This window comes from Agrobacterium tumefaciens str. B6 (genome assembly GCF_001541315.1).
In the GTDB taxonomy this organism is placed as follows: Bacteria; Pseudomonadota; Alphaproteobacteria; order Rhizobiales; family Rhizobiaceae; genus Agrobacterium; species Agrobacterium radiobacter.
On the sequence record NZ_LMVK01000034.1, the window covers coordinates 173015 to 393430 of the forward strand.

A 220416-nucleotide genomic window follows, 5' to 3' on the forward strand; every position below is an offset into this window, starting at 1 on the left:
GCGCAGATCGGATATCTCGCCGGCAACTGGCTGACCATGGGCATGGTGCTCTCCACGCCGATGTTCGCTCTCGGCCTCTGGGCCGTCCTGCGGGCGCGCAGCGCGACAAAAAGCGCCTAAGCGGTATGATCGCCCATGACGACACCGCTTGCGCAACGTATCAAATCACTTATCCGGCTCAACGGTCCGCTCAGCGTTACCGACTACTTTTCGCTCTGCCTCGCCGACCCTGAACACGGTTATTACAAGAGCCGCGAACCCTTCGGCCGTTCGGGTGATTTCATCACCGCGCCAGAGGTCAGCCAGCTTTTCGGCGAAATGCTCGGGGTCTTCGTGGTCCATGCCTGGCAGCGGCATGGTGCGCCCGCACAAACGCAGCTGGTGGAAATCGGCCCCGGCCGCGGCACCATGATGTCGGATATGCTGCGCGTCGTCCGCCGCATCGCGCCGCCGCTTTATGAGACGATGCGAGTGCATCTGGTCGAAACCAGCCCCCGCCTTTCCACCATCCAGAAAGAAACGCTGGCAGAACATGCGGACAGGCTGACATGGCATGACAGTTTCGACGACGTGCCGGATGGTTTCCTGCTGCTTGTCGCCAACGAACTCTTTGATGCCATTCCGATCCGGCAATTCGTCAGGACGCCGCAGGGTTTCCGCGAGCGCGTGGTCAGCCTCGATGCCAATGACGAACTCGTCTTCTCGACGGGTCTTGCCAGCATAGACCCGTCCCTGCTGCCGCCGCAGCCCGAACAGCAGCCGCTCGGCGCCATATTCGAGATTGCACCGGCCCGCGAAGCCGTGATGAACGCGATCTGCCAGCGCCTGTCCGCCCATGGCGGCACGGCGCTCGCCATTGATTACGGCCATCTGGTCGCCGGTTATGGCGACACGCTGCAGGCCATGCGCAACCACGCCTTCGACCCGGCACTTGCACATCCCGGCGAAGCCGATCTCACCAGCCATGTCGATTTCGAAAGCCTTGTGAAAACAGCCGAAGCGACCGGCGTGCATGTCAACGGCGCGCTGCGACAGGGCGATTTTCTGTATGGCCTCGGCCTCAAGGAAAGAGCAGGCGCGCTTGCGGCGAAGGCGACGCCCGACCAGACGCTTGAAATTGCCGAAGCGGTCAATCGCCTCGCCGGTGAAGGCGCCGGCAAGATGGGGGAACTTTTCAAGGTCATCGCCGTTTCAAGTCCCGCGCTTCATCTTCTGCCGTTTCGCGCGGTGGATTGACAGCGCAACAACCTCTGGGCCAACATCGCCGCGACACACGAAGCAGGCACACTGCATCACACGCGCCGCGCAACGCCGCGGCAACCGGAAACATCTCGCTTAACCGTAGCTCACTGGCCAACAGCGATATTCTCCAAGGAACTCCCGCACCATGCAGAACGCAACGCTGCCGCTCCCGCTCCAGTCCCCCCTGCTCGCCGCGTCAGGTGAAAACCGTGTCCGCCACGGTTTCTTCACACGGCAGGGCGGCGTCTCGGAAGGGCTTTATCAGGGCCTCAATGTCGGCCTCGGCTCCCAGGATGAACCCGAAAAGGTACAGGAAAACCGCCGGCGCGTGACGCAATGGTTCGGCCTGCCCTCAGGCCGCCTCGCCACCGTGCATCAGGTCCATTCCCCCGATGTCCTCGTGGTCGATGACACCTATGACGGCAGCCGCCCGCAGGCGGACGCCATGGTGACGGCAACGCCGGGTTTCGTGCTGGGCGTGCTGAGCGCCGATTGCGGCCCGATCCTGTTTGCCGACGTGGAAGCGGGTGTCGTGGGTGCCGCCCATGCCGGCTGGAAGGGCGCGCTCTTCGGCGTGCTTGAAAATACCATCGAGACCATGACGAAGCTCGGCGCCAGCCGCGAGCGGATCGCTGCCTCGCTCGGGCCTTCCATCAGCCAGAGCAATTATGAGGTCGGGCCGGAATATGTGGCGCGCTTCACCGATATCGATCCGGCCTATGCGGATTATTTCGCCGAGACGGAGAAACAGGGCCACGCCCTGTTCGACCTCAAGCAATTCACCATCGACCGCCTGACCAACGCCGGCGTGAAGGCGGAAAATCTCGGCCTCTGCACTTATCCGGACGAAGAGCGGTTCTATTCCTATCGCCGCACGACCCACCGCGCCGAACCCGATTATGGCCGGCAGATTTCCGCAATCGCAATTCTGGAGGACTGATATGGCCCTGCATTTCGAGCTTTCGGAATTCGATGCCCGTCGCGAGCGGCTGCTCGCGAAAATGGCCGACGAGAAGCTGGACGCGCTGCTGCTTTTCGCGCAGGAAAGCATGTATTGGCTGACCGGCTACGACACTTTCGGCTACTGCTTCTTCCAGACGCTGGTGGTCAAGTCGGACGGCTCCATGACGCTGCTGACCCGTTCAGCGGATCTGCGGCAGGCCCGCAATACCTCCATCGTCGAAAATATCCTCATCTGGGTCGATCGGCCAAATGCCGACCCGACACTCGACCTGAAGAACCTGCTGAGCGATCTCGACCTGCTCGGCGCAAAGATCGGGGTGGAGTACGACACCCATGGCATGACCGGCCGTGTCGCCCGGCTGCTGGACAACCAGCTCGCCAGCTTCTGCCAGATGAGCGACGCCTCCTATCTCGTCAGCACGCTCAGGCTCGTCAAAAGCCCCGCCGAGATCGCCTATGCGCGCAAGGCAGGCCAACTGGCCGACGATGCGCTGGACGCGGCTTTACCGCTGATCAAGCCCGGCGCGGACGAAGCCGCGATCCTGGCGGCGATGCAGGGCGCGGTGCTGGCCGGCGGCGGCGATTATCCCGCCAATGAATTCATCATCGGCTCCGGCGCGGATGCGCTGCTGTGCCGTTACAAGGCAGGCCGTCGCAGGCTCGACGCCAAGGATCAGCTGACGCTCGAATGGGCTGGCGTCAGCGCCCACTACCATGCCGCCATGATGCGCACGGTGGTGATCGGCGAACAGGATTTCCGCCAGAAGGAGCTTTACAGCGCCTGCTTGCAAACCCTCACCGCCATCGAAGAAGTGCTCCACCCCGGCAAGACTTTTGGCGATGTCTTCGACGTCCATGCCCGCGTCATGGACGAACGCGGATTGACCCGCCACCGGCTGAACTCCTGCGGTTATTCGCTGGGTGCGCGTTTCTCGCCCTCCTGGATGGAGCATCAGATGTTCCACGCCGGCAATCCGCAGGAAATCACCGCCGACATGACGCTGTTCGTGCATATGATCGTGATGGATTCCGATTCCGGCACGGCCATGACACTTGGCCAGACCTATCTGACCACCGACGGCGCGCCGGAGCCGCTCTCGCGACACAACCTCGATCTTCTCACAGCTTAAATCGCCACCGGGTTTGACAGAGCGGGAAAACCGCCCTTACATTGCGCCACCTTGGGCAAGAAGGAGCGGAACATGAGAGGGAAAATCGCATGAGCCGGACGGGGTTCACCCCCCTTTGTCTGGCCGTCTTTGTTCCAGCGCTTGTCCTGGCCCTGTCAGGCTGCAACACGACGGAAGCGCTGACACCGCGGGTGGATGTCGGCCATACCCCCTCGCAATCGACACCGGTACCGCAGGGCGCTCCCGCCCAGATGGCCGCCGCCGCCGCCCGGGCCCCCCGGGCGCCCCGGCAACCGCGACACCCGTTCCCGCCTATGCACCGCAAAACTCGCTGCAGGCGCAGGCACAGGCGCTGTCCAATGGCAGCCAGTATGGCGAACCGCTTCGCCAGAACCAGACCGCAGCCCAGCCCGCCGCAACCGCGCAATCCGCCCCCTCGCAGCAGACGGCGTCACTTGCGCCCGCCTCCTCGGCAAACTCGATCCGCTTCCTGCCCATCATCGGCGCACCCGTTCAGGCGGTGACGCCGCTATCGCGCCAGCTCGGGGCCGAAGCGCGGGCGAAGGGGTTGACCATCCGCGCCTCAAACGACAATTCGGCCGAAAATATCCTGAAGGGATATTTCTCCGCCTTTGCCGATGGCGGCAAGGTCAATATCGTGTACGTCTGGGACATTCTCGACGCCAATGGCGTGCGGCTGCATCGCCTGCAGGGACAGGAGGCGGTGACGGCAAAAGGCAGCGATCCATGGGCCGCTGTGACCGACAGGGTCATGCAGGATATCGCTGCAAAAACACTCAACGATTATTCATCATGGAAGCAATCTCAACGCGGATGAGGTGAATCGACGGGAGAAGTCACAGAGATTTCACGAAAATCATTGCGAAAGCGCGGAGTCCTCTTGCAATCGGAAGCAACAGCGCTATTAAGGCGCGCATGGCAACAAGGCGTATCCGGCAAAGGCTTTTCAGCCGGATGTTCCTCCCCTTGAACGACGCTTGGTTACGGTGGATTGAGCCCCGTGGCGCAAGGCGATGGCATGGAAACAGGCGGCCGCAATGAAGGTTTTCGCAGGCAATTCGAACCGGCACCTTGCCGAAGCGATCTGCAAGTATCTTAATGTTCCTCTCGGAAATGCCACTGTAAAGCGGTTTGCTGACCAGGAAATATTCGTAGAAATCAGCGAAAATGTGCGTGGTGAGGACGTTTTTATCGTCCAGTCCACCTCTTTCCCGGCAAATGATCACCTGATGGAACTTCTCATCATGATCGATGCCATGCGCCGCTCCTCGGCCAAGCGCATCACGGCGGTGCTACCCTATTTCGGTTACGCCCGCCAGGACCGCAAGGCCGGGCCCCGCACCCCGATTTCCGCCAAGCTCGTTGCCAATCTGATTACCGAAGCCGGCGCCGACCGCGTTCTCACCCTCGATCTTCATGCCGGCCAGATTCAGGGCTTCTTCGATATCCCCACCGACAATCTCTTCGCAGCACCAATTCTCGCCCGCGACGTGAAGGACCATTACGACACCAACAATGTCATGGTCGTTTCACCAGATGTCGGCGGCGTGGTCCGCGCCCGCGCACTCGCCAAACGTCTCGACTGTCTTCTGGCCATCGTTGACAAGCGCCGTGACCGTCCGGGCGAATCCGAAGTCATGAACGTCATCGGCGATGTCTCCGGCAAGGACTGCATTCTCATTGACGATATCGTCGATTCCGGCGGCACGCTCTGCAACGCCGCTGAAGCGCTGCTGAAAAAGGGCGCGACGAGCGTCACCGCCTATATCACCCACGGCGTGCTTTCCGGCGGCGCGGTTGCGCGTGTGGCCTCCTCGAAGCTGCGCGAACTCGTCATCACCGACAGCATCCAGCCGACCACCGGTGTCCAGTCCGCGCATAATATCCGCGTGGTCAGCACCGCAGGCCTGCTCGGCGAGGCAATCAACCGCACCGCACAGGAACAGTCGGTTTCCGGCCTGTTCGACTAAAGAACTTCGCCAATCGCCTTAGCGCTGCCTGCTGCTGTCCGGTTTAATTTCCGGGCAGGCTGCGATCGGGCTGACATTCTCTCGGCGTCATCCTCGGCTCTGCGCCGAGGTTTCAGTCACGTTGAATAAAATCATTAGGTTGCAGATCCTCGAGACAAGCCCGAGGATGATGCAGGAGTGTCTGGCGTTCTTCGCCATTCATCGCATTGATGCAGCGCCCCGACCTTCCGCTTAAGACGAGGCCGCACCCGCATCCGGGGGCCGCTGCAGACGGGAGGCGGCGGCCTTGATTTTCGGCCACCAGCGCCGAACCCGGGTCAGGACGGCATGGCGACCGTTACGCCAGATGCTGACCGTATCGGCCGAGACGGCGTCACCGGTGAACAAGTGACGGTGTCGGTTTACCGCCAGTACCCGGTAGAGAAACAGGGTCGTCAGGGCGGAAAAGAGGATGGACATCACCACATCGCTGAGGAAATGCCCACCGGCCGCAATGCGCAAACCGGACATGAGGATGATCATGCCGACGGCAATGCTTCCCATCATGAACCGTCCGGGCCATTGCAGCCGGGGCCAGACGAGCACGCAGAGCGGCAGGAAGAAACTGGCGATCAGGGCGGTTTCACCTGAGGAAAACGAGCAGTTTGAATAACATTGCGTGCTGAACTGGAAAGGCGGCGTGAAAAGCTGCTGCCCGCCGAACTCGGTAACGCTGAACGGGCGGGCGCGACCGATCGTCGCCTTCAGCACGCCATTGACGAAAAGACCGGCACAGAGGATCACGGGCCCGCACAGGAAGGCCCAGACGCGCCATCCGGTTCTCTGTAGAGTACCCAGCCGCAGATTGCCGACAAGGATCACGAAAACCAGAAGAGTGGCAAGCTCCGTACCTTCACGCAGCGTATCCCGCAGCCATTCGGGAAACGGTTCACGGCCGGACCATGGCTGCTCGACGGGAGAGAAAAACAGCGCGGAGAACCTGAGATCGATGGAGGGAAAAGTCGCAAACAGGATGACGATTGCCAATGTGGCGAGTGTCAGCCAGATCGTGATCCGCATATGCGAAAGATCATTGTCCATTGCTGCCCTCCGGCATGCATTTCGGTAGCAGGCGCCAGAGGCCGATTTCCCTGCCCTCGAGGAAACCCGGCCCGGCGGTCCAGCGCGCAACCGGCGCTTCGCCGACAAGGCAGGCCGGCAGACCATCCGCGCTTGCCAGGAACAGGGGATTTTTCGCCTCGCCAGCTTTCAGCGGATAAAGAAGAGCATAGTGACTGGAGGGCACGCCGGTTTCGGGCAATGCCCGCGTCAGCACCTGTTTTTCGTCCCGCAATTGATAAAAAAGCTCGGCCAGTATCGAACGATCATTGGCGACGATGGCATCCGCCCCCGCCTCGCGCGCCCGTGACAGGCCGGTCGACACCAGCTCGGCGCGCCCGAGATACCGCGCCATCGCCAGTTCACCTTTGGGCAGGCGCAATTGCGTTCCGGCAATGGTCATCAGCGGCAGCACGACGGCCACGATGCCACCAAGCACGAGGGTGGACACGGTGAGCCAGCGCCGCGACGCCAGCACCGGCACCGCCAGAAGCACGCCGGCCGCATAGGCTCCGACCGCCCAGTTGGCAAGCGCCCGCGACATCAAACCCTGCGCGGTGATCAGCAGAACGATCGGCACCGAAAGCGCGACCAGCGCCCGGGCTTCACCGGTCCTGGCACGAATTGTCGCGACGATCATGCCAGCGAAAACGAGTGGCCCGACCACGCCCGCCTGCGAGAAGAAGAACTCCAGCGCGGAGCCGATCTTCAGCTGGACGCCATGCCAGTTCGCATTGTCGGCCGTGTGGCGTGCGGTCATGAAATCATGCGCAGCGTTCCACCACAGATTGGGCGCGATGACGGCAACGCAGACCAGTGCCGCAATCGCCGCGTCACGCAGCCGGATGCGCCATGCCTCGCAAAGCCAGCCGGCGGCGATGAAGCAGGGCAGAAAATAGATCATCGCATATTTCGACATCAGCCCGAGGCCGAAGCAGAGACCGAGAGCGATGCTCCAGCCAAACGCCGCCCTGCCCTCGCTACGGGCGAGCGCAAGCTTCCGCACCGAGATCATCGACAGCACGATGAACAGCATCATCGGCGTATCGGTCGAGATCAACAGGCTGCCGAGCGTCACGGCCGGCAAGGTTAGATAGATCACCGCAGCCAGCGAGCCCAGCCTGACATCGTAGATCATACGGCCCAGCACAAGGATCGCCGCCGCCGCCACGCCATGCACCACGGGTGCGGCCAGCCGCACCTGAAACGTGCCCTCGCCGCCGCCCAGAATGGTTGCCGCGCGAATGAGCCAGCCGATCAGCGGCGGCTTGGAATAGGCGCCGAGCGCCATCTCGCGGCCCCAGAGCCAATATTGCGCCTCATCGACAAAAAGGTCGGTGCGGTTGAAGGCCAGACCAAGGACGCGCAGGGCGGTTACGAGGACAATCGCTGAAAACGCAAATGTCAGCCATCGGCGCTCATCGCCTGCCTGCGCATAAGGCATCGTCGCCGCCTCATGCATGCTGGCGGCGTTCTGCATGAATCAACCAGAGATTTCGGGCATAGATGAAAAGGCCGGAGGCCTGCCCGATGATAAAGACCGGATCGCGCCGCCAGATGGCGTAGGACAAAAGCACCAGACCGCCAATAACGGAAAAATACCAGAACGCCACGGGAATGACCGAGCGGTTGGCCCGTTCCGAGGAAATCCATTGAACCAGAAAACGCATGGTAAACAGCATCTGGCCCATGAAGCCGGTGCAGACCCACAGAAATTCCTTCCAGCTGTTCACATGCAGCATGGACCATAAAGCCGGTGCATTCACGGCAATGTCTCCGTTTTGAAAGTTTCAGCCCAGCTTGACCGCTTGCGCCGGCGCAAAAGCCAGGCGACACCGATCAGATCGTGGATGCCGACAAGCGCGCGGCCGATATTGGTGTAATGGGAATTTCCATGTAGCCGCGCCCGGTGCGTGACGTCGACATGGGCAACCTGCCAGCCGTCGCGACTGAACAGCGCCGGAAAATAGCGGTGGTGATGATCGAAATAGGGCAAGGCGAGATAGGCGTCGCGGCGGAAGGCCTTGAGACCGCAGCCTGTATCGCGCGTGCCATCCTTCAATATCCGCGCCCGAAGCCCGTTGGCGAAGCGGGAGGAAAGGCGTTTTCCAAGCGTATCACGCCGGCCGACACGCTGGCCGGCGACGAGGCCGAGCCGGCTCGAGGCGCTGGCGGACAGAAGCGGCGCAAGAAGTGCCGGCAGATTGTCCGGCGGGTTTTGCCCGTCTCCATCAAGCATGCAGATGACAGCCGCTCGCGCCGCCTGCACGCCGCTATGGATCGCCGCCGATTGCCCGCCCTGGCGGTCATGCCGGACGAGCCGCAACATCGGATAACGGTCACCGAGCGCAAGCACCGCCTGAACCGTGCCGTCGGCAGATGCGTCGTCCACCACCACGATCTCGAAGGCGCCAACCGGCTGGCAGGCAGCAACGATCTCAGCCACGAGCGTTTCGACGCTCGCTTCCTCATTGTGCATCGGCACGACAACGGCGAAATCCGGCCTCGGTCTCACGCTGGCTCCGTTATATCCGTCTGCATTCAGTCCGCAGACATCATTGATAGTGGCGAGAGAAGGAGCGCGAAAAGCTTGCATGAACATGAACAGCCGTTGAACTTCACCCGATATGCGCCCGTTCTATTGCAGTTTTATTACGGGAAACGCCTCAGTGGCGGCCGGTTATTTTTTCACGGTATGCGGGAAATAATCGTACAATTCGCAGTGCTTTTAACGCGGCCGTAAGCAATTTTTGTCACCGTGCGCTCACGTTTTTTTGGGGGAGGAAACAGGATGCCGGGTGGGAATCCGACTGCTGTAAAAGCTAAATCATTGTCGATAAAAGCCAAATTTGCTGCGCTCGTCACGGGTGCAACGCTGGTTTCATGCCTGTCCGTGGGGTTATTGTCCTACGAAATGGGCAAGTCGGGCCTGATCGACGCCAGCGAAATCAGGCTCGAAACGGTTGCAAGCAACCAGTCCAAACAGCTTGACGCCTATACTTTGCGTGTCGAACAGAGCATCTCCGAACTGTCGCAAAATGCCGCGGTCGCGCAGGCGCTGGAGACGATGACCACGGTCGTGCCGACGGAAAGGGATGCGATCCTTCAGGCGTTCCGCCGCGAGGGCGTCTCCGAGGAGGAGCGCGCCTCCTTCAACGGCGAAGGTCTGCGACTGCTTTACGCCATTCGCCATGCCACCATCAACTCCACCATCGCCAGCGTCTGGCGCAACACCCGCGTCAGCGACATCTATGTGATCGACAAGAGCGGTCTCATTATCTACACCGTGACCAAGGGGAAAAACTTCCTGACCAGCGTGACGGAACCGCAGAACGCCGCGATCAAGGAGCTGTTCGACCGCATCGAGGCCGGCAAGGACGGTGTCGTCAGCACCACCGGCTTCAGTGGCGGGGAAAATGATTCGGCCATGATCGGCATGCCGCTCGCCGTCTCCAACTGGGGCCAGCTGCAGCGCAAGGGCGCCGTCATCATGCGCATCGCCGCCGATCGCATCGGTGCGGTCGTGACGCCTGAGGAAACCGGCAAGACCATCGATGACGCCGTTCTTCTGAATGCCGACGGCAAACGACGGGCTGGCGTTCTTTCGGGCGGCGCGGATGCCGCCGTTTCCGAAAGCCTCGCGGCTCTTTCCAACGCAAACGACGCCGGAACGGTGATGGCGCAGACACCTGCGGGCAACATCTTCTATGCCTATCGCCCGGTCTCCGTCTTCGGACAGAAACATCTTCTGGCCATCGGTCAGCAGGAGAGCAAGGTTCTCGCCGCCGCCAACGATCTCGCCTTCTGGGCGACGCTTGCGACACTGGCCGTGCTTGCAATCATGACGCTGATCGGCATTTTCGTTTCCGCTGGTCTCACCAAACCGTTGACCGGCCTTGCCGGGCTGATGGAGCGGCTGAACGGCGGCGAGAACAATATCGAGATCAAGGCCGTTTCGCGCGGCGATGAGATCGGCACCATGGCGCGCGCGCTGGAATCCTTCCGCCAGGGCATTCTGGACAAGCAGCGCATGGAAACAGAAGCCCATCGCAAAGGCGAGGAACTGGACGAGGAACGCGCCCAGCGGGAAATGGAAAAGGCAAGAAGCGCCAGGGAGCTGGAAGAAGCCGTCGATGCCCTTGCCACCGGCCTTGCCAATCTTGCGGCCGGCAGGCTCGATCTTCGCATCGAGAAATCCTTTGTGCCGTCGCTCGATCATCTGCGCGTCGACTTCAACAACTCCATGGCGGGCCTGGAAGCGACGATCTCCAATATTGGCGAAAGCGCAAACGCCATCCGCTCGGGCTCCGGCGAACTGAAAAGCGCATCGGAAGACCTGTCGCGGCGCACGGAACGCCAGGCCGCAGCCCTTGAGGAAGCGGCCGCCGCTCTGGGAGACATGACGCAGGCTGTCAATGTGTCCTTGTCGCGCTGCAATGTCGCCGTCGAGGCGACGGCGGGCACGATGCAGGACGCCCATAAATCCACGGCTGTCGTGAAAGAAGCGATCGTCGCGATGGAACGCATCGAGACCTCGTCGGCCAAGATCCGCCAGATCATCGACGTCATCGACCAGATCGCCTTCCAGACCAATCTGCTGGCGCTGAATGCCGGTGTGGAAGCCGCGCGCGCCGGCGAAGCCGGAAAGGGCTTTGCCGTTGTGGCGCAGGAGGTTCGTGAGCTTGCCCAGAAATCGGCAGCCGCCGCCCGTGACATTACGACGCTGATCGCCACCTCTGCGGGCGATGTGGAAAGCGGCGTGGCGCTGGTGCTGAAGACAGGTGAAAGCCTGGAGCAGATCCAGAAGCGCATCCAGTCGGTCAATGACCAGATCGGTGAAATCGCCACCGCATCACGCGAACAGTCCGGCCGCCTCAGCGAAATCAATGCCTCCGTCAACGAACTCGACCATGTGACGCAGCAGAATGCGGCCATGGTGGAAGAAACGACGGCCGCAGCCTTCTCGCTATCCAGCGAGGCGGACGGCCTGACGGAACAGGTGGGGCAATTCTCCGTCGCCGCCATACGGCAGCGGGACCAGCGTTACGCGGCATAAACCGCAACGAAAAAGGCCGGAGGCAAAACCTCCGGCCTTTTATTTTGCCTGAAAACCCGATCCGGGTTCCCAGGGGCCGGAGCCCCTGGGAACACGCCGGCTTGATCGTGATGATCCGTCGCCGGCTTCCGGGGAGGAACTCAGAAGAAGCCGACCTTGTTCGGGCTATAGGACACGAGCAGGTTCTTGGTCTGCTGGTAGTGATCGAGCATCATCTTGTGGGTCTCGCGACCGATGCCCGACTGCTTGTAACCGCCGAAGGCGGCACCTGCCGGATAGACGTGATAGCAGTTCGTCCACACACGGCCCGCCTCGATGCCCCGGCCGGCCCGGTAGGCAATGTTCGTATCGCGGCTCCACACGCCCGCGCCCAGACCGTAAACTGTGTCATTGGCGATTTCGAGCGCTTCTTCCACCGTCTTGAAGGTGGTGACGGAGACAACGGGACCGAAGATTTCCTCCTGGAAAATCCGCATCTTGTTGTTGCCTTCAAAGACGGTTGGCTGAATGTAATAGCCATCCTTCAGATCCCCCGTGAGCGTCTTGCGGTCACCGCCGGTCAGAACCTTGGCGCCTTCCTTCTTGCCGATCTCCAGATAGCTCATGATCTTGTCGAACTGTTCCTGCGACGCCTGCGCGCCCAGCATGGTCGACGGATTGAGCGGATCGTCCTGGCTGATGGCCTGCACGCGTTTGATCGCCTTTTCCATGAAGCGGTCATAGATCGATTCATGAACCAGCGCGCGTGAGGGGCATGTGCAGACCTCACCCTGGTTAAGCGCGAAGAAAGCGAAACCTTCGAGCGCCTTGTCGAGGAAGGCATCGTCCTCGTTCATCACATCGGCAAAGAAGATGTTCGGCGACTTGCCGCCCAGCTCCAGCGTGATGTTGGTGACGTTATCGGCCGCATAACGCATGATTTCCTTACCGACCGAGGTGGAGCCGGTAAACGCGATCTTGGCGATGCGGTTGCTTTGCGCCAGCGGCTTTCCGGCTTCCAGGCCCGTGCCGTTGACAATGTTGAGGACGCCGGGCGGCAACAGATCTTCGATCAGTTCCATCACGACAAGAATGGAGGCCGGCGTCTGTTCGGCCGGCTTCAGCACCACGCAATTGCCGGCGGCAAGCGCCGGCGCAAGTTTCCACGCGGCCATCAGGATCGGGAAGTTCCACGGAATGATCTGGCCGACGACACCGAGTGGTTCATGGAAGTGATAGGCGACCGTGTCATTGTCGATTTCGCCGATCGTGCCTTCCTGTGCACGGATGCAGCCCGCGAAATAACGGAAATGGTCGATGGTCAGCGGAATATCCGCATTGGTCGTCTCGCGCAGCGGCTTGCCGTTATCCCAGGTTTCGGCCCGCGCGATGAGATCGAGATTGTCCTCGATACGCTGGGCGATCCTGAGCAGGATGTTGGAGCGTTCCGTTACGCTGGTCTTGCCCCATTTCTCTCTTGCCTTGTGGGCAGCATCCAGTGCGAACTCGATATCGGCCGCATCCGAGCGAGGAACTTCGCAGATCTTGTGGCCCGTGACCGGCGAAAGATTATCCATGTAGCGGCCGGATTTCGGCTCCACCCATTTGCCGCCGATGTAATTGCCATATTTCAGCTTGAAGGGCGCTTCGCCCGCTTTCTGCTGAACCTGAATATTCATGATTTCATCCTCCCTGATGAAAACGATCCGCGACGGACCGCATGGGAGAAAGGTGAGCCTAGATGGCGCTGTTCGGTAGAGGGGCGGCGCTGTTCCGCAGCGCACATTGTCTCACATCTGCGACAAAGGCGCTTCGATCCGGCATGATTGGCCGGATCGCAACCGCCTGGACCTCAATGCACGTCGAATTTCTTCATCTTGCGATGAAGCGTGGCGCGGCTGATGCCGAGCAGCGAAGCGGCTTGCGTGACGTTGCCGTTGGTGCGAGACAACACACGCCGAAGCGCCGAGCGTTCCGCTTCCGCAAGGTCGGAACCGCTGTCGTGGCGCTGCTCCTGCAGAATATCCGCAGCGGGCAGGCCCTGCGCGATCAGGGTATCATCGAGCTTCAGCGCAAGGCGTGCGGCGCGGGTTGCACCCAGCACAAGATCGTCCTGATCCACCGCAAGCAAAGAAAGCGCCGCGCCAAAACCACTCGGCACCACAACGATGCGCGCGCCCGGAAAGGCGCGACGGAAAAGATTGCCCTCGATGCGCTGCGCCGCATCCTTCACCGCCTGGGTGACGAAAGAGAAGGTCATCTCGTTGATGTCATCGCGGCAGGTGGAAATATCGAGTGCGCCCGTCACCCGGCCGGTATGGTCACGAATGGGCGCCGTGGTGCAGCAGAGTTCGGTATTCGACGTGAAGAAATGCTGGTCGCGATAGACCACCACCGAGCGCTCATCGACGAGCGCCGTGCCGATACCATTGGTGCCCACGCTCGCCTCACTCCAGACAGCGCCGGACCAGAGACCAAGCGCTCGGAACTCTCGGTCATCGCCGGCCGCACCGCGTCTTTCCAGCGCAACACCCTGCGCATCGGTCAAAAGCAGGCAGCAGCCGGATTTGCCGACACTTTGGAAAATCCGGTCAAGTTCATCCGTGCTTTCGGCAATCAGGCCGGCCGCACTTTCACGGGCGCGGCGGAATTCATACTCGCTGAGAAAGATCGGCTTGCGGTTTTCCTCCGGTGCAAGATGATGTTTGACCATGCAACGACGCCAGGAGGCGACAATCGGAGAACTTGCGGCGGCGGAACGGTGGCGCGCAGTTTCATACACGCGTTCCGCATGGGCGATGTCTGTCGGCATACGCTCCTCCCAAAGCTTTTCGGCGATGGTGCGCTGGAAGCGTTCACGTTTCAACAAAAAATTTCGCGACCACCATTGCCGGGCGCAACCGCGGGCTGCGCCAGACTATCGGACCGCCTTGAAATAACGCCGGCCGGCGCTCGCTTCCGTTTCATCCTCGGTCGAGAGAAACGTATCGTCCACGAGATTGGCGATGGAGGTCAGCGGTCCGGGCTTGCCGAAGAAGAAGCCCTGAACCTGCAGGCAGCCTTCGCGCCGCAGGAACTCGATATGGGCCTTCGTCTCTACCCCTTCCGCAAGCACCGGAATATTGAGGCTGTGCGCCAGAATGAGCGTCGAGCGAACGATCGCCTCCGACTGCACGTTGGTCGACAGGCCATCAATGAAGGCGCGGTCGATCTTGATCTTGTCGAAGGGGAAACTCTGCAGGGTCGAAAGCGAGGAATAACCCGTGCCGTAGTCGTCCATCGCGATCTTGACGCCGAGCGACTTGAGTTTGCGGATGGTAAGGAGCGCGTGGCGATGGTCGGCGATAATGCTGCCTTCGGTGATTTCCAGCTCGAGCCTTTCCGGCGCAAGCCCCGTCTCGGCAATAATTTTCTCAACCTTGTCAGGGAAATCATTATCCGCAAGCTGCTGCGGCGCGACGTTTACGGCGATGGCAAGCGATTTTTTCCACTGAGCGGCCTGCACGCAGGCTTCTCGCAGAACCCATTCGCCCAGTTCGACGATAAAGCCGGTCTGTTCCGCGATCGGAATGAATTCGGTCGGGGAGACCATGCCGCGTTCCGGATGGTTCCAGCGCAAAAGCGCTTCGAAACCGACGATGCTGCCGCTCCTGGTATCGTTCTGCTGCTGGTAATAAAGCTCGAATTCGTTATTGGCGAGGCCGCTGCGCATGGCGACGGCAAGCACGTTACGCTCACGCGCGGCCTCGTCCATGGATTTGTCGTAAAAGCATATGGTGTCCGACGTACCACTTTTTGCCCGGTACATGGCGACGTCCGCCTGGGCCATCAGCGTATCGGCATCGATGGAGCCGGTATTGCGAACCGATATGCCGACACTTGCGCCAACCGAAAATGTCTGCCCGTTCCATTCCACCGGCTTGCTGATCTGCTCGATCAATCGCTGGGCGAATTCCGCGCCATCGGCGCGGGTATAATAGGAATGGGTCATCGCCACGAATTCATCGCCGCCCATGCGCGCCAGGAACTCCCCGGCTTTCAGCACGGAACTCGCGCGGTCGGCGATGGCGCGCAGCACGGCGTCGCCCGCCGCATGGCCATGCACGTCATTGATTTCCTTGAAACGGTCGAGATCGATCGACAGAAGCGCGGTATGCGCGCCCAGCGAGACATGTCGCGTGCGACGATTGAGATGCTCGATGAATGCCGCCCGGTTGGGAATGCCCGTCAGCGGATCGTGCAGCGAAAGATGACGATAGCGGGCAACCGCCTGCTGGGTGGACTGGGCGTCGATGACATAGGTGGAAAGCCCGAGCGCCAGAAGCAGCAGCGTCACCGCAATGGCGCCTCCGCCCATGATCGCCGGCGGCAGCAGATTTTCCGGAATGATGATGCGCGGGTCAAACGCGAAGGACATCGACGCCATGCCGGTATAATGCATCGAGGCAATGGCGAGGATGAGAAACGCCACCGCGCTATACTGGCAGAAACGGTTGAGAGGCCGGGCAACGCGATTGACCGCAATGGCGCCAAACACCGCCCCCAGTACCAGCGAGGCGATGACATAGGTCTGGTCCCAGAAAATCATCCCTTGAACATTATAGGCGGCCATGCCGGTATAGTGCATCGCCGCAATGCCCAGACCGAGGATCATGCCGCCAGCTTCCACCAGCACGCTGCGTCCGCCATAGGCGGAAATTCCGAAACCGGCAGTCGTTGTGGTAATGGCGATCAAAAGCGATAGCCCGGTCAGATAGGGATCGTATCCCACGTCACCCGCGGCGACATAGCCCAGCATCGCCACGAAATGGGTGGTCCATATTGCCGCCCCCCCATTGACGCCCGCCAGAAACAGCCAGTTGACCTTCTGCACCCCCGTCGCCAGACGTGCTTTCGAAAAAAGGCGCATCGAAACGAAACTACCCAACATGCAGACGAAGACCGCTGCAACGGTATATCGATAGTCGTGATCGATGGTGAGGCACTGGAGAACTTTGAGCATTGTCATCTACGCAATTGGAATTCTGCGCAGCCATATCATTCGCCAAGTTTTCACCCGGTTTATGTGCATGGATAAGCGTATATTAAAAGTTGCAACACACGGATGAATTAGTGAATACTAATAAAATTATAAAGCGGCACCCGTGAAAACGGGGCCACTCTTGTCTTTGGCTTCCGTTTGTATTATAGCGCCCGCACCCGTGTAGACACCCTTGGAGGCAACGCGGGCGGGATGGCCTTTGGCCTCTCCGGTTCAGGCCGCTTCGTTCGGCATGAACTCTCCATATAACCTCGAAAGGAATTGCCATGAGCAAAGAATCGTATGAGCTCAAGGCCGAGGCGCGCGAACGAGTTGGTAAGGGGTCCTCTCGTGAACTTCGCCGCAACGGTTTGATTCCCGCTGTCATCTATGGTGACAAGCAGGCCCCCATTTCCATCGCCCTGTCGACCAACGAAGTCACCAAGCGTATCCACGCTGGCGGTTTCATGACGACGGTTGCGATCATCGACGTCGACGGCAAGAAGATCAAGGTTCTCCCGAAGGATTACCAGCTTGATCCGGTCCGCGACTTCACCATGCACGTCGACTTCCTGCGCGTTTCGGGCAACACGCTCGTCAACGTCGAAGTTCCGGTTCACTTCGTCAACGAAGAAAAGTCGGACATCAAGATCGGCGGCGTTCTGAACATCGTTCGCCACACGGTGGAATTCCACTGCCCGGCCAACGACATTCCGGAATTCATCACCGTTGATCTCGCTGGTCTGAAGATCGGCGACAACGTTCACATTTCGAATGTGAAGCTGCCGAAGAACATCACGCCGGTTATTGCCGACCGTGACTTCACGATCGCAACGATCGTTGCTCCGGCTGGCGGCGTTGCAGAAGAAACGACTGAAGAAGCTTCCGAGGAATAATCGGCGACCGCAAGGCCCGATAGCTTTGAAGAATGAGGCCCGTTCCGTTTTCGGAACGGGCCTTTTAGTTTTTATGAACTTTAAAACCAGAAAGCTTGCCACCCACGCATGATACGGAACCCGTTTCAGCGTCGATTAACACTTCCATGAAACGATACCCTTGCGCTGTCGTGGAACACCGGCCGGGCTGAGGAAATGGGATGGGAAAACAGGCTCTTGCCGAAAACCTTCGCAAAACCTCTCCGGACAGACGAAACGGGCGCAGCAAGTCTGGGGCAAAGGGTAGCTGCAATCGAACATGGCTCATTCCGTCGAAAGTCGCTTTATCGCGATTGTTTCCGGCGCACTTCTTACAGTGGTCGCCCCGCTCTTCACGCTTTTGCTGACGCTTTCCTACCACGAAGCCATTCGCAGCCAGCGTAACCACCTTGAAATTCTGCTGTCGACCAATGCACAGGCGCTTGCCCGCCCCCTGTGGGACCTTGATGACGACACCATAAACCAGATTACCGGCACCCTCGTTTCCGACCCCGTGATCCGCATGGTCGAGGTCAAGGACACATCCGGCCAGCTCGATATCGTCCAGACCGCCGGCAGCGACATCATTCAGGATGCCGCCTCGACGACGCGTGAGGTGACCTACAAGACCACGAAAGGCTCCGTCACGGTCGGGCAACTCACGGTCTATTATGACGATATCAGCCTTCTGACCTCTCTCAGCCGCAACGAACTGGCCTTCATCACGATTTTCATCCTCGCCGTCCTCGCCATCGTTCTTGCCGCCATCGCCGGCAACCGCTTCATGGTCATCCGCCCGCTGATGCGGCTGGCGGCCGCGATAGAGGCAACGCGGCGTCTCGGTTCGCGCCATCACGTCGACTGGCGCTCGAAGGACGAAATCGGCCGGCTGGCGAAAAGCTTCAACGAAATGCAGACACAGCTCGAAAAGGAAGAGCTGGAGATCAAGAACGCGCACGAGCGAAAGACGGAAATCTACAACCGTACACCCGCCATGCTGTTCTCACTCGACAGGCACGACCGCATCGCCGCCGTCAGTGACTATTGGGTACAGGCGACCGGCTACGACCGCACCCGGATACTCGGGCTGAATTTTGCCGATCTCATCCATCCCGATGACCGGCTTCTGTTTCAGCAGCGCAAGATGGCGCCCCCCTTGCCCGATGCTTCGCATAGCGGCATCACGGTGCGTTTCCATTGCATGGATGGCAGTGTCATGGACGCACTCATCCTCGAAAAGGCCCTTGATTCCGGCGATGCAGCGCATCAGAGCACCTGCCTCTGCGTCATGACCGACGTGACCGAACTGCGCCAGTCGGAAAAGCGCAATCGCCAGCAGGCCATTTCAGACCATCTGACCGGCCTCTTCAACCGTCAGGGCTTCGAGGCCATTCTCGATCTGCAGATCCGCGATGCGGACCGCAATGGCAGCGAACTCGCCTGCCTCTTCATCGCCCTCGACCGGTTCAAGGCGATCAACGACAATCTTGGCCATGCCGCAGGCGACGCTGTTCTCAAACAATTCACGCTGAAGCTCGAGCCGCTGCTGACGCCGCTGGACAGCGCATCGCGTCTTGGCGGCGACGAATTTGCCATTCTTCTGGCCGGCGACAAGGTGGAAGAGCGCGCCCTGCAATTCTGCGAGCGTATCTGCACCATGTTGGATACGCCCTTCGAGATCGAGAACAACAGCATACGTCTCAGCGCCAGCATCGGCATGGCGGTCTATCCCCTGCACGCCTCCAGTGCGTCAGAGCTTTTGCAGAATGCCGACATGGCGATGTATACCCGCAAGCGGACGGGCAAGAACGGCTCGCAGGTCTTCGACAGCTCGATCATGGACCGGGCCCGGGAACATGCAGAACTGGAGCGGGATATCGCACAGGCGCTTTCCGAGGACTGGTTCGAGGCCTATTTCCAGCCGATTCAAGATCTCTCAACCGGCCAGACGGCTGGTTTCGAGGCGCTGCTGCGTCTCAACCACCCGGACAAGGGCCTGCTTTCTCCGGCCGCCATTGTCAGCCTCGCGGAAGAAAACGGCACCATCCAGCGCATCGGCAATGTCATTCTCGATCAGTCGATCGCCAATCTCGCCAGACTGTCGCGCCTGCCGGGCATGGAACAGACCTATGTGGCCGTGAATTTTTCGCCGCTGCAGTTCGAGCCGGGATTGCCGACGCGCATCGCCGGTGTTCTGCACCGCTACGGCATTCTTCCCAGACGGCTGGTGGTCGAGATCACCGAAGCCGTCATCATGAAGGACGATCCGCAAATCCGGGCGATCCTCAATGCCATCCACCAGTTGGGTTGCCGCATCGCACTGGATGATTTCGGCACGGGTTATTCCTCGCTCAGCTATCTCAGCCGTTTTCCGGTCGATATCGTCAAGATCGACCAGTCCTTCACCCGCTCGATCTGTGATGACAGGATGGAAATCAGGCAGCGCAACCGCATGCTGGTCGAAGGCATCGCGGCCATCTCGCACAAGATGAATTGCGTCGTCATTGCAGAGGGCGTCGAGACGGAAGAGCAGAAGGAACTTCTGACCGATATAGGCGCGGATTTCGGGCAGGGTTATTTCTTCGCACGCCCGCAGCCGGTCGAAAGGCTGATCACCTCCCTCGACATCGCGTCCGGGAAAAGCCGCATTGCGGCGCGGCAAGCGTGAACCGGCAGGGGGCCGCAATGGGATTGATCCGCTTTTGCCTGATCTTTCTTGCTCTCGCCGCTCCGGCCAGCGCGGCCAAGCTCTTCCTGACGACCGAGGTCTACCCACCCTATAATCTGCAGGCGAGCGACGGCAGCGTGCGCGGCGTCTATTTCGACCAGCTCAAGATCGTGCTCGAGGATACCGGCACCAGTTACGAGGTCGCCGTCATGCCCTGGGCGCGAGCCATTGCGTTGGCCAGCACACAGGCCATGCATTGCGTCTTTGCCGCTGCGAGAACACCGGAGCGGGAAAAGCAATTCAAATGGGTCACGCCGATCCATATCGACCGCAATATCCTCGTGGCGCGCCGCAAGGCGAATGTCGAAGCCTCCAGTCTTGATGAGGCCAGGAAATATCGGGTGGGAACCCAGCGTGGCGACTACACTGAAGCGCTGCTGCAAAAGCTCGGTTTCCCGCAGGTGGATGTCGGTGCGGATTTCGAGATCACGCTTCACAAGCTGGAAGCCGGCCGCATCGACCTGATGCCCATGTCTGAAAGCACTTTCAAAAGCCTGCCCGCCGATACGTTCAGGGAGGTGATAACGTTTACGCGGCAACAGCTTGGGCTTGCCTGCAACAAAAGCGTGCCCGACGAGGTCATCGCAAAATTACAGGCTCGGCTGGACCGGCTGATCGCCGATGGAACGCAGCAGCGGATATTCGACCGCTACAATCTCGTCAGCCCCTGACCCATCCAAACTGCATAAAAAGCCCTAAATCCATAAAAAGATTGACAGCCGGCGGATTTCGGGGTGGTGACAACAGCATCATCTGGCAACATGCGGACATGCCCCATGAAGATCATCGCAGGACTCGGCAATCCCGGCGCGCAATATGCGGGAAACCGCCACAATATCGGCTTCATGGCCGTCGATGCGCTGCAGCGCCTGCCTTCTTTTGCGCCCTGGTCGAAGAAATTCAAGGCGGAGATTTCCGAAGGCGAGATCGGTGGCGAAAAGGTCCTGCTGATGAAGCCGCTGACCTACATGAACCTTTCGGGTGAATCCGTCGGCGAAGCCATGCGCTTCTTCAAGCTTGCACCCGCAGACATCATCGCCATTCATGATGAACTTGATTTGCCGGCCGGCCGCGCCCGCATCAAGACTGGCGGCGGTCATGGTGGTCATAACGGCCTGAAATCGCTCGACGCCCATTGCGGCAAGGAATACCGCCGCCTGCGCCTCGGCGTCGGCCACCCCGGCGACAAGGAGCGGGTGCACGGTCACGTCCTCGGGGACTTCGCCAAGGCCGACCGCGTCTGGCTCGATCCGCTTCTGGACGCCATTGCCGACAATGCCGCCATGCTGGTGAAAGCAGAGGATTCGCAACTGATGAACAAACTGGCGCTTGCCACGGGCAGTAAGCCGGAAGCCGAGAAACCGGCTAAGGCAGCCAACCCCGCCGCGCAATCCCATATCCATCAGGCACGCAACAGCGCCCAGCCGAAAAAGCTGCCGGAAACCGGCCCGATGGCCGAAATGTTGAAGCGTATGTTCGGCAAGAAGGACTAGATCACGAATGTCTTCGGAGACCATCGTCCTGCGCGAAGCCCAAGCCGGCGATCTGGCTGGACTGCTTGAACTTTACCGGGCGCTCAATCCGTCCGATCCGGAAATGACGACAGAAGAAGCAGATACGGCTTTCGCGACCATGCTCGCCCAGCCGGGCCTGACCGTGTTTCTTGCGACCGAAGGCGGAGAAGCGGTCGCCACCGCCACGCTGCAGATTGTTCCGAACCTGACGCGCGCCGCACGTCCCTATGCCCTTATCGAAAACGTGGTGACGCTGGAAACCCGTCGCGGCCGCGGATATGGCCGGGCGGTCGTGCGCCATGCCGTCGAGGTCGCTTTTGCGGCGAATTGCTACAAGGTGATGCTGCTGACCGGCCGGCAGCGCCCGGAGGTCCATGCATTTTATGAAAGCTGCGGCTTCGTGCAGAACAAGACGGGTTTCCAGATAAGGCAGGATTAACGCTCACTCCTCGGGCTCGGTGGTGAACATCAGCGGAAATCCCGCTTCCTTGCCGAGATCGGTCGCTTCCTTGGCCTTGGTCTCGGCAATATCGCGCTCGCAGACGACGACAACCGCGCTGCCGAAGCGATGCGCCGTCATCATCACCCGGTGGCCGGTCTCCTCGCTCATACGGAAGATGGCCTTCAGGACCACGGTTACGAAATCGCGCGGCGTATAGTCGTCATTCAGCAGAATGACCTTGTAGAGCTTCGGCCGCTCCAGCTTTGGTTTGACTTTCGGTTTTGGCTTGAGATCGACAGGACTGTCACTCATCATGGCCGCTCGTGCCTGTCGCTCATCGCGGTTGTTCATGGGAAACCCCGTTGATGACGAAAGATCGATCGCTTGACCCGCTTATATTGCGCCGCAACCACGTCATCGGCAAGCCTGCCCGAAATTCCTCACCATTAAAGGAGCTTTGCCCACCCAAATCGGCCCGCGGGCTTGACCTTGCCCTGCCCTTTCCGCAAAAGGCTCCTCAACGAATTCTTTCAAACGGACAGGTTTCAAGCCATGGGCTTCAAATGCGGTATCGTTGGATTGCCAAATGTCGGCAAGTCCACTCTCTTCAACGCGCTGACGAAAACGGCAGCGGCACAAGCCGCCAACTATCCCTTCTGCACCATCGAGCCGAATACCGGCGAAGTGGCGGTTCCGGATGCGCGCATGAAAATCCTCGCCGACATTGCCGGCTCGAAGGAAATCATCCCTACCCGCATCTCCTTCGTCGACATCGCCGGCCTGGTACGCGGTGCATCGAAGGGCGAAGGCCTCGGCAACCAGTTCCTCGCCAATATCCGCGAAGTGGACGCCGTGGTTCACGTTCTGCGCTGCTTCGAGGATGATGACATCACCCACGTCGAAGGCCGCATCAACCCCGTGGCCGATGCCGAAACCATCGAGACCGAGCTGATGCTCTCCGATCTCGAAAGCCTTGAGCGCCGCACGGAACAGACCCGCAAGCGCGCCACCGGCAAGGACAAGGAATCGCTGGCGCAGCTGCCGCTGATGGAAGCTTCGCTGAAGCTTCTGAACGAAGGCAAGCCGGTCCGCACCCTGCTCTCCACGCTCGATGCCGAAGAACTGCGCATCCTTCAGGGCCTCAACCTCCTGACTGCGCACCCGGTTCTCTACGTCTGTAACGTCGCGGAAAGCGACGCCGTCGACGGCAACGAACACACCAAGGCCGTTGCCGAAATGGCGAAAGCCCAGGGCGCAGAATCCGTCGTCATCTCCGCGGCGATCGAATCCGAAGTCGCACAGCTTCCCGATGAAGAGTCGAAGGAATTCCTCTCCGCCCTCGGCCTCGAAGAAGCGGGCCTCGACCGTCTGATCCGCGCTGGCTACAAGCTGCTTGACCTCATTACCTATTTCACCGTTGGCCCGAAGGAATGCCGCGCCTGGACCATCGAGCGCGGCACCAAGGCCCCGCAGGCCGCCGGCGTCATCCACTCCGATTTCGAACGCGGCTTCATCCGCGCCAATACCATCGCTTACAACGACTATGTCGCCTTCAATGGCGAAGTCGGCGCGAAGGAAGCCGGCAAGGCCCGCGATGAAGGCAAGGAATATGTGGTTCAGGATGGCGACGTCATCCACTTCCGCTTTAATACCTGATCCGGCCCGGAGCAGGGAAAGGCCAAGTCGTTTCTTTTAACGTCTAGGGTGGCACCGCGTCGCCACCGTTTCTTCTCCCCGCCGGGGAGAAGGTGGCCCGAAGGGTTGGATTAGGGGCTAGCTCTCCTGATATCACGACCCTTGCCCCCTCTTCCCGCTACCGCGACCTTCTCCCCCTCGGGGAGAAGGCGAAAGGCGCACCCGCTCGCCCAAACGCCTCTTCACGAATATGACCGCACCCTAGATTTGACCTTTACGTAAAGGGAAAAATCATCTTAGATGCGCCGACCTTGACTGTGCGAAGGGAGGACGCCATGACGCCGGTCGCGACTTATGCCTATGAGGATTTTCCCGTAGGGCAGGAATTTCCCCTTGGACCGCAATCGATTTCCGCAGAGCAGATCGTTGCTTTCGCCAGTGAATTCGATCCCCAACCCATGCACCTGTCCGAAGAGGCCGGGCGCCAGAGCATTCTCGGCGGGCTCGCCGCTTCCGGCTGGCACACCTGCAGCCTGCTGATGCGGATGATGGCCGACAGCTATATCTCGGACTCGACCTCACAGGGCAGCCCCGGCATCGACTACGTCGACTGGAAGAAACCGGTTCTGGCTGGTGATACGCTTTCGGGAAAATCCATCGTGCTGGAGCAGCGCCCTTCCGCTTCGCGCCCCGGCATCGGCCTCGTGAAATTACGCCACGAGCTTTATAACCAGCGCGGCGTTCTGGTGTCGCACGGGGAAAACACCGTCATGTTCCTGATGCGCGGTAATGGAGGCGTTACGGCATGAAACTGGCAGAACTTTCCCCGATCGGCGAACGCGTCACCCTCGATACGCTGCATTTTTCCGCCGAAGACATTATTCGCTTCGCCCGCGATTTCGATCCGCAGCCTTTTCACCTCGATGCCGAAGCAGCCAAGAACAGCGTTTTCGGTGGGCTTTGTGCTTCCGGCTGGCACACCGGTGCAGGCTGGATGAAATGTTTTCTCTCTCACTGGATGAAAGAGGTAAAAAGGTTGAAGCAACAGGGCCTGGAGCCGCCAAAACTCGGCCCCTCCCCCGGCTTTCGCGAACTCAAATGGAAAAAACCGGTCTTCGCCGGAGACGATGTCACCTACTTCGTCACCCTGCTCGACACCCGCCCATTGGAATCAAGGGCCGGCATCTGGTTGAACACGACCTTCAATGAGGGCGTGAACCAGTCTGGAGACACGGTGCTGACCTTCCGCAGCGGCGTGCTGGAGTTCGAATAGGGGCTGGCCCATATCACCCCGCCGCGATAGCTTCAAAGCAGGCATCACGGCGGGCAGGTCAATATGGATGATATTCTCAAGGGTTATGCCGAGGCGGCAACGCCGGAGCTGATTTCCAGATTCGATAATCTCGACTGCCGGGAGATTTACACGCCCGTCATCGACCTGCTGCCGTCGACACCGTGCCGGATCGCAGATATCGGCAGCGGCACCGGCCGCGACGCCGCATGGTTCGCAGCGCAGGGTCACGATGTTCTGGCAGTCGAGCCGGTCAGCGAGCTTCGCGAACCCGGCATGCAATTACATCCATCGGATAAGATTACGTGGCTGGACGACAGTTTACCCGGCCTCGCGAAAGCCCGTCTGCACGGCGTCTTCGATCTGGTCGTCCTGTGCGGCGTCTGGCACCACGTCGACTACGAGGCAAGGCAAGCCGCGATGGAGAGCCTTGCGGAAATGACGGCGACGGGCGGCTCGCTGATCATGTCGCTGCGCCACGGCCCCGCCCCCGAAGGTCGCCGCGCCTTTGCCGTTTCACCGGCGGAAACGACAGGCGAAGCCGCCCGTCTCGGTTTCACGCTAATCCGGCACGCGGAAGTCGCCTCCATTCAGGCAGGACATCGCGCTCTGGGCGTCCGCTGGACTTGGATTGCCTTACGGAAGACGGGATGAAAAGAGCGGGCTGCCGCAGCAGCCCTGATCAGTCTTTCAGCCTTAATGGCCGGAAAATTCCACCAGCGTCCGGACCTCGACACCAAGGTCTTCCAGCTTCTTGCGGCCGCCGAGATCAGGCAGATCAATGACGAAGCAGGCGGAAACGATCTCCGCACCCATCTGCCGCAAAAGCTTGACCGCGCCTTCAGCGGTGCCGCCGGTGGCAATCAGGTCGTCAACCAGAATGACCTTTTCGCCCGGCTGTACCGCGTCCACATGCATTTCCATTTCGTCGACGCCGTATTCAAGGCTGTAGGCGACACGGACGGTGGTGTGCGGCAGCTTGCCCTTCTTGCGGATCGGCACGAAACCGGCCGACAGCTGATGCGCCACCGCCCCGCCCAGAATGAAGCCGCGTGCTTCCATGCCGGCAATCTTGTCGATCTTCGTTCCCGCATAGGGCTGCACGAGTTCGTCCACCGCGCGGCGGAAAGCCCGTGGATTACCGAGCAGTGTCGTGATGTCCCTGAAGATGATGCCCGGCTTCGGATAGTCGGGAATGGAACGGATGGCAGCGGAAAGCTCCGAAGCGATAACGGTCATGGTATTTCCAGTTAAGACAAGGGAAGTGGATCAGAAGGTTCGGACTACCCTATCAACTTGACGGCTGCGGACCAACTAAAAAGGACCGGCGCTCAATCCGCGGGTGACATTCCCTTGATCCGCGCCCAGGCCGGGCAGACATCCTCGAAGGAATGCGACAGGGGCCGCAACGCCTCATCATCCCTGTCATCGAAGCTTCCCGAGACCAGCGCGACGGTCGGTGCGTCATCAATGGCGCCGAGCGTGCTGCCGCAGACCGGGCAGAAAGCCCGGCTGGAATAATCGGAGGATCGGAAAGTCGAGGGCGCGCCGCCCTTTCCCGTCCATGTCACCACATCCCTCTCGAACTCCACCCAGGCAAGGCTGGGCGCGCCGGAATGCCGCTGGCAGATATCGCAGGAGCAGGTGTGCGGATTGCCGGGCTCGCCCGTGACTTCAAAACGGATGGAGCCACACAGGCAACCGCCGCTGCGAATTTTCGTCATTTCCACCATCTCCCCTGAACACATGAAAAGGCCCCCGCGGAAGACCGCAGGGGCCGATGATTGGCAGGCATCTGAATGCCGATCAATGTTCCTTGTTGGCGTAGACCGATTTCTTGGTGAGATAGATCAGCGCCGTGAAGATGAACAGGAACACCATGACCATGAAACCGGTGCGCTTGCGCTGTTCCAGATGCGGCTCTGCGGCCCACATCAGGAAGGCGGAGACATCCTTGGAATATTGGTCCACGGTCTGCGGCGCGCCATCGTCATAGGTCACCTGATCGGCACTGATCGGTGGCGCCATCTTCAGCGACGCCGCGCTGACGAAATACGGGTTGAAATGCGTGCCTTCCGACACTTCAACACCGGCCGGCGGGTCCTGATATCCGGTCAGCAGCGCGTGGATATAGTCCGGGCCGCCTTCCTGATAACCACCGATGATCGGGATCATGTCGATGACGAATTGCGGGAAGCCGCGCTCCACCCCGCGCGCCTTGGCGAGCAGCGACATGTCGGGCGGCGCAGCGCCACCATTGGCGGCAGCGGCCGCCTCATGGTTCGGGAAAGGCGAAGGGAAATGATCTGATGGCACGGCCTTGCGATTATACATTTCGCCGTCGGCGTTCGGCCCGTCCTGGACTTCATATTCCGCGGCGAAAGCCTTCACCTGCTCGTCCGAATAACCGAGATCCCCCAGCGTGCGGAAGGAAACGAGGCTCATGGAATGGCAGGCGGAGCAGACTTCCTTATAGACCTTCAGGCCGCGCTGCAGCTGGCCCTTGTCATATTTGCCGAAGGGTCCGGCAAAGGACCAGCTCTGCTCTTCGGGCTTGATCACCGGGAAGTGGCCCCCGGCAATCGCATGTTCCGTCTTGGTGGCGAGATCATGGCTCTCCTCCGCCGCCGAAGCGACGGTGACGGAACAGCCGATGGCGGCGAAAAGCGCGATGCTTGTTACAAGCTTCTTCATTGTCGTCATCCTTCCTTCGCGCTCAGACTTCTGTGGCCGCAGGCGCGGCACCCGTCTTGGCGGCGTTCTTTGCAAGAACGGCCTCGGTAATCGAATTCGGAATACGCCGCGGCGTTTCGACCAGACCGAGGATCGGCATGATGACGAGGAAGAAACCGAAGTAATAAAGCGTGCCGATCTGCGACATGATGACGTAGATGCCTTCCGCCGGGCGCGAGCCCAGCCAGCCGAGCATGATGGCATTCACCACGAACAGCCAGAAGAACATCTTGTACCAGGGACGATAGACGGCGGAACGAACCTTCGACGTATCGAGCCAGGGCAGGAAGAACAGCACGATGATCGCGCCGAACATGACGAGAACGCCGCCGAGCTTGGAATCGATGATCCAGATGTTGAAGGTGATGGCGCGCAGCATGGCGTAGAACGGCAGATAATACCATTCCGGCACGATATGCGCCGGCGTCTTCAGCGGGTCCGCCATGATGTAGTTATCAGGGTGGCCGAGGAAGTTCGGCATATAGAAGATGAACCACGCATAAGCGATGAGGAACACCGAAACGCCGAGCGCATCCTTCAGCGTCGCATAGGGCGTGAAGGGAACCGTGTCGGTCTTGCTCTTCACTTCCACACCGGTCGGGTTGGTCTGGCCGGTCACATGCAGCGCCCAGATGTGCAGGACGACGACACCCGCGATCATGAAGGGCAGCAGGTAATGCAGCGCGAAGAAGCGGTTCAGCGTCGGATTATCCACGGCAAAGCCGCCGAGCAGGAACTGCTGGATCCATTCACCCACGAGCGGGAAAGCCGTGAAGAAGCCGGTGATGACGGTCGCGCCCCAGAAGGACATCTGGCCCCAGGGCAGAACGTAGCCCATGAAGCCCGTCGCCATCATCAGGAGATAGATCACACAGCCGAGAATCCAGAGGATTTCGCGCGGCGCCTTGTAGGAGCCGTAATAAAGGCCGCGGGCAATGTGCAGGTAAACTGCGATGAAGAAGAACGACGCGCCATTGGCATGCATGTAGCGCAGCAGCCAGCCGTGGTTGACGTCACGCATGATCTTTTCGACGGAATTGAAGGCAACCGTCGTTTCGGCCGCATAATGCATGGCCAGCACGACACCGGTGAGGATCTGAACGATCAGCATCACGGAAAGCATCGCGCCGAAGGTGTAGGCGTAGTTCAGGTTACGCGGGACAGGATAGGCAACGAAGCTGTCATAGATCAAGCGCGGCAAGGGAAGCCGCGAATCGATCCACCTTTCGATGCCGGTGGACGGCTGATAACTGGAATGACCACTCATGAATAACTGTCCCCTTATCCGATCTTGATCACGGTATCGGATGTGAATGCAAATGTCGGGATGGCGAGGTTTTCCGGCGCCGGACCCTTACGTATGCGGCCCGCCGTATCGTAGTGCGAGCCATGGCAGGGACAGAACCACCCGCCGAAATCGCCGGCCTGGCCGAGCGGAACGCAACCGAGATGGGTACAGGAACCGATCATGACGATCCAGTTTTCCTTACCCTCGCCGGCGGAACGGTCGATATCCGTCGCCTGCGCATCGGGGGCAACATTGGCATTGCGCGCCACGGGATCCTTCAGATCGCCGAGAGCGACGGCCTTGGCTTCCTCGATTTCCTTTTCCGTGCGGTTGCGGATGAAAATCGGCTTGCCGCGCCACTTGACGGTGAGCGACATGCCCGGCTCGACCGCCGTGACATCCACCTCGATGGAGGCGAGCGCCAGCGTCGATGCATCGGGACGCATCTGGTCAATAAAAGGCCATGCAACTGCGGCGGCACCGACGGCGCCCGCCATTCCCGTCACTAGGTAAAGAAAATCGCGACGGGTCGGTTCACCCGAAGCGTCGTGATTGGTTACGTGCTCGCTCACCGCTACACCATCCTCTGCGCTGTTTTTGCCGTAAATCGCATGAGTCCTCCCGCTATGATTTGATCCAGGACAAACTCCGTCCCATCGTCCTGGACACAACTGCGGCATTAAGAAACCGCGTCACTCTGTTTGATCGCAAAATATTGACCGACTTGGCAAGAGCAAAGCACACAAAGCCGCCGTAATTCTGCCGGAGGGGGCCGATTTGGCTCGAATTTTTTCGCCGCCCTTGGCAGGCGGGCAACATTGTGCGCATCCATGCCCCATGTTAGGAGACTTCAAGGGAGAGCTCGGAAAGCAGGGATTCGGATGACGGCGAAGCTCTCTTGCATGGTCTCCACGGCAGTGGCTGCCGTTCTGTTTATCGCCAGCCTGCGCTACGTCACCGATTTCTGGCTTCTCGCCTTCGTCACCAGCTTCCAGCTTCACATCGCGCTCGCCTGTATCCTGCTGTCATGCCTCGTCTTCTGGCTGACGCGCGATGCGGTTTCGGCTCTGCTTGTGGTCTGGTCGCTGGCACTCGCCATCCATGCCGTGGCGATGCTGACGGAATTTTCCACATCCGCCACCGCTGCGCCTGATGCAAAGCCGTTTCGGCTGCTATCCTTCAACGTCTTGATGGACAATGCCGCCAATGCGGATGCGATTGCCAACAAAATTCTCGAATCGGGCGCGGATGCCGTCTATCTCTTCGAGGCGGCGGCATTGCAATCGGTTCTGCCCCGTCTGCAGCAAACCTACCCGCACAGGCTGGGCTGTTACACAGGCACATCCGGATGCGATCTGGTCATCCTGTCAAAAAGACCATTGCAGGAAGGCCGTTTCCACAGTCTCAGCGATCTGCGCCGCGACCGGTTTGCCATCGCCCATATCGACCTCGACGGCACGGAACTGACGCTCGCCGCAGGCCACATCACCAAGCCCTATTTCGACGATTATCATCGCGATGAACTGGATGAAGTCAGCGAAATCCTCTTTCGCGTCACCGGCCCGCTCATTCTCGCCGGAGATTTCAACTCGTCCAGCATAGCGCCCGATATGCGCGCCTTTCTCGCCGCCAACGACCTGAAGAAAGCCACCTTCGAACCCGCCACATGGCCGACGGAGGCCGGTCGTTTCGGCATCGCCATCGACCACATCTTCGCCCGCGAACCGGCAACGCTCATGAAAATCACCCGCCTGCCCGATAGCCTCGGTTCCAATCATTATGGCCTGATGGCGGATTTCATGATCGGGAAATAGTCGAAGGCCTTACTGCGCCGCCTCGTCCGCAGCGAGAAAACCACCCGACTGCCGCGCCCAGAGTTCCGAATAAAGACCGCCCTGCGTGACCAGATCGGAATGGCTGCCCTGTTCCACGATGCGCCCCTGATCCATCACGATCAGTCGGTCGAGAGCAGCAATGGTCGACAGGCGGTGGGCGATGGCCAGAACCGTCTTGCCCTGCATCAGCTCATCCAGATTGCTCTGGATCGCCGCTTCCACCTCCGAATCGAGGGCCGACGTCGCCTCGTCGAGCACGAGGATCGGCGCGTCCTTCAGCATCACGCGGGCAATGGCGATGCGCTGGCGCTGGCCGCCGGAAAGTTTCACGCCGCGTTCGCCCACATGCGCGTCGAACCCTTTGCGGCCACGTTGATCCTCGAGCCTTGCGATGAAGTCGTCCGACTTGGCGCGGCGCGTCGCCTCCTGCAACTGCGCTTCGGTGGCGTCGGTACGGCCGAACATGATGTTGTCTCTGATAGAACGGTGCAGCAGCGACGTATCCTGCGTGACCATGCCGATATGGGCACGTAGCGATTCCTGTGTCACCCCGGCGATATCCTGACCGTCGATCAGGATACGGCCTTTTTCGACATCGTAGAAACGCAGGATGAGATTGACGAGGGTGGATTTTCCAGCGCCGGAGCGCCCGACGATGCCCACCTTTTCACCCGCCCTGATATCGAGATTAAGATGGTCGATGACGCCGTTCGCCCGCCCGTAATGGAAACTGACATTTTCGAAACGGATGCTCGGCTTCTTGACCTCCAGCGCCTTCGCGTCAGGCCTATCGACGAGACCGATCGGCTGCGAAATCAGCTCGGCGGCATTCTGCACCGTGCCGAAATTGCGCATGATGCCGTTGAACTGCGTCATCAACCGTCCGAGCAGGAAGTTGAGGCGCAGCACCAGCGCCAGCGTGAAGGCGACCGCACCCGAACTGATCCTGCCGGAAAGCCACAGATCGATACAGAGCGCCGCCATGGAAGTGATCATCACGCCTGATAGCAGCGCCATGGAAGCGCGCACGCCGGTGATGAAGCGCGTGAACGTCATGGTCGCATGCTGGAAAATATCGAAGCCCTGCCGCATGTAGCGGTCATTGGCATCATCACGCCCGAACAGCCGGAGCGTCTGGATATTGCTATAGGCATCCACCATGCGGCCGGAAAGCATGGAGGCGGCTTCCGCCGTTTCTTTGGAATGGTAGCGGATGCGTGGCACGAAATAACGCGCCAGCAGCGAGAAGATCGCCACCCAGACGAGGACGACGACCGCAAGCCGCCAGTCCAGCCCACCGATCAGGAACAGCATGGAGACCGAATAAATGCCGACGAACCAGACGCTTTCCATCAGCGAAGTGACGAGATCGCCCGCCGCCTGCCCGCCCGACCAGACCTTGGTGACGATGCGGCCTGAAAAATCATTCTGGAAGAAGGTCAGCGATTGCCGCGCCACGTGCATATAGGATTGCCAGCGCACCAGATTGTAAAAGCCGGGCGTGATGATCTGCTGGTCCACCAAAGCCGTCACCATGGTGACGATAAAACGCACGATGCCGATCAGTACCAGCATGCCGACCAGTTCGCCGCCATGGGCCGCAAGCAGCCCCGCCCAGCCCTCTTCCGGCTTCACGGTGGCGAGAATATCGACGAGACGTCCGACGAACCAGAAAAGCGCCGCCTCGATGGCCGCCGTCAGCCCGCCCAGCACCAGCATGGCGAAAAAGGGCGCCTTGGCCTGCGAGATATAGAACCAGATGAAGGCGAACGTGCTTTCAGGCGGCCGCAAATCGTCCTTGCGGGCGAAGGGCTTTATCCAGTTCTCGAAAAACTCGAAGATGCGGGTAATAACCATGATCCGGATATAGGAGGATTCCCGGAGCGGGAACAGCCGCCGAGGCTGCGGGAAGAGATTATATTTCGGTAACATTGCCCAAATGAAAAAGAGCGGGGAATGTTCCCCGCCCTTTCGCTTTTCCTCACTCAGCGGCCACTTCCGCCTCATGGTCGGCGATGAAGCCGCCGGACTGGCGCCGCCACAGGTCGGCATAAATGCCGCCCATTGCCGCCAGTTCCGCATGGCTGCCCGCTTCCACGATCCGGCCCTTGTCGAGAATGATGAGCCGGTCCATCTCGGTCAGCGTCGAAAGGCGGTGGGCGATCGCAATCACCGTCTTGCCTTCCATCAGCGAGAACAGGTTCTCCTGGATCGCCGCCTCGACTTCGGAGTCGAGCGCCGATGTCGCCTCGTCCAGCACCAGGATCGGGGCATTCTTGAGGAAGACGCGGGCGATCGCGATACGCTGGCGCTGACCGCCGGAGAGCTTGACACCACGTTCACCCACCTGGGCATCGAGGCCCTGACGACCGTGCATGTCGACAAGCGTCTCGATGAAGTCCCAGGCATTTGCCCGCTTCGCCGCCGCAATCACCTGTTCGTCGGTGGCCTCGGGGTGGCCGTAGGCGATGTTGTCGCGGATCGAGCGGTGCAGCAGCGAGGTATCCTGCGTCACCACCCCGATCAGCTCGCGCAGGCTGTCCTGCGACACCTTCGAGATGTCCTGGCCGTCGATGGTGATCCTGCCGCCTTCCAGATCGTAGAAGCGCAGAAGCAGGTTCATCAGCGTCGTCTTGCCCGCACCCGAGCGCCCGACCAGACCGACCTTCTCGCCCGGCTTGATATCGAGCGTCAGCCCGTCGATCACGCCCTTGTTCTTGCCGTAGTGGAAGCGGACGTTGTCGTAACGGATGGCGCCCTGCGGGGCGGCAAGCTCAGGCGCCTTGGGAACATCTACGATATCGTGCGGCTTCGTCATCATCGACATGCCGTCATAGACCGTGCCGATATTTTCGAACAGCGAGGTGACTTCCCACATGATCCATTGCGACATGCCGTTGACGCGCATGGCAAGGCTGATGGCGATGGCGACCGAACCGGCCGTGACCGAACCCTGCATCCAGAAATAAAGACCGAGCGTTGCAGTGGAAAACAGCACGACCGCATTGTTGAGGTCGATCAGGATGTTGAAGCCGGAAATCTTGCGCATCTGGCGGTGAACGGTCCCGAGAAACACGTTCATGCCCTCGCGCGCATATCTTTCCTCGCGGCCCGCATGGGAAAACAGCTTTATCGTCGAGATGTTGGTGTAGCTGTCGACGATCCGCCCCGTCATCATCGAGCGCGCATCGGCCTGTTCCTGCGCCAGCCGGCCGAGTTTCGGCACGAAATAAGCAAGAATTCCCATATAGATGCCGAGCCAGACCAGCAGCGGAATGACCAGCCGCCAGTCCGCCGCCGCAACCATGAACAGCATCGAAACGACGAAGCTGATCGCGTAGACGAACACGTCGATCACCTTCAGCGCCACTTCGCGGATCGCCAGCGCCGTCTGCATCACCTTGGTCGAAACCCGGCCGGCAAACTCGTTGGCGAAGAAGTTCATGGAGTGGCGTAGCAGGAAACGATGCATCTTCCAGCGCGCGATCATGCCGAAATTGCCGGCAAGCGTCTGGTGCATCGTCATGGTATGGATCGCGCCCATCAGCGGCAGCAGGAATAGCACCAGCCCGGCCATGACGATCAGATGCCAGCCCTCATCGGCAAAAAAAGTCTCGCGATTGGCCGTGGAAAGCCAGTCGACGATATTGCCGAGGAATTTATAGAGCATGGCTTCGGCAATGGCGATGCCCATGGACATCAGGCCAAGCAGCAGCAGCCATGGCCATGCGGGCTTCACATAGTGCCACAGGAACGGCAAAAGCTTCCTTGGCGCCACAGAGGGCGCCGAAGCGGGAAAGGGATCGAGGCGTTTTTCAAACCAGCCAAACATAGGCCAAGCTCCGGCAATCAATCGCTCCATCGTGACATGGTGAGCGGACACAAATATGGCTCACGACGGAACGGAAAAGTCTTTGAACATGGCCGCAACAGCCACATGGTGAGTCGAAATATGGGAAACGCGGCCAAGCCGCAGAGTAACACCTAGGCCAGCAGCGGCACTACTGGGGCCTGGAGGCGAATACGAATGTCATTTGGCATGAGAACCTCCCTTGGCTGGCGTTGAAGACATCGCCTTGTAGCGCAAAAAATAAGCAATGACCAGCCGGAAAGACACCGAATACGCGAGAAAACACGCAAGTGCATCCAATATGGCGAACGGACGGAGATGACCCGCAAGGTCTCCGCCCGTTAAACGATGCCGACGTCGCCTTATTCGGCTGCGTCCTGTGCTTCGCCGCTTTCATAGTCCGCAATCAGCTCGGCCATTCCGGCCTGCGTATGACGCTTCAATTCCCGGCGATCGCTGGGCTGGGGCGCAAAAGTGACGGTGAGGCCCGTATCCCTTATCGTGCCGATGGCGAAAGACGCGCCGGACACCATGCGCACGCCCTCATGCAGCCATAGCGGGTCGGTGGCGAAATGCTGGCCGATGCCGACCACGACGGGAATGCCCTGCCAGTGCGACATGCGGTCGTAATGGATGTGGCCCGCCAGAATACCGACGACATCATGCTCGAACAGCAGCTCGTCCAGAATCTCGGTATCGTCAAAGGAGAGGGATTCCCACTCCGCATCGGGACGGTCAAAATCAAGCGCCGGCGCATGGTGCATCACCAGCAGCTTCGGCAGTTCGGGGTGGTTTTCGAGTTCATCCTCAAGCCATTCGATCTGCCCGGGCTCGAAAGCCCCGCCGACCTTGCCGGGAACGCTGGTGTCCATGACGATGATGTGGATGCCGGCAATGACTTCCGCATGATCGTAAGGTTCATCCAGATTCTCGTGGCGGCCGAGCATGACCGGATAAAACCCATCACGACGATCGTGATTACCGAGCGCGAAGAGCACCGGCACATCCAGTTCGGCTTGCGCCATCAGGCGCTTGAGTTCTTCATAGCTGCCGGCATCGCCTCTATTGGTCAAATCACCGCTGACAACGATGAATTCAGGCGGCGGCACGAGCGCCTTGATCTGCGCGAGCGTCGCGGAAAGCGTGGCCGAGGTCTCGGAATAAAGATCATCATCCTGCACCTGCGGATTACCCACATGCAGATCGGTCAGATGGACGAAATTCACCCGTTCGGACATGGAATCCTCCTGTTATCGCGTGCAGAAAATCCGGCTCGAAATGGCCTGTCCCGACCATTCATGATCGTCCGGACAGACCTGACAATGTGTTGGTGAATGGGTAGCTGCGCTGTGTGTCACGCGAATGAATATCCGCTCGGGAACAACGCCTGGAAGGGCCTTTTCCCCGGCGCACCTGTCGCCCGCCCCGTGCCCGTGATAATCGGACGGACACTCCAACCGCAGTGAGAAGTCCATGCCCGAAATCAGGATCGCCCTTTACCAGCCCGATATTCCCGGCAATACCGGCACCATCCTGCGGCTGGCCGCGTGTCTCGGCCTTGGCGTGGACATCATCGAGCCGGCCGGTTTCGATATTTCCGACCGCAATCTGAAACGGGCGGGCATGGACTACATCGCGGCGGCGGCGCTCACGCGCCATGTCAGCTGGGACCGTTTCGAGGAATGGCGGGCAACCACCGGCCGCCGGCTCGTTCTCGCCTCCACCAAGGCCGCCCTGCCCTATACTGATATCACCTATCGCACGGATGATATCCTGCTTTTCGGCCGTGAAAGTGCAGGCGTACCGGACCATGTGCATGAAAAGGCGGATGAGCGAATCATCATCCCGATGGTGGCGGGACAGCGCTCCATCAACGTCGCCATGTCGGCGGCGATGATCACCGGCGAGGCTTTGCGCCAGACGGCATGGGCGTAAGCGCCATTTTTAACGCCAATTTTTCGGGCAAATACAAAATTTGACCGTTTTTACTTCAAAACTGTCGTAACCCGGCCTGTACCGGGGGCGTTGAGGCTCCTATACTCTTTAGCCGGACAATAAAAATCGCCCTCGCCGGAACCATGCCCCGGCGGGTGTGAGGAGACGTCGCATGCAATCCACCATTGTCATCGTCAACCTTCTCGGCGCAGTCGCACTGCTGCTGTTCGGTCTGTCCCAGGTCAAGGACGGCGTTACCCGCGCTTTCGGCATGAAACTCCGAAGCGTGCTGGCCACCGGCACCCAGAACGGTCCACGTTCCTTCTTTTCCGGATTTTTTGCGACGGTAGCGCTGCAAAGCTCGACGGCGACCGCGCTCACCGTCGCCTCCTTTGCCGAGCGTGACCTCATCAAGCCGCGCATGGCGCAGGTGGTGCTGCTCGGCGCCAATGTCGGCACCGCCGTTACCGCATGGATCGTGGCGGCCGGGGTGGAATGGCTGTCGCCGCTGCTGATCCTTGCCGGCATCGTACTGAAAAAGGGCAGTTCCAACGCCAGACAGGGCGGCGGGACGGCGCTGATCGGCATCGGCCTGATGCTTTTGTCACTGCATCTTTTAAGCGGCGCGACCGAACCGATGCGGGCCTCGCCGGCGCTCGGCGTCTTCATCGGGCTCCTTGATGGAGCATGGCCCGTCGCGCTGATCTTCTCCGCCGTGCTCGCCTTCGTCTCCTCTTCCAGCCTTGCCGTCGTGGTGCTCATTCTGTCGCTGGCCGCCACCGGCACGCTTTCCACCGGCCTCATCATCGTTCTCATTCTCGGCGCCAATCTCGGCGGCGCCATTCCGCCTGTTATCGCCACACTTTCCGGCCCCGCCTCGGCGCGACGCATCACCATCGGCAATCTTGTCGTGCGAACCATCGGCTGCCTCATTGCCATGCCGCTCGCTTCCTATGGCGCGGAACTCCTGCAGCAATTACCGCTTTCGCCCACGAAATTGCCTGTTGATGCCCACCTCATCTTCAACGTCATTCTGGCGGCGCTGGCCTGGCCCTTCTCCGGCCTGATATCCGACCTGATGGCGAAACTGGTGCCGGGCGATCCCAAGGCTGAAGACGGCCCGAATTTCCTCGACCAGCAGGCGCTGGATATGCCGGTTGTCGCGCTTGCCAATGCTACCCGTGAGGTCCTGAGCGTCGGCGACAGCATCGGGCGGATGCTGATCCGCGCCGAAAACGCCTTCAAGCACAATGATCTGGCGCCGCTTCAGGAAGTCTCCCTGCTCGAAAAAAAGGTCGACCGCCGCCAGCAGGAGGGGAAGGTCTATCTGTCGCAACTGGGGCGCAAGGGGCTTTCCGACGAGGAAGCCCGCCGTTCGATCGCCATCATCGATTACGCGATCAATCTCGAACATATCGGCGATATCATCGAAAAGGGCATCTGCGAGCAGATTCGCAAGAAGGTGCTGAACAGCTTCAAATTTTCCGATGACGGTTATGAGGAGCTGAAAACCCTGTTCGACATGACCATCGAGAACCTGCGCGCCGCCCAGAGCATTCTGGTGACCGGCGATTTCGATCTCGCCCGCCGGCTGATGGAAAGCAAGGTGGATATACGCCGCCTCGAAAAACAGTCCTCCAACCGGCATCTGGAGCGGCTGCGCGACGGGCTGACGGAAAGCATGCAGACCAGTTCGCTGCATCTAGACATGCTGCGGGATTTGAAGCGCATCAACGCCCATATCGTTTCGGTGGCGCATCCCATTCTGGATGAAAGCGGTGTGCTGATCGAAAGCCGCCTGCGTTACGCGGAGCCGCGTGCCTGAGCATTTCCAGGAAAAGTGGCCCCCGGTTTTCCGTCCGGAAATGCGAAAACGCTCTAAAACTCAATCGGCCGAGGGAAGCCGCCGCATGGTGAATTCGATGCGGTCGCCTTCAAGCTGCCGCCAGCTTTCCACTTCCGTCCAATAGGCCGCTTTGGGAAAGCTGTCGAACCATTCGCGCGCCTTGGCGCGGGCTTCCTCGCGACCGAGACAGAAGGTCTGGCGCACGAACATGCCGTCACGCTTTTGTTCACCGCCGGCGCTTTCGCGTTCCTTGCGATGATTGGCGATCCTGCGCTTCAGCCCATCAAGGGGCGGCGGTCCGGCAAATTTCGTCATGATATTCACCTCTGGCACCTACATCGATAAAGATAGTGTCGGCGCGCCGCCTTGGCGAGTCGTATTTGTGCGCGGCGCAAACACCTGCTAGAGGCGGCGGGAACAGACTTCACCGCAGGAGAAAGAAGATATGGAACGGCCAATCTTGCCGAAGGGCTTGCCCGAGGACATCGAAGACAAGAAGGCCACAGCCGAAGCCTGGTTCCAGCATCTGCGCGACACCATCGTCGCCTCCTTCGAAACCCTGGAAAACGATCTTACCGGCCCTCTTTCCGATCAGGAGCCCGGCCGTTTCGTGCAGAAAGACTGGCTGCGCGACAATGGCGAAGGCGGCGGCGGCAAGATGTCGATGATGGAAGGCCGCGTCTTCGAGAAGGTCGGCGTGCACACCTCCACCGTCCATGGCGAGTTTTCGCCCGAGTTCCGCAAGCAGATACCGGGTGCGGAAGAAGACCCGCGCTTCTGGGCCTCCGGCCTTTCGCTCATCGCCCATCCGGTCAATCCCAATGTGCCCGCGGTACATATGAATACCCGCATGGTCGTCACCACCAGCCACTGGTTCGGCGGCGGCGCGGACCTGACGCCGGTTCTCGGTCGTCGGCGGACGGAACAGGACCCGGACACCCAGCTTTTCCATCGCGCCTTCGAAATCACCTGCAACCGCCATCCGGTTGCCGATTACCCGCGATACAAAACGTGGTGCGACGAGTATTTCTTCCTGAAGCACCGCAATGAACCACGCGGCACCGGCGGCATCTTTTTCGACTGGCTGCACCCTGATGAGGAAAAAGGCGGCTGGGACGCCAATTTCACCTTCGTGCAGGATGTCGGCCGCGCCTTCAATCTCGTTTATCCGAAAATCGTCCGCGCCAATTTCAACCAGAACTGGACGGAAGAGGACCGCGACGAGCAGCTTATCCGCCGCGGTCGCTATGTGGAATTCAACCTGCTTTATGACCGCGGCACGATCTTCGGCCTGAAGACGGGCGGCAACGTTGAATCGATTCTGTCCTCGCTGCCGCCGGTGGTGCGCTGGCCTTAAAAAACCTCACGCAAATTTGACGCTCATCAGCCATTTTGTCGCAAATAGCGCAAATTAGGACTTATGGAAAAATCAAGGCAGTGGTAGTCTCCTTCCGCAGACGTACTGGAGGAGCTATCGTCATGATTACTTCGAACAGCATGCCTATCTCTGCTTCCGTCGAGGAAGCGCTGCATTCCATCGATACCCCTGATCTGATCGACCGCCTGGCAGCGGAAATGCGCGCCACGGGTGATCGTGAACTGCCCCATTCCTTTTATGTCGAACAGGTGAAACGCTCCCTTGCCGGACAAAAAACGGCACGGCGGGCAGCCAATGACGAAATGCCTCGTACAAAAATTCCGGCAGCTGGCACATCCTCTGTGTTCCAGTGCTGGGCAATGCCCGAATAGGGCGCCGAACAGGGTTGAAGGACGCCGCTCTGGAACATAAGCGGCGAACTTTCGTTTCATGACCGAAGGACAGCATGTCACTTCAATGCTGTCCTTCGCTGAAACAGGGAGGCAAGACCATGAGACTTTTTGAATGCGGAACGCTCGTGCCCGGCTGTGCCTGGCATACGCGCGCAGATGACGACGCTGAAGTCGTCCGCCGCACGGTGGAGCACATGCGCTCGGCCCACGGCGAAACCGTCATCCGTGAAAACATGATCGAGAACATCAAATCCCGCATCCGCGACGAAGCGAATGCGGCGTAAGCCGCAACGCCTTCGTTGCTGCGACTTCAATTCTCCAGCATATCCTTCAGCCGGGCGGTCAGCGCTGCACGGTCAAGGGAGAAATTGACGTCGATCCACTTTTCCTCAAGGCTTTTCAGCACTTCGCCCACCTTCGGGCCAGCCTCGACGCCTGCCGCCATCACATCCACGCCGCTCAGGGGGAATCCGGGCCTGTGGAATTTTTCCGCCCGCGCCAGCAGGGTCGAAAGCCGCGCCACCTTCTGCATGGCCGTGTCGCCAGCCGAAACATCGGCACGGGCGGCGGCAAGCGCAAGCTTCAGCCGTGTCTTCACCCCTTCTACACCCTGACGGTAAAGCAGCCGGTCAAGCGCCGTCTCCTTCAGTTCGGGGTCAGCCGCCGGAGCCGAAGCCCAATGGGTAAGATAGGCAGCTTCGGCCTTTGACAGCCGGAGGTGCGCGGCAAGGGCGACCAGCCTGTCCCTATCGGGCGGCAGGATGGCGGAAAGCCGCAGCATCGGGTCCACCGCCCAGCCAAGAGCCTGTTCCGTCGCCACCAGCCCGTGAATGGCGTCGATACCCCATTTCTCGGTCTCGGGAAGAATTTCCGTCAGCACACCCGATTGCCGCATCCATAAAAGAGCGCGGGAGGGATCGCGCGCCGAAAGCAGCTTTTTCAGCTCGCTCCATACCCGTTCGGCCGAAAGGGTACCCAGTTTGTCCTTGGCCCGCGCACTTGCTCTGAGACCGTCCGCATCAGGACGGCCGGAGCCGTAGTGGGCGAAAAAGCGGAAAAAGCGCAGAATCCGCAGGTAATCTTCCGAAATCCGCATCGCCGCATCGCCGATGAAGCGCACGGTTCCGGTTTCGATATCTGGCAGCCCATCGATAAGATCGATGATCCCGCCCTTTTCATCGGCATAAAGAGCATTGATGGTGAGATCGCGCCGCTCGGCGTCGGTCTGCCAGTCGGTGCCGAAAGCCACCTGTGCATGACGCCCATTGGTCTCGACATCACGACGCAGCGTCGTTACCTCGAAACCTTCGCCATCGATCACCAGTGTCACCGTGCCGTGCTCGATGCCGGTTGGAACCGCCTTGATGCCCGCAGCCTTCGCCCGCGCCACCACCACATCGGGGGTGAGCGTCGTCGCCAGGTCGACATCGACGACCGGCAGGTCCATCAGCGCATTGCGCACCGCGCCGCCGACGATCCGCACCTCGCCGCCATCGGCATTCAGAAGCGCAAAGATGCGCTTCAGCGCCGGTTTTTCGAACCAGTCCCGCCCGGCAAGGCTGCTCATGAATAAAACCTCTCGTAAATCGTCCTGACGATGCCCGCCGTAATGCCCCAAATGTAGCGTTCGCCATAGGGCATTTCATAGAAAAACCGCTCCTTCCCCTGAAAGATGCGGCTGCCGCGCCCGTGGTTGGCCGGGTCCATCAGAAAGGACAGCGGCACCTCGAAAACCTCATCCACTTCCGTTGGATTAAGCGTCAGGTCAAAACCGGGACGAACGACCGACAGTACCGGCTTGATGCGAAAACCCGTCCCGGAAATATAATCCGGCAGACGTCCCACCGTTTCCACGAAAGACCTGGAAAGGCCGATTTCCTCTTCCGTTTCGCGCAGGGCCGCCTCTTCCGGCGTGCGGTCTTCGGCATCGATGCCGCCGCCTGGAAAGGAAATCTGGCCGGAATGTTTGCGCAAAGTGGAGGTGCGCTGGGTGAAGATCACCCGCGCATCGTTGCCGTCATCAATAACGGGCACCAGCACGGCGGCATCCTTCAGCCTGATGCCGTTCCCAGAGAGAACCACACCCGGATTGAGGACATGGTCGCCATTTTCGCGCTCGGCCACGCCCTCGCCTTCCTGCAACACCCGGCGGCGGAAATCGCTAGCGGTAAAAGCCTTGAGGCCCGTTGTCGTCATAGTCATTGCGAAAGCCGTTCCAGTTCATTGGCGGGCATCACCGGAAAGACGACCCCGCCCGAGCGTACGGCGAACATGTCGATACCATCAACATCGATCACTTCGCCGAGCGCGACGAGATCATACATCACCGCCCGCGAGATCAGCGCTTCCAGCCGGCCGCGCACCAGAAGATAGGGTTTCAATTCGCGGTTCTCACCGAAAATTTCAAACCGCAGCGGATACTCCGGCCCCGCCTCCACCACATCGCCGACATTGGTGCGGAAGGTGAGCAGCGGCTCGCCATCCTTCTCACCCGCGGTCACCTTCATTTCGACGGCGACGAAAGGCGCATCGACGACCCGGATGCCGACTTTTTCCACAGGAGTTACGAGATAGGTTTTGCCGTCCTCATCCTTGCGCAGAACGGTGGAAAACAGCCGCACCAGCGGCGCCCTACCAATGGGCGTGCCGAGGTAGAACCATGTGCCGTCGGCGCGGATTTCCATGTCGAGATCGCCGCAAAAGGGCGGATTCCAGCGTTCCACCGGGGCCGGCCCGCGTTTGGCATCGCCAGTCTGTTCGGCGGCGCGGGAAATCATCGCCGCCAGCCCCGCCGCATCACCTGCCGAATTTATCGTCTCCGCTGCCATATTCGAGTCTCGCTTTGCCGATAAGGAAATACTAAGTCACGACATAGTCATTCGAATGGCGCTTGTCAGCGGCCAAGAGAGCAATAAGCTATATGCAGCGCAAAATCCGTCCCGGCCAGCGGCCAGCAAAACCGGGATGCGACTGTGACAGCGGCGAAGGTATGAGGAGAGCGACATGGGCGTGATGAATACCGGCGAAACCCTCGATGAAAAGGCCATCGTCGCCTCGGCCGAAAAGGCGCTTTCCGACATTGCGGCCATCCGCACGGAAGTCTCCAAGGTCATTTTCGGCCAGGAAAAAGTGGTGCAGAACACGCTTCTCGCCATCCTCTCGGGCGGCCACGCATTGCTCGTCGGTGTTCCCGGCCTTGCCAAGACCAAGCTCGTCACCACGCTCGGCACCGTGCTCGGCCTCGACGCCAACCGCATCCAGTTCACGCCTGATCTCATGCCGTCGGATATTCTCGGCTCCGAAGTCATGGATCAGGACGAAAACGGCCGCCGTTCCTTCCGTTTCATCAAGGGCCCGGTTTTCGCGCAATTGCTGATGGCCGATGAAATCAACCGCGCCAGCCCGCGCACGCAGTCCGCTCTTCTGCAGGCCATGCAGGAATATCACATCACCATGGCCGGCCAGACCTATGAGCTGCCGAAGCCGTTCCACGTCCTGGCCACCCAGAACCCGCTGGAACAGGAAGGCACCTATCCGCTGCCCGAAGCCCAGCTCGACCGCTTCCTGCTTCAGGTGGATGTCGGTTATCCCGAACTTGCCGCGGAGCGCCAGATCCTGCTCGATACGACAGGCACCGCCTCTGGCGAAGCACGCGGCGTGATCGATGCCGAACGCCTGATGGAAGTTCAGGCCCTCATCCGCCAGATGCCGGTCAGCGACAAGGTCGTGGACGCGATCCTTTCGCTCGTCCGTTCCGCCCGCCCCGGCCATGGCAACAAATTGACCGACAAACACGTTGTCTGGGGCCCGGGCCCGCGCGCAGGACAGTCGCTGATGCTGACCGCCCGCGCCCGTGCGCTCTATGAAGGCAGGCTCGCACCGTCGCTGGACGATGTCTATGCGCTCGCCGAGCCGGTGCTGGAACACCGCATGGCGCTGACGTTTGCGGCCCGCGCCGAAGGCATGTCGGTGCGCGATGTCATCGCAGCCCTCGTGGAGCAGGCGAAGAACTGAACGCACGTTCGCGAAAGGACTGCATGTGGCATCCATCGGCCAGATCGTAGACAAGACGCCGGGTAGCGAAGTTCTGGCGCGTGCGCGCCAGCGCGCCGCACTGGTGCCGGACTGCATGGTCGAGGCAAAACGCATCGCCAACACCGTCACCGCCGGCTGGCACGGCCGCCGCAAGCGCGGCATCGGTGAGAATTTCTGGCAATTCCGCCCCTATGCCGAAGGCGAGAGCCTGTCGCGCATCGACTGGCGGCGCTCGGCCCGCGACGATCATACCTATGTGCGTGACCGGGAATGGGAAGCCGCCCACACCATCTGGCTCTGGGCCGACATGTCGCCGTCGATGATGTTCAAATCCACCCTCGGCTCCGTTTCCAAGGAAAGCCGGGCGCTGGTGCTGATGCTGGCGCTGGCGGAAATCCTTGCGCGCTCGGGCGAGCGCATCGGCTGCCCCGGCATCATGGAGCCGGTCTCGGCCAGAAATGCCGCCGAACGGCTGGCCACCGCCATCATGCATGCGCCGCTGACAACAGGCATGCCGGAAACGGGCATGATCCGCGGCGCGAGCGATATCGTCCTCATCGGCGATTTTCTCGATGATGCGAAAAATGTGATGGAGCGGATTTCGCCGCTCGCGCGGCGGGGCTTACGTGGCCATGTGGTGGAAATCGCCGATCCGGCCGAGGAAACCTTCCCTTATTCCGGCCGCACCGAATTCACTGATCCGGAAACCGGCGAAAAACTCGTGTCCGGCCGCGCCGAAACCATTCGCGAGGACTACACCCGCGCCTATCTCGCAAGGCGCGAGGCCTTGTCCTCATCGCTGCGCCGTCTCGGCTGGAACTTCGTGTTCCACCGCACCGATCACCTCGCTTCCGAGGCGCTCGTCGCCGTTCACATGTATCTTTCCGGCGCGCCCGCGCAAGGCGGTGGCCATCGATGAGCGCGTTGCCTTTCGTGTTTACCAGCCCCTACATCCTCTTCGGCCTTCTGGCGCTGCCCGCCATCTGGTGGCTGCTGCGGCTCACACCGCCGCGCCCCAAGGCGGAGGTCTTTCCGCCGCTGAAGATTCTGGCGACGGTGCTGAAACGCGAGGAGACGCCGTCGAAAAGCCCGTGGTGGCTGACCCTTCTGCGCATGGCGCTCGCCGCCGCCGTGATTTTCGCTCTGGCGGACCCGGTGGTAAACCCGCGCAACAGTAGCATCGCCGGCAGCGGCCCCCTGGTGCTCGTGGTCGATAATAGCTGGGCCTCCGCGCCCGACTGGGAGCGGCGCGTGGCAACCGCGCAAGCTCTGATCGGAGATGCCGAACGGGCTGAACGCCCGGTTTCCATCGTTTTCACCGCCGACGCCGAACATGACGCCGTGCCGGGAACGACAGCCGTGGCGCTGGACAAGCTCGCCGCAGCAAAACCGAAGCCGCTGGTTCCCGATCGTATCCGCACGGCAGAGGCCATCACCGAAGCGCTGAACGGTACGCCCCCCGGCACGCTCGCCTATATCACCGATGGCGTGCAGAGTGCGCAGGATGAAAGCGCGATGAGAACGCTTGCCAGCCTCTCGCCCGCCGAATTCCGCATCGTGAAGGGCGATGGCAAGGCGATCACCGCCATATCAGGCGCCACCAACAATGCCGACGCCATGAGCGTCACGCTTTCACGGCTGGATACCGCCGAAGCCGCGCGGCTGACCGTGAATGCGCAGGACAGCCAGGGCCGCATCCTCGCCAATGGCACCGCCAGCTTCGCGCCCGGCGAGGCCGAGACGACGGCGACGGTGGAAGCGCCCTTCGAACTGCGCAACGATTTCGCCCGCCTTTCCCTCGAAGGTGTCTCGACGGCGGGTGCGGTGCATCTTCTCGATGACGGCTTCCGCCGCCGCCGCGTGGCGCTGCTGGCCGGCGAAACCGGCAATGATTTCCAGCCGCTGCTGCAGCCGCTTTATTATATCAGCCGCGCCCTGCAGCCTTTTGCCGATCTCATTCCGCAGCGGCAGGCCGATCTGGCGCAGGCGATCCCGGAAATCCTGCAATCCAACCCCTCCGTCATCGTCATGGCTGATATCGGCCGCCTGCCGCAGGAAACCTATGAGCCGATGCAACGGTGGCTGGCCGGCGGCGGCACGCTGATCCGTTTTGCCGGACCGCGCCTTGCCGCGGCCCCAGCCGACGATCCGCTGGTGCCGGTAACACTCAGGCAGGGTGAGCGTGCGCTCGGCGGCGCACTCTCCTGGGCCGAGCCGCAGCCGCTTGCCGATTTCCCGAGTTTTGGCGCCTTCGCCGGTACGCCGAAGGCCGATGGCATTCTCGTCAAACGCCAGGTTCTGGCCGAACCGACACCGGATCTGGCTGAGCGCACCTGGGCCAGCCTTGCCGATGGCACGCCGCTCGTCACCACCCGTAACGTCGAGGCAGGCCGCATCGTGCTCTTCCATGTCAGCGCCGAAGCAAGCTGGTCCGACCTGCCGATCTCAGGCCATTTCGTCGATATGCTGCGCCGTATCGTGCAATTGTCGAAGGCGGGCGGCGCTTCCGCCAACGCCAATGCCCCGGCGGCCGCCCTGCCGCCCTTCCGGCTGCTCACGGCCGAAGGCGCACTGTCGGCCGAAATCGGCACTGCCCGGCCGCTCGAAATGCGCGCCGGCCAGCCGCCCCGCACCGGTTTCGACAATCCCCCCGGCCTTTACGGCACAGAGGATGGTTTCGTGGCTCTCAATCTCTTAGCCGCTGGTGCGACGCTGCGCCCCCTCGACACGTCGGCCGCCGGTATCAGCACGTCAAGCGAAGCGCTGATCGGCGAAACGGCAAAATCCCTGCGCCCCGCCCTCTTCATCGCCGCCTTCCTGATGCTGATTGCCGATAGCCTGATCGTGCTCTTCATGAACGGCGCATTCGCCCGCCTGCCAAAAGCCCGCAGCGCCACCGCCGCCACCCTGCTTCTGGCGCTTGGCGCCTTTGCCACCATGTCGCCAACGGACGCGCGCGCCGACGATCCGAAACCCGGCGACGAGCAGATATTCGAGCGGCTGGACACCACGCATCTCGCCTATGTCCGCACCGGTGAAGACGATGTCGACCGCATTTCCCAGCAGGGCCTGCAGGGTCTCAGTGAATTCCTGACCTGGCGCACGACGCTGGAGCCCGGCCAGCCGGTCGGTCTCGATATTTCCAAGGATGAATTGTCCTTCTATCCCATCATCTACTGGCCGGTTTCCGCCACGGCACCGATGCCCTCAAGCGCCGCCATCTCGCGTATCGACGCCTACATGCGCGCCGGCGGCACCGTACTGTTCGATACGCGCGACCAGTTCTCTTCGCTCGACACCGGCGCGACCAGCCCTAACGGCGAACGCCTGCAAGCGATCCTCGCCAATATCGACATTCCGCCCTTGGAGCCCGTGCCGGAAGACCATGTTCTGACGCGCTCTTTCTACCTGCTCACCAATTTCCCCGGTCGTTACAACGGCTCGCCGCTCTGGGTGGAATCGCGGCAGGGCGCGGCCAAGACCACGTCGGGCCTTTCCTCCTCCGGTGATGGCGTGACGCCGATCATGATAACAGGCAATGACTTTGCCGGCGCATGGGCCGTCGATGCGCAGGGCGCGCCGGTTCTGCCCACCGTGCCACCAGACGAGATGCAGCGCGAACACGCCTTCCGCTCCGGCGTCAACATCATGATGTATATGCTGACCGGCAACTACAAGGCCGATCAGGTCCACGTTCCCGCACTTCTCGAACGGTTGGGGCAGTGACATGACATTGACCTTCGCCCCCTTCCTGCCGTGGATCGTAATCGCCGTTCTGGCAGTCGCAGCCCTCGCCCTTTCCTTCATCGGCCTGTGGCGCGGCGTGCGCGGCGCGTGGCTGCGCGGGCTGGCGCTCGCCGCCCTGCTTGCCGCCATCGCCAATCCGCTTCTGACGCAGGAAGAGCGCGAGCCGCTCTCCACCATCGTGCCCGTCATCGTCGACCGCTCGCAGAGCCAGGACGTGCAGGAGCGGCCGCAGATGACCGATACCGCGCTGGAGACGCTGAAAGACCGGCTCTCGCGCTTCCCGCGCATTGAGCCGCGCATCGTGGAAGTCCGCGACAATGGTGAGAGCGATTCCCCCTCGACACAGCTTTTCTCGGCGCTTTCCTCTGCCGTCTCGGATGTCTCACCATCCCGCGTCGGCGGCGCGATCTTCCTCAGCGACGGCCAGATTCACGATATTCCCAACGCTTTGCCCAATGCCGAACAGGCGCTGGGCTTCCGCGCGCCGGTCCATGGGTTAATCACCGGCAAGGCCGATGAGTTCGACCGCCGTATCGAAATAGTCCGCGCTCCGCGCTTCGGCATCGTCAACGAAGAGCAGCAGCTGACACTGCGCGTCTTCGATGACGGCCGCCCCGCCGGCGGCGGTTCCGCGGAAGTGACCGTGAAGATGAATGGCGAAGAAATCGCCACGCTGCAGGCCACGCCCGGCCAGCCGACGCCGTTCAGCTTCAAGGTTCCGCGCGGCGGCAACAATGTCATGGAGTTTTCCGTCGCCGAGCTTCCGGGCGAAGTAACGGCCGCCAATAATCGCGCCGTTCACCTGATCGAAGGCATCCGCCAAAACCTGCGCGTGCTGCTCGTTTCCGGCGAACCCCATGCCGGTGAACGCGCCTGGCGCAACCTCCTGAAATCCGACGCCTCGGTCGATCTGGTGCATTTCACCATTCTGCGCCCGCCCGAAAAACAGGACGGCACGCCCATCAACGAACTCTCGCTGATCGCCTTCCCGACCCGCGAACTGTTCGTTGAGAAGATCAATGATTTCGACCTCATCATCTTCGACCGCTACCAGCATCGCGGCGTGCTGCCGATCCTTTATTACGATTACATCGCCCAATATGTCGAAAAGGGCGGCGCGCTTTTGATCGCCGCCGGGCCGGAACATGCCGGTCAGGATTCGATCGCCATGACGCCTTTGGCCTCCGTGCTGCCGGCGCAGCCGACGGGTCAGGTGCATCAGGCCGCTTTTTACCCCCGTCTTTCGGAAGCGGGCAAGAAACACCCCGTCACCCGCGGGCTGGAAGGCTCGGGCAACGAGCCGCCGCAATGGGGCCGCTGGTTCCGCACCATCAGTGTCGACCCGCCGCAGGGCCAGACCGTGATGCTGGGCGACGGACAGGACCCGCTGCTGGTGCTGAACCGGCAGGGCGAAGGCCGTGTCGCCATGCTGCTGTCGGATCAGGGCTGGCTGTGGGCGCGCGGTTACGAAGGTGGTGGCCCGCATGTGGCGCTTTACCGCCGCATCGCCCACTGGCTGATGAAGGAGCCGGAGCTTGAAGAAGAGGCGCTGACGGCGCGCGCCAACGGCCGCACCCTGCAGATCACCCGCCAGACCATTGGCGACGATCCCGGTCAGGCGAGCGTGCGTTTCCCTTCCGGCAAAACGGAAAGCATGGCCTTCACCAGCGCCGAGCCCGGTCTTTACAGGATCGAGCGCCGCATGGATGAAACCGGCCTGTTCGAAATCAAGAACGGCGATTTCACCACCCTCGTCCATGTCGGCGCGGTGGATGCACCGGAATTCAAGGCGATGATTTCGACGACCGAAACGCTGAAACCGCTGGCAGACGCCACCAAGGGCAGCGTGCACCGTGTCGCCGATAGTTCCGGCCGTATCGCGCTGCCCGATATATTGCCCGTCCGCGGCGATATCAGGGTTGCCGATGAGGATCGCATGCTGATACGCATGACCGACGAGACGGTGCTGAAAGGCGTCAACACCCTGCCGCTCTTTGCCGGTTTTGCCGGGCTTGCCGCCCTGCTGCTCGCCTTCTCCGCGCTCTGGTGGCGTGAGGGCCGGTAAGGGCGTTTCGGCCCGGCGGCAGCGCCGGGCTTTCCCGTCTCCGATTGGAAATCGAAAGCGGTCGCCACCCCGGCGTCTGGAGAGAAACCATGAATTTCATTTTGAGCGACGTCGCGGATCCAGAAGCCGAAAAGGCCATCCGCGATCCGCTGGTGGCCTATAATCTCGCCCGTTTCGGCGAAAGCGACAAACGCGAACTCATCATCACCATCCGTGACGACGAAAACATTGTTACCGGCGGTCTGGTTGGCCATACCGCCCGCGGCTGGCTTTACGTGCAGCTTCTTTTCATACCGGAAACCATGCGCGGTCGGGGCACGGGCCCCAAGCTGCTTGCAATGGCCGAGGAAGAAGCCAGAAAACGCGGCTGCATGGGCGCCTATATAGACACGATGAACCCGGATGCCCTGAGAACCTATGAACGCTACGGCTTCACCAAAATCGGCTCGCTTGGCCCCCTTTCCAGCGGCCAGTCGATCACCTGGCTGGAGAAGCGGTTCTAAATTGCATAAAGCTGCTAAGCCGCGATCCCCGATACCTCACCGTCGACCGTCCGGCCCATAGCCTCGCGAATCTGCTGGCGAAGCCACACGGCCCCGGCATCCGCGTCGGTCTGCAGGGCCCAGACCATGGCGACGGGTGGGAAATTCAACGCCACCGGCACCGGGCTTATTTCCAGCCCCAGCAGCGGCGCATAACGCAGCGCGATACGCGAGGACACGGTGGCCAGCACCGCCGAAGATCGCGCCGTTGCCAGTACCGAAAGAAAATCCGGCGCCGCGGCAACGACGTCGATTTCCAATCCGCTCAGCTCCAGCGCATCCTTGATGCAGCCGTGCAGGCTGTCCGTCTGCGATATGACCGCATGTTTGGCCGCCACATAGGCGTCCAGTCCCACGGGATTGGGCAGATCGAGTAAAGCCGGGTTGAAACAGCAGAATACGCTGGAAGAATAGAGCGGTTCGCAATGGTGGCGCTGCTCTTTCGAATAGGTGCATCCGACAGCCATGTCGATCACACCCGTATCCAGCATCGCCGTGATTTCCTGCTCCTGCCCGTTGCGGGCGAGAATACGGATACCGGGCGCAATCTCCCGCAGCCGCGCCGTCAAATCCGGCAAAAGCAACAGTTCCACCTCGCTCGACATGCCCAGCCGGAATGTGCGGCGCTCCGTTGCCGGATCGAACACATCCGCCGTCAGCACCGCCGCCTGCGCCTGCCTGAGCGCCTGTCTCACCGGCCCGGCCAGATTGAGCGCCCGCGCCGTCGGCTTCATCTCCTGCCCCACGCGGATGAAAAGCTCGTCCTGAAACAGGGTCCGCAGGGTGGAGAGATTATGGCTCATGGCCGGCTGCTGGATTTTCAGCCGCCGCGCGGCGCGCGTGACATTCATTTCCTCCATCATCGCATCGAAGGCGATGAGAAGGTTGAGGTCGAAAGAACGGAGATTGAAATGATCGATAGTTTGCATAAGTCACATCGATTTGATTGCTGACCTCTCTACACTTAGCTGGAGTACGGAAAGTTTCAAGACGTTCCCCAACCCAGGAGCCCTCAATGCCGTCACGTCGCTCACTTCTCAAAGGCGCCGCCAGCGCCATCATCGCCGCCCCCCCCTTCGTTGCACCCTCCCTCGCCTTCGCTAAGGCGCCGCTCGCCGCCACACAGGCACCCGGCTTTTACCGGCTGATGGTCGGCAAGGTGGAAGTCACCGCGCTTTCGGACGGCGTCATCGCGCTGCCGCTTGCCAAAATCTACACCAACACCACACCGGAACATGCGACAAAGGTGCTGCAGGATGCCTTCCTGCCGGAAGAAACGCCCACCTCGGTCAACGCGTTTCTCGTCAACACCGGCGACAGGCTGGTGCTGATTGATGCCGGCACCGGCACCTATCTCGGCCCAAGCCTCGGCCGGCTCGTCGCCAATATCGAGGCCTCAGGCTACAAGGCGGGGGAGATAGACGATGTTATCCTCACCCATATCCATACCGACCACTCCGGCGGGCTGTCTGCGGATGGCAAACGCGTCTTTGCCAATGCGACCCTGCACGTCAACAAGCGCGAAGCCGCTTTCTGGCTTGATGAGGCAAAGGCCAAGGCGGCGCCCGAAGCGCTGAAGAAGGGTTATGCCGAAGCGAAGGAAAGCATCCAGCCCTATATCGATGCCGGCAAGTTCGAGACATTCGGTGACAATGCCGCGCCGGTTCCCGGCCTCGGCTCGATCCTTTATGCCGGCCATACGCCGGGCCACAGCGGCATCGTTCTGGAAAGCGACGGCCAGAAGATCGTGTTCTGGGGTGATATCACCCATGGCGATATCCTCCAGTTCGATGAGCCTGATGTCGCGATCGAATTTGACGTCGACCAGAAGGCTGCCGTCGCCGCCCGCGATCTGGCATTCCGGCAGGCGGTGGAAGGCAAATATCTGGTGGCAGGCGCCCATATCGCCTTCCCCGGCATAGGCCATGTGCGCACCGACAGCACCAATTACGATTGGCTTCCGGTCAATTACACGACGCTTTAACTGCAGAACGGAATGGCCTGATCGTGGATCGGATCAGGCCATCACCCCTGAGCGGCAATCAGGTCAGCGCTACCTGCCGCGTTTCCGCATTGATCATCGTGGCCGCAATGGCGGCCAGCACCAGCAGCCCGGCAAATATGCCGATTGCGACACCAAAACCCTGCGCAATGGCATAACCAAGCAGAGACGGCGCAAGCAGGCCGCCAAGCCGCGCCATGGCGCCCGCGGCCCCCATGCCGGTCGCCCGGGATTCGGTTGGATAAAGCTCCGGCGTATAGGCATAAAGCGCTCCCCAGGTGCCGAGCAGCGCAAAGCTCATAATAAGCAGTGAAGCGGCAATCATTGCGCCGGCCGAAGCGAGCGTGAAGAGCAGGCATCCGAGCGCGGAGAGCAGGCAGAAGCCGATCAGTGTCGGCTTGCGGCCCCATTTTTCAACGCCATAGGCGGCAAGCGCATAACCGGGGATCTGCGCCAGCGCCACCAGCACTAGAAAACCATAACCACGCACGAAGCCGAACCCGTCTCCGGCCAGTTTCGCCGGCATCCAGGTGAAGACACCGTAATAGGAGACGGAGACAAGGAACCAGATGGCAAGGATCATGATGCTGCGCTGCCGGAGTGCGGGTGAAAATATCCCCTGCCCCTTGGCCACGTCAGGCTGGAAAAGCCCGGTTCCGGCATCGAGCGGCGCGCGGCCATTCGTCACCAGCATGCGGTTGACGACAGCCTTTGCTTCCTCTGACCGACCGCTGCGCAAGAGGTAAAGCGGCGATTCCGGCACCAGAAAGCGCAGGCCGAGACCGAGGACGGCCGGAAAGGCCGTCACGGCAAAAATGTAACGCCAGGCATCAGCGACGCCGGCAAGGCTGGCGCCCCAAGCGGCCAGCGCCACGATCAGTGTCCCGACAGCCCAGAAGCCTTCCAGAAAGACCAGCCAGCGCCCGCGATTTTTGGCGGGCAGGAATTCCGCCATCATCGCATAATCCACCGGCAGCGTGCCGCCCACGGCAGCCCCGGTAAGAAAGCGCAGAACGAGCAGAATGGTGAAATCAGGCGAGAATATCGAAAGCACACCGAACAGCGCATCACAGGCCACGGTGACGATCAGCACCCGGCGACGCCCGTAACGATCCGCCAGCCGCCCGAAACCGGCAGCGCCGAGAAGCATGCCGAAAAAGAACGCCGTGCCGGTCTGCAGCGCCTGCGGCACCGTCAGGCCGAAGGTTGCGGCAATCGAGGCGGCGGTGAAGCCGACGGCCAGAACCTGCATGGCATCCGCCGCCCAGACGAGACCGAAAATGCCCATCAGCCTGCGCTGATAGGCGCCTGCGCCCGCGCGCTCCAGCGCCTCATTCATGGTGATTGCCGTCATGCCCCGCCCCTCTGCAGAAATCGACTTTCACTTGCTATCGCATGGGGGGAGGAAACGGAATTGAATTCTGTGGAGGGGTGCGCACGGTTGGAACGAAATGCTCGGCGCAACGATAGGCGAACCCCTGCGCCTCCGCCCTCATCCCTGTGCTTGTCACAGGGATCCCGCCAGCCCAAGTCCTTGGGCTGAAAAGAGTCCTCTCGCCGCGCAGATGCGCGTCGGCTGGATTCCTGTGACAAGCACAGGAATGAGGGAAGACAGAAGCGCTGGCGAGAAAAGGCAAAGCTGCCTTGCAGAAAGACCCTCAGCCGTAAACCCGAAGAGGCTCCTCAAAACCCTCATCTTCCGCAGCTGCGGCAGGCATCCCGGCCTCGCAGTTGCGCCAGCCGATCTTGCCCTTCAACCGCTGATGAACGTCATTGCCAAGCGGCGCCACCAGCACCCGGTTCGGATCAACCGGTCCCGGAAAATCGAGCGCCGCATAAGCGACCTTCTCAAAACCGAGCGGCATGTAATAGGGCGGATCGCCGATCAGGATCACGGCCTCGGAGCCCTTCCGCCTTGCGGCCGCAATGGCGATCCGGACGAGTTCCCGGCCTATGCCCTTGTTTTTGTGCGAAGGCCGAACCGCAAGCGGGCCAAGCATATGGCCCTTCACCCCGCCGGCCAGGACGGGCGTCATGCGCACCGAAGCGATCGTCTCACCATCATCAGCGCAGACGAAGGACAGCGACCGGTCATGCGGACCCTGCTCACGGATGCGCGCCGCCGCACGGGTGTGCCGGCCGGGACCAAATGCTTCTTCGTTGATGACTTCGATGATGGCGTCGTGCGACGCGTCCTCGGTGAGGTAGACAAGATCGTGCTTGGACATAAAGAGACCGAAACTTCCAGAATGCGGATGCGACAATAGATGACGGCTGCGCCGGTAAGGGCGTTCAGGAGCGTCAGCGTCGTCGGAGCATCCGTGGTTCGATCATAGCCTGCAATTTCCTCAGATTTGAGAAAATCGCAATTATCAGGAAAATCACCCCCCGTCCAGAACAAATCTCGACGCTCCTCCTTTCAGCCTGTGCGGGACCGGAAACGCATTGTTCAATGCCTTGCGGGTTCGCGGGATTGAGCGAAACGGGTAGTATCGCCGTCAAGGAAACAATCAAGGAGATCATCATGGGCATGCTGGTGGAAGGTGTGTGGAAGGACGTCTGGTACGACACCAAGGAAACCAAGGGGCATTTCAAGCGCAGCGCCTCGCAATTCCGCAACTGGATCACAGCGGATGGCGCACCCGGCCCTTCCGGAGAAGGCGGTTTCGAGGCGGAGAAAGATCGTTACCACCTCTATGTCTCCTTCGCCTGCCCCTGGGCGCATCGCACCCTGATCTTCCGCAAGCTGAAAAAGCTGGACGACCTGATCTCGGTCTCCGTCGTTGATCCGCTGATGCTGGAAAACGGCTGGGAATTCAAGCCGCAGGGCGAACGCACGCCGGGCGCGACCGAGGATCACCTGTTCGGCTCCTCCACGCTCTGGCAGGTCTATACCAAAGCGGACCCCAAATATTCCGGGCGCGTCACCGTGCCGGTGCTCTGGGACAAAAAGCGCGGCACCATCGTTTCCAATGAATCGGCGGAAATCATCCGCATGTTCAACTCCGCCTTCAATGATCTCACCGGCTCGCAGGAGGATTATTATCCCGAAGCGTTGCGCGCCGAGATCGACGCGCTGAACGACGTGATCTATGACACCGTCAATAACGGCGTCTACAAGGCCGGCTTCGCCACGACACAGGACGCCTATCAGCAGAATGCCGTGAAGGTCTTCGAAACGCTCGATATGCTGGAAGATCGCCTGAAGGACCGCCGTTTCCTGTTCGGCGCGGAGCAGACGGAAGCGGACTGGCGTCTGTTCACCACTCTGGTGCGGTTCGATCCCGTTTATGTCGGCCATTTCAAGTGCAATATCCGCCGCATCCACGACTATCCGCACCTGACGGGTTACCTGCGCGATCTTTACCAGACACCGGGCGTGCCTGACACGGTCGACATGCGCCACATCAAGGAACATTATTACCGCAGCCACCGCACCATCAACCCGACCGGCATCGTGCCCGTCGGTCCGGAGCTGGACCTGACCATGGCGCATGGACGCGAGACGCTGGTCTGACGAAATACGCCGCTACCAGTAGTCGGCAATCGCCGCTTCGCCGGCAAGTTCGGCAAGGCGGCGGCGGGTTGCCGCCGTCACCCCTTCGGGCAGATTTGAAAGATCGAAAAAGCCGCTCTCGGCAATCTCATGATCCGGCTTTTTCGGTTTGGTCTGGGTGACATCAAGCCGATAAAGCGCGACATGGTCGCGATTGCTGCCTTCCAGATTAAGGTAAACGTGGAAAAGCTCCGGCTTTGAGGCAGCTTCGAGATTGCCTTCCTCGCGGATTTCCTTGTGCAGCGCCGCGAGCAGGGTTTCGCCGCGCTCCACCCCGCCGCCCGGCAGATACCAGCCCGGAAGATAGGTGTGCCGCACGAGAAAAATCCTGCCCTTTTCATCGTAGCAAGCCGCACGCACACCAAGAGTTGCGCCGCGCGTGAACAGAAAAACGAAATGCAGAAAGCGGATGAAGACACGCATATGGAACGGACGGGCCTGCCGCCCGGTTGTTTCGTCATTCACCCTGGTTTCTCCCCGCCTGCCGGCTTTTATTGGACGCGCGGCATATCATAGGTTATCTCTGCCGCCATGTTCAAACTTGCCCATATTTCAGACGTCCATTTAGGGCCACTGCCAAAACTCACTTTCCGGGAACTTGCATCGAAACGGATTACCGGTTTCGTCAACTGGCACCGCAACCGCCGCAAGCATCTCTTTACCGATACACTGGAAAAACTGCTCGACGATCTCGAGGCAAAATCACCGGATCATCTGGCTATTACCGGCGATCTCGTCAATCTTGCGACGGGCATCGAAATCCGCGCCGCCGCCGACTGGCTTGAGGAAGTGGGTGACCCTGAGAGAACCTCGGTGGTCCCAGGCAATCACGACGCCTATGTTTCCGGCGCGCACGACAAGGCCATGCAGGCCTGGTATCCATACGTGCGTGGCGATGGCGACCCGGCGGAATGGGACGACGACCGCAAGATTTTTCCCTATATGCGCGTGCGCGGCCCCGTGGCGCTGATCGGCTGCTCCACCTCGATTGCAACACCACCCTTTTCGGCCACCGGCTATTTCGGCAACCGACAGGCGCGCGCCACGGCGGAACTCTTAAAAAAAGCCGGTGAACAGGGGCTGTTCCGCGTGGTGATGATCCATCATCCGCCCATCCGGGGCGCTTCCCCCACCCACAAACGCATGATCGGCATTCGCCGTTTCGCGGCCGCACTCGGCGTCGGCGGTGCGGAACTCGTGCTGCACGGTCATACCCATCTCAACACGGTTTACTGGTTGAACACCCACCACGGAGAGGACCACATCCCGGTCGTCGGCATTTCCTCGGCCAGCCAGGGACCGGGCGGTGAAAAACCGCGCGCGGCCTATAATCTCTTCCACATTTCCGGTGGGCCCGGCACGTGGAATGTCGCCTGCGAACGCCACAGCCTCGATGAGACGGCGACGGGTGTGGCGCTGGAAGATGTGCGGGTGTTTTATGAAAACGGGCGGCCGCTGGGATTTTCTCTACCGAGGGAATAAAGCCCGCGGGCGTGGAACGGAGGAGGGCTTTACCCCCCTCTGACCTGCCGGGCATCTCCCCCTCAAGGGGGGAGATCGACCTGAGGCTAGGTCTTGCCCATATCAAAGCCCGAGAATGAAGCTGCGGGAAAGCGTCTTGCCGATCTCCCCCCTTGAGGGGGAGATGCCCGGCAGGGCAGAGGGGGGTGCCATCCCCCACCCTCAAGGCAAGCTTATTTCGCCCGCTCTTCCAGCACCCGGTTGGCCGCCGAGACAATCGCCTCCAGCGACGCACCCACGATATTCGTATTGACCCCCGCCCCGAACAGCTTGCCGCCCGGATGCTCCATCTCGACATAGGCAATGGCCGAGGCATTCGAGCCATGCTGCAGCGAATGCTCGGAATAATCATTCACCGAGAGATCAACCCCGAGATAAACCGACAGCGCATTGATGAACCCGTCGATCGGACCGGTTCCCTTGCCCTCGATGCGCTTCACCTCGCCATTATCGGTGATCTCGGCGGCCACAATGCGCACGCCCTTGAAATCGCCGGCCGGATAGGTGTGGTGATCAACGAACTTGATGCGCGCATTCGGCTGCGTCACATAACGCTCCATAAAGCGCTCATAGATGCGCTTGGCCGGCAGTTCCACACCCTCTTCGTCGGTGATGCGCTGGATATCCTCGCGGAACTCTACCTGCAGGTTGCGCGGCAGGTTGATGCCGTAATCCTGCTGCAGAATATAGGCGATGCCGCCCTTGCCGGATTGCGAGTTGATGCGGATGATCGCCTCATAGGAGCGGCCGACATCCTTCGGGTCGATCGGCAGATAGGGCACTTCCCAGACGGGGTGATTGGCGACCTTGATCGCCTTCATGCCCTTGTTGATCGCATCCTGATGCGAGCCGGAAAACGCCGTGTAGACCAGTTCGCCGACATAAGGGTGACGCTCGGGGATCGTCATCTCGTTGGAATATTCGTACACGGCCTTGATACGCTCGATATCGCGGCAATCCAGCTCCGGATCAACGCCCTGCGTGTACATGTTCAGCGCCAGCGTCACGACGTCGACGTTACCCGTGCGCTCGCCATTGCCGAACAGCGTGCCTTCGACGCGGTCCGCACCGGCCATCAGGCTCAACTCGGTCGCCGCAATGCCCGTGCCGCGGTCGTTATGCGGATGCAGCGAGATGATGACGTTTTCGCGGTTGTCGATATTGCGGCACATCCATTCGATCTGGTCGGCATAGATGTTCGGCGTCGCCATTTCCACCGTCGAGGGCAGGTTCAGGATCAGCTTGTTGTCCGCAGTCGGCTTCACCACCTCAACAACGGCGTTGCAGATTTCCAGCGCCACTTCCAGCTCGGTGCCGGTAAAGCTCTCAGGCGAATATTCGAAGCGGAAACCGCCGCCAGCCTTCGCCGCCATATCGGTGATCATCTTCGCCGCATCAACGGCAATCTGCTTGATGCCATGCACATCCTTGCCGAACACCACGCGACGCTGCAATTCCGAGGTGGAATTGTAGAAGTGTATGATCGGCTTGTTGGCGCCCTGCAGCGCCTCGAAGGTACGGGTGATCAGTTCCGGGCGGCACTGTACCAGCACCTGCAGGGAAACATCGTCAGGTACATTGCCTTCTTCCACGCACCAGCGGGCAAAATCGAAGTCCGTCTGCGAGGCGGAAGGGAAACCGATTTCGATTTCCTTGAAGCCCATTTCCAGCAGCAGCTTGAACATGCGGGCCTTGCGGTCGTGACCCATGGGGTTGACCAGCGATTGGTTGCCGTCACGCAGGTCCACCGAACACCAGATCGGCGCCTTGTCGATGGTCTTGCCCGGCCAGGTGCGGTCAGGAATATTGATGGTCGGGTAAGGGCGATACTTCACGCTCGCGTCCGACATGCCCTTGGAAATATTGGTGATCTTGCCGTCCATTTCGCTTCCTCCTTGCGCAGTCCGCGGGCGTCTTGCGCCATCGGCGGATGCACGGCCCTTTAGAGCCTAAATCCAGTATAAAATGAGATTTCGAGATGAGGAGCGTTTGCACCAGCGGGCTTTCGGCCGCCGGGCGCTCCTCACTGGACCCGGCAACCGCGTGTAAGGTCGAGGCTAAGAAGCGAGAGTGCACCGCACGGCGAGGCCTTCGCAGAAATCTGCGCGCTCATGCCGTAAATGGTTGCGATGCTGTTGCTCATGGCGTCGTGTATAAACAGCGGCTGGCGGTCTGACAAGTGATCTTGTGCTGCGCGCTGGTTATTTTCCCTGCCTGCCGCTCTCAAGCCTTTCTGCCTAACCACGCTTTACCACCCGCTGCAACGCCATCATCAGCCCGCCGCCGATCAGCCCCCAGAAGGCACCGGAAACGCCGCCGAAGGAGAGGCCGGAGGCCGTGATGAGGAAAGTGATGGCCGCCGCCTCGCGGGTTTCCGGCTCCTTGAAGGCCGCCACTGCGGAGCCGGAAAAGGCGCCGACCAGTGCCAGCCCCGCCACCGCCTGAATGAGGATGGGCGGCGCCAGCGCCACGAAGGCCGTGACCACGCCGGCCAACAGGCCGAAGATGATATAGCCGACGCCGGCGATGATCGCCGCCCAGTAACGCCGCTTTGGATCAGGATGAGCATCCTCGCCCGCGCACATCGCAGCCGTGATTGCGGCAAGATTGACTGCATGGCCGCCAAAGGGCGCGGAAAGCAGGGAGAAAAAGCCGGTCGCGGCGAAAAGCGGGCCGGGCTGTGGGTCGTAGTGATTGACCTTCAGCACCGCGATGCCGGGAATATTCTGCGAGGCCATGGTGACGATGAAGAGCGGCAGCGCGATGGAGACGACGGCGTGCAGGCTGAAGACGGGCGTTACCCACTCAATCGGCGGTGTCAGCGATTGCGCCACGCTATCGAGCGCGCTCTCGGGAATATCGACACCGAAGATCATGACAAGCACGAAGGCGGCAAGAGCCGCGGGCACGGCGAACAGCCGCTTGAAGGCTCCAACAACGATCCAGGCAAGGATGATGGGTAATCCGAGCGCCGGGTTGAAGCCGATTGCCTTGATCGGCGCGAAACACAGGCCGATGATGACGCCTGACAGCATGGCATTGGCAAGCGGCGCGGGAATGGAGGCGACCGCCTTTCCAAGTGGCCTGAACAGGCCTGCGATGATGATCAAAATGGCGCAGATGACGAACCCGCCAACGGCTGCCGGGAAGCCACCCTCAATGACGCCGGTGGTGGCAAGCAGCGCGGCGCCCGGCGTCGACCACGCGATGCTGATGGGAAGCCGGGTTGTGACGGAAAGAGCGATGGCGCAAAGCCCCATCGCCACCGAAAGCGCCATCAGCGCCGACGCCGCTTCGAAATCCGTCGCACCGACGGCTTTCAGCCCCTGCAGCACAACGGCGAAGGAGCTGGCGAAACCGACAAAGGCGGTAAGGCAGCCCATGAACAGGCTCTGGACGGAAAAATCTTTCAGCATAAAGCACTCTGCGGCCTGCGGCCTGTCGCAAACAACCGCAGCGGTCTGCATTGGCGACAGGCAGAAAAATTGAAGCGTGATGCGCGAATCCGGGGATGGCGACACGCCTTGGATGAAGCGTGGTTATATTCAGGATCAAAAAAGACGCGACTTGGCAAGATGGGCCACCAGACTTCAGGTACGGCGGCAGGGAAAACGTCATCAAAGTTTAGCGGCGGGGCGCTAATCCTGCCCGCATCACAACAGGTCATCCGCCACAAGAGGGACCCTCGCCATGCTCCGCATCGTCACCATTGCCGCCTGCTGTTTTGCGGCTCTTCCCGCCGCTGCCCAGACCCCGCCTGCGCCGGCCTTCCTCGGCCAGATCGTCGTGCCTTCGGGCCTCTCCATCAATGGCGTTACCTTCGGCGGCATTTCCGATCTCGCCTTCGACAGCGAAACGGGCCGTTATTTCGCAATTTCCGATGATCGCGTGGAAAAAGGTCCGGCCCGCTATTACGAGCTGGAGCTGGCCATAACGGAAGGCGCCACCACGCTCAACATCGCCGCCACCCATGAATTGAAAGACGAGACCGGCGCGGCCTTTGCGCCGAAGAGCATCGATGCGGAAGGCATCGCGCTCGACCGCAAGCGCGGCAAGCTCTATTGGTCCTCCGAACGCGACCTGAAGAACCAGCCGGGGCTTTACGTTTCGGATATCGACGGCGGCAATGTGAAGCGGCTGGAACTGCCGGACGCCTATCTCGTCAACGACGCAAAGACCAAGGGCGTTCAGAACAACCTCGCCTTCGAAGGCCTGGCCCTGATGCCCGGCCGGCTGATCGCCGCCACCGAAAATGCTCTCACCCAGGACGGCCCCAAGGCGACGCCGCAGGCGGGCAGCCCGGCCCGTATCCTCGTCATCGACACGGCGACGCTGAAGCCGGTCGCCGAGCACGTCTATGTCACCGAGGCAATCTCGAAGACACCAACAGCCGCCGAGCCGAAATATAACGACAACGGCCTTTCCGCCATTGCAGCCCTGCCGGATGGCCGTTTTGTCGCGGTCGAGCGCAATTTTGCCTCCGGCGTCGGCAACCACATCCGCTTCTTCATCGCCGACATGTCCCGCGCCGACAATATTCTCGGCAAGGACAAGATCGATCCGGCTTCCGTGGCTACCGTATCGAAATCACCCTGGTTTGAAATCAACGAAGGCGATTTCGGCCTCGATATCGACAATATCGAGAGCTTCGCCTTCGGCCCTGTGGTGGATGGCAAGCAGCTTTTTGTCATCGCCTCCGACGACAATTTCAACACGGGCAAGCAGTTCACCCAGTTTGCGGCATTCGCAATTCCCGCCAATCTGGGTCAGTGAAATCCACCGAAACAGAATGCCGGCTCTGGACAATGTCCGGGCCGGCATCGGCAACCGAGACGGATGCCTGCCTTACCAGCGGAGCAGACGTGAACCGGCGAAAGCGCCGATGATACCGGCCAAGAGAATGCCCAGGGAATACCAGATCAACACGAAAGCCATGCCGTTTTCGGTGCAGAACCACGAATAGACCCACGCCCCGGCCGCACCTGCGGCGATGCCAGCGGCAAAACCCGCAAGCGTGGGATCAGCGGGGGCCGACCGCCTGAGAACCGCGAAATTCGCCAGAAACAGCGGCAGCGCGAAAGCAACGATCAAAAACGGGCAATGCAGCGCCGACGATCCGAGAATGAGGGTGCTGTAGGTGCTGGGCACGGCAAATCCAAGCTGGACGAGCGCGATCAGCGCCATGGCGGCAAAAATCAGCGCAAGCCACACAAACAGGCAACCCCTCTCGCCTTCCGGCCGCGCAAGACGCATGACGGCAAAAAATGCAATGAGGGCCAGTAGGGCATTATAGGCGGATTTGACCCAGAAACCCGGCTCGGTCATGGCCTCGCTCATATCGACGCGAAGCCCCAGAATGACGACCATCAGCACGAGCGAAAGGCCGAGCGCGGGCAATGCCGCGAATGCCAGCCTGCGCTCCAGCGCGAAAGCGGGGACAGGTTTCAGATCACCCGCCAGTTGTTCGATGATGTCTTCCGTTTTCCTCACCTGTCCCCCCGCAACTTCGCCGCCAGGACTTTCAGCGTTCTGTGAATGCCGACCCTTGCCGCAAGGTCGGTCTGGCCGGATTTTTCGGCCGCTTCGGCAATTGACTGACCTTCGAGTTTCACTCTTCGAATGAGATCGCGTTGCCGCTCCGGCAGGTCGTCGAGCAGCCGCTCCACATCCATGCGGGCCATGACCGCATCGACGGAGGGTTCCGCCTCCAGCGTCTCATCGAGTTCGACTTCCGCCAGCATTCGGGCGCCCCTGCCCCGATAATGATCGATGAGCTTGTAGCGCGCTATCGAGAAGAACCACGCCGTGAAAGGTCTTGCACGGTCATAGGTCTCCCGCTTGGCGTGAAGCGACAACAGGGTTTCCTGCACAAGATCTTCGACATCGCCTCTGGAGGCGGCCGCCATGCGCCGGCTGAAATACGCGATCAGCAGCCGCCTCAGGGCATGAAGCAAATGCCGGTAGGCGCCTTCGTCCCCATCGAGGGAACGCAGCATCAGCATTTTTAATGTCTCTTCCGAAGGGCTGCCTGTCATCGTCACTATCGGGTTATTCGCAGTCGGCAGGATATTGTTACATAGTGGCTTTAAAAAAATCTCGCCCGAACTTGTCGTCACAAGCGCGTGAAGATGTAACGGGCGGCGGGTCGCGCCCGAATGGACAATCGTGAGCCCCGGCACAATGCCGGCGGACATGCAACGACGTCCAGAGGAGACCCTTCATGACCCGCATTCTTACCGCCATTGCCGCCGCTTCCCTGTTCTCCGCTCTTTCCTTCGCAGGCATCGCCCATGCCGACAGCATGAAAACCGATACGATGAAGAAGGACACCATGCATAGCGACGCCATGAAGGCCGAGACCATGAAAAAGGATGGCATGTCCATGGTCAGCAAGAAGGACTGCATGGACAAGGCCGGTATGGAAATGGACAAGATGAAAAAGGCCGACATGATGAAGGCCTGCGACACGATGAAGTAAGGCCGGCCTGAACGAAAAAAGCCCGCACCGGTTTTGACCGATGCGGGCTTTCTCAAATGAAAATCGAAAACTCAGAGTTCCGACTGGCTTTCGACGATCTTGCCGACGAGGCCGTAATCCTTGGCCTCTTCCGCGCCGAGCCAGTAATCGCGATCGATGTCCTTGGCGATCTTTTCTTCGCTCTGGCCGGTGGCCTTGGAGAAGATCTTGATCAGGCGCTGGTTCATCTTGATGATTTCGCGGGCCTGGATTTCGATGTCGGATGCCATACCGCGCGTGCCGCCGGAGGGTTGATGCAGCAGGAAGCGGGTGTTCGGCAGGCAAAGGCGACGTTCCTTCGGCACCGAGACGTAAATCAGCGCACCGGCGGAGGCGACCCAGCCCGTGCCGATGATGTAGACCTTCGGCTTGATGAACTTGATCATGTCGTGGATGGAATCACCCGATTCGACATGGCCGCCCGGCGAATTGACGTAAACGCGAATGTCGTCGTCGCTGGCGGCGGCAAGAGCCACGAGCTGCGTGCAGACCTTCTGCGCCAGTTCCTGCGTGATGCCGCCATAGATGAAGATCGAACGCGACTTGAAAAGATTCGCTTCCGTTTCCTTGCCGATCGGCAGTTCCTTGCTCTTGTCGTCTTCGTCTTCGTTCATCAACGGCTCTCTCCAGCAAAATTCGTGCATGCCCTTCGGACATAGTGCGACTTGTTACGTAAGGCAATGAGAGAAAAAGGCAAGGTTTGCCCGCCAACAATAAACACCACCCCCGGCAGATGACGCATGGACAGCCTCTTGGCCTTCGCGATATCGTCAGCGCCTCATTGCAGCGCCGCCCGCCGCGGGAAGCCCAAGATCCCGCCGCTGACGGCAACAATTTCAAGAGGGAACCATGCTGAAAAGACTAAGCCTCGCCGCCGCCGCGCTCTGCCTCACCACCCTGCCCGCTTTCGCCCATCTGAACCCGGAAGAACACGGTTCCTTCATGGCCGGCGTCTCCCACCCGTTTTTCGGCGCGGACCACATTCTGGCGATGGTGGCCGTCGGCATCTGGGCCTCGCAGATCGCCTTTGCCCGAAACGACCGCAAGGCGCTGTGGATCGTGCCCGCCGCTTTCGTCGGCACCATGGCCGCAGGCTTCCTGATGGCGGTTTACGGCATCGACCTTCCCTTCGTCGAACCCGCCATTCTTGCCTCCGTCATCGGCCTTGGCCTGCTGGTAGCGATGGCGGCAAGGCTTCCCACGGCAGCGGCAGCGGCCGTTGTCGGCGCTTTCGCGCTTTTCCACGGCCATGCCCATGGCGGTGAACTCGGTAGCGCCGGCGCGCTTCAATTCGGCATCGGCTTCATGATCGCCACCGCCATCCTGCATGCGGCCGGCATCGCGCTCGGCCTCGGCATTGCCCGTTTCGGCTCAGCCGCAAGCCGCACCGTCGGCGCGCTGACGGCGATTGCGGGTCTCTCGCTCGCCTTTGGCGGCTGAAGATCATTACCGAAATTTAAAATTTGGACCGCTTTGAAAAGCCTGAATTCTGGCCTACCTCCTTATCGTGGATTTACGCTTCACGGTAAGGAGGCAGCATATGTCACCGGAAGAAAGCCAGCTTCTCAAGGCCCTGTTCGACAGGACCAAAACCGCATCCGCCACCCCGCGTGACCGCGAGGCGGAAACTTTGATCGCAGACGCCGTGCGCGATCAACCCGCAGCCCCCTATTATCTCGCCCAGGCGGTGATCGTTCAGGAAAAAGGTCTGGAAGCGGCAGCAGCCCATATCAAACAGCTCGAAGACCGCATCCACGCACTGGAAAGCGGTAATAGCGCCCCTCAGGCGGCGGCGCAGGGCGGTTTCCTCAGCTCCATCTTCGGCACCGGCCAGCCGCAACCACCCGCACCGGCACCAGCCCCTGCGGCCGCGCCGAGCTCATGGCGCAACGATACCGCCGGCCAGACGGCCGGCCCTTGGGGAGCGGCAGCCAATCAGCAGCAGCCCGGTGGCCCATGGAGCCAGGCCGCCGCAGGTGGACGTTCAGGCGGTGGTTTTCTGCAAGGCGCGCTCGGCACCGCTGCCGGTGTTGCGGGCGGCATGCTGCTGGCCAATTCGCTGAGCGGCATTTTCGGCAGCCACATGTCGTCGCTCGGCCTTGGCTCGCCCTTCAGCGGCGGCAATGCCGCTGGCAACGCACCCGTCGAGGAAACCGTCGTCAACAACTATTACGGCGACAGCGCAAGCCCGCAGAATAACGACGATGACGATATCCAGCAGGCCGATTACGACGACAGCGCCGATGATGCGGATGCTGATTCAGGCGACGACGGTTCGTTCGCCTGAACCTTGCATCACATAAACAGCCGGATCAGCCGCGGCCGCGATAGGTGGCAACGCCCTGATCCGGCAGCCACACGCCTTCAGGCGCCGGTCCGGTCTGCCAGAACACGTCAATCGGAATGCCGCCGCGCGGATACCAGTAAGCACCAATGCGCAGCCATTTCGGCTGCAGCAGTTCTACCAGCCGCTTGGCGATATAGACCGAGCAATCCTCGTGGAATGCGCCGTGGTTGCGGAAGGACTGCAAAAACAGCTTCAGCGACTTCGATTCCACCAGGAAATCGCCCGGAATGTAATCGATGACGATATGGGCGAAATCCGGCTGGCCGGTCATCGGGCAAAGCGAGGTGAATTCGGGCGCGGTGAAGCGCACGACATAATCGGTGCCGGCATTGCCGTTCGGCACTTTTTCGAGAACAGCCTTCTCCGGGCTCTCTGGCGTATCGACCTTCGTGCCCAGCTGCGACAGGCCGGAAACATCCGTCACGGACATGGAAAACTCCTGTTTATTTAAACAATCACTTTGACGCCATGCGCCTTTTCGCCTTCCGGCTCGACGTGAATGGCAAGGCTGGCGCCCGGTATGACGTCCCTTATGGCATCTTCAAGGCGGTCGCAAATATCATGCGCCTCCCGCACCGTCATGACGGCGGGAACGACGACGTGAAAATCGATGAAAGCGGCCGAACCGGCGCGGCGGGTTCTAAGATCATGCACGCCGATGACGCCGCCGGAATTTTCCGCGATCGCCTTCTTGATCGCCTCGTCCTCCTCCGGCTCCACCGCACGGTCCATCAAGCCGCCAAGCGAATGCAGAATGACTTTCGAGCCCTGGAAGAGGATGTTGACGGCCACCAGAATGGCGAGCAGCGGATCGAGAATGGCGTAACCCGTAAAAAGCGCCAGAACGAGGCCGACGAGAACGCCTGCCGAGGTCACGACGTCAGACATGATATGATGGCCGTCAGCCGCGAGCGCCGGTGAGGCATATTTCTTGCCGACACGGATGAGGATCGTCGCCCAGACAGCATTGATCGCACCCGCCGCCGCATTGATGACCAGACCGAGAACCGGCGCTTCCGGCAGCCTCGGATTGAAAAGAGCACCCCAGGCCTCCTGTACGATCAGGAGCGCGGCAACCACGATCAGCACACCCTCCACGACGGCAGAAATATACTCTGCCTTGTGGTGGCCGAACTGGTGGTCATCATCGGCCGGCTTCTGCGCATAGCGAATGACGAAATAGGCGATGAAGGCCGCGACCACATTGACGGTCGATTCCAGACCGTCAGATAAAAGCGCGACCGAGCCCGTGACCCACCAGGCCACGAGTTTGAGGCCCAGCACACCGAAAGAAAGCGGAATGCTCCAGAATGCGAGCTTCCTTACCAGCGCATTGCCTTCACTGTTCATTTTTGCCCCCGTGCGGATGCGAACGAATTGCATGACCGACTGCCAAAACGCACGAACCGCGCGCACGGGGTCTCCGTGCGCGCGGTTCGCAATTTGAGCGTTCTATCGTTCAAACGGAGCACAAGGTCAAGGGCATTGCGCTCACGCCAAAAGCATCACTCTTCGCTCTTCTGCTCGCAGAAACGAATGCGGTTGCCGAATGGATCGGTCACTTCCATCACATCGCCCCAGGGCAGTTCTTCAACACCCGGTTTCAGGAAGCGATAATCCTTCGCCGCCAGTTCCTGTTGATAGGTGTGAACGCCGCGCATGGTAGCGAAAATGTTGGAGCCCGGCGTCGCATCACCGTGATGACCGCTGAGATGAAGGCCCATTCCGGCCCGTGAAACCTGCATGTAGAGCGGGAAATTATCGCCGAAGCGGTGTTCCCAATCGACCTCGAAACCGAGAAAATCGACATAGAACTCCCGCGCCTTGGCTTCGTCGAATATCCTGACGATCGGGAATATCCGCTCGAAGCTGATGTCTCCAGCGTTTTGTGTCCCGGCATCACCCATGCTGCCTCAACCTCTTTTCGGACCCATAAAATGAAACCGGCCGCAACAGGTGCGGCCGGTACAGTCAGCTTATTCGGCTGCGACGATCTTGCCGTCCTGCCACTTGAACAGCGAGAAGGCCTGCGACGTCAGGTCGCCGTTTTCGCCATAGGTGACCTTGCCGATTGCCGTCGGGAAAGCGTCGCCGCTCTTCAGGGCCGTGGCGACCGCTTCGGAATCCTTGGCGCTTCCGGCTTTCTCGATGCCGGCCTTCAGGACTTCAACGGCAGCGTAAGCGTTGAGCGTGAAGGCTTCCGCCGGAATGTTGGCGGCCTTCAGCGCTTCGGCAGCAGCCTTGGAGTCGTCGTTCTTCAGCGCGTCGGAAGCGTTGGTGAAGATCGTGCCTTCGCCAGCCTGCGAACCGATGTTCCAGAACTCGCTGTTCGACAGGCCGTCACCGCCGATAACGGCAGCCTTGGAGCCGATGTCCTTCAGCTGGCGCACCAGAAGACCTGCTTCCGGGTGGTAACCGCCGAAATAGACGATGTCGGCATTGTCGGACTTCAGACGGGCCGTCAGCGCGCCGAGATCTTTTTCGCCTGGTGTCAGCGCATCATAGAGAACTTCGGTCACGCCACCGGCATTCAGCGTCGCCTTGAAGGAGTCCGCCAGACCTTTGCCGTAAGCGCCCTTGTCGTGAATGATGGCGATCTTCTTGTCCTTGAGGTTGGAAAGAACATATTTCGCCGCAACCTCGGCCTGCTGGTCGTCACGACCGCAGGTGCGGAAGACGTTGGCAAGGCCGCGGTTGGTCAGACCCGGTGCGGTCGCCGTCGGCGTCACCATCAGCACGCCGTTTTCGGCAAAGACATCCGATGCCGGAATGGCGACGCCCGAGGTCACCGGACCGACGACGAAGTGGATGCCTTCGGCAACCAGCTGGTTGGCCGCGGAAACGCCCTGCTTGGGCTCGCCGCCATCATCAGCGAGCTTCAGCACGACCTGTTCGCCGAGGATGCCGCCCTTTTTGTTGATTTCATTGACTGCCGTCTGGGCGCCGTTCTTGACCTGGTCGCCATAGGCGGCAACAGGACCGGTGAGCGGCGCAATCAGGCCGATGACGATTTCGGCATGAGCAAGGGGTGCGAATGCGAAGGACGCTGCGAGCGTCACGCTGGTCAATGTCTTCAGTTTCATCCTGGTGTCTCCTTAAAGGGGGTCGCGGACCCGGTGAGCGCCATGGGCGCCGACCGAATGAAACTATCGGACGCCTCCCGGCGAAAACTCGTTCCATTTTTGAATTCCGAGCCTTCCACTCAACTCATACGGAAGGTTTGATGATTTATGCAAGTCACCTTTGCTGGATTAGGTCTATTAGCGGTAAATCATTCGCCGGATCGGCCGTGATTGCGCCGTCTGAACGGACAAATCGACCTTCCGTAAACGCTTGGCGTTTGGCCGCCGCTGGAGGATAATACGCCATGATCGCAGCAGATGAAGAATTTCTGGCGGGCCTTCCCGTCTTCCGGCATTTTGAAGACGTGGCCGACCCGGCGCTTTATCGCGCCCTGCCGCCGGGATGGGGGCTGGCCATCGCCGATATCATTGATTCGACCGCGGCGATCGGCACCGGCCGATACAAGGCCGTCAACATGGCGGGTGCGGCGGTCATTTCAGGCGTTTCGAACAGTCTCGGACGTCACGACCTGCCCTTCGTTTTCGGCGGCGACGGCGCCGCCGTTGCCGTACCGCCCCAGGGGCTGCCTGTGGCGCGTGCAGCACTTTCGAATGTGCAGCGCTGGGTGAAGGATGACCTCGATCTTGCAATGCGCGTGGCCCTGGTCCCCGTCGAAGATATCCGCAAGAATGGTTTCGATATTCGCGTCGCCCGCTTTCAGGCAAGCGAGGATGTTTCCTACGCCATGTTTTCGGGCGGCGGTAACAGCTGGGCGGAAGCCCGGATGAAGGAGGGACAATATGCCCTGCCCGCAGCCGAAGCAGGCGAGCGCCCGGACCTGACGGGACTTTCCTGTCGCTGGAACCCCATTCCCGCCACCCGCGGCAAGGTGGTATCGATCATTGCCGTGCCGGGGCCGTCGCGGGACATGCCTGCATTCCGCCAGCTGGTCATCGATCTCGTCGATCTCGCCGAGCAGGACGCAAGACACGGCCATCCCGTGCCGGAGGATGGCCCAAAACTCGGTTTCGTGGGTGAGGGTCTCGGTCTGGAAGCCCGGGCCGGGGCTGCCTATCACGATGTCTGGGGCAAGATGCGCCGCTCGTTTCGCATTCTCGGCGAGTCCCTGCTCGTCAATCTTCTCAGCGTGACGGGGCTGTCGTTCGGACCGTTCAATGCGGTGCGCTATCGGCGCTCGGTCGCAAGCAATACTGATTTCAGAAAATTTGATGACGGACTGAAGATGACGGTGGATATCGACGCCTCACGGCTCGAAAAAATCCGCACGCGGCTCGAACAGGGTCGCCTATCGGGAAGCTGTTATTACGGCCTGCACGAACAGGATGCCGCCTTGATGACCTGTATCGTGCCGTCCCCGCTTTCCAAGGACCATATGCATTTCGTGGATGGCGCGGACGGCGGATATGCGGCTGCGGCAAGCCGCCTCAAGCAGCAGATACAATCTGCTGCGACGGGCTGAATACCACGCCGATACCAGCCCTCAATCTCTGTGCCTGGATGCACTACAGCGAAAGCCGACGAAAAGAAAAAACCGGCGTCGTGCGCCGGTTTCAATGGAGTGATACTGCCGGACCTTAACACGGCCGTGGGATCAGGCTGCGGTCTTGCTGCTCTTCTGCGCCTGGCAGTAAATTTCCTCGAGGGAGGCGAGGATTTTTTTCACGGATTCGGAGTTGCTGGAATAGTAGATGGTCTGCGCATCGCGTCGTGTCTTCACTAGTCGCTGGGCACGCAACTTCGAAAGATGCTGCGAGAGAGCGGACTGGCTGAGACCAACCTGTGAAGCGAGAACACCAACCGGCACTTCCGTATCCACCAGCGTGCACAAGATCATCAGGCGCTTTGGATTCGCCATAGCTGAGAGCAAGTCTGCAGCGGCGATGCTATGTTCCGACAGAGATTGGTTATCCATACGCTCAAGTCTCCTGATGACAGTCGAAAAAGACGGTCATGGTGGCTATTATAGGTGTTCCAAAAGGTGTTTTTATAATTCAGTTGATACGTTGTATATACCTAAATCTTGCTTATATCGCGTCCCTTTCAAAGACTATTCTTCATCGGTTATTTACTTAAGGTATTGTGATAAAATTATCAGCTTTTTGCTCGTTTTTTCACAGTCCAAGGATAAAAACATGTATTAGCAGCAGTATTTATAAGCAATAAACGATCAAAATTTGAGCGCTTCAATCTTAACACCCGGCGCCGGATTTTGGGGTGACAATCTATTACCACCTTAAATTTAGCAGCGAGCTAAAGAATCTAGATTAACTTTGCGCAATTTTCTCTAAGTTTGCAATATGATTTTTATTAGTAATTATTTTCATGCATAACTTGTGATATCAAAAATATTCTTTGCTACCGTGGGAAGGTATAACTTGCGCTGCAAAGATCTTGTAGAAACAGAAAAAGGGCCCTCCATGAAGGCCCTTTCTTTTTTCAGACGGGCGAATCACTATTTTTTGCGGTGACGCGTCAGCCCTGCCACGACTTCATCTGCGGAAATCGTGCCTATGATCGCGCCATTGTCGACGACGCCGATCGCTCCGGAGTTTTTTGACAGCGCATCGAGAATATCGATCAGCGGCGATGATGGACGGGCGGTGGCGGCGACGTTCATCTGGCCGTTGCGTTCGTCCACGCCCCGCTTCATCACATCGGCAGCAGTCAGCATGGAAATCGGGTTCATGTTCTGCACGAAATCCGCGACATATTGCGTGGCCGGCTGCTTGACGATCTGCTGCGGCGTTCCGCACTGGATGATGCGTCCGCCTTCCATCATGGCGATACGGTTGCCGATACGGAAGGCCTCGTCCAGATCGTGGCTGACGAAGAGGATAGTTTTCTTCAGCCGGCTCTGGAATTCCAGAAGCTCGTCCTGCAGGCGGCTTCTGATGAGGGGGTCAAGCGCCGAGAACGGCTCGTCCATCAACAGGATCGGCGCGCCGGTGGCAAACGCTCTCGCCAGCCCCACACGCTGCTGCATGCCGCCGGAAAGCTCTCCCACCTTGCGGTCGGCCCATGCGGAGAGATTGACCAGTTCCAGCTGCTCGGCCACCATGCGCTTGCGCTCGGCTTCCGGCACGCCGGAAAGCTCAAGCCCGAAGCCGACATTGTCGGCCACATTGCGCCAGGGCAGAAGACCGAATTGCTGGAAGACCATGGAAACCGTGTGCATGCGCAGATCGCGGAGCGATTTCGCGGGGCAGCGATAGGGATCGACATAGCCGGACTTGGTCTTCACGCCGACATTGCCGCGCACCACGGGCGCAAGCCCGTTGACGGCCCTGAGCAGGGTCGATTTGCCGGAGCCGGAAAGCCCCATCAGCACGAGTATCTCGCCTTCGCTGACCGAGAGCGAGGCATTGGCGACACCGAGAACCAGTCCGGTTTCGGTATTGATCTCGTCCCGCGTGCTGCCCTTGTCGATCAGCGGCAGCGCCGCATCGGGCCGGTCGCCGAAAACGATATCGACATTTCCGAAGATGATGGCGTCACTCATAGATCATCCTCCGCGCCGGGAAGGCGGAAAAGCCGGTCGAGAACGATCGCCAGGATGACGATGCACAGTCCCGCTTCGAAGCCCATGGCGATATTGACGGTGTTCAAGGCGCGCACGACAGGCACCCCGAGACCATTGGCGCCCACCAGCGCGGAAATGACCACCATCGACAGCGACAGCATGATCGTCTGGGTGAGGCCGGCCATGATCTGCGGTGCGGCGAAGGGAAGCTCCACCTTGCGCAATACTTGCGAAGGCGTCGCACCAAAGGCGACGGCCGCCTCGACCAGCGACGGCGGCGTCGAGACGATGCCGAGGCGGGTGAGGCGCACGGGAGCCGGAATGGCGAAGATGACGGTGGCGATGAGGCCCGGAACCATGCCGAGACCGAACAGCACCAGCGCCGGAATGAGATAGACGAAAGTGGGGATGGTCTGCATCAGATCCAGCGCCGGGCGCATGCCGGCATAGATCCACTTGCGTCGGGCCGCCAATATGCCGAGCGGTATACCGATGATCATGCACACGGCGCTGGCGGCGATGACCAGCGCCAGCGTTTCCGTCGTCGCTTTCCAGTAGCCGAGATTGATGATGAGCAGCAGCCCGAGCGCGGTAAAGATGGGCATGCCGACGGAGCGGCGCGTCCAGGCCGAAAGCGCCGTCAAGATCACGACGATGACCAGCGGATGCGGCGCCTGCAGCACATAAAGCAGGGCGTTGATGACGCTTTGGAAAATGAAGGAAAGCCAATCGAAGAAAAAAGTGAGATTGCCGGTCAGCCAGTCAATGGCCTCCTTGGCATATCGGCCGACGGGCAGGCGGTTTTCAGGAGCGCTGAGCCATTCCACGGTAAGAAAAGACCTTTCGTGAATTAAAACAATTCCAGCAAAAATGCGTAGCGGTTTTGCGTCCGGAATTGCGCAGACAACAAAGGAATGGAGCATCGTCATCCCGTTTTACCGGAATTGCTCCAATGCAGAAATGACGGCCGGCAATAAAACTGCCGGACGCGGTGCTGGCGCATGACCTTCAATGTCTGAAAATTCACAGGCAAGGTCATGCATGGGCATCGTTATTTCCCGCTGATCCGGCCTGCCATGCAGGCCGGATGCAGTCATGCATAGTCTTGCGGTTTAAAGGCCGAGAGCCTTCTTTACGGTGGGCAGGGCGTCGGCGCTGCCGTCCTTGGTCTTGACGTTGGCGAGCCAGGGTTCGATCGCCGCCGGGTTGGCCTTCAGCCAGGCGGTTGCAGCCGCCTCGCCCTCAAGGCCGTCATTCAGGATCTTGCCCATGATCTCGTTTTCCATGGGCAGGGAAAATTGCAGGTTCTTGAGGAAAGCGCCGACATTCGGGCATTCCTCGACGTAACCCTTGCGGACATTGGTATGGATCGTCGCGCCGCCGAGGTTGGGGCCGAAGACCTCGTCGCCGCCGGTCAGATAGGTCAGCTTGAAATTCGCATTCATCGGATGCGGTTCCCAGCCGAGAAAGACGATCGGCTCGCCGGATTTTTCCGCGCGGGCCACCTGGGAGAGCATGCCCTGCTCGGACGATTCGACCACCTCGAATGATTTCAGTCCGAAACTGTCCTTGGTCACCATGTCGAGAATCAGGCGGTTGCCGTCATTGCCGGGTTCGATGCCATAGATCTTGCCGCCAAGATCAGCACTGTGGGCGGCGATATCCTTGAAATCCTTGATGCCGAGTTCGGCGCCCTTGGCGTTGGTCGCCAGCGTGTATTTGGCGCCGGTCAGGTTTTCCCGAAGCGTCTCGACAGACTTGTCTTCGCGATAAGGCGCAATATCGCCTTCCATGGTCGGCATCCAGTTGCCGAGGAAGACGTCAATGTCCTTGTTTTTGAGGGATGTGTAGGTAACGGGGACGGAGAGAAGCTTGACGTCCGTTTCATAGCCAAGGCTTTTCAGAAGGACGGTGGCTGTCGCCGTTGTGGCGGTGATGTCGGTCCAGCCCACATCGGAAAAACGCACCGTGCCGCAACTTGCCGGTTCGGCGGCGCTGGCCGCGCTGAACGTCATGGAGGAGATTGCTGCGGCCAAGACCAGACAGCGACTTCTATTTGCAAACATCGCTTGCTCCCTGTTTTTTCGTTCCCTTGCCATTATCAATATCTGCCGGACACAATCAACTCGCGTGCATTTGCGTGCTTTGGCCCACCGTTTGCGACAAAATGGTGAAAATGTCGGTATTCAGCGGTGCAATGTCGAAAAAGGGCAGGCCGTAGAAATCTGTGTTTTTCCCACGGCCATACTTTTCAATCAGCGTCTTCCTCGTCAAAAGACGCAGGATGCAGCATCGGCTGGAGAACCGGGACCGGTTTGTGAGGCATGGTGTGCCGATTGAAGAGGTTGGGGCATTCATACGCGGGTGCTCCGGGAGTGGATAATGGCAAAACTCTATTTCAATTATTCGACGATGAATGCCGGCAAATCGACCATGCTGCTGCAGGCGTCCTATAATTATCACGAACGCGGCATGCGCACGCTGATCTTCACCGCGGCCTTTGACGACCGGGCGGGCGTCGGCCGCGTTGCCTCGCGCATCGGCCTGTCCTCCGACGCCCTGACCTTCGATGAAAATACCGACCTGTTCGCCGAGGTATCGGCCCACAATGCCGAAGGGCCGGTCGCCTGCGTTTTCGTCGATGAGGCCAATTTCCTCTCCGAACACCATGTCTGGGAGCTTGCCGAGATTGTCGACCAACTGAACATTCCGGTCATGACCTACGGCCTGCGCACGGATTTCCAAGGAAAGCTTTTTCCGGCCTCGAAAGAACTCCTCGCCATTGCCGACGAGCTTCGCGAAATCCGCACCATCTGCCATTGCGGCCGCAAGGCAACGATGGTGGCCCGCTTCGACAATGAAGGAAAGGTCGTGACGGAAGGCGCACAGATCGATGTCGGCGGTAACGAGAAATATGTTTCCTTCTGCCGCCGCCACTGGGTGGAGACGTTCAAGGGCGAGTGAGCATCTGCGTCCGGTTGCCGCATTTGATTTTCCGCAAAGATGGCTGCCCTGCTCCCGGGCTAAGTCGACAGCGACACATTCGCGTGGATGTGCTTTCTCTCAGGAGCAAAATTATGCAGAACAGAACTGCCAAATTCGCCGGCCTCGCCATTCTCGCAGGTCTTTTCGCCTTTCCCGCCCTTTCTGCCGAAATCGAAGTGAAGATGCTCAACAAGGGCAGCGATGGCCAGGCGATGGTCTTCGAACCCGCGACCGTCAAGGCCGCCGTCGGCGACGTCATCACCTTCGTCCCGGTCGACAAGGGTCATGATGCGGCAGCCGTGAAGGACATGATCCCTGAGGGTGTCGCCGACTTCAAGGGCAAGATGAACGAGACGGTGAAGGTGACGGTCGAGAAGGAAGGCGCCTACGTCGTCAAATGCACACCGCATCTCGGCATGGGCATGATCGCGCTCGTCGTCGTTGGCGATGCGGCACCGGCCAATCTGGACGCCGTCAAGAACGGCAAACTGCCGAAAAAGGCGCGCGACCGGCTGAATGACGAGATCGCCAAGCTCGGCCTCTAACCGCATATCCCTTCGGTTCCGCGGCGGCCGTTGTTCCACAATCGGTGTGGAAAGCCATAACGGCCGGCGCGGACCGCAGGTTGAGAAAAGTTTCGCAATCATGTTGTATCCCGGTTGACCGGGACATATCTGGAAGACAGTAAATGACCGCGGTTTATACGAAGCGCCGAAGGGTGCGGCCGGACCGAGGTTCTTTCTTCCGGCGTCCAGCCCCACGGGCAGAGGAGACTATGACGACATGATCGACCGGATCACCGCCTGGATTCAGGCAGCCTTCAGCGCCATCGGCAGGGCCGCCGGTCTTCTCGTCGCCTGGCTTTTGTGGCCCTTCATGGCCGCCCATGGCTGGTATCAAGGCCGCAACTGGATCATCAAGGGCCCGATCGCTCTGGTTCTCATCCTGCTTGCCGGCTTTTACGGATATTTCGTCTGGCAAACGCAGGTCTGGAGCAATTTCGATCCGGATTACATTTCCCGTTACAAGCTTGCCGAACGTACCGTGCCGCCCGGACAGGAATTGCCGGCCGCCAGCCCGACTTCGCCCGCCGGCGCAACGGGTGCCGCCGCCAACACATCCGCGCCTGTTTGCCAGCGTTCGGCCATCGTCGACGCCGCCGCCGATCTCACCGATTTCAACGTCAACCAGAACGCCTGGATTTCCTCCATGCTGCTCTATCGTCTCGGCCTCTTCGGCATGGACTGGGACAGCACGCCGTTTCTGGACAACAAGGCCTCGTTCCAGCGCGGTGTAAACCAGGCCGTGCGCCGCACCTCTGTTGAACTGGTGGATACGCTCGGCCGCGTGCGCGGAACCTCCGGCATCAATAACAATCTCCAGGAAGCGCGCGGCAACATGCAGTTCAGCGAATATTCCTGGTATTTCGGTCTCGATCCCTTCGGCCCGAAGACGCCGACCCCCAGCTATTACCGCGCCGCCATCCGCAGCTTCCAGGCCTTCAACGGCGAACTCACGGCCTGCAAGGCGGTTTTTGACACCCGCGCCGACAACCTGATCCAGTTCATCGATCGTATCGCCGGCGACATCGGTTCGACTTCGGCGATCCTTCGCGAGCGTTCGGAAAACTATAATGGCGGCTGGTTCGACACCCGCGCCGATGACCGCTTCTGGTTCGCTTATGGCCAGCTCTACGGTTATTATGGCGTGCTTTCCGCCGCCGGATCGGACTTCGCGCAGGTCATCCGCGAGCGTAACCTGACAAACCTGTGGAACGACACGCTGTTGCAAACCCGCGCGGCGCTGCGCATCCAGCCGGCGATCATTTCCAATGGTGAGGAAAGCGGCTGGATCATGCCGTCGCACCTCGCCACCATGGGATTTTACGTTTTGCGAGTGCGCTCGAATCTCGTCGAGCTTCGCTCGGTTCTCGACCGGTAAGGCAGAGGCCTCCCCCGGACGACAGGTTCGATCAGTCTATCAGGCCAAGGCGTATAGCCTTGGCCACGAGCTGGGTGCGGTTGACGCAGTCGAGCTTGCGGATGGCGTTGTTCATATAGGCATTGACGGTATGTTCCGAGATGGAGAGAAGCTCGGCGATCTCCACGGAGGTCTTTCCCTGCGCCGTCCAGCGCACGACGTCGAGTTCCCGTTTCGTCAGTGGCGAGGGACCCCTGGAATTGGCGCGACAAAGGCGGTCATAAACCTCCAGCGCATGCAGCACGATCATGCTCAGCTCGTTCAGCGAGGCTTGCGGCAGGACATCGCGATCGCCTGCGAAATTCATCAGATGCCGGTTGCCGTACATGCCGTGCACCGGCACCATGAGACCGGAGGTAATGCCCATGCTGCTTAGCGAGGCCGCCGCATGCAGCAGCGGTCCACCGGCAATATCCGGGTCCTGCAGCGACCAATATTGCGGCATCATCGATGACGCGCCGCGCTTGATGACGGGACAATCCCCAAGTGCGCCATCCTTGGTCATCGCATTCACAACCCAGATCGGCAGGCTGCTTTCAACGACCGTGGGCAAGGCATAAACATTTTGGCCGCCGGGTAACCGCAGCAGGGTCACATAAGCGTAACCGAAGGCGCGCATCACCTCCCGCAGCGCCTCCAGCCATTGGGATTTGTCGGCCGCAGCCGACAGATCGTCACAAAGTCTGGCCTGGCGCTCCGTCTTCGCCATTCACGCGCCCTCGCCGCGCCGGGACGCGCTGCCCGGAGCGAGAAACATGCGGCATGGCCAGGACGGGGTTGCGACCTTCATATCGGCTGGACCATCCTGATCAAAGCACCGGCTTTTCGGATTTGTCCTTCGGCTTTGCCATCAGTTTTTCGAGGAAACCGAGCATGACCGCCGAGACGACAAAAGCCAGATGAATGATGGTGAACCACATCAGCTGGCTGTCCGTATACTGGCTGGCGTTGAGGAATATCTGCAGCAGGTGGATCGATGAAATCGCCACGATCGACGACGCGACCTTGATTTTGAGGCTGCCCGAGTCGAGCTTGCCCAGAAACGAAACCTCGGCATCCGACTCGTCGAAGCGGCTGACGAAGTTCTCGTAACCGGAGATCATCACCATGACGATCAGGCTGGCGACCAGCGCCGCATCGATCAGCCCGAGCATGGCAAGGATCATATCCGCTTCGTCGTAAGTGAAGACGTTTTTTGCAACCTTCAGAAACTTGAGCATGAAGGAAAATGCATAAACCGCGAGCGCCGCAACGAGCCCGAGATAAAAGACCACAAGCAGCCAGCGGCTGGAGAGAATGATCCGCTCGACGAGCAGTTCAAGAGACTTCATTTCCGTATCCGATTAATAATCTGTTTATTGTTTCGCCATGTAAACTGGCTGCCAATATCCTAGCAAGCGGCAATGTCGGGACTTTGACCGTATCGCGGCGTTTTCGCACCCATTCGCCGGCCAGACGCCGCTGGGGGATAAGCGTCGTATTTTTGCAACATACCGTTATGCTTTAAAACATGATGTAAAAAGTCATATATAATATGTTGACAGTTATCATCATGTTTTTTAGTCCTCGATTATCGGCTCGCCCGTAACAATCAAAACAGTTTCAGCCGCGGCGGCAAACGCGGCGTGCTTTCGCACGCCGTGGCCTATTCGCGCGTCTACCTGGGGGTACTTCATGTCCATTTCGCGCACGCAGTCCGCGTTGCTTCTGTGCACTGCCATCTCTCTCCTGCCGCTTGTCGGCCCTGCACGGGCGCAGGATGCCGCTTCGCAGGCGGACGACACCACGACGCTTGAAAAGATCGTGGTCAAGGGCAAGCGCGTCAAAAGCGCCAATGCCGCCGCCGACACGCCGCTGGCAAGCCAGACCACGGCGGAAGACATCCGCAAGAAGGACATCGGCAGCATCAAGGACCTCGGCAACAGCACGGAGCCGGGCGTCGATTATGTCGATGCCAAGCCCGGCCGGCCCGGCGGCCTGTTCATTCGCGGCCTCGGTGGCGCGCGCGTCGTCACTTTGATCGACAATATTCCCGTTCCCTTCTTCGAAAACTTTGCCCGGCAGGGTCAGGCCACCACTACATTGAGCAATACGAATTCGAGCTTCGATTTTTCCTCGCTTTCGACTGTTGATGTCGTGCGCGGCGCCGATTCCAGCCGCATCGGTTCCGGCGCTCTCGGCGGCGCGCTCGTGTTGCGCACGCTCGAGCCGGAAGACCTGATCGGCGAAGGCAGGGACTGGGGCGGCGTGGCCAAGACCACCTATGACAGCGAAGACAGAAGCGTCGGCGGATCGATCGCCGTCGCCAAGAAGATCGAGAACACCTCGGTCCTGTTCCAGGGCTCCTACAAGCGCGGCAACGAAACGGACAACAAGGGCACGGCCGATGTCTACGGAACGCGCCGCACCAAGCCCAACCCCGCCGATACCTATGAAAGCAACCTGATGTTCAAGATCCGCCAGGATCTTGAAGGTGGCCACCGCATCGGGCTGACGGCCGAGCGTTATTCGCTGAGAGACCGCAGTGACATGAAGACCCTGCAGGGCGTCAGCGTATCGGGATCGACCTACCGGATCGGCGACTACCGGGGTTACGAGGATACCGAGCGTGACCGCGTATCGCTCGATTATGAATACGAGGCGCCCTCGACCGACGGCGTGATCGACGCCGCCAATCTCTCGCTTTACTGGACGCGCCTTTCCAAGGAGTCCGGCGCGGGCGACCGCCTGACCAACAATTCGCTCTATATTCGCGAAGACAGCATGCGCAATAGCGCATTCGGCATCGTCGGCGGCCTCGAATCCGGTTTCGAGCTTGGCGGCGTGCAGCACACAGTCCGCTTCGGCGGCAACGCCATGACGACCGATTTCAGCCAGGAACTGTTCGCCAACACGGCCGGATCGACCTCGTCTTCGCAATCGGACATGCCTGACGTGAGCGGCAAGAGCCTCGGCCTTTATCTCGATGACGAAATCGCCTTCGGCAACGGCTTCCGTCTTACCCCTGGCCTGCGCTTCGATTCCTACGACTACGACCCTGACGGTTCGGTTTCCAGCAATGGCGGCTACAGAACCTTCGGCCTGCCGAGCGGCAACAGCGGCTCACGCTTTTCGCCGAAGCTTCTTGCAACTTACGACGTCACCCCGGAACTGCAGCTCTTCGCACAATGGTCGATGGCCTATCGTGCCCCGACGATCAACGAACTGTACCTGAACTTCTCCAACATCAGCTCCGGCTACGCTGTTGTCGGCAATTCCGCCCTCAACCCCGAGACCAGCAATGGTTTCGAAATCGGCGCGAACTATGCCTCCGGCGACCTTACCGGAAGCCTGACGCTGTTCCACAACAAGTACAAGAACTTCATCGAGCAATACACGACCTCGACCACCCTGTTCCCCGGCTTCGGCGGCAGGGGCAACGGATCGCTCTTCACCTATCGCAACCGCAACAATGTCGAAATCTCCGGTGTCGAAGCCAAGGTCCGCAAGGATCTCGCAAACGGCTTCTTCGCCCATGCCTCGCTTGCCTACGCCTATGGCAAGGACACCGATACCAACGAGTTCATTCGCACGGTCGCGCCGTTCAAGTCCGTCCTCGGCGTCGGTTATGCGCAGGATGTCTGGGGGACGGAACTGACCGGCGTCTTCTCGTCCGGCATGCGTGACGACAGGGTGGCCAACACCTTCGATGCCCCTGGCTACGGCGTCTTCAACCTGACCGGCTGGTGGGAGCCGGAACAGACCAAGGGCCTGCGCATCCAGGCCGGTATCTACAACCTGTTTGACAGGAAATACTGGAATGGGGTCGGCGTCCGCGACGTGAACCCGAATTCCGTCAGCACCGTCAACCAGCCGGTCGATTTCTATACGGAAGCCGGCCGCACCTTCAAAATCTCCCTGACCCAGAAATTCTAAATCCGGGTGGAAATATCATCTCCAGTCGGGGCGGCCTTCGGGTCGCCCCTTTTTTGTCAGCGGCAATAGAGATAACCGCCTTTTCGCTCCAGCACGTCGAGATGCAGGTGATCCTGATGGGTGGCGTCGCTGCCGGGCGAAAGAACCGTGCGGAAGAACAGGCAGGCGGCGGCGGTGATGGTGCGCTGGAAAGCGCCTTCCGGCGTCCCGTCCTCGACCCGCGGCTTCATCACCAGCGGCTCGCCCTTGTCAAAAGCGATCGTGGAAATATCCACGGCATTGCCCTTGGCATGTTCGGAAATCTTGCCGTTTTCCGCGCTGTTGCGGTTGCGGCAGATATAGGTCGAGGCATTGGCGATGGCCGTCACCTTTTTCTCCGGCAAAGCGAGAGCCGCCGCCGGCAACATCATCTCCTTGGTCCAGCGGGAAAGCGCAAGCGCGGTTTCGCAACGCATGGTGCCCGAGGGTTCCAGCTTGATACCGGGCAGAACCACGGAAAGCTCGACAGGCGCTTCGATGCCGCACCCCTGCTCGGCATCGCGGATCGGCTCAAGCTGCTTGAACTCAGCGCCGATCTCCTTCAACGCGCCAAGGCATGCCGCAAGTGCGGCCGGATCTTCCGGTTTCACCGGCTCCGGTGGCTTCTCGTCGGGTTTGGCCGCCTCGTCACCGGGCTTCTTACGCTCCCCGTCGTCCTTGCCCTCGCCTTCCCTTCTGGCGTCATCGGAACCTTTATCAGCGGGTGTCTTTTCATCATCCGATTTCTGCTCCTCCGAAGCCTGCGGCTTCGCGTCCGGTTTCTGCTCTTCCGGGCGCTGCGGTTTAGGGGCCGGTTTCGGCGCTTCCGCCGGGCTTTGCGGCATCTCGTCCGATGGTTTTTCAGAGGGGGTGGAGGATTGCCCCTCGCCGGGTTTTGGCTGCGGCACCGGTACCTGCGCCGGCGGTTCAGAGGCGGAAATCAATGCGAGGGGGGCTACCAGAAGACACAGGCGATGAAGCATTTTTCGGGGCACTCCTGACCGTTTCGGCAGGAGAGCAACGCAGCGGCGGCCGGTAAGGTTCACTCCCTTGCCGAAATCCGCTTGCCAAGGCGGATCGTGCACGCTAACAATTTTCCCATGAATATCGTGTCTAAGAACATTGCTAACTGGTGGTGGGGCAGCTTTTCGCGGCCTTGACCAGTCATGTCTTCAGACAAAGTCCAAGCCGCCCGAATTTTCAGGCGGCTTTTTTGTTATTTTGCCGCCTGTCATCGGGCCTGAACAACAGGAAGTACGAAAGAAATGGTAACGATCATTCAGGATGACGGAGCGGAAACCTACGAGACGAAAGGCGGCATCAAGGTCAGCCGAAAACGCCGGCCCGCCGACTATGCCAACGCCATCGATAATTATATCGAAAAGCTCGATTCCCATCGCGGCGCGGTATTCTCGTCCAACTATGAATATCCCGGCCGTTACACCCGCTGGGATACGGCCATCATCGATCCGCCGCTCGGTATCTCCTGTTTTGGCCGCAAGATGTGGATCGAGGCCTATAATGGCCGTGGCGAAGTGCTGCTTGGCTTCATCACCGAAAAGCTGAAGGCGACGCCCGATCTCACGCTTGGCGCTTCCACCACGCGCCGCCTCGATCTCACCGTCAACGAGCCGGACCGCGTCTTCACCGAGGAAGAACGTTCGAAAATCCCGACCGTCTTCACTGCGCTGCGCGCCATCGTCGACCTTTTCTATTCGAATGCGGATTCGGCAATCGGCCTGTTCGGCGCTTTCGGTTACGATCTCGCTTTCCAGTTCGACGCCATCAAGCTGTCGCTGGCGCGGCCGGAAGACCAGCGCGACATGGTGCTGTTCCTGCCCGATGAAATCCTCGTCGTTGACCATTATTCCGCCAAGGCCTGGATCGACCGTTACGATTTCGAAAAGGCAGGCGTGACGACGGACGGCAAGTCCTCCGAAATCACACCCGAGCCGTTCAAGACCACCGACACGATCCCGCCCAAGGGCGATCACCGTCCCGGCGAATATTCCGAACTTGTCGTGAAGGCCAAGGAAAGCTTCCGCCGCGGCGATCTGTTCGAGGTCGTTCCCGGCCAGAAGTTCATGGAACGCTGCGAAAGCAATCCATCAGCGATTTCGCGCCGCCTGAAGGCGATCAATCCCTCGCCCTATTCCTTCTTCATCAATCTCGGCCACCAGGAATATCTGGTCGGCGCGTCGCCGGAAATGTTCGTGCGCGTCTCCGGCCGCCGCATCGAGACCTGCCCGATCTCAGGCACCATCAAGCGCGGTGACGACCCGATTGCTGATAGCGAGCAGATCCTGAAACTGCTCAACTCGAAAAAGGACGAATCCGAGCTGACCATGTGCTCGGATGTGGACCGCAACGACAAGAGCCGCGTCTGCGAGCCGGGTTCGGTGAAGGTCATCGGTCGTCGCCAGATCGAGATGTATTCGCGCCTCATCCACACGGTCGACCACATCGAGGGTCGCCTGCGCGACGATATGGACGCCTTTGACGGCTTCCTCAGCCACGCATGGGCCGTCACCGTCACCGGTGCGCCAAAGCTGTGGGCCATGCGCTTCATCGAAGGCCATGAAAAGAGCCCGCGCGCCTGGTATGGCGGCGCGATCGGCATGGTCGGCTTCAACGGCGACATGAATACCGGCCTGACGCTGCGCACCATCCGCATCAAGGACGGCATCGCAGAAGTGCGCGCCGGTGCGACGCTGCTCAACGATTCCAATCCGCAGGAAGAAGAAGCAGAAACCGAACTCAAGGCCTCCGCCATGATATCAGCCATTCGCGATGCAAAGGGCACCAACTCGGCCGCCACCAAGCGCGATGCCGCCAAGGTGGGCAACGGCGTCAAGATCCTGCTCGTCGATCACGAGGACAGTTTCGTGCACACGCTGGCGAATTATTTCCGCCAGACGGGTGCCACGGTTTCCACTGTCAGATCGCCGGTCGCAGCTGATGTGTTCGATCGCTTCCAGCCCGATCTGGTCGTGCTCTCGCCCGGACCGGGCAGCCCGACGGATTTCGACTGCAAGGCGACGATCAAGGCCGCACGCGCCCGTGACCTGCCGATCTTCGGCGTCTGCCTTGGCCTTCAGGCGCTGGCGGAAGCCTATGGCGGCGAGCTTCGCCAGCTTGCGGTGCCGATGCACGGCAAGCCCTCGCGCATCCGCGTGCTGGACCCCGGCCTCGTCTTCTCCGGTCTCGGCAAGGAAGTGACCGTCGGCCGTTACCACTCGATCTTCGCCGACCCCGCCACCCTGCCGCGTGATTTCATCATCACAGCGGAAAGCGAGGACGGCACGATCATGGGCATCGAACACGCCAAGGAACCCGTTGCCGCCGTTCAGTTCCACCCGGAATCGATCATGACGCTCGGCCAGGACGCCGGCATGCGCATGATCGAGAATGTCGTGGTGCATCTGACCCGCAAGGCGAAAACCAAGGCGGCATGATGGTGGCTACCGACGCCATCAGCATCGAACCCATCCGGGCGGAGCACGTTGAAAGCTTTCACCGTGCTCTCGATGCGGTATCGCGCGAGCGGAAATATCTGAGCTTCCTGGAAGCGCCGCCGCTCGATTCGGTACGCGCCTTCGTTCTCGACATGATCGAAAACGACCATCCGCAATTCGTGGCGATTGCGGATGGGGAGGTGGCCGGCTGGTGCGATATTCGCCGCCAGAGCAGGGCAACCCGCGCCCATTGCGGCACGCTCGGCATGGGCATCCTTCCCGCCTATCGTGACAAGGGACTTGGCGCGCGGCTGATGCGGCGGACACTCGATGCCGCCCGTCAATGCGGGCTGCACCGTGTCGAGCTAAACGTGCATGCGGACAATGCGAGAGCAATTGCGCTTTATGAAAAGATCGGGTTCGTGCATGAAGGCCGGGGCCGTGACGCCGTCCTGATCGACGGGCGTCACATCGACAGCCTCAACATGGCGATCATCTTCGGCAGCTAACCCCTCGGCAGCGACGCCGAAATACACAGGGCGAATTTCTTCAGAAGCTGCATGTCGAAGTGCCCCTCCCGGCGCAGCATCCACGTCAGCGCTTCATTCGCCGTCCACGGCTTCTTGTAGGGCCTGACCGAGGTCACGGCGTCATAGACATCGCAGACCGCCGCGATACGGGCGTAAAGGCTGATCTCGCTGCCTGCACGGCCGCTCGGATAACCGCCGCCATCCATCCGCTCATGATGATTGAAGCAGACATCGAGCACCATCTCGGGCATCTGTGCGTTGCGTGACAATATATCCCGGCCGAATGCCGGGTGAAGATTGATGATCTCCCGCTCGCTGGCGCTCAATCCTTCCGCCTTGTTGAGGATCGAAGAGGGGATTTCCACCTTGCCGATATCGTGCAGCAACCCGCTGATGCCGAGCAGATTGACCGTTCCCCTGTCGAGCCCGAGATAATTACCGAAAAGAATCATCAGGCCGCTGACGGAGACCGAGTGCACAAACGTTGTTTCGTCTTTCGATTTCAGGCGGGTGACGCCGATGAAAATCGCCGGGTTCGACTGCACGGCATCGGAAATCTTGCCCGCCGCCGCAGCCATGCCCTTCAGCGAGACACTGCCGCCGGCTTCAGCGGAGGCAAAGGTTTCGGCAATGGTATCGGCGGCCGAGCGTACGGCATGGGTAACGGCAGCCACGGTTTCCGGGCAATTGCACAATGGCGGTGAAACGGCTGCAGAACGCTTGCTGCCTTCGGTGTCGTGCCCCTTGGCCGTGTTGATGACGATGCTTTCGGCGCCGCTCAATTTCAATTGACGCATTAATTCCTCATGCCGCAAAAGAAAGCGGTGCCGCTTTAAAAATCCCTGGTTCGAAAGCGTTCCTTCGACCGCTTCGATAAACATGCCAAGCGTCAGTTGCTGGGTGGAAATTCGTTTGAGCATCAGATGCTTTTATTTTCCTTCCCGGGAATGATAACCTGAAACCGCAATTCAAAAAAATGTCGGCGCGCAACCGGCTAAACTATAAAGGTGAAGTCAAGCCTTCCCAACTTGCCTAAACCTGGGCCTTGAAAGATTAGATAACACAAATATGAAAATTTTTTACTCCGGATATATTTAAAACTCAAAGAATCAATCCGAATAGACCAAGAAACAACCTTAGAATGTAAATAGTAAAAACTATCGCATACGACGCAAATCAGGAGCCGAAGAAACCCGCATGAATTCCAGACTTGAAACGCGCATCGACCAGGGTACGGGCCGTGAACCGGCGGACATGGTTCTCAAGGGCGGACGCTTCTTCGACCTCGTTACCGGAGAACTCGTCGCGTCGGATATCGCCATATGTGGCGACACCATCGTCGGCACCTGCGAAAACTACAAGAGCCGACAGGAAATCGACATTTCCGGAAAGATCGTCGTTCCGGGTTTCATCGATACGCATCTCCACATCGAATCGTCACTGGTGACACCGCACGAATTCGACCGCTGCGTTCTGCCCTATGGCGTTACCACCGCCATCTGCGACCCGCACGAGATCGCCAATGTTCTCGGTGTTGAGGGGCTTCAGTTCTTCCTCGACAGCGCCATGGAAACCATCATGGACATTCGCGTGCAGCTCTCCTCCTGCGTGCCCGCGACCCATCTGGAAACATCAGGCGCCGATCTGCCGATCGAAAAGCTGCTGCCGTTCCGCGATCATCCGAAGGTCATCGGCCTTGCCGAATTCATGAATTTTCCCGGCGTCATCCACAAGGACCCGGTGTGCATGGCAAAGCTCGAGGCCTTCCAGGGCCAGCATATCGACGGGCACGCGCCACTTCTGTCCGGAACGGCGCTGAACGGTTATCTCGCCGCCGGCATCCGCACCGAACATGAATGCACCAGCGCCCCGGAGGCGCTGGAGAAAATCCGCAAGGGCATGCATATTCTGGTGCGCGAAGGCTCGGTCTCGAAGGACCTGCACGCCCTGATGCCAATCATAACCGAGCGACTGTCGCCCTATCTGGCGCTCTGCACCGATGACCGCAACCCGCTCGATATCGCCGAACAGGGCCATCTCGACTATATGATCCGCACGGCGATCGCCAGCGGCGTCGAGCCGCTCGCCATCTACCGCGCCGCCTCGATTTCCGCCGCCAAGGCCTTCGGCCTGCGCGATCGTGGTCTCGTTGCACCGGGCTGGCGCGCCGATCTCGTGGTCGTCGACAGCCTGCAGAACTGCAAGGCCAGCATGGTGCTTTCCGGTGGCCGGATCGTCGATGACGCCCTGTTTGCCACCCGCAAACCGGTTGCACCCGTGGGTCTCGACAGCGTCAAGGCAAGGCCGGTGCTGGCGGCCCATTTCGGCGTGCCGGTCACGGAAGGCGAAAGCCCGGTCATGGGCGTGCTTCCCGGCAAGATCATTACCGAGCACCGCCGCTACAAGCTGCCGACGGATGGCAACCAGACCACCGTCGATCTTGAGAACGACATCATCAAGGTTGCCGTCATCGAACGCCATGGCAGGAACGGCAACCACGCCAATGGTTTCGTTCAGGGCTTCGGCCTGAAGAAGGGCGCGATCGCCTCAACCGTCGGCCATGACAGCCACAATATCTGCGTCGTCGGCGTCAACGAGGACGACATGGCGCTGGCCGCCAACCGGCTCGGCGAAATCAAGGGCGGTTTCGTGGTGGTGGAAGACGGCAGGGTCACCGGCGAGATCGCTTTGCCCGTGGCCGGGCTGATGAGCCTCGAACCCTATGAGACCGTTCGCGATACGCTGCACACACTCAGAAAAGCAGCCTATGCGCTCGGCACGACGCTGGAAGAACCCTTCCTGCAAGTGGCCTTCCTGCCGCTGCCCGTCATTCCGCATTTGAAGATTTCGGATATGGGCATGGTGGATGTGGATCGGTTTGCGCTGATCTGATTGGCGGAAAAGGCCTCGGCGGAAGACGGGAAACACGCATGAAACGCCAGCCTCATTCCTGTGCTTGTCGCAGGAATCCAGTCGACGCGCGTCTGCGCGGCGAGAGAGTCTTTTCAGCCCAACGACTTGGGCTGGCTAGATTCCTGTGACAAGCACAGGAATGAGGGAAGCATCTACTGTGCCTCTGCCCCTCAATCCGAAGGCAGAAGCTTGCGGAAATAAACCACCCGCTCCGTTTCCTCAAATCCCAGCGCCGCATGCATGCGATGGGAATCGACATTTGCAATATCGGCATCGGATGCGAGTTCGCTGACGCCCTGGCTGATGGCCCAGCGGGTTACTTCGGCCACGAGCGCTGCGGCAACGCCCTGTCTGCGAAACGTCTCCTCGACATAAATTCCCTCGAGAAACGCCACGGGCGACGTGTCGCAGCCGTTGACGTAATCCCGCCGCAGACTGACCTCGGCAAAACCAATGGCCGCTCCCGCCGGATCGTGGACAATAAATCCAGCCCCGGCGTCGGAGACGTCCTGCAACTCCGCCCTATGTTCGTCAGGCGTGGTATCCGGCCACAGGCGGTGTCGCAAAAGACACCAGTCATCCCGATAGTCGGCAGCGTTTCCGATGACGAATGGACCGCTCATACAACTGTCCCGCAAAACACATCCAGCCCATCGAGCTTGACAATCCCCGCATCGAACAGCGGCGCGAAACCCGGCATCGGCAGGATATCCGTGACCCGCATGCCTTTCGGTATCGGAAATTCCAGGGCCTCGCGCGTCAGATTGAAAACGAACAGCAGTTTTTCGTCGCCCTTCTGGCGCGTGAAGGCCAGCACATCGAGATTGGTCTTGATGAAGTGCATGTCCCCATCGCGCAGCGCGCCGTGACCTTTGCGGAAAGACAAAACCGCACGATAGTGGTTCAGAACCGAATCCGGCTTGCGCTCCTGCGCATCCACGGCCTGCATGGCATGGACATAGGGCACCGGCAACCAGGGCTTTTCAGCGCTTGAAAAGCCGGCATTCGGCTTGCCGGTCTCCCACACCATCGGCGTGCGGCACCCGTCACGGCCCTTAAAGGCGGGCCAGAAGCGGATGCCGTAGGGATCGCGCAAATCCTCGAAGGCAAGTTCGGCCTCGGTCAAACCCAGCTCCTCGCCCTGATAAAGGCAGATGGAGCCGCGCAGGCTGGCGAGGACACAGATGGCGAGCTTCGCAACCCGTGTCTGTTCTTCAGTACCTTCGGAAAACCGGCTGAGGTGTCGCACCACGTCATGGTTGGAAAAGGCCCAGCAGACCCAGCCATCCGTTACCACCTTGCCGAAGGTCTCGACCGAACCGCGTAAGTGTTTGGCGCTGAAATCCGGTCCCAGCAGATCGAAGGTGTAGCACATGTTAAGCTTGTCGTTGCCGGACGTATAGGCCGCAACCGTCTTCAGCGACCGAGCCCCGTCACCCACCTCGCCCACCGTGGCGCGGCCTTCATATTCATCGAGCAGCGCGCGGAAACGCTTCAGGAAAGCCACGTTTTCCGGCCGTGTCTTGTCGTAGAGATGATCCTGCATGCCATAGGGATTGACGTCGGACGCATCGAGACCAAAACTTTCCTCGTCGAAAAGCGGCGGGTTGTCGCGCAAAAGCTTGTCGTGGAAATAGTGGTTGACGGTATCGAGCCGGAAACCGTCCACGCCGCGATCCAGCCAGAAGCGCACGGTTTCGAGAAGAGCATCCTGAACCTCGGGATTGTGAAAATTCAGGTCCGGCTGCGAGGCGAGGAAGCTGTGCATGTAATATTGCTTGCGCACGCCGTCCCATTCCCAGGCCGGTCCGCCGAACACGGAAAGCCAGTTTGTCGGCGCCGTGCCATCCGGCTTGGGATTGGCCCAGACATACCAGTCGGCCTTGCTGTTGGTGCGGCTGGCACGGCTGTCCACGAACCAGGGATGCTGATCTGACGTGTGCGAAATGACCTGATCGATGATGACCTTCAAGCCCAGCCGGTGCGCCTCGGCCATCAGGGCGTCGAAATCGGCAAGCGTGCCGAACATCGGATCGACATTGCAATAATCGGAAACGTCATAACCCATATCGGCCATGGGCGAGGTGAAGAAAGGCGAGAGCCAGATGGCGTCGAGACCGAGCGAGGCGATATAGGGCAGACGTTTCGTCACCCCGGCAAGATCGCCATATCCGTCACCGGTCGTATCCTGAAACGAGCGCGGATAAACCTGATAGATCACCGCTCCCTTCCACCAGTCCGATTGCGCTTGGGGTTTGTGGACCGGGGCATGGGTTAGCGGCATGGGCGATCTCCTGATGGTTTGAGCGGAGAATATAAAGCCGACGCGGCCGCGTAAACCGGAACTTCGCACATGCACAAACGGCCAAAACCGCCCTTGTCAGCGGCGCGCACTCGTCGTAAGCCGCATGGCTGGAAAAAACGGGAGGATGACAGCGTGGGCGGACGGTTTCTGTCGATTGGCGAATGCATGGTGGAACTGTCGCAGGCCGGCGATGGGCTGCTGCGCAAGGGTTTTGCGGGCGATACGTTCAATACCGCCTGGTATGCCCGCGCCTGCCTGCCGGAAGACTGGTCGGTCGATTATTTCACCGCACTCGGCGACGATCCGCTTTCGGAAGACATGCTGGCCTTCATTGCCGATGCCGGCATCGGCACGGAAAAAATCCGTCGTATCAAGGGTGGCACACCCGGCCTTTACCTCATCAACCTGAAGGACGGCGAGCGCGCCTTCAGCTACTGGCGCAACGCCGCCGCGGCAAGACAGCTGGCCGCGGACGCGGATCATCTGCGCAAAACGGTCGAAAGCGCCGATGTTGTCTATTTCTCCGGCATCACGCTCGCCATTCTCGCCTCCGCGCATGATGTCGATACGTTTCTGGCGGAACTGCGCCGCGCCAAGGCGGCGGGCAAGCTGGTGGTGTTCGACCCCAATATCCGCCCGCGCCTGTGGGCGGACAAGGGCAACATGCTCGAGACCATTTCCAACGGTGCGCGCGCCGCCACGCTTGTCATGCCGAGCTTCGATGACGAGGCGAGCCATTTCGGCGATGCTTCCGTTGAAGCGACCATCGACCGCTATCGTTCACTCGGCGTCGAAAACATCGTGGTCAAGGACGGCGCCAAGGGTGCGACACTCGATTTCGGCGGCAGCCGCAGCCACGCCCCGGCGGAAAAGGCCGTGGACGTGGTGGACACGACAAGCGCCGGTGACAGCTTCAACGGCGCGTTCCTCGCCCGTTATGTGACCGGCAGTTCCCCGGAGGAAGCGGCCACCTTCGCCGCAAGGGCGGCGGCAACCGTCATCGGTCACCACGGCGCACTGATCAGCCCCGATCTGCTTCCGCTGGTGGGATAGACCCCTCTCTGCCCCTCATTCCTGTGTTTGTCACCGGAAACCGGCCGACGTGCGTCCACGCGGCGGAGAGCCTCCTCTCAGCCGCTTCCCCGCCGTCAAAAGCCCTGACATGATCCTGTAACACGCACGCCGCATATACGGACAGAAGCCGGGCAATGGGGATTCGCCCGCGCGCAGATGAGCAGGATCAGTGTTTCATGACGAGAATCACGATTGTCACAGATGCCTGGCACCCGCAGGTCAACGGCGTGGTTCGCTCGATAGAAAATACCAACACCGAACTGGCGCGGCTGGGTGTGGATGTGCGCATGGTCACACCGCAGAGTTTTTACAGCATCCCCTGCCCCACCTATCCGGAAATTCGCCTCTCCGTCGCCGGCTATCGACGTGTGGCGGCGGAGATCGAAAAAAGCCAGCCCTCCTTCGTGCATATCGCGACGGAAGGGCCGCTGGGCTTCATGGCACGGCGCTGGTGCGTGAAGAACCGCATGCGTTTTTCCACCAGCTATCACACACGCTTTCCCGAATATGTGGCGGCGCGTTTCCCCGTCCCGGAAAGCTGGCTTTATGCCTTCGTGCGCTGGTTCCACAATGGCGGCAACACCTGCATGGTGGCCACCCCGAGCCTTGAGACCGAGCTGGAAGCGCGCGGCGTGCGCAACCTGAAGCGCTGGAGCCGCGGCATCGACGCCGAGCTTTTCCATCCCCGCCCGAAGGCAAAGCTGCCTTTCGACCTGCCGAGGCCGATCTTCATGACGGTGGGACGTGTGGCGGTGGAGAAGAACCTGCCGGAATTTCTCGACCTCGACCTGCCGGGCTCGAAGATCGTCATCGGTGACGGCCCGGCCCGCCATGAATTGCAGGAAAAATATCCTGATGTGCTGTTCACCGGCGTCAAGACCGGTGAGGACCTCGCCGATGCCTATGCGCAGGCCGATGTCTTCGTTTTCCCCTCGAAGACCGACACATTCGGCAACACCATTCTGGAAGCGCTGGCAAGCGGCGTGCCCGTGGCCGCCTTCCCCGTTACCGGACCGATCGACATTCTCGGCGGCAACCCCGCCGCCGGCGCGCTGGACGACAATCTTCGCGATGCCTGTCTGGCGGCGCTTCATTGTTCGCCACAGGCGGCGCTGGCGCTCTCCAAAAGCTACAGCTGGGAAAAGGCTTCAAGGCAATTTCTCGACAATGTCATCCACGCCGCAGGGAAATCGCTGCCGCTGCTATCCCGTTCCCAACTGGCGTGAAGGCAATCCCCGAGATTTTCTTTGGGAACAGTGGACGAAACCGAGCGGGAATGTCACAAGGCGATCAGGACGCGACTGCCGTTATCTTTAGAACGGGGTCGGGCTGCTGATTGACGTCAGGCGGCTGCCGCGAGAACACGCTGGCCGTCCTTTTTTGCGGATGATACCCCGCCGCATCCCTCGAGATGCCGCTTCAGGATAAAGGCAGAAGCTCTTTTTGCTGGGCTGTGCACCAGTGATTGATCTTCTCGACAACATCCTTTGGCGCGATCGGCAAGGCACTGCTGGGTATCACGACCACCGTCCCATGGAAAACCAGCACCAGACTATCCGGCGGCGTGATTGCGAGATGATAGCGCGCCCAGCTCAGTTGCACGGTGTCCAGCCGTGTGACCTGCTTGTAGCCCTGAGGCCCGATCTCGACCTGGGTGTGAGGCGAATACATTCGCTCGTGGGCGATATTCCAGTGAGCGAGAACCTCATAATAGGATTTCGCCTCCCGTCTCGCGCCCTGCCAGATAATAAACCAGATGGCGAGAGCCACGATCGGTGCGGGGGCGAACACCCAATAACCGACCACCGGCCGGACGCCCGGAAACCACGGCAGGCTTATGGAATAGATGAAAGCCGCAGCCAGCCCCGCAAATATCGACAGCTTGACTCGCGCCGAGGAAAAATGGCGAGCCCAGGACTTGTCGAAAATCATGCTGTAATTTTCATAAGCCTGATTTTGATAGCCGTAGACATAAGAAGGGACATGTTTCGGGTCGGGCGTGAAGCTTATTGAAATGGTGTCATCGGCCATAGGAGCACGTCGATCCCGTCCCTGTTGCAGCTCAGTCTGCGTAGCACCGGCGCCCTTATAAATCAAAAGGCCTTTCCCTACCAAACCTTCGGGATCGACGCCGTACTGCGTAACCTGCCTTCACCATGCTCCGGCAAGCATTTGGCCGGAAAGCGGCACGGTCCGCGGCTTACCATCCCGATCCGTTACCGAGAGCGACGCCGCCATCTGTTCGGGCGATTTGCGGAACCAGTTGGCGGCAACGCTCGCCATATCACCGATCATCGCCTGTTTGTGCCAGTCGGCGAAGCGCTTGGCCGTGGCTTCCGGCTCGGAGCGGTAAAAGAAATCGCCGGATTGCCCGAGATCGTTGATGGAGGCCGCCATGGCCGAGAGCGGCCGCTGGAACATCTTTGCCGGTACCGCAAGCGTATCGGCCCCTTGCGAAAAAGCGGGCGCCATGAAATCGATCGCCCATCCATCCGCCTCCACCCAGCAGTGGAAATTCTCGCCCGCGCCAGTCACATAACCGTCTTCGCGATGATCGGCGAACAGCAAAACCGTTCCGCCGAGATTATAGGCCGCGAGCCCGCCCTTCGGCACCGCCTTCACCTTGTAATGCTGCTGCAGAATGAACGCGCCGAAGGTGCTGAAATACATGGAGGCCGAAGCAGGATCGGCATTCTGGCTGAGGAGCAGGCTGTTGATGACCCGGTAAATCCTGAAATAGTCGGTCTGCTTGATCAACATGGTTTTTACTCTTCAAAACCGGACAGTGAAATTGGAGCGAGCTGGTGCCCCTTGTTTCTTCTCCCCGCCGGGGAGAAGGTCGCCGCAGTGGGATGAGGGGGCGACGGTCGCGATATACGGAGAGGTTGCCCCCTCATCTGACCCTTCGGGCCATCTTCTCCCCACGGGGAGAAGAAATACGCCGCAGCGCCGAGCTTCAAAAGCGGCGGACGATTACCGCCTCTTCTTCGCCTTGCTCTCGAACGGATTGTCCGACCCGCGATAATGCACCCGGATCGGCACGCCCGGCATGTCGAAATCCTTGCGCAGACCGTTGACGAGGTAACGCGTATAGCTCTCGGGAATGGCTTCCGGCCTCGTGCAGGAAATCATGAAGGCCGGCGGGCGGGCCTTTACCTGCGTCATATATTTCAGCTTCAGGCGACGGCCGGAAACGGCCGGCGGCGGATGCTGCGTCGTCTGCGAATCCAGCCAGCGGTTGAGCTTGGCGGTCGAGATGCGACGGTTCCAGATCTTGTCGGTATCGATGATATTCTGCATCAGCCGGTCGAGGCCATAGCCCGTCTGGCCGGAAATCGGCACGGCGCGGATGCCGCGCGCCTGCGGCAGAAGCCGCTCGGTCTTTTCGCGCAGATCGGCCAGATAGGCCTGCGGGTCTTCGACCAGATCCCACTTGTTGAAGGCGAGCACGGCGGCGCGGCCTTCGCGGATGACGAGGTCAACCAGCTGCAGATCCTGCTTTTCGAACGGGATGGTGCTGTCGAACACGATGACGACGGTTTCCGCAAAGCGGATGGAACGCAGCGAATCCGCGACCGAGAGCTTTTCCAGTTTCTCCGTCACCTTGGCCTTGCGGCGCATGCCGGCCGTATCGAACATCTTGATGGTGCGGCCGCGCCAGTCCCACTCGACCGAGATGCTGTCGCGGGTAATGCCGGCTTCCGGGCCGGTCAACAGGCGGGCTTCACCGAGGAAACGGTTGATGAGCGTCGACTTGCCTGCATTCGGCCGGCCAATGATGGCGACGCGCAGCGGCTTGGTCTCGTCGTAAACCGGCTCTTCGTCTTCTTCGTCCTCGCTGCCCGGCTCGCTGCGCGGCAGCACGATATCCGTCTCCGCCTCATCCACCTCAGGCGGGAACGCGGCGTCTTCGCCGATTGCCCCGACAATGGCGTCACGCAGGTCGATCATGCCCTGGCCGTGTTCGGCCGAAATCGGGCAAGGGTCACCGAGACCCAGCGTGAAGGCGTCGTAGAAACCGGCGTCGGAACCGCGCGCTTCAGACTTGTTGGCCACCAGCACCACCGGCTTGCCGCGGCGGCGCAGCATTTCGGCCAGCGTCTCATCGGCCGGTGTCAGGCCCGCCTTGGCGTCCACGACAAACAGCGTCACATCGGCTTCGTCAATCGCCGCTTCGGTCTGTGCCCACATGCGGCCCTGAAGCGTTTCCGGCCCGGATTGCTCCAGACCGGCGGTATCGATGATGGTGAAACGCAAGTCGACCAGCTTCGCCTCGCCGGGGCGGCGGTCACGGGTGACACCCGGCGTGTCGTCCACCAACGCCAGTTTCTTTCCGACCAGACGGTTGAAAAGCGTGGACTTGCCGACATTGGGGCGCCCGACTATGGCGACGGTGAAGCTCATTGATCTTGGTTCCCTAGAGCAAGTCTGCCCAAAACGTTACCTGTTTTGGGCAAAAGACATGCGTAAAATAAAGAGTTGGATCGCTTTGGCAATGCGAAGAAATGCCGGAGCGATCTTACGTGGCGCAGCCGCTTTAAGCAGCCTTGCCCGAAGCGGTGATATTGTCGAGCATGATCTGCGCGCGGTTCGTCACGTTGCGCGGCGCCTGCGTGTCGCTGATGATCTGCTCGAACCATTGTTTGGCCTTGGCGAAATCGCCAGCCTTATAGGCGGCAAGACCCAGAGCCTCGCGGGCAGATGCACGCATGGTCTGGCCATCGGTGCTCAAGGGCTCCGCAAGGGCGACGACCTGATCATAGGTGCCGTTATCCACCAGCAGCCATGCCGCACGCACCTTGGCGGTATCGCGGAAGACCTGCGGTGCGGAGGTGTCGTTGCCGATGGCGGTGAAGGCGGCGATGGCGCCGGCCGCATCGCCCTTCTGCGAAAGCAGCGTGGCCGAGCGGAACTTCGCCAGAACAGGGTAATTGCCGTGACCGGAGGTTTCGAGATCGGCGAAGGCCTTCAGCGCCTCATCCGTCTTGTTTTCCGAGGCAAGTTTCAGCGCCACGAGGAACTGGTCGCCGGAGTTGGAAGCGCGGCTGGTGTTCCAGTATTCGTAGATACCGGCGCCGGCGGCGCCCACAACCACGAGAATGGCGGCGCCGACGACGACGATACCGTAGCGGCCCCAGAAGCGCGACAGCTGCTCGGAACGGATCTGCTCGTTCACTTCGCGGATAAAGGTATCATTTTCGTTTGCCATCAAATTCTCCGTTACCCGCGCGGAGATCGTCGCCGATCCATCCGTTCGCGGACATACCAAGCCGCTTACCCGGGTCAGCGAAAGTCAGGCCAACCGGGTCATGGTCGGCCTTCTAGCCTATTTTGCCTGATATGTAAGGGGGAAACGTTGATTTCCTACATGGCGATGGGCTGAACGCCGATCAACCATTCGTGCAGTTTCAGGATGAAAGCACCCCACAGAACGATGCCGCCGACAACGGCCACCAGATCATAGCGGCTTGAAACGAAGTCGCGGACCACTTTTTCACCCGCGCGTTCCCGGCGCTTCAGCGAAATCCGCATCACCACGCCCCAGGCGAGAAACGATGCGAAGAGGAGGATCGAAGACGTCTCGCCATTCGCCAGAAGATGGGCGAGCGCCCAGATCTTGACGGAAAGGACCATCGGATGCTTGGTCTTCGTCGCAATGTGGCCAGCCGGTATGAGGCTGGCGATAAGACAGATCATCGCGGGCAGCATCAGGGTCACGGCGATATGGCTCATCCAGACCGGCGGATACCACAACATGCCCGTCTCCTGCCTTGCTTCGCCGAAGGCATAGATGACAAGGCCGAGCGTGACGAGGCTGACAACGGAATAGACGCCCTTGAAAGGGCCTTCGCCCATCGTCGCGATCATGCGGGCGCGAAATTGCGGCGCGACCACCTTCAAAAGATGCGTCAGCAGGAACAAGGCAAGACAGAGTGCGAGAAAAAGCATGGAACACGGTCCCCCGGTGGAACGAAGCGGCCCTATCACCGCAAGTGAGAACAGGAATTAGGCCGAAAGTCATGAAAACGCCAGACTATTCAAAGCTTCGCCTTATTCCACCCGCAAAAGGCCACGGTGTTTCATATGACGGATAACTGATGTTTCGCCCATTTACCGCTTTTTCCCTGTCGTTTCTCGCCGCCCTTCCCGCCTTTGCCGAAGAGGCGCAGAAGCCGAAGCAACTCGTCATCGTGTCCTTCGACGGTGCGGGCGACAATACGCTGTGGGAAAGAAGCCGGGCGACGGCGAAGGAGGTCGGCGCGCATTTCACCTATTTCCTCGCCTGCACGCTGGTGATGGACAGGAAGACCAGCGCCAAGACCTATCAGGGTCCCGGCCAGAAGGCCGGCCGTTCCAATGTCGGTTTCGGCCAGTCGCCGGAAGAGGTGGAGACAAGGCTTAGAAACATCTGGGCCGCCTATCGCGAAGGTCACGAGATCGGCAACCACACCTGCGGCCATTTCGATGGCGGCCAGTGGACCGCGGAACAATGGGATGGCGAATTCACCACATTCACCAGCACCCTGGAAAACGCCTGGCAGATGATCGGCAAGAAGGGAGAGGAGCCCGAAGGCTGGCGCGAGATGGTCAAGAACATCAACGGTTTCCGTGCGCCCTATCTCTCACAGGGGCCGGCGCTGACCGCCGCACAAAAAAAGCACGGCTTCGTTTATGACGCCACCAGCATCACCAAGGGACCGGAATGGCCGGTGGAGCGCGAAGGCATCGAACATTTCGGCCTGCCCCTCGTTCCCGAAGGACCGGGCAACCGCCCGATCATCGCCATGGACTACAATCTCTTCATCCGCCACTCCATCGGCATCGAGACGCCGGATCGTTCGAAAGAATTCGAGGAACGCGCCTATGCCGCCTTCCGCACCGCTTTTGACAGGCAGTATAATGGCGAGCGCATTCCCCTGCAGATGGGCTTTCACTTCGTGAAGATGAATGGCGGCGCCTATTGGAATGCCTATGAGCGGCTGCTGCGCGAGATCTGCCACAAGACCGATGTCGCCTGTGTGAGCTATGCCGAAGCCATGCCGATGATCGAGGCGCGCAAGAAGCAGAAAACCGAGGGCTGAAGCCCTGCGGTTCATGAAAAAGGCGGCCGATTGGCCGCCTTTTTTGTTTGCTCAGGGGCGGTTCGCCGCCAGTTCGCCATCCTCGGCCTCGCGCCGCAGATAGCGCTCATCAATATCCGGAAGCGGCTTGTCGTCGATCGCGGCTTCGAACGCCACAAGACGCTTGTGGATGGAAAGCAGCTCGATGATCGTTGACCAGTAGTTCACCAGATACTGGAAGGAATTGCTGACCTCGCCGAAAGCCGTGGCGATCTGCTGCCAGATGCCCATGGTTATCCGCCCGGCAACGAATGTCGGGATGAGGATGAAGTTCAGGAAGATCGCGTCCAGCTGGCCGTAGGAATAACGCGCGACGTTGAAATAGAGGTAATGCCAGTACATGCGGAAATAATTTTTCCGCACATTGGCGAACAGCTCCCGCACCGTTACGGGATCGGCCCGGTCGACATGGTCTTCGCCATAAACCAGCTCCTTGCGATAGGCTGCCTCCACGCGCTGGTTGCGGAAGTTGAGGCCCGGCAGCTTGATGCCGGCGAGCGCGAGCAGCGCCGTACCGAAGATCGACCAGACGATCGCCAGCCAGAACAGCGCATGCGGAATGGCGCCAATGACAGGCAGATCGCCGACATGTTCCGACATGCGGAACAGAAGCGGCAGGAAGACCACCAGCGTCATCACGGAATTTATAAGCGTGACGCCCAGCCCTTCGAGAATATTGGCAAACCGCATCGTATCTTCCTGGATGCGCTGGGATGCACCCTCGATATGGCGCAGCTTGTCCCACTTCGACATGTAATAGTTGTTCATGGCCGTGCGCCAGCGGAACACATAATGGTTGGTGAAGAAGGCGGTCACCACATTCATCACCACGCCGACGGCGCCAATCTCAAGGAACTTCAGCTGATAGTCGTAAAACTGTGCGGCGGTCACATCGCCCTGCTTGGCAAGCGCATTCTGCAGGAGATCGAAGAACGGGCCGCGCCAGTTGTTCAGCGCCACGGAAACCTGCACCGCAAAATAGGCGATGAAGATGATGAAGGCCGAGCCCCAGATGGACCATGCGGTCCAGGGGTGATCCTTGGCGAGCATCTGCCATGTAATACCGAATATGGCGACGAAGATCGTGAAATAGAGATAGAACCACAGATTGTCGGGCGAGAAGAAATAGGCAAGCCCGATGGGTGCGGTCTGTCCGGGTGCCAGCGGCGGCAGGCCGATGGCCGCACCGATCTGCGGGCCGACACTGTACCAGACAACGATGCACACGATTGTCCACAGCGCGGCCGACGTGAAGAAGATTTTCGGTTTGGGAAAGAAGGAATGAAACACGTTTCGAACTCACGCGCGTTTGAAATCAGCCATTATTGGCGAAGCACTAGATGGCCCGAACCTAGGGCAGAAATTTGTGCACAGCAATGAAGAAGCGCTGACCTTAACAAGATGTAAGGCGTGCACGGCGGACAATCCCCAAGGGAAACACCAGATTAAAGGCAGGAAAAGACGGCCCGCGGCCTAGCTCCGCCGCTCCGTGGCGAGCACCGGCAGCACCAGGAGAATGCTGACGACGAGCACGGCGGAAGCGAGAATGCTGGGCGCGGTAAAACTTCCCGTCACCTCAGCAATCCAGCCGGCGGCAAGCGGCCCGACAATCTGGCCCGTGCCAAAAGCGGCCGTCATCAGCGCAAAGGCGCGGCGCGGGCTCGGCCCGGCAAATTCCCGGCCGAGCTGCAGGCCATAGGCGGTGATGACCATGAAGGTCAGCCCGAGAAGCAGGCCGCCGGCGAGAACACCCGGCACGGGCGGCAGCATCACCGAAGCGAAGACGCCGACGGCTTCCAGCGCCAGCACGATCACGAAAGCACGTTTCAGCCCCTGCGATTTCAGCACCGGTTTCCAGAGGAAAAGCGAAATGGCGGCGGCGCAACCGGTGATGAACCAGGCGAGAAACTCAACGAAAGCACCGGCGGCGGCCATGCGCGCTATCGCCACGATGAAAGTGGCGGTGATGACGTAACCGAAGCCGAAAAGCCCGTAGGCGAGCGTCGTCAGAACCAGCGGCCGTGTCCAGCGAAGCGGCGGCTCCGCCACCGCGGATGCATGCCGCGGCGGGCCAGCGGGAAGCACGCGAAAGACGAGAAGAAATGTGACGAAGGAAAAGACCGCGCCCGCAATCCATTCCTCTCTCCACGAGGAACCACCGCCGTCAAAAACGACGCCGATCAGATAGACCGCAAGCGAAGAAATCGCGATACCCGCGCCGACGCCGCCATAATGCAGCGCCTGGATCGTGTCCCTGCCCGCCTTCATGGCGTGGCCGATAACGATTTGCGAGGTGAAGATCATGGTCATTGCACTGGCGACACCGGCAAGAAACCGGATGACGGTGAAAGCCGCGACGGAACTGAAAGCGGCCATGGCAAGAAGCAGCACAGCGGTGGAAAACAGGCCGCAAAGGGCCACCAGCCGCTCCCGCCCCGACCCCCATGAATAGGCGGCCAGAACCGCACCCGTCAGATAACCGGCGAAGTTGCCAGCAGCCACGATCCCCGCATCCCCCGCCGAAAGCGGAACATCCGCCATCATGCCGGGCAGGATGGGCGTGAAGGAAAAACGGCCGAAACCCATGGCGGAGGCCATCATCAGCGCCCCGGAAAATCCGAGTGCGGTCAGATGTTTGGTGGAAAGTGGCTTGTCAATGCTCATGCATGGCTTATCGCAACGGGGCAGATAAGGGACAAGCGAGTTATTTTGATCGGCGTCATAAGCGGTCGTTATCGGTGCGAGACCTCAGGTGAAGGATACGGCACCGCGCCCTCCAACCCTCATTCCTGCGCTTGTCACAGGAATCCAGCCGACGCGCGTCCGCGCGACGAGAGGGCTCTTTTCAGCCCAAGGACTTGGGCTGGCTGGATCCCTGTGACAAGCACAGGGATGAGGAGATGGAAACCCGACAGCCCCACCCTCACTCGGCCAGCGTCAGCACCAGCGGCCCGTTCTTCGTCGCCACAACCGTGTGCTCATACTGCACCGTCGGCGCACTCGGATCGCTATAGAGCGTCCATGGATCGTCATCGCCATCCTCGGCCCAATAGGCCCCCGTCGACAGGAAGGGCTCGACGGTAAACACCATGCCTTCCTGCATGATACGGCGCTCGTCCTTGTCCGGCCAGGTCGCCAGCTCCTTCGGCTCCTCATGCAGCGAGCGGCCGATGCCGTGGCTCGCCAGATTGGTGATCAGCGTATAGCGGTTCTTTTTCGCGAAAGCGCCGATGGCATTGCCGATATCGGCAAACGGCCTGCCGGTCTTCACCTGCTGAAGACCCGTCCACATGGCGCGTTTGCCATCGCGGCAGAGGCGCTCGATTTCCTTCTTCACCGGCGGCACGGCAAAAGACGAACCGGTATCGCCGAAGAAACCGTTCTTCACGGCCGAGACATCGATATTGACGAGGTCACCCGCCTTGATGATACGCGGTCCCGGAATGCCGTGGGCCACTTCCTCGTTAACGCTGATGCAGGTTGCCCCGGGGAACTTGTAGCAGAACTCCGGCGCCGATTGCGCGCCATTATCCTCCAGCACCTTGCGGCCGATAGCATCCAGCTCGGCCGTGGTGATGCCGGGTTCCAGCGCGTCCGCCATGGTCTGCATGGCCACGGCGCAAAGGCGACCGATATCCTTCAGCAGAACCAGTTCTTCTTCGGTGGAAATGACCATGTCTCTGTCCGTCGTTCTGTCTGGCGGGTCTGAAAGCGCCCGCCTTGTAATAATCAGGCCGTGGCTTTCACCGGATCGGCGCTCCCCGTCAATTCTTTTCTGACGATCGGGGCGACTTTCGTACCATAAAGCTCGATGCCGCGCATGATCTGGTCGTGCGGCATCAGGCCGATGGCCATCTGCAGCAGGAAGCGATCATTCCTGAACACGCCATGCGCCTTGATGATCTTTTCCGCCACCAGCTCCGGTTCGCCGAGGAAGAGATTGCCCTCCGGTCCGCGCGCCGCATCGAAATGGGCACGGTTCGTCGGCCCCCAGCCGCGTTCGCGACCGATGCGGTTCATCACCTCCGCCTGCGGACCGTAAAACTGGTCGGCCGCCTTGTCGGTGGTGTCGGCAATGAAACCATGCACGTTGATGCTGGTGCGCAGCTTGGTCTTTTCCTGACCCGCCCTGCGCGCAGCCTCATGGTAAAGATCAAACAGCGGCGCAAAGCGACGATATTCACCGCCGATGATGGCAAGCGCCACCGGCAGGCCCATCGCGCCAGCCCGCGCCACCGATTGCGGCGTGCCGCCGGCGGCGATCCACACCGGCAGACGCTCCTGCAACGGACGCGGATAAACCCCACGCCCATTGATGGCCGGGTGCTTGGTGCCGGACCAGGTGATGATTTCCTGTTCGCGCAGCGCCAAGAGCAGATCGAGCTTTTCAGCGAAGAGCACGTCGTAATCTTCGAGATCGTAACCGAACAGCGGATAGGATTCGATGAAGGAACCACGCCCGGCCATAATCTCGGCCCGGCCGTTCGACAGGAGATCGACGGTTGAGAATTGTTGGAACACCCGCACCGGATCATCCGAACTCAGCACCGAAACGGCGCTCGTCAGGCGAATGTTCTTCGTCTTCACGGCGGCTGCCGCCAGCACAGTTGAGGGCGAGGACACGACATAATCCGGACGGTGATGCTCACCGAGGCCAAAAACATCGAGCCCGACCTGATCGGCAAGCTCGATTTCCTCCAGCAGATGTTTGAGACGGCGCGCGCCTTCCGGCCCGCGACCATCGGCGGGGTTGGGATTGACATCCGCGAATGTGTAAAGACCGAGTTCCATAAACGATACCTCTGTTTGCTTGCCTCAGAGATAGGGGCCGACGCCCCCGCAGGCAAATGCAAAATCTGGCGCAAAATCTGGATGCTTAGCTTCGAAAAAATGGATGGGCGCGACTGGATTCACCCCTCTGTCACCCTCACCCGAAATCGCGATTGCCAGCCCGCCCCCTTTGGGCATACGCTGCTTAAACATGTGCGAAGTAATGCAAAAAGGGGAAAGCATGCATCGGACAGTTATCGTGACAGGCTCTACAAGCGGTATCGGTCTTGCCATCGCGCAGAGATTTGCGCGGGAGGGCGCCAATATCGTACTGAACGGCTTCGGCGACGAAGACGAGATCGAAAAACTGCGGCTGTTGCTGGAAGCCGAAAGCGGCGGGCGTGTGCTTTACCACCCCGCAGATATGACGAAACCGGACGAGATCGCCGACCTCATCCAGTCCTCGCACGAAAAACTCGGCTCGGTGGATGTGCTCGTCAACAATGCCGGCATCCAGCATATCGCGCCCATCGAGGAGTTTCCGACGGAAAAATGGGACTGGATCATCGCCATCAATCTGACCAGTTCCTTCCATACCATGCGCGCCGCGATACCGCTGATGAAGAAGGCCGGCAAGGGCCGCATCATCAACATTTCCTCGGCCCACGGTCTCGTCGCCTCACCGTTCAAATCGGCCTATGTGGCGGCCAAACACGGTATCATGGGCCTGACGAAGACGGCAGCGCTTGAGCTTGCCCAGACCGGGGTTACCGTCAACGCCATCTGTCCCGGTTATGTACTCACGCCGCTCGTCGAAAAGCAGATACCTGAGATGGCCAAGGTGCGCGGCATCAGCGAAGAAGCGGTGAAGAACGACGTGATGCTGGAGCTGCAGGCGACCAAGCAGTTCGTCACCGTCGATGACGTGGCCGCCGCCGCCATATTTCTGGCCAGCGACGCCGCAAGCAACATCACCGGCACCCACATTTCCGTGGATGGCGGCTGGACGGCGCAATAATTGCCAGATTTTCTTTCCGTTATGGAAACAATGAATTGCCAAAACGGAAATCGATATGCGCGCAAGAGCGTGCATAGATACGTCAAGATAATCACAAGAAACCGGCTCGGCAGCTGGTCAAAACAGCAGGGCATTGCATGAAGGACGCGATCAGCTTCATCCTCAACAACGAAACGGTTTCGTTGAAGGATTTCGGACCGACGGACACGCTTCTCGATTACCTCCGCATCAGCAAGCGGTTGACCGGGACCAAGGAAGGCTGCGCGGAAGGTGACTGCGGCGCCTGCACGGTGCTGGTCGGGCGGCTGCTTGATGGTTCTCTGCGTTATGAAAGCGTCAACGCCTGCATCCGCTTTCTGGGCTCGCTGCACGGCACCCATATCGTGACCGTTGAGCATCTGGCCGCCCGCGACGGCACGCTGCACCCCGTGCAGCAGGCCATGGTGGATTTTCACGGCTCGCAATGCGGTTTCTGCACGCCGGGTTTCATCATGTCGCTTTATGGCCTGTGGCTTACCAGCGAAAACCCCGGCCGCGCTGATATCGAAAAGGCGCTGCAAGGCAATCTCTGTCGATGCACGGGCTATGAGCCGATCGTGAAGGCCGCCGAAAAGATCGCCACTGCGCGCCCAAGCGCGCTGTTCGACCCGCTGCAGCGCGACCGCACCGACATCATGGCAAGGCTCTGGGCGATCCGCGAAAACGAGACGATCACCGTCGTCAGAGGCGAGGATCGCACCATCATTCCGGCAACGCTTTCCGATCTGACCGAGATTTACGCTGCCGAGCCGAAGGCGACCATCGTTGCCGGCTGCACCGATGTCGGCCTATGGGTGACGAAGCAGATGCGGGCGCTGAACCCTGTCATCTTCATCAACAATCTCGGGGATCTGCAGACCATCGCTGTGGATGAGAACGGCATCACGCTCGGTGCCGGCGTTACGTACAGCCAGGCCTTCAAGACCATTGCAGAACATTTTCCGCCGCTTGCCCGGCTGTTTGACCGGCTCGGCGGCGAGCAGGTGCGCAATATGGGCACGATCGGCGGCAATATCGCCAACGGTTCGCCCATCGGCGACACGCCCCCCGCCTTGATCGCACTCGGCACGACGCTCACCCTGCGCTCGTCTTCCGGCAACCGCAGCCTGCCGCTGGAAAGCTATTTCATCGATTACGGCAAACAGGACCGGCTGAGCGGCGAATTCGTCGAAAAACTCTTCATTCCGTTCCGGAAGCCGAAAAGCCGTTACGCCGTCTACAAGATTTCCAAGCGGCGCGACGAGGATATTTCCGCGCTGTGCGCCGCCTTCAACCTGACGCTCGATACCGACGGCACGGTTAAAGACATCCGCATCGCCTTCGGCGGCATGGCCGGCACGCCGAAACGGGCCGCGCATCTGGAGGCAGCACTTCTCGGCAAAGAGTGGTCGCAGGAAACGATCGATGCGGCGCGCGATGCGCTGGATGAGGATTTCACGCCACTGACGGACTGGCGCGCCACGGCCGAATACCGGCAGCTGACGGCCAAGAACCTGCTGACGCGGTTTTTCCTTGAGACTTCAGCGGAGAAGCAGGAACTAACACGCTTCACTTTGGAGGAGGCTTGAACCATGGACACCACAAGCTTCGACAAGACGAAGGCCGAAATCGACGGCCCGATGCATGCCTCGCTCCGGCACGATTCCGCGCATAAGCATGTGACCGGCAGCGCCGAATATATCGATGATATTCCCGAACCCGCCGGCCTCGTTCACGGCGCGCTCGGCCTTTCCGACCGCGCGCATGCTGAAATCGTCTCCATGGACCTGTCAGAGGTAGAAGCCACACCGGGTGTGCTCTGGGTGATGGTTGGCAAGGATGTGCCCGGCGAAAACGATATATCTTCCGGCGGCCGTCACGACGAACCGCTGCTGGCCGAAACAAAGGTGGAGTTCCACGGCCAGCCGATTTTCGCAGTCTTCGCCGAAACCCGCGATATCGCCAGAAAGGCGGCCCGCAAGGCGAAGATCACCTATAAGGACCTGCCGCATTTCACCGATATCGACACGGCGATCGAAAATGGCGGTGCGCTCGTCATCGATCCCATGACGCTTACGCGCGGCGATGCCAAGCTGGAAATGGATGTGGCGCCCCGCCGCCTCACCGGCACGATGCGGATCGGCGGGCAGGAGCATTTTTATCTCGAAAGCCACATTGCCATGGCCGTGCCCGGTGAGGATGACGAGGTAACGCTGTGGAGCTCCACCCAGCATCCGAGCGAAATCCAGCACATCGTCAGCCACATCCTTCAGGTGCCGTCCAACGCCGTCACCGTACAGGTGCGCCGCATGGGTGGCGGTTTCGGAGGCAAGGAAACGCAGGGCAACCAGTTCGCGGCCCTTTGCGCCATTGCCGCCAAGAAGCTGAACCGGGCCGTGAAAATCCGCCCCGACCGCGACGAGGACATGACGGCCACCGGCAAGCGCCATGATTTCCGCGTCGATTACGAGCTGGGCTTCGATGAGGAAGGCCGCATCCACGCCGTCGACGCCACCTATGCGGCACGCTGCGGTTTTTCCTCCGATCTGTCAGGCCCGGTAACCGACCGCGCGCTGTTTCACGCCGATTCCAGCTATTTCTATCCGCATGTGCATCTGACGTCCCGGCCGCTGAAAACCCATACGGTTTCCAACACCGCCTTTCGTGGTTTCGGCGGTCCGCAGGGCATGCTCGGGGCTGAACGTTTCATCGAGGAAATCGCCTATGCCGTCGGCAAGGACCCGCTCGATATCCGCAAGCTGAATTTCTACGGAGAGACCGGCTCCGAGCGCACCACGACGCCCTATCATCAGGAGGTCGAAGACAACATCATCGCCCGCATCGTCGAGGAACTGGAAGCTTCCAGCGAATACCGTGCGCGCCGGCAGGCAATCGTCGAGTTCAACAGGACGAGCCCGATCATCCGCAAGGGCATCGCGCTCACCCCTGTCAAATTCGGCATCTCCTTCACCATGACCGCCTTCAATCAGGCGGGTGCCTTGGTGCATATCTACAATGACGGCTCGATCCACCTGAACCATGGCGGAACGGAAATGGGCCAAGGCCTTTATACCAAGGTGGCGCAGGTGGTGGCCGATGCCTTCCAGGTGGATATCGGCCGGGTGAAAATAACGGCCACGACCACGGGCAAGGTGCCGAATACCTCGGCCACCGCCGCCTCCTCCGGCTCCGATCTCAACGGCATGGCGGCCTATGACGCCGCCCGCCAGATCCGCGAGCGGCTCGTCAAATTCGCCGCCGAGAACTGGAACGTGCCGGAAGAAGAAGTCGTCTTCCTGCCGAACCGGGTGCGGATCGGGCTTGAGGAAATCGCCTTCAACGACTTCATCAAAAAGGCCTACTTCGCCCGCGTGCAGCTTTCCGCCGCCGGTTTTTACAAGACCCCGAAAATCCACTGGGATCGCGCCGCCGGTCGCGGTACGCCGTTTTATTATTTCGCCTATGGCGCGGCATGCTCGGAAGTGTCGATCGATACGCTGACCGGCGAATATATGATGGAACGCACCGATATCCTCCACGATGTCGGCAAGTCGCTGAACCCGGCCATTGATATCGGCCAGATAGAAGGCGCCTTCGTGCAGGGCATGGGCTGGCTGACGACCGAGGAATTATGGTGGGACGGCAAGGGGCGACTGCGCACCCACGCTCCCTCGACCTACAAGAGCCCGCTCGCCTCCGACCGGCCGAAGAGCTTTAACGTCAAGCTGGCGGAATGGTCGGAAAATGCCGAACCCACCATCGGCCGTTCCAAGGCCGTGGGCGAACCGCCCTTTATGCTGGCGATCTCGGTTCTCGAAGCGCTCTCCATGGCCGTCGCCTCCGTCGCCGACTACAAGGTCTGCCCACGCCTCGATGCGCCGGCGACGCCCGAGCGGGTGCTGATGGCGGTGGAACGGTTGAAGAAGGTGTGAGGGGAGACATAATGACGTCCCTCTCCCGCTTCCTCGCCAGCTCCGGACCTGCAATCCTCGTGGAAATCGAGGCCGTGAAAGGGTCATCGCCGCGCGAGGCGGGAACCTTCATGCTGGTAAGCCGGAAGGCGCTGTGGGAAACCATCGGCGGCGGGCAGTTCGAATATATGGCGATAGACCATGCCCGTGCCATGTTGAAAAACGGTACGGCCGAAGACGGCATGGATATTCCGCTCGGCCCCGAAATCGGCCAATGCTGCGGCGGCCGCACCCTGCTCCGCTTCCGGCTAGTAACGCCGGACATCACGGCAGCACTCGAGGCAAGGCTTAAGGCTGAAACCGAGCAGCAGCCGGCCGTCTTCATTTTCGGGGCGGGCCATGTCGGCAAGGCGCTGACAGATGCTCTGTCGCCTCTGCCTTTGACACTGACCGTGGTGGAAACCCGTGAAAACGAGTTGCGCGATCTTTCAGCCGGTGTCGTATCCGTGCTGACCCCCATGCCGGAAGCGCTGATCGCGAAAATTCCCGCAAACGGCGCTGCGATCATCGTCACCCACGATCACGCACTCGATTTCCTGATTGCAAAGGAAGCGCTTGCCCGCGACGATCTCGCTTATGTTGGCATGATCGGCTCGAAAACCAAACGCGCCACCTTAGCCCATTGGCTGGAGCGGGAGGGAGAACCCCCTTCCCGCCTTGAAAAACTCATCCTGCCCATCGGCGGCAACAGCGTCAGGGATAAGCGGCCTGCAATCATAGCGGCCCTTGTGGCAGCCGAGTTGCTGCAAGCATTTTCCGCTGCCGAAACCCGTCGCAACGAAAATCGACACGGCCATCCTCAAGACCAAGATCACGCTTGAGCCCGTCGGGCAGGCTTTCATCCGCCAGATTGTCCGGTGCAAGGCTTTCAAGGGTAAACCGTTCCGCTGTCCGCAGACCCGCACGCAGGCGGGACCACGCGCGCAAAAGTGCTGTGCGCATGTTCGTCTCCATTCAAAAATGTCAGAAGCTCAGTTGATGAATTGAGCTAAAAATGCTCTGTTTTCCGAATAAAAACCAATGAAACCTTTGGCCGCTGACATAAAGAGAACTTATCCATGAAAATGTCCCGCCAGTTCCCCCTGAATGCCCTGCGCGTGTTCGAAGCCGCAGCGAGGCATCTGAGCTTCACCAAGGCCGGCGAGGAACTGGGCATGACGCAGACGGCGGTCAGCTATCAGGTGAAACTGCTGGAGGAGAATGTTGGCGAGCCGCTCTTCATCAGAAAGGCGCGGCAGGTTGTGCTGACCGAGGCCGGGCAGAAACTGGCGCCGAAGGTTGCGGAAGCCTTCAACACTTTGCGGGAGGCCGTCGATAATGTGCGCGACACCTCCGACACGACCCTGACAATCCATTCCACCGCGACTTTTGCGTCGCGCTGGCTTTCGCGGCATCTGGGCGCCTTCCAGCTGGAACACCCATCAATCGCCGTGCGGCTCGACACATCAAGCACATTGATCGATTTTTCCCAGTCAGACTGCGATGTCGCCATTCGCTGGAGCAAAGATAACGGCAAAGGGCTGATCTACCATCAACTGCTGCGCGGCGTTTATACGCCGATGCTGCATCCGAGCCTTGCCGAAAGCATCGGCGGATTGCACAAACCGGAAGACCTGCTGCGCCTGCGCATTATCGATCCCGGCGATGTCTGGTGGAGCCAGTGGTTTCAGGAAGTGGGCGTCGAAAATCCCGGCCTCGACCGTTATCCCCGCAGCCGCCTCAATGTGCAGGCCTTCGAAGCCGCCGCGGCAATCGCCAGCCAGGGCGTGGCCATGCTCACCCCTGAACTCTACGCCGATGAGATTGCCCTCGGTCGACTTTATCAACCCTTCGAGCACCTCAGCAGCGAAGGAAAGAACTATTGGCTGGTCTACCCTGAAAACCGTAGGAACATTCGCAAGATAAGGCTGTTTCGCGACTGGATACTGAAGCGGATCGAGGAAAGCCGGCAGCAACAACCGCCTCAAAACCCCATGTCCGGCGCATAGAAACAGCGCGGCGTATCCTCATCCGGAAACAGGCAGAGATGATATTCGCCATCTTCTGATCGTCTTGCCTCGCGCTGCGACCAGCTGAAAACGTGGCGTCGGGTGACCATGCGGTGATCGCCGGGTGCGAGCGAGACCTCGTAACCGTCAGGCGTCACACGAACGCTTCGCGTGGGAATCATCTGGCAGTCGCCGGTTTCGGCGTCACCATTGCAGCAGTAGCTTTCATATTTGAACCCCTTGTGGGATTCATGCGCAAGCGCGGTGGCGCTGAATGCCAAAAGCAGGAAGAGGACCGTCAGAACAAGGCGCATCGGCATGGTCTCCGTTGAAACAACGGCGGCCGCCGGAAGATCATTGCGTCCCTTTATTCAAATTTCACATCAACACCCACCCGGACACAACGGCACCGGGAACTGCGATACCTGCCCCCTGATCTGCCCCACCCAGGGTTCGCAGCGCCCGCTTTCGGAAGAACCGCCAGCGAAACATGTCATTGAAACCCTGCGCATCGGCGTAAAACCGGAATGGATTTCCGACGAGGCGCGCCCGCGGGCTCCGCAGCCTTATATTTTAGCACATCAGCAGACTGCACAAAGGATAATAGCTGAGTCGCGTTAGCCAGCTAAGCACAAACTGCGACAGGAATGAGCGGCTGCAACTTTACCGGGCCACCCCGCGTGCATGGGCGAACCGAAACGAGATTGCGGACACAAAGGCATCGGATTGTGAACAATCACGTTCCAACCTTTGCTTTTCACTTTCCTAACGGTCAAATTTCTCGCAAGGTGCGCTGCACAAGGATCAGGGGAACCGCATGTACGAATACGCCATTGCGTGGGAATGGATGGCTTTTGCCGTCCGCTGGCTCCACGTCATCACCGCCATCGCCTGGATCGGCTCATCCTTTTATTTCATCGCGCTCGATCTCGGGCTGGTCAAACGGCCGCATCTGCCGCCGGGGGCCTATGGCGAGGAATGGCAGGTGCATGGCGGCGGTTTCTATCACATCCAGAAATATCTGGTCGCCCCCGCCCAGATGCCCGAGCACCTGACTTGGTTCAAATGGGAAAGCTACGTCACCTGGCTTTCCGGCTTCGCCATGCTCTGCATCGTTTATTACGGTGGCGCCGATCTTTTCCTCATCGACCATTCCGTGCTGGCGCTCACCCAGTTCCAGGCCATCTGTCTTTCGCTCGCTTCGCTTGCCATCGGCTGGCTGTTTTACGATTTCCTCTGCAAATCGCCGCTCGGCAACAATACCTGGGGCCTGATGATCGTGCTCTATGTCGCGCTGGTGGCGATGGCCTGGGGTTATACGCAGGTCTTCACCGGCCGCGCCGCCTTCCTGCATCTCGGCGCATTTACCGCCACCATCATGTCGGCGAACGTGTTTTTCATCATCATTCCGAACCAGAAGATCGTGGTTGCCGACCTGATCGCCGGGCGCACGCCGGACCCGAAATATGGCCGCATCGCCAAGCAGCGCTCGCTGCACAACAACTATCTGACGCTGCCCGTCATCTTCTTCATGCTGTCGAACCATTATCCGCTGGCTTTTGCCACGCAGTTCAACTGGATCATCGCCGCACTCGTCTTCCTGATGGGCGTCACCATCCGCCACTGGTTCAACACCACCCATGCCCGCAAGGGCAAGCCGACATGGACCTGGCTGCTGACTGCGCTGATCTTCATCGTCATCATGTGGCTTTCCACCGTGCCGAAAGTGCTGACCGGCGAGGAGGAACAGAAGGCCGCCACCCTCTCCCCCATGCAGCAGCAATTCGTCAGCGACGCCCATTTCGCCAAGGCGCGTGATGTGGTTCAGGGCCGCTGTTCCATGTGCCATGCCGCCGAGCCGGTGTGGGAAGGCGTGCCGTTTACGCCCAAATCCGTGAAGCTCGAAACCGACGAACAGATCGCCGCCCACGCGCGTGAAATCTATTTGCAAGCCGGGCGCAGCCATGCCATGCCTCCCGGCAACATCACAGCCATCACCCCGGATGAGCGCAAGGTGCTGACCGCCTGGTATGAAAGCGCGGTGTCCGGGACAGGAAAAGCCGAAGGAAAGACTGAATGAGCATGGTTCTGCTGCGTGGCCGCCTGCTGAGCTTCCGCCGCGCGCCGCTCTCGATCGACGATACGCAAAGCTATCTCTATATCGAAGATGGCGGCCTGCTTCTCGAAAACGGCAAGATTGCCGCCATCGGCGATTATGCCGATATTCGCAGCCAAGCGCCTGATGACATCGAGGAAAAGGATCACCGGCCGCATCTCATCGTGCCCGGCCTTATCGACATGCACCTGCATTTTCCGCAAATGCAGGTCATCGGCTCATACGCTGCCAATCTGCTGGAATGGCTGAACACCTATACCTTCCCGGAAGAATGCCGTTTCGTTGAAACCGCGCATGCCCAGCGCATCGCCACGCATTTTTACGACGAACTCCTGCGCCAAGGCACCACCACTGCCGCCGCCTATTGCTCCGTGCACAAAACCTCCGCCGACGCCTTTTTTGCCGAAGCCATGAAGCGCGACATGCTGATGGTTGGCGGCAAGGTGATGATGGACCGCAACGCCCCGCAGGGCCTGCTAGACACGCCCGAGACCTCCTACGACGAGACCCGGCAAGTGATCGCCGACTGGCACGGCAAGGGCCGCAACCACGTCGCCATCACCCCTCGCTTCGCCATCACCTCCACGCCGAAGCAGATGGAAGCCGCCCAGGCGCTGGCGCAGGAATTTCCCGATCTCTTCATCCAGACGCATCTCTCCGAAAATCTGGACGAGATCAAATATACCTGCGAACTCTACCCCGAAGCGACCGACTATACCGATATCTATGTGCGTTACGGCCTGATGGGCAAAAAGACCCTGCTCGGCCACGCCATCCACCTCTCAGAGCGCGAAGCGGATGTGCTGTCGGAAACCGGCGCGGTGGCCGTGCATTGCCCCACCTCGAACCTCTTCATCGGCTCCGGCCTGTTCCCGATGAAGGAGCTGCAGCGTCGCGAAAAGCCGGTGCGGATCGCCGTTGCGACCGATATCGGCGGCGGATCGAGCTATTCCATGCTACGCACCATGGATGAGGCCTACAAGATCCAGCAATTGCTGGGCGAGCGCCTGAACCCGCTGGAAAGCTGGTATCTGATGACCCGCGGCAATGCCGAGGCGCTTTCCATGGTCGACCGCATCGGCACCCTGGAAGCCGGCACGGACGCCGACATCACGGTGCTCAACGCCTCTTCCACCCCCGCCATGGCGCTGAAGATGGAAGTAGTGAAAAGCCTGACGGAAGAACTGTTCCTGATGCTCACCATGGGCGACGACCGCACCGTCGTCGAAACCTACGTGGCCGGCAAGGCGATGAAAAGCACGCTTGCATAGTTCGGCTTGGGCCGAAGCACTTAGCCACAAACTCATTTACACAGTCACATATTGAATCGAGCGGGTGCCGCGTCTTTCTTCTCCCCGCCGGGGAGAAGTCCGCGGCAGCGGGATGAGGGGGCAAGGGTGGTGAGATACGGCAACGTCGCCCCCTCATCCGACCCTTCGGCCCACCTTCTCCCCGGCGGGGAGAAGAAACCGTGCCGCACCCGCTCGCTTTCTATGTCTGGCTGGCACCCCCGGCCAAAATGCGAATGACCTCTGGAGTGCGCCCGTGCCGGATTTAGACACAACCACCATGCTGATGGTTTTTGCCACCTTCACCGTCGCAGGCATCGTCAAGGGCGTCACCGGCATGGGGCTGCCCACCGTCGCCATGGGCGTGCTCGGCCTCTTCATGCCGCCGGTTGTTGCCGCAGGGCTGCTCATCCTCCCTTCCTTCATCACCAATATCTGGCAATTGCTGGCCGGCCCGGATTTCAGGGCTATCGTGGCGCGGCTCTGGCCGATGATGATCGCCATCGCCGCCGGCACGCTTCTCAGCGTCCGGCTGATGACGGCAGGCGCCGGCATCTGGACCACGTCGGCGCTCGGCCTGTGCCTTGCGGCTTATGCGGCCTACAGCCTTTTCGCAAAGCCCTTCGCCATTCCTGCGAGACTGGAACCGAAGCTCTCTCCCACCATTGGGCTGGCGACCGGCCTGTTGACCGGCGGAACCGGAATTTTCGTCGTGCCCGCCGTGCCCTATATCCAGTCGCTCGGTTTTACCCGCGACGATCTCGTGCAAGCGCTCGGCCTTTCCTTCACCGTTTCCACCGTCGCACTCGCCGTAGGCCTCGCCTCGCAGGGCGCCTTCCACGTCGAGCATCTGTCACTGTCCGCGCTCGCCATCCTGCCGGCGCTTCTCGGCATGTGGCTCGGCCAGAAGATCCGCAACATCGTCAGCCCTGCGACATTCCGGCGCTGGTTCCTCATCTGCCTGCTTTTATTGGGGGCCGAACTGTTTTTGCGGGCTTTCTGGTGATCAACCCCGTCGATTTTGATGTTGCAGCCATCCCATTCATGTTATGTGAAGCCATCATTCAAATGTGAAGGCTTTATCCATGGGCAAAATCCTGACCATAGCGGACCTGAAGCAACAGGCTCAGCGCCGTGTGCCAAAAATGTTTTTCGACTACGCCGATAGCGGCGCTTGGACGGAAGGCACCTACCGCGCCAATGAGGATGATTTTTCGAAGATAAAGCTGCGCCAGCGCGTGCTGGTTGATATGACCGACCGGTCGCTGGCGACCGAAATGGTCGGCCAGAAGGTGTCCATGCCGGTAGCGCTCTCCCCCACCGGCCTCACCGGCATGCAGCATGCCGATGGCGAAATGCTGGCCGCACAAGCGGCGGAGGAATTCGGCGTGCCCTTCACGCTCTCCACCATGAGCATCTGCTCCATAGAGGATGTCGCCTCGGTCACCTCGAAACCCTTCTGGTTCCAGCTTTACGTGATGAAGGATCGTGACTTCGTCAACAATCTGATCGACCGCGCCAAGGCCGCCGGATGCTCTGCGCTGGTGCTGACCCTCGACCTGCAGATTCTCGGCCAGCGCCATAAGGATCTGCGCAACGGCCTCTCCGCACCGCCGAAATTCACCCCGAAACATATCTGGCAGATGGCGACCCGGCCGAAATGGTGCATGGACATGGCTCGCACCAAGCGCCGCAGCTTCGGCAATATCGTCGGCCACGCCAAGAATGTCTCCGACCTGTCATCGCTCTCCTCCTGGACGGCCGAACAATTCGATCCGCGCCTGTCCTGGAAGGATGTCGAGTGGATCAAGCAGCGCTGGGGCGGCAAGCTGATCCTCAAGGGCATTCTTGACGAGGAAGATGCGCGCGCCTCTCTCGATACCGGCGCCGACGCCATCATCGTCTCCAACCATGGCGGCCGCCAGCTCGACGGCGCGCACTCCTCCATCGCGATGCTGCCGAAGATCGTCGGCGCCGTCGGCGATAAGGTCGAGGTACATATTGATGGCGGCATCCGCTCGGGTCAGGATGTGCTGAAGGCCGTGGCGCTCGGCGCCAGAGGCACCTATATCGGCCGGCCTTTCCTTTATGGCCTCGGTGCCGATGGCAAACAGGGCGTGACGACAGCGCTCGAGATCATCCGCAAGGAGATGGATGTCAGCATGGCGCTTTGCGGCAAGCGGCTGATTACGGATGTGGATCGCAGTATTCTGGCGTGATGGTGACAGAGGGCGGTAGTCTTCTCTTCCGTCATGCCGGACTTGATCCGGCATCCAGCCACGGCGCGTCTGCGCCGTGAGAAATCAGCCTTTCGCGATCAAGGACTTGACCGCACTGGACCCCGGATCAAGTCCGGGGTGACGGAGTGTGTATATCGCCCTCTGTCACCAATCCCACATGCAAATAACCACCCTCAATGCCCCACCGTCTTCGAAAACACATTCACAATCACCACGCCGGTGATGATGAAGCCGAGGCCGACCACGGCGGCGAGATCAAGCGTCTGGCGGAAAACAAAATACCCGATGCCGGAAATCAGCACGATGCCGAGCCCGCTCCAGATCGCATAGGCCACACCGACCGGCAGCGCCCGCAGCGTGAATGACAGCAGATAAAAGGCCGCACCGTAAAACAGCGCCATCAGCACTGTTGGCAGCAACCGGGTGAATTGCTGCGACTGCTGCAGGAAAGAGGTGGCGATGACCTCGCAGACAATGGCCGCGACGAGCGCCCCATAGGTGAAGATTGCCGCGTTCATCGTTCCGTTTCCCTTTTCGTCTGGGCGATCATCCGGGCCTTGAGAGCCACCCTGTCGCCACCTGCCCTGCCGTCATCGGCCAGAAGATCGGCAAACCAGATGCCATCAGCCGCAAGCCGCACCATCTCCAGTACCACCCCGTCATCCGTTTCTTTATGACGGGCAAGGCGCCCCTCGAACCAGCCGGTCCACATGCGCCTGAGCGACGGTTCACCGACCATCGACACCGATAGTGCAGCCCACTGTCTGCCCGAATCCCGGTCTCGATCGGCGAAAACCGCGTTCACATAGGCCCGCGTGAAGCATCCATAAGCTTCACAATCCTGTGAGACGAGCACATCGATTTCCGCGTCCAATGCCGCCAGAAGGTCCGCCATGACAGCCTCCAGCAACGCCTGCTTGGAAGGAAAATGATGAAACAGCCCCCCTTTGGTCACTCCCGCCGCGTCCGCCACCGCCTGCACGGAAAGCGCCGCAACACCCTGATCAGCAGCAAGTTTCGCCGCGCAATCGAGAAGATTGCGGCGCACGATCTCAGGCTGCTTCTTGCGTTCATGTGCATTTGTCATAACAATAAACATACCGGATGGTTGGTTTCTTTTCAAGAAAATTGTGAGGGCAGCCATCGGGTTGAAATTCATACTTAATTAAGCATGAAAACGATCTCTAAAGTTTTAGCGGTTTTGTTGCCGGAAAGTGTCAGTAAAACTTCGTCCATCGCGGCGATCGAACAAAAAGGGGTGGATTATGTCGGGAACGGTCAAACGGGGAATGGCGGGGGGACGGGGTTTCGCACTCACCTTCTTTTGCGCGATCCTCTCATTGCAGGCATCCCCTGCGCAGGCCGGCTATGCCCATTTCATCATGGATGCCAATACCGGCAAGGTTCTGGCCTCCCGAAATGCCGATGTGCTGAACCACCCGGCATCACTCACCAAGATGATGACGCTTTACATGACCTTCGAGGCGCTGCACGCCGGGCGGCTTCGCTGGGACCAGAAGATAACGATGTCCAAGAATGGTGCAGCCGTTATCCCCTCGAAGCTCTATGTGCGACAGGGCAAGACCTTCACCGTGCGCGAGGCTGTTTATGGCATGATCGTCAAATCCGCCAATGACATGGCCGAAGGCATGGGCGATCACCTCGGCGGCTCCGAAGCGCGGTTCGCCGACATGATGACCCGCAAGGCCCGCCAGCTCGGCATGACCAAGACGGTGTTCCGCAACGCCTCCGGCCTGCCCAGCAAATCGCAGGTGACGACCGCGCGCGACATGGCCAAGCTCGGCCTTGCGCTGCAGCGCGACTTTCCCAAGGAATATGGCCTCTTCGCCATGGAATCCTTCAGTTTCCGGGGAAAACGCATCCGTGGCCACAACAATCTGATGTATCGTTATCAGGGCATGGACGGCATCAAGACCGGTTATACCAATGCCTCCGGCTTCAACCTCGTCAGCGCCATCAATCACAATGGCCGCCGCGTCGTCGGCGTCGTGCTGGGCGGTAAGACCGCGCGCAGTCGCGATGCGCAGATGGCCGCCCTTCTCGACAAGGCCGTGCCGCAGGCATCGAGAAGCCGCAATACCGAACAGCTCGTCGCCAGCGCCAGTGTCAGCCGCACCTTCGATGTGCCGCCCGCAGCCGTGCCGCTCCCCATGTTCGCCGAACGCCGCTCCGACCCGGTCGCCATGCAGATCGCCACGGCCAACAACCAGATGGCCGACATGATCCAGGTCTCCGCCATTCCGAAACCCGCACCCGCCGCTGCCATTGGCCAGCCCACGGGCCAGAGAAGCCGCTGGGAAGTGCAGATTGCCGCAACCGACAGCGAAGCCGCCGCACGCTCGCTGCTCGCCAATGCCCGTTCCAACATCGGCAGCTATGCCGGGATCGCTCCCTATACCGAAGCAGTACAAAGCGGATCGGCGACGCTCTACCGCGCCCGGTTCACCGGCTTCGAAGATCAGTCTTCGGCCGTTTCCGCCTGCAAGGAACTGAAGGCGCAATCCTACGCCTGCGTGGTGATGACCAGCGAGGGGTGATGACTAGCGCTTCAGCCAGCCGTTCTCCAGGGCATCAGCCAGATAGGGAATGCCGTTGACCCGCGCCATTTCGGACATGGCCAGATTGTCGTAACGGATATTCCGGAAATAGACCTGCCAACCGCGCCCGGTCTCTTCCAGCACGGCATAGGTGGCGAGCGGATGGCCGGCCTCGACGTGATGGTCGAAAGGCGTGTCGTCCTTCCAGCCGGGGCAGCCGACGCTGCCGGGATTGACGATCAGCCGGCCATCGGAAAGCTGCACGGCACGGGGAATATGCGTGTGGCCGCACAGCATCAGCGGCTGGGTGATACCATCAGCCATGGCTTCGATTTCGGCGAGCGGCCGCAATTTCAAAACGCCTTCCGGCGAAAGCGTCTCGAGCCAATATTCCAGATCGCCGCGCGGTGAGCCGTGGCAGCAATAGGCGACGTCCTTGAACACCATGCTGAACGGCAGCGTTTGCAGCCAGTCCATATGGGCTGGGCTCAGCTGCGCATGCGCGGGTCGTTCCCAGCTCCCCATCTCCTCCGGCGCGCGCTCGATCAGCTCGCGATCATGATTGCCGCGAATGCTGGGTATCCAGTTGCCAACAAGCACATCGCCGGTAAATCCCGCTTCCAGCGGACCGCTGAAACAATCACCGAGATTGACGATGTCCTTGATGCCAAGCCTGGCGATATCCTCCAGCACGGCTTCGAGTGCGGCGCAGTTTCCGTGAATATCGGCAATGGCGGCAAAGATCATGGCGATCAGCTTCCTCGATAGGTCGAATAGCTATAGGGCGAAAGCAAAAGCGGCACATGGTAATGGCCGCTCTCATCGGCAATACCGAAACGGATCGGGATAATATCGAGAAAGGCCGGCTCCGGAAGCGCGATGCCCTTGCCGCGCAGATAATCACCGGCATGGAAAACCAGTTCATATTCGCCGGCCTTGAAACTGTCGCCGACAAGCAGCGGCCCGCCATCAACACGGCCGTCGTTATTGGTCTTCACCGTCTTCAGCTTCTCGCGGCGATCACCGGAGAGCCGGTAAAGCTCGATCACCAGCCCTTCGGCGGGTGTGCCATGGGCGGCATCGAGCACATGGGTTGTCAAACCGGTCATAGGCTGGGCTCCGCGATCATATAGGGCTTATCGAAAAAATACTCTTCCAGATTGTTGCCCGGTCCCTCGCGGTCGGCAACCAGAAAATCCGAAACAGTTTGCAATGGCATCAGCGGATAATGCCAGACATTGCGGCGGTAATTCACACCCTGGTCCCCGCGCGCCAGAAATACCTGCGGCCGCGCCGGACGGCCTCCGTCATCTTCCGCAACGACGACGAGGAAAGGCCTGCTGGACAGTGGCGAAAAACTCTGGCTGCCGAGCGGATGCCGCTCCATCATCTCGATGTTATGCGGGAACACCCGCGGCTGCCCCCGGAAGATGTTGAGGATGATGCGTGCGCCCTCGCCCGCCGCCTCGGGTGCGGCAAGCGCATGATGCCGTTCGGTCTGGCCGCCATTGATGGCCCGCATGGAGGAAGGCGTGATTTCGATCACATCGCCGAAGGATGCGAAAGCCTCTTTGGTGAGAGGTTCTATGTCGAGAAAATCAGTCAAATGTCATTCACCTTGGGCATGCCAGTTTTGCAGAAGTAAGAGTCTGTCCAGAAGATCCGGTATAGCCGTCTGTGTCGTATCCCAAACGGTTTCCAGATTGATGCTCAGATATCCGTGCGCGATCCTGTTCCGCATGCCGCGCATCTTGACCCACGGGATATCCGGAAAATCCGCCACGAAAGCCGGAAACTCTTCCATTATCCGCGCCGTCGTTTCGCCGATAATCAGAAGGTTCATCGCCACCGCCCGTTGACGGACCAGGTCAGCCAGAAATTCGTCCTTTGTCTTCAATCGAACGAATTCGATGGTTTCCGAAGCAATCTGTCTGATGTCCTGAAGATAAACATGCAGTCGCTCGGCGCTCATACGGGCTTCGCTTCCTGCAAAACCTTCACACGAACACGCTCGGGAAAATCCCCTGGCGTCAATAGATGAATTTCTGTGCCGCGCATGATGGCTGATAGCTCTTCCAACAAGCCGCCCAGATCAAACAAGGTGGCACCCGGCAATGCATCCACCAGAATGTCGAGATCGCTGTCCGGCCGGTCCTCACCGCGGGCGACGGAGCCGAACACGCGCGGGTTCGCCGCGTTGAAGCGCTTCGTCGCTTCGCGGATCGCTTCCCTGTTCTTTTCCAGCACCTCGGAAGGTCTCATGATCTCCATCTCCAGTCAGCGCGATTCTAGCAGAACGACCCCAACTCGCCAATTCAGCCTTCCGGCAGCATCGCGGAAAGACGCAGCCAGGCGATCTTTTCCACCTGCGCCGTCGCAGTCTCAAATTCTTCGGCCGCATCATTGCCGATACGTGTCTCGAACGCCGAGAGAATATCGTGCCTGTTCAGCCCCTTGACCGCGATGATGAAGGGAAAGCCGAATTTTTCGGTATAGGCGCTGTTCAATTCGGTAAAACGGGCATGTTCTTCCGGGGTAAGACGGTCCAGCCCCGCACCGGCCTGTTCGTTGCGGCTGTCGGCTGTCAACTCGCCCGCGATCGCCAGCTTGCCGGCAAGATCGGGATGCGCCCGCAACACGCCGAGCCTTTCCGCCTCGGAAGCGACGCGAAACTGCCCGCTAAGCGCAGCGTGAACCGCCTTCGCCGTCAGTTCCAGGCCCGCTCCGCCGGCATCATAGGCCCGTTCTGCGATGAAGGGCGAATGTTCGAACACGCCGCCGAAGCGGGCGACAAAGTCCTCACGGGTCACCATCAGAGCGCCTCCGGCTTGTGATGCTCATGCCAGTGACGGGCGATCTCGATGCGCTGCGGGATCCACACTTTCTCATGGCCGAGCACATATTCGATGAAACGGCGAAGTGCTGCCGCGCGGCCGGGACGGCCGACAAGGCGGCAATGCAGGCCGACGCTCATCATCTTCGGCGCGCCTTCAATACCTTCCTGATAAAGCACATCGAAAGCATCCTTCAGATAGGTGAAGAACTGGTCGCCGGAATTGAACCCCTGCGGCGTGGCGAAACGCATATCGTTGGTTTCAAGCGTATAGGGAATGATCAGGAAAGGCTCATCCTTCGCGCCCTTCACCCAATAGGGCAGATCGTCGGCATAGGAGTCCGACGAATAGACGAAACCGCCCTCTTCCATGACAAGACGCAGCGTATTGTCGGAAGGCTTGCCCTGATACATGCCATAGGGACGCTCGCCGGTAACCTCCGTGTGCAGACGCACGGCTTCGACTATGTGCTTGCGCTCCTCCTCTTCGGAAAAATCCTTGTATTCCAGCCAACGGTAACCGTGGCTGGCGATTTCCCATCCCGCTTCCTTCATCGCCGCGACAGCTTCGGGGTTGCGGGCCATGGCGGCGGTCACGCCATAAACGGTGGTGGTGACGCCGAGACCGGTGAACATGCGCCACAGCCGCCAGAAGCCGGCGCGCGAGCCATATTCGTAAATCGATTCCATGTTCAGGTTGCGCTGGCCGGGCCAGGGCTGCGCACCGACGATTTCCGACAGCAGCGATTCCGACGCCTTGTCATTGTCGAGAATGCAGCTCTCGCCGCCCTCCTCATAATTGATGACGAACTGCACGGCGATGCGCGCGCCGCCCGGCCATTTTGGATCGGGAACATTGCGACCGTAGCCCACCAGATTGCGGGAGTAATTTTCGGAAATCATTCAGCCACCCAGACCATCTCTCCCAAAGCGGAAACCGATCAGGGAGACATAAAACAGACCTCTGAAGCGCGATGACACCGAGGGAGCACAACACACGCTTCAGATATGCGATATCCGAACGGTAGCATCCGCATCCGGAATGTCGAGATCAATCTTGCCGACATTCCGATGCTTTTTTGTATACGATTGCGGCGATGTGCTCTTCAGGCAATCTTGCGGGCGGAAACGCGACCCATGGGGTGAAGCGAGTGTACGCGGAAAGGCGCGCCCGGTTCATCCTCGATGAAAAGCGCAAGGCTGGAGAACTGCAGGGACCGGGTCAGCAACGGCTCGAAAACCTTGCGCACGGCCCGCTCGATCCTCTGGGTGCTGGAAGCTTCCACACCGCCCGTCAGCGACATCTGGAACCGGAACTCGTCCATCACATGCGGGCTGCCCCAGCGATGCAGATTGGTGAGCTGCGAGGCCGAAAGCCGGTCGGGATCCGCCCGCTCGATTTCCGCCTCGGAAAGCGGCGCACGGTAGCGGTCGAATTCCTGCACCACGCGGGCGGCAAAAAAATGCAGCACTTCGCAGGGACGCTCGGGAACAAGACTGAAGACATTGTCGTGCCTTGCCACCACCAGTTGTGGCAACATGAAAGGATCCTGCCTGCCGGAAAAATACATCAGGTCCCGCAAAAGCGCTGCTTCGGAATGGCCTTCGGCAAGGCGGAAGGGAGCCTTGATCGTGCCATGGAAACCATACCGGCGCGGCAGGGCCGTATGGTAGGAAATCTCCTGCATGCCGAGGTCGATCGTGCCCGGAGGCTCCACCGCCTGACCGGAATAGACATCGCGCCCCAACCACGCGGCGGCCGCCTGCGTCAGGGGGTCATTGGGGGAAGGCGTGAAATGAATGGCGTATCGCATGCGCTGTCACCTCGCCGCAAATGCGGACAAACCGGCCTCTTTGCAGGCCAGCAGATAAGTGATTTGCGTGACAGATTAACGACGTGGGCGGCCTGATCAGAACTTTCTAAAGTCCGCGACGGCAATACTCACGTGTTGTTGAAGGTGAAAGCCCGAGGGGATGACAGGCGTGTGACCACACACGGTCTGAAACGCCGCATCGGCAAGAAAATGTGCAAGACCGAAGCTGACCTTGAAGCCGCCGGTCAGCGCAACGATCCTCGGATGGCCGGGGATCGCGCCCACCATCGGGTCCCTCCCCACCGCCTTCGGCCGCAGCCCGGCCCAGCGTTCCAGCACCGGCGCGCCGGCAAGCGAGGGAACAACGGCAGACGCGTCGGCAAGCAGTTTTTCAAGCTTTTCATCGGTACTTAAGGGATCGGAAAAACAATCTTCGCTGGTACTGCCGATCGCAACGGTGCCGTCTTCATGCGGCACGATATAAAGTCCGTTCAGAAAAACGACCGGCATCGCCGGGTCGACCGCCGCGTCGAGAAGCGCTGCCTGCCCCTTCACCGCCTGCCCGAGCGTAACGCCCGCCTCCAGACCGAGAGCATCGCGGATCAAGGGAAAAGAATCATGCCCGTTGGCAACAATGACATGGCCGAAAGCAACCTCGTCGCCTGACGACAGCACCGCCCGCCCGGCATCCGCGTCAAGCGAAAGGACGCGGCAACCCTGCGCCAGCCGCACATGCCGCGCCCTGTCAAGAAAAGCCGAAAGAAGGGCGATCATCGCACGCGGCGAGACCCGCGCCGCCAGCGTATCGAACACGAAACCCGCCTCACCCGCCGCGTCATCCACCCAGCCCGCAACCGAAGGGCTGTCGCCGACATGCCAATGGAACCGGCGCTCACCCGACACCCAGTTCTCCAGCGCATCCAGTTCATGCCGCTCGGCAATGGCGCGCAGATGCGGCTTCGGCAGTGGAATGATCCGGCCTGAGCGGCGGTAGCCGGCCGAAAGCCCGGTCTCCGCTTCCAGCCCGGCGATCTCTTTTTCCAGCGCAACGAGGGCATCGAACTGGAACTGCTTCTTGTCCGACCAGCGATCCGGCATATGCGGCATCAACGCGCCCAGCAGCCCGCCGCTGGCGCCGCCGCCGGGGCGATCCGCCTCCACCAGCAATGTATCGATGCCGAGCCTTTCCGCCTTGACGGCGGCCCACAGCCCCATAATGCCGCCGCCGATGATGAGGAGCGGCATGGAAGCCGGCAATCTTGGCGATTGACCCTGTTCGAAACCGGGATTATCGGCTTTAGCCATGAAACATTCCAACGAAACTATCACAGAGACTGGCCCAGAAACCGGCGCAGCGACCGGAGAACCCCCCACCGCGCTCGACTGGCGTGACGGGGATATGCCCTATTCACTGGCCTTTGACGACCATTTTTATTGCCAGACGGACGGCAGGCTGGAATGCGGCCATGTCTTCCTCTCCGGAAACGGCCTGCCAGAGCGCTGGCTCGAACGGGAGGGTGTCTTCCGCATCGGCGAACTCGGCTTCGGCACCGGGCTTAACCTCTGCGAGACATGGCGCCAATGGAAAGAGGCCCGCAACGGCCGCTCCAGGCTGCATTTCATCTCCTTCGAACTCTACCCGATGAAGGCGGAGGAAATCGACCGGGCGCTTTCCCGCTGGCCGGAAGTGGATGCCGAACGCAAGGCGCTCACCGCGCTCTGGCCTGCCGAGCCGAAAGGCCGGGTCGAGATCCAGCTCGATGACGAAACGCAGCTGACGGTGGTTTGCGGCGAGGCGCTCGCCGGCATTTCCGCAAGCGCGGAAAGTTTCGACGCCTGGTTTCTCGATGGCTTCGCACCCGCGCGCAATCCGGACATGTGGTCGCTGGAGATCATGCAGGCGCTTTTCGCAAAGACGACGCCGGGAGGCACATTCGCCACCTATGCCGCCGCCGGATTCGTTCGCCGCAACCTCATCGCCGCCAGTTTTGAGCTGGAGCGCCGGAAAGGATTTGCCGGGAAGCGCGAGATGCTCTGCGGCACCAAGCCCTTCGGCTGACGCCAGGCAGAAGCATATTCTAGTCGGAAACTCAGACGCCCGGCGCGTCGCGGCGCGGCATGTTTTCGCCCAGCCATTGCGCGATCTTGTCTTCAAGCGTTTCCGGGCTGATGGGCTTCGACAGATAATCATCCATGCCCGCCTCCAGGCATAGTTCCCGATCCGCCTCCTGCGTATGGGCGGTAACGCCGATGATCGGCACATGCCTGCCGTCGGCGGCGGTCTGTTCGGCCGCGCGGATGGCCTGCGTCGCCTGATGCCCGTTCATGACCGGCATCGAGACATCCATCAAGATGATGGCAGGATTTTTCTCCTGCCACGCCTGTACGGCTTTCTTGCCATTACCGACGATCAGAAAACGCAGACCCGCCTGCTGCAATATCTGGGTGAAAACAATCTGGTTGACGTCATTGTCCTCGGCCACCAGCACATCGACAAGGCTGGGCCGATGCCGCGCCGGCACCGCCGGTGATATATCAGCCCGCTGTTTCCTTTCGACGGCGCCGTTTTCCGGCCGGATGGCGCCCTCACCGCGGCCTGTCTCACGCGGGGACGGAGCCTGCCGGGCGCGCTTCAGCCGCACATCCCGCACCACATCGAACAGGGTGGAGCGCAGGAGCCGCGCCCGCGCCGGCTTCATCAGATGCGCCTGCACGTTGAGATCGGTAAAGAGCGTCTCGTCACCGACGACATCCATGGAGGTCAGGAAAACAATGGCGATGTCGTCAAAGCGCGCATCCGCGCGGATGCGCTCCACCACATCCAGCCCGTTCATGACGGGCATATGATAATCGAGAATGATGGCGTCGAGGGAAAAGCCGAGCGAGGCTGCCTCCTGCAACACGGCGATGCCGGAAGGCCCGTCTTCCACCGCATGGCCGTCTACGCCCCAGCTTCTCAGCTGCTCCGTCAATATGCGGCGATTGACATCGTTATCGTCGATCACGAGCACACGGATATCGTCGATCGCCACGGAAAGAAGCGGAAGCTCGCGCTGTCTCTCGATCACCTGAAACGGAATATTGACTTCGAAGGCCGATCCCTTGCCGACGTCGCTGACGACATTGATCGCGCCGTCGAACAGACCGACGAGGCCGACCGTGATCGCCAGCCCCAGCCCCGTTCCTTCGTGTCGGCGCGTCGCGGAGCCATCGACCTGGCTGAACTTGTCAAAGATGGTTTCGAGCTTGTCTGCCGGAATGCCGATGCCGCTGTCTTCGACGCGCAATGACAGAATGGCCTCGGACGCTTCCGCCGACCGCGCCGAAAGCTCGACCAGCACATGCCCCGTTTCCGTAAACTTGACGGCGTTTCCAACGATATTGGTGACGATCTGCCGAAAGCGTCCGGCATCGCCGATGACCTTGCCGAAGACAGAAGCATCGATCCGGACGATCAGCTCGATGTCCTTTTCCAGCGCCGCCGAGGACAGCAGCGACACCACATCCTCGACCGCCTCCGCCGGATCGAAAGGCACGCTGCGCAGCTTCATCTGCCCGGCCTCGATCTTCGAGAAATCGAGAATATCATTGATGATCGTCAGAAGCGCATTGCCTGACTTGACGATGATATCGGTAAAGGTCTTCTGCCGCGTATCGAGATTGGACTTGGCCAGAAGCTCCGCCATGCCGAGAACGCCATTCATCGGCGTGCGGATTTCATGGCTCATATTGGCCAGGAATTCCGATTTGGCCCGATCGGCCGCTTCCGCGCGTGACAGCAGCCGCTGTAATTCCTCTTCACGCAGCTTCATCTCGGTCACATCGGTAACGATGATGAGCCAGTAATTGCCGGAACTGTTGGTGGCTTCCAGATTGAGCCAGCTTTTGCCGGCGACATGGATGAGCCAAGAAAACGGCCGGTTGGCGGCGATATTCTCCCTCCAGGCGGCAAGCGTCCCGGCCGCTTCGTCAGCCGTGCCGAAATCCCCGCGCCCGGCGCAATGGGCGAAGAAACCCGACCAGTTGCAGCCCTTTTCCAGAAGATGCGGCGGCACGTCGAACATGCGCGCCATCGCCTCGTTGGACATGATGATCGTGCCCTGCTCGACCAGCACCAGCCCCTGCGCCATGGCGCGCGTGGCGCCCTGCATATATTCGCCGACCCGCTCCAGTTCGGCCTTCGCCTTGCTGATCTCAACATCGCGCATGCGCACATCGGTGACATCGGCATAGGTGCTGAGGATTTTTCCGCCTTCGAGCCGGGTTTTCGAAATGACGGTGACCTTGCCGCTTTTGCTGCGCACCTCGCGCGGCGCAAAGACCTCCTCCTGCAGAAGCCGCTGCACCCGCTCGCCATAGACCTCATCGAAAGGTCTGTCGCCATAGTCATAAAGGCCGCTGTCGAAATTCATCTCCATGAATTCGCGATAGCTTTTGCCGACCAGCGACTTCTCGCCGCCGATCTCGCCCCAGACCTCATAGAAGAACGGATTGACATATTCGATGACGAGATCGGCGCTGAGCAGCAGCACGCCCACCGGCAGGGCATGGAGAACCGCTTCGAGCTGGCGGTGCAGCGCCTCAGCCTCGGCCTGCGCCGCGATCAGCGCCTTTTCCCGGTCCTGCAACAGGCTGGCATCGGTGACCGAGCCCACCAGATAATATTCATCGTCAGGCGTCGCCACCCGGCCGAGCCTTGTGATGACGGGAACGACCCTGCCATCCGAAAGCGGAACGCTTCCCGTCTTTTCAACGGCCTCTCCGGTTCGCAGAATATGCTCGTTTTCCCGCTGGAACTGCAGGCCTTCCTCCGGAAACATCTCGCATTCGGTCTTGCCGATATGGTCGGCGAGGCTGCCCCCCAGATATTTCTCATAGGCCGCATTGGCAAAGGTCAGCCGCCTGTCCTGATCCCTCAGGAACACGCCGACCGGCAATTGCTCCAGTGCGGCGCGCAGAAGCCAGGTCTCGCGAATCTGCGTGCTCAGAAGCGTCTCATGCGCCTTGAACTCGGTGACATCCACCCGCAGCCCGACAAGCATGCCGTTTTCCAGCCGCTTGTTGACCATGCGCACCCAGCGGCCATCGGCAAACTGCTCCACCCTTTCGAGATAGGGCAGGGAAAACTCCCGCAACTGCTCCTGCATCCACCCTTCGAATGCCGGATCGTCTTCTTTCGCATCGCGGTAGCCGCTCGAAAAATAAATGGCCCTCATCAGCGTCTCGAGCGGGACGCCGGCCTTCAGTTCGACACCGAGGGCGCTGTAGAACTCCCTGAACCGGGCGTTGCAGTAGACCAGCCGGTTTTCGCGGTCATAAATGACGATACCCGCATCAACGAGATCGATCACGCCGCTGTCAAACAGCAGGTCCGAAGCGCTGCCGGCGTCAGGAAAAATCTCCACGACGGCGGACGGCATGTCCTCGAACACTTCGAACAGGAACAGATTGCCATCGTCACCGGTGAAACGTTCGCAACGAAGCGTATATGGCCCGGACGAATCCGCGCCATGGCAGGCGATCATCTCATCCGTGGCGAAGACCAGCGAGCGGCGCTCCCTGTCCTCCCGCTCGGCATCGCGAATATCCGCGGAAAGAGCAAGGCTGGTGTATCCTTTGAACGCTCCGGACGGGCGTCCCATGACCCGGCCATAGGCGGCGTTGACCGCGACATAGCGCAGCTCGCTGTCCTTGATGCACGCGGGCAGGTCCAGGGCGGCCACAGCCCTGCAAGCCTTTTCCAGCAACCCGCAGCCTTCGGTCAATCGATACTCCACACCCTGCAGTCCATTCTTGTCGAATCAAATAGTTCTGGACGCCGTCGCAAAAACGTTATGTGAGAAAATCGATCTTTGCTATGTATCCGACGGTGCCGTTACCCTTTTTTAACCATATTCTTCGCCTGCGCCTGTGCCGTCACGGTATTCGCCAGCCACCGAGATGCATGGCTGCCATGCGCCCTCCTGCGGCCGTGTTACAAAACTATTGCTTGACTTTGACGCACAAAACGCCCACATGCCCCTCAAGCTTTCACCTTTGGCAGCCGCGTGAGCTGCAGCGTATGACCAGAAAAACTTCCTTAAAAAAGGAATCTGGCCCGCATGAAGGAAAAGCGCAAAGAATACAGAAGACGGCATGTGCCGCACTGATGCGCAGAAAGTTATTCCAACCCACAAGTTCCCAATTCACGCGGGGTTCTTGACGCCGAGACCACCGGACAGCAGCCCTGCTCCGGATGAGTTTGTTTTGGCGCCCCGAAAGGCATTATATTGACCAGTTTTAGCGAACTCGGCCTCTCCGAAAAGATCGTGGCCAGCGTTACCCAGCTTGGCTATACGACCCCTACTCCCATTCAGGCAAAGGCCATTCCGCTGCTGCTCGAAGGCCGCGACCTGATCGGCCTCGCACAGACCGGCACCGGCAAGACCGCCGCTTTCGGCCTGCCCATCATCGAAATGCTGATGAAGCAGGCGGACCGCCCGGCAAATCGCACCTGCCGCACCCTTATCCTCGCCCCGACGCGCGAGCTGGTGAACCAGATCGGTGAAAACCTGCGCTCCTTCGTGAAGAAGACGCCGCTGCGCATCAACCAGGTGGTCGGCGGCGCATCGATCAACAAGCAGCAGCTCCAGCTCGAAAAGGGCACGGATATTCTGGTGGCGACCCCCGGCCGCCTGCTTGATCTCATCGCCCGCAACGCCATCTCGCTCTCCAAGGTCACCTATCTGGTGCTTGATGAAGCGGACCAGATGCTCGATCTCGGCTTCATCCACGACCTCCGCAAGATTTCCAAGATGGTCCCGGCCAAGCGCCAGACGCTTCTGTTCTCGGCCACCATGCCGAAGGCGATCGCCGATCTGTCGCATAACTACCTGACCGATCCGGTCAAGGTCGAAGTGACGCCTCCGGGCAAGGCTGCCGACAAGGTCGAGCAGTACGTGCATTTCGTGGCCGGCAAGAACGACAAGACCGATCTCCTGAAGAAGTCGCTCAACGAGAACCCTGATGGCCGCGCCATCGTGTTCCTGCGCACCAAGCACGGCGCCGAGAAGCTCTACAAGCATCTCGAACATATCGGCTTCAAGGTCGCCTCCATCCACGGCAACAAGAGCCAGGGCCAGCGCGAGCGGGCACTGAAGGGCTTCAAGGATGGTGAGATCAAGGTACTGGTCGCAACCGACGTCGCTGCCCGCGGCATCGACATTCCGGCCGTAACGCATGTCTTCAACTATGACCTGCCGGAAGTGCCTGACGCCTATGTCCACCGCATCGGCCGTACCGCCCGCGCCGGCCGCGACGGCATCGCCATCGCATTTTGCGCACCGGACGAAACCCGTCTGCTGCATGACATCGAAAAGCTGATGAAGATCGATATTCCGGTCGCATCCGGCGAACGTCCGGCCGGTCTCGCCAGCCCGACGCGCCCCAACAACAACCGCGGCGGCCGCAACAACAATGGTGGCCAGCAGCGCGGCCCGCGTGAAGGCGGACGTCACAATGGCGAGTCCCGCCCGTCCCGCCACCATGCACCGCGCGATGCCGACAACGATCTGGAAGTCACCTCCGACTTCAAGCGCGTCAAGACGGCGGAAGGCGATGCAGGCCGCCCGGCCGGCCCGCGCAAACAACGCCGCCCGGCCCGCAAGCCCGGCGGCAGCGGCGCCAACCGCCACGCCCCTGCCGGCGGCAACGGCCAGGAAAAGCGCGCTTCCGGCAACGGCAATCGCGGCCGCAACCGCTAAGTTGCACGGAGTGGATTGAGGACGCGCGGCATTGCCGGGCGTCCTTCTCCCTGGCGGGGAGAAGGTGGACCGAAGGGTCGGATGAGGGGGTAACGTTGCCGTATCTCACCACCCTTGCCCCCTCATCCCGCTGCCGCGACCTTCTCCCCGGCGGGGAGAAGAAACAAGCGGCACGCACTCGCCAATAATCAAGCCCCGCAGCCACAGCCGGCCAGCGGGGCTTTTCTTTGCCCTCACCCGCCCTGCGCGACCGGACGACGCCTTGACGGCAGGGTCATGGCCAGCACACCGGCAATGACGCAGACAAGACCGACCCACATGGCAAGCGTCGGCATTTCCCCCAGAAACGCCATGCCGATGGCGACGCCGACCGGCACCCTGAGATAGGCCTGCGAGGTGGTGCCGACCGAACCAAGCGTCTGCATCAGCCGGAAATAGATCATGAAGGCGAGCGCGGTCGAAAAGACGCTGAGGCACACCAGTGCGGTCAGTGACGCCGCCGAAGGCAACAACGTCCAGGGTCGGTCAACGATCACGCTCACGGGCAATAGCAGGACAGCACCGCAGATGAGTGAACCGGCGGCCGGCATGACCGGATCAAGCCCTTTGAAATTTTTACTGAAAATGGCCGCACAGGCATAGGAAAAAGCTGCCGTCAGCACGGCGAGCTGGCTCCATATCGCCTCCCCCGCACCGCTTAAGGCTTCGACGCCGATGATGAGGCACACGCCCGTCATGCCGGCAATGGTGCCAAACAGCTTGCGCCCGCTGACCGGCTCGTGCCGGATGACGAGCGCCGTGAGAAGAAAGGTGAAGATCGGCGTCGTCGCATTGAGAATGACGGCGAGACCGGCATCGATGCTCTGCTCCGCCCAGGCAATCAGCGTGAAGGGCAGAACGCTGTTGATACAGGCCTGAATGAAGAACAGCCGCCACGTCGCAAAATCCGTGGGCAGGCGCAGCCCGCGCAACCGGATCACCACGTAGAGCAGCAGACCGGCAATCAGCGTGCGCAATGCGATGAAGGTGATGGGCGGTATCGTCTCCACCCCGATCTTGATGAAAGTGTAGGATGCGGCCCACAGCGTGGACAGCAGGGCGAGAAGCAGCAATTCGCGGGTGATGGTGTTCTGAGGGGTCACGGATCAATTTTCCTACTGCGTTCAGGATGGCGCGTTCTAACCCGAAAACAAGCTTCGATGCTTCGGCCGCGGCCGAAGTTTCAATCCTTTTCAAAAAAAGAAGCTCCGCATGGCGTGACCATGCGGAGCTTCGGCAAAAGAGATCGATGACAGTTCGGGCAGATCAGGCCCGGCGCTCATCCACCGAGAAGGCGCCCGGACCGGCAACGAACAGATAGAGGAAGATGAAGCAGAACAGGATGGCGGCATCACCACCGTTCAGGGCCGGGAAGAAGTTGCTGGGCGCGTGCGCCATAAAATAGGCGACCGCCATCTGGCCGGACAGGATGAAGGCGACCGGGCGCGTGAACAGGCCGATCAGCACGAGAATGCCGCCGATGAGTTCCAGAAGCGCCGCCACCAGCAGCATCGTCGGCAGGGAGCCATCCATCTGCGATGCCGGAAAACCGAACAGCTTCTGCGTTCCATGCGCAATGAAAAGCAGCGCCGTCATGATGCGCAGCGCCCCGAGTGCCTGCGGGCGATAGCGGGAGAGAGAGTCGAAAGTTGCCATGGTCATGTGTCCCCGTTGAAGTGATGCCGCGCTCGATACAGCGCATTTAAGCCTTTATGGATACACGTCTCGAACACCGGAAATCACGTTTCCGATATAGCAGAACTCCCTTAAATACCTAAAGGGAGGCATTCTACACATGGTTGATTTTCCAGCATAAAATTGGCCTTCCGCCGAAAAAATCAACTCAAGGGTACAGGCATTTTCTTGCGTGGAAAAGGCGGAAAAATCCGCCTTTACGTCACGCCTGCAAGACGACGACCTTCGAACCCACCGGCACGCGGCTGTAGAGATCGATGATATCGTGGTTCAGCATGCGGATGCAGCCGCTCGACATGGCGTGGCCGATGGATTGCGGCTGGTTGGTGCCATGCAGACGGAACATGGTGTCGTTGCCGCCGCGATAGAGGTACAGCGCGCGCGCGCCGAGCGGATTGCTGGGGCCACCGGGCATGCCGGCTGCAAATTTCAGATTGCGCGGATCACGGCGCATCATATTGGCGGTCGGCGTCCAGGACGGCCATTCCGCCTTGCGGCCGATATAGGCATCGCCCTTCAGCGCAAGGCCCTGACGACCGACACCGACGCCGTAGCGCATGGCGCGACCATCGCCCAGAACGTAATAGAGCCGCCGCGCCGGCGTATCCACCACAACCGTTCCGGCCGGGTGTCTGGTGTCGTAAGTGACTTCCTGCCGGCGGAGCTCCGGCTTGACCTTATCGAGATGCATGGCGGGAAGCGGGAATTTCTCTTCCGGCTTTGCCCCATAATTCAGCCTTTGCTGGCCAATACCCGTATTGGCGCAGCCGGCCAGAAACAGCGGCAATCCGAACAGAACACCACGACGTGAAATAGACATGTAACCCCCGCCAAATCTTTGGATTAACGAGAGGTATAATTTTATGGTTAACAAACCCCTAATATGCGGTTGTAGTAATTAACGTACAACAACCGTTGCGGCAGGTTTGCGGTTGGCGAGATAGACCCCCGTCACCGCCAAAACAGTGCCGGCAATCATGGCTGGCGTCAGTGTTTCGCCGAAAAGCAGCGCAGCTTCCACGGCCGCAAACGGCGGCACGAGATAGATCAGCGAAGCGGCCCGCGAGACCTGCCCGCGCCGGATCAGATAAAGAAGCAGCGCTACGGCGCCAATGGAGATCGCACCCACGGACCAGGCGAGCGTGGCAGCAAGGCCGAGGCTCCAGTCCACATGTCCATCCTCCAGCAAAAGCGCGAAGGGAACCGTCACCAGCAGCGCACCGACATATTGCAGCGTTGCCACCGCCATGATGTTTCCGCCATGGACATATTTCTTCTGGTAGAGGGTGCCATAGGTAACCGACGTCATGCCCAGCACATTCACCGCCACGGCGTAAAGCGGCACGGAGAGGCCAAATGCGCCCGTCGCCATGACCTTCGGCAGCACGGCAATGGCGATGCCCACAAATCCAAGCAATAGGCCCGCGCGCTGCAAGGGCGAGATTTTCTCGCCGATCATGTAGCGGGCAGCCACCGCCGTCATCAGCGGCTGCAGACCGGCGATGATGCCGCCGATCGCCGCCGGCACGCCCTGCCCGATCGCCCACCAGATCATGCCAAGATAAAGACCGTGCAGGAAGACGCCGGACAGGATCGCCCGGAAAAGGTCGACGCGCCGCTGCGGCCACTGGATGGAGGAAAAGCGGCAGATCGCCCACAGCAGCGCTCCCGCCAGAAGATAGCGCAGACAGAGAAAGGTCAGCGGCCCGGTATAATAGACCGCATATTTGGCGGTGACCCAGCCGGTCGACCAGAGAAAGACGAAGATGGCCGGAGCCAGACGGTCGAGTGACATGGGAACATCCACTGTGCCGCATGATGCCGTAACCGGGACAGGCGGCGAATTGATATTTCTGCGGCTTCACGCAAACCGGCGAATGATCGAACCGGGTATCAGCATGGCGGTATCCGCATCCCGACCCAAGGTCAAAGGCGTTTTCGTGATCGCATCTTTCAGATTTTCTGATGCGACGCCGGATATTCATCAACCGAAAGCGAACGAACAAAATTTATGCATTCGCCCACGGCGCACACAGCGACACCACCCCATTACACCCCTCGTCACCGCGCAACCAATTTGCCGATGCCGCATTTATAGGCTGAAACCGAAAAAACGCTTCTTTTTTAAAACTCTAGGGCGGTAAAAAATCTTCTCGGGGAGGCCTGCATAGTTCTTGCATTGCATTTGGCGTTGTATTCATATGGCAAAAAAAGGGGACATCGAAGTTGGCATTTGACGAAATGATAAATGCGGACGACACGCCGCGAAGCCCATATGAAAACTATAACGAGTGGTACAGCCGACAGGACAGGGCTCACCTGATCCAGAAATCAAAAGACGCGGAAAACATCTTTCGGAAAACCGGTATTACTTTCGCAGTCTATGGCCATGCCGATAGTTCAGAAAAACTGATCCCCTTCGATATCATCCCGCGCATCATCTCCGGCCGCGAGTGGCGCAAACTGGCCCAGGGCATCGAACAGCGCGTTCTCGCCCTCAATGCTTTCCTCGACGATATCTACCACAAGCAGGAAATCATCCGCGCCGGGCGCATTCCCCGCGAAATCATCGAGAAAAACGAAGCCTTCCTGCCGGAAATGATCGGCTTCACTCCGCCCGGCGGCGTTTATACCCATATTGTCGGCACTGACATTGTCCGCACCGGCGAAGACCAGTTCTACGTTCTGGAAGACAATGCCCGCACCCCCTCAGGTGTCAGCTACATGCTGGAAAACCGCGAGACGATGATGCAGATGTTCCCGGAACTCTTCCACGAAAACCGCGTGCGCCGGGTGGAGGATTACCCCTATCTACTGCGCCAGTCGCTCGCTTCGCTCGCACCGCCCGGCTGTTCCGGCAAGCCGCGCGTCGCGGTGCTGACGCCCGGCATCTATAATTCCGCCTATTACGAGCACTCCTTCCTCGCTGACATGATGGGCGTGGAACTGGTGGAAGGCTCCGACCTGCGCGTCATGGACGGCAAGGTCAAGATGCGCACCACGCGCGGCTACGAAGCGATCGACGTGCTCTACCGCCGCGTCGATGATGATTTCCTCGATCCGCTGACCTTCCGGCCGGATTCGGCGCTCGGCGTGCCCGGCATCATGGATGTCTATCGCGCCGGCAACATCACCATTGCCAATGCGCCCGGCACCGGCATTTCCGATGACAAGGCTATCTATTCCTACATGCCCGAGATCGTCGAGTTCTATACCGGCCGCAAGCCGCTTCTCGAAAACGTGCCGACCTGGCGCTGTTCGGAGCCGGACAGCCTGAAATACGTACTCGACAACCTCGCCGATCTCGTTGTCAAGGAAGTCCACGGTTCGGGCGGTTACGGCATGCTGGTTGGCCCAACCGCGACGAAACGCGAGCGCGCTTTGTTTGCAGAAAAACTGAGGGCCCGCCCCTCCAACTATATTGCGCAGCCGACGCTGTCGCTGTCCACCGTGCCGATCATGGTGAAAAACGGCATTGCGCCGCGCCATGTCGATCTGCGTCCCTATGTGCTTGTCTCGGACAAGGTGCAGATCATTCCCGGCGGACTGACTCGTGTTGCCCTCAAGCAGGGCTCCCTGGTGGTCAATTCCAGCCAGGGCGGCGGCACCAAGGATACATGGGTACTGGAGGACTAAGCCATGCTGGGCAGAACGGCAAACGGGCTCTACTGGATGTTCCGGTATATTGAGCGCGCTGAAAATATCGCCCGGCTTATCGATGCGGGCCTGCGCGTTTCCCTGACGCGCAGCGGCAGCGGCGATGAGGACTGGGACGGCGTGTTGCAGAGTGCCGGCGTGCACGAAGCCTTTCTCGAAACGCGCGAGAAGGTGACGGCGGCCAATGCGATCGATTATCTCCTGCGGGACAAGGCAAACCCTTCGAGCGTCATGTCCTGCATCGAGGCAGGCCGCAACAATGCCCGCATGGTGCGCACCGCGCTGACGCGCGAGACATGGGAAGCCACCAACGAATTCTGGATCGAGTTGAAGAACATCCTCGGCCGCAAGCTCAGCCATGCCGAACTGCCGCAGACCATCGATGTCATCAAGCATCGCGCCGGTCTGGTGCGCGGCGCCTTCCACGGCTCGATGCTGCGCAACGATCTCTATAATTTCTCCCGCATCGGCACCTTCATCGAGCGCGCCGACAACACCGCCCGCATTCTCGACGTAAAATATTACGTGCTGCTGCCGGCCGTGGCGCATGTTGGCTCCTCGCTGGACAATGCCCAATGGGAATCGATCCTGCGCTCGGTCTCGGCGCACCGCTCCTATGGCTGGGTCTATGATGCGGAATACAAGCCCGCCAACATTGCCGACTTCCTCATTCTCAACGGCCGCATGCCGCGCTCGCTCGCCTATTGCTATGAGAAGATCACCAGCAACCTCAATTACATAGCTGAGGATTACGGTGAAAAGCACAAGGCGCATGAAACGGCGGAAAGCATTCGCGACAGTCTGCGCAAGACGACGATCGATCGCGTCATGGATGAAGGCCTGCACGAGTTTCTGGAGAGATTTGTCAACCGGAACGGGCAGCTGGGGCAGGAAATCATGGAAGGCTACCGCTTTTATCTGTAAGCGCGTGGACGGGGACAGCTTATGCGTCTGAAAATCACCCATACGACCGAATATGTCTATGACGAGCCGATGCCCTATGCATTGCAGCGGCTGCGCCTGACGCCACAGACCGGCCCGTGCCAGACGGTGGAGGACTGGGATGTATCGGTCGACGGCGCCACCGTCGAAGTGAGCTATGACGACCATTTCGGCAACCGTGTCGCATTGGTCGAGACCGAAGGCCCGCAACGCAGGGTCAAGGTCGTGGCTGGTGGCCTCGTCATAACCGAAGACAGGGCCGGCATGGTCGGGCCCCACACCGGCAGTGCGCCGCTATGGCTCTTCCTGCGCGAGACGCCGCTGACGAAGCCCGGCAAACTCGTGCGCGAACTGGCGAAGGCCAGCACCGGCAACAGCGAGCTCGAGCGCCTGCACGACCTGATGGAGAAGATCAACAGCAAGGTGGAATATGTGCCGGGTTCGACCGACACCGAAACCACCGCCGAACTGGCACTCGAAGCCGGCAAGGGCGTTTGCCAGGACCATGCCCATATCCTCATTTCCGCCGCCCGGCTGATGGGCCTGCCCGCCCGCTATGTTTCCGGTTATCTGATGATGGAAGACGTGGCGGAGCAGACGGCAACCCATGCCTGGGCCGAGGTGCATCTGCAGGGGCTCGGCTGGGTTGGCTTTGACGCCGCCAACAATATCTGCCCTGACGATCGCTACGTGCGCATTGCCCTTGGCCTCTGCTACCGCGACTGCGCGCCGATATCGGGCATGCGGATCGGCCCGGCCGGCGAAACGCTGAACGTTTCGGTGACCGTGCAGCAATCGCAGAGCCAATCGCAAAGCTGAGACAATGGCCGGCAGAGACGACGAAACGATCGGCTTTTATACGGATAATGCCGGATCCTATACGTCGAGAGGGCAGACGGCGGACCTTCCCCATTTGGAAAAATTCCTGTCGCGCCTGCCCAAAGGCGCGACCATCCTCGAACTGGGGTGCGGTGGCGGGCAGGACAGTGAATTCATGCTCGCTGCAGGCTTCGACGTGCGCCCGACGGACGGCACACCCGAAATCGCCAAGGCGGCCGAAACGCGGCTCGGCATTCCCGTTGCAACATTGCTGTTCGAAGATATCGGCGACGTGGAGACTTATGACGGCGTGTGGGCCAATGCCTGCCTGTTGCATGTCCCCCGCCCCGCTCTTTCCGGCATCATCCGCCGCATCCATACGGCGCTGAAACAGGGCGGCGTTTTCTACGCCAGCTTCAAGGCCGGAGAAGCGGAAGGCCGCGACACGTTCGGCCGCTATTACAACTATCCTTCGAAAACCTGGCTTGAGGACCTGTACGGGCATTTCGCCTGGGCAGGGGTGGAAATAGAAGCACGGCACGGCAGCGGTTACGACAAGCTGCCAACCGACTGGCTGCATGTGACGGCAACGAAACCCTGATCCGCTTTCAACAACCTGTGGGTTGCGAAAGCCCGCCGTGACCGGTTAAATCGCCGCAGCAACCGATCAGGGAGAGGGCTTTTTGTACAGTATTTCCGACTATCGCGACTGCCAGTCCCATGGACCCATCATTGCGGAACGGGTCTGGACGGCATGGTGGCAGGATAGTGGCCTCCAGGTCGGCGATGTGGCTGAACATCTGAAGGACATGGTGACCCCCCATGCCCTGCCGACCGGCTTCGTCGCCCATGACGACAAGGGTTACGTCGGCTCCGCCTTTCTTATCCATTGCGATCTGGAGGAGCGGCCACAATATCTGCCATGGGTTGCCGCACTCTGGGTGGAGGAAAACAGCAGACGCTCAGGTGTCGCCCGGGCGCTGATGCAGGCCGCAACACAACGGGCCGCCGAACTTGGTCACGACACCAGCTACCTGTGCTGCCGGCGCCGTCTCGAAACCTATTATACGAACTGCGGCTGGACCGTTCTGGAACGTGGTGTTGGCAAGCACGACCTGACGGTGCTGACCTACAGCACGAAAACATAGACTGTCCGCTATATCCGTTGCCAGACATCGGGGAGGAACCATGAAACCGCCAGCCGCCCTTATGGAAACGGCGATCTACGCCAACGATCTCGACGCCGCCGAGGCCTTTTATCGCGATGTCTTCGGGCTGGAGGTGGTGCGCAGGCTGCCGGGCCAGTTCGTGTTCTTCAAATGTGGCCGGCAGATGCTGCTGGTCTTCGATCCGCAACAATCGCGCACGGCCACCCCCGACAATCCGATCCCGCGCCACGGCGCCACCGGACAAGGCCATTTCTGTTTTTATGCGAAAGACAAGTCGGAAGTGGACGACTGGAAAGCCCGCTTCGAGGAGCTTGGAATTCCCATCGAACACTATCACCGCTGGCCGAATGACAGCTATTCCGTCTACATCCGCGACCCGGCCGGCAATTCCGTGGAGGTGGGCGAAGGCAGGCTGTGGGGGTTCGAGTAAGCCCCAGATACCCGGAAGAACACTATGAAGAACATTTTTGTCGTCACGCACACCCAGTCCGTCCATCATGTCGAGAACAAGGTTGGTGGCTGGTATGATACCGAACTGACACCCAAGGGAAAAGCCGATGCGCAGGCGACGGCCGAGAAACTTGTGGCCTTGATCGGCAACGCATCAGTCGAAATCTTCAGTTCCGATCTTCTGCGGGCCTCCCAGACTGCGGCAATCATTGCTGAACACCTCAAGTCCCCTTTTGAAACCACGGATGGCCTGCGGGAAATCAGCTACGGTTCGGCGGGTGGTATGCCGCAGGAATGGCTCGACGCCCGTCAGATACCGGCCCCCCATCACGACCGGATGGATCATCGTGGCGGAATTGCTGATGGCGAAACGAGACGAGAGTTGGCCGAAAGAGTGTACCGCGCCGTGGACACGATTATATCGCGTCCTTGCCCCACGCAGATCATCGTTACCCATGGCTTCGCTCTTACCTTCGTCATCGCGGCATGGATCAAAATGCCGATCGACAGCGTCGGTTATGTCAGCTTTCCCGCGTCTTCCGGCAGCATTACGCACCTAAGACAAGACGATTACTGGCAAAACCGCGGCGTTATCGCTTTGGCGGATGTGTCCCACCTGAAGACAAGCCGGGGATGACGTCGAGAGGGGGACGCTGAGCGACCCCCTCCCTCAACCGTTTAACGTGCAGCCCCGGTAGATCAGATCTGCCGAACCGTGATTTCTTCTTCCGCATTAACCGCAAGCGGGTTCCTCAGCGGCAGGCCGAAACCAGCGGCCTCGATCTCGAACACGTCACCCGCTTCCGGCTTGATGCCCTCCGCAAAAGAGAGCGTCGCGGTGCCGAACATGTGCACATGGACGTCACCAGGTGCGCGGAACAGGCCGTATTTGAAGTGGTGATATTCGAGGTTCGCGAAGGTGTGGGACATGTTGTCCTCACCCGAAACAAACGGCTTTTCGAAAATGACCTTGTCGCCACGACGGATGCGCGAGGTGCCGCGAATATCCGACGGTGCAACGCCGACGCGGATTTCCGGGCCGAAGCTTGCCGGGCGCAACTTCGAATGGGCGAGGTAGAGATAGTTGATCCGCTCGGTGACGTGATCGGAAAATTCGTTCGACACGGCAAAGCCGATGCGCACGGGTTCGCCCTTGTCGGAGATCACGTAGATGCCGGCCATTTCCGGCTCTTCGCCGCCATCAAGCGCGAAGGACGGAGAGGTGAGAGCAGCACCGGGTGCCGCTGCGACATAGCCGTTGCCCTTGTAGAACCACTCGGGTTGAACACCCTTTTCGCCAGCCTTCGGCTTGCCATTTTCCAGACCCATGCGGAACATCTTCATGGAATCCGTCAGGCTTTCCTCGGCGGCTTCCGTGGTCTTCTTGTGCATGCTGTCGCGGGTAGCAGCAGAGCCGAGATGGGTCAGGCCCGTGCCTGTCAGATGCAGATGCGCCGGATCGGGATGGGTGATCGGCGGCAGAAAGCGACCTTCAGCGTAAGCCTTTTCAAGATCGACGGCATCGCCGAGACCATGGGCGGATACAACATCGGCAAGGCTCTTGCCACCATTGGCAGCTTCCATGGCGAGCGCGTAAACCGATTGAGCGCCGTTGACGGCGTGCGCCTGTCCGCCTTCTTCGCGAACGGCGACGGTGATTTTGCCACTGGCATCCTTGATCTGTGAAATGAGCACGGGATTTCCTTCCTGCGGCGCAACGCGCCTTATCTTCTTCGGCGCGCTGCGCCTTCACCTTATGAAAGTGGCCGGAAACCGGCCACTTTTTTGACTTGCTATATTGGCTGGGCAATCAGCCCTTGTTCTTGTTGTAGACGTCGAAGAACACGGCAGCGAGCAGCACGAGGCCCTTGACCATCTGCTGGAAGTCGATGCCGAGGCCGACGATCGACATGCCGTTGTTCATGACGCCCATGATGAAGGCACCGATAACAGCACCGGTGATCTTGCCAACGCCGCCGGAGGCCGAAGCACCGCCGATGAAGCAGGCCGCGATCACATCAAGCTCGAAGCCAACGCCTGCCTTCGGCGTTGCCGAGTTGAGGCGTGTCGCGATGATCATGCCGGCCAGACCGGCCAGTACACCCATGTTGACGAAGGTTAGGAAGCTCAGGCGTTCGGTGTTGATACCGGAAAGCTTGGTCGCCTTCTCGTTGCCGCCCATGGCGTAAACGCGGCGGCCAATGGTCGTGCGGCGCGTCACGAAGCTGTAAAGCGCAATCAGAACCAGCATCACGATCAGGACGTTCGGCAGGCCACGATAGGTGGACAGCTGGTAGCCAAGGAACAGAATAGCGCCTGAGATGAGCAGGTTCTGCACAATGAAGAAACCGAACGGCTCCACGTCGATGCCGTGCTTCACGTTCACCACGCGACGGCGCCACGCCAGATAGAACAGCACGACCGTAATCACCAATGTCAGGATCATCGACGTCGTGTTCAGACCTTCGATGCCACCGATATCAGGCAGGAAGCCAGTGCTGATGATCTGGAAATCCGTCGGGAACGGGCCGATGTTCTTGCCGCCGAGCACAAAAAGCGTGAGGCCGCGGAACACAAGCATGCCCGCCAGCGTCACGATGAACGACGGGATGCGATGATAGGCGATCCAGTAACCCTGGGCAGCACCGATGATACCGCCGATGACAAGACAAATCAGCGCCGCGAGAAACGGGTTCATGCCCCACTGCACGGTCAATATGGCCGCAATCGCGCCGACGAAGGCGACGATGGAACCGACCGAAAGGTCAATATGTCCGGCCACGATGACCAGCAGCATGCCAAGCGCCATGATGACGATGAACGAGTTCTGCAGGATGAGGTTGGTCAGGTTAACGGGCCGGAACAGAATGCCGCCGGTGTAGAACTGGAAGAAAACCATGATAGCGACGAGCGCGATCAGCATGCCGTATTCGCGGATATTGGAGCGAATATACGACCCGACCGAGATGACGTTGCTTTCTTCGTTTGTGGTGTTTGCCGAACTCATGAGTTCTTCTCCCCTGAGCGCATGATAGCGCGCATGATGCTTTCCTGGCTCGCCTCTCCCTTCGGCAATTCAGCGACGATGCGGCCTTCGTTCATGACGTAGATGCGGTCGCAATTGCCGAGCAGTTCAGGCATTTCCGATGAGATCATCAGAACGCCTTTGCCGTCGGCAGCGAGCTGGTTGATGATGGTGTAGATTTCGTATTTCGCGCCAACGTCGATACCGCGTGTCGGCTCGTCGAGGATCAGGACATCAGGATTGGAGAAGAGCCACTTGGAAAGCACGACCTTCTGCTGGTTGCCGCCCGAAAGATTGACCGTTTCCTGAAAGATGCCCGAAGAGCGGATGCGAAGGCGTGTGCGGAAATCGCTCGCCACCTTCATTTCCTTGATGTCGTCGATGACGCTGGCCTTCGACACGCCGGCCAGATTGGCAAGCGTGGTGTTGTGCAGAATGTTGTCGTTGAGCACCAGACCGAGATGTTTGCGGTCTTCGGTCACATAGGCAAGACCGGCATCGATTGCCTTGCGAACGGTGCTGACATCCACGGGCTTGCCGTCGATCAGAACGTCGCCGGTGATCTTGTGACCGTAGGACTTGCCGAACACGCTCATGGCGAATTCCGTGCGCCCTGCCCCCATCAGCCCGGCAATGCCGACGACTTCGCCCTTGCGCACGGTGACGTTGATGTCGTGCAGGACCTTCCGGTCGCGGTGCTGCTGGTGATAGGCGTTCCAGTTCTTCACTTCGAGAATGGTCTCGCCGATCGGCACGTCGCGCGGCGGATAACGATCTTCTAGATCGCGTCCCACCATGTTGCGGATGATGACGTCCTCGCTGATTTCTTCCTGATGACAGTCGAGCGTCTTCACCGTCATGCCGTCGCGCAGCACGGTGATCTGGTCGGCCACCTTGCGCACTTCGTTGAGCTTGTGGGTGATGATGATCGACGTCATGCCCTGCTTGCGGAACTCGATCAAAAGGTTGAGCAGAGCCTCGGAATCGCTCTCGTTGAGCGAGGCGGTCGGCTCATCAAGGATGAGAAGCTTCACGCTCTTCGACAACGCCTTGGCGATTTCGACCAGCTGCTGCTTGCCGACGCCGATATCCGTAATCAGCGTCTCCGGCGATTCCTTCAGGCCCACCTTCTTCAGAAGTTCGCGGGTACGGTTGAAGGTCTGCTGCCAGTTGATCACGCCGCCCGAAGCGACCTCGTTGCCAAGGAAAATATTTTCGGCAATCGACAGGAGCGGCACAAGCGCAAGCTCCTGGTGAATGATGATGATACCAATATCTTCGCTGTCGTTGATGGCGCGAAAATTCCGCACTGCGCCTTCATAGTGGATTTCGCCCTCATAGGTGCCGGCGGGATAAACACCGGAAAGGACCTTCATCAAGGTCGACTTCCCCGCGCCGTTCTCACCGACGAGTGCGTGGATCTCACCCTCCTTAACCTTGAGGTTGACGTTCTCAAGCGCTTTCACGCCCGGAAACGTCTTGGTGATGTTCCGCATTTCGAGAATGGTATTGGCCATATCGCAATCCAGCGCCCGATTAATTCCGGCGTTTTTATTTTTATGGAAAAACGGGGATGACGCCAAGTCATCCCCGCATGTGTCTTCAGCTTATTTCAGCTGGTCTTCCTTGTAGTAACCGCCATCGACGAGAACCTGCTTGTAGTTCTCCTTGGTAACGGCAACCGGCTTCAGGAGGTAGGACGGAACGACCTTGACGCCATTTTCATAGGTCTTGGTGTCGTTCACTTCCGGCTCCTTGCCCTGCAGAACAGCGTTGACCATGTTCACGGTCACCTTGGCGAGTTCGCGGGTGTCCTTGAAGATGGTGGAATACTGTTCGCCTGCAATGATCGACTTGACCGACGGAACTTCAGCGTCCTGACCGGAAACGACCGGCAGCGGCTGGTCCTTCGTGCCATAACCAACGCCCTTCAGCGAGGAGATGATGCCGATGGAGAGACCGTCGTAAGGCGACAGAACAGCGTCAACCTTGGCGTCGGTGTAATAAGCGGAAAGAAGGTTGTCCATGCGGGCCTGGGCCGTTGCCGGATCCCAACGCAGCGTACCGACCTTGTCCATGCCGGTCTGGCCGGACTTCACGACGAGCTTGCCGCTGTCGATGTAAGGCTGGAGAACCGACATTGCGCCGTCATAGAAGAAGAACGCATTGTTGTCGTCAGGAGAGCCGCCGAACAGCTCGATGTTGAACGGGCCCTTGCCGTCCTTCACGCCAAGCTTGTCGACAATCGAAGTCGCCTGCAGAACGCCAACCTGGAAGTTGTCAAAGGTTGCGTAGTAGCTGACATCGCCGCTGTTGCGGATCAGGCGGTCATAAGCGATGACCTTGATGCCCTGCTCGCCAGCCTGCTTCAGGACGTCCGACAGCGTCGTGCCGTCGATCGATGCGATCACGAGGACCTTGACGCCCTTGGTGACCATGTTTTCGATCTGGGAAAGCTGGTTCGGAATATCGTCATCGGCATATTGCAGGTCGGTCGTGTAACCGGCTTCCTGAAGCTGCTTCACGATGTTGTTGCCGTCGTCGATCCAGCGTGCGGACGACTTGGTCGGCATGGCGATACCAACGGAACCCTTGTCCTGTGCAAAAGCCGGCACTGCGAAAGAAGCAGCACCGATGGCACAAGCCGCCATCAGCGAAATAATGGACTTCATTAACTCTCTCCCTTGAGCCCTTCTCTGGAGCCCGCATGTTGCGGTGCACCATGAAATTCATGCCGTCAGAGGAAGAAGCCGCGTTGCGCTCACCCCGATTTCGCAATTGCGAAATGGAACAGCTGCCGCTCCTCCCCAGCATTCCGCAAATTGTTCTGAATCCATATAACTGTCAAATAGAATAAATCAGTTTCCATATATCAATTATGATATATTAAATCGATACAAAAACCGATGAGGGGTATAGAACCGCGAATGAACAACCAAAAAGTGTATGAGCAGGCGCAAACAACGGACGCAGTTTTCGTCTTTGAAGACAACCCTTTGCTGCGGGCCGGTTTGAAGATGAGCCACCTGCGCATGCTTGTCATGATCGAAGAGCACGGGCAGGTCAGCGCAGCGGCGGCCGCCATGAACATGACGCAGCCAGCAGCCTCGCGCATGCTCGCGGAAATGGAGGCGATCGTCAAATCACCCCTTTGTCAGCGGGCCTCGCGCGGGGTGGTGCTGACGAAATTCGGCGAGGCGCTGGCGCGCCGGGCACGCACCATCCTGCTGGAACTGCGCGAGGCGAGCCGTGAACTGAACCAGATGAAGTCGGGCAGCGGCGGCTCGGTCTATATCGGCGCCGTCACCGCGCCCGCCATCAGCCTCGTGGTTCCCGCCATAAGGCGAGCCATGGACACCCATCCCGGCATTGAAATCAACGTGCAGGTGGAAAGCAGCAACGTGCTGGCGCGCGAACTGCTGGCCGCGCGCCACGATTTCATCATCGGCCGCATTCCCGATGATTTCGACCCCGGCCTCTTCTCCATCCATGAAATCGGCATCGAGCGCGCCTGTCTTGTCGTGCGCGAAGGCCACCCCCTGCTGCGCGGCGAGCCCGTGACCCTGCAGGATCTCTCCGGTTACGACTGGGTTTTCCAGCCGCCCGGCGCGCTTTTGCGCAGAACCATGGAGGATGTCTTTCTGACCCACGGCGTCACCATGCCGCGCAACATCATCAACACGCCCTCCATGCTTTTGACGCTCGCCCTGATCTGCAACACCGATGCTATTGCGCCGATCGCCCAGGACATGGCCGAATTCGTTGCCGGCCAGCAGGCGGATATCGGCCGAACCCGCATATTGCCGACGGATTTCGAACTCGTCGTGAAGCCCTACAGCATCATCACCACCAAGGGCCGGGTTTTGCCGCCCAGCGCCCGCCTGCTCTACGATCTGGTTCTGGATGAGAGCCGCAAGCTGACCGGCCCGTGACGGCGGCAAGCCAGACACCACCTTCATGATCCATAAAGGCCGGATAGTCAGACCGGCGAGGGAAAAGCCGCATGCTCTTCGGACAATCCGTCTTCCAGTCGGTTGTTGAACGACTGAAACTGGAAAAAGAAGAAAGCGTGGAGCCGCCACCGCCGGCCGGTCATCGTATTGCCGGTTTCAGCTCGGGCTTTGTCATCGATACGCATATTGAAACGCCGCCACCGGCGAACGGCAATCTCGATGCCTATCTCGCCTTCATGGTTGAGCCCGCGCCACCCGCGGAACCTCAACCGGAGCCCGAGCCGGAAGCGATGCCGGCCCACCTCGAAAAGACCTCGCTTGCCGATGTCTCCGCGGAACTGGCGATCCACGACACCGACACGGCCGCAACGCTTGCGGAAAAGCGCCGCGCCTTTGCCCGCCTCAATCATCCCGACCGGGTGAAGCCGCAATTCCGGCATAATGCGACGCTGCGCATGACGGCGGCCAATCTCCTGATCGACCAGGCGATCCGGATGCTGCGGATGCGGGAGCATTTCCGGTGAAAATGCCGGGCCGTCTTATCTCGGGAAATATATAAAACGGAAGATAGGCGGCGCTTCAGCCCGCATCGTTCTTATCGGTGGGCGCGCTTTCGGCGGCGGGCTCATCCGTGCCGTTCCCGCTTTTGGCGGCATCGCTTGCGGGTTTGAACTTCAGCAGCAATTCATAGGCCGCATAAGCCCCGATGCCGGCTACGATGGTTCCCCAGAAAAACTCGCGATTGACGAATTCGATGACGGCCCAGGCGGCGCAAAAGCCGACAATGAGCAACCGGACCCACAGGGGACGATAAAGCGGATGACTCGTATCGATATTCAGCATGGCGTTCCCGTCCCGGGCCTTTCCAGTCGATCGCATGATTGCGGCTCCGCGCCACAAGACGTGAAGATGCTTATGCGTCTTGGCGGTTTCGCGGGAGAATTGCAACGCAATTCGGCCCGCTGCCGATCAGGCTGACGTGAAAGACAGCCGGGAAAATGGTTGCCGATATCGCAGACCATGGACTACAGGAACATCCAGGCACAGGCCGCACCCTGCGGCCGCCCAGAACCCGGACTGCCCAAGGCTCTCTTCGACGGTCAGTCGCGCAGGCGTCCGAGCAGAGCCAGAAGCTGATCGCGCGCCTTCTTGCCGCCGATCCGGTCGATCAGCTTTTCCTCACGGTCCCGCCAGGTATTGGAAAGCCGGTCGAGAAGGCTGCTGCCTTCCTCCGTCATGTCGAGGAAATGAACGCGCCTGTCCTCTTCCGATTTGCGGCGGACAAGCAGCCCCTTCTCTTCCATGCTGTCGACGATCGCGACGAAATTGGCCCGCTGTATGCCGAGCGCTTCAGCCACATCGCTCTGTTTGAGGCCCGGATTACCGCCGACGATGACGAGCACGGAAAAATCGGCGGGCCGCAATCCCTGCTCGGCCAGCACATCGGCAAAGCCATTTGCCACGGCAAGTTGCGAGTGCCGCAAGTGATAGCTGATCGCAGTCGTCAGCAACCCATAGTCGATCGCCGTGAGGTGCGCCGCTTCCGCGCTGCCGCTTTCGGCCTTTTCCGTTCGCGGCCCGTTGCTGTGTGCCAATCGCAAAGCCATCCGATCCCCCGCCTGATTCGTTCCTTTACCTTGCCGAAATCATAACCGACAACGTTGCGAAACTGTATCCCAAATAAATGTAGATGATACTAATATTGTATAATAATTTGACAGTTAATCGCCGGCGAAGCAACCACGGACTCCGGATCGCGGTTGGCAAAACAGAAAAAGTATGACTATTTACCCACCAATTTTGAGGGGCTAAAATCGACTCCCGCGCCGTGTTTGAAAGGCATTGCTGCAATCCTGCCGCTACTTCGATAATGGGGCAGTGCAACGGTCCGGCTCGGCGATAACATACTACTTATAAGGGAAAATCTATTCCGGTAAAAACACAATACGCCAAACGACGTAACACCCCGCCGCCACGCAAAAGCGTGCGGCGCCCTCACAACACGCCCGCACGCCCGGCCCCGCCCGAAAACAGGCAACCTTTCGCAAATCTTTGATTTTTAGACGTTGATGCGGAAACAAAGCTGGGGTATGAACCAACCGCTGCACGCGATTCAAGCGTGACTGCTGCACCCGTAGCTCAGCTGGATAGAGTGTTGGATTCCGATTCCAAAGGTCACAGGTTCGAATCCTGTCGGGTGCGCCATTTATCTTACCCTGACATCGTTTATGGCAATCCTCCACTTAGAAGGCTGCATAAAGCTTGTGCCTGTCTTCCAAAGCGACAAGCCCCTTCGGCGCGGGTTCTGTGAACATATTCCTGTAATCACCCGGATGTATTTGCCGCAATATGGCTGCAATACTCCTGATCGACGGGTCTGGTTGGGTTGCTCCAGCATGAGCCATCTGGCGGGGTAAAAGGGAAAGTTAATCCATGAAAATCAAGGCAATTATTGCTGTATCCGTATCAGTTCTCATCCTTTCAGGGTGCCAGACGAACCCCAGTTTCGAAAGGGATCAGGAAGTCATAGGAGGAAGTCCCGCCGTCAAACGCAGGGCGGTTCAAAATTGCTATGAAACAACCAAGAAAAAGTCCAAGAGTTCCAAGATTGCCGTGGCTGAAGCCATGAATGTCAGCCCGAACAGCAACGTCGACATGATCTTCTGCACGCGATTAATCGACGCCATCGCAAGCAAGCGAATTACATACAACGATTTGGATAGCGGAAGCCCAGCCTTTATTCGCGCCATGCAGGCCAGATAATTTCCGATCCGGCAAATCTTTCGGATAGGAACGGCGGTCTGCGGAAAAGTAAATAATTCCGACATGCAGCGCTCAAAAAATGCCGCGCGGGAGATCAGGCCCGTGCGGCATTTTTCGTTCTCAGGCGGGCGGGCGATATCAGGCCCGCCAACCCCAGTCATACACAACCCGGCGCCAGGACCATGGAAGCGCCCTGAAATAGCGATCAGAACTCCTGCCAGTCGCCCTTTGTATCGACAGCGGCGTTGCCCGAAAACGCCGAGGCGATCTTGCGACCCAGCGCGCGGACGGGGGATGCCACATATTTGTCGTTGCCGGCGGCGCTGCGAACCGGAGCAGGCTGGCTTTTTTGCTGATAAGCGCCATCGGCGAGCCTGAATTGGGAGAGCAGCTGGTTGAGCGACGCCACTTCCTTGGCCAGGCTGTGGCTCGCGGCATTGGTTTCTTCCACCATCGCCGCGTTCTTCTGCGTGTCCTGGTCCATCTGGTTCACGGCCGTATTGATCTGCTGCAGGCCGGAGGATTGTTCCTGCGCAGCCTCCACGATGGAGACGACGTGCCGGTTGATTTCCTGCACTTCAGAAACGATGGTCTCCAGCGCCTTTCCGGTGTCACCGACCAGCTGCACGCCCTGCTGCACCTGGTCGTTCGATGTGGTGATCAGGGCCTTGATCTCCTTCGCCGCGTTGGCGGAGCGCTGGGCAAGCTCACGCACCTCCTGCGCCACCACGGCAAAGCCCTTGCCGGCCTCGCCCGCACGGGCGGCTTCCACACCGGCATTCAGCGCAAGCAGGTTGGTCTGGAAGGCGATCTCGTCGATCACGCCGATGATGTTGCTGATCTCATTGGCCGATTTGGCGATCTGCTCCATGGCGACCACGGCGCGGCGCACCACCTGGCCGGATTGTTCGGCGCCCGCCTTGGCGCGGCTGACGATCTGGCCCGCCTCCTGCGCGCGTTTGGTGGAATCCCTGACCGTCGTGGTGATTTCTTCAAGCGCAGCGGCTGTTTCCTCCACGGCTGCGGCCTGCTGCTCGGTGCGCTTGGCCAGATCGTCGGCGGCAGACTTGATCTCGTCCGCGCCCGCACCGATGCCGCTGGCGTTCTGCGCCACCTTGGTCAATGCCGCCTGCAGCTTTTCGGCGGACGTGTTGAAATCGTTGCGAACGCCATCCAGCGTCGCGGTAAAAGGCTGGCCGATGCGATAGGAAACATCGCCTTCCGAAAGCTTCGAGAGGCCGGCTGCGAGATTGTCGACGGCGAATTTGACATCGGCCGCCTCCGTTGCCTTCTGCTGCTCCCGCTCGATCCGGTCTTTCTCCGAGAGGCTGCGATTGGCTTCGGTTTCCTGCTCGAGACGAATGCGCTCGACGGCGTTTTCGCGGAACACCTGAACGGCTTTCGCCATCTGGCCCACTTCATCCCGGCGCGCCGTGCCGTCAATCTCCGAGGCCGTTTCACCGCCGGCAAGCGACACCATGCGCTCGCGCAGACGGGCAATCGGCGTTGTGATACCACGAGACGCCACGAACAGCGCCAGAATGATGCCGATCGCAAAAGCAATGCCGACAACCACCAGGGAAGTGAAGATGGTCGAATTGGTCTTGTCGGTCAGATCGTCGCTTCCCTTGACAACACCCTTGGCAAGCTTGTCCAGAAGGGCAGAGATTTCATTCCCGGTCGAGCGGATCAAAGCGTCGGCCTTCATAAGTTCAGCGGCAGATTCCTTGTTGCGATCGGTCGAACCGAATTCCACGGCTTTGTCGGTCGAGGTGATTATGCCCTGAGCCTGGCCCAACAGCTTGTCCAGCCCCGCAGCTTCCTCCGGAAAAATGGTTTTGACATGGTTGAGGCGCGATATCAAAGCCACCTTGTCTGTCTCGTATTCGTGCTTGACGATCTTGAAGTCAGGAATGTTGGTGTCGTAAGCCATGACCTGATAGGCGCCATAAGCCATGGCCTGCAGGTTGCGGTTTGCCCGCGAAAGCTCCACCAGAGCGGCGTTGTCGTTGGCAATAAAATACGAATAGGCCGTGTCCGTCCGCTTGTAGTGCATGGACATGAAGGCTGTGGCGCCAAGGCCGACAATGCAGAGCGGGAGAATGAGCGACAGGATTTTGATGCGGATACTGGCGTTTTGAAGAAAAGACACGGGAACCTCAGGTCATTGAAAAACCGCTCCTTCCCCGTGCCGGAGGTGTTCGGCAAGACTGACATTGCACGTCAAGCGCCTCGATCATCGAAGCTCCGCTAGCCGTATCATCGGCTCTCAACGCATCTGCTTCATGCATGCGCCGGGAAAGCCGCCTGTCCCTTCAAATACGGACAGGCCGCGCCGCCCTAGATGGCATGGCGGCTCCGCAAGCAAAGCGGAAACGCCACGCCGAATTTCGAGGAAGGGAATGAAATCAACCGGTTCTTCAGCCGGCGCGCCTTCCGTTTGTTTTCCAGAAAAATGATTATAGTAATAAACTTTATAATTCCTTCACGACGACCAGTGTCAGCGGCTCGAGGCAAAAGAACGCGATCTTCGTGCGTCGCTCCGTCGCTGGAAGATCAGGGCGACAAGGGCAAGCCCGGCCATGGCGGCGAATATCAATGCTATGTCGCGATAGGCGGCGGCAAAACCGAAGCGGGCAATCCACGGCTGGCTTGCCAGCGGCGAGATGAAATGCCCGAGAAACATCGAAGCGGTGACGATGCCGGCGATGCGCCCGCGCAGGCTGAGCGGCGCCAGCATGATGGTCGTGGACATGATGCCCGGCATCACCACACCGAGGCCAAACCCCACCACCGCAAGCGATGACAGCATGGCAACCAGCCCCTCGGCCATGGCAAGCAGCGCAAAACCCGCCGCCATCAATACCAGCCCGGCGGCAATGATGGCGGTCACGCTGACCCTTGCCCGCAATCGCCCGAAATTGAGCGCCGCCAACGCCCCGGCCAGATTGAAAATGCCGATGGCGTATCCCGCAATGCTGCCGGAAAACACCCCAAGCTCCCGCAGGAAAAACGGCAGCTGCGAGGGGATGGTGTAAAACAGGGCATTGACGAGAAATACTGCCAGCGCCAGCACACCCACCAGCAGCCAGTTGACCGCAAACTCCTGTTCGCCACCGGCTTTGATCCCGCCATCGTTCCTCACCGGCTCCGTCAGAAAAAACACGGCCGCCGGCAGAATGAGCAGGGCGACGGCATAGACCGCGAAGGGCGCGCGCCAGGGCAGATCCGCCAGCAAACCGCCCGCCACCACAAAAATCACGCCGCCGATCTGGGTAAAGGCCTGTTGCAGGCCGAGATAGCGCTCCCGCGCCGGACCTTCGAAATAATCACCCACCAGCGCCGTGCCGATCGTCATGATGGCGCCGATCGCCAGACCGAGAAAGGCACGCCCCACAAGCAGGCCGGCAAGACTTTCGGCAAAAAGGCCGGACATGCCGGAAAGGCTGTAAAGCAGGATAGCGCCAAGCAGCAGCCGCTTGCGGCCGAAGCGATCCGCCAGCACACCGGCAATGGGCGCGCAGAAAGCCACGAAAACCGAGGGCAATGTCAGCACCATGCGGCTCATGATATCCACATGCGGCGTCGACAGGAAAGTCTGCTCGATGGCCGGCAGCGAAGGTGCGACCGTGGTTCCGGCCATGATGGTGAGCGTGGCGACGAACAGGAGCGTCACTTTCAACGCGAAGGATTTTTCGGTCATTCTCACGCCCCCTTGTAAGGTGTTGCGGACCGCGCCTGTTTCAGCGCCCGCGCCCACCAGCCAAGCTTGTTCATCATCGTCTCCAGCGCGCCTGCCGCCGCCGCGCCGGCATCGAGCTGGCCGGCGGCATCGACACGATCCCAGGGATTGGCGAAGCTGACGACATCGCGGATCGTTACCGCATGCAGTTCCGCAAAGACGGGGCGAAGCTGCTCGGTGGCGCGCAGGCCGCCGGAAATCCCGCCATAGGACACGAAGGCCACCGGCTTGGCGCCCCATTCGTCATAGGCGGAATCGATCAGCACCTTCAGCGCGCCGGGGTAACTGCGGTTATATTCCGGGGTGACGACGATGAAAGCATCGGCGCCATCGAGGCTTTGCCGAAGCTGCCGCACCGAGGCGCGCTCGGGCGCGTGGTCCTGCGGCAGATCGAGTTCGCGCGGGTCGATGACCGCCAGCTCCAGTCCCGGCAGAGCCCTCAGCTGGTCAAGCAGCCATTGGCCGACAACATCGCAGAAGCGCGGGTTGCGGGCGCTGCCAAATATGATCCGTATGGAAAGTGTATCATCGCTCATGGAACGTCCTTCAACAGTGTTCCATGTCCTGATAATTCCTCAACTATAGTTGAGGTCAATAGCCGCGTACAAAAAAAGCGGCAGGTTTTGAAACTGCCGCTTTGATTTATGATGGTGGCGTTGAAAAGCGACGCCGGGCTTCAGGCCGCCGCGCGCCGCAACGCTGTGGCAACCTTGTGGATATGCGCCGCACCAATGCCGCAGCAGCCGCCGATCATGGTCGCGCCCGCATCCGCCCAGGAGCAGGCAAAACGGGAATAAACATCGTCTGTCAGATCGGCGCGCGTGTCATGCAGCCCTTCATTGGCGGCGGAATCACCCTGCTCGCCTTCAAAGGCATTGGCATAAACGCCGATTTCCAGTGACACACCCTTTTCCGCGAAGACGGCGGCGGCCGTCTCAACCGCGGCTTTCATGACTTCCGGCTTGCTGCAATTGAACAGAAGGGCGGCCGCGCCCGATTGCGCCGCCCATTCGGCGGCCGCCTTGACCGTTTCACCGGAGCGAAGCGCAGGCTCGCCGCCGGTCGCAGCCGCATCATCATTGAGCGTGAAGGAAATCCAGAACGGTTTGCCAGTCGCGGCAACGGCTTCACGCACCGCCTCGCCCTCGGCGATCAGGCTGAGCGTCTCGCCGAGCCAGACGTCGACATGAGGCGCGAGATTATCGACCAGCACCTTCAGATAGGTCTGCACCCGGCCCGCATCGAAATTCTGCGGCTCATAGGAGCCGAAGATCGGCGGCAGCGAACCCGCCACCAGCACCTTGCGGCCGGAGGCATCCGCCGCTTCGCGCGCCAGCTTGCCGGAAAGGGCGATCAGCGACGCGCCGTCCTTCTGGAAACGCTCTTCGCCGATGTGGAAGGGCACCAGCGCATAGGAATTGGTGGTGACGACATCGGCACCGGCTTCGATGAATTCCTGGTGCACCTGCCGCACGATCTCAGGCGCGTCGATAAGCGCCAGCGCAGACCATTCCGGCTGTTTCAGCACGGCGCCGAGCCGCTGCAATTCGCGGCTCATACCGCCGTCGAGGATACGGATTGTGCTCATGGTCATAACTCCCTGAATATTTATCGTCGGACGGGCACCTGCTGTTCGATAAGGCCGAAACAGCGGGCGATGATGGCGGTGAGAATGAGATAAAAGACGGTGACGACGATCAGCGGCTCATAGACGAGCAGCGTGTCCTGCCGCACCTTGTAGGCGACGGCGTAGAGATCCATGACAGTCACGGTGAAAGCAAGCGGCGTCGCCTTCAGCTGCATCACCACCTCGCCGGCAATGGTCGGCAGCGCAATGCGGATGGCGCGCGGCAGCCAGATGCGGCGAATGAGGGTGAAACGGCCCATGCCGAAAGCCCTGCCCGCCTCCAGCTCGCCTTTCGGCACGGCCAGCAGCGCGCCGCGCAGAACTTCCGCCTCATAAGCCGCATAATTCAGCGTGAAGCTGACGGCCGCGAAGAAGAATCCTTCACGCAGCACCGGCCACATGAAGCTTTGCCTGATGCCGGGGATCATCGGCAGAAGCGAGCCGACGCCGTAATAAAGCAGCCAGAGCTGGATGAGCAGCGGCGTGCCCCGGAAGAAGGTGCAATAAGCCCGCGCCAGGATTTTCGTCGTCCGCCCGCCGCTCACCTGTGCGAAGGCGAGCCCGATGGCCAGAAGAAATCCGATGCTGACGGAGATGACAAGCAGCGCCACCGTCTGCCATGCACCCGAAAGAAGAAGCGGCCAATATTTCGCGACCCATGAAAAATCCATGCCGTCCCCTCCTCAGGCCAGGACCGGCTGGCCGCGCCGCACGCGGCGTTCGATCAGCGAAAAAACGAGGTTCGAAACGAGCGTAATGGCGAGGTAAAGCAGGGCGGCGGCAAGGAAGAACAGGAAATATTGCTTGGTGCTGGCCCCGGCCAGCCGCGTCGCGAGCGCCAGTTCCTGATACCCGACGACCGCCACCAGGGCGCTGTCCTTGGTCACCGCAAGCCAGAGATTGCCAAGCCCCGGTAAGGCGTTGGGCAAAAGCGCCGGCAAGACCACCCGGCTGAACCGCAAGGCGGGTGACATGCCGAAGGCGCGCGCCGCCTCAATCTGCCCGCTCGGAATGGCAAGGATCGCACCGCGCAGCACCTCGGTCATATAGGCGCCCTGCACGAAACCCAGAACCGCAACGGCGGCAACGAAACCGTTGACCTCCAGCGGCGGCATGCCAGCCAGCAGCAGCAGCCGGTTGAGACCGTCAGTACCGGCATAATAAAGCCCGACGATGAGGATCAGCTCGGGAACGGCGCGGATCGCGGTGGTGGAGAGGTTGAGCAGCAGGCCAAGCGGCCTGTTGCCCGAAAGCTTGCCGAGCGCCCCGGCCATGCCGATGGCAAGGCCGATCAGATAGGCGCCGGCGGAAATGGCAAGCGTCGATGCCGCACCCTTCAACAGGGTGCCGCCCCATCCCGGAGGATAGGGAGACAGAAGTTGCAACGTGGTTTCAAGGCTTGCCATATGCGTGACCGATCAGATCGACTTACTGCCCGTAAATATTGAAGCTGAAGTACTTCTTGCTGATCTCGTCATATTTGCCGCTGGCGCGTACGGCGGCGATTGCCGCATTCAGCTTGGCCTTGAGTTCGGTGTCTTCCTTGCGCAGGCCGCCCGAAACGCCGAGACCGAGGATTTCCTTGTCGTCGGCGACATCGCCCATGTCGGCGCAGCAATCCTTGCCCGCATCGCTCTTCACGAAAGCGTCGAGGACGATGGAATCGCCGAAGACATAGTCGATACGGCCAGCCGCGAGATCCTGAAACGCCTCGTCCAGCGTCTGGTAGGTCTTCTCATCGGCGACACCGGCGAAATATTTCTTGTAATATTCGGACTGGATCGTCGCCACCTGAATGCCGATGGTCTTGCCCTTGACGTCCTCGGCCGTCGCACCCGCCTTTTCACCCTTGGCGCCAATCAGCTTGCTCGGCGTGTTGTAATATTTGTCGGTGAAATCGATGATCTTCTGACGCTCTTCCGTGTTCGACATGGAGGACCAGATGACGTCGAATTTCTTCGTCTGCAGCGCCGGGATGAGACCATCCCAGGACAGTTCCACGATCGAGCATTTTTCCTTCATTTCGGCGCAGACGGCGTCCATGAGGTCGATTTCCCAGCCCTGCCACTTGCCGCTGGCATCCTTGGCGAAGAAGGGCGGATAGGCTTCGTTCATGATGCCGAAACGCACGTCGGCGCTGGCCGTGAAGGCGGAAAACGCAAATGCCGTTCCGGCAAGCAGCGTGGCGAAAAATTTCATTCAAGTCTCTCCTGTTAAAAACGGACTGTCAGGCAAAAGGGTCAATTGGCCAGCGCGCCGGTGAATTCCCGGCAACGGGCGCTCGTGGGGTTGCCGAACACCTGCGCCGGCGGGCCCGCCTCCTCCACCCGGCCCTGATGCAGAAACACGACCTGGGAGGACACATCGCGCGCAAAGCGCATCTCGTGGGTGACGAGCAGCATGGTGCGGCCTTCCTCGGCCAGATCGCGGATGACCTTCAGAACCTCTCCCACCAGTTCCGGATCAAGCGCCGAGGTGGGTTCGTCGAACAGCATCACCGCCGGTTCCATGCAGAGAGCACGCGCAATGGCGGCGCGCTGCTGCTGTCCGCCGGACAGGAATGCCGGATAGGCGTTTTTCTTGTCATAGAGCCCGACCTTGTTCAGCAGGGCTTCGGCCTTTTCAACCGCCTCCTGCCGCTTGACGCCGAGAACATGAACGGGCGCCTCGATGACGTTTTCCAGAACGGTGCGATGGGCCCAGAGATTGAAATTCTGGAACACCATGCCGAGACCGGTGCGCAATTTTTCCACCTGCCGCCAGCTTTTCGGCACGGCCTTGCCGTCGCGGCCGGTTTTTGTGGCGATTTCCTCGCCATTGATGATGACACGGCCGCGATCCGGCGTTTCGAGAAAATTCATGCAGCGCAGAAAGGTGCTTTTGCCGGAACCGGAAGACCCGATGATCGAGATGACATCGCCCTTATGGGCCTGCAACGAAACGCCCTTCAAAACTTCATGCGTGCCGAAGCTCTTGTGGATGTCATCCGCTTCGAGCGCGCAGGCGCCTGTATCTGCCATCGATTGACCTAGCCGATCCGTTTTTTAGTGCCGCCGCGTCGATACCCCCGGGGTTTGCGATGCGACTTGCACAATAACAAAGACTTGAGCCGCGCATGTTTAGCGAAAATAGCTACAGACGCGCGCAACAATCGGCTCTTTTACATATTCGCAACGAAAAATCATTTCAAAATATCACCTGGAACGAACAACCGGGGAAACCTGCCGCCGTTGGGGTATCGGGGCCGCCCCAGTTCTGTCCGGTTCCCCCTCCGCCTCGTCCTCCACGAGGCTGGCATTGGCCTGCAGATGCAGGCCCATCACCGCCACGATGAGGAAGAACCAGACGAACCCGGTGCTGAGGAAAAACAGCGTTTCCAGAAAGCCGTAGAGCAGCACGTAAAGCCATACACCGACATAAAGCCGCGTCAGCGGACTGTTGCGCGTGGCGTCATTCATTTTGCCGAGATACTGCAGCGGCAGGAGATAGATCCACACCATCACCAGCATCAGACCCGGCACGCCGCCGGCCAGCAGAAGGTCGAAATAACCATTGTGCGAATCCGGCGCGGTCGTCGCCCAGGTATTGTTCTCGGTAAAACTCGACATCAGGGTGTCGCTGCGCCAGAAGGCCTGATAGCCATATCCGAGGAGCGGGCTTTGCCTGATATAGTCGATGGCGACGGTCCAGATATCCCTTCTGCCGGTAAAGCTGGCATCAAGCCCCAGCTTCGTCAGCATCTGCGAAAAGACGGGATCAACCGTGGTGCCGACGGTCACCAGCGCGAAGACCGCCAGAAACAGGGTTACGACCGGGTAGCGCCAGCGGGGCCAGCGCAGGATGAACCAGCCTGTCGCAATGATGATCGGCATCAGCCCAAGCGCGGTCTTGCCGCCGGACTTGACCAGAAAGACCAGCGACAGCAACAGCACCGACAGCCCGCCGATGAAAGACCAGCGCTTGCTGAGATAAATGCCGACGATGATCAACACCGCCATGACCGAGGCGGCCTCGTTCTTGTGGCGGAAAACCCCGCGCCAGTCTCCCGCCAGAAGCGGTTCCAGCGCATCGCTTGCCTGGTGGATCGAGCGCGAGGGCAACACGGTGATTCCGAAATAGCACAGGAACAATATGATCAGCGCGCATGTGGCGAGCAGCGTCGTGAAATGCCGCTCCGTGCGCGGCAATTGCAGGAAACCGCCGGCAAGCACACAGATAATGGCGCACATGACAAGCCGCCTGAGCGAAAACAGCGGCGCTTCGCCCGCCACCGAAGTCAGGACAAACCAGCCGAAAATCGCCGCCATCAGCAGGCGCGGCATGAAGAGGATGGAAAACGACCGCTCCTTCGCCATGAAGGCCAGGAAACTGAAAAACAGGATGATCGCCGTCAACTGGTTGAGCAGGTTGGACCCGGCCGCCATGGCGGAGCCCTGATAGGTCGATGAGAGCGAGATATAGGGCGAAAAGCCGACCGTGAAATACAGGAAAGTCACGTAAAACAACGCGTCCCGCCAATAGCCCCGCCGCTGTTCTTCATGCGCTGCATCCATAAGGGGTTTTTCTCTCCCTCTTTCCTGAAGCCACCCGCATTAAAACTCGTGCTTCTCATATTCGATAATACGAATATCCCCCGCAAATCCTATTTTTTAGTTATCCGTGATGCACGGGCAAATAGCACCGCGATCGTCCGCTTTTTTCTCAGGAAACCGAAAGCGGGAGGCAAAGGACAAGACAGTCATTTTTAAAAGTTAAACTTCAAAACCCAAAAAAGCGTCCGCGAAAATTGGTCCATATTTCATCCTTCGGTTGCTTAACTAAGTATATTTTGTTAACCTCAAATGAGGCAGGGCCAGCAAAGTAACAGGCTGATATAATAACATTTTATCTTAATACGAACATTTCCGGACCAAGTGGATTGCCGGTTTTATATCTATATTAATACATTCAAATATACGCTTCCTATGGTTGATTTCATCAATGCGCGAAAGCTGGAGGCCGAGGGTGGACGTTCCGATACACACCAATATGGGCGATGGCGATAGTGGGCAGTCGCCACAACGCCCGGTTCAGCCAGGTGTCTCCGGTGTTCGCCCCATGCGCAGGGACGACGTTCCCGCAGTCGAGGCCGTGCTCAACAGCGCTTTCAAGAAGAACGGGCAAGAACGGAACTTCAATTTCCGCTCCTATATCGAGAAACTGTTTTTCGGCAGTCCCGCCTTCAGCCCGGAGAACGGCAGCGTTGTCTACGACGCCGGGGAGAACAGGGTCACAAGCGTCATCCTCGCCGTGCCCATGCGTTTCGTCGCGAACGGGAAAACCATTACCGCAAGGCTGCTCTGCGCCTTCGCATCTGATGGGAAACAGGGTGCGCTCGGCGCGGCGCGCCTGTCTCGGGGCATGCGGGCATCCAAACACGACATGCTGTTCTCGGACACGGCTTCACCCGTTAGCGCCGATCACTGGGTGGCGACCGGGGGCAACATGTTGCCGATTGAAAGCCTGCAATGGCACAAGGCGCTCAAGCCCTTCTGCACCATTGCCCTGCGCATGCCGCGCCGTTCCAAACTGGCCAAAACCACACTTGCCCTGACCACGCTCGGTTTTGTGGATGGAATCCTCAGACGCTGGAAAAAAGGTCTGAGACCGCAGGAGGCGGCCGGCGCCACGGTAAAAACCGTTGACTACGAAACCTTCCGCCGCAGGGCGCTCACCATGATCGAGCGTTTTTCCATTCGCCCGGAATGGTCTCACGAGGAGTTCCACTGGCTGATAGAGATGAGCAGGGCCAATGAAAGCCTCGGTGAACTGAAAGGCGTGATGATCGAGAATGCCGAAGGCCATGCCATGGGTGCTGCGCTGTTTTTCGGCCAGCGGGGACGAACGGCCTATGTGCTCAATCTCGTCTGCGATGCCGGCTGCGAAAACGATGTGCTCAACACCCTGTTCCGCCATTTCGATGACGAGAACTATGCCCATGTCACCGGCATGTCGCAGCCGTTTCTCATCAATGCGCTTTACCGCCAGAACCACATGAGCTTCCGCCATGACGGTTATTTCTGCATGGCGACCCGGGATGACGAGCTGAGGGAAAAAGCGCTGGCCGGCGATATCTATATTGGCGGGCTGTGCTCGGAAAGCTGGAGCAAGCTCATAACAGACTATTGAGGCCTCCACCCGGCAACGGGACGGAGCGCCGACCGGGCACCCTCAAGCCTAGCTGAACCGCCCGACATTGGCCGAGATGAGATGGCGCAGCGCTTTCGCATAACGTTTGGAGCGCGTCTTGGCCGCCAGCGCGCTGGTCCAGTCCACCATCGACCCGTTGATATCGAAATCGCCGAGCTGTCCCTCCGGAATATCGCCCTTTTCGATGCGCTCGACGATGGAGGCGAGTGCCGCATAAAATTCCGGTGAGCGATAGGGCGGATGCAGCGAATACATACCCTTGCCCGTGCCTAGAAAATCGAGGCGGTGGACGCCGCTGCGCATCATGTTGGTGCTCAGCACTTCCTCGGCGGGCATGGAGACCGGCTGCTGGTTATAGGCATAGGAGCGGATGCGCCGTTTGACATCGGGCCGCAGCAACTCCAGCGAACCGATCCGCTTCGCAAAACGATCCATGTCGATCAAGAAAAGGCGGGTGGACACCGTGGCGAAACGCCAGGTGGGAATGCGTGACGGCAACTTGCGCGGCTCAGGGATGTTCTTCACGCCGGGCATGCCGACATGGCGGGAAATATCGAGATCGCCACGCACCGTCGGCGGCCCCGAAAAGGGCGTGATGCACAGCGCATCCGGATTGGCCTTCTGCAGCGCGATCGCCTCGGCGAACCAGCTCTGGCTGCCGCCGCCGAACATCATGTCGCTGTCCATATGCAGCACATAACGGGCATTGGCGCGTTTGATACCATGGAAATAGACATGGAAGGGCCCGCCGTCGAAAGCCTTGGCGGGATAGGGAATGGGTGAGCGGGAAAAGAAGGTCTGCGTCACCGCGCTGCGCGCCGCATCGCTGTAATCGACGATATCCACATGCAGATGCGGATAGTTGGTCTGCATTTCCTCCAGCATGTCGAAGAGACGCTGGCGCGCCGCATCAAAACCGTTGCCCTTGTAGCGGCCTGCCCCCACCTGGCCCGTATCGACGGTCAGGAGAATGCGATCCACCTGTCCGCCCCAGACCCTGAGCTGATGCGGCAGGGTCAGGGCCGCATGCGGAGCATCGAAGGGATGGAGGTTGATTTGCAGCGCCTTTTGCACGGGAGGAAGCGGCATTTCAGCATTCATAGTCATGCACCACGGTTCCGGAATTCATTGATGACGGCCATCATGGGTTTTTCGTTGAAACTCCAGTCGAGCGGCAGCGGCCGGTTGGCGGTGCCGTCGCGGCGCGGATAGGCCCAGCGGATCCAGCTATATTGATCGGAAATGCCCCATGTGGTGATGGAGGAAAGCGGGCCGCCTGCAGAAGCTGCTTCCAGAAACTCGCGGACCTGGCCGGTGATCAGCATGTCGCGCTCGGCCTCCGGTGCCGGCAGCGTCTGGTCCATCACGTCAAGTTCCGTCACCAGAACGGCAAGACCGTAACTGCGCATTTCCGTCGTGAAGGCGGCAAGCTCGTCCTTGGCGATCGGCCAGCCGCCGCGCAAATGCCCCTGCAGGCCGATGGCGTTGATCGGCGCGCCCTTTTCGAGCAGTTCGAGGATGAGATTGCGGAAAGCGGCGCGTTTGGCCGGCGATTTCTCGGCGGCAAATTCGACGTCATATTCGTTGAGCACGAGCTGCGCCTTCGGATCGACCGCATGGGCGATCTCGAAAGCCTTCTTGATGGCATCAGGCCCCGCGCCATAATACCAGGCATCACGCCGCGCACGCACATTGCCCGGCACGTCGGGGATCGGTTCGTTGACCACGTCCCAGCTGTGGATCACGTCCTTGTATCGCTCCATCACGGTAACGATATGGGTCTCCATCAGCTTTTCGACCTTCATGCCGCCGCCGATGCTCGCAAGCCAGGGCGCGTTGGAGGCATACCAGATCAGCGGATGGCCATGCATGGAAAGCTTGTGCTGACGCGCGAAGTTGGCGATTGCATCCGCAGCGGTGAAATCGAACGCTTCAGCCGAAGGCCGCAGAACCTCCCATTTCATTTCGGTGACGGGGGTGATGCGCGAGCAATATTTCACCACCGCCTCGCCGATGCGGCTATCGGCGGTGAGGTCAGGCAGGTAGACGGCCGCGCCATATGGAGCGGTTTTGATCGTGGCTTTCTTCTGCGCGGCAAAGGCCGGGCCGGCCACGGCATGCAGCAGGCCAGCGCTTGCCGCACCACCCAGAAAATTCCGCCGCCCGATCCGCATCAACCCGCCTCCGCAACCCCGGCGCATCGGCGTCCGGAAGGACGCACCGCGCTTTCATTCTCAAAACATAACATTCCAATCATGCCAAAAGGATATTAAAGATTTGCAAGGTTAACCGACGCTATACCACGTCATAATTGGTGAGCCCCGCTTAATGCGGTAGTAACTTCACTGTGAGAATGCTTGGGCCGCCCCTCATGGAGTTGAAAAGCTTGGTCTCCGTTTCGATTGTCATTCCCGTTCGCAATGGCGAGCGTTACATCGTGGAAGCGATCGAAAGCGTGTTGCTGCAGGGCGAGACCATCCGCGAAGTGCTTGTTGTCGATGACGGCTCCACCGACACCACCGCGCAAAAGGTGGAAGGTTTTTCCGATCCGCGCGTGAAACTTCTGGCCCGGCCGCAGGGAAGACAGGGCGTTTCCGCCGTGCGCAATTTCGGCCTGTCGCAGGCGCGCGGCGAATGGACGATGTTTCTCGATGCCGACGACCGTCTGAAACCGGGCGCCATCGCAGCGCTTTGCGCCGGCATTTCCGGCCCTGAAGTCGTCGCCGTCTATGGCGATTACGAGCGCATCGATGAAAACGGCGTCAAGATCGGCCGGCGCAATCTCATTCGCCGCCGGGAAAAGCCTGACGGTTTTATTCTCCAGCCGCTGCTCGGCGGAAACTTCATCGTCAACGGCGGCATCATGCTGGTCAGGACCCGCATCTTTCAGGACTTTGGCGGTTTCGACGAGACCTTGCGTTATGCGGAAGACTGGTACGGCTGGTGCAGGCTCGCCGCCGCCGGCCGTTTTGCCTATCTGCCCGGCCGCCATGTGCTCGACTACCGGGTGCACAGGACGAGCGTGATGATGAACAGGCTTTTGACCTTCCGGGATTGTGAACCGGCCATCGAAGCCGTGTTTTCCGATCCCGCCATCATCGCAGCCGTCTCCCCGCAGGAACTGCGACGGCTTCGCCGCAAGTCCGAAAACCACATGAATGCCTATACCGTGGCGCAGGCCTTTCGCGCCCGCCGCTACCGCGAGGCCTTTTCGGCGCTGGCCGATACCTTCCTCAACCGCCCGCGCCAGAGCCTCAGGGCCGTCGTTTTTTCCGCCGCCGCACTTGCCGGAATTTAGGAGTTTCCATGTCCGAGATCATGCCGGAAGCGGTGGTGTGCATTCCAAGTTTCCGCCGGCCGGAAGGCCTGAAAAAGACGCTCGCATCGCTCGCAGCCCAGAAGGTCGATTTTCCCTTCGCCGTCGTCGTTGTCGATAATGATGGCGCAGGCCAGCAGGGTCTCGCCGTCGCGCGCGCCTTTTTCGCCGAGAGCGGCATGGCCGGTCAGGCGCTGGTGGAACCGACGCAGGGCAATTGTTACGCCATCAACACGGCCTTCCGTACCGCCCGGCAGACTTATCCTTCGGCTGAGTGGTTGCTGATGATCGATGACGACGAGGCCGCCTCCCCCCAATGGCTTGCCGAAATGGTTTCGGCTGCAAAGTCCTTCGGCGTCGATATCGTCGGCGGACCGGTCAACCGCGAATTCGACGCCCCGGCTTCGAAGGCGGTTTTATCGCATCCACTGTTCGGCTCCATCGAAGCGCCGACCGGCCGGGTCGAGCAAATCCACGGATCGGGCAATTGCCTGATCTCCCGGCGGGTGGTCGAAACCCTGCCGAAACCGGAATTCGACGTGCAGGTCAACTTCCTCGGCGGCGGCGACATGGACTTCTTTACCCGCTGCCGCAAGGCCGGTTTTAAATTCGCCTGGAATGCGCAAGCCGTCATTATCGAATATGTGCCGGAAAGCCGCATGGCGCCGCGCTGGATCATGGAGCGCTCGCTCCGCACCGGCATCATCAATTACAGCATCGACCGCGCCCGCCGCCCCGGCCTGAAAGGCGGACTGCAGCTTGCCGCCAAAAACGCCGTCAGCCTGTGCCTGTCGCTGGTGCGCGCCGTTTCCGCCGGGTTGAAAACCGGCGCACTGCTGCCCGCCACCCATCCGCCGCTGATGTCCATCGGCCGGGTGATGGCAAGCCTCGGCATCACGCTGACGCCTTACAAGGCGCCGGCGAAGAAGACCTGAAGTCTCCAATCACTCCAGCCGTGGTTAGCTCAGGGTCTTTTCCCTGCCGAGCGAGATTGTATTTATAAGCCGTTTCTGCAAACCGAACGACGAAAAGGCCGTCGCAAGGACGAGCAGCGGCACGAGCACCGGCCAGAAGAAACAAAGGACAATGCCGGTTACCCGATAAAAATCCCAGCTCTTATCGCGGCGGGCGCCTTCGATATAGGTCATGGCGAGAGAGGTAACGGTGCCAATTCCATATATGAAAAGAGAAATGGACGTAATCACCATTGGCGGCCTCGAAATATCTCTGATTCGAATAAATTTATAATATTTGTGCAGTGTAGCGCACCCGTTCGCAGTTGCAACGGGTTTCGGCGGCGAAGCGCATCGATTCAATATGTTAGAGAAATCTCAAATTATCGGGCGGGAGAGGCGCAATGCTCTAGCGATTTTGCCCCGACGCCCCGAAGCGGTACTTCAGCAGCGAATATATGGCGATCGGATTGGTCAGCAGGTAACGTTTTCCAAGACGCTTCGGCTCAAGCATCGCCCGGTAGAGCCATTCCAGCCCCATATCCTGCATCCATTGCGGCGCCCGGCTGTTCTTGCCGGCGAGAAAATCGAAAAGGCCGCCGCAGGTCTTGATGACAGCGATGCCGGAAAGCCTGTCCAGATTGCGCGAAACGAAACGCTGCTCCAGCGGTATGCCGAAACCAACCCAGAGAATATCTGTCCCGGATGCGGCGATATCGGCGAGGATCGCCTCTTCCTCGGCCCGGCTGAAATAACCGTTGCGCCGCCCGGAAAAGGCGAGGCGCGGATAGAGCCTCTGCATTTCCTCGACTGCCGCACGGTTCACGTCTTCAGAACCGCCGAGGAAATAAAACCGGCTGCCCGTCTCTTCGGCGCGCTTCGCCACCGCATGGACGAGATCAGTCGTCGCGACCCGTTCCCTCAATGCCCTCGGGCAGAACTTGCGGGAGAAGATCACCAGCGACATGCCATCGGCGTGTATCTGGTCCGCCTGCCGCAGCATGGCGTCAAATTCCCGGTCGTGATGGCAGAGCGCGATGACCTGGCCGTTCGCCGATGTCGAATAAAATGGCCGTGCACCGGCGACGCGCGCCGACGTCGCACGCAGGATGAAATCCCGCGCCGTTTCATCAATGGTCGCGTCAGTGATGGGCAACGCCGCAAGCGGAATAACCGGCCAGACCTGACCAGTCCCCTCCGCATCCGGCATCTCTCTCCCTGTCATGATCTGTCCGGTGTCCAAGATAGGCATCGTTTCATTGTTATATTCACGCTTATGCATAGGGTATAAGGCTTCAAACACTACGAAGAACTATCATTAATATTTTTATAAATCCCCGTATGCGGCAGGCATTTTACACGCCTGAAGGTTGTGCGCCACATTTTCTGCCTATTCCGGTTTTCCAGCCGATGGGTTAAGGGACGCGGAAATCAAACCACGGAAGGGCTCCGGCCATGGAAACAATCTCGATCGACAATCGCGGCGATTTCGGCCTCTGGGCGATAGAACGGGCAAAAGAAATCGTGGCCAACGAGGCCTCCGATCTTGCGATTTCGGTTCGCGACGGTGACGAGGCCGGCATTCGCGACGCCGGCAATGCGCTGGGTGCTGCCATCGCCGCGGCCCTGCTCGAAGTTTATGACGGTCTGATTTCGGAAGAATAACCCGGCACGGAGCCGCCTTACGGCTTAACGCGCCACGGCTTCCGCATGATTGTCCCGCCGCAGATAACCCCAGAGGCCGAGAGCCACGGCAAGTCCGAGACCGAGGAACAGACCCCCGACGCCACCGGCAATCAGGAAGGTCAGCTTGCCGGGCGGCCAGCTTCTGGAATTGGGTGCGACCGGCTGCGAAATCACCCGCACATTGGTGGAATCGATCGACTGCTGTTCGGCCAGCTGGCGCGAGCGGGTCAGATAGGTCTCGTAGATCGCCGCCGCCGAGCGGGCGTCGCGATCAAGATCACGCAGCCGCACCTGAGCGTCATTGTCGGTAAAGACATTGGCGCGTTCCGCCACTGCCTTCAGCCTCAGCGCATCCAGCGAGGAGCGCGCTTCGGCGACATTGATCTTGGCCGCCTGCAAGATGCGCCGCGCCTCGTCCGCCATGCCGCGTTCCAGCATCGCCCGCTCCGCACCCGCGGTTGCAAGACGCGGATGGCGGGCGCCATAGGTCAGCGTCATCGCGCCGATCTGCTGCTGCAGGGTACTATATTGGGCGCGGATGGTGTTCATGGTCTGGCTGTCGAAGATGGCGTCGCTCTGGGTGCGGTTCTGGGCAATCGCCGCCTCCATCTGCTTGAGACGCGATTCTTCCTGAATGAGCCGCTGCTGGGTCGCAAGCACCTGCGCATTCAGCTCGCCGGATGCGAGATTGCTGACGAGCTGGCCGTTATTTTCCTGCAGGCCGTTCTCGCGGCGGAAATCGGCCACGCGCTTTTCGGCGATGGTGACATTCTCGCGCATTTCCTCGAGCCGCTTCTTGAGATCGTCGACGACGCGCTGGCTGCTGTCGGAGGTCGTCTGGAACAACTCGCTTTCGAAGGCCTTCACGATGGCCTTGGAAACCGTCACGGATTTTTCCGCATCATTGGTCCAGACCGAAAGCGTCACGACAAAGGAACGCGGATCGCGTTCCGCCGCCACCCGGTCGCCGAGCGAACGAAGCGCACCGACCCGGTTGTCGCCATCGTCAGGCGCGGAAGAGAACATCGCCTTCAACCGGGCAAGCAGCGGTGGCGTTATGAATTCACGGTCCTGATCGAGCTTCAACTCGTCCACCACCCGCGCCAGCACGTTGCGTGAAGTGATGGTGCGCAGCTTGCTTTCCACCTCGAGGATCTGCGTGTCCCGCTGCTGGTTGGGTGAAAACACCCCGTCATTGACGACATTCAGATTGGAGGGATTAACGACGATATCCGTATAGGCCTTGTAGCGCGGCGGCGTCATATAGGCGTAGGTGAGTGCGCCGGCGACGCAGAGAACAATCGCCAGCACGATCCAGACGATGCCTTTGCGAAGCCAGAGGATGACGTCATCCACACCGATCCTGTCGATATGTTTCAGGCCAGGCAGCGCAGCCGCCAGGCTGCCGCTCGGTGAAGCCGTCTTCACCCGCGTCTCGGCCGGAGCCGGCTCGGCAGCAGTCGCCGCCGGTTTCGGCTCAAGATGCTCCTTCAGCACCGTGCGCTCGAAAACCTCGTCCTCATCCACCAGATCGTCCAGCAGGGAACCATGGGGTTTCGCGGCGGACGCCGTTTTTTCATCGAGCGGACGTGCCTGCTTATGTCCCGCCTTTTGAAGCCTGTACATCAGCCAATCCAACTCGAACGAACCACAAAAAAGGCCGGCAACACATGGTTCTCATCGTCGCCAGAGCCGCTATCGACAGACAAGTTTAAATATGACGGGTGAATTTTAGGTTACCCGCATCATTCCCGCCATCATCGCCTATTCGCGGCCGCCATGAAAGGGATGATTGACTTGAATGGATCGATACGGTTCTTTCAACCGTTATATTTTTACACTATCCATTTACCCCTCAAAGATTTTATCGAAACGGAGTTTGGAATGAGCCTGAAATTTGGAACGAGCGGCCTTCGCGGCCTCTCCGTCGATCTGAAAGGAAAGGCCTCGGCCGTCTATGCCACGGCATTTGCAAGGCATCTTCTCACATCGGGCCAGGCAAAGGCGGGTGATCCCATTCTCGTCGGCCGCGATTTCCGTGATTCGAGCCCGGATGTTTCCGCCACCTGCATCGCTGCGCTGAAAAAAGCCGGCCTGACGCCGTTCGATTGCGGTGCGGTGCCGACACCAGCGCTTGCGCTTTACGGCATGTCGCTGAAGGCAGGCGCGCTGATGATAACAGGCTCGCATATCCCGGCCGACCGCAACGGCATCAAGTTCTACCGCCCGGACGGCGAAATCGACAAGCAGGACGAGACGGCGATTGCCGCTCTCGCTGCCGAAATCGAAGCGGAGGGCGTAAGCGACGAGGCGGCGACGGCGGAGGACCATTCCGGCACCGCAGCCGAACTTTTCTACGAGCGTAACATTGCGCTGCTGCCGGAAAAGGCGCTCTCCGGCCTCAAGATCGGTGTTTACCAGCACAGCACCGTGGCGCGCGATCTCTTTGTCGACGTCCTTGCCCATTATGGCGCTGATGTCGTTCCGCTCGGCCGCTCCGAAACCTTCATCCCCGTCGATACCGAAGCGGTCTCGCCGGAAACGCTGGCCCTTCTCAAGAAATGGTCGCTGGAGCATCGTCTCGATGCCATCGTTTCCGCAGATGGCGACGGCGACCGTCCGCTGCTGACCGATGAAAACGGCGTGCCGCTGCGCGGCGACCTCATCGGCCTGATCACCGCCAACTTCCTAGGAGCCGGCGTGGTCGTCACCCCCGTCACCTCCAATTCGGGCATCGAGGCAAGCGGCTCCTTCGACGTTATCCGTACCAAAGTCGGCTCCCCCTTCGTCATCGCCGGCATGACCGAGGCGCTCGCCGCCGGCAGGAACGGCGTCATGGGCTTCGAGGCCAATGGCGGCCTGCTCACGGCCTCCGCCTTCACACTCAACGGCAGGCCGCTTTCGCCGCTGCCGACGCGGGACAGCTTCCTGCCGATCCTCGCCGTGCTGCTTCTCTCGGCAGAACAGAAAAAGCCGCTGTCGCAGATCGCCGCCGCCTATAAGCTGCCGGTCGCCGCCGCCGATCGTCTGGAAAATTTCGCCCAGGAAAAGAGCGCCGCCCTGATGACGCATCTGCGCGCCTCGCGGACCAATCTCGACGCCTTCCTCGCCCCGGTCGGCTCCGTCAAAGCGCTGAGCGACATTGACGGCCTGCGCGTGGCGCTCACCGACGGCAGCACCATCCACTTCCGCCCTTCCGGAAATGCTCCGGAAATGCGCTGCTACGTCGAGGCCGCCAATCAGGATGAGGCCGAAACGCTTCTGAACAAGGGGCTCGATCTCATCCGTAATTTCGGATGATGTTTTGCATGATGCCGGGCTTGCCCGGCATCTGTCCTCTTTGACCTGTCGCAAATGTCGCACCCCGCCAGTGCCCTGTTGCTCTTCCGGCTCTGCGGAGCGATAAGAACCGGAGGGCCACAAGAGGCGGATTATGAGCGGCGAGACCATTACCCTTTATGAAGCGATCGGTGGCGATGCGACCGTCAGGGCGCTCACCCGGCGCTTCTACGAATTGATGGATACCCTGCCGGAGGCAGCGCGCTGCCGCGCCATCCACCCTGCCGATCTCTCCGGCAGCGAGGCGAAGTTCTACGATTATCTGACGGGATATCTTGGCGGACCGCCCGTCTATGTCGAGAAACACGGCCATCCGATGTTGCGGCGACGCCATTTCGTCGCCCCCATCGGCCCCGCCGAGCGGGATGAATGGTTGCTCTGCTTCCGCCGCGCCATGGACGAAACCATCGAGAACGTGAAGCTGCGCGAGATCATCTGGACGCCGGTGGAACGGCTGGCCTTTCACATGCAGAACCAGGAGGCAGACAGCCAATGACCACGCAGAGCGCGACCATCGCAAGCGTTCCCCGTGAAAGATTGCGGGCCTTCATTCTGTTGCTGGGCGGCCTGCTGGGCGCGGCCGGGGTCATGCTTGCAGCCGCAGCCACCCATACCGGCGAAACCTATATGCTCGGCAATGCCTCGGCGATGGCGCTGGCCCATGCGCCGGTGCTGGTGGCGCTGCATATCGGTGCGGGTCGCATCAGAACCGCCATTCCGGCGGGCCTGATCCTCGGCCTCGGCACGGCGATCTTTGTCGGCGATCTCGTTGTCAGGCATTTTTCCGGCCACAGCCTGTTTCCCTACGCTGCACCCACGGGCGGCCTCGGCATGATCGTCGGGTGGCTGGTACTCTGCGCGGGAGCGTTTCTGAAGCCGAAGGGCTAGCTTTCAGCCCTAACGCCGCTTCCAGCGAAACGATAGAATATTGCGGCCCTCTTCAGCCGCCGCGCCGATCTCGAAGGACGGTGTTTCACCCGGCTGGCGGGTGCGCAGATGGGGAAAGGTCACAACATTGCCGCCGCTTCTGGCAACGCGGTTGCGTCTTTCCCGTTCACCGACGATTTCATAGATGTCCGTCAGGACGGGGTCGCCGGCCTGCTCGGCCATCTTGTGCAGTTCCACACGGCAGGCTTCTGCTACCGCGGGATCTTCATCGTGGAAATTACTGCGCTCGTCGCTCATCGCTGGAGGTCCGTTCATTCATCGTCTGCAGCGCCCGCTCCAGACTGGATTTGCTGCCATTGCGCAGCGGAATGAACGTCTTGCCGAATTTCTTGCAACCCGACTTCACCCGCAGACACGCATCGTGGCTGATACAGTCGATCGGGCAGAAAACGCAGTCGACGGAGGGAAGGACGGTATCGATGCGGGAGACGGCCTCGCGCAGGCCGCCATCATGATGAATGAGCTCCGCACCGAAATTGCTGGCGATCTGGCGAAGATGCGCAACCTGACAGTCACGGCCGCCGACATAAAGAAAGCTTTTCGGACCGGAAAGCTGCTGTTCGGCCACGTCCTTTTCGGTCTGTGGCGCGCCCTTGCCCTGCTTGCCGCCGCGTTCGGCCTTCTTCTTTTCCTTGCGTGCCATTCCCTCACCTGCCGGTTGATTTTTCAATGCCCCGGACGTTCGGGATGCCGGCACCATAATAAAGATGAGTTTTGGAGTAAAGTATAAAGGTGATAATTTTCCTCATGTTTTGACATAAAGAATCGATCACATATTCGCGAGAACGGTCCCGTTCAGCCGTTTATCCGCAATCCGCCCATGAAAAGCTGCTCCAGATGCCGGGCCGCATCTTCGAAACGGCCTTCGCCACCATTCTTGTCACCCAGCACCGCCCGCACCTGCACGTCGAAATCCGCATAATGCTGGGTGGTCGACCAGATCGAGAAAATCAGGTGGTAGGGATCACATTTGGCCATCCGTCCGGCCTTCACCCAGGCGCGGATGACCTCAACCTTCTCATCCACCAGTTGTTTCAGCGGTCCTTTCAGCTCGTCCTCGATATGCGGCGCGCCCTGCAGGATCTCATTGGCGAACAGGCGGCTCTCACGCGGAAAATCGCGCGACATTTCCAGCTTGCGGCGAATATAGGAGCGGATTTCGCTTTCTGGATTGCCCGTGGCGTCGAAAGCCCTGAGCGGGTCGAGCCATGTATCAAGCACTCGCTCGATCAGCGCGCGATGCATCGCCTCCTTGGTGCGGAAATAATAAAGCACGTTCGGTTTCGACATGCCGGCGGCCTCGGCAATCTGGTCGATGGTGGAGCCGCGAAACCCGTTCGTGGAAAAAACACTGAGCGCGGCTTCAAGAATCGCTTCCTGCTTTTCTTCCTGAATGCGGGTCCGCTTCTGTGTTTTCGCTGCTCGCGGTATGGCCATTCTCAGCTCTCTGTTTCTTTTCAATGCAATTGCCGTTACAGTATGCTTAAAAAATAATCGCCGCGTACAGTTTAGGCAAAATTAGTGCGATTCGTCACGAAAATCCCTTGCTGACGCCATGGCGAATTTGCAATGTTTACCAGCCGGTCAATTTATCCCCCATCGCCATCACAAGGCAATGGCTGTTATCTTAACCGGCAAAAAAGGGAACGGCACAAGCTTTGCTTCGATAAAAACAAAACAGGTGAGGACGACACTGCATGACGGCGGGTAAAAACTTGACGGTCAATGGCGACCGTCTGTGGGACAGTCTGATGGACATGGCGAAAATCGGCCCCGGCATCGCCGGCGGCAATAATCGCCGCACGCTGACGGATGAGGATGCGGAAGGCCGCCGCCTGTTCCAGCGCTGGTGCGAGGCGGCGGGCCTGACGATGGGCGTCGACCGCATGGGAACCATGTTCGCCACGCGCCCCGGTGAGGACCCGGAGGCTTTGCCGGTCTATATCGGCAGCCATCTCGACACCCAGCCGACCGGCGGCAAGTTCGACGGCGTGCTCGGCGTGCTGGCCGGGCTGGAAGTGGTGCGCAGCCTGAACGATCTGAACATCAAGACCAAACACCCGATCGTCGTCACCAACTGGTCCAATGAGGAAGGCGCGCGCTTCGCGCCCGCCATGCTGGCCTCCGGCGTCTTTGCCGGCATTCACGATCTCGATTACGCCTATAGCCGCACCGATACCGACGGCAAGACCTATGGCAACGAACTGAAACGCATCGGCTGGCTGGGCGAAGAAGAGGTGGGCGCACGCAGGATGCACGCCTATTTCGAATATCATATTGAACAGGGGCCTATCCTCGAAGCGGAAGGCAAACAGATCGGTGTCGTCACCCATGGTCAGGGCCTGTGGTGGCTGGAAGTGACACTGACCGGCAAGGAGGCGCATACCGGCTCGACGCCGATGGCGATGCGCGTCAATGCCGGCCTAGCTGCCGCCCGCATCCTCGAAAAGGTGCAGGAAGTGGCGATGGCCCACCAGCCGGGTGCAGTGGCGGGCGTCGGCCAGATGATCTTCACGCCCAATTCCCGCAACGTGCTGCCCGGCAAGGTAGTCTTCACCATCGACCTCAGAACCCCCTCACAGGCGAAACTCGACAGCATGCGCGCCATCTTCGAACGCGAGGTGCCCGCAATCGCCGAAGAACTCGGCGTCGGCTGCTCGATCGAAGCCATCGGCCATTTCGATCCCGTCACTTTCGACGCCGTTCTGGTCGGCCGCGTGCGCGCCGCCGCCGAAAGACTGGGCTACAGCCACATGGATATCATCTCCGGCGCCGGCCACGATGCCTGCTGGACGGCGAGGGTCGCCCCCTCCACCATGATCTTCTGCCCCTGCGTGGACGGGCTTTCCCACAATGAGGCCGAGGAAATTTCGCCGGAATGGGCAGCAGCCGGCTGCGATGTGCTGCTGCATGCGGTGCTGGAGACTGCGGAGATCGTACAATGACCGCCACCATCATCAAGAACGGCATCATCGTCACCGCCGACCTCACCTACAAGGCCGATGTGAAGATCGAAGGCGGCAGGATCACCGAGATCGGGCCCGATCTGACCGGCGGCACGGTGCTCGATGCCACGGGATGTTACGTCATGCCCGGCGGCATCGATCCGCATGTGCACCTGGAAATGCCCTTCATGGGCACCTATTCCGCCGATGACTTCGAGAGCGGCACGCGGGCGGCCCTTGCCGGTGGCACAACCATGGTGGTGGATTTCTGCCTGCCGGAGCCGGGCCAGTCGCTTCTGGACGCGCTGGCGCGATGGGACAACAAGGCGACCCGCGCCAATTGCGATTATTCCTTCCACATGGCCGTCACCTGGTGGGGCGAACAGGTCTTCGACGAAATGAAGACGGTGGTCCGGGAAAAGGGCATAAACTCCTTCAAACACTTCATGGCCTACAAAGGCGCGCTGATGGTGAATGACGACGAGATGTTCGCCTCCTTCTCGCGCTGCGCCGAGCTTGGCGCCATTCCTTTCGTGCATGCGGAGAACGGCGATATCGTCGCACAGATGCAGGAAAAGCTGATGGCGGAAGGCAATGTCGGACCGGAGGCGCATGCCTATTCCCGCCCGCCCTCGGTGGAGGGCGAGGCCACCAACCGCGCCATCATCATTGCCGATATGGCCGGTGCGCCGCTTTATGTCGTCCACACCTCCTGCGAGCAGGCGCATGAAGCGATCCGCCGCGCCCGCCAGAACGGCATGCGGGTCTATGGCGAACCGCTGATTCAGCATCTGATCCTCGATGAAAGCGAATATGCCAACCCCGACTGGGATCACGCCGCCCGCCGCGTGATGTCGCCGCCCTTCCGCAACCGGCAGCATCAGGACAGCCTCTGGGCGGGTCTTGCTTCCGGTTCGCTGCAATGCGTGGCGACCGACCATTGCGCCTTCACCACCGAGCAGAAACGCTTCGGCCTCGGCGATTTCCGCAAGATACCGAACGGCACCGGCGGGCTGGAAGATCGCATGCCGCTGCTCTGGACCCATGGCGTAACCACCGGCCGCCTGACCATGAACGAATTCGTCGCCGTCACCTCCACCAACATCGCCAAGATCCTCAACATCTATCCGAAAAAGGGCGCGATCCTCGTCGGCAGCGATGCGGATATCGTCGTCTGGGATCCGCAGCTGGAAAAGACCATCAGCGCGGCAAGCCAGCAATCGGCCATCGATTACAACGTATTCGAAGGGCGGAAGGTCAAAGGCCTGCCGCGCTACACCCTGTCGCGCGGCCTCGTCAGCATCGAGGAGGCCACCATCGAAACGCAGCCGGGCCACGGCCAGTTCATTGCCCGCGACGCTTATCCAGCCGTCAGCCGGGCGCTTTCCACCTGGAAGGAACTCGTTTCGCCGCGCAAGGTGGAACGCAGCGGCATTCCGGCATCGGGTGTATGACCGTGAGCGCTGAGCCGAAACGCGAAATCGTCATCGCCGCAGCCGTTCTGCTCAACGAGCGGCGGCAGATGCTTGTCGTGCGCAAGCGCGGCACCACGCAGTTCATGCAGCCGGGCGGCAAGATCGATCCTGGCGAAACGCCGGAACAGGCGCTTCACCGCGAACTTGCCGAGGAAATCGGCCTGACGCTTCCCGAAAATGCCGTGCGTTACGAGGGCGTCTTTCGCGAGGAAGCCGCCAATGAAACCGGTGCCGATGTCGTCGCCCATGCCTTCATCGCAAGGCTTTATGCCGATGTCACACCGCAGGCGGAGATAGAGGAAGTGCGCTGGCTCGATCTCGACCGCCACCCCGGCGTGATGATCGCCAGGCTTACGGAAACCCAAATGCTGCCGCTGGCGCGCGCGGTGCTCACGGAAAGCGACAAACAGCCAAGATGAACCAGGCCTCTCCCTATTCCGTCGTTTCCGCCAGAAAACTGGGCCTCACCTTCGAAACGGGGGATGGCCCGGTCCATGCATTGTCCGATGTCGATCTGGATGTGGGAAAGGGCGATTTCGTCTCCTTCATCGGCCCTTCCGGCTGCGGCAAGACCACTTTCCTGCGGGTCATCGCCGATCTTGAAAAACACACATCCGGCGAGATCACCGTCAACGGCACCACACCGGAAAACGCCCGCAAAGACCGCTCCTATGGCTATGTCTTTCAGGCCGCCGCGCTTTATCCATGGCGCAGCATCGAAAAGAACATCGCCCTTCCGCTTGAAATCATGGGCTATGGCAAGGCGGAACAGCGCGAGCGCATCGACCGCACGCTCGATCTCGTCAACCTCAACGGTTTCGGCAAGAAATACCCCTGGCAGCTCTCGGGCGGCATGCAGCAGCGCGCCTCCATCGCCCGCGCGCTCGCCTTCGATGCCGACCTGCTGCTGATGGACGAGCCTTTCGGGGCGCTGGATGAGATCGTCCGCGATCACCTGAACGAACAGCTGCTGAAGCTGTGGGACAGGACCGGCAAGACCATCTGTTTCGTCACCCATTCCATCCCGGAAGCCGTCTATCTCTCGACCAAAATCGTCGTCATGTCGCCGCGGCCGGGCCGGGTTACGGATGTGATCACATCGACGCTGCCACGGGAAAGGCCGCTCGATATTCGCGAGACACCGGAATTTCTGGCGATTGCGCATCGGGTGCGTGAGGGGCTGAAGGCGGGGCATAGTTATGAGGGGTGAGGTCTTTTGCCAAGTTGACCCATATGGCGAGAGGTTGCCACGCGTTTCTTCTCCCCGCCGGGGAGAAGGTGGCGTAAAGCGCCGGATGAGGGGGCACCCTCTCCGCATATCGCTACCCTCGCCCCCTCATCCCGCTGCCGCGACCTTCTCCCCCTTGGGGAGAAGGCGGCAGGAGGCCCTACCACCGCTCCATTCGCAAGCGTTGAGATGGGCGAGACCCAACCGCGAGTCGATCTCCCCCCTTGAGGGGGAGATGTCCGGCAGGACAGAGGGGGGTAAGCCGCACCCACGGAGTAAGCGTAAATTCCACCCACAGAGGGCTCCCCAATGACCCTCCTCCGCCACCGCATCCTCCCCATCCTCACCGTCCTCCTCGCCATCCTCATCCTCTGGCACCTCGCCGTCATCTACCTCAACATGCCCTTTGCCCGCGACCAGGCCACCCGCGCCGGTCAAACGCCAAGCTTCTCCGAACTCCTGCCGCAAACCTTCGCGCAGGAACGTCCGGTCCTTCCCGCCCCGCACCAGATCGTCGCGGAACTCTGGGACACCACCGTCAACAAGGCCATCACCTCCAAGCGCAGCCTGATCTACCACGCCGGCGTCACGCTCTCCGCCACCCTGCTGGGTTTCGCCATCGGCGCTGTCCTCGGCATCCTGCTCGCCGTCGCGATCATTCATAACCGCGCCATGGACCGCTCCGTCATGCCGTGGATCATCGCCAGCCAGACCATCCCGATCCTCGCCATCGCGCCGATGATCATCGTCGTCCTGAATTCCATCGGCATTTCCGGGCTGTTGCCCAAGGCGCTGATTTCCACATATCTCTCCTTCTTCCCCATCGTCGTCGGCATGGTGAAGGGCCTCAGAAGCCCGGAAACCCTCCAGCTCGACCTGATGCACACCTATAATGCCTCACCGGCGCAGATCTTCTGGAAGCTGCGCTGGCCCTCGGCGCTGCCCTATCTCTTCACCTCGCTGAAGATCGCCATCGCCATTGCGCTGGTCGGCGCCATCGTCGGCGAATTGCCGACAGGGGCTGTCGCCGGGCTCGGCGCGCGCCTGCTTTCCGGCTCCTATTACGGCCAGACGGTGCAGATATGGGCGGCCCTGTTCATGGCCGCCGGCGTCGCGGCCCTGCTGGTGTCGATCATCGGCATCGCCCACGCAGCCGTCCTCAAGAGAATGGGAGCCCGGCCATGACGAATCCCTTCTGGTTTTCTGGCGCGATCCTGTTCTGGCTTGCCGCCTGGGCCTTCAACGAATGGCTGGTGCGCCACAGCTTCTCGTCACCGGCGGCAAAGCGCATGAGCCGCATGGCAGTGCCACTCCTCTTCGGGCTGGCCATTCTCGCCTTGTGGGAAGGCGTGGTGCGCGGTTTTGCCGTGCCGCCAATCCTCTTGCCGGCACCGAGCGCCATTCTTGCCCGCCTTCTCACATCCCTGCCGATCCTCTGGGCCGATTTCCGCCAGACCTTCCTCAAATCGGTGCTGACAGGTTATGTGCTCGGCTGCGGTCTTGGCTTCATCGTCGCCATCCTCATCGACCGGTCTCCCTTCCTCCAGCGTGGGCTGCTGCCCATCGGCAATTTCGTCTCCGCTCTGCCTGTTGTCGGCATCGCGCCGATCATGGTCATGTGGTTCGGTTTCGACTGGCAGTCGAAAGTGGCTGTCGTCGTCATCATGACGTTTTTCCCCATGCTGGTGAACACGGTTCAGGGGCTTGCCGCTTCCAGCCACATGGAACGCGACCTGATGCGCACCTATGCCGCCGGCTGGGGACAGACGTTGATAAAACTGCGCCTGCCCGCCGCCTGGCCTTTCATCTTCAACGCGCTGAAGATCAATTCCACGCTGGCGCTGATCGGCGCCATCGTCGCGGAATTTTTCGGCACGCCGATCGTCGGCATGGGTTTCCGCATCTCGGCGGAAATGGGCCGCAGCAATGTCGATATGGTCTGGGCCGAAATCGCGGTCGCCGCGCTTGCAGGCTCTGGCTTTTACGGTCTGGTGGCGCTCGCGGAGCGTGCCGTCACCTTCTGGCATCCGTCCGTCCGTGGGGGACGAACGTAAATAACGAAAAAGGGAACAGCGATGAAAATGAAACTTGCATCCATGCTTCTTGCCGGCGCGTCACTTCTGACGGCGGTGAGCGCCGAGGCCGCCGACAAGATCACCCTGCAGCTGAAATGGGTCACCCAGGCGCAATTCGCCGGTTATTACGTCGCCAAGGACAAGGGCTTTTATGAAGCCGAAGGCCTCGATGTCGATATCAAGCCCGGCGGCCCTGATATTGCGCCGGCGCAGGTTCTGGCCGGCGGCGGCGCGGATGTCATCGTCGACTGGATGCCCTCGGCACTTGCCACCCGCGAAAAGGGTGTTCCGCTCGTCAACATCGCCCAGCCGTTCAAATCGTCAGGCATGATGCTGACCTGCCTGAAAGAAACCGGCATCACCAAGCCGGAAGATTTCAAGGGCAAGACGCTCGGCGTCTGGTTCTTCGGCAACGAATACCCGTTCCTGTCGTGGATGGCGCACCTGAAAATCCCGACCACCGGCAGTGCGGATGGCGTCACGGTTTTGAAGCAGGGCTTCAACGTCGATCCGCTGCTGCAAAAGCAGGCCGCCTGCATTTCCACCATGACCTATAATGAATATTGGCAGGTCATCGATGCCGGCATCAAGCCGGAGGAACTCGTCACCTTCAAATACGAGGCGGAAGGCGTGGCAACGCTGGAGGACGGGCTTTACGTTCTCGAAGACAAGCTCAAGGACGCCAAATTCAAGGAAGACATGGTCAAATTTGTCCGCGCTTCCATGAAGGGCTGGAAATGGGCGGAAGAAAACCCAGACGATGCCGCCGATATCGTTCTTGAAAACGATGCTTCGGGCGCTCAGACCGAAAAGCACCAGAAGCGCATGATGGGCGAGGTCGCCAAGCTGACGGCCGGCTCGAAGGGCGCGCTGGACAAGGCGGATTACGAGCGCACCGTCAAGACGCTGCTCGGCGGCGGCTCCGATCCTGTCATCACCAAGGAGCCGACAGGCGCCTACACCACCGAAATCACCGATGCGGCGCTGAAGTAGTCGAATTTACCCTGGATGCATGGAACGCGCGGCACCGTCCGCGCGTTTTTTTCACTAGTAACCCTTTTGATGAATTACAATATCCCGACCTATACAAAAATGTATATCAACCATCGCGGCTATGCGGATTGATTTGTACGACAACAAGAATTACAGTCCCGCCCACAAGACTGCCAAATTTGATCTTGTAAAGAAAGCACTCGGCAAAGGTGCTTGAGATTCGCGTTGAGGGGCGTTTGAATCGGGAGGATCGAAAAGGAAGTATTGTGATCCCTTGTTTCACATTCGCTATCGCATGACCTTCTAATATATGCCGCAAGGCTGCAGGACATGCGATCGAATATTGCGCGAGCCAAGACACATGCAGCATAAAGTCACGTTTAACCGCTTTGTATTCCTTCTTCTTTCCGCAACGGCGCTCCCCCTTTCCGCAGCAGCCGAGGGAGAGGCGCAGGCACCGGTCAAACAGCAGAACCTGCCTTCCATCGTCGTCGCACATGCCGCAAAACGCGATCTCGTGGACCGTATCATCGCGACAGGCACGATCCGCCCCGTGGACGAAATCTACGTCCAGCCGCTGGTCGATGGCCTGTCGATCGACACGCTGAACGTTGATATCGGCGACAGGGTGGAAGCGAATGCGGTTCTGGCCGTGCTTTCTTCCGACAGCCTCATCCTGCAGAAAAGCCAGCTGGAAGCCAACAAGGCAAAGGCAGAAGCTGCCGTCGCCCAGGCCAAGGCGCAGGTGCTGGAAGCCGAAGCGAGCGCGAGCGACGCGAACCGCCAGCGCGACCGCGCCGCAAAGCTCGGCCAGAGCGGCTCCGGTTCGGTTTCGCAGGTGGAACAGACCCAGGCACAGGCCGAAGTGGCCGCCGCCAAGCTCAACGCCGCCCGCCAGGCCGTCTCCGCCGGCGAGGCCGACATCAAGGTGGTTGACGCCCAGATCGCCGACATTGATCTGAAGCTGACGCGCACCGGTGTAAAAACCCCAGTCACCGGTATCGTCTCGGCCAAGAACGCCAAGGTCGGCGCGATTGCCAGCGGCGCCGGAAACCCGCTTTTCACCGTCATCAAGGACGGCGCGATCGAACTCGTCGCCGATCTGTCCGAGACCGATATCCAGAAGGTGAAGGTCGGCCAGAAAGCTTATTTGACGGTTGCCGGCGGAGCTGAGAAAATAGAGGGCAAGGTGCGCCTCGTTTCGCCCACCGTCGATCCGACGACGCGCCTCGGTTCCGTGCATGTCGTTCTGCCCGAAAACAGCCCGGCGCGCTCGGGCATGTATGCCAGCGCGGCGATCATCGTCGAGGAGACGAATGCGCTCGCTTTGCCGCTGTCGGCCGTCACCTCCGGGCGCGAAGGCTCGACCACCCGCAAGGTGGAAGGCGATATCGTCAAGCAGGTGAAGATCGAGACCGGCATTGAAGACGGCGGTTTTATCGAGATTGTCAGCGGTCTTGCCGCTGGAGACAAGGTTGTCGAGAAAGCTGGAGCATTCGTGCGTGATGGTGACCGGATAAGACCGGTGGAAGCCCCTGCGGCTGTGTCCAACTGACTGAGGGAATGAAATGAACTTCTCCGCATGGTCAATCCGTAACCCGATTGCGCCGCTGCTTGGCTTCGCGCTTTTGATGATCCTCGGCATGCAGGCGTTCAACACCCTGCCGATCACCCGTTTTCCGAACATCGACGTTCCCGTCGTGGCCGTCACCGTGACCCAGAGCGGCGCTTCGCCCTCCGAGCTGGAAATGCAGGTGACGAAGGAGATCGAGGATGCCGTCGCCGCCATCAGCGGCGTCGACGAAATCCAGTCCACCGTGGTCGACGGCCAGTCGACGACGACAGTTGTCTTCCGCATCGAAAAGCCGACGGAAGAAGCGGTTCAGGACACCAAGGACGCCATCGACAAGATCCGCAGCGATCTGCCTTCCGATATCGAAGTGCCCGTCGTCAGCAAGATCGACGTCGAGGGACAGGCAATCCAGACCTTTGCCGTCTCCTCACCGAACATGACGCTGGAAGAACTGTCCTGGTTCGTGGATGACACGATCAAGCGCTCGCTGCAGGGCCAGTCCGGCATCGGCAAGGTCGACCGTTACGGCGGCGCCGACCGCGAGGTGCGCGTTTCGCTGAGCCCCGAAAAGCTCGACGCCTATGGCATCACCGCAACCGAGGTGAACAGCCAGCTGCGCGGCACCAATATCGACCTCGGCTCCGGCCGCGGCCAGGTTGGCGGCAACGAGCAGACCATCCGCACGCTCGGCGACACACGCGATGTGAGCCAGCTTGCCAACACCACGATTGCGCTTTCCAACGGCCGTTTCGTCAAGCTTTCCGAGCTCGGCACGGTCACAGACACCTATGAGGAGCAGAAGTCCTTCTCGCGGTTCAACGGCAACCCCGCCGTCACCTTCGCGGTGTTCCGCTCCAAGGGCGCCAGCGAGGTCTCGGTCGCCGAAACCGTGGCGGCAAGCCTCGATCAGGTGCGCAAGAACCATCCTGATGTCTCGATCGAAATGGTCGATGACGCCGTCTATTTCACCTATGGCAACTACAAGGCGGCGCTCGACACTTTGATCGAAGGCGCGATCCTCGCCGTCATCGTGGTCCTGCTCTTCCTCCGCAACTGGCGCGCAACCCTGATTGCCGCCGTGGCGCTGCCGCTCTCCGCGATCCCGACCTTCTGGATCATGGATATCATGGGCTTCTCGCTCAACCTCGTCAGCTTCCTCGCGCTCACGCTCGCCACGGGTATTCTCGTGGACGACGCCATCGTGGAAATCGAGAACATTGCCCGCCACATCAAGATGGGCAAGACGCCCTATCGCGCGGCACTGGAAGCGGCGGACGAAATCGGCCTCGCCGTCATCGCCACCAGCTTCACCATCATTGCCGTCTTCGTGCCTGTCTCGTTCATGCCCGGCATTCCGGGCCAGTACTTCATCCAGTTCGGCCTGACGGTCGCCTTCTCGGTGTTCTTTTCGCTCGCGGTCGCCCGTCTCATCACGCCGCTGATGGCGGCCTATCTGATGCGCGCCGAAGACGCGATGGACGATCACCACGACAATGACAGCCGGCTGATGAAGGCCTATACGCGCATGGTGACCGCCACCACCCGCAAGTGGTGGGCGCGGTATCTGACGCTGCTCGGCGCGATCGCGTTTCTCGTCGCCTCCGTCATGCTGTTGAGCCAGGTACCCGGCAGCTTCCTGCCGCCGGACGACGCCTCACGCGTAACGCTTTCGGTGGAACTGCCGCCCAATGCGACGCTTGACGAGACAGACCGGACGACGACGCAGATCTATCACGCGCTGCGGGACATCAACGGCGTGGAAAGCGTCTTCATCCTTGGCGGCGCGTCGCCCAAGGGGGACCTGGAGCTTCGCCGCGCCACCGTTAACGTCATTCTGCAGCATATCGACCATTCGCTGCTCAAGCTGGTGGTCAACAAGGGGCTCGGCTCCATTCCGCTCATCGGCCAATATCTGCCGAAGGTGGAGGAAAAGGGCCGCGTACGTCCGCAATGGGATGTGGAACGGGATATTTTCGCGCAGGTTCGCGGCATTCCGGATGTCCGCATCATCAAGCTGAACGACCGTGCGGAACGCGAACTCTCCTTCAACTTCCTCTCCACCAATGAGAAGGACCTGAACGACGCCGTCGGCATTCTCGAAAGCCGCCTGCGCGCCTCGCCCATCCTTGCCAATGTCAGCTCGGAAGGTGCATTGCCCCGCCCCGAACTGCAGATCCGCCCGCGCAAGGACGAAATCGCCCGCCTCGGCATCACGCCGCAGCAGATTTCGCAGACGGTGCGTGTCGCCACCATCGGTGATATCGACGCCCAGCTGACGAAGATTTCGCTTGATGACCGGCAGATCCCGATCCGCGTGCAGGCCTCGCTCGATACACGTCGTGATCTCGCCACCATCCGCGCGCTGAAGATCAAGACCGCCTCCGGGTCGCTGGTGCCGCTCTATAGCGTTGCCGATATCGACTATTCGGAAGGTCCAAGCTCGATCAAGCGCAACGACCGCAACCGCGTGGTCTCCATCGGCTCCGACGTCCCGTTTGGCACGGCGCTCGATACCTCGACGGCTGAGTTCAAGCGCATCGTCTCGGAAACCGACCTGCCGGCAAGTGTTCGCCTTGCCGAAAGCGGCGACGCCAAGGTGCAGGGCGAAATGCAGCAGGGCTTCGTGAACGCCATGCTGCTTGGCCTGATGCTGGTGCTGGTCGTGCTCATCCTGCTGTTCAAGGATGTCATCCAGCCCTTCACCATCCTGTTCTCGCTGCCGCTTGCCATCGGCGGCGTGGCCGTCGCACTCATCATCACGCAGAACGCGCTCTCCATGCCCGTTCTCATCGGCATCCTGATGCTGATGGGCATCGTGACGAAGAACGCCATCCTGCTGGTGGATTTCGCCATCGAAATGCGCCGACACGGCATGGAACGGGTGCATGCCATGGTGGAGGCCGGCCGCAAGCGCGCCCGCCCGATCATCATGACCTCCATCGCCATGTCCGCGGGCATGTTGCCCTCGGCGCTCGGCGTCGGCGAAGGCGGTTCGTTCCGCGCGCCGATGGCGATTGCGGTGATCGGCGGCATCATCGTTTCGACGGTGCTGTCCCTGATCGTGGTCCCGGCCTTCTTCCTGATCATGGACGACCTGTCGCGCCTGCTCGCCCACCTCTTCGGCCGCTTCGTCGGCAAGAAGGAAGAGGAGGAAGAAGCGCTCTCCAACGAGAAACTCTCGGAGATCGCCCGCGAAAACAGCCTGGCTCTCTCCTCGCTGGAGGCACGGGTGGCCGGCATGGAAAAGGGCAGCGGCGACAAGGCCGGTGACAAGGGCAGCAATATATTGCGGTTGCCGCCGCTTGCTGCGGAGTGAAGTTTGCAGCGTAACGATTGAGACGCCGGGCCATGTGCCCGGCGTTTCTTTTTGGGTGGACGTTTAAGGACAAAGCGCCGCCTCTTGTTTCTTCTCGCCGAGGGGGAGAAGGTGGCCCGAAGGGTCGGATGAGTGGGCAAGCTCTCCGGACATCGCTACCCTTGCCCCCTCATCCCGCTGCCGCGGACTTCTCCCGGCGGGGAGAAGAAATATGTGGCACTCGCCCGCTCCATATTCCTCCTCACATTCTTGAGCAGGAATGGTCTCGCAGCATTCCCGCTGTCCCAAATGACAACTCAAATCCTGTTTGATCGAAATCAATTCGCTTTCCAGGTGAACTGCTAATCTCCCTCGCATCGGGAATTGCCGGTCGAGGGATAATGCGATGAGTTCTGTGCAGATAGGCGTGAGGGAGAAGGAACTTCCCCGGTTTCGTATCGCTTCGGACAGCCCGGCAAAAGGTTTGAGCGGGAGCCGAATGGACGTGAACAAGACCGTGAAGCTGAGCAACAGGGACAGGAACATTCTGCTGCGCGCGCCCTTGATCGGGATAGCGGATGATGCAGCGGCGCTGAAGCTGATGGAAGCGGCGACCATCACCAATGTGAATGCCCGCCATGTGCTCTTCAAGGAAGGCGAAGCCGCGCAGCATTTCTACTGCGTGCTGTCGGGTTACATCAGGCTTTACCGGCTGGACAGGCACGGGCGCGAGGCGGATGTGCGCGTCAGCGGCCCCGGCGATACCTTCAACGAATGCCTGATTTTCGGCAGCGATACCTATCGTTACAGCGCGCAGGCGGCGGAAAGCTGCACCGTGGCGCGGTTCGAACTCACAAGAATCCGCAGCCTGATCGATCAGGAACCGGCAATCGCCAAGGCCGTCATGCGCTGCCTGTCCAACAGCCTGCTGGCCACCATGGACTGCATCGCCAATGACCGGTTGCAGACAGCGCCGCAGCGTGTCGCCCATTACCTCATCAATCAGGGACCGCGCGACGCCACATCCTTTTCGCTGCGGCTGCCGTTCCAGAAAAGCCTGCTTGCCGGCAAGCTTGGCCTTGCACCGGAAGCGCTCTCACGCGCCTTCTCGGCACTGAAAAAAGCTGGCGTCACCGTGCGCGGCCGCATCGTGCAGGTCAATGATGTTGCGGCGCTGAAGCAGATCTGAAGACACCGGGAGAGGACGAAGGGCGGGATGCCTTAGGGTATTCCGCCCTTCTGCATGTCCGAAATCGAAAAATCAGTCCGGCTGAGACACAAAGCGGAAGCTGTCACCCTGCCGCTCGACACGGAAAAATCCGCCGAGATGACCGCCGGAAACCAGCCAGCCGTGATCGGCGGCCTCGGCCAGCGCCTCAAGGCGTGTTTGGTAAGCAAGCGCAGAATCGATATCGTAGACGAAACCGACACCGGGATCCTTCACCTGCAAGTCGCTCACATGCAGAACATCGCCCCATAATAACATCCGCTCATCACCATTGCCGATCAGGTAACCGGTATGTCCCGGTGTATGGCCGGGCATGGCGATGGCTTCCACGTCCTCGGCAATCCTGCCTGTCGGGATCGGCCGCAACATCGGGCCACAAATGTCGAGCAGCCGCGCGGCAAGATCGAAACCGCCCTGCCGGGCCGGCGGCAGGGTCTTGCGCGCCTCCGCACTGCTGAAAAATCCGAGATCGGCCTCGGGCACCCAGATATCGGCATTGGGAAAATAAGGCCGGTCGCCATCGATGAGGCCAAGCGCATGATCGCCATGAATATGGGTGAGGATGACACGCCCTACATCGGCCGGCTGAATACCGGCGGCTACCATCGCCGCGCGGGCATAGCCATAAGCAGCACCCCAGGCGGTGCCGCAACCGGCATCGATCAGCCAGATGCCGTCAGGCCCGGACAATGCGAAACAGTTGACGTCCATATCCACCGTTTCGCCCTGATGGCCGGCAAGGGCAGCGGCCAGCGCTTCGGCACCCTGACGGTGGATGAGATGGCCGACGGGCGCCTTGTAGACACCGTCGACAAAACGGGAAACCTCGTAAGCGCCGAACCGGCGGGACATTGCCATATTTCAGAGACCGCCCTGCTCTTTCAGGAAACCGACGATGCGCTCCACGCCATCGCCGCGTTTCATATCGGTGAAGACGAAGGGCATGGCGTTGCGCATGCGGGTCGCATCGCTGTCCATGACGGTCAGATCGGCCCCGACATAGGGCGCTAGGTCCTTCTTGTTGATGACCAGCAGGTCCGAGCGGGTGATGCCCGGCCCGCCCTTGCGCGGAATTTCCTCGCCCTGACAGACGGAGATGACATAGATGGTGATATCGGCAAGGTCGGGCGAAAAGGTCGCGGCGAGATTGTCGCCGCCGGATTCGATGAAGACCACATCAAGATCGGGAAAGCGCGCATTAAGCCCGGCAATCGCCTGCAGATTGATCGTCGCATCCTCGCGGATGGCCGTATGCGGGCAACCGCCCGTTTCAACGCCGACGATACGCTCGGAAGGCAGCGCCTGCATGCGCACCAGCGCCTCCGCATCTTCCTTGGTATAGATATCGTTGGTGACGACGGCGACGGAATAATCGGCGCTCATCGCCTTGCAGAGCTTTTCCGTCAGCGCCGTCTTGCCCGAACCGACTGGCCCGCCAATACCGACGCGCAGCGGGCCATTGCCCGATTTCATGACCGATTTCACCGCTCTGTTCCCTTCGATATGCTTTGGTATTGTTTCACAATAGTCCGCCAGCCGGACGCTTCAAGATATGCAAGGATCGTGCCGCTTGTTTCTTCTCCCCGCCGGGGAGAAGAAACTCGTGGCGCCCGCTCGCTCTTCAGGACCGGAAAAGCCGGGTGCCCTGCGTTTCATGCCGCATGGCCGCCGTGTCAGCGATGATCGTCGCACTGCCGAGATCGTCGAGCGTGGACTGCATCGCCCGCGCCGCCATCTCCGCGATGATCGCTTCACTTGCGGCCAGAATGGCGACACCATCCTTCTGTCCCGCGACCCCGAGGCGGATGCCCGCCGACACGATCTGCGAGACGCCGGCATGCAAAAAGGCGGCAATCGTGTCCCTGAGCGGCACCGCATGACCGGCGGCGACTGCCCCGACAGCGATGGGATAGGGAACGTCTTTGGGCAATACGTCCAGAACCGCATGCGGCCAGGCGCCGGCGGCGGCAACGAAGGCATCGCCCAGAAGCACCGTCTCGCGGTATCGCTCCGCCGAACCGGCCAGCGCCCGCGCCAGATCGGCCGTTTCGCTCAAGACGGCGGCGTCCTCGGCATTGCGCCAGGCATGTGCCAGAAACACCGCATCGTTCCACAGGCTGCCGCAGCGCAGAAGCGTTTCGAGCCAGTCGCGCAGAGCCGCCGCATCCCCGACGCGCCGATCCTCCACCGCCTTTTCAAGTCCACCGGAATAGGAAAAACCGCCAACCGGAAAGGCAGGCGACATCCAGGCCATGAGCCGCAGCAGCGCGGCAACGCCGCGATCTTCGCTCACGGCTCAGCCGTGATCGTGATGGTGGTGGCCGTGGGAATGACCGCCATGGGCATGATAAGCACCGCGCGCCGGCTGGAAAGGCTCTTCGACATCACGCACGGTGGCGCCAAGACCTTCCAGCATGGCGCGGATGACGTGGTCACGCAGGATGAGAATACGCTCCTCCTCGATCTGCGCGGAAAGATGCCGGTTGCCCAGATGCCAGGCAAGCTCGATCAGGTGAAGCCGATCCTTCGCCTTGATTTCGAAGAGCTTTTCGTCTGCCGCGCGGACCTCGATCAGGTCGCCGTTTTCCACCACGAGAAGATCGCCATGGGCAAACAGCACGGCTTCCTTCAGGTCCAGCATCACCATCTCGTCATTCTGCAGATGCAGCAGCTTGCGGCGAAGATGCCGCTGGTCATGCGCCAGAGTGACATAACCGGAAGGTTCGTCGGCAGGGGTTCCGGCCGGATGATAGGAGGTGACGCGCAGCATGGGATGATCCGTTTCAGAAACAGTCTTGGGGTTACGATTTTTGACGGATAGACGGGGGGATTTCAAGGCACGATTTCGGGACACATGGCCGCCAGAACGACAAAGCCCGGCATTGCTGCCGGGCCAAGCGTAAACCTTTCTCCGCCTTCGACGTCATCCTCGGGCTTGACCCGAGGATCCACGCCTCGGGCGCTTATGGATCCTCGCCTCAACGGCGAGGATGACGGAGGAGAGATTTTCGCCTCCTGCCGATAGCCCGAAGACACGACATCGCTGCCGGGCCTGCGCAAACCCACAATCAGGCCGCAGCGCGGCTCTTGAGGTTTTCCAGAATGTTCTGCGGCGCGGAAACGCCATAGGGGTCGGATTCGCAATTGTCCTGATAGCCCTCTTCCTCGAACCACTGCTCGACGACGCCATCATTGACGACGGCGGCGTAACGCCAGGAGCGCATGCCGAAACCGAGATTGTCCTTGGCGACAAGCATGCCCATCTTGCGGGTGAACTCGCCCGAACCGTCAGGAATGACCTTGACGTTTTCGAGGTTCTGGCCCTTTGCCCAGGCATTCATGACGAAGGCGTCGTTGACCGACAGGCAATAGATTTCATCAACGCCGAGCGCGCGGAATTCCGGCGCCAGCTTTTCGAAATCGGGGAGCTGGTAGGTCGAGCATGTCGGCGTGAAAGCGCCGGGCAGCGAAAACAGAACGACCTTCTTGCCCTTGAAATAATCGTCGGAGGTCATGTCCTGCCAACGGAAGGGGTTCGGGCCACCAACGGCCTCATCACGAACGCGCGTGCGGAAGGTAACGGCGGGCACTTTTTTGCCGAGCATGTCTTGTCTCCTGTTCTGGCGTTTTACAGGGATCACTTGGGATCGATCCCTGCATAATTCTTTTGCCGTTTCCATAACGCAAGACGCGCTGCGGTGCAGCATAAAAATAGGCTTTGTCAGAGGAAAACCACGGCTTGCGAGGATCAATCATGCAGCGCCACCGACCAGCGCAGAAACGGCGGCAATGGTGTCCACCAGCCGGTGCGAATGCCGGCCTCACGCAACATGGCAGCCGACCATGTATTGCAGCCGACAAGGGCGTTGAACCGGCCATTCGCCTCGAAAAACGCATCCGTCAGGCCATAAGCGACGCCCGGTATCAGCCGCACCTTGCCATTGTCGCGCGAAAAGCTGGCACGAATGGCCGCCACGAGGCGCTGATACCCGGCTTCGGAAATGCGAAGGCGCTTTACCCCGGCAAGATCGGCGGGAAAACCTCCCGTCACATCCACATGCATCACCGACTGGTCAAGCGTCAGCGAGCGCAAGACCGGCATGGGCTTCAGATCGGCCCAGGTGGGTGTCTCGGTATAAAATGACCGGCCGCCCCAGCCGAACACCAGATAAGCGGCCGCCGGGTGGTTGACGGCAATGCCGTCCTCCTGCAATTCGGAAAAGACCCGCCGCAGATCGTCATCGATCGGCAACGCAATATCGGTGTGGATCGGGTTGGATAACAGCAGGATTTCGCGGTCTTTCACGCCCCCGTTCACCTCATCGGCGAAAAACGGGCGCGGCAGGACAGTGCCGAGCAGAAGGAGCAGGAGGAGCAGCAGCGTGCCGCCGCCGATCCACCTTGTGATAAATCTCACCATGAAATGCCGTTAAAACAGGAAATAACGCTGCGCCATCGGCAGCACCGTGGCCGGCTCGCAGGTCAAAAGCTCGCCATCCGCCCTCACCTCATAGGTTTCCGGATCGACCTCGATATGCGGCGTCAGCGAATTATGGATCATCGACGCCTTGGAAATGCCGCCGCGTACATTCTTCACCGGCAGCAGCTTTTTCGCCACGCCGAGGCGTTGGGCAAGGCCGGCATCCAGCGACGCCTGCGAAACGAATGTGACCGAGGAATTGGTGCGCAGCTTGCCATAGGCGGCAAACATCGGCCGGTAATGCATCGGCTGCGGCGTGGGAATGGAGGCATTGGGATCGCCCATCGGGGCTGCGGCAATCGAACCGCCGAGCAGCACCATCTCCGGCTTCACGCCGAAAAAGGCCGGGTTCCACAACACCAGATCGGCGCGCTTGCCGACTTCGATCGAGCCGATCTCATGGCTGACGCCCTGGGCGATGGCCGGGTTGATGGTATATTTGGCGATGTAACGGCGGACGCGGAAATTGTCGTTTTCGCCGGTCTCTTCCTTCAGGCGGCCGCGCTGGCGCTTCATCTTGTCGGCTGTCTGCCAGGTACGGATCGCCACCTCGCCGACACGGCCCATGGCCTGACTGTCGGACGAAATGATCGAAAACGCGCCGAGATCGTGGAGAATATCCTCCGCCGCAATGGTTTCCTTGCGGATGCGGCTTTCGGCAAAGGCAATGTCTTCAGGGATGGACGGCGACAGGTGGTGGCACACCATCAGCATGTCGAGATGTTCGGCCAGCGTATTGACGGTATAGGGCCGCGTCGGATTGGTGGAGGACGGAATGACGTTCGGGTTGCCGCAGACCTTGATGATATCAGGCGCATGGCCGCCGCCCGCACCTTCGGTGTGGAAGGCATGGATAGTGCGACCTCTGATGGCGGCGACAGTGTCCTCCACGAAACCGCTTTCGTTCAGCGTATCGGTGTGGATCATCACCTGCACGTCGTATTCATCGGCCACCGTCAGGCAATTGTCGATGGCGGCAGGCGTCGTGCCCCAGTCCTCATGCAATTTCAGCGAGGAAGCGCCGGCAAGGATCATCTCTTCCAGAGGCGCTGGCAGCGAGGCATTGCCCTTGCCGGCGAGCGCGAGATTCATCGGGAAAGCATCGAAGCTTTCGATCATGCGCTCGATATGCCATGCGCCGGTGCAGGTGGTGGCGAGCGTGCCGTGCGCGGGGCCGGAACCGCCACCGAGCATGCAGGTGACTCCGCTCATCAGTGCTTCTTCGATCTGCTGCGGGCAGATGAAGTGAATATGCGCATCCATGCCGCCGGCGGTCAGGATCTTGCCTTCACCGGCAATCGCCTCCGTCGAGGGGCCGACGATGATCGTCACGCCCGGCTGCGTATCGGGGTTGCCCGCCTTGCCGATGGCGTGAATGCGGCCGTTCTTCAGGCCCACATCCGCCTTGTAGATGCCGCTATGGTCGACGATCACCACATTGGTGATGACGGTATCGACCGCCCCTTCGGCCCGCGTCGCCTGACTCTGGCCCATGCCGTCGCGAATGACCTTGCCGCCGCCGAATTTCACTTCCTCGCCATAGGTGGTGTGGTCCTTCTCGATCTCGATGAAGAGTTCGGTGTCGGCAAGGCGCACCTTGTCGCCCACGGTCGGGCCAAACATGCCGGCATAGGCGGCGCGGGAAATCTTGTAAGGCATGGGCTCAGGCTCCTTCGGACGCGGAGAAAATCGATGTGGGAGAAATTCGTGTGAGCTGGCCCTCGCCCGCAAGGGCTTCTACCAGCTGTTGTTCGGCAGCAAATGGATGGCCGCTCCAGCCCTGATGGCCGAAACCGGCAATCGCCACTTCGTCACCATCGCCGCTCACGTTCTCAAGAACATGGGCAATGGTGACAAGGCCTGTGCTGGGGCAGACATAGGGCGCGGGCGCATAGGCTTCTAGCGCAACATCGAGCCTTTCATGCACGCCGCGCGGAATGACGATGTGGCTCTTGCCGGTCTCGCGGGCGATGGCGGCAAAGCCTTCGGTGTAATCGGCGCAGAAATCTGTCAGTTCCGGCCAGCGTGCGCGTATGTCCGGTTCCATTTCTGAAAATTTTGCGGGATCCCGCACGGACCAGATGGCAGCGGCCTGCCGCACACCGTCGCTCTCGCGCCATTCGGTGCCCTCGGTCATCTCGAGGCCCGGCCGCCCGGTGTTGCATACGGCCACCACATCGGTGCGCGTACCGCCCAGCCCCAGCGACCGGCAATCATTGAAGCGGATGACGATGTCGGAACGGTCGATGAAATCAGCCACGCCCGGCGGCAGTTCCCCGTTTCCGACGATCGTGATCCGCCGCCCCATGCGTTCAGAAACCTTCCGACAGCTGACGCAGTTCTTCCGCCCGCTTGCCGCTCATATCGGCGAGGCAGGAGGAAATCAGCATCGGTTCCATCGAGCCGCCACGCGCCTGAAAGCCTGAAAGCGCACAATTGGCGTCACGAAACGCCACCCAGGCGCGCTGGGCAGTCACCAGGGCGTCGGTCGCACCCTTGCCATCCGCCTCCGCGGTCTTGTCGCGCTCGGTGAGCAGCTTGCGCAGCTTCTGATATTCGCCGTTCAACTGCTTGTCGGCCTTTTCGTAATCCTTGCCGGCGCAGATGGTCATGTCCGCCTGCGTCTGCGGCGCCTTGCAGTCCGGCTCGCTCTGCGCTGCGGCCGGCGTGGAAAATCCGGCGGTCGCGCTGAGAAGCACGGCCGCCATGAAGACCTTGTTTCGGCTCATCTCCATCCCTCAGGCCGCCGCGCCGTCGAAAGCCTGCGGCTTCAGCGCCCGGGGATCAACACCATCAAGACAATTGGCGTTCACTGCCACCATCGGCGTTCCATCCGGCCCGTCGGCATAAGCAAAACTCTCGATGCCGCAGGTGGAGCAGAAAAGATGATGGATCTTGTGTTTGTTGAAGAGATATTCCGCCAGCTTGTCCTCGCCGGAAAGCAGCGTGAACTTGTCACGCGGCGCGAAAGCGAGCGTGGAGCCAAGACGCTTGCAGCGCGAGCAATTGCAGACAACAGTGTGATCGAGATCGGCATCGACCTCGAAGCTGACGCTGCCGCACTGGCAGCTTCCATGATAATGCGCCGTCGCCATTTCATAACCTCCCCATGACCTGTTGACGGAAACCATAAACCTCACGCTTGCCGGAAAGCGGCACCAGCGTCACTTCCCGCTTCTGGCCGGGTTCGAAACGAACCGCCGTGCCCGCGGGAATATCGAGACGCATGCCGCGCGCCCTGTCGCGGTCGAAGATGAGACCCGCATTGGTCTCGAAGAAATGATAATGGCTGCCCACCTGCACCGGCCGGTCGCCCGAATTGGCCACCTCGATCGTCACCGTCGGCTGGCCGGCATTGAGTTCGATGGTGCCTTCTGCGGCAATGATTTCGCCTGGTTTCATGGTGCTCCCCTTGTCTTTCTCACGCGGCCGTGGCTGCCGCGCAGCCTTCCGCCTTCAGCACCCGCTTCGTCGATGCCGGGTTGTTGATGAGCCTGGCCGCCGGACGAACGGGCCTGCGAACCAGCTCACCGCCGCAATTCGGGCAGGCGCCATCAAGCACGCCCGTCACGCAGTCGACGCAGAAAGTGCATTCGAACGAGCAGATCATCGCATCCCTGTTATCGGGCGCAAGATCGCGGTCGCAGCATTCGCAATTGGGCCGAAGTTCCAGCGCCATATCAACCCCTCAACGGATCGGTTCGTGAACGGTCACCAGCTTGGTGCCGTCAGGAAAGGTCGCTTCCACCTGCACATCATGGATCATCTCGGCGATACCATCCATCACCTGATCGCGGGTAATGACATGCGCGCCGGCTTCCATCAGGTCGGCCACAGCGCGACCATCGCGGGCGCCCTCGACCACGAAATCGGTAATCAGCGCAATCGCTTCGGGATAGTTGAGCTTCACGCCGCGTTCCAGCCGGCGGCGCGCCACCATGGCGGCCATGGAAATCAGCAGCTTGTCTTTTTCTCTTGGGCTAAGGTTCATCGTGGTCCCGCAGCTTGGCACCTGCCCCGCAAACAGCGCGATTGTGGCAGGCAGATCCGACGTGTTGACAGACCCCGAAGGACGCCTGTCGCGGGGCAACCTTAAGGGTTTACAGATTCCAGACTTTCGGCACTGGCGCGCCGTTTCGCAAGAGCGAAATGATCGGAAAAAGCAATTTTCTCAAGGAGAAACCATCTTCGGCAGAGACGCGAACGACAAGCTTGCCCTGCCATTCGCTGGCGCCGCCGCTTTCACCGGCAATAGCCCGGATTTTAGGCAGAAGCGCCTCAGCCAGCGGCCCGATATAAAGAAGCGTGGCAAAGGCCACCTGACCAGCCAGAACCGCCGGTTTCGCCGTCAGCGCCGCCACCTCGCCTTCAAGCACAAGTTCTTCCGCATGCACCAGCCTGCCTCCATGGCGAATACGCCAGCGGTCACGAAAGAGACCATGCGTCATCGCCTCGCCCATGGCCTTACGGCCGAGCAGCACGGCTTCGACAGCGATGAATTCGGAGGATTGGTCGAGATCGGCTTCCAGCCGGCGGGTCAAGGAAGCACGGTCGAAGAGGATGGTCTCCTGCGGCAGCCAATGCAGCTTCGCACCCGGCCCGGCGGAAACGCGGGCGGTCACGGCGGCGGTGCCTGATGATGCCTTATAGACCTTTTCGCAGGCCTGCGTGGTCACAACAAGCGAGGTGCCGGCGCCGGCCGTGGCCTGCCATTCGATTTCGTCTCCGCCGGTCAGGCCGCCGGAGGAATTGATGAGGATGGCTTCCGCTTCGTTTGAGAAGGTTTCCGGCAGGCGGATTTTCGCGCAGCCTTCCTGGAACAGTTCGTCCAGCCGGCTGCGGCCTTCAACAGCCTTTGTTACAATGCGTCCTCTGCCACGGGCGCGTTGCTGCCGGACAGGTTGAGCGTCTTGGCGACCGGAAGGGCCGATGGCTTGCTGTTGCTGCTGCACGCGGTCTCCGAAACGGTTGCGGAAGCGGACGAGGTCTTGGCGCCGCAATCCTTCTTGACGACGGCATCCACGACAAGCTGCCCTTCCGTATTGCGGAAGAAATCCCACATTCTTTCGGCCGCATCAACCGTGCGTGTCACTTCGCCTGTGGGCATCTTGCGCTCCACGGCCGGTTCCGCCTTCGGTGTCTGCTCGCCGCCCGGCTTGCGGGTGACGACGGCGTTAGCGGCCAGAACCTCGGCCTTCATGGTGGCGCGCGGCCAGGCGTGGTCCCAGTCGTTGATGACATAGGACTGGATGCGTGCACCAGCCTTGCAGACATCATAGGAATTGACGGTGAAGCTTTCGCCCACCTTGCTTTTCGCAGCGCCCTTGCAGCCATCCATTTCGGCCCAGCGCTTCAACGCCGTTTCGCCGCCATATTGCCAATAGGACTTGCCGCCGCCCTGATAGGGATTGGCGGGGTCTTTCAGCCCGGCAAAGGCGATGATCGACATTGGCCGCACAGGCTGGCAGCTTGCCGCATCCGGTCCCCACTTGCCTTCCGTCTCCAGCGGATAACCCGCGCGGAGCGAAGCAACGAAGCCGGCAGCGTTAAAATCCGCGTTGCCGCTGCAGATGAATTGCGACAGCATGCGCCCGCCGCCGGAATAACCGGAGCCATAAAAACGCTCCTCATCCACGCAGAACTTGCCCTTCACCATGGTGATGGCATCGCGGATGAAACCGACTTCATCGAGCCCGCCCGGCCGCTTGGTGACACCGGGAACATTCCAGGCATGGGTGCCCGGCAATTCGCCGCTCAGGCTGCCGGCCAGCGCCACGACCATGAGACCGTCACGCTCGGCAAGCTTGTCCCAGCCGCTGCGGTTCAGCTGACCATGCGGATTGCTGTTGGAGCCATGGAAATCGAACACGACCGGCAGCGGCTTATTTCCATCATAGGCCGATGGAACAAAATAGACGCCGTCGCGTTTTTCACCGTTGGAGAGAATGGAAAAGTCGTGCCGACCCGGTTCCATGCCGGGAACAATACCCTGACCGCAGGTCGATGCCGACGCTGCGGCCCCTGCGCTTGCGCTGATCACCAGCCCGAGGAACAGGCTGCGTGCGGAACGCACCAACCGGGAAGCCCGGCCCACTGCAAAGTCTTGAATCATTGACACGCCTTTATTGGCACAGTTTCCCGACGATACGTCGAGCGTGCGGGAAATGTAAGGGATCAACAGTCGCGGCGTGCGAATAGACTTCTTCTGTGTCTCGCATGCAGCATTTCATGCGCCCAATACCATAGGCTTTTACTTAATGAAACGCTAAAATTACGCATGAAAGCCATGCACAGGCGCATAGACTTTCAAAATATTAATCGGCCGTTTTTATGCCGTGATCGGCGCACGCAACATTACACCGTCAGATGCCGCCGCGCTTCCGGCGTATCCAGCGTTTCGGCCAGCCCCTCATGCACGATTTCACCGCGGTCCATGATGTAGACGTAATCGGCAAGCTCGCGGCAGAAATCCAGATATTGCTCGACCAGCAGGATCGCCATACCGGTGGAGTCGCGCAGATATTTGATCGCCCGGCCGATATCCTTGATGATCGACGGCTGGATGCCTTCCGTCGGCTCGTCGAGGACGAGGATTTTCGGCCGTGTCACCAGCGCCCGGCCAATCGCAAGCTGCTGCTGCTGGCCACCCGAGAGATCGCCGCCGCGCCGCGACAGCATGGTTTGCAGCACCGGAAACAGGCTGAAAATATCGTCCGGGATGAAACGCTCCCTGCGCGGCAGCGGCGCATAACCGCTCTCCAGATTTTCCTGCACGCTGAGCAGCGGAAAGATTTCCCGTCCCTGCGGCACGTAACCCACCCCGCGCTTAGCCCGCTGGTAAGGTGCGAGCCCGTCGAGCGCCGCATCGCCGAAACGGATGGTGCCGGCGCTGGTGGCCTGCTGGCCGGTGACGGCACGCAAGAGTGAGCTTTTGCCGACGCCGTTGCGGCCGAGAACACAGGTGATCTTGCCCATCTCCGCTTTCAGCGACACGCCGCGCAGGGCCTGCGCCGCGCCATAGTGGAGGTTGATGTTTTCGACTGTCAGCATTTCACCCACCTGTTCTAATTCAATAATGTTCGTCGCAAGGCCTGCAGAGCGAGATCCTGCTCGGAGGTCTTGTCACCCCCCACTCGGCTAACCTCTTCGGCGATATCGATCAGTTGGCGTCTTTCATCGAAATCGAGCGTATTTGCCCATAAATCGCGAAACCTGCGAATTGGGTCTTCGGGATTAACGACATTTCTGGACGCCCACTCTCCAAAGACGATAACTTCCTCCATATCCGCTGGCGGGACGATGCCTTTCATCCTGTCGCGAACGACATTTTTGGCCATGTCGAGATACATCGGCTTTTCGTTCGCAAGGCACATGAAGAATGCCACCGCAGCGATAGCCGGATCGCGAATGGAGGCTATCGGAGCGACTTCGGCCTTCTTCCGAAACGATCTGCGCTTATAAGCGCCGCGCATTTTTTCGACGGTATCGATGATCTCGCTACCCGCCTCACGCGCCATTTTCAGCCGCCAATACCAGACAGCCGCACCGCCGATTGCCATAACCAGAATTCCGATCAACGCCATCAAATCAACTCCAGATCTTAAATTTTTCAACTTAAATCCGGTTATTATTACAGGCACAAGTAGAAGAACATTCTTTCTAACGCCCCAGATAATTCTCGATCACCTTCGGATCGCTGGACACAAAATCGATCGACCCTTCGGCCAGCACCGAGCCTTCGGCAAGACACGTCACCTTCACGCCCAGTTCGCGGATGAAGCCCATATCGTGCTCCACCACGACAACCGAACGGGTCTTCGCGATCTCCTTCAAAAGCACGGCGGTTTCCGCCGTCTCTGCATCCGTCATGCCGGCGACAGGCTCGTCCACCAGCAGCAGCTTCGGTTCCTGCGCGAGCAGCATGCCGATCTCAAGCCACTGTTTCTGGCCATGCGAAAGGTTGGCGGCGAGATCGCCGCGGCGGTGGCCGAGACGCACGGTGGCGAGGATTTCCTCGATGCGCGCCTTGTCCTCCTCCGTCAGCCGATAGAACAGCGTGGCGAAGACGCCGCGCTTGCGGTTCAGCGCCAGTTCCAGATTGTCCCAGACGGTATGGCTTTCAAACACCGTCGGCTTCTGGAACTTCCGCCCGATGCCGAGCTGGGCGATATCCGCCTCATCCTTTTTCGTGAGATCGATACTGTCTTCAAACAGCACCCTGCCCGTGTCCGGCCGCGTCTTGCCGGTGATGATATCCATCATCGTCGTCTTGCCCGCGCCATTCGGGCCGATGATGGCGCGGAGTTCACCGGGCTCCACCACGAAGGAGAGCGAGTTGAGCGCCTTGAAACCATCGAAAGAAACGGAAACGCCATCGAGATAAAGCAGGCTCTTGGTTCTGTTTTCGGAAACCGTGTTCATGGGCTTACTCCGCCGCCTGTTGCGCAACCGCGCTGTCGTTGCCGGGCTGCTGGGCAGCGCCTGCCGCCCGCGCGACCCGCTTTTCGCGGCGTCCGACGAGATAATGCTGCACGGTGCCGACAATGCCCTTCGGGAAGAAGAGCGTTACCGCGATAAAGAGACCGCCCAGCGCAAACAGCCAGAATTCGGGAAAAGCGCCAGTGAAATAGCTCTTGCCGCCATTGACCAGAACAGCGCCGATGATCGGCCCGATCAGCGTGCCGCGCCCGCCCACCGCCGTCCACACCACCACTTCGATGGAGTTGGCGGGGGAGAATTCGCCGGGGTTGATGATGCCCACCTGCGGCACGAACAGCGCCCCGGCAATGCCCGCCATCATGGCTGACACGACGAAGGTGAAGAGCTTGATGTTCTCCACCCTAAACCCAAGGAAGCGCACCCGGCTTTCGGCATCGCGCACGCCCACCAGCACCTTGCCGAATTTGGAATTGACGATGCCCGATGCGACCAGCAGCGAAAGCGCCAACATCACCGCCGTCATGGCAAACAGCACGGCACGGGTGCCATCCGCCTGCACGGAAAAGCCGAGGATGTCCTTGAAATCGGTCAACCCATTATTGCCGCCAAAACCCATGTCGTTGCGGAAGAAGGCGAGCAACAGGGCATAGGTCATGGCCTGGGTGATGATCGAGAGATAAACACCATTGACGCGCGAGCGGAAGGCGAACCAGCCGAACACGAAGGCGAGCAGGCCCGGCACCACCAGCACCATCAACGCCGCAAACCAGAACATGTCGAAGCCGTGCCAGAACCACGGCAGTTCCTTCCAGTTGAGGAAGACCATGAAGTCAGGCAGCACGGGATGGCCATAGACCCCGCGCGTGCCGATCTGCCGCATCAGATACATGCCCATGGCATAACCGCCGAGCGCGAAGAAGGCGGCATGGCCGAGCGAGAGAATGCCGCAATAACCCCAGACAAGATCAAGCGCCAGCGCAAGCAGCGCATAGGAGAGATATTTGCCCAGCATCGACATGATGTAGGTCGGGATGCGGAACGCGCTGTCGGCTGGTAAAAGCAGGTTGGAGGCGGGCACCAGCACGGCGATGGCCAGAATGAGGCCGATGGCGATGGAAATGCGGCGATCGAGCGCGCGCAGGAGGAAGCCGGTAATCATGCTTCGATCGCCCTTCCCTTGAGTGCGAAGAGACCACGCGGCCGCTTCTGGATGAACAGGATGATGAGGACGAGCACGAGGATCTTGCCGAGAACGGCGCCGACCGTCGGCTCAAGGAACTTGTTGAGCACGCCAAGCGACAGCGCCCCCACCAGCGTTCCCCAGAGATTGCCGACGCCGCCGAACACCACCACCATGAAACTGTCGATGATGTAGCTCTGGCCGAGATTGGGAGAGACATTGTCGATCTGCGACAGCGCCACACCCGCAAGACCGGCGACGCCGGAACCGAGCGCAAAGGTGAAGGCATCCACCCAGGGTGTGCGGATGCCCATGGAAGAGGCCATGCGGCGGTTCTGGGTCACGGCGCGCATCTGCAACCCGAAGGAGGAGCGCTTCAAAAGCACCAGCAGCGCGAAGAAGACCGAGAGCGAGAAACAGACAATCCAGACCCGGTTCCAGGTGAAATTGAGATAACCGACGCTGAAGGAGCCGGACATCCAGCCGGGGCTGCCAACTTCCCGGTTGGTCGGGCCGAAGATGGAGCGCACGCCCTGTTGCAGGATGAGTGAAATGCCCCAGGTGGCCAGCAGCGTTTCCAGCGGCCGCCCGTAAAGGAAGCGGATGACGCCACGCTCCATGATGAGCCCGACGAAGGCCGTCACCAGAAAAGCAGCTGGCAGTGCGATGGCGAGCGACCAGTCGAACAGGCCGGGGAAATGGCTGCGGATCACCTCCTGCACCATGAAGGTGGAATAGGCGCCGATCATCACCATCTCGCCATGGGCCATGTTGATGATGCCCATCACGCCGAAGGTGATGGCAAGGCCGATGGCCGCGAGCAGCAGTACGGAGCCGAGCGACAGGCCGTACCATACATTCTGTGCGTAATCCCAGAAGGCGAGCGCGCTTTCGATGCTCGCAATGGCGTTGTCGATATCCGGCTTCAGGCTCTGATCCACCGACGAGGACGCCGCCATGAGGATGCTGATGGCATCGCGGCCACCAAGGTTCTTGATGGTGGCGATCGCTTCTTTCTTTACCTCGAGGGGGCGGTCGGAGGAGAGCAGCGAGACGGCCCGCGCCTCCTCCATCCGGGTCCGCACCTCATTATCGGCCTCCTTGGCGATGGCCGCTTCCAGCAATTCGAGATTTTCGGCGCTCGGCGCTTTCAAGACGGCATCGGCCGCCGAAAGCCGCACGGATTTTTCCGGGCTTAGCAGGGTCAGACCGCCGAGAGCGGCACGGATGACGCGGCGAAGATTGTTGTTGATCTTGATCTTAGAGACGGCGGCCTTGGGGGCCTCACCGGCGCTTTCGCCGCTCAGCGGATCGATCAACGTGAAGCTCGACCCTGCTGGTTTCGTCATGAACACCAGATTATCGGTCTTGCGCACGTAAAGATCACCCGCCGCGAAAGCCTCGAGCGCCGGCACGACCCGCGCATCGCCGGTGGCGGCGATCTGCCCGATCAGCGTTTCGGCCTGTTTGAAGTCCGCCGTGCCGAGTTGGTCGATCAGCGCCTTCGGATCGCTTTGCGCGAAGGATTGCGCCGCGATCCCGAGGGTGAGCCAGAGAAAGATGGCTCCGAGAAAAGATCGGATCGTCATGTCGGGTTCCTTGGAGCGTTTCCGATAAAAGCGCCGTCTGTGGGTGCCGCCACCCCCCTCTGCCCTGCCGGGCATCTCCCCCACAGGTGGGGAGATCGGCAAGGGGCGCCTGCATCGCTCTATCTCAACCGATGAGGAAGGCGGGGCGCCTTGCCGCGAGTCGATCTCCCCACCTGTGGGGGAGATGCCCGGCAGGGCAGAGGGGGGCATGCTTGTTCAGTTCGGGCGATAGGAGTGCAAAGTCACCGCCCCCGACAAGGGGGCGGCAACCAACCGTCGCTATCAGCTACCCTTGCCGCCGCACTTGCCACTGGCCACATTGAAGTTGCCGCAAGACATCGGCTTCCTCCAGTCCGAGATCAGATCCTTCGAGTCCGGCAGGTAATCCGACCATTCATCACCCACCACCTGCGGCGTCTGCTGCACGATCTCAAACTGCCCATCGGCCTGGATTTCGCCGATCAGCACCGGCTTGGTGATGTGGTGGTTCGGCATGACGGTGGAGTAACCGCCCGAAAGGTTCGGCACCGAAACGCCGATGATCGAGTCCAGAACCTTGTCCGTATCGGTCGTGCCGGCGGATTCGACGGCCTTTACCCAGGCGTTGAAACCGATATAGGCCGCTTCCATCGGGTCGTTGGTCACGCGCTTGTCGTTTTTCGTAAACGCGTGCCAGGTCTTGATGAACTCGGCATTGACCGGAGCATCGACAGACTGGAAGTAGTTCCAGGCGGCAAGGTGGCCGACGAGCGGTGCGGTATCGAGACCGGCAAGCTCTTCTTCGCCAACAGAGAAGGCGACGACCGGAATGTCTTCCGCCTTGATACCCTGGTTCGCCAGTTCTTTGTAGAACGGCACGTTGGCGTCGCCGTTGATGGTGGAGACCACGGCGGTCTTCTTGCCGGCCGAGCCGAACTTCTTGATGTCGGACACGATCGTCTGCCAGTCGGAATGACCGAATGGCGTGTAGTTGATCATGATGTCCTCTTCCTTGACGCCCTTCGACATCAGGTAGGCCTTCAGGATCTTGTTGGTGGTCTGCGGGTAGACATAGTCCGTGCCGGCCAGAACCCAGCGCTCCACACCTTCGGTGCTGGCGAGATAATCGACGGCCGGAATGGCCTGCTGGTTCGGTGCCGCACCCGTATAGAAGATGTTGCGCGAGGATTCCTCACCCTCGTACTGAACCGGGTAGAACAGGATCGAATTCAGCTCTTCGAAAACCGGCAGCACGGATTTGCGCGAGGAAGACGTCCAGCAGCCGAAGACGGCGGCGACCTTGTCCTGCGAAATCAGCTGGCGGGCCTTTTCGGCGAAAAGCGGCCAGTCGGAGGCCGGATCGACCACCACGGCTTCGAGTTTCTTGCCGAGAACGCCGCCCTTCTTGTTCTGCTCGTCGATGAGCATCAGCATGGCGTCTTTCAGCGTCGTCTCTGAAATCGCCATGGTGCCGGAAAGCGAATGCAGCACGCCGACCTTGATCGTGTCATCAGCTGCAAACGCGCCGTGGAAGGCGGTGGTGGACAGGATCGCGCCAAGCAGCGCGGCACTAAGCGTCTTGCGGAACATCATCGGAAGAACCCCTCTCCTTGTTGGCCTCTCGTCGAGGCTCAGCGGCATCTGCGGCCGCTGCTGGGAGGGACTATCGATCTCGCGGACGCGAAACCGTATACGTCAATTGACGTAGGCGGGGTGGCGAAAGATGCAGGGAAGGAGATTTGGGAGAAAGCTCGGCCTAAAGATCCGCCGGCATTTATGTTCGACCGTCCCGCCTATTCGACGTCATCCTCGCCCTTGAGGCGAGGATCCATAGGCGCTCCCATCGTGAATCCACGGGTCAAGCCCGAGGTTGACGCAGAGTGGGCCTGAAGAGTTGAAGACGCAAACGTGGCTAGGCCCACCACAATCGGTAAAACTTCACAAGAAGCCAGATCAGGAATGCGGCTTGTCGTTCCGCTCTTCGTCGCGGATCGCATCATCGTGATACCAGGAACCGAAGTCGATATGCGGTTCCTGCGCCTGGCGCTCGAGGTCGTTCAGGCCGCTGCTGCGGAACTTCGAAAGACCCGCGCGCCCGCCGACCGGGAATTGATAGATCGTTGCCGTCTCGCGATGAATGCCAGTTGCCATTTCGATCATCTCACTTTGTTTGCATCGAAGCACTTTTTGTATGGAGCAAACCCGCAAGCGCCGGATTCGCTCCGTTTGATTAAAAAAAAATCACGTTGCGAAAAATATAGGCATTAATCGTCTCATATACAAGAAAAACCATTCCGAAAGCGCCGGTTTTTGGGGCAAATGCCGATCCCTCGCGCGCAATTGAAATCATTGCACCGCAGCAGGGCATTTCCCCGCCAGACGTCGGCTATCTATCAGGATTCAATGATGAAACATGAGGGGTGAATTTGCCTGCCGCAGTGCAGCAGAAGCGGACCGAGGTGATACCGCAGCCCCTGCATGACAGGGCCCCTGAAAGATTTTTCGAAGAATTCGCCCGATATCGCCAATCTGGCACGCGGCATGCATCTAACCCGTCAGCCCTTGAACGCGAATGCGCTTCCGGTGGTCAAAGCCACGGGAGGCCTCAAGGCTTCGCATTGTTACCTATGAGAGGTTCGTAATGACTAAGTTCAAACTCGAGTACATCTGGCTGGACGGATACAAGCCGGTCCCCAACCTGCGCGGCAAGACACAGGTCAAGGAATTCGACGAATTCCCGACGCTCGAGCAGCTGCCGCTTTGGGGTTTTGATGGCTCGTCCACCCAGCAGGCCGAAGGCCACTCGTCGGATTGCGTGCTGAAGCCCGTTGCGATCTATCCCGATCCGGCCCGCACCAACGGCGTACTCGTCATGTGCGAAGTCATGATGCCTGATGGCGTCACCCCGCATGCATCGAACAGCCGCGCGACCATCCTCGACGACGAGGACGCATGGTTCGGTTTCGAACAGGAATACTTCTTCTACCAGGACGGCCGTCCGCTCGGCTTCCCCGAGCAGGGCTACCCGGCTCCGCAGGGTCCGTATTACACCGGCGTCGGCTTCAAGAACGTTGGTTCGGTTGCCCGCGAAATCGTTGAAGAGCACCTCGACCTCTGCCTCGAAGCAGGCATCAACCACGAAGGCATCAACGCCGAAGTGGCCAAGGGCCAGTGGGAATTCCAGGTATTCGGCAAGGGCTCCAAGCGCGCCGCCGACCAGATCTGGATCGCCCGTTACCTGCTGGTACGCCTTTGCGAACAGTACGGCATCGACGTCGAGTTCCATTGCAAGCCGCTCGGCGACACCGACTGGAACGGTTCGGGCATGCATTGCAACTTCTCCACCAAGTTCCTGCGTGAAGTTGGCGGCAAGGAATATTTCGAAGCCCTCATGGCTGCCTTTGCCAAGAACTGGAAAGAGCACATCGACGTTTACGGTCCGGACAACCATCTGCGCCTGACCGGCAAGCACGAAACCGCTCCGTGGAACAAGTTCTCCTACGGCGTTGCCGACCGTGGCGCGTCGATCCGCGTTCCGCATTCCTTCGTCAACAACGGTTACCGTGGTTACCTCGAAGACCGTCGTCCGAACTCGCAGGGCTGCCCCTACCAGATCGCTTCCGTCGTTCTGAAGACGATCGCAGAAGTGCCGCTCGCAAAGTCGGCTGCTGCCTGATAAGCCAAGACATGGCGTCGCCCGAACCGGGCGACGCCATTTTTGTGTCCACCAAACGGCCGGACCGGACAGGTGACCTTTCGCCATCGCCGTGCGCGACATAGACTTTCTTATGCGCAAATTCAGAAATGTTGCGTGGCTTCGAGCAACTGCATCGGATTTTCCGAAAACCGCGACACAGCTTTCGTCCGATGCTCTAAAGCAAGAAAGTGAGCGATGGGCATTCTCCGCAAATTCTCTCTCGAAAACCGCATCGCCGTCATCACCGGCAGTGGCCGCGGCCTCGGTTTCGAAATCGCCAAGGCTTTCGCCGAAGCTGGTGCCCATGTGTGGCTGACCGGCCGTAATGCGCAGACGCTGGAAGAGGCGGCAGACACCCTTCGTAACGCCGGCGGAAAAGCCGATTATGCGGCCTTCGACATCGCTGATACGGCCGCCGGAAGCGCCCTTGTTCGCCGCATCATGGATGAATTCGGCCATCTCGATATTCTCGTCAACAATGTCGGCGCGCGCGACCGTCGCCCGCTTGCCGAATTCAGCGACGACGATGTGCTGGAGCTTATCCGCACCGACCTCACCTCCTCCGTCTCGCTGTCGCGGGATGCTGCGCAAGCCATGAATGCCAATGGTTACGGCCGCATCATCACCATCACCTCCATTCTCGGCCACATCGTCCGGCCGGGTGATGCGATCTACCCCGTCGCCAAGCAGGGCCTGACCGGGCTGATGCGCGCAATCGCTGTCGAATATGGTGCGCGCGGCATCACCAGCAACGCCATTGCACCCGGCATGTTCGCCACGGAAACCAATGCGGCCCTTGCCGAAAACCCTGACATGGTCGCCTTTGCCAAACTGCGCGTGCCGCTGGAACGCTGGGGCAGGCCGGATGAAATCGCCGGTGCAGCCCTGTTTCTGGCCAGCGACGCCTCCTCCTTCGTCAACGGCCATGTGCTGACGGTGGATGGCGGCATGTCGGTGCGGCTGTGAGAACGGCAAAACACCTTTTGCGGGAAGGGGCTGGATCCTAGGCATGGCCGCACGGCAACGCATCATCCCCGTCAGGCGCGAATATAACCGCTGGGTCGCCAACCAGACGCTGGAAGATTATGCGCTGCGCTTCACCGCTAAAAGCGCCCGGCAATTTTCGTCCAACCGCATCTCCCACACCGCCATCGGCGCTATTTCCTTTCTGGCACTGGAAGCCATCGGCGGCGCGATCACGCTGTCATACGGCACCACCAACGCCTTTTACGCCATCATCGTCGCGGCCATTGCCATGCTTGCCGTCGGCCTGCCGATCAGCCGTTACGCCATCCGCCACGGCGTCGATATCGACCTCCTGACACGCGGCGCGAGCTTCGGTTACATCGGCTCCACCATCACCTCGCTGATCTACGCCGCCTTCACCTTCATGCTCTTCGCCATAGAGGCGTCGATCATGTCCGGCGCGCTGGAGCTGGCGCTCGGCATTCCCCTGTGGATCGGCTACATCATCTCCGCCGTCATGGTCATTCCGCTCGTCACCCATGGCGTGCGCCTCATCAGCCGTTTCCAGATCATCACCCAGCCCTTCTGGATCGTGCTGAACGTATTGCCCTTCATCTTCATCGCTTTGATGGACTGGGAAAAATACGATCTGTGGCGAGCCTTTTCCGGCATTCATCACGCCTCCGGTCCGCCGGGCACCGTGGCCCATTTCAATCTGGTGGAATTCGGCGCGGCGTCTGCCGTCATCCTCGCGCTGATGTCGCAGATCGGCGAACAGGTGGATTTCCTGCGCTTCCTGCCCGCCGAGGGCCAGAGCCGTCTGCGCCATCGCATCGCGGTCTTTCTGGCGGGTGCTGGCTGGGTCGTCGTGGGCGTGCCAAAGCTGCTGGCCGGTTCCTTCCTCGTGGTCTTGACCTTCAGTTCCGGCGTCTCGGTGGACCGCGCCGCCGATCCGGCCCAGATGTACCTGACCGCCTTCGGCTACATGATCCCCAACCATACGGCGGCCATGCTGCTGATGGTCGCCTTCGTGGTCGTCTCGCAGCTGAAGATCAACGTCATGAACGCCTATGCGGGCTCGCTCGCCTGGTCCAACTTCTTCTCCCGCCTCACCCACAGCCATCCCGGCCGCGTGGTCTGGCTGGTCTTCAACGTGGTGATCGCGCTGCTGTTGATGGAACTCGGCATCTATCGCCTGCTGGAAGAAACGCTCGGCATTTTTTCCATCGTTGCCATGGCCTGGCTCTGCACCATCTCGGCCGATCTGTTCATCAACAAGCCGCTCGGCCTTGCCCCACCGGGCATCGAGTTCAAGCGCGCCCATCTCTACGATATCAATCCCGTCGGCGTCGGCTCCATGGCGCTTTCGGCCACCATTGCGCTGATGGCGCATTTCGGCACCTTCGGCGCACTCGCTGCCTCGCTTGCGCCCTATCTCACCCTCATCGTCGCCTTCATCGCCTCGCCGCTGATCGCCTGGGGCACGAAGGGCAAATTCTATCTGGCTCGCAAGCCGCGCCAGAAATGGCGCGAGCTGAGCGCCATCACCTGCTCCATCTGCGAACACCCGTTCGAGCCGGAAGACATGGCATGGTGTCCGGCCTATGCGGCGCCGATCTGTTCGCTCTGCTGCTCGCTGGACAGCCGCTGCCATGACATGTGCAAGCCGAAGGCCAAGCTCAACTATCAGGTCGCGACGGTCGCAAAATCTTTCCTGCCCCACCAACTGGTTGCAAAACTCGCCACACGGCTCGGACGTTATGGCATGGCGGCGGCCATCGCCGTCCCCCCCCTTGGCGGCATATTGGCGCTCATCGCCCATCAGGTCGGCACCGCCTCGCCGGCAACGGCTGACGTGGTCAACCGCACCATCCTCATCGTGTTTTTCGTCTTTGCCGTCATTGCCGGCATCGTCTGCTGGTTTCTGGTTCTTGCCCATGACAGCCGGGTGGTCGCGGAAGAGGAATCCTCACGCCAGAACACGCTGCTGTTGAAGGAAATCGCAGCCCACAAGAAGACCGACGCCGCCCTTCAGGACGCCAAGGAAACGGCGGAAGCCGCCAACCGCGCCAAGAGCCGCTACGTTGTGGGCCTCAGCCACGAATTGCGCACACCGCTTAATGCCGTTTTAGGTTACGCGCAGATCCTCGAACGCGACGAAACTATCCCTCCTCCCCGGCAATCGGCCATCAAGGTCATCCGCCGTTCCGCCGACCATCTGTCGGGCCTGATCGACGGGCTTCTGGATATTTCCAAGATCGAGGCGGGCCGGTTGCAGGTCTATTCCAACGAGATCAACATTCAGGATTTCCTCGACCAGATCGTCGATATGTTCCGCCCGCAGGCGCAGGCCAAGGGTCTGGAATTCCGGCATGAACGCGCCCATTCCCTGCCGCAATATGTGCGCACGGATGAAAAGCGTCTGCGCCAGATTCTCGTCAACCTGCTCTCCAACGCCATCAAATTCACCGACGAGGGCAGCGTCACCTTCGATGTCGCCTATCGCAGCCAGGTCGCAAGCTTCACGGTGTCGGATACCGGGCGCGGCATCGCCGAAAAAGATCTCGCCCGCATCTACGAGCCTTTCCAGCGCGGCGAGGCCGAAAGCGTGCGCCCCATGCCGGGCCTCGGCCTCGGGCTGACAATCACAAGGCTTCTGACCAACACGCTCGGCGGCGAGATTTCGGTCTCCAGCGAAAAGGATCAGGGTTCCACCTTCCGCGTCCGCCTCATGCTGTCTGCCGTGCACCGGCCAAGCACGGCGCCTGCGCCGGAAAAGACCATCCGCTCCTATTCCGGCCCACGCCGCACCATCGTGGTGGTTGATGACAATGAGGATCACCGCGAGCTGATGCGGCAGGTGCTCTCGCCACTCGATTTCGTGGTGCTGACCGCCCAGAGCGGACCGGAATGCCTGACGCTGATCGAAGGCGTGAAGCCCGATCTTTTCCTCATCGATATTTCCATGCCCGGCATGACCGGCTGGCAGCTGGTGACGAAACTGCGCGAAGCCGGCCAGATCGCCCCGCTCATCATGCTCTCGGCCAATATCGGTGACGGAACCGTTGCGGGTGCGGGCGAAGATAACCACAACGACGCCATCGCCAAACCGGTCGATATCCGCCACCTGTGCGACAGGCTCGCCGTGCATCTCGGCCTCAAATGGATTTACGATACGGACTTGCCCCCACCGCCCGCGCCACAGCCGCCGGCGCAGATCGTTCATCCCGGCGCAATTCACATTCAAGATTTGCAGCGGCTCGGCGAAATAGGTTACATACGCGGCATAGAAGCGAAACTCGCCGATCTTGCCCGCAACACCGACAACCTGCCTTTCACGCAAGAGCTGGGGACCTATGTACAGGCTTTCGATCTGGCCGGTTACGCCCATTTTCTCAAACGGTTTTCAGATAGCGACAGGGGAGACGGTAAGGCATGAGCGGGCCAGGCGCAGCACTACCGAGAGACATCGTATTGCTGGTGGATGACAGCCCGGAGGCGCTTGGTTTCTTGACCGATGCACTGGAACAATCAGGCTTTTCGGCGCTGATCGCCACCTCGGGTCAGGCCGCCCTCAACATTGCCGAGCGCATCACGCCCGATATCATCCTGCTCGATGCCGTCATGCCTTCGATGGACGGTTTCGAAACCTGCCGTCGCCTGAAGGCCAATGCCGCCGTGGCGCAGGTGCCTGTCATCTTCATGACCGGGCTGACGGAGACCGAACATGTGGTGCGAGCGCTCGAATCCGGCGGTGTCGATTATCTGACCAAGCCGATCAACATCGATGAGCTGCGCGCCCGCATCCGCGTGCACCTCTCCAATGCCCGCTCGGCCCAGAGCGCCCGCGTGGCGCTCGATGCCGCCGGCCGCCACCTGCTTGCCGTGCGCGCCAACGGCGCGATCCACTGGTCCACACCGCAGGCAACCCGGCTGGTCAACGCCGCCACCGGCCGTGATGATGGGCTGGAGATTGTCGTTGCCCATATTTCCGGCTGGCTGGCCGACAGGACAACAGTGGATTCCGCCCGCGATGCACCGCTGACGATCACCGAGGCCGGGCGGCCCGCTTTGCAGCTATCCTTCCTCGGCGCAATGGGACCGGACGAATATCTCTTCCGTCTGACAGCCGCCAATGAGAAATCCGACGACCACCTGCTGAAGGACCACTTTGCCCTGACAACGCGGGAATCGGAAGTTCTGCTGTGGATTGCCAAAGGCAAATCCAACCGCGATATCGGCGATATTCTCGGCCTTTCCGCCAGAACCGTGAACAAACATCTGGAACAGATCTATGTGAAGCTCGGCGTCGAAAACCGCGCTTCGGCGGCCGTCAAGGCGGCGCATATTTTGCATCAGGGCTGACGAGCACAATTAGTGCGGTAAGGTTCAGCAAACATATATTTTCTGCTTGAATGCAGAGTATCCGCTTCCGGCCGAGCGGTCGCCACTTGTTTCTTCTCCCCGCCGGGGAGAAGGTCGCGGCAGCGGGATGAGGGGGCGAGGGTCGAGATATTCGGAGAGCTTGCCCCCTCATCCGACCCTTCGGGCCACCTTCCCCCCGACGGGGAGAAGAAACCTGCCTCACCCCTGCCTGCCGAAAAATCACCACCCGATCCACCTGATCCCCAACACAGGAGAAACGCCCATGAACCGTTTCATCATCCTTTCCGGCTGCTCCGGCGGCGGAAAATCCACCCTCCTCGCAGAACTTGCCCGGCGCGGTTTCGTAACCGTCGAGGAGCCCGGTCGGCGCATCGTCATCGAAGAACCCCGCAATAACGGCACCGCCCTGCCCTGGATCGACATCGAGGCCTTCGCCCGCCGGGCGATCACCATGGCCCTGGAAGACCGGCAAAAGGCGCCAGCGGATGGCCTCGTCTTTTTCGATCGCGGCCTGATCGACGCCGCTTCTGCGCTACGCCATGTCGGCGGCGATGGCTTCATCGATACGCTGAAAAACACGCACCGCTATAACCCTCTGGTTTTCCTCACCCCGCCCTGGCCTGAAATCTATCAGGGCGACGATGAACGCCGGCATGATTTCGACGCCGCGGTCGAGGAGTATGATCGTCTCGTCCGGGACTACGAAGCGCTTGGCTACGATAGCGTCGTGCTGCCAAAATCAGGCATCGAGGAACGTGCGGACTTTATTCTGGCGCGGATCGGCTGAACAGCCACAGGTTCGGCAGCGATATCAGAGCAATTGCGCGACGGTAACAAACTCGAACCCGCGTTGACGAAGGCCATCTATGATCAGGGGCAGCGCCTGCCGGGACACCTCGCGGCTTCGATACATGACATGCATGATGATGATCGAGCCGTTTCTCGTTTGCTCGATGACGTGACTGGCGAGGGCGGACGCATCTTCGGCGACATCGGGAAACGATTCCGGTTCGACATCCCACATGATGGTCGCCCGGTCATGCCGTGAAAGATACCAGGGCAAGGTGAGCAGCTTCTTGCCATAGGGCGGCCGGAACATGATCTCGCCTTCGTAGCCCGCAGCGCGAATAGCCGCATCGGTGCGCTCGATCTCCTCCCTGATCCGCGCCGGCCCCATGAACATCATGTTGGAATGCGTATAGCTATGGTTGCCGAGCTGATGCCCCTCGCTCACGATCATGCGCGCCTGCGGCAGGTTTTCTTCGGTCTCCTTACCGGTCAAAAAGAAAGTCGCTTTTACCCCGCGCTCCCTCAGGATCGTCAGGACATCAGGCGTAAAACGCACCGACGGCCCATCGTCGAAGGTCAGCGCCACCACCGGCCTTTCCGTTTCGACCCTTGCGATGATGCCACCGAATAATTGAGTCGTTCGGGATTTGCTGAAGAAATGCACGCCTATCAGCACCGCCGCCAGCGCAGCAAGAACAAGGAATAGAGACACGGTTCGCTTTATCGTCATTGCTACCCCTCATTGCAGTTTTCCCGAGAGGCTTTGTTTCCCGCCTTGTTGTCTCCAGTATGGCAAGCCGGACCACAAAAAGAAAAAGCCCGGCATCGCTGCCGGGCTTCGATAGGAAGTCACAGAAGAGCTTAGCTGCCCTGCTGGATGTAGGTGAACTTGCCGTCCGGACCCTTCTTCCATTCGTACATGACGTAGCCGGGAAGCTTCGGGTCGCCCTTCTCGTCGAAGGAGATGTCGCCAAGCGCGGTCGGGAAGGTGCCGGACTTCAGGGCCTCGGCAACCTTTTCCGGCTCCACGGAACCGGCAGCCTTCGCCGCACCGGCAATCGCCTGCATCGCGGCGTAGGAGTAGAGCGTGTAGGCTTCCGGGTTGAAGCCGGCGGCCTTGAACTTCTCTACCAGCTCCTTGTTTTCCGGGCGCAGCGTCGGATCGGGGCCGAAGGTGTTGAGCGTGCCTTCAACGGCGTCGCCGGCGATGGAAGCAAGTTCGTTCGAGACGATACCGTCTCCCGAAACGAGCTTCGCCTTCAGGCCCTGGTCAGCCGCCTGGCGGATGATGAGACCGGCTTCGGTGTGCAGGCCGCCCCAGTAGATGATGGAAACGCCGGCTTCCTTCATCTTGGAGATCAGCGCGGAGAAGTCCTTGTCGCCGACGTTCACGCCTTCATACATGACCTCAGTCACGCCGGCGGCATTGGCAGCCTTCTTGGTTTCATCGGCAAGGCCCTGACCATAAGGTGTCTTGTCGTGAATGATGGCGACCTTGGCGTCCTTGAAATGATCGGCCAGGTACTTGCCGGCGATGCCGCCCTGCTGGTCGTCACGGCCGCAGGTGCGGAAAGTGTTCCACAGGCCGCGTTCGGTGAAAACAGGGTTGGTTGCGGCAGGCGTGATTTCGAGAATGCCGTTTTCGGCGTAAACTTCAGAGGCCGGAATGGAAACGCCGGAGTTGAAGTGACCGACAACGAATTTCACGCCGTCAGCAACGAATTTGTTGGCAACCGAAATACCCTGCTTGGGGTCGGATACGTCGTCGCCCAGCACGATCTTGATCTGCTCGCCATTGATGCCGCCGGCGGCATTGATGTCTTTCGCAGCCTGTTCGGCACCCTTCTGGATCTGAGCGCCAAAAGCAGCATTCGGGCCGGTCAGCGGTGCGCCGACAGCGATCACGACATCGGCCCAGGCCGAACCGCCAAACGCGACCATGGCGGTCAGCGCAACAGCGGAAAGAAGAGACTTCTTCATTACTTTACTCCCAGTTCCTTTGGATGGGTTGATTGCAAGGACCTGTTCAGTACCCACCTTCACTGAACAGAAAACCGTTCCACTCTGACGAGCATTGTGCAGCCGGAAAAATCCGCCTGTCAATCTTTCTTCTTGTAGGAAAATGCCGACGTCCGGTCGTAGAGCCAATAGTAATTATTGACCATCTGGCTCGTCCTGCGCATGCGGAAACCGATGCTGGAAAAGACCAGAAGAAGAACGACGTCAAACACGTAATAGAAGCCGTTGATGAACGGCCCGTTGAAGAGCGCGTAATGCAGAAACCGCATGACGAGCCCCAGTGCGAGCGTATAGATCACCACCCGCGTATAACCGCCCCAGCCATCGGCCACCGATCTGCCCGTGCGCCACGCCGTCCAGAAACCCAAGAGAACAACCAGTGCGCGCAGAACATAACGCACGCCGTTATCGGTTTCGAAAAAAAGGCCCTGCATCTCTTTCCCCATCAGTGCCGGGCGGAAACGCCCTGGCCCTGCCTTGTCTGTCGTCCCGTCGTTTCCCGCCGGGCATTTTATTGTTTACGCCCCGCCAGGGATCCTTAAGGTTTGGCCGAAAGGACGGCAGGCCGCCGTTTGCAGTCTTGCGCCGCAAGATTTCCGGCGCAAGTAAAATCTTTCAGTGCCGTCCGCCTTCGAGATAGGCGGCGCGCACCTGCGGATCGGCGAGCAGTTCCCTGCCCGAACCACTCATCGTCACCTTGCCGTTGACCATCACATAAGCGCGGTCGGAAAGCTTCAGCGCGGCAAAGGCGTTCTGCTCCACGAGGAAGACGGTCAGCCCCTCTTCCTGGTTGAGTTTCTTGATCGCCTCGAAAATGCCCTTGACGATCAGCGGTGCAAGACCGAGTGACGGTTCATCAAGCAGCAGCAGCTTCGGACGCGCCATCAGCGCGCGGCCGATGGAGAGCATCTGCTGCTCGCCGCCGGAAAGCGTGCCGCCGCGCTGGCTCTGGCGCTCTTTCAGACGCGGGAACATCGTGAAGATCTTCTCGACGTCCTCTTTGAAATGCTTGAGATTATCGAGATTGGCGCCCATCTGCAGGTTTTCCAGCACTGTCATGCGCGGGAAAATCCGGCGGCCTTCGGGAGACTGGGCGATGCGCTTGCGGGCGATGAGATGCGTCGGCAGATGGGTAATGTCCTCACCGTCGAAGATCACCTGACCGGCGCGCGCCTGCGGGCTGCCGCAGATGGTCATCATCAGCGTCGACTTGCCGGCGCCATTGGCGCCGATCAGGCTGACGATCTCACCCTTGTTGACCTCGACATCGACACCGGCCAGAGCCCGGATATTGCCATAATAGGTTTCGACACCCTGGACTTTGAGAAGCGATTCACCGGGCATCAGGCCGCTCCTCCGTCGAGTTCTTCCGCAATCACGTCTTCCACTTCATCATCCTCGACACCCAGATAGGCGGCGATGACCTTCGGGTCGTTCTTCACATGGTCCGGCGAACCGTCGGAAATCTTCTGGCCATATTCCAGAACCACGACATGGTCGGAAATCTGCATGACCACGGACATGTCGTGCTCGATCAGAAGCAGCGACGTGCCTTCATCGCGGATGCCGCGCAGCAGCGCATTGAGCGCCAGCGATTCCTTCGGATTGAGACCGGCGGCCGGCTCATCGAGGCACAGAAGCTCCGGCCCCGTGCACATGGCGCGGGCGATTTCCAGACGGCGCTGCGCGCCATAGGGCAGATCGCCGGCCGGATCGTCGGCGCGGTCGGTCAGATCGGCCTTGTCCAGCCAGTATTTGGCCTTTTCGATCGAATCATCCACCGCCCGCCGGTAAGCGGGCAGGCCGAGAAGGCCGAGAATGGTGTAACCCGAGGCCTTCATCAGCGCATTGTGCTGCGCCACCAGCAGGTTTTCCAGAACCGTCAGACCCGAAAACAGGCGGATGTTCTGGAAGGTGCGCGCCACCTTGGCCTTCTTGGTGATCTCGAAATCCGGCAGGCGCTCGAGAAGATGCGCCTCGCCACTCTGCTGGCGCATGGTGATCATGCCCATCGTCGGCTTGTAGAAGCCGGTGATGCAGTTGAAGACCGTGGTCTTGCCCGCACCGTTGGGGCCGATCAGCGCCGTGATCTCGCCGCGCTTCGCCTCGAAGGAGAAGTCGTTGATGGCCATCAGGCCGCCAAACCGCATCGAGAGATGTTCGACCTTGAGGATCGTGTCGCCAGTTAGATTGGGTGTCATGTTTGTCGTTCCGGAAGCCATCAACCGTGACCTTCCTTGGTAAAGCTGCCGGAGACGGCCTTGCGTTCTTTAAGGAAGGCCGTGGGTTCACGCGAGCCGACGAAACCGCGCGGCTTGAACAGCATGACGATGACCATGGCGAGACCGAAGAGCAGCATGCGGTAAAGTTCCGGTGTGAAGTCAGGCCCGAAGACATGCTTCAGGAACTCCATCTCACGCAGAAGCTCGGTGCCGCCGACCATGACGAGCGCCGCAATGGCGATACCTGTCAGCGAGCCCATGCCGCCAAGTACGACGATGGCGAGGATGACGGCCGATTCCAGGAACACGAAGCTTTCCGGCGAAACGAAACCCTGCCGCGCGGCGAAGAACGAACCGGCGAAACCGCCGAACATCGCGCCCGTGGCAAAGGCGGTGAGCTTGGTGATGACGGTGTCGATGCCGAGCGAACGGCAGGCGATTTCGTCCTCGCGCAGCGCTTCCCATGCACGGCCGATCGGCATGCGGCGCAGCTTGATGGTGACGTAAGCCGTCAGCATGCACAGAAGCAGGATCACGTAGAACAGGAAGATCTTGTAATAGGCCGACGACATCGACAGGCCGAAGGCCTTGGCGAAATTGTTCGGCGCAGCGACATCGAAGGACCAGATGCCGAAGACCGAAGCCTTGGCGATGCCGGAAATGCCGAAGGTGCCCTTGGTGACGGCCGTCCAGTTCAAAAGCACGAGGCGGATGATCTCACCGAAGGCCAGCGTGACGATCGCCAGATAGTCGCCGCGAAGGCGCAGAACCGGGAAACCGAGAATGATGCCCCAGAAGCCGGCGAGAATGCCCGCGACCGGCAGGAGCACCCAGAAGGACAGGCCGAAATGGCTTGACAGCAGCGCATAGGAATAGGCACCGACCGCGTAAAAGGCCACATAACCGAGATCGAGCAGGCCGGCGAGGCCGACGACGATGTTCAGGCCCCAGGCCAGCATCACATAGATCAGGATCTGGATGCCGAAATTGTCGACGAATTTCAGCGAGCCCTGAAAGCCGAACAATTGCACGGCGATAACAGGATAAAGCAGCAGCAGGACGAGCGCCAGCTTCAGGAAGTGCTTGTGGAAAAATCCTTTTTCCTCGGAGATTTCCAGAATGCCACTTTTCGCCTTGGCAAGCCGGCGGCGGTCCAGCGACGGCTTGATGAAGCCGACCACGAGAAAGCGGCCGACAGCGGCAATGCCGACGAAGATCGCCAGAAGCCCCCAGCGGGTGCCCCAGATCAGCTGGTTGTTGATATCCTGATAGGTGACGATGCCGACATAAAGAATGAACATGCCGAACGAGATGAGGCCCGCAATCAGGCCCTCCTTCACGGCCGTCGCCATCAGGCTCGGGCTGGAAGCGGCGTTTTCGGAAGCGATATTGGTCATGGGATCACACCTTCTCGACTTCCGGACGACCGAGAATACCGGTCGGCTTGAAGATCAGCACGAAAGCCAGAATGCCGAATGCCGCGACATCCTTGTAGGCGATGGAGAAATAGGCCGACCACAGCGATTCGATGAGACCGATCAGCAGGCCGCCGAGAACGGCGCCCGGAAGCGAGCCGATGCCGCCGAGAACGGCCGCGGTAAACGCCTTGACGCCGGGAATGAAGCCGTCGCTGAAAGAGGCAACGCCATAATACATCAGATACATGGTGCCCGCGACCGCAGCCAGCGCCGCACCCATGATGAAGGTGATGGAGATGGTCTTGTCGACATCAACGCCGAGCAGTGCGGCCATCTTGCGGTCCTGTTCGGTGGCGCGCTGCGCCCGGCCGAGCGGGGTCTTGTTGACGATATACCAGAAGGCGAAGAGCAGCACCGAGGTGACGACCATGATGATCAGCTGCTTCAGCGAGACGGTAATGGCGCCGAAATGATAGCTTTCCGTCACCATGGACGGGATCGGCTTGTTGCGCGGACCCTGGGTGACCTGGATGAAGTTGGACAGCGCGATCGACATGCCGATGGCAGTGATCAGCGGTGCAAGACGGAACGAACCTCTGAGCGGGCGGTAGGCGACGCGCTCGATCACCCAGTTCCACAGGCCGGTCATCAGCATGGCGACGACCATCATCAGAAGCAGAAGAAGCGCCACCGGAATGCCGGCGACAAAAGATGTCACGATCAGGAAAACGATCAGCGCGGCGAAGCCGCCAAGCATGAAAATATCGCCATGGGCGAAGTTGATCATGCCGATGATGCCGTAAACCATCGTATAGCCGATAGCGATGAGGCCGTAGATCGATCCAAGAGTCAGCCCGTTGATGAGCTGCTGGATAAAATACTCCATGTCTTTCCCCCGGGCACGACCTCGAATGGGTCACGCCTCGTTATGTTAATTATAGGGGAAGCCTTTCAGGCAGACCCCCACCCTCAAAATGCATATCGTGTTCGTTAAAAATGTGAAGTCAAAAACGGGCGATCCTGCACAAAATTTGGAATTTCCACATGGACTGCCGCTTTCCCGGTCAAAAGAGCCATGATTTTGGCAGGAAGTGCTGAAAAAATGACGGTTGGATGCTTATTTTAGCATTGTCCAATGCCATTATTTGACGGGCAGCGGGCAAAGGAGTAGCGAATATCGGAACGGCGATATCCCGCAGACGGGATACAATTGGCAAAGAGATGATCGACATATTGACGAAAGCGGCGCTGGACGCCGGGCAGGCCATCATGGCGGTCCATCGCGCCGGCCCACATGTGTCATACAAGGACGACTGTTCGCCCGTGACCGAGGCCGACCAGCGTGCCGAGGTGATCATCCTTGCGGCGCTGGCCCTCCATTTTCCTGACATCCCCGTGGTGGCCGAAGAGGCTGTCTCAAACGGCATCCTGCCGGAAACCGGTGCGGAATTCTTTCTCGTCGATCCGCTTGACGGCACCAAGGAATTCATTGCCGGCAAGGACGATTTCACCGTCAATATCGCGCTCATCCGCAATGGCATTCCGGTGGCCGGCGTCGTTTACGCCCCCTGCCGTGGACAGGCGTGGACGGGTGAAGAAAACGCCGCCGAAAAGCTCGCAATATCAGGCGAAGGCGCAATCCTTTCGCGCCACCCCATCCGGGCGCGTCAGCGCGGCGCTTCGCCCGTGGCGCTGATCAGCCGCTCGCATTGCACGGCGAAGACGGAAGCCTTCGTGGCCGAACACGGGCTGAAAGACTGCATTTCCGTCGGCTCCTCGCTGAAATTCTGCATGCTGGCGGAAGGCGCTGCCGATATCTACCCCCGCTTCAGCCGTACCATGATGTGGGACACGGCCGCCGGCGACGCCGTGCTGCGCGCCGCAGGCGGCAGGACGCTCGATTGCGAGGGCAGGCCCCTTGTCTATGCGGTGAGGAGCGATGGCGAGGATGCGCTGGCCAATCCGGACTTCATTGCCGAGGGGGCGATGGCGGTGGAACACGCGGGGTAACAGGCGCTCGGCGTTTCCTCGGCTCTTGCAAAGCGCGGATCGATCTCCGCTTCGGCGTATGAGGCTTCACCCCCCTCTGCCCTGCCGGGCATCTCCCCTTCAAGGGGGGAGATCAGCCGGAGGCACTACCACCACTTCATTCGCAAATGCTGAGATGGGCGAAGCCTGCCCGCGAGTCTATCTCCCCTGTTGAGGGGGAGATGCCCGGCAGGGCAGAGGGGGTAAGCCGCGCCCACCAAGGCCCAACAAAAAATAATCCATCCCCACTC

Annotated in this window: 210 protein-coding genes, 1 tRNA gene and 2 pseudogenes (1 of these 213 running past the window's edge); 92 read left to right on the forward strand and 121 right to left on the reverse strand. The window is 60.1% G+C overall.

Features of this window, described 5'->3' with window-relative positions; translation table 11 throughout:
* From lgt to ASB65_RS19965, 6 genes and pseudogenes are all read left to right on the forward strand, one after another.
* Positions 1 to 120, forward strand: the 3' end of a protein-coding gene (lgt, locus tag ASB65_RS19940) for a prolipoprotein diacylglyceryl transferase (RefSeq protein WP_035212699.1). It extends 693 nt beyond the left edge of the window; 120 of the gene's 813 nt are visible here — the last part of the coding sequence; its start codon lies off the left edge, out of view; its stop codon occupies positions 118 to 120.
* Between the two features lie 15 nt (positions 121 to 135).
* On the forward strand, positions 136 to 1236 hold the full coding sequence (locus ASB65_RS19945) for a class I SAM-dependent methyltransferase (protein WP_060725146.1): 1101 nt from the start codon (positions 136 to 138) through the stop codon (positions 1234 to 1236).
* A 151-nt stretch (positions 1237 to 1387) separates the two neighbouring features.
* Complete coding sequence (pgeF, locus tag ASB65_RS19950; protein WP_004430337.1) at positions 1388 to 2182, forward strand: peptidoglycan editing factor PgeF; 795 nt, start codon at positions 1388 to 1390, stop codon at positions 2180 to 2182.
* Between the two features lies 1 nt (position 2183).
* Complete coding sequence (locus tag ASB65_RS19955) at positions 2184 to 3335, forward strand: M24 family metallopeptidase (protein ID WP_060725147.1); 1152 nt, start codon at positions 2184 to 2186, stop codon at positions 3333 to 3335.
* An 89-nt stretch (positions 3336 to 3424) separates the two neighbouring features.
* Positions 3425 to 4173, forward strand: a pseudogene (locus ASB65_RS19960) (hypothetical protein).
* Between the two features lie 220 nt (positions 4174 to 4393).
* Positions 4394 to 5326 carry a ribose-phosphate pyrophosphokinase gene (locus ASB65_RS19965; RefSeq protein ID WP_003522877.1) on the forward strand — a complete coding sequence of 311 codons (933 nt, stop codon included), beginning with the start codon at positions 4394 to 4396 and terminating at the stop codon, positions 5324 to 5326.
* A gap of 231 nt (positions 5327 to 5557) precedes the next feature.
* Here ASB65_RS19965 and ASB65_RS19970 read toward each other — a convergent pair whose 3' ends face one another.
* The 4 genes from ASB65_RS19970 to ASB65_RS19985 are packed head-to-tail and all read right to left on the reverse strand — an operon-like array spanning position 5558 to position 9026.
* Positions 5558 to 6406: a phosphatase PAP2 family protein gene (locus ASB65_RS19970; RefSeq protein WP_060725148.1), complete on the reverse strand. Its 849-nt coding sequence runs from the start codon at positions 6404 to 6406 to the stop codon at positions 5558 to 5560.
* Complete coding sequence (locus ASB65_RS19975) at positions 6396 to 7904, reverse strand: ArnT family glycosyltransferase (protein ID WP_060725149.1); 1509 nt, start codon at positions 7902 to 7904, stop codon at positions 6396 to 6398. Before ASB65_RS19975 ends, ASB65_RS19970 begins: the two co-directional genes overlap by 11 nt.
* On the reverse strand, positions 7879 to 8166 hold the full coding sequence (locus ASB65_RS19980; protein WP_020011353.1) for a lipid-A-disaccharide synthase N-terminal domain-containing protein: 288 nt from the start codon (positions 8164 to 8166) through the stop codon (positions 7879 to 7881). The genes ASB65_RS19975 and ASB65_RS19980 overlap by 26 nt, the downstream gene beginning before the upstream one ends.
* 20 nt (positions 8167 to 8186) lie before the next feature.
* Positions 8187 to 9026, reverse strand: coding sequence for a glycosyltransferase family 2 protein (locus ASB65_RS19985; RefSeq protein ID WP_035212672.1), 840 nt, complete (start codon positions 9024 to 9026; stop codon positions 8187 to 8189).
* 189 nt (positions 9027 to 9215) lie between these two features.
* On the opposite strand from ASB65_RS19985, the gene ASB65_RS19990 reads away from it, so the two are divergent.
* Complete coding sequence (locus tag ASB65_RS19990) at positions 9216 to 11480, forward strand: methyl-accepting chemotaxis protein (RefSeq protein ID WP_060725150.1); 2265 nt, start codon at positions 9216 to 9218, stop codon at positions 11478 to 11480.
* A 140-nt stretch (positions 11481 to 11620) separates the two neighbouring features.
* On the opposite strand, the gene adh is transcribed toward ASB65_RS19990, so the two are convergent.
* The 3 genes from adh to ASB65_RS20005 all read right to left on the reverse strand — a co-directional run bounded on the left by adh (position 11621) and on the right by ASB65_RS20005 (position 16461).
* Entirely contained in the window at positions 11621 to 13138 is a 1518-nt protein-coding gene (gene adh, locus ASB65_RS19995) for an aldehyde dehydrogenase (RefSeq protein ID WP_004430297.1), read from the reverse strand.
* A 173-nt stretch (positions 13139 to 13311) separates the two neighbouring features.
* The gene (locus ASB65_RS20000) at positions 13312 to 14271 is read right to left on the reverse strand and encodes a helix-turn-helix domain-containing protein (protein ID WP_060725261.1); all 960 of its coding nucleotides are present in this window, start codon (positions 14269 to 14271) and stop codon (positions 13312 to 13314) included.
* A gap of 105 nt (positions 14272 to 14376) precedes the next feature.
* On the reverse strand, positions 14377 to 16461 hold the full coding sequence (locus ASB65_RS20005; RefSeq protein ID WP_060725151.1) for a putative bifunctional diguanylate cyclase/phosphodiesterase: 2085 nt from the start codon (positions 16459 to 16461) through the stop codon (positions 14377 to 14379).
* A 305-nt stretch (positions 16462 to 16766) separates the two neighbouring features.
* Here ASB65_RS20005 and ASB65_RS20010 point away from each other — a divergent pair, with 305 nt between their 5' ends.
* From ASB65_RS20010 to ASB65_RS20030, 5 genes are all read left to right on the forward strand, one after another.
* Entirely contained in the window at positions 16767 to 17375 is a 609-nt protein-coding gene (locus tag ASB65_RS20010) for a 50S ribosomal protein L25/general stress protein Ctc (RefSeq protein ID WP_004430287.1), read from the forward strand.
* A 298-nt stretch (positions 17376 to 17673) separates the two neighbouring features.
* The gene (locus tag ASB65_RS20015) at positions 17674 to 20061 is read left to right on the forward strand and encodes an EAL domain-containing protein (protein ID WP_060725152.1); all 2388 of its coding nucleotides are present in this window, start codon (positions 17674 to 17676) and stop codon (positions 20059 to 20061) included.
* A 17-nt stretch (positions 20062 to 20078) separates the two neighbouring features.
* The gene (locus ASB65_RS20020; RefSeq protein ID WP_004430279.1) at positions 20079 to 20792 is read left to right on the forward strand and encodes a substrate-binding periplasmic protein; all 714 of its coding nucleotides are present in this window, start codon (positions 20079 to 20081) and stop codon (positions 20790 to 20792) included.
* Positions 20793 to 20897: 105 nt separating this feature from the next.
* Positions 20898 to 21614, forward strand: a complete 717-nt coding sequence (pth, locus tag ASB65_RS20025; RefSeq protein WP_060725153.1) for an aminoacyl-tRNA hydrolase — start codon at positions 20898 to 20900, stop codon at positions 21612 to 21614.
* A 7-nt stretch (positions 21615 to 21621) separates the two neighbouring features.
* Positions 21622 to 22074 (forward strand): GNAT family N-acetyltransferase, encoded by a 453-nt coding sequence (locus ASB65_RS20030; RefSeq protein WP_004430273.1) that lies wholly within the window; start codon positions 21622 to 21624, stop codon positions 22072 to 22074.
* A gap of 3 nt (positions 22075 to 22077) precedes the next feature.
* On the opposite strand, the gene clpS is transcribed toward ASB65_RS20030, so the two are convergent.
* Entirely contained in the window at positions 22078 to 22389 is a 312-nt protein-coding gene (gene clpS / locus ASB65_RS20035; RefSeq protein WP_026363868.1) for an ATP-dependent Clp protease adapter ClpS, read from the reverse strand.
* A 240-nt stretch (positions 22390 to 22629) separates the two neighbouring features.
* On the opposite strand from clpS, the gene ychF reads away from it, so the two are divergent.
* The 4 genes from ychF (at position 22630) to ASB65_RS20055 (ending at position 25657) form a co-directional block, all read left to right on the forward strand.
* Positions 22630 to 23733, forward strand: a complete 1104-nt coding sequence (ychF, locus tag ASB65_RS20040; RefSeq protein WP_060725154.1) for a redox-regulated ATPase YchF — start codon at positions 22630 to 22632, stop codon at positions 23731 to 23733.
* Between the two features lie 314 nt (positions 23734 to 24047).
* A complete protein-coding gene (locus tag ASB65_RS20045; protein ID WP_004430261.1) occupies positions 24048 to 24521 on the forward strand; it encodes a MaoC family dehydratase in 474 nt (157 codons plus the stop codon).
* The gene (locus ASB65_RS20050; RefSeq protein ID WP_004430258.1) at positions 24518 to 24985 is read left to right on the forward strand and encodes a MaoC family dehydratase; all 468 of its coding nucleotides are present in this window, start codon (positions 24518 to 24520) and stop codon (positions 24983 to 24985) included. The genes ASB65_RS20045 and ASB65_RS20050 overlap by 4 nt, the downstream gene beginning before the upstream one ends.
* A gap of 63 nt (positions 24986 to 25048) precedes the next feature.
* The gene (locus ASB65_RS20055; protein ID WP_060725155.1) at positions 25049 to 25657 is read left to right on the forward strand and encodes a class I SAM-dependent methyltransferase; all 609 of its coding nucleotides are present in this window, start codon (positions 25049 to 25051) and stop codon (positions 25655 to 25657) included.
* Positions 25658 to 25699: 42 nt separating this feature from the next.
* Here the strand turns inward: ASB65_RS20055 and ASB65_RS20060 are convergent, their stop codons facing one another.
* The 5 genes from ASB65_RS20060 to petA form a co-directional block, all read right to left on the reverse strand.
* Positions 25700 to 26242, reverse strand: a complete 543-nt coding sequence (locus ASB65_RS20060) for an adenine phosphoribosyltransferase (RefSeq protein WP_003494623.1) — start codon at positions 26240 to 26242, stop codon at positions 25700 to 25702.
* Positions 26243 to 26334: 92 nt separating this feature from the next.
* Complete coding sequence (locus tag ASB65_RS20065) at positions 26335 to 26727, reverse strand: GFA family protein (RefSeq protein WP_060725156.1); 393 nt, start codon at positions 26725 to 26727, stop codon at positions 26335 to 26337.
* An 82-nt stretch (positions 26728 to 26809) separates the two neighbouring features.
* On the reverse strand, positions 26810 to 27697 hold the full coding sequence (locus ASB65_RS20070) for a cytochrome c1 (protein ID WP_004430247.1): 888 nt from the start codon (positions 27695 to 27697) through the stop codon (positions 26810 to 26812).
* 22 nt (positions 27698 to 27719) lie between these two features.
* The gene (locus ASB65_RS20075; protein WP_004430245.1) at positions 27720 to 29003 is read right to left on the reverse strand and encodes a cytochrome b; all 1284 of its coding nucleotides are present in this window, start codon (positions 29001 to 29003) and stop codon (positions 27720 to 27722) included.
* A 14-nt stretch (positions 29004 to 29017) separates the two neighbouring features.
* A complete protein-coding gene (gene petA / locus ASB65_RS20080) occupies positions 29018 to 29596 on the reverse strand; it encodes a ubiquinol-cytochrome c reductase iron-sulfur subunit (RefSeq protein WP_035212667.1) in 579 nt (192 codons plus the stop codon).
* A gap of 309 nt (positions 29597 to 29905) precedes the next feature.
* Between petA and ASB65_RS20085 the strand changes: the two genes are divergently transcribed.
* Positions 29906 to 30838 carry an endonuclease/exonuclease/phosphatase family protein gene (locus ASB65_RS20085; protein WP_020808682.1) on the forward strand — a complete coding sequence of 311 codons (933 nt, stop codon included), beginning with the start codon at positions 29906 to 29908 and terminating at the stop codon, positions 30836 to 30838.
* Positions 30839 to 30847: 9 nt separating this feature from the next.
* Here ASB65_RS20085 and ASB65_RS20090 read toward each other — a convergent pair whose 3' ends face one another.
* The 3 genes from ASB65_RS20090 to ASB65_RS20100 form a co-directional block, all read right to left on the reverse strand.
* Positions 30848 to 32866 (reverse strand): ABC transporter ATP-binding protein, encoded by a 2019-nt coding sequence (locus tag ASB65_RS20090; RefSeq protein WP_376903826.1) that lies wholly within the window; start codon positions 32864 to 32866, stop codon positions 30848 to 30850.
* Entirely contained in the window at positions 32841 to 34691 is a 1851-nt protein-coding gene (locus tag ASB65_RS20095; RefSeq protein WP_004430237.1) for an ABC transporter ATP-binding protein, read from the reverse strand. The genes ASB65_RS20090 and ASB65_RS20095 overlap by 26 nt, the downstream gene beginning before the upstream one ends.
* A gap of 380 nt (positions 34692 to 35071) precedes the next feature.
* On the reverse strand, positions 35072 to 35947 hold the full coding sequence (locus ASB65_RS20100) for a phosphodiesterase (protein ID WP_004430233.1): 876 nt from the start codon (positions 35945 to 35947) through the stop codon (positions 35072 to 35074).
* Positions 35948 to 36182: 235 nt separating this feature from the next.
* Here ASB65_RS20100 and ASB65_RS20105 point away from each other — a divergent pair, with 235 nt between their 5' ends.
* A complete protein-coding gene (locus tag ASB65_RS20105; protein ID WP_004430229.1) occupies positions 36183 to 36644 on the forward strand; it encodes a tRNA (cytidine(34)-2'-O)-methyltransferase in 462 nt (153 codons plus the stop codon).
* A 172-nt stretch (positions 36645 to 36816) separates the two neighbouring features.
* Entirely contained in the window at positions 36817 to 38469 is a 1653-nt protein-coding gene (locus ASB65_RS20110; protein ID WP_060725157.1) for a Na/Pi cotransporter family protein, read from the forward strand.
* A gap of 60 nt (positions 38470 to 38529) precedes the next feature.
* On the opposite strand, the gene ASB65_RS20115 is transcribed toward ASB65_RS20110, so the two are convergent.
* Positions 38530 to 38805: a hypothetical protein gene (locus tag ASB65_RS20115; RefSeq protein WP_004430221.1), complete on the reverse strand. Its 276-nt coding sequence runs from the start codon at positions 38803 to 38805 to the stop codon at positions 38530 to 38532.
* 130 nt (positions 38806 to 38935) lie between these two features.
* On the opposite strand from ASB65_RS20115, the gene hemF reads away from it, so the two are divergent.
* The 3 genes from hemF (at position 38936) to ASB65_RS20130 (ending at position 40544) form a co-directional block, all read left to right on the forward strand.
* Positions 38936 to 39847 carry an oxygen-dependent coproporphyrinogen oxidase gene (hemF, locus tag ASB65_RS20120; protein WP_004430216.1) on the forward strand — a complete coding sequence of 304 codons (912 nt, stop codon included), beginning with the start codon at positions 38936 to 38938 and terminating at the stop codon, positions 39845 to 39847.
* A gap of 122 nt (positions 39848 to 39969) precedes the next feature.
* Positions 39970 to 40239: a hypothetical protein gene (locus ASB65_RS20125; protein WP_004430213.1), complete on the forward strand. Its 270-nt coding sequence runs from the start codon at positions 39970 to 39972 to the stop codon at positions 40237 to 40239.
* Positions 40240 to 40358: 119 nt separating this feature from the next.
* Positions 40359 to 40544: a DUF1059 domain-containing protein gene (locus ASB65_RS20130; RefSeq protein WP_003523091.1), complete on the forward strand. Its 186-nt coding sequence runs from the start codon at positions 40359 to 40361 to the stop codon at positions 40542 to 40544.
* Between the two features lie 26 nt (positions 40545 to 40570).
* Here the strand turns inward: ASB65_RS20130 and ASB65_RS20135 are convergent, their stop codons facing one another.
* Genes ASB65_RS20135 through ASB65_RS20145 form a run of 3 tightly spaced genes read right to left on the reverse strand, consistent with a single transcriptional unit; the run spans position 40571 to position 43088 of the window.
* A complete protein-coding gene (locus ASB65_RS20135; RefSeq protein WP_060725158.1) occupies positions 40571 to 41827 on the reverse strand; it encodes a CCA tRNA nucleotidyltransferase in 1257 nt (418 codons plus the stop codon).
* On the reverse strand, positions 41824 to 42462 hold the full coding sequence (locus ASB65_RS20140) for an NUDIX hydrolase (RefSeq protein WP_004430201.1): 639 nt from the start codon (positions 42460 to 42462) through the stop codon (positions 41824 to 41826). The genes ASB65_RS20135 and ASB65_RS20140 overlap by 4 nt, the downstream gene beginning before the upstream one ends.
* A complete protein-coding gene (locus ASB65_RS20145) occupies positions 42459 to 43088 on the reverse strand; it encodes a DUF1285 domain-containing protein (RefSeq protein WP_060725159.1) in 630 nt (209 codons plus the stop codon). Before ASB65_RS20145 ends, ASB65_RS20140 begins: the two co-directional genes overlap by 4 nt.
* A gap of 175 nt (positions 43089 to 43263) precedes the next feature.
* On the opposite strand from ASB65_RS20145, the gene ASB65_RS20150 reads away from it, so the two are divergent.
* From ASB65_RS20150 to ASB65_RS20170, 5 genes are all read left to right on the forward strand, one after another.
* Complete coding sequence (locus ASB65_RS20150; RefSeq protein WP_004430195.1) at positions 43264 to 44274, forward strand: AAA family ATPase; 1011 nt, start codon at positions 43264 to 43266, stop codon at positions 44272 to 44274.
* A gap of 25 nt (positions 44275 to 44299) precedes the next feature.
* Positions 44300 to 45214, forward strand: a complete 915-nt coding sequence (locus tag ASB65_RS20155; protein WP_060725160.1) for a DUF58 domain-containing protein — start codon at positions 44300 to 44302, stop codon at positions 45212 to 45214.
* Positions 45211 to 48021, forward strand: a complete 2811-nt coding sequence (locus ASB65_RS20160; protein ID WP_060725161.1) for a DUF4159 domain-containing protein — start codon at positions 45211 to 45213, stop codon at positions 48019 to 48021. Before ASB65_RS20155 ends, ASB65_RS20160 begins: the two co-directional genes overlap by 4 nt.
* Position 48022: 1 nt before the next feature.
* Positions 48023 to 50107 (forward strand): hypothetical protein, encoded by a 2085-nt coding sequence (locus ASB65_RS20165; protein WP_004430185.1) that lies wholly within the window; start codon positions 48023 to 48025, stop codon positions 50105 to 50107.
* A gap of 89 nt (positions 50108 to 50196) precedes the next feature.
* Positions 50197 to 50610, forward strand: coding sequence for a GNAT family N-acetyltransferase (locus ASB65_RS20170; RefSeq protein WP_004430183.1), 414 nt, complete (start codon positions 50197 to 50199; stop codon positions 50608 to 50610).
* Between the two features lie 14 nt (positions 50611 to 50624).
* On the opposite strand, the gene ASB65_RS20175 is transcribed toward ASB65_RS20170, so the two are convergent.
* Positions 50625 to 51578: a LysR substrate-binding domain-containing protein gene (locus ASB65_RS20175; RefSeq protein ID WP_020808569.1), complete on the reverse strand. Its 954-nt coding sequence runs from the start codon at positions 51576 to 51578 to the stop codon at positions 50625 to 50627.
* An 86-nt stretch (positions 51579 to 51664) separates the two neighbouring features.
* On the opposite strand from ASB65_RS20175, the gene ASB65_RS20180 reads away from it, so the two are divergent.
* Positions 51665 to 52633 carry an MBL fold metallo-hydrolase gene (locus ASB65_RS20180; protein WP_060725162.1) on the forward strand — a complete coding sequence of 323 codons (969 nt, stop codon included), beginning with the start codon at positions 51665 to 51667 and terminating at the stop codon, positions 52631 to 52633.
* Between the two features lie 58 nt (positions 52634 to 52691).
* On the opposite strand, the gene ASB65_RS20185 is transcribed toward ASB65_RS20180, so the two are convergent.
* A complete protein-coding gene (locus ASB65_RS20185; protein WP_020808571.1) occupies positions 52692 to 54005 on the reverse strand; it encodes an MFS transporter in 1314 nt (437 codons plus the stop codon).
* Positions 54006 to 54309: 304 nt separating this feature from the next.
* Entirely contained in the window at positions 54310 to 54879 is a 570-nt protein-coding gene (locus ASB65_RS20190) for a GNAT family N-acetyltransferase (protein WP_060725163.1), read from the reverse strand.
* A 296-nt stretch (positions 54880 to 55175) separates the two neighbouring features.
* On the opposite strand from ASB65_RS20190, the gene ASB65_RS20195 reads away from it, so the two are divergent.
* A complete protein-coding gene (locus ASB65_RS20195; RefSeq protein WP_004430174.1) occupies positions 55176 to 56168 on the forward strand; it encodes a glutathione S-transferase family protein in 993 nt (330 codons plus the stop codon).
* 12 nt (positions 56169 to 56180) lie between these two features.
* Here ASB65_RS20195 and ASB65_RS20200 read toward each other — a convergent pair whose 3' ends face one another.
* On the reverse strand, positions 56181 to 56672 hold the full coding sequence (locus ASB65_RS20200) for an NUDIX domain-containing protein (protein WP_060725164.1): 492 nt from the start codon (positions 56670 to 56672) through the stop codon (positions 56181 to 56183).
* 66 nt (positions 56673 to 56738) lie between these two features.
* On the opposite strand from ASB65_RS20200, the gene ASB65_RS20205 reads away from it, so the two are divergent.
* Positions 56739 to 57689: a metallophosphoesterase family protein gene (locus ASB65_RS20205; protein ID WP_004430171.1), complete on the forward strand. Its 951-nt coding sequence runs from the start codon at positions 56739 to 56741 to the stop codon at positions 57687 to 57689.
* 212 nt (positions 57690 to 57901) lie between these two features.
* Here the strand turns inward: ASB65_RS20205 and leuA are convergent, their stop codons facing one another.
* Together leuA and ASB65_RS20215 are read right to left on the reverse strand one after the other, a co-directional pair.
* The gene (leuA, locus tag ASB65_RS20210) at positions 57902 to 59611 is read right to left on the reverse strand and encodes a 2-isopropylmalate synthase (RefSeq protein WP_060725165.1); all 1710 of its coding nucleotides are present in this window, start codon (positions 59609 to 59611) and stop codon (positions 57902 to 57904) included.
* A gap of 354 nt (positions 59612 to 59965) precedes the next feature.
* Complete coding sequence (locus tag ASB65_RS20215; protein WP_060725166.1) at positions 59966 to 61144, reverse strand: benzoate/H(+) symporter BenE family transporter; 1179 nt, start codon at positions 61142 to 61144, stop codon at positions 59966 to 59968.
* A 274-nt stretch (positions 61145 to 61418) separates the two neighbouring features.
* Here ASB65_RS20215 and ASB65_RS20220 point away from each other — a divergent pair, with 274 nt between their 5' ends.
* Entirely contained in the window at positions 61419 to 62501 is a 1083-nt protein-coding gene (locus tag ASB65_RS20220) for an esterase-like activity of phytase family protein (RefSeq protein ID WP_060725167.1), read from the forward strand.
* A 72-nt stretch (positions 62502 to 62573) separates the two neighbouring features.
* Here the strand turns inward: ASB65_RS20220 and ASB65_RS20225 are convergent, their stop codons facing one another.
* Positions 62574 to 63218 carry an NrsF family protein gene (locus ASB65_RS20225; RefSeq protein WP_060725168.1) on the reverse strand — a complete coding sequence of 215 codons (645 nt, stop codon included), beginning with the start codon at positions 63216 to 63218 and terminating at the stop codon, positions 62574 to 62576.
* Positions 63215 to 63730: a sigma-70 family RNA polymerase sigma factor gene (locus ASB65_RS20230; RefSeq protein ID WP_060725169.1), complete on the reverse strand. Its 516-nt coding sequence runs from the start codon at positions 63728 to 63730 to the stop codon at positions 63215 to 63217. Before ASB65_RS20230 ends, ASB65_RS20225 begins: the two co-directional genes overlap by 4 nt.
* A gap of 218 nt (positions 63731 to 63948) precedes the next feature.
* Here ASB65_RS20230 and ASB65_RS20235 point away from each other — a divergent pair, with 218 nt between their 5' ends.
* On the forward strand, positions 63949 to 64206 hold the full coding sequence (locus tag ASB65_RS20235; RefSeq protein WP_060725170.1) for a pentapeptide MXKDX repeat protein: 258 nt from the start codon (positions 63949 to 63951) through the stop codon (positions 64204 to 64206).
* Positions 64207 to 64277: 71 nt separating this feature from the next.
* Here the strand turns inward: ASB65_RS20235 and ASB65_RS20240 are convergent, their stop codons facing one another.
* Positions 64278 to 64859: an ATP-dependent Clp protease proteolytic subunit gene (locus tag ASB65_RS20240; protein ID WP_003523060.1), complete on the reverse strand. Its 582-nt coding sequence runs from the start codon at positions 64857 to 64859 to the stop codon at positions 64278 to 64280.
* A gap of 235 nt (positions 64860 to 65094) precedes the next feature.
* Between ASB65_RS20240 and ASB65_RS20245 the strand changes: the two genes are divergently transcribed.
* Together ASB65_RS20245 and ASB65_RS20250 are read left to right on the forward strand one after the other, a co-directional pair.
* The gene (locus tag ASB65_RS20245; RefSeq protein ID WP_060725171.1) at positions 65095 to 65685 is read left to right on the forward strand and encodes a HupE/UreJ family protein; all 591 of its coding nucleotides are present in this window, start codon (positions 65095 to 65097) and stop codon (positions 65683 to 65685) included.
* Positions 65686 to 65785: 100 nt separating this feature from the next.
* Positions 65786 to 66532: a DUF2076 domain-containing protein gene (locus ASB65_RS20250; RefSeq protein ID WP_004430152.1), complete on the forward strand. Its 747-nt coding sequence runs from the start codon at positions 65786 to 65788 to the stop codon at positions 66530 to 66532.
* 25 nt (positions 66533 to 66557) lie between these two features.
* Here ASB65_RS20250 and queF read toward each other — a convergent pair whose 3' ends face one another.
* The 4 genes from queF to ASB65_RS20270 form a co-directional block, all read right to left on the reverse strand.
* Positions 66558 to 67022 carry a preQ(1) synthase gene (queF, locus tag ASB65_RS20255; protein ID WP_004430149.1) on the reverse strand — a complete coding sequence of 155 codons (465 nt, stop codon included), beginning with the start codon at positions 67020 to 67022 and terminating at the stop codon, positions 66558 to 66560.
* Positions 67023 to 67039: 17 nt separating this feature from the next.
* A complete protein-coding gene (locus ASB65_RS20260) occupies positions 67040 to 67942 on the reverse strand; it encodes a cation diffusion facilitator family transporter (RefSeq protein ID WP_035212697.1) in 903 nt (300 codons plus the stop codon).
* Positions 67943 to 68097: 155 nt separating this feature from the next.
* Entirely contained in the window at positions 68098 to 68499 is a 402-nt protein-coding gene (locus ASB65_RS20265; RefSeq protein ID WP_004430143.1) for a glyoxalase superfamily protein, read from the reverse strand.
* A 69-nt stretch (positions 68500 to 68568) separates the two neighbouring features.
* A complete protein-coding gene (locus ASB65_RS20270; RefSeq protein ID WP_060725172.1) occupies positions 68569 to 69675 on the reverse strand; it encodes a branched-chain amino acid ABC transporter substrate-binding protein in 1107 nt (368 codons plus the stop codon).
* A 284-nt stretch (positions 69676 to 69959) separates the two neighbouring features.
* Here ASB65_RS20270 and ASB65_RS20275 point away from each other — a divergent pair, with 284 nt between their 5' ends.
* Positions 69960 to 71135: a DUF3095 domain-containing protein gene (locus tag ASB65_RS20275; RefSeq protein ID WP_060725173.1), complete on the forward strand. Its 1176-nt coding sequence runs from the start codon at positions 69960 to 69962 to the stop codon at positions 71133 to 71135.
* A gap of 132 nt (positions 71136 to 71267) precedes the next feature.
* Here ASB65_RS20275 and ASB65_RS20280 read toward each other — a convergent pair whose 3' ends face one another.
* From ASB65_RS20280 to ASB65_RS20295, 4 genes are all read right to left on the reverse strand, one after another.
* Positions 71268 to 71588 (reverse strand): ArsR/SmtB family transcription factor, encoded by a 321-nt coding sequence (locus tag ASB65_RS20280; protein ID WP_003524068.1) that lies wholly within the window; start codon positions 71586 to 71588, stop codon positions 71268 to 71270.
* 540 nt (positions 71589 to 72128) lie between these two features.
* Positions 72129 to 73175 carry a choline ABC transporter ATP-binding protein gene (gene choV, locus ASB65_RS20285; RefSeq protein ID WP_004430131.1) on the reverse strand — a complete coding sequence of 349 codons (1047 nt, stop codon included), beginning with the start codon at positions 73173 to 73175 and terminating at the stop codon, positions 72129 to 72131.
* Positions 73172 to 74023, reverse strand: coding sequence for a choline ABC transporter permease subunit (choW, locus tag ASB65_RS20290; protein WP_060725263.1), 852 nt, complete (start codon positions 74021 to 74023; stop codon positions 73172 to 73174). The genes choV and choW overlap by 4 nt, the downstream gene beginning before the upstream one ends.
* 285 nt (positions 74024 to 74308) lie before the next feature.
* Positions 74309 to 75262: a choline ABC transporter substrate-binding protein gene (locus ASB65_RS20295; RefSeq protein ID WP_060725174.1), complete on the reverse strand. Its 954-nt coding sequence runs from the start codon at positions 75260 to 75262 to the stop codon at positions 74309 to 74311.
* Between ASB65_RS20295 and ASB65_RS28580 the strand changes: the two genes are divergently transcribed.
* The 4 genes from ASB65_RS28580 (at position 75165) to ASB65_RS20315 (ending at position 78122) form a co-directional block, all read left to right on the forward strand.
* Positions 75165 to 75536, forward strand: a complete 372-nt coding sequence (locus ASB65_RS28580) for a hypothetical protein (protein ID WP_162266791.1) — start codon at positions 75165 to 75167, stop codon at positions 75534 to 75536. The two genes, ASB65_RS20295 and ASB65_RS28580, sit on opposite strands and share 98 nt — an antisense overlap.
* A gap of 42 nt (positions 75537 to 75578) precedes the next feature.
* A complete protein-coding gene (locus ASB65_RS20305) occupies positions 75579 to 76160 on the forward strand; it encodes a thymidine kinase (protein ID WP_060725175.1) in 582 nt (193 codons plus the stop codon).
* A gap of 113 nt (positions 76161 to 76273) precedes the next feature.
* Positions 76274 to 76726 carry a pseudoazurin gene (locus ASB65_RS20310; RefSeq protein WP_004430118.1) on the forward strand — a complete coding sequence of 151 codons (453 nt, stop codon included), beginning with the start codon at positions 76274 to 76276 and terminating at the stop codon, positions 76724 to 76726.
* A 238-nt stretch (positions 76727 to 76964) separates the two neighbouring features.
* A complete protein-coding gene (locus ASB65_RS20315) occupies positions 76965 to 78122 on the forward strand; it encodes a DUF2333 family protein (RefSeq protein WP_004430117.1) in 1158 nt (385 codons plus the stop codon).
* A 31-nt stretch (positions 78123 to 78153) separates the two neighbouring features.
* Here ASB65_RS20315 and ASB65_RS20320 read toward each other — a convergent pair whose 3' ends face one another.
* On the reverse strand, positions 78154 to 78870 hold the full coding sequence (locus tag ASB65_RS20320; protein ID WP_004430116.1) for a helix-turn-helix transcriptional regulator: 717 nt from the start codon (positions 78868 to 78870) through the stop codon (positions 78154 to 78156).
* Between the two features lie 100 nt (positions 78871 to 78970).
* On the reverse strand, positions 78971 to 79492 hold the full coding sequence (locus ASB65_RS20325; RefSeq protein WP_004430114.1) for a TIGR00645 family protein: 522 nt from the start codon (positions 79490 to 79492) through the stop codon (positions 78971 to 78973).
* 343 nt (positions 79493 to 79835) lie between these two features.
* Here ASB65_RS20325 and ASB65_RS20330 point away from each other — a divergent pair, with 343 nt between their 5' ends.
* Entirely contained in the window at positions 79836 to 82076 is a 2241-nt protein-coding gene (locus ASB65_RS20330; RefSeq protein ID WP_060725176.1) for a TonB-dependent hemoglobin/transferrin/lactoferrin family receptor, read from the forward strand.
* Between the two features lie 56 nt (positions 82077 to 82132).
* On the opposite strand, the gene ASB65_RS20335 is transcribed toward ASB65_RS20330, so the two are convergent.
* Positions 82133 to 83077 (reverse strand): extensin family protein, encoded by a 945-nt coding sequence (locus ASB65_RS20335; protein ID WP_060725177.1) that lies wholly within the window; start codon positions 83075 to 83077, stop codon positions 82133 to 82135.
* 282 nt (positions 83078 to 83359) lie between these two features.
* On the opposite strand from ASB65_RS20335, the gene ASB65_RS20340 reads away from it, so the two are divergent.
* Both ASB65_RS20340 and ASB65_RS20345 read left to right on the forward strand, forming a co-directional pair.
* Positions 83360 to 85549, forward strand: coding sequence for an anthranilate synthase (locus ASB65_RS20340; RefSeq protein ID WP_060725178.1), 2190 nt, complete (start codon positions 83360 to 83362; stop codon positions 85547 to 85549).
* Positions 85546 to 86058 (forward strand): GNAT family N-acetyltransferase, encoded by a 513-nt coding sequence (locus ASB65_RS20345; protein WP_020011418.1) that lies wholly within the window; start codon positions 85546 to 85548, stop codon positions 86056 to 86058. Before ASB65_RS20340 ends, ASB65_RS20345 begins: the two co-directional genes overlap by 4 nt.
* Here the strand turns inward: ASB65_RS20345 and ASB65_RS20350 are convergent.
* Entirely contained in the window at positions 86055 to 86999 is a 945-nt protein-coding gene (locus ASB65_RS20350; protein ID WP_060725179.1) for an HD-GYP domain-containing protein, read from the reverse strand. The genes ASB65_RS20345 and ASB65_RS20350 overlap by 4 nt on opposite strands.
* Before the next feature lie 277 nt (positions 87000 to 87276).
* Between ASB65_RS20350 and ade the strand changes: the two genes are divergently transcribed.
* Positions 87277 to 88971 carry an adenine deaminase gene (gene ade, locus ASB65_RS20355; protein WP_060725180.1) on the forward strand — a complete coding sequence of 565 codons (1695 nt, stop codon included), beginning with the start codon at positions 87277 to 87279 and terminating at the stop codon, positions 88969 to 88971.
* Positions 88972 to 89162: 191 nt separating this feature from the next.
* On the opposite strand, the gene aac(6') is transcribed toward ade, so the two are convergent.
* Together aac(6') and ASB65_RS20365 are read right to left on the reverse strand one after the other, a co-directional pair.
* The gene (aac(6'), locus tag ASB65_RS20360; RefSeq protein WP_060725181.1) at positions 89163 to 89615 is read right to left on the reverse strand and encodes an aminoglycoside 6'-N-acetyltransferase; all 453 of its coding nucleotides are present in this window, start codon (positions 89613 to 89615) and stop codon (positions 89163 to 89165) included.
* Positions 89612 to 91276 (reverse strand): alpha-glucosidase family protein, encoded by a 1665-nt coding sequence (locus tag ASB65_RS20365; protein ID WP_060725182.1) that lies wholly within the window; start codon positions 91274 to 91276, stop codon positions 89612 to 89614. Before ASB65_RS20365 ends, aac(6') begins: the two co-directional genes overlap by 4 nt.
* A 153-nt stretch (positions 91277 to 91429) precedes the next feature.
* Here ASB65_RS20365 and ASB65_RS20370 point away from each other — a divergent pair, with 153 nt between their 5' ends.
* Positions 91430 to 92350, forward strand: coding sequence for a sugar kinase (locus tag ASB65_RS20370; RefSeq protein WP_060725183.1), 921 nt, complete (start codon positions 91430 to 91432; stop codon positions 92348 to 92350).
* Between the two features lie 197 nt (positions 92351 to 92547).
* Positions 92548 to 93597, forward strand: a complete 1050-nt coding sequence (locus ASB65_RS20375) for a bifunctional monoglucosyl/glucuronosyl diacylglycerol synthase (protein ID WP_004430079.1) — start codon at positions 92548 to 92550, stop codon at positions 93595 to 93597.
* Positions 93598 to 93790: 193 nt separating this feature from the next.
* On the opposite strand, the gene ASB65_RS20380 is transcribed toward ASB65_RS20375, so the two are convergent.
* The 5 genes from ASB65_RS20380 to ASB65_RS20400 all read right to left on the reverse strand — a co-directional run bounded on the left by ASB65_RS20380 (position 93791) and on the right by ASB65_RS20400 (position 98320).
* Entirely contained in the window at positions 93791 to 94402 is a 612-nt protein-coding gene (locus tag ASB65_RS20380; protein ID WP_060725184.1) for a hypothetical protein, read from the reverse strand.
* A gap of 120 nt (positions 94403 to 94522) precedes the next feature.
* Complete coding sequence (locus ASB65_RS20385; protein ID WP_060725185.1) at positions 94523 to 95131, reverse strand: DUF2026 family protein; 609 nt, start codon at positions 95129 to 95131, stop codon at positions 94523 to 94525.
* Between the two features lie 213 nt (positions 95132 to 95344).
* Positions 95345 to 96775, reverse strand: coding sequence for a ribosome biogenesis GTPase Der (gene der, locus ASB65_RS20390; protein WP_060725186.1), 1431 nt, complete (start codon positions 96773 to 96775; stop codon positions 95345 to 95347).
* A gap of 133 nt (positions 96776 to 96908) precedes the next feature.
* Entirely contained in the window at positions 96909 to 97580 is a 672-nt protein-coding gene (locus ASB65_RS20395) for a tetratricopeptide repeat protein (protein WP_003510369.1), read from the reverse strand.
* Between the two features lie 155 nt (positions 97581 to 97735).
* Entirely contained in the window at positions 97736 to 98320 is a 585-nt protein-coding gene (locus ASB65_RS20400; RefSeq protein WP_060725187.1) for an NnrU family protein, read from the reverse strand.
* Between the two features lie 149 nt (positions 98321 to 98469).
* On the opposite strand from ASB65_RS20400, the gene ASB65_RS20405 reads away from it, so the two are divergent.
* On the forward strand, positions 98470 to 99453 hold the full coding sequence (locus ASB65_RS20405; RefSeq protein WP_060725188.1) for a polysaccharide deacetylase family protein: 984 nt from the start codon (positions 98470 to 98472) through the stop codon (positions 99451 to 99453).
* 51 nt (positions 99454 to 99504) lie between these two features.
* Here ASB65_RS20405 and sbmA read toward each other — a convergent pair whose 3' ends face one another.
* From sbmA to ASB65_RS20425, 4 genes are all read right to left on the reverse strand, one after another.
* Entirely contained in the window at positions 99505 to 100782 is a 1278-nt protein-coding gene (sbmA, locus tag ASB65_RS20410; RefSeq protein WP_060725189.1) for a peptide antibiotic transporter SbmA, read from the reverse strand.
* A gap of 183 nt (positions 100783 to 100965) precedes the next feature.
* The gene (locus ASB65_RS20415) at positions 100966 to 102156 is read right to left on the reverse strand and encodes an MFS transporter (protein WP_060725190.1); all 1191 of its coding nucleotides are present in this window, start codon (positions 102154 to 102156) and stop codon (positions 100966 to 100968) included.
* A gap of 259 nt (positions 102157 to 102415) precedes the next feature.
* Positions 102416 to 103168 (reverse strand): type I methionyl aminopeptidase, encoded by a 753-nt coding sequence (gene map, locus ASB65_RS20420; RefSeq protein ID WP_003510360.1) that lies wholly within the window; start codon positions 103166 to 103168, stop codon positions 102416 to 102418.
* Between the two features lie 53 nt (positions 103169 to 103221).
* Positions 103222 to 104283, reverse strand: coding sequence for an LLM class flavin-dependent oxidoreductase (locus ASB65_RS20425; protein WP_060725191.1), 1062 nt, complete (start codon positions 104281 to 104283; stop codon positions 103222 to 103224).
* A gap of 220 nt (positions 104284 to 104503) precedes the next feature.
* Between ASB65_RS20425 and ASB65_RS20430 the strand changes: the two genes are divergently transcribed.
* The 5 genes from ASB65_RS20430 to ASB65_RS20450 all read left to right on the forward strand — a co-directional run bounded on the left by ASB65_RS20430 (position 104504) and on the right by ASB65_RS20450 (position 111257).
* Positions 104504 to 105280: a 3-hydroxybutyrate dehydrogenase gene (locus ASB65_RS20430; protein ID WP_003510356.1), complete on the forward strand. Its 777-nt coding sequence runs from the start codon at positions 104504 to 104506 to the stop codon at positions 105278 to 105280.
* Between the two features lie 137 nt (positions 105281 to 105417).
* On the forward strand, positions 105418 to 106887 hold the full coding sequence (gene xdhA, locus ASB65_RS20435) for a xanthine dehydrogenase small subunit (protein ID WP_060725192.1): 1470 nt from the start codon (positions 105418 to 105420) through the stop codon (positions 106885 to 106887).
* Between the two features lie 3 nt (positions 106888 to 106890).
* Entirely contained in the window at positions 106891 to 109230 is a 2340-nt protein-coding gene (xdhB, locus tag ASB65_RS20440) for a xanthine dehydrogenase molybdopterin binding subunit (RefSeq protein ID WP_060725193.1), read from the forward strand.
* Between the two features lie 11 nt (positions 109231 to 109241).
* The gene (xdhC, locus tag ASB65_RS20445; protein ID WP_060725194.1) at positions 109242 to 110090 is read left to right on the forward strand and encodes a xanthine dehydrogenase accessory protein XdhC; all 849 of its coding nucleotides are present in this window, start codon (positions 109242 to 109244) and stop codon (positions 110088 to 110090) included.
* Positions 110091 to 110327: 237 nt separating this feature from the next.
* A complete protein-coding gene (locus tag ASB65_RS20450) occupies positions 110328 to 111257 on the forward strand; it encodes a LysR substrate-binding domain-containing protein (RefSeq protein ID WP_060725195.1) in 930 nt (309 codons plus the stop codon).
* On the opposite strand, the gene ASB65_RS20455 is transcribed toward ASB65_RS20450, so the two are convergent.
* Positions 111233 to 111571, reverse strand: coding sequence for a hypothetical protein (locus ASB65_RS20455; protein ID WP_003510346.1), 339 nt, complete (start codon positions 111569 to 111571; stop codon positions 111233 to 111235). The two genes, ASB65_RS20450 and ASB65_RS20455, sit on opposite strands and share 25 nt — an antisense overlap.
* A gap of 503 nt (positions 111572 to 112074) precedes the next feature.
* Here ASB65_RS20455 and puuD point away from each other — a divergent pair.
* The 4 genes from puuD (at position 112075) to ASB65_RS20475 (ending at position 116881) form a co-directional block, all read left to right on the forward strand.
* The gene (gene puuD / locus ASB65_RS20460; protein ID WP_003510343.1) at positions 112075 to 113337 is read left to right on the forward strand and encodes a urate hydroxylase PuuD; all 1263 of its coding nucleotides are present in this window, start codon (positions 112075 to 112077) and stop codon (positions 113335 to 113337) included.
* Positions 113334 to 114644 carry a guanine deaminase gene (gene guaD, locus ASB65_RS20465; RefSeq protein WP_060725196.1) on the forward strand — a complete coding sequence of 437 codons (1311 nt, stop codon included), beginning with the start codon at positions 113334 to 113336 and terminating at the stop codon, positions 114642 to 114644. The genes puuD and guaD overlap by 4 nt, the downstream gene beginning before the upstream one ends.
* Positions 114645 to 114948: 304 nt before the next feature.
* Positions 114949 to 115668: a sulfite exporter TauE/SafE family protein gene (locus ASB65_RS20470; protein ID WP_080868563.1), complete on the forward strand. Its 720-nt coding sequence runs from the start codon at positions 114949 to 114951 to the stop codon at positions 115666 to 115668.
* 79 nt (positions 115669 to 115747) lie between these two features.
* On the forward strand, positions 115748 to 116881 hold the full coding sequence (locus ASB65_RS20475; protein WP_060725198.1) for an alpha-hydroxy acid oxidase: 1134 nt from the start codon (positions 115748 to 115750) through the stop codon (positions 116879 to 116881).
* Between the two features lie 194 nt (positions 116882 to 117075).
* Here the strand turns inward: ASB65_RS20475 and ASB65_RS20480 are convergent, their stop codons facing one another.
* Both ASB65_RS20480 and ASB65_RS20485 read right to left on the reverse strand, forming a co-directional pair.
* On the reverse strand, positions 117076 to 117420 hold the full coding sequence (locus ASB65_RS20480; RefSeq protein WP_003509523.1) for a DMT family transporter: 345 nt from the start codon (positions 117418 to 117420) through the stop codon (positions 117076 to 117078).
* The gene (locus tag ASB65_RS20485) at positions 117417 to 118001 is read right to left on the reverse strand and encodes a TetR/AcrR family transcriptional regulator (RefSeq protein ID WP_060725199.1); all 585 of its coding nucleotides are present in this window, start codon (positions 117999 to 118001) and stop codon (positions 117417 to 117419) included. Before ASB65_RS20485 ends, ASB65_RS20480 begins: the two co-directional genes overlap by 4 nt.
* 190 nt (positions 118002 to 118191) lie before the next feature.
* On the opposite strand from ASB65_RS20485, the gene ASB65_RS20490 reads away from it, so the two are divergent.
* Complete coding sequence (locus ASB65_RS20490; protein ID WP_060725200.1) at positions 118192 to 119460, forward strand: D-alanyl-D-alanine carboxypeptidase; 1269 nt, start codon at positions 118192 to 118194, stop codon at positions 119458 to 119460.
* Between the two features lie 3 nt (positions 119461 to 119463).
* Here the strand turns inward: ASB65_RS20490 and ASB65_RS20495 are convergent, their stop codons facing one another.
* From ASB65_RS20495 to ASB65_RS20535, 9 genes are all read right to left on the reverse strand, one after another.
* Positions 119464 to 120207 (reverse strand): metallophosphoesterase family protein, encoded by a 744-nt coding sequence (locus ASB65_RS20495; protein ID WP_060725201.1) that lies wholly within the window; start codon positions 120205 to 120207, stop codon positions 119464 to 119466.
* Between the two features lie 5 nt (positions 120208 to 120212).
* Positions 120213 to 120569 carry a hydroxyisourate hydrolase gene (gene uraH / locus ASB65_RS20500; protein ID WP_060725202.1) on the reverse strand — a complete coding sequence of 119 codons (357 nt, stop codon included), beginning with the start codon at positions 120567 to 120569 and terminating at the stop codon, positions 120213 to 120215.
* Positions 120566 to 121066, reverse strand: a complete 501-nt coding sequence (locus ASB65_RS20505) for an ureidoglycolate lyase (RefSeq protein WP_003509515.1) — start codon at positions 121064 to 121066, stop codon at positions 120566 to 120568. Before ASB65_RS20505 ends, uraH begins: the two co-directional genes overlap by 4 nt.
* Before the next feature lie 3 nt (positions 121067 to 121069).
* A complete protein-coding gene (locus ASB65_RS20510; RefSeq protein ID WP_003509514.1) occupies positions 121070 to 121432 on the reverse strand; it encodes a DUF86 domain-containing protein in 363 nt (120 codons plus the stop codon).
* Positions 121429 to 121722, reverse strand: coding sequence for a nucleotidyltransferase family protein (locus ASB65_RS20515; protein ID WP_003509513.1), 294 nt, complete (start codon positions 121720 to 121722; stop codon positions 121429 to 121431). Before ASB65_RS20515 ends, ASB65_RS20510 begins: the two co-directional genes overlap by 4 nt.
* Positions 121723 to 121775: 53 nt before the next feature.
* On the reverse strand, positions 121776 to 122273 hold the full coding sequence (uraD, locus tag ASB65_RS20520) for a 2-oxo-4-hydroxy-4-carboxy-5-ureidoimidazoline decarboxylase (protein WP_060725203.1): 498 nt from the start codon (positions 122271 to 122273) through the stop codon (positions 121776 to 121778).
* Positions 122273 to 123196 carry an allantoinase PuuE gene (gene puuE, locus ASB65_RS20525; protein ID WP_060725204.1) on the reverse strand — a complete coding sequence of 308 codons (924 nt, stop codon included), beginning with the start codon at positions 123194 to 123196 and terminating at the stop codon, positions 122273 to 122275. The genes uraD and puuE overlap by 1 nt, the downstream gene beginning before the upstream one ends.
* A gap of 203 nt (positions 123197 to 123399) precedes the next feature.
* Positions 123400 to 124107 carry a DUF1045 domain-containing protein gene (locus tag ASB65_RS20530; protein ID WP_020011455.1) on the reverse strand — a complete coding sequence of 236 codons (708 nt, stop codon included), beginning with the start codon at positions 124105 to 124107 and terminating at the stop codon, positions 123400 to 123402.
* Positions 124108 to 124203: 96 nt separating this feature from the next.
* On the reverse strand, positions 124204 to 125412 hold the full coding sequence (locus ASB65_RS20535; protein ID WP_060725205.1) for an NAD(P)/FAD-dependent oxidoreductase: 1209 nt from the start codon (positions 125410 to 125412) through the stop codon (positions 124204 to 124206).
* On the opposite strand from ASB65_RS20535, the gene mnmD reads away from it, so the two are divergent.
* Entirely contained in the window at positions 125411 to 126166 is a 756-nt protein-coding gene (gene mnmD / locus ASB65_RS20540) for a tRNA (5-methylaminomethyl-2-thiouridine)(34)-methyltransferase MnmD (RefSeq protein ID WP_060725206.1), read from the forward strand. The genes ASB65_RS20535 and mnmD overlap by 2 nt on opposite strands.
* Before the next feature lie 31 nt (positions 126167 to 126197).
* Here mnmD and ASB65_RS20545 read toward each other — a convergent pair whose 3' ends face one another.
* A complete protein-coding gene (locus tag ASB65_RS20545) occupies positions 126198 to 129872 on the reverse strand; it encodes a response regulator (RefSeq protein ID WP_060725207.1) in 3675 nt (1224 codons plus the stop codon).
* A gap of 504 nt (positions 129873 to 130376) precedes the next feature.
* Between ASB65_RS20545 and ASB65_RS20550 the strand changes: the two genes are divergently transcribed.
* Complete coding sequence (locus ASB65_RS20550) at positions 130377 to 131849, forward strand: DEAD/DEAH box helicase (protein ID WP_020809411.1); 1473 nt, start codon at positions 130377 to 130379, stop codon at positions 131847 to 131849.
* Positions 131850 to 132082: 233 nt separating this feature from the next.
* Here the strand turns inward: ASB65_RS20550 and ASB65_RS20555 are convergent, their stop codons facing one another.
* From ASB65_RS20555 to ASB65_RS20570, 4 genes are all read right to left on the reverse strand, one after another.
* Positions 132083 to 132991: a DMT family transporter gene (locus ASB65_RS20555; RefSeq protein WP_060725208.1), complete on the reverse strand. Its 909-nt coding sequence runs from the start codon at positions 132989 to 132991 to the stop codon at positions 132083 to 132085.
* 163 nt (positions 132992 to 133154) lie between these two features.
* A complete protein-coding gene (locus ASB65_RS20560; protein WP_031233598.1) occupies positions 133155 to 133544 on the reverse strand; it encodes a DoxX family protein in 390 nt (129 codons plus the stop codon).
* 241 nt (positions 133545 to 133785) lie between these two features.
* Positions 133786 to 134403 carry a L,D-transpeptidase gene (locus tag ASB65_RS20565; RefSeq protein ID WP_003509494.1) on the reverse strand — a complete coding sequence of 206 codons (618 nt, stop codon included), beginning with the start codon at positions 134401 to 134403 and terminating at the stop codon, positions 133786 to 133788.
* Between the two features lie 78 nt (positions 134404 to 134481).
* The gene (locus tag ASB65_RS20570; protein WP_060725209.1) at positions 134482 to 135378 is read right to left on the reverse strand and encodes a DMT family transporter; all 897 of its coding nucleotides are present in this window, start codon (positions 135376 to 135378) and stop codon (positions 134482 to 134484) included.
* A 431-nt stretch (positions 135379 to 135809) separates the two neighbouring features.
* Between ASB65_RS20570 and ASB65_RS20575 the strand changes: the two genes are divergently transcribed.
* From ASB65_RS20575 to ASB65_RS20605, 7 genes are all read left to right on the forward strand, one after another.
* Positions 135810 to 137219: a circularly permuted type 2 ATP-grasp protein gene (locus ASB65_RS20575; RefSeq protein WP_003509490.1), complete on the forward strand. Its 1410-nt coding sequence runs from the start codon at positions 135810 to 135812 to the stop codon at positions 137217 to 137219.
* A 3-nt stretch (positions 137220 to 137222) separates the two neighbouring features.
* A complete protein-coding gene (locus tag ASB65_RS20580) occupies positions 137223 to 138164 on the forward strand; it encodes an alpha-E domain-containing protein (protein ID WP_003513700.1) in 942 nt (313 codons plus the stop codon).
* Between the two features lie 21 nt (positions 138165 to 138185).
* Complete coding sequence (locus tag ASB65_RS20585; RefSeq protein ID WP_003513702.1) at positions 138186 to 139001, forward strand: transglutaminase family protein; 816 nt, start codon at positions 138186 to 138188, stop codon at positions 138999 to 139001.
* Between the two features lie 4 nt (positions 139002 to 139005).
* Positions 139006 to 139602 carry a class I SAM-dependent methyltransferase gene (locus tag ASB65_RS20590; RefSeq protein ID WP_060725210.1) on the forward strand — a complete coding sequence of 199 codons (597 nt, stop codon included), beginning with the start codon at positions 139006 to 139008 and terminating at the stop codon, positions 139600 to 139602.
* Positions 139603 to 139684: 82 nt separating this feature from the next.
* Entirely contained in the window at positions 139685 to 140149 is a 465-nt protein-coding gene (locus ASB65_RS20595; RefSeq protein WP_060725211.1) for a GNAT family N-acetyltransferase, read from the forward strand.
* Positions 140150 to 140189: 40 nt separating this feature from the next.
* Positions 140190 to 140600: a VOC family protein gene (locus tag ASB65_RS20600; RefSeq protein WP_019565146.1), complete on the forward strand. Its 411-nt coding sequence runs from the start codon at positions 140190 to 140192 to the stop codon at positions 140598 to 140600.
* 24 nt (positions 140601 to 140624) lie between these two features.
* The gene (locus tag ASB65_RS20605) at positions 140625 to 141257 is read left to right on the forward strand and encodes a histidine phosphatase family protein (RefSeq protein WP_003513710.1); all 633 of its coding nucleotides are present in this window, start codon (positions 140625 to 140627) and stop codon (positions 141255 to 141257) included.
* A 62-nt stretch (positions 141258 to 141319) separates the two neighbouring features.
* On the opposite strand, the gene araD1 is transcribed toward ASB65_RS20605, so the two are convergent.
* From araD1 to chvE, 4 genes are all read right to left on the reverse strand, one after another.
* Positions 141320 to 142315, reverse strand: a complete 996-nt coding sequence (gene araD1, locus ASB65_RS20610; RefSeq protein ID WP_013636674.1) for a 2-keto-3-deoxy-L-arabinonate dehydratase AraD1 — start codon at positions 142313 to 142315, stop codon at positions 141320 to 141322.
* Between the two features lie 115 nt (positions 142316 to 142430).
* Positions 142431 to 143627 carry a sugar ABC transporter permease GguB gene (gene gguB / locus ASB65_RS20615; RefSeq protein WP_003513714.1) on the reverse strand — a complete coding sequence of 399 codons (1197 nt, stop codon included), beginning with the start codon at positions 143625 to 143627 and terminating at the stop codon, positions 142431 to 142433.
* The gene (gguA, locus tag ASB65_RS20620) at positions 143624 to 145162 is read right to left on the reverse strand and encodes a sugar ABC transporter ATP-binding protein GguA (RefSeq protein ID WP_003513716.1); all 1539 of its coding nucleotides are present in this window, start codon (positions 145160 to 145162) and stop codon (positions 143624 to 143626) included. The genes gguB and gguA overlap by 4 nt, the downstream gene beginning before the upstream one ends.
* Positions 145163 to 145252: 90 nt before the next feature.
* Positions 145253 to 146317, reverse strand: a complete 1065-nt coding sequence (chvE, locus tag ASB65_RS20625) for a sugar ABC transporter substrate-binding protein ChvE (RefSeq protein ID WP_060725212.1) — start codon at positions 146315 to 146317, stop codon at positions 145253 to 145255.
* A 255-nt stretch (positions 146318 to 146572) separates the two neighbouring features.
* Between chvE and ASB65_RS20630 the strand changes: the two genes are divergently transcribed.
* Positions 146573 to 147577: a LysR family transcriptional regulator gene (locus ASB65_RS20630; RefSeq protein ID WP_060725213.1), complete on the forward strand. Its 1005-nt coding sequence runs from the start codon at positions 146573 to 146575 to the stop codon at positions 147575 to 147577.
* Between the two features lie 71 nt (positions 147578 to 147648).
* Complete coding sequence (locus ASB65_RS20635) at positions 147649 to 148122, forward strand: hypothetical protein (protein ID WP_060725214.1); 474 nt, start codon at positions 147649 to 147651, stop codon at positions 148120 to 148122.
* 55 nt (positions 148123 to 148177) lie between these two features.
* On the opposite strand, the gene ASB65_RS20640 is transcribed toward ASB65_RS20635, so the two are convergent.
* Positions 148178 to 148441, reverse strand: coding sequence for a hypothetical protein (locus ASB65_RS20640; RefSeq protein WP_003509467.1), 264 nt, complete (start codon positions 148439 to 148441; stop codon positions 148178 to 148180).
* Positions 148442 to 148698: 257 nt separating this feature from the next.
* Positions 148699 to 149205 carry a MarR family winged helix-turn-helix transcriptional regulator gene (locus ASB65_RS20645; RefSeq protein ID WP_020809385.1) on the reverse strand — a complete coding sequence of 169 codons (507 nt, stop codon included), beginning with the start codon at positions 149203 to 149205 and terminating at the stop codon, positions 148699 to 148701.
* A gap of 521 nt (positions 149206 to 149726) precedes the next feature.
* On the opposite strand from ASB65_RS20645, the gene ASB65_RS20650 reads away from it, so the two are divergent.
* A tRNA-Arg gene (locus ASB65_RS20650) sits at positions 149727 to 149803 on the forward strand.
* 228 nt (positions 149804 to 150031) lie between these two features.
* The gene (locus ASB65_RS28335) at positions 150032 to 150361 is read left to right on the forward strand and encodes a hypothetical protein (protein WP_060725215.1); all 330 of its coding nucleotides are present in this window, start codon (positions 150032 to 150034) and stop codon (positions 150359 to 150361) included.
* Between the two features lie 205 nt (positions 150362 to 150566).
* Here the strand turns inward: ASB65_RS28335 and ASB65_RS20660 are convergent, their stop codons facing one another.
* From ASB65_RS20660 to uppW, 9 genes are all read right to left on the reverse strand, one after another.
* Positions 150567 to 152513 (reverse strand): methyl-accepting chemotaxis protein, encoded by a 1947-nt coding sequence (locus ASB65_RS20660; RefSeq protein WP_060725216.1) that lies wholly within the window; start codon positions 152511 to 152513, stop codon positions 150567 to 150569.
* 348 nt (positions 152514 to 152861) lie between these two features.
* Entirely contained in the window at positions 152862 to 154064 is a 1203-nt protein-coding gene (locus ASB65_RS20665; protein WP_060725217.1) for an MFS transporter, read from the reverse strand.
* A 2-nt stretch (positions 154065 to 154066) separates the two neighbouring features.
* Complete coding sequence (locus ASB65_RS20670) at positions 154067 to 154639, reverse strand: NADPH-dependent FMN reductase (RefSeq protein ID WP_003509456.1); 573 nt, start codon at positions 154637 to 154639, stop codon at positions 154067 to 154069.
* Between the two features lie 140 nt (positions 154640 to 154779).
* A complete protein-coding gene (locus ASB65_RS20675) occupies positions 154780 to 155691 on the reverse strand; it encodes a homocysteine S-methyltransferase family protein (protein ID WP_060725264.1) in 912 nt (303 codons plus the stop codon).
* 20 nt (positions 155692 to 155711) lie between these two features.
* The gene (locus ASB65_RS20680; RefSeq protein ID WP_020809379.1) at positions 155712 to 156401 is read right to left on the reverse strand and encodes an ABC transporter permease; all 690 of its coding nucleotides are present in this window, start codon (positions 156399 to 156401) and stop codon (positions 155712 to 155714) included.
* A 12-nt stretch (positions 156402 to 156413) separates the two neighbouring features.
* Positions 156414 to 157136 (reverse strand): ABC transporter permease, encoded by a 723-nt coding sequence (locus ASB65_RS20685; RefSeq protein ID WP_060725218.1) that lies wholly within the window; start codon positions 157134 to 157136, stop codon positions 156414 to 156416.
* Positions 157137 to 157158: 22 nt separating this feature from the next.
* Positions 157159 to 157929: a transporter substrate-binding domain-containing protein gene (locus ASB65_RS20690; protein WP_003509438.1), complete on the reverse strand. Its 771-nt coding sequence runs from the start codon at positions 157927 to 157929 to the stop codon at positions 157159 to 157161.
* 41 nt (positions 157930 to 157970) lie between these two features.
* Complete coding sequence (locus ASB65_RS20695; protein ID WP_060725219.1) at positions 157971 to 158750, reverse strand: ABC transporter ATP-binding protein; 780 nt, start codon at positions 158748 to 158750, stop codon at positions 157971 to 157973.
* A 174-nt stretch (positions 158751 to 158924) separates the two neighbouring features.
* Positions 158925 to 160283: a Wzy-type polysaccharide biosynthesis protein UppW gene (gene uppW, locus ASB65_RS20700; RefSeq protein WP_003509433.1), complete on the reverse strand. Its 1359-nt coding sequence runs from the start codon at positions 160281 to 160283 to the stop codon at positions 158925 to 158927.
* Between the two features lie 544 nt (positions 160284 to 160827).
* On the opposite strand from uppW, the gene ASB65_RS20705 reads away from it, so the two are divergent.
* Positions 160828 to 161898 (forward strand): hypothetical protein, encoded by a 1071-nt coding sequence (locus tag ASB65_RS20705; protein ID WP_060725220.1) that lies wholly within the window; start codon positions 160828 to 160830, stop codon positions 161896 to 161898.
* Between the two features lie 48 nt (positions 161899 to 161946).
* On the opposite strand, the gene uppG is transcribed toward ASB65_RS20705, so the two are convergent.
* Together uppG and uppI are read right to left on the reverse strand one after the other, a co-directional pair.
* Positions 161947 to 163020, reverse strand: coding sequence for a polysaccharide biosynthesis glycosyltransferase UppG (gene uppG, locus ASB65_RS20710; protein ID WP_060725221.1), 1074 nt, complete (start codon positions 163018 to 163020; stop codon positions 161947 to 161949).
* A 2-nt stretch (positions 163021 to 163022) separates the two neighbouring features.
* Positions 163023 to 164093: a polysaccharide biosynthesis UDP-hexose transferase UppI gene (gene uppI, locus ASB65_RS20715; protein ID WP_003509427.1), complete on the reverse strand. Its 1071-nt coding sequence runs from the start codon at positions 164091 to 164093 to the stop codon at positions 163023 to 163025.
* Positions 164094 to 164305: 212 nt separating this feature from the next.
* On the opposite strand from uppI, the gene uppH reads away from it, so the two are divergent.
* Both uppH and uppJ read left to right on the forward strand, forming a co-directional pair.
* Entirely contained in the window at positions 164306 to 165217 is a 912-nt protein-coding gene (gene uppH / locus ASB65_RS20720) for a polysaccharide biosynthesis endo-1,4-beta-xylanase UppH (protein WP_236762497.1), read from the forward strand.
* A gap of 8 nt (positions 165218 to 165225) precedes the next feature.
* A complete protein-coding gene (uppJ, locus tag ASB65_RS20725; RefSeq protein ID WP_060725223.1) occupies positions 165226 to 166170 on the forward strand; it encodes a polysaccharide biosynthesis UDP-hexose transferase UppJ in 945 nt (314 codons plus the stop codon).
* 24 nt (positions 166171 to 166194) lie between these two features.
* Here uppJ and ASB65_RS20730 read toward each other — a convergent pair whose 3' ends face one another.
* Together ASB65_RS20730 and uppL are read right to left on the reverse strand one after the other, a co-directional pair.
* A complete protein-coding gene (locus tag ASB65_RS20730) occupies positions 166195 to 166443 on the reverse strand; it encodes a hypothetical protein (protein WP_060725224.1) in 249 nt (82 codons plus the stop codon).
* Positions 166444 to 166597: 154 nt separating this feature from the next.
* On the reverse strand, positions 166598 to 167398 hold the full coding sequence (gene uppL / locus ASB65_RS20735; protein ID WP_060725225.1) for a polysaccharide biosynthesis UDP-hexose transferase UppL: 801 nt from the start codon (positions 167396 to 167398) through the stop codon (positions 166598 to 166600).
* 245 nt (positions 167399 to 167643) lie between these two features.
* Here uppL and ASB65_RS28585 point away from each other — a divergent pair, with 245 nt between their 5' ends.
* A complete protein-coding gene (locus ASB65_RS28585) occupies positions 167644 to 167853 on the forward strand; it encodes a hypothetical protein (protein WP_003509414.1) in 210 nt (69 codons plus the stop codon).
* Between the two features lie 24 nt (positions 167854 to 167877).
* Here the strand turns inward: ASB65_RS28585 and uppM are convergent, their stop codons facing one another.
* Positions 167878 to 169500, reverse strand: coding sequence for a polysaccharide biosynthesis protein UppM (uppM, locus tag ASB65_RS20745; RefSeq protein ID WP_060725226.1), 1623 nt, complete (start codon positions 169498 to 169500; stop codon positions 167878 to 167880).
* 258 nt (positions 169501 to 169758) lie between these two features.
* Between uppM and uppO the strand changes: the two genes are divergently transcribed.
* The 3 genes from uppO (at position 169759) to ASB65_RS20760 (ending at position 172101) form a co-directional block, all read left to right on the forward strand.
* A complete protein-coding gene (uppO, locus tag ASB65_RS20750) occupies positions 169759 to 171174 on the forward strand; it encodes a polysaccharide biosynthesis phosphomannomutase UppO (protein ID WP_003509411.1) in 1416 nt (471 codons plus the stop codon).
* A 133-nt stretch (positions 171175 to 171307) separates the two neighbouring features.
* On the forward strand, positions 171308 to 171709 hold the full coding sequence (locus tag ASB65_RS20755; protein WP_060725227.1) for a group II truncated hemoglobin: 402 nt from the start codon (positions 171308 to 171310) through the stop codon (positions 171707 to 171709).
* On the forward strand, positions 171706 to 172101 hold the full coding sequence (locus ASB65_RS20760; protein WP_060725228.1) for a DUF423 domain-containing protein: 396 nt from the start codon (positions 171706 to 171708) through the stop codon (positions 172099 to 172101). The genes ASB65_RS20755 and ASB65_RS20760 overlap by 4 nt, the downstream gene beginning before the upstream one ends.
* 9 nt (positions 172102 to 172110) lie before the next feature.
* On the opposite strand, the gene ASB65_RS20765 is transcribed toward ASB65_RS20760, so the two are convergent.
* The 3 genes and pseudogenes from ASB65_RS20765 to ASB65_RS20775 form a co-directional block, all read right to left on the reverse strand.
* Complete coding sequence (locus tag ASB65_RS20765) at positions 172111 to 172398, reverse strand: hypothetical protein (protein WP_060725229.1); 288 nt, start codon at positions 172396 to 172398, stop codon at positions 172111 to 172113.
* Positions 172379 to 172702 (reverse strand): annotated as a pseudogene (locus tag ASB65_RS20770) (DUF2325 domain-containing protein); the annotation flags it as partial. The gene ASB65_RS20765 and the pseudogene ASB65_RS20770, both read right to left, overlap by 20 nt.
* A gap of 254 nt (positions 172703 to 172956) precedes the next feature.
* Positions 172957 to 173598 carry a TetR family transcriptional regulator C-terminal domain-containing protein gene (locus ASB65_RS20775; protein WP_060725230.1) on the reverse strand — a complete coding sequence of 214 codons (642 nt, stop codon included), beginning with the start codon at positions 173596 to 173598 and terminating at the stop codon, positions 172957 to 172959.
* A 260-nt stretch (positions 173599 to 173858) separates the two neighbouring features.
* Here ASB65_RS20775 and ASB65_RS20780 point away from each other — a divergent pair, with 260 nt between their 5' ends.
* From ASB65_RS20780 to ASB65_RS20825, 10 genes are all read left to right on the forward strand, one after another.
* A complete protein-coding gene (locus ASB65_RS20780) occupies positions 173859 to 175106 on the forward strand; it encodes a Zn-dependent hydrolase (protein ID WP_060725231.1) in 1248 nt (415 codons plus the stop codon).
* The gene (gene hydA, locus ASB65_RS20785) at positions 175103 to 176560 is read left to right on the forward strand and encodes a dihydropyrimidinase (RefSeq protein WP_060725232.1); all 1458 of its coding nucleotides are present in this window, start codon (positions 175103 to 175105) and stop codon (positions 176558 to 176560) included. The genes ASB65_RS20780 and hydA overlap by 4 nt, the downstream gene beginning before the upstream one ends.
* A complete protein-coding gene (locus ASB65_RS20790; RefSeq protein ID WP_060725233.1) occupies positions 176557 to 177000 on the forward strand; it encodes an NUDIX hydrolase in 444 nt (147 codons plus the stop codon). The genes hydA and ASB65_RS20790 overlap by 4 nt, the downstream gene beginning before the upstream one ends.
* Positions 176997 to 177791 carry an ABC transporter ATP-binding protein gene (locus ASB65_RS20795; protein WP_003509389.1) on the forward strand — a complete coding sequence of 265 codons (795 nt, stop codon included), beginning with the start codon at positions 176997 to 176999 and terminating at the stop codon, positions 177789 to 177791. Before ASB65_RS20790 ends, ASB65_RS20795 begins: the two co-directional genes overlap by 4 nt.
* 327 nt (positions 177792 to 178118) lie before the next feature.
* On the forward strand, positions 178119 to 178994 hold the full coding sequence (locus ASB65_RS20800; protein WP_003510111.1) for an ABC transporter permease: 876 nt from the start codon (positions 178119 to 178121) through the stop codon (positions 178992 to 178994).
* Positions 178991 to 179863, forward strand: coding sequence for an ABC transporter permease (locus ASB65_RS20805; protein WP_003510113.1), 873 nt, complete (start codon positions 178991 to 178993; stop codon positions 179861 to 179863). The genes ASB65_RS20800 and ASB65_RS20805 overlap by 4 nt, the downstream gene beginning before the upstream one ends.
* 21 nt (positions 179864 to 179884) lie before the next feature.
* Positions 179885 to 180877, forward strand: coding sequence for an ABC transporter substrate-binding protein (locus ASB65_RS20810; protein WP_060725234.1), 993 nt, complete (start codon positions 179885 to 179887; stop codon positions 180875 to 180877).
* A gap of 361 nt (positions 180878 to 181238) precedes the next feature.
* Complete coding sequence (locus ASB65_RS20815; protein WP_003510119.1) at positions 181239 to 182432, forward strand: efflux RND transporter periplasmic adaptor subunit; 1194 nt, start codon at positions 181239 to 181241, stop codon at positions 182430 to 182432.
* Between the two features lie 13 nt (positions 182433 to 182445).
* Complete coding sequence (locus tag ASB65_RS20820; RefSeq protein WP_060725235.1) at positions 182446 to 185766, forward strand: efflux RND transporter permease subunit; 3321 nt, start codon at positions 182446 to 182448, stop codon at positions 185764 to 185766.
* A 478-nt stretch (positions 185767 to 186244) separates the two neighbouring features.
* Positions 186245 to 186934, forward strand: coding sequence for a Crp/Fnr family transcriptional regulator (locus ASB65_RS20825; protein ID WP_003510124.1), 690 nt, complete (start codon positions 186245 to 186247; stop codon positions 186932 to 186934).
* 72 nt (positions 186935 to 187006) lie between these two features.
* On the opposite strand, the gene aidB is transcribed toward ASB65_RS20825, so the two are convergent.
* The 22 genes from aidB to ASB65_RS20935 form a co-directional block, all read right to left on the reverse strand.
* The gene (gene aidB, locus ASB65_RS20830) at positions 187007 to 187831 is read right to left on the reverse strand and encodes an AidB family quorum-quenching N-acyl homoserine lactonase (RefSeq protein WP_060725236.1); all 825 of its coding nucleotides are present in this window, start codon (positions 187829 to 187831) and stop codon (positions 187007 to 187009) included.
* Positions 187832 to 187834: 3 nt separating this feature from the next.
* Positions 187835 to 188446: an urease accessory protein UreG gene (ureG, locus tag ASB65_RS20835; RefSeq protein WP_020813394.1), complete on the reverse strand. Its 612-nt coding sequence runs from the start codon at positions 188444 to 188446 to the stop codon at positions 187835 to 187837.
* A gap of 148 nt (positions 188447 to 188594) precedes the next feature.
* On the reverse strand, positions 188595 to 189266 hold the full coding sequence (locus ASB65_RS20840; RefSeq protein WP_020813393.1) for an urease accessory protein UreF: 672 nt from the start codon (positions 189264 to 189266) through the stop codon (positions 188595 to 188597).
* 3 nt (positions 189267 to 189269) lie between these two features.
* Positions 189270 to 189743: an urease accessory protein UreE gene (gene ureE / locus ASB65_RS20845; RefSeq protein ID WP_060725237.1), complete on the reverse strand. Its 474-nt coding sequence runs from the start codon at positions 189741 to 189743 to the stop codon at positions 189270 to 189272.
* A gap of 298 nt (positions 189744 to 190041) precedes the next feature.
* Positions 190042 to 190578 (reverse strand): peroxiredoxin, encoded by a 537-nt coding sequence (locus tag ASB65_RS20850; RefSeq protein ID WP_003510133.1) that lies wholly within the window; start codon positions 190576 to 190578, stop codon positions 190042 to 190044.
* A 143-nt stretch (positions 190579 to 190721) separates the two neighbouring features.
* Positions 190722 to 191393: a TIGR02117 family protein gene (locus ASB65_RS20855; protein WP_060725238.1), complete on the reverse strand. Its 672-nt coding sequence runs from the start codon at positions 191391 to 191393 to the stop codon at positions 190722 to 190724.
* A 9-nt stretch (positions 191394 to 191402) separates the two neighbouring features.
* Positions 191403 to 193112 (reverse strand): urease subunit alpha, encoded by a 1710-nt coding sequence (gene ureC / locus ASB65_RS20860; protein WP_060725239.1) that lies wholly within the window; start codon positions 193110 to 193112, stop codon positions 191403 to 191405.
* Between the two features lie 4 nt (positions 193113 to 193116).
* Positions 193117 to 193761, reverse strand: coding sequence for a hypothetical protein (locus ASB65_RS20865; protein WP_020813389.1), 645 nt, complete (start codon positions 193759 to 193761; stop codon positions 193117 to 193119).
* A 4-nt stretch (positions 193762 to 193765) separates the two neighbouring features.
* The gene (locus ASB65_RS20870) at positions 193766 to 194188 is read right to left on the reverse strand and encodes a lysozyme inhibitor LprI family protein (protein ID WP_080868459.1); all 423 of its coding nucleotides are present in this window, start codon (positions 194186 to 194188) and stop codon (positions 193766 to 193768) included.
* Between the two features lie 3 nt (positions 194189 to 194191).
* Positions 194192 to 194548 carry a GFA family protein gene (locus ASB65_RS20875; RefSeq protein ID WP_003510140.1) on the reverse strand — a complete coding sequence of 119 codons (357 nt, stop codon included), beginning with the start codon at positions 194546 to 194548 and terminating at the stop codon, positions 194192 to 194194.
* A gap of 1 nt (position 194549) precedes the next feature.
* Positions 194550 to 194855 carry an urease subunit beta gene (locus ASB65_RS20880; RefSeq protein ID WP_003510142.1) on the reverse strand — a complete coding sequence of 102 codons (306 nt, stop codon included), beginning with the start codon at positions 194853 to 194855 and terminating at the stop codon, positions 194550 to 194552.
* Between the two features lie 19 nt (positions 194856 to 194874).
* Complete coding sequence (locus ASB65_RS20885) at positions 194875 to 195132, reverse strand: DUF1272 domain-containing protein (RefSeq protein ID WP_003510145.1); 258 nt, start codon at positions 195130 to 195132, stop codon at positions 194875 to 194877.
* Positions 195133 to 195141: 9 nt separating this feature from the next.
* Positions 195142 to 195444 carry an urease subunit gamma gene (locus ASB65_RS20890; RefSeq protein WP_003510146.1) on the reverse strand — a complete coding sequence of 101 codons (303 nt, stop codon included), beginning with the start codon at positions 195442 to 195444 and terminating at the stop codon, positions 195142 to 195144.
* 109 nt (positions 195445 to 195553) lie between these two features.
* On the reverse strand, positions 195554 to 196405 hold the full coding sequence (locus tag ASB65_RS20895; RefSeq protein WP_060725240.1) for an urease accessory protein UreD: 852 nt from the start codon (positions 196403 to 196405) through the stop codon (positions 195554 to 195556).
* Positions 196312 to 197565, reverse strand: coding sequence for an alpha/beta hydrolase family esterase (locus ASB65_RS20900; RefSeq protein ID WP_060725241.1), 1254 nt, complete (start codon positions 197563 to 197565; stop codon positions 196312 to 196314). Before ASB65_RS20900 ends, ASB65_RS20895 begins: the two co-directional genes overlap by 94 nt.
* A gap of 242 nt (positions 197566 to 197807) precedes the next feature.
* A complete protein-coding gene (gene urtE / locus ASB65_RS20905) occupies positions 197808 to 198503 on the reverse strand; it encodes an urea ABC transporter ATP-binding subunit UrtE (RefSeq protein ID WP_003510152.1) in 696 nt (231 codons plus the stop codon).
* A 14-nt stretch (positions 198504 to 198517) separates the two neighbouring features.
* Positions 198518 to 199036 carry a hypothetical protein gene (locus ASB65_RS20910; protein WP_060725242.1) on the reverse strand — a complete coding sequence of 173 codons (519 nt, stop codon included), beginning with the start codon at positions 199034 to 199036 and terminating at the stop codon, positions 198518 to 198520.
* 76 nt (positions 199037 to 199112) lie between these two features.
* Positions 199113 to 199874 (reverse strand): urea ABC transporter ATP-binding protein UrtD, encoded by a 762-nt coding sequence (urtD, locus tag ASB65_RS20915; RefSeq protein WP_060725243.1) that lies wholly within the window; start codon positions 199872 to 199874, stop codon positions 199113 to 199115.
* Between the two features lie 4 nt (positions 199875 to 199878).
* A complete protein-coding gene (urtC, locus tag ASB65_RS20920) occupies positions 199879 to 201051 on the reverse strand; it encodes an urea ABC transporter permease subunit UrtC (protein WP_060725244.1) in 1173 nt (390 codons plus the stop codon).
* Complete coding sequence (gene urtB / locus ASB65_RS20925) at positions 201048 to 202661, reverse strand: urea ABC transporter permease subunit UrtB (protein WP_060725245.1); 1614 nt, start codon at positions 202659 to 202661, stop codon at positions 201048 to 201050. Before urtB ends, urtC begins: the two co-directional genes overlap by 4 nt.
* Before the next feature lie 282 nt (positions 202662 to 202943).
* Positions 202944 to 204233: an urea ABC transporter substrate-binding protein gene (gene urtA / locus ASB65_RS20930; RefSeq protein WP_003510158.1), complete on the reverse strand. Its 1290-nt coding sequence runs from the start codon at positions 204231 to 204233 to the stop codon at positions 202944 to 202946.
* Positions 204234 to 204593: 360 nt separating this feature from the next.
* Entirely contained in the window at positions 204594 to 204800 is a 207-nt protein-coding gene (locus tag ASB65_RS20935; protein WP_003510163.1) for a DUF2735 domain-containing protein, read from the reverse strand.
* Positions 204801 to 205281: 481 nt separating this feature from the next.
* Here ASB65_RS20935 and ASB65_RS20940 point away from each other — a divergent pair, with 481 nt between their 5' ends.
* The 5 genes from ASB65_RS20940 (at position 205282) to ASB65_RS20960 (ending at position 212476) form a co-directional block, all read left to right on the forward strand.
* Positions 205282 to 206316, forward strand: a complete 1035-nt coding sequence (locus ASB65_RS20940) for a glutamine synthetase beta-grasp domain-containing protein (RefSeq protein ID WP_060725246.1) — start codon at positions 205282 to 205284, stop codon at positions 206314 to 206316.
* 216 nt (positions 206317 to 206532) lie between these two features.
* Positions 206533 to 207303 (forward strand): SDR family oxidoreductase, encoded by a 771-nt coding sequence (locus ASB65_RS20945; protein ID WP_060725247.1) that lies wholly within the window; start codon positions 206533 to 206535, stop codon positions 207301 to 207303.
* A 43-nt stretch (positions 207304 to 207346) separates the two neighbouring features.
* A complete protein-coding gene (locus ASB65_RS20950) occupies positions 207347 to 210742 on the forward strand; it encodes an ATP-binding protein (RefSeq protein WP_060725248.1) in 3396 nt (1131 codons plus the stop codon).
* A complete protein-coding gene (locus ASB65_RS20955) occupies positions 210739 to 211668 on the forward strand; it encodes a response regulator (protein WP_003510174.1) in 930 nt (309 codons plus the stop codon). The genes ASB65_RS20950 and ASB65_RS20955 overlap by 4 nt, the downstream gene beginning before the upstream one ends.
* A gap of 283 nt (positions 211669 to 211951) precedes the next feature.
* On the forward strand, positions 211952 to 212476 hold the full coding sequence (locus ASB65_RS20960) for an AAA family ATPase (protein WP_060725249.1): 525 nt from the start codon (positions 211952 to 211954) through the stop codon (positions 212474 to 212476).
* 24 nt (positions 212477 to 212500) lie between these two features.
* Here ASB65_RS20960 and ASB65_RS20965 read toward each other — a convergent pair whose 3' ends face one another.
* The 7 genes from ASB65_RS20965 to ASB65_RS20995 all read right to left on the reverse strand — a co-directional run bounded on the left by ASB65_RS20965 (position 212501) and on the right by ASB65_RS20995 (position 219023).
* Complete coding sequence (locus ASB65_RS20965; RefSeq protein ID WP_060725250.1) at positions 212501 to 213208, reverse strand: polysaccharide deacetylase family protein; 708 nt, start codon at positions 213206 to 213208, stop codon at positions 212501 to 212503.
* 131 nt (positions 213209 to 213339) lie between these two features.
* Entirely contained in the window at positions 213340 to 214458 is a 1119-nt protein-coding gene (locus ASB65_RS20970; RefSeq protein WP_004430064.1) for a branched-chain amino acid ABC transporter substrate-binding protein, read from the reverse strand.
* A 119-nt stretch (positions 214459 to 214577) separates the two neighbouring features.
* Positions 214578 to 214931 carry a DUF6867 family protein gene (locus ASB65_RS20975; RefSeq protein WP_004430061.1) on the reverse strand — a complete coding sequence of 118 codons (354 nt, stop codon included), beginning with the start codon at positions 214929 to 214931 and terminating at the stop codon, positions 214578 to 214580.
* 181 nt (positions 214932 to 215112) lie between these two features.
* Complete coding sequence (locus tag ASB65_RS20980) at positions 215113 to 215841, reverse strand: ABC transporter ATP-binding protein (RefSeq protein ID WP_004430059.1); 729 nt, start codon at positions 215839 to 215841, stop codon at positions 215113 to 215115.
* Positions 215841 to 216719: an ABC transporter ATP-binding protein gene (locus ASB65_RS20985; protein ID WP_060725251.1), complete on the reverse strand. Its 879-nt coding sequence runs from the start codon at positions 216717 to 216719 to the stop codon at positions 215841 to 215843. Before ASB65_RS20985 ends, ASB65_RS20980 begins: the two co-directional genes overlap by 1 nt.
* On the reverse strand, positions 216719 to 218116 hold the full coding sequence (gene livM, locus ASB65_RS20990) for a high-affinity branched-chain amino acid ABC transporter permease LivM (protein ID WP_004430051.1): 1398 nt from the start codon (positions 218114 to 218116) through the stop codon (positions 216719 to 216721). The genes ASB65_RS20985 and livM overlap by 1 nt, the downstream gene beginning before the upstream one ends.
* A gap of 4 nt (positions 218117 to 218120) precedes the next feature.
* Entirely contained in the window at positions 218121 to 219023 is a 903-nt protein-coding gene (locus tag ASB65_RS20995) for a branched-chain amino acid ABC transporter permease (RefSeq protein WP_004430050.1), read from the reverse strand.
* A gap of 335 nt (positions 219024 to 219358) precedes the next feature.
* Between ASB65_RS20995 and cysQ the strand changes: the two genes are divergently transcribed.
* Positions 219359 to 220147: a 3'(2'),5'-bisphosphate nucleotidase CysQ gene (gene cysQ, locus ASB65_RS21000; RefSeq protein ID WP_060725252.1), complete on the forward strand. Its 789-nt coding sequence runs from the start codon at positions 219359 to 219361 to the stop codon at positions 220145 to 220147.
* The last annotated feature ends 269 nt before the right edge of the window (positions 220148 to 220416 follow it).

What these genes read in the sequence shown, in the direction of transcription:
- ASB65_RS20005 (WP_060725151.1), bottom strand. Translation starts at nt 16,461, where the DNA reads ATGCTCAAAGTTCTCCAGTGCCTCACCATCGATCACGACTATCGATAT.
- ASB65_RS20635 (WP_060725214.1), top strand. Translation starts at nt 147,649, where the DNA reads ATGCTCTTCGGACAATCCGTCTTCCAGTCGGTTGTTGAACGACTGAAA.
- ASB65_RS20130 (WP_003523091.1), top strand. Translation starts at nt 40,359, where the DNA reads ATGAGACTTTTTGAATGCGGAACGCTCGTGCCCGGCTGTGCCTGGCAT.
- ASB65_RS20020 (WP_004430279.1), top strand. Translation starts at nt 20,079, where the DNA reads ATGGGATTGATCCGCTTTTGCCTGATCTTTCTTGCTCTCGCCGCTCCG.
- ASB65_RS20780 (WP_060725231.1), top strand. Translation starts at nt 173,859, where the DNA reads ATGACGGCGGGTAAAAACTTGACGGTCAATGGCGACCGTCTGTGGGAC.
- ASB65_RS20280 (WP_003524068.1), bottom strand. Translation starts at nt 71,588, where the DNA reads ATGGATAACCAATCTCTGTCGGAACATAGCATCGCCGCTGCAGACTTG.
- ASB65_RS20270 (WP_060725172.1), bottom strand. Translation starts at nt 69,675, where the DNA reads ATGAAACTGAAGACATTGACCAGCGTGACGCTCGCAGCGTCCTTCGCA.
- ASB65_RS20245 (WP_060725171.1), top strand. Translation starts at nt 65,095, where the DNA reads ATGCTGAAAAGACTAAGCCTCGCCGCCGCCGCGCTCTGCCTCACCACC.
- ASB65_RS20470 (WP_080868563.1), top strand. Translation starts at nt 114,949, where the DNA reads ATGGTTTTTGCCACCTTCACCGTCGCAGGCATCGTCAAGGGCGTCACC.
- map (WP_003510360.1), bottom strand. Translation starts at nt 103,168, where the DNA reads ATGGTCATTTCCACCGAAGAAGAACTGGTTCTGCTGAAGGATATCGGT.
- ASB65_RS20910 (WP_060725242.1), bottom strand. Translation starts at nt 199,036, where the DNA reads ATGGCGTTGATCGGAATTCTGGTTATGGCAATCGGCGGTGCGGCTGTC.
- uppW (WP_003509433.1), bottom strand. Translation starts at nt 160,283, where the DNA reads ATGGATGCAGCGCATGAAGAACAGCGGCGGGGCTATTGGCGGGACGCG.
- hydA (WP_060725232.1), top strand. Translation starts at nt 175,103, where the DNA reads ATGACCGCCACCATCATCAAGAACGGCATCATCGTCACCGCCGACCTC.
- ASB65_RS20530 (WP_020011455.1), bottom strand. Translation starts at nt 124,107, where the DNA reads ATGCGATACGCCATTCATTTCACGCCTTCCCCCAATGACCCCCTGACG.
- ASB65_RS20870 (WP_080868459.1), bottom strand. Translation starts at nt 194,188, where the DNA reads ATGGAGATGAGCCGAAACAAGGTCTTCATGGCGGCCGTGCTTCTCAGC.
- ASB65_RS20590 (WP_060725210.1), top strand. Translation starts at nt 139,006, where the DNA reads ATGGCCGGCAGAGACGACGAAACGATCGGCTTTTATACGGATAATGCC.
- uppM (WP_060725226.1), bottom strand. Translation starts at nt 169,500, where the DNA reads ATGTACAGGCTTCAAAAGGCGGGACATAAGCAGGCACGTCCGCTCGAT.
- ASB65_RS20680 (WP_020809379.1), bottom strand. Translation starts at nt 156,401, where the DNA reads ATGGATTTTTCATGGGTCGCGAAATATTGGCCGCTTCTTCTTTCGGGT.
- ASB65_RS20190 (WP_060725163.1), bottom strand. Translation starts at nt 54,879, where the DNA reads ATGTCCAAGCACGATCTTGTCTACCTCACCGAGGACGCGTCGCACGAC.
- ASB65_RS20070 (WP_004430247.1), bottom strand. Translation starts at nt 27,697, where the DNA reads ATGAAGAAGCTTGTAACAAGCATCGCGCTTTTCGCCGCCATCGGCTGT.
- ASB65_RS20885 (WP_003510145.1), bottom strand. Translation starts at nt 195,132, where the DNA reads ATGGCGCTGGAACTTCGGCCCAATTGCGAATGCTGCGACCGCGATCTT.
- ASB65_RS20425 (WP_060725191.1), bottom strand. Translation starts at nt 104,283, where the DNA reads ATGGAACTCGGTCTTTACACATTCGCGGATGTCAATCCCAACCCCGCC.
- urtA (WP_003510158.1), bottom strand. Translation starts at nt 204,233, where the DNA reads ATGATGTTCCGCAAGACGCTTAGTGCCGCGCTGCTTGGCGCGATCCTG.
- ASB65_RS20365 (WP_060725182.1), bottom strand. Translation starts at nt 91,276, where the DNA reads ATGCCGCTAACCCATGCCCCGGTCCACAAACCCCAAGCGCAATCGGAC.
- uppJ (WP_060725223.1), top strand. Translation starts at nt 165,226, where the DNA reads ATGTCCGAGATCATGCCGGAAGCGGTGGTGTGCATTCCAAGTTTCCGC.
- ASB65_RS20415 (WP_060725190.1), bottom strand. Translation starts at nt 102,156, where the DNA reads ATGAGCATTGACAAGCCACTTTCCACCAAACATCTGACCGCACTCGGA.
- pgeF (WP_004430337.1), top strand. Translation starts at nt 1,388, where the DNA reads ATGCAGAACGCAACGCTGCCGCTCCCGCTCCAGTCCCCCCTGCTCGCC.
- ASB65_RS20705 (WP_060725220.1), top strand. Translation starts at nt 160,828, where the DNA reads ATGCGCAGGGACGACGTTCCCGCAGTCGAGGCCGTGCTCAACAGCGCT.
- xdhA (WP_060725192.1), top strand. Translation starts at nt 105,418, where the DNA reads ATGAAGGACGCGATCAGCTTCATCCTCAACAACGAAACGGTTTCGTTG.
- leuA (WP_060725165.1), bottom strand. Translation starts at nt 59,611, where the DNA reads ATGGACGGCAAGATCACCAATATTTCCAAGGGCATGTCGGACGCGAGC.
- ASB65_RS20995 (WP_004430050.1), bottom strand. Translation starts at nt 219,023, where the DNA reads ATGGAGTATTTTATCCAGCAGCTCATCAACGGGCTGACTCTTGGATCG.
- ASB65_RS20795 (WP_003509389.1), top strand. Translation starts at nt 176,997, where the DNA reads ATGAACCAGGCCTCTCCCTATTCCGTCGTTTCCGCCAGAAAACTGGGC.
- ASB65_RS20580 (WP_003513700.1), top strand. Translation starts at nt 137,223, where the DNA reads ATGCTGGGCAGAACGGCAAACGGGCTCTACTGGATGTTCCGGTATATT.
- ASB65_RS20145 (WP_060725159.1), bottom strand. Translation starts at nt 43,088, where the DNA reads ATGGCAGCGGAGACGATAAATTCGGCAGGTGATGCGGCGGGGCTGGCG.
- ASB65_RS20690 (WP_003509438.1), bottom strand. Translation starts at nt 157,929, where the DNA reads ATGAAATTTTTCGCCACGCTGCTTGCCGGAACGGCATTTGCGTTTTCC.
- ASB65_RS20535 (WP_060725205.1), bottom strand. Translation starts at nt 125,412, where the DNA reads ATGGCTAAAGCCGATAATCCCGGTTTCGAACAGGGTCAATCGCCAAGA.
- ASB65_RS20325 (WP_004430114.1), bottom strand. Translation starts at nt 79,492, where the DNA reads ATGAAGTCTCTTGAACTGCTCGTCGAGCGGATCATTCTCTCCAGCCGC.
- ASB65_RS19985 (WP_035212672.1), bottom strand. Translation starts at nt 9,026, where the DNA reads ATGTTCATGCAAGCTTTTCGCGCTCCTTCTCTCGCCACTATCAATGAT.
- ASB65_RS20965 (WP_060725250.1), bottom strand. Translation starts at nt 213,208, where the DNA reads ATGACGATAAAGCGAACCGTGTCTCTATTCCTTGTTCTTGCTGCGCTG.
- ASB65_RS20350 (WP_060725179.1), bottom strand. Translation starts at nt 86,999, where the DNA reads ATGCTCAAACGAATTTCCACCCAGCAACTGACGCTTGGCATGTTTATC.
- ade (WP_060725180.1), top strand. Translation starts at nt 87,277, where the DNA reads ATGAATTCCAGACTTGAAACGCGCATCGACCAGGGTACGGGCCGTGAA.
- puuD (WP_003510343.1), top strand. Translation starts at nt 112,075, where the DNA reads ATGTACGAATACGCCATTGCGTGGGAATGGATGGCTTTTGCCGTCCGC.
- ASB65_RS20685 (WP_060725218.1), bottom strand. Translation starts at nt 157,136, where the DNA reads ATGGCAAGCCTTGAAACCACGTTGCAACTTCTGTCTCCCTATCCTCCG.
- ASB65_RS20220 (WP_060725167.1), top strand. Translation starts at nt 61,419, where the DNA reads ATGCTCCGCATCGTCACCATTGCCGCCTGCTGTTTTGCGGCTCTTCCC.
- ASB65_RS20800 (WP_003510111.1), top strand. Translation starts at nt 178,119, where the DNA reads ATGACCCTCCTCCGCCACCGCATCCTCCCCATCCTCACCGTCCTCCTC.
- ychF (WP_060725154.1), top strand. Translation starts at nt 22,630, where the DNA reads ATGGGCTTCAAATGCGGTATCGTTGGATTGCCAAATGTCGGCAAGTCC.
- ASB65_RS20630 (WP_060725213.1), top strand. Translation starts at nt 146,573, where the DNA reads ATGAACAACCAAAAAGTGTATGAGCAGGCGCAAACAACGGACGCAGTT.
- ASB65_RS20090 (WP_376903826.1), bottom strand. Translation starts at nt 32,866, where the DNA reads ATGAGGCGGAAGTGGCCGCTGAGTGAGGAAAAGCGAAAGGGCGGGGAA.
- urtC (WP_060725244.1), bottom strand. Translation starts at nt 201,051, where the DNA reads ATGATTACCGGCTTCCTCCTGCGCGCGCTCGATCGCCGCATTTCCATC.
- ASB65_RS20240 (WP_003523060.1), bottom strand. Translation starts at nt 64,859, where the DNA reads ATGAACGAAGACGAAGACGACAAGAGCAAGGAACTGCCGATCGGCAAG.
- ASB65_RS20490 (WP_060725200.1), top strand. Translation starts at nt 118,192, where the DNA reads ATGGCGGGGGGACGGGGTTTCGCACTCACCTTCTTTTGCGCGATCCTC.
- puuE (WP_060725204.1), bottom strand. Translation starts at nt 123,196, where the DNA reads ATGATTTCCGAAAATTACTCCCGCAATCTGGTGGGCTACGGTCGCAAT.
- ASB65_RS20260 (WP_035212697.1), bottom strand. Translation starts at nt 67,942, where the DNA reads ATGAACAGTGAAGGCAATGCGCTGGTAAGGAAGCTCGCATTCTGGAGC.
- ASB65_RS20095 (WP_004430237.1), bottom strand. Translation starts at nt 34,691, where the DNA reads ATGTTTGGCTGGTTTGAAAAACGCCTCGATCCCTTTCCCGCTTCGGCG.
- ASB65_RS20250 (WP_004430152.1), top strand. Translation starts at nt 65,786, where the DNA reads ATGTCACCGGAAGAAAGCCAGCTTCTCAAGGCCCTGTTCGACAGGACC.
- aidB (WP_060725236.1), bottom strand. Translation starts at nt 187,831, where the DNA reads ATGGCAATGTCCCGCCGGTTCGGCGCTTACGAGGTTTCCCGTTTTGTC.
- ASB65_RS20085 (WP_020808682.1), top strand. Translation starts at nt 29,906, where the DNA reads ATGACGGCGAAGCTCTCTTGCATGGTCTCCACGGCAGTGGCTGCCGTT.
- ASB65_RS20395 (WP_003510369.1), bottom strand. Translation starts at nt 97,580, where the DNA reads ATGGCAAACGAAAATGATACCTTTATCCGCGAAGTGAACGAGCAGATC.
- ASB65_RS20695 (WP_060725219.1), bottom strand. Translation starts at nt 158,750, where the DNA reads ATGGCAGATACAGGCGCCTGCGCGCTCGAAGCGGATGACATCCACAAG.
- ASB65_RS20295 (WP_060725174.1), bottom strand. Translation starts at nt 75,262, where the DNA reads ATGTTTGCAAATAGAAGTCGCTGTCTGGTCTTGGCCGCAGCAATCTCC.
- ASB65_RS20215 (WP_060725166.1), bottom strand. Translation starts at nt 61,144, where the DNA reads ATGCTGAAAGATTTTTCCGTCCAGAGCCTGTTCATGGGCTGCCTTACC.
- uppI (WP_003509427.1), bottom strand. Translation starts at nt 164,093, where the DNA reads ATGCGGATCGGGCGGCGGAATTTTCTGGGTGGTGCGGCAAGCGCTGGC.
- ASB65_RS20205 (WP_004430171.1), top strand. Translation starts at nt 56,739, where the DNA reads ATGTTCAAACTTGCCCATATTTCAGACGTCCATTTAGGGCCACTGCCA.
- ASB65_RS20495 (WP_060725201.1), bottom strand. Translation starts at nt 120,207, where the DNA reads ATGATCTTTGCCGCCATTGCCGATATTCACGGAAACTGCGCCGCACTC.
- ASB65_RS20890 (WP_003510146.1), bottom strand. Translation starts at nt 195,444, where the DNA reads ATGAACCTTAGCCCAAGAGAAAAAGACAAGCTGCTGATTTCCATGGCC.
- hemF (WP_004430216.1), top strand. Translation starts at nt 38,936, where the DNA reads ATGGAACGGCCAATCTTGCCGAAGGGCTTGCCCGAGGACATCGAAGAC.
- ASB65_RS19970 (WP_060725148.1), bottom strand. Translation starts at nt 6,406, where the DNA reads ATGGACAATGATCTTTCGCATATGCGGATCACGATCTGGCTGACACTC.
- ASB65_RS20175 (WP_020808569.1), bottom strand. Translation starts at nt 51,578, where the DNA reads ATGCAAACTATCGATCATTTCAATCTCCGTTCTTTCGACCTCAACCTT.
- der (WP_060725186.1), bottom strand. Translation starts at nt 96,775, where the DNA reads ATGAGCTTCACCGTCGCCATAGTCGGGCGCCCCAATGTCGGCAAGTCC.
- ASB65_RS20970 (WP_004430064.1), bottom strand. Translation starts at nt 214,458, where the DNA reads ATGAAGAAGTCTCTTCTTTCCGCTGTTGCGCTGACCGCCATGGTCGCG.
- ASB65_RS19990 (WP_060725150.1), top strand. Translation starts at nt 9,216, where the DNA reads ATGCCGGGTGGGAATCCGACTGCTGTAAAAGCTAAATCATTGTCGATA.
- xdhB (WP_060725193.1), top strand. Translation starts at nt 106,891, where the DNA reads ATGGACACCACAAGCTTCGACAAGACGAAGGCCGAAATCGACGGCCCG.
- ASB65_RS20570 (WP_060725209.1), bottom strand. Translation starts at nt 135,378, where the DNA reads ATGTCACTCGACCGTCTGGCTCCGGCCATCTTCGTCTTTCTCTGGTCG.
- ASB65_RS20640 (WP_003509467.1), bottom strand. Translation starts at nt 148,441, where the DNA reads ATGCTGAATATCGATACGAGTCATCCGCTTTATCGTCCCCTGTGGGTC.
- ASB65_RS20945 (WP_060725247.1), top strand. Translation starts at nt 206,533, where the DNA reads ATGGGCATTCTCCGCAAATTCTCTCTCGAAAACCGCATCGCCGTCATC.
- ASB65_RS20600 (WP_019565146.1), top strand. Translation starts at nt 140,190, where the DNA reads ATGAAACCGCCAGCCGCCCTTATGGAAACGGCGATCTACGCCAACGAT.
- ASB65_RS20060 (WP_003494623.1), bottom strand. Translation starts at nt 26,242, where the DNA reads ATGACCGTTATCGCTTCGGAGCTTTCCGCTGCCATCCGTTCCATTCCC.
- ASB65_RS20345 (WP_020011418.1), top strand. Translation starts at nt 85,546, where the DNA reads ATGATGGTGGCTACCGACGCCATCAGCATCGAACCCATCCGGGCGGAG.
- ASB65_RS20980 (WP_004430059.1), bottom strand. Translation starts at nt 215,841, where the DNA reads ATGCCCGGTGAATCGCTTCTCAAAGTCCAGGGTGTCGAAACCTATTAT.
- ASB65_RS20765 (WP_060725229.1), bottom strand. Translation starts at nt 172,398, where the DNA reads ATGAGCGACGAGCGCAGTAATTTCCACGATGAAGATCCCGCGGTAGCA.
- ASB65_RS20665 (WP_060725217.1), bottom strand. Translation starts at nt 154,064, where the DNA reads ATGACCGAAAAATCCTTCGCGTTGAAAGTGACGCTCCTGTTCGTCGCC.
- ASB65_RS19980 (WP_020011353.1), bottom strand. Translation starts at nt 8,166, where the DNA reads ATGCTGCATGTGAACAGCTGGAAGGAATTTCTGTGGGTCTGCACCGGC.
- ASB65_RS20960 (WP_060725249.1), top strand. Translation starts at nt 211,952, where the DNA reads ATGAACCGTTTCATCATCCTTTCCGGCTGCTCCGGCGGCGGAAAATCC.
- ASB65_RS20975 (WP_004430061.1), bottom strand. Translation starts at nt 214,931, where the DNA reads ATGCAGGGCCTTTTTTTCGAAACCGATAACGGCGTGCGTTATGTTCTG.
- ASB65_RS20010 (WP_004430287.1), top strand. Translation starts at nt 16,767, where the DNA reads ATGAGCAAAGAATCGTATGAGCTCAAGGCCGAGGCGCGCGAACGAGTT.
- ASB65_RS20775 (WP_060725230.1), bottom strand. Translation starts at nt 173,598, where the DNA reads ATGGCCATACCGCGAGCAGCGAAAACACAGAAGCGGACCCGCATTCAG.
- ASB65_RS20865 (WP_020813389.1), bottom strand. Translation starts at nt 193,761, where the DNA reads ATGGGGCGGCGGATCACGATCGTCGGAAACGGGGAACTGCCGCCGGGC.
- ASB65_RS20165 (WP_004430185.1), top strand. Translation starts at nt 48,023, where the DNA reads ATGACATTGACCTTCGCCCCCTTCCTGCCGTGGATCGTAATCGCCGTT.
- ASB65_RS20900 (WP_060725241.1), bottom strand. Translation starts at nt 197,565, where the DNA reads ATGATTCAAGACTTTGCAGTGGGCCGGGCTTCCCGGTTGGTGCGTTCC.
- adh (WP_004430297.1), bottom strand. Translation starts at nt 13,138, where the DNA reads ATGAATATTCAGGTTCAGCAGAAAGCGGGCGAAGCGCCCTTCAAGCTG.
- livM (WP_004430051.1), bottom strand. Translation starts at nt 218,116, where the DNA reads ATGACCAATATCGCTTCCGAAAACGCCGCTTCCAGCCCGAGCCTGATG.
- ASB65_RS20955 (WP_003510174.1), top strand. Translation starts at nt 210,739, where the DNA reads ATGAGCGGGCCAGGCGCAGCACTACCGAGAGACATCGTATTGCTGGTG.
- ASB65_RS20110 (WP_060725157.1), top strand. Translation starts at nt 36,817, where the DNA reads ATGCAATCCACCATTGTCATCGTCAACCTTCTCGGCGCAGTCGCACTG.
- ASB65_RS19965 (WP_003522877.1), top strand. Translation starts at nt 4,394, where the DNA reads ATGAAGGTTTTCGCAGGCAATTCGAACCGGCACCTTGCCGAAGCGATC.
- ASB65_RS20195 (WP_004430174.1), top strand. Translation starts at nt 55,176, where the DNA reads ATGGGCATGCTGGTGGAAGGTGTGTGGAAGGACGTCTGGTACGACACC.
- ASB65_RS20065 (WP_060725156.1), bottom strand. Translation starts at nt 26,727, where the DNA reads ATGACGAAAATTCGCAGCGGCGGTTGCCTGTGTGGCTCCATCCGTTTT.
- guaD (WP_060725196.1), top strand. Translation starts at nt 113,334, where the DNA reads ATGAGCATGGTTCTGCTGCGTGGCCGCCTGCTGAGCTTCCGCCGCGCG.
- ASB65_RS20235 (WP_060725170.1), top strand. Translation starts at nt 63,949, where the DNA reads ATGACCCGCATTCTTACCGCCATTGCCGCCGCTTCCCTGTTCTCCGCT.
- ASB65_RS20815 (WP_003510119.1), top strand. Translation starts at nt 181,239, where the DNA reads ATGCAGCATAAAGTCACGTTTAACCGCTTTGTATTCCTTCTTCTTTCC.
- ASB65_RS20875 (WP_003510140.1), bottom strand. Translation starts at nt 194,548, where the DNA reads ATGGCGACGGCGCATTATCATGGAAGCTGCCAGTGCGGCAGCGTCAGC.
- ASB65_RS20985 (WP_060725251.1), bottom strand. Translation starts at nt 216,719, where the DNA reads ATGGCTTCCGGAACGACAAACATGACACCCAATCTAACTGGCGACACG.
- ASB65_RS20400 (WP_060725187.1), bottom strand. Translation starts at nt 98,320, where the DNA reads ATGCTTTTTCTCGCACTCTGTCTTGCCTTGTTCCTGCTGACGCATCTT.
- ASB65_RS20335 (WP_060725177.1), bottom strand. Translation starts at nt 83,077, where the DNA reads ATGCTTCATCGCCTGTGTCTTCTGGTAGCCCCCCTCGCATTGATTTCC.
- ASB65_RS20755 (WP_060725227.1), top strand. Translation starts at nt 171,308, where the DNA reads ATGAGCGGCGAGACCATTACCCTTTATGAAGCGATCGGTGGCGATGCG.
- ASB65_RS20510 (WP_003509514.1), bottom strand. Translation starts at nt 121,432, where the DNA reads ATGAGCGCCGAGCGACTGCATGTTTATCTTCAGGACATCAGACAGATT.
- ASB65_RS19975 (WP_060725149.1), bottom strand. Translation starts at nt 7,904, where the DNA reads ATGCAGAACGCCGCCAGCATGCATGAGGCGGCGACGATGCCTTATGCG.
- ASB65_RS20475 (WP_060725198.1), top strand. Translation starts at nt 115,748, where the DNA reads ATGGGCAAAATCCTGACCATAGCGGACCTGAAGCAACAGGCTCAGCGC.
- ASB65_RS20140 (WP_004430201.1), bottom strand. Translation starts at nt 42,462, where the DNA reads ATGACTATGACGACAACGGGCCTCAAGGCTTTTACCGCTAGCGATTTC.
- ASB65_RS20515 (WP_003509513.1), bottom strand. Translation starts at nt 121,722, where the DNA reads ATGAGACCTTCCGAGGTGCTGGAAAAGAACAGGGAAGCGATCCGCGAA.
- ASB65_RS20105 (WP_004430229.1), top strand. Translation starts at nt 36,183, where the DNA reads ATGCCCGAAATCAGGATCGCCCTTTACCAGCCCGATATTCCCGGCAAT.
- ASB65_RS20560 (WP_031233598.1), bottom strand. Translation starts at nt 133,544, where the DNA reads ATGGCAACTTTCGACTCTCTCTCCCGCTATCGCCCGCAGGCACTCGGG.
- ASB65_RS20180 (WP_060725162.1), top strand. Translation starts at nt 51,665, where the DNA reads ATGCCGTCACGTCGCTCACTTCTCAAAGGCGCCGCCAGCGCCATCATC.
- mnmD (WP_060725206.1), top strand. Translation starts at nt 125,411, where the DNA reads ATGAAACATTCCAACGAAACTATCACAGAGACTGGCCCAGAAACCGGC.
- clpS (WP_026363868.1), bottom strand. Translation starts at nt 22,389, where the DNA reads ATGAGTGACAGTCCTGTCGATCTCAAGCCAAAACCGAAAGTCAAACCA.
- ASB65_RS20015 (WP_060725152.1), top strand. Translation starts at nt 17,674, where the DNA reads ATGGCTCATTCCGTCGAAAGTCGCTTTATCGCGATTGTTTCCGGCGCA.
- ASB65_RS20055 (WP_060725155.1), top strand. Translation starts at nt 25,049, where the DNA reads ATGGATGATATTCTCAAGGGTTATGCCGAGGCGGCAACGCCGGAGCTG.
- ASB65_RS20485 (WP_060725199.1), bottom strand. Translation starts at nt 118,001, where the DNA reads ATGTTTATTGTTATGACAAATGCACATGAACGCAAGAAGCAGCCTGAG.
- ASB65_RS20330 (WP_060725176.1), top strand. Translation starts at nt 79,836, where the DNA reads ATGTCCATTTCGCGCACGCAGTCCGCGTTGCTTCTGTGCACTGCCATC.
- ASB65_RS20405 (WP_060725188.1), top strand. Translation starts at nt 98,470, where the DNA reads ATGTTTCGCCCATTTACCGCTTTTTCCCTGTCGTTTCTCGCCGCCCTT.
- uppO (WP_003509411.1), top strand. Translation starts at nt 169,759, where the DNA reads ATGAGCCTGAAATTTGGAACGAGCGGCCTTCGCGGCCTCTCCGTCGAT.
- ASB65_RS20950 (WP_060725248.1), top strand. Translation starts at nt 207,347, where the DNA reads ATGGCCGCACGGCAACGCATCATCCCCGTCAGGCGCGAATATAACCGC.
- ASB65_RS20675 (WP_060725264.1), bottom strand. Translation starts at nt 155,691, where the DNA reads ATGAGCACAATCCGTATCCTCGACGGCGGTATGAGCCGCGAATTGCAG.
- ASB65_RS20375 (WP_004430079.1), top strand. Translation starts at nt 92,548, where the DNA reads ATGACGAGAATCACGATTGTCACAGATGCCTGGCACCCGCAGGTCAAC.
- cysQ (WP_060725252.1), top strand. Translation starts at nt 219,359, where the DNA reads ATGATCGACATATTGACGAAAGCGGCGCTGGACGCCGGGCAGGCCATC.
- ASB65_RS20820 (WP_060725235.1), top strand. Translation starts at nt 182,446, where the DNA reads ATGAACTTCTCCGCATGGTCAATCCGTAACCCGATTGCGCCGCTGCTT.
- ureG (WP_020813394.1), bottom strand. Translation starts at nt 188,446, where the DNA reads ATGAAATCGGGCAATGGCCCGCTGCGCGTCGGTATTGGCGGGCCAGTC.
- ASB65_RS20585 (WP_003513702.1), top strand. Translation starts at nt 138,186, where the DNA reads ATGCGTCTGAAAATCACCCATACGACCGAATATGTCTATGACGAGCCG.
- ASB65_RS20310 (WP_004430118.1), top strand. Translation starts at nt 76,274, where the DNA reads ATGCAGAACAGAACTGCCAAATTCGCCGGCCTCGCCATTCTCGCAGGT.
- ASB65_RS20150 (WP_004430195.1), top strand. Translation starts at nt 43,264, where the DNA reads ATGGGCGTGATGAATACCGGCGAAACCCTCGATGAAAAGGCCATCGTC.
- ASB65_RS20160 (WP_060725161.1), top strand. Translation starts at nt 45,211, where the DNA reads ATGAGCGCGTTGCCTTTCGTGTTTACCAGCCCCTACATCCTCTTCGGC.
- ASB65_RS20265 (WP_004430143.1), bottom strand. Translation starts at nt 68,499, where the DNA reads ATGGGTGATGCCGGGACACAAAACGCTGGAGACATCAGCTTCGAGCGG.
- ASB65_RS28585 (WP_003509414.1), top strand. Translation starts at nt 167,644, where the DNA reads ATGGAAACAATCTCGATCGACAATCGCGGCGATTTCGGCCTCTGGGCG.
- ASB65_RS20185 (WP_020808571.1), bottom strand. Translation starts at nt 54,005, where the DNA reads ATGACGGCAATCACCATGAATGAGGCGCTGGAGCGCGCGGGCGCAGGC.
- ASB65_RS20940 (WP_060725246.1), top strand. Translation starts at nt 205,282, where the DNA reads ATGACTAAGTTCAAACTCGAGTACATCTGGCTGGACGGATACAAGCCG.
- ASB65_RS20760 (WP_060725228.1), top strand. Translation starts at nt 171,706, where the DNA reads ATGACCACGCAGAGCGCGACCATCGCAAGCGTTCCCCGTGAAAGATTG.
- ASB65_RS20935 (WP_003510163.1), bottom strand. Translation starts at nt 204,800, where the DNA reads ATGATCGAAATGGCAACTGGCATTCATCGCGAGACGGCAACGATCTAT.
- ASB65_RS20340 (WP_060725178.1), top strand. Translation starts at nt 83,360, where the DNA reads ATGGTAACGATCATTCAGGATGACGGAGCGGAAACCTACGAGACGAAA.
- chvE (WP_060725212.1), bottom strand. Translation starts at nt 146,317, where the DNA reads ATGAAGTCCATTATTTCGCTGATGGCGGCTTGTGCCATCGGTGCTGCT.
- ASB65_RS20230 (WP_060725169.1), bottom strand. Translation starts at nt 63,730, where the DNA reads ATGCTGATGCTGCGTTCCCTCGATGGGGACGAAGGCGCCTACCGGCAT.
- queF (WP_004430149.1), bottom strand. Translation starts at nt 67,022, where the DNA reads ATGTCCGTGACGGATGTTTCCGGCCTGTCGCAGCTGGGCACGAAGGTC.
- ASB65_RS20100 (WP_004430233.1), bottom strand. Translation starts at nt 35,947, where the DNA reads ATGTCCGAACGGGTGAATTTCGTCCATCTGACCGATCTGCATGTGGGT.
- ASB65_RS20450 (WP_060725195.1), top strand. Translation starts at nt 110,328, where the DNA reads ATGAAAATGTCCCGCCAGTTCCCCCTGAATGCCCTGCGCGTGTTCGAA.
- pth (WP_060725153.1), top strand. Translation starts at nt 20,898, where the DNA reads ATGAAGATCATCGCAGGACTCGGCAATCCCGGCGCGCAATATGCGGGA.
- xdhC (WP_060725194.1), top strand. Translation starts at nt 109,242, where the DNA reads ATGACGTCCCTCTCCCGCTTCCTCGCCAGCTCCGGACCTGCAATCCTC.
- ASB65_RS20305 (WP_060725175.1), top strand. Translation starts at nt 75,579, where the DNA reads ATGGCAAAACTCTATTTCAATTATTCGACGATGAATGCCGGCAAATCG.
- uraH (WP_060725202.1), bottom strand. Translation starts at nt 120,569, where the DNA reads ATGACCGGTTTGACAACCCATGTGCTCGATGCCGCCCATGGCACACCC.
- ASB65_RS20315 (WP_004430117.1), top strand. Translation starts at nt 76,965, where the DNA reads ATGATCGACCGGATCACCGCCTGGATTCAGGCAGCCTTCAGCGCCATC.
- urtE (WP_003510152.1), bottom strand. Translation starts at nt 198,503, where the DNA reads ATGCTGACAGTCGAAAACATCAACCTCCACTATGGCGCGGCGCAGGCC.
- ASB65_RS20605 (WP_003513710.1), top strand. Translation starts at nt 140,625, where the DNA reads ATGAAGAACATTTTTGTCGTCACGCACACCCAGTCCGTCCATCATGTC.
- ureC (WP_060725239.1), bottom strand. Translation starts at nt 193,112, where the DNA reads ATGCCTTACAAGATTTCCCGCGCCGCCTATGCCGGCATGTTTGGCCCG.
- ASB65_RS28335 (WP_060725215.1), top strand. Translation starts at nt 150,032, where the DNA reads ATGAAAATCAAGGCAATTATTGCTGTATCCGTATCAGTTCTCATCCTT.
- ASB65_RS20455 (WP_003510346.1), bottom strand. Translation starts at nt 111,571, where the DNA reads ATGCGCCTTGTTCTGACGGTCCTCTTCCTGCTTTTGGCATTCAGCGCC.
- ASB65_RS20115 (WP_004430221.1), bottom strand. Translation starts at nt 38,805, where the DNA reads ATGACGAAATTTGCCGGACCGCCGCCCCTTGATGGGCTGAAGCGCAGG.
- ASB65_RS20730 (WP_060725224.1), bottom strand. Translation starts at nt 166,443, where the DNA reads ATGGTGATTACGTCCATTTCTCTTTTCATATATGGAATTGGCACCGTT.
- ASB65_RS20385 (WP_060725185.1), bottom strand. Translation starts at nt 95,131, where the DNA reads ATGTTGATCAAGCAGACCGACTATTTCAGGATTTACCGGGTCATCAAC.
- ASB65_RS20075 (WP_004430245.1), bottom strand. Translation starts at nt 29,003, where the DNA reads ATGAGTGGTCATTCCAGTTATCAGCCGTCCACCGGCATCGAAAGGTGG.
- ASB65_RS19955 (WP_060725147.1), top strand. Translation starts at nt 2,184, where the DNA reads ATGGCCCTGCATTTCGAGCTTTCGGAATTCGATGCCCGTCGCGAGCGG.
- ASB65_RS20565 (WP_003509494.1), bottom strand. Translation starts at nt 134,403, where the DNA reads ATGTCTATTTCACGTCGTGGTGTTCTGTTCGGATTGCCGCTGTTTCTG.
- ASB65_RS20790 (WP_060725233.1), top strand. Translation starts at nt 176,557, where the DNA reads ATGACCGTGAGCGCTGAGCCGAAACGCGAAATCGTCATCGCCGCAGCC.
- urtD (WP_060725243.1), bottom strand. Translation starts at nt 199,874, where the DNA reads ATGAACACGGTTTCCGAAAACAGAACCAAGAGCCTGCTTTATCTCGAT.
- ASB65_RS20880 (WP_003510142.1), bottom strand. Translation starts at nt 194,855, where the DNA reads ATGAAACCAGGCGAAATCATTGCCGCAGAAGGCACCATCGAACTCAAT.
- ASB65_RS20135 (WP_060725158.1), bottom strand. Translation starts at nt 41,827, where the DNA reads ATGAGCAGCCTTGCCGGGCGGGACTGGTTCGAAAAACCGGCGCTGAAG.
- choV (WP_004430131.1), bottom strand. Translation starts at nt 73,175, where the DNA reads ATGAGTGACGCCATCATCTTCGGAAATGTCGATATCGTTTTCGGCGAC.
- ASB65_RS20805 (WP_003510113.1), top strand. Translation starts at nt 178,991, where the DNA reads ATGACGAATCCCTTCTGGTTTTCTGGCGCGATCCTGTTCTGGCTTGCC.
- ASB65_RS20850 (WP_003510133.1), bottom strand. Translation starts at nt 190,578, where the DNA reads ATGCTCGGCAAAAAAGTGCCCGCCGTTACCTTCCGCACGCGCGTTCGT.
- ASB65_RS20825 (WP_003510124.1), top strand. Translation starts at nt 186,245, where the DNA reads ATGGACGTGAACAAGACCGTGAAGCTGAGCAACAGGGACAGGAACATT.
- ASB65_RS20030 (WP_004430273.1), top strand. Translation starts at nt 21,622, where the DNA reads ATGTCTTCGGAGACCATCGTCCTGCGCGAAGCCCAAGCCGGCGATCTG.
- ASB65_RS20170 (WP_004430183.1), top strand. Translation starts at nt 50,197, where the DNA reads ATGAATTTCATTTTGAGCGACGTCGCGGATCCAGAAGCCGAAAAGGCC.
- ASB65_RS20480 (WP_003509523.1), bottom strand. Translation starts at nt 117,420, where the DNA reads ATGAACGCGGCAATCTTCACCTATGGGGCGCTCGTCGCGGCCATTGTC.
- gguB (WP_003513714.1), bottom strand. Translation starts at nt 143,627, where the DNA reads ATGAGTTCGGCAAACACCACAAACGAAGAAAGCAACGTCATCTCGGTC.
- ASB65_RS20320 (WP_004430116.1), bottom strand. Translation starts at nt 78,870, where the DNA reads ATGGCGAAGACGGAGCGCCAGGCCAGACTTTGTGACGATCTGTCGGCT.
- uppL (WP_060725225.1), bottom strand. Translation starts at nt 167,398, where the DNA reads ATGCCGGATGCGGAGGGGACTGGTCAGGTCTGGCCGGTTATTCCGCTT.
- ASB65_RS20810 (WP_060725234.1), top strand. Translation starts at nt 179,885, where the DNA reads ATGAAAATGAAACTTGCATCCATGCTTCTTGCCGGCGCGTCACTTCTG.
- gguA (WP_003513716.1), bottom strand. Translation starts at nt 145,162, where the DNA reads ATGGCCAATACCATTCTCGAAATGCGGAACATCACCAAGACGTTTCCG.
- ASB65_RS20045 (WP_004430261.1), top strand. Translation starts at nt 24,048, where the DNA reads ATGACGCCGGTCGCGACTTATGCCTATGAGGATTTTCCCGTAGGGCAG.
- ureE (WP_060725237.1), bottom strand. Translation starts at nt 189,743, where the DNA reads ATGCTGCGCGTCACCTCCTATCATCCGGCCGGAACCCCTGCCGACGAA.
- ASB65_RS20000 (WP_060725261.1), bottom strand. Translation starts at nt 14,271, where the DNA reads ATGCCGACAGACATCGCCCATGCGGAACGCGTGTATGAAACTGCGCGC.
- uppG (WP_060725221.1), bottom strand. Translation starts at nt 163,020, where the DNA reads ATGAATGCTGAAATGCCGCTTCCTCCCGTGCAAAAGGCGCTGCAAATC.
- urtB (WP_060725245.1), bottom strand. Translation starts at nt 202,661, where the DNA reads ATGACGATCCGATCTTTTCTCGGAGCCATCTTTCTCTGGCTCACCCTC.
- ASB65_RS19945 (WP_060725146.1), top strand. Translation starts at nt 136, where the DNA reads ATGACGACACCGCTTGCGCAACGTATCAAATCACTTATCCGGCTCAAC.
- ASB65_RS20645 (WP_020809385.1), bottom strand. Translation starts at nt 149,205, where the DNA reads ATGGCTTTGCGATTGGCACACAGCAACGGGCCGCGAACGGAAAAGGCC.
- ASB65_RS20670 (WP_003509456.1), bottom strand. Translation starts at nt 154,639, where the DNA reads ATGAGCGATGATACACTTTCCATACGGATCATATTTGGCAGCGCCCGC.
- uraD (WP_060725203.1), bottom strand. Translation starts at nt 122,273, where the DNA reads ATGGTGACCCGTGAGGACTTTGTCGCCCGCTTCGGCGGCGTGTTCGAA.
- ASB65_RS20855 (WP_060725238.1), bottom strand. Translation starts at nt 191,393, where the DNA reads ATGGTGAGATTTATCACAAGGTGGATCGGCGGCGGCACGCTGCTGCTC.
- ASB65_RS20380 (WP_060725184.1), bottom strand. Translation starts at nt 94,402, where the DNA reads ATGGCCGATGACACCATTTCAATAAGCTTCACGCCCGACCCGAAACAT.
- ASB65_RS20050 (WP_004430258.1), top strand. Translation starts at nt 24,518, where the DNA reads ATGAAACTGGCAGAACTTTCCCCGATCGGCGAACGCGTCACCCTCGAT.
- ASB65_RS20275 (WP_060725173.1), top strand. Translation starts at nt 69,960, where the DNA reads ATGATCGCAGCAGATGAAGAATTTCTGGCGGGCCTTCCCGTCTTCCGG.
- ASB65_RS20125 (WP_004430213.1), top strand. Translation starts at nt 39,970, where the DNA reads ATGATTACTTCGAACAGCATGCCTATCTCTGCTTCCGTCGAGGAAGCG.
- ASB65_RS20430 (WP_003510356.1), top strand. Translation starts at nt 104,504, where the DNA reads ATGCATCGGACAGTTATCGTGACAGGCTCTACAAGCGGTATCGGTCTT.